At 67.8% G+C, this 218,650-nt stretch carries 242 protein-coding genes and 1 tRNA gene (1 of these 243 cut by a window edge); 114 read left to right on the top strand and 129 right to left on the bottom strand.

What is annotated here, in order from left to right; genetic code table 11:
• Window positions 1–1,111 (bottom strand): aldo/keto reductase (locus tag ABD768_RS27300; RefSeq protein ID WP_344845339.1); only part of this gene is annotated, 1,111 nt, incomplete at its 3' end.
• A gap of 130 nt (window positions 1,112–1,241) precedes the next feature.
• Here ABD768_RS27300 and ABD768_RS27305 point away from each other — a divergent pair.
• From ABD768_RS27305 to ABD768_RS27315, 3 genes are read left to right on the top strand one after another with little or no spacing between them, the layout of a single operon-like run.
• Entirely contained in the window at window positions 1,242–1,826 is a 585-nt protein-coding gene (locus tag ABD768_RS27305) for a DUF6529 family protein (RefSeq protein ID WP_344845341.1), read from the top strand.
• A 14-nt stretch (window positions 1,827–1,840) separates the two neighbouring features.
• Window positions 1,841–2,296, top strand: coding sequence for a Rieske (2Fe-2S) protein (locus ABD768_RS27310; protein ID WP_343970460.1), 456 nt, complete (start codon window positions 1,841–1,843; stop codon window positions 2,294–2,296).
• A gap of 9 nt (window positions 2,297–2,305) precedes the next feature.
• The gene (locus tag ABD768_RS27315; protein ID WP_344845343.1) at window positions 2,306–2,872 is read left to right on the top strand and encodes a COG4315 family predicted lipoprotein; all 567 of its coding nucleotides are present in this window, start codon (window positions 2,306–2,308) and stop codon (window positions 2,870–2,872) included.
• Here ABD768_RS27315 and ABD768_RS27320 read toward each other — a convergent pair.
• On the bottom strand, window positions 2,856–3,968 hold the full coding sequence (locus ABD768_RS27320; RefSeq protein ID WP_344845346.1) for a GNAT family N-acetyltransferase: 1,113 nt from the start codon (window positions 3,966–3,968) through the stop codon (window positions 2,856–2,858). The two genes, ABD768_RS27315 and ABD768_RS27320, sit on opposite strands and share 17 nt — an antisense overlap.
• Before the next feature lie 70 nt (window positions 3,969–4,038).
• On the opposite strand from ABD768_RS27320, the gene ABD768_RS27325 reads away from it, so the two are divergent.
• From ABD768_RS27325 to ABD768_RS27340, 4 genes are all read left to right on the top strand, one after another.
• Complete coding sequence (locus ABD768_RS27325) at window positions 4,039–5,085, top strand: aminotransferase class V-fold PLP-dependent enzyme (RefSeq protein ID WP_343970454.1); 1,047 nt, start codon at window positions 4,039–4,041, stop codon at window positions 5,083–5,085.
• A gap of 22 nt (window positions 5,086–5,107) precedes the next feature.
• Complete coding sequence (locus tag ABD768_RS27330) at window positions 5,108–5,545, top strand: MerR family transcriptional regulator (RefSeq protein WP_343970451.1); 438 nt, start codon at window positions 5,108–5,110, stop codon at window positions 5,543–5,545.
• Between the two features lie 58 nt (window positions 5,546–5,603).
• Window positions 5,604–6,899 carry an FAD-dependent oxidoreductase gene (locus ABD768_RS27335; protein WP_344845349.1) on the top strand — a complete coding sequence of 432 codons (1,296 nt, stop codon included), beginning with the start codon at window positions 5,604–5,606 and terminating at the stop codon, window positions 6,897–6,899.
• A 69-nt stretch (window positions 6,900–6,968) separates the two neighbouring features.
• On the top strand, window positions 6,969–7,463 hold the full coding sequence (locus ABD768_RS27340) for an SRPBCC family protein (protein WP_344845352.1): 495 nt from the start codon (window positions 6,969–6,971) through the stop codon (window positions 7,461–7,463).
• Here the strand turns inward: ABD768_RS27340 and ABD768_RS27345 are convergent.
• From ABD768_RS27345 to alr, 8 genes are all read right to left on the bottom strand, one after another.
• Window positions 7,460–8,758 carry a molybdopterin molybdotransferase MoeA gene (locus ABD768_RS27345; protein ID WP_344845354.1) on the bottom strand — a complete coding sequence of 433 codons (1,299 nt, stop codon included), beginning with the start codon at window positions 8,756–8,758 and terminating at the stop codon, window positions 7,460–7,462. The two genes, ABD768_RS27340 and ABD768_RS27345, sit on opposite strands and share 4 nt — an antisense overlap.
• Window positions 8,755–8,979, bottom strand: a complete 225-nt coding sequence (locus ABD768_RS27350) for a formate dehydrogenase subunit delta (RefSeq protein ID WP_343970433.1) — start codon at window positions 8,977–8,979, stop codon at window positions 8,755–8,757. Before ABD768_RS27350 ends, ABD768_RS27345 begins: the two co-directional genes overlap by 4 nt.
• Window positions 8,976–11,789: a formate dehydrogenase subunit alpha gene (fdhF, locus tag ABD768_RS27355; RefSeq protein WP_344845356.1), complete on the bottom strand. Its 2,814-nt coding sequence runs from the start codon at window positions 11,787–11,789 to the stop codon at window positions 8,976–8,978. The genes ABD768_RS27350 and fdhF overlap by 4 nt, the downstream gene beginning before the upstream one ends.
• A complete protein-coding gene (locus tag ABD768_RS27360) occupies window positions 11,786–13,444 on the bottom strand; it encodes a formate dehydrogenase beta subunit (RefSeq protein WP_344845359.1) in 1,659 nt (552 codons plus the stop codon). The genes fdhF and ABD768_RS27360 overlap by 4 nt, the downstream gene beginning before the upstream one ends.
• The gene (locus ABD768_RS27365) at window positions 13,441–13,878 is read right to left on the bottom strand and encodes an NAD(P)H-dependent oxidoreductase subunit E (protein WP_344845361.1); all 438 of its coding nucleotides are present in this window, start codon (window positions 13,876–13,878) and stop codon (window positions 13,441–13,443) included. Before ABD768_RS27365 ends, ABD768_RS27360 begins: the two co-directional genes overlap by 4 nt.
• Before the next feature lie 160 nt (window positions 13,879–14,038).
• Complete coding sequence (locus ABD768_RS27370) at window positions 14,039–14,692, bottom strand: M15 family metallopeptidase (RefSeq protein WP_343970422.1); 654 nt, start codon at window positions 14,690–14,692, stop codon at window positions 14,039–14,041.
• Entirely contained in the window at window positions 14,689–15,660 is a 972-nt protein-coding gene (locus ABD768_RS27375) for a D-alanine--D-alanine ligase family protein (protein ID WP_343970419.1), read from the bottom strand. Before ABD768_RS27375 ends, ABD768_RS27370 begins: the two co-directional genes overlap by 4 nt.
• Window positions 15,657–16,784 carry an alanine racemase gene (gene alr / locus ABD768_RS27380; RefSeq protein ID WP_344845365.1) on the bottom strand — a complete coding sequence of 376 codons (1,128 nt, stop codon included), beginning with the start codon at window positions 16,782–16,784 and terminating at the stop codon, window positions 15,657–15,659. Before alr ends, ABD768_RS27375 begins: the two co-directional genes overlap by 4 nt.
• Window positions 16,785–16,987: 203 nt before the next feature.
• Between alr and ABD768_RS27385 the strand changes: the two genes are divergently transcribed.
• Together ABD768_RS27385 and ABD768_RS27390 are read left to right on the top strand one after the other, a co-directional pair.
• The gene (locus ABD768_RS27385) at window positions 16,988–17,545 is read left to right on the top strand and encodes a CGNR zinc finger domain-containing protein (protein ID WP_344845368.1); all 558 of its coding nucleotides are present in this window, start codon (window positions 16,988–16,990) and stop codon (window positions 17,543–17,545) included.
• A gap of 83 nt (window positions 17,546–17,628) precedes the next feature.
• Window positions 17,629–18,099, top strand: coding sequence for a carboxymuconolactone decarboxylase family protein (locus ABD768_RS27390; protein WP_344845370.1), 471 nt, complete (start codon window positions 17,629–17,631; stop codon window positions 18,097–18,099).
• Here the strand turns inward: ABD768_RS27390 and ABD768_RS27395 are convergent.
• The 5 genes from ABD768_RS27395 to ABD768_RS27410 form a co-directional block, all read right to left on the bottom strand.
• Complete coding sequence (locus ABD768_RS27395) at window positions 18,092–18,724, bottom strand: GNAT family N-acetyltransferase (RefSeq protein WP_344845372.1); 633 nt, start codon at window positions 18,722–18,724, stop codon at window positions 18,092–18,094. The two genes, ABD768_RS27390 and ABD768_RS27395, sit on opposite strands and share 8 nt — an antisense overlap.
• A 39-nt stretch (window positions 18,725–18,763) precedes the next feature.
• Complete coding sequence (locus tag ABD768_RS27400) at window positions 18,764–19,879, bottom strand: ROK family protein (protein ID WP_344845375.1); 1,116 nt, start codon at window positions 19,877–19,879, stop codon at window positions 18,764–18,766.
• Between the two features lie 94 nt (window positions 19,880–19,973).
• Window positions 19,974–20,099 carry an ANTAR domain-containing protein gene (locus ABD768_RS43160; RefSeq protein ID WP_425558455.1) on the bottom strand — a complete coding sequence of 42 codons (126 nt, stop codon included), beginning with the start codon at window positions 20,097–20,099 and terminating at the stop codon, window positions 19,974–19,976.
• Window positions 20,099–20,647 carry a GAF domain-containing protein gene (locus ABD768_RS27405; RefSeq protein ID WP_425558456.1) on the bottom strand — a complete coding sequence of 183 codons (549 nt, stop codon included), beginning with the start codon at window positions 20,645–20,647 and terminating at the stop codon, window positions 20,099–20,101. The genes ABD768_RS43160 and ABD768_RS27405 overlap by 1 nt, the downstream gene beginning before the upstream one ends.
• Window positions 20,648–20,772: 125 nt before the next feature.
• The gene (locus ABD768_RS27410) at window positions 20,773–21,093 is read right to left on the bottom strand and encodes a hypothetical protein (protein WP_343970399.1); all 321 of its coding nucleotides are present in this window, start codon (window positions 21,091–21,093) and stop codon (window positions 20,773–20,775) included.
• Window positions 21,094–21,157: 64 nt separating this feature from the next.
• On the opposite strand from ABD768_RS27410, the gene ABD768_RS27415 reads away from it, so the two are divergent.
• The 3 genes from ABD768_RS27415 (at window position 21,158) to ABD768_RS27425 (ending at window position 24,307) form a co-directional block, all read left to right on the top strand.
• Complete coding sequence (locus ABD768_RS27415; RefSeq protein ID WP_343970396.1) at window positions 21,158–21,805, top strand: TetR/AcrR family transcriptional regulator; 648 nt, start codon at window positions 21,158–21,160, stop codon at window positions 21,803–21,805.
• Entirely contained in the window at window positions 21,798–23,720 is a 1,923-nt protein-coding gene (gene nhaA, locus ABD768_RS27420; RefSeq protein ID WP_344845378.1) for a Na+/H+ antiporter NhaA, read from the top strand. Before ABD768_RS27415 ends, nhaA begins: the two co-directional genes overlap by 8 nt.
• Before the next feature lie 131 nt (window positions 23,721–23,851).
• Window positions 23,852–24,307 (top strand): rhodanese-like domain-containing protein, encoded by a 456-nt coding sequence (locus ABD768_RS27425; protein WP_344845381.1) that lies wholly within the window; start codon window positions 23,852–23,854, stop codon window positions 24,305–24,307.
• Window positions 24,308–24,316: 9 nt separating this feature from the next.
• Here ABD768_RS27425 and ABD768_RS27430 read toward each other — a convergent pair whose 3' ends face one another.
• Genes ABD768_RS27430 through ABD768_RS27445 form a run of 4 tightly spaced genes read right to left on the bottom strand, consistent with a single transcriptional unit; the run spans window position 24,317 to window position 27,958 of the window.
• Window positions 24,317–24,823 (bottom strand): tetratricopeptide repeat protein, encoded by a 507-nt coding sequence (locus tag ABD768_RS27430; RefSeq protein WP_343970388.1) that lies wholly within the window; start codon window positions 24,821–24,823, stop codon window positions 24,317–24,319.
• Between the two features lie 23 nt (window positions 24,824–24,846).
• Entirely contained in the window at window positions 24,847–26,544 is a 1,698-nt protein-coding gene (locus ABD768_RS27435) for an MOSC domain-containing protein (RefSeq protein ID WP_344845383.1), read from the bottom strand.
• 2 nt (window positions 26,545–26,546) lie between these two features.
• Window positions 26,547–27,368 carry a pyridoxamine 5'-phosphate oxidase family protein gene (locus ABD768_RS27440; protein ID WP_343970384.1) on the bottom strand — a complete coding sequence of 274 codons (822 nt, stop codon included), beginning with the start codon at window positions 27,366–27,368 and terminating at the stop codon, window positions 26,547–26,549.
• Window positions 27,365–27,958: a CGNR zinc finger domain-containing protein gene (locus ABD768_RS27445; protein ID WP_344845386.1), complete on the bottom strand. Its 594-nt coding sequence runs from the start codon at window positions 27,956–27,958 to the stop codon at window positions 27,365–27,367. The genes ABD768_RS27440 and ABD768_RS27445 overlap by 4 nt, the downstream gene beginning before the upstream one ends.
• Window positions 27,959–28,078: 120 nt before the next feature.
• On the opposite strand from ABD768_RS27445, the gene ABD768_RS27450 reads away from it, so the two are divergent.
• From ABD768_RS27450 to ABD768_RS27460, 3 genes are read left to right on the top strand one after another with little or no spacing between them, the layout of a single operon-like run.
• A complete protein-coding gene (locus ABD768_RS27450) occupies window positions 28,079–28,942 on the top strand; it encodes a DUF427 domain-containing protein (protein WP_344845389.1) in 864 nt (287 codons plus the stop codon).
• Window positions 28,943–28,954: 12 nt separating this feature from the next.
• Window positions 28,955–29,668: an SDR family oxidoreductase gene (locus ABD768_RS27455; RefSeq protein ID WP_344845390.1), complete on the top strand. Its 714-nt coding sequence runs from the start codon at window positions 28,955–28,957 to the stop codon at window positions 29,666–29,668.
• A 44-nt stretch (window positions 29,669–29,712) separates the two neighbouring features.
• Window positions 29,713–30,084, top strand: coding sequence for a VOC family protein (locus tag ABD768_RS27460; RefSeq protein ID WP_344845392.1), 372 nt, complete (start codon window positions 29,713–29,715; stop codon window positions 30,082–30,084).
• Between the two features lie 115 nt (window positions 30,085–30,199).
• On the opposite strand, the gene ABD768_RS27465 is transcribed toward ABD768_RS27460, so the two are convergent.
• From ABD768_RS27465 to ABD768_RS27475, 3 genes are read right to left on the bottom strand one after another with little or no spacing between them, the layout of a single operon-like run.
• The gene (locus tag ABD768_RS27465) at window positions 30,200–30,559 is read right to left on the bottom strand and encodes a nuclear transport factor 2 family protein (RefSeq protein ID WP_344845395.1); all 360 of its coding nucleotides are present in this window, start codon (window positions 30,557–30,559) and stop codon (window positions 30,200–30,202) included.
• A complete protein-coding gene (locus tag ABD768_RS27470) occupies window positions 30,556–31,647 on the bottom strand; it encodes a YbfB/YjiJ family MFS transporter (RefSeq protein WP_344845398.1) in 1,092 nt (363 codons plus the stop codon). Before ABD768_RS27470 ends, ABD768_RS27465 begins: the two co-directional genes overlap by 4 nt.
• A gap of 38 nt (window positions 31,648–31,685) precedes the next feature.
• Entirely contained in the window at window positions 31,686–32,396 is a 711-nt protein-coding gene (locus ABD768_RS27475) for an SDR family NAD(P)-dependent oxidoreductase (protein WP_343970366.1), read from the bottom strand.
• A gap of 130 nt (window positions 32,397–32,526) precedes the next feature.
• Here ABD768_RS27475 and ABD768_RS27480 point away from each other — a divergent pair, with 130 nt between their 5' ends.
• Complete coding sequence (locus tag ABD768_RS27480) at window positions 32,527–33,438, top strand: LysR family transcriptional regulator (protein WP_343970363.1); 912 nt, start codon at window positions 32,527–32,529, stop codon at window positions 33,436–33,438.
• On the opposite strand, the gene ABD768_RS27485 is transcribed toward ABD768_RS27480, so the two are convergent.
• From ABD768_RS27485 to ABD768_RS27495, 3 genes are read right to left on the bottom strand one after another with little or no spacing between them, the layout of a single operon-like run.
• A complete protein-coding gene (locus tag ABD768_RS27485; RefSeq protein WP_344845404.1) occupies window positions 33,429–34,259 on the bottom strand; it encodes a fructosamine kinase family protein in 831 nt (276 codons plus the stop codon). The two genes, ABD768_RS27480 and ABD768_RS27485, sit on opposite strands and share 10 nt — an antisense overlap.
• Window positions 34,252–35,247: a cation diffusion facilitator family transporter gene (locus ABD768_RS27490; protein WP_344845405.1), complete on the bottom strand. Its 996-nt coding sequence runs from the start codon at window positions 35,245–35,247 to the stop codon at window positions 34,252–34,254. Before ABD768_RS27490 ends, ABD768_RS27485 begins: the two co-directional genes overlap by 8 nt.
• Window positions 35,247–36,227 carry a saccharopine dehydrogenase family protein gene (locus tag ABD768_RS27495; protein WP_344845407.1) on the bottom strand — a complete coding sequence of 327 codons (981 nt, stop codon included), beginning with the start codon at window positions 36,225–36,227 and terminating at the stop codon, window positions 35,247–35,249. Before ABD768_RS27495 ends, ABD768_RS27490 begins: the two co-directional genes overlap by 1 nt.
• Window positions 36,228–36,305: 78 nt before the next feature.
• Between ABD768_RS27495 and ABD768_RS27500 the strand changes: the two genes are divergently transcribed.
• The 3 genes from ABD768_RS27500 (at window position 36,306) to ABD768_RS27510 (ending at window position 39,207) form a co-directional block, all read left to right on the top strand.
• Complete coding sequence (locus tag ABD768_RS27500) at window positions 36,306–36,878, top strand: TetR/AcrR family transcriptional regulator (RefSeq protein WP_344845409.1); 573 nt, start codon at window positions 36,306–36,308, stop codon at window positions 36,876–36,878.
• Window positions 36,879–37,042: 164 nt separating this feature from the next.
• Window positions 37,043–38,206 (top strand): aminoglycoside phosphotransferase/kinase family protein, encoded by a 1,164-nt coding sequence (locus ABD768_RS27505; RefSeq protein ID WP_344845412.1) that lies wholly within the window; start codon window positions 37,043–37,045, stop codon window positions 38,204–38,206.
• Window positions 38,207–38,301: 95 nt separating this feature from the next.
• Window positions 38,302–39,207, top strand: a complete 906-nt coding sequence (locus ABD768_RS27510; RefSeq protein ID WP_343970343.1) for a hypothetical protein — start codon at window positions 38,302–38,304, stop codon at window positions 39,205–39,207.
• A 41-nt stretch (window positions 39,208–39,248) separates the two neighbouring features.
• Here ABD768_RS27510 and ABD768_RS27515 read toward each other — a convergent pair whose 3' ends face one another.
• The 4 genes from ABD768_RS27515 to ABD768_RS27530 all read right to left on the bottom strand — a co-directional run bounded on the left by ABD768_RS27515 (window position 39,249) and on the right by ABD768_RS27530 (window position 41,688).
• Window positions 39,249–39,938, bottom strand: coding sequence for a hypothetical protein (locus ABD768_RS27515; RefSeq protein ID WP_344845415.1), 690 nt, complete (start codon window positions 39,936–39,938; stop codon window positions 39,249–39,251).
• A gap of 71 nt (window positions 39,939–40,009) precedes the next feature.
• On the bottom strand, window positions 40,010–40,990 hold the full coding sequence (locus ABD768_RS27520) for a serine hydrolase domain-containing protein (protein ID WP_344845418.1): 981 nt from the start codon (window positions 40,988–40,990) through the stop codon (window positions 40,010–40,012).
• A 284-nt stretch (window positions 40,991–41,274) separates the two neighbouring features.
• Window positions 41,275–41,427, bottom strand: a complete 153-nt coding sequence (locus tag ABD768_RS27525) for a hypothetical protein (RefSeq protein ID WP_344845419.1) — start codon at window positions 41,425–41,427, stop codon at window positions 41,275–41,277.
• A gap of 185 nt (window positions 41,428–41,612) precedes the next feature.
• Window positions 41,613–41,688: transfer RNA gene (locus ABD768_RS27530), tRNA-Lys, on the bottom strand.
• Window positions 41,689–41,902: 214 nt separating this feature from the next.
• Here ABD768_RS27530 and ABD768_RS27535 point away from each other — a divergent pair.
• The 3 genes from ABD768_RS27535 to ABD768_RS27545 are packed head-to-tail and all read left to right on the top strand — an operon-like array spanning window position 41,903 to window position 43,544.
• Window positions 41,903–42,325: a DoxX family protein gene (locus ABD768_RS27535; RefSeq protein WP_343970328.1), complete on the top strand. Its 423-nt coding sequence runs from the start codon at window positions 41,903–41,905 to the stop codon at window positions 42,323–42,325.
• Between the two features lie 50 nt (window positions 42,326–42,375).
• Window positions 42,376–42,885: a sigma-70 family RNA polymerase sigma factor gene (locus ABD768_RS27540; RefSeq protein WP_164600137.1), complete on the top strand. Its 510-nt coding sequence runs from the start codon at window positions 42,376–42,378 to the stop codon at window positions 42,883–42,885.
• On the top strand, window positions 42,882–43,544 hold the full coding sequence (locus tag ABD768_RS27545; protein ID WP_344845423.1) for an anti-sigma factor family protein: 663 nt from the start codon (window positions 42,882–42,884) through the stop codon (window positions 43,542–43,544). The genes ABD768_RS27540 and ABD768_RS27545 overlap by 4 nt, the downstream gene beginning before the upstream one ends.
• 374 nt (window positions 43,545–43,918) lie before the next feature.
• Here the strand turns inward: ABD768_RS27545 and ABD768_RS27550 are convergent, their stop codons facing one another.
• Entirely contained in the window at window positions 43,919–44,158 is a 240-nt protein-coding gene (locus ABD768_RS27550) for a hypothetical protein (RefSeq protein ID WP_343970323.1), read from the bottom strand.
• 62 nt (window positions 44,159–44,220) lie between these two features.
• Complete coding sequence (locus ABD768_RS27555; RefSeq protein ID WP_344845427.1) at window positions 44,221–44,928, bottom strand: ArsR/SmtB family transcription factor; 708 nt, start codon at window positions 44,926–44,928, stop codon at window positions 44,221–44,223.
• 65 nt (window positions 44,929–44,993) lie between these two features.
• On the opposite strand from ABD768_RS27555, the gene ABD768_RS27560 reads away from it, so the two are divergent.
• The 3 genes from ABD768_RS27560 to ABD768_RS27570 are packed head-to-tail and all read left to right on the top strand — an operon-like array spanning window position 44,994 to window position 47,321.
• Window positions 44,994–45,629, top strand: a complete 636-nt coding sequence (locus tag ABD768_RS27560; protein ID WP_344845430.1) for a flavin reductase family protein — start codon at window positions 44,994–44,996, stop codon at window positions 45,627–45,629.
• A gap of 19 nt (window positions 45,630–45,648) precedes the next feature.
• A complete protein-coding gene (locus ABD768_RS27565; protein WP_344845432.1) occupies window positions 45,649–46,923 on the top strand; it encodes a hypothetical protein in 1,275 nt (424 codons plus the stop codon).
• Window positions 46,924–46,931: 8 nt separating this feature from the next.
• Window positions 46,932–47,321: a RidA family protein gene (locus ABD768_RS27570; RefSeq protein WP_344845435.1), complete on the top strand. Its 390-nt coding sequence runs from the start codon at window positions 46,932–46,934 to the stop codon at window positions 47,319–47,321.
• Here ABD768_RS27570 and ABD768_RS27575 read toward each other — a convergent pair.
• Entirely contained in the window at window positions 47,318–48,190 is an 873-nt protein-coding gene (locus tag ABD768_RS27575) for a serine hydrolase (RefSeq protein ID WP_343970310.1), read from the bottom strand. The genes ABD768_RS27570 and ABD768_RS27575 overlap by 4 nt on opposite strands.
• Entirely contained in the window at window positions 48,187–49,068 is an 882-nt protein-coding gene (locus tag ABD768_RS27580) for a LysR family transcriptional regulator (protein ID WP_344845439.1), read from the bottom strand. The genes ABD768_RS27575 and ABD768_RS27580 overlap by 4 nt, the downstream gene beginning before the upstream one ends.
• A gap of 137 nt (window positions 49,069–49,205) precedes the next feature.
• Between ABD768_RS27580 and ABD768_RS27585 the strand changes: the two genes are divergently transcribed.
• Window positions 49,206–50,168 (top strand): MBL fold metallo-hydrolase, encoded by a 963-nt coding sequence (locus ABD768_RS27585; protein ID WP_344845441.1) that lies wholly within the window; start codon window positions 49,206–49,208, stop codon window positions 50,166–50,168.
• Between the two features lie 25 nt (window positions 50,169–50,193).
• On the opposite strand, the gene ABD768_RS27590 is transcribed toward ABD768_RS27585, so the two are convergent.
• Together ABD768_RS27590 and ABD768_RS27595 are read right to left on the bottom strand one after the other, a co-directional pair.
• On the bottom strand, window positions 50,194–51,060 hold the full coding sequence (locus ABD768_RS27590; protein WP_344845443.1) for an oxidoreductase: 867 nt from the start codon (window positions 51,058–51,060) through the stop codon (window positions 50,194–50,196).
• Window positions 51,061–51,124: 64 nt separating this feature from the next.
• A complete protein-coding gene (locus ABD768_RS27595; RefSeq protein WP_344845446.1) occupies window positions 51,125–51,901 on the bottom strand; it encodes a GntR family transcriptional regulator in 777 nt (258 codons plus the stop codon).
• Between the two features lie 90 nt (window positions 51,902–51,991).
• Here ABD768_RS27595 and ABD768_RS27600 point away from each other — a divergent pair, with 90 nt between their 5' ends.
• The 6 genes from ABD768_RS27600 to pqqB all read left to right on the top strand — a co-directional run bounded on the left by ABD768_RS27600 (window position 51,992) and on the right by pqqB (window position 56,324).
• Complete coding sequence (locus ABD768_RS27600) at window positions 51,992–53,098, top strand: YeiH family protein (RefSeq protein ID WP_344845448.1); 1,107 nt, start codon at window positions 51,992–51,994, stop codon at window positions 53,096–53,098.
• 110 nt (window positions 53,099–53,208) lie between these two features.
• A complete protein-coding gene (gene pqqA, locus ABD768_RS27605) occupies window positions 53,209–53,307 on the top strand; it encodes a pyrroloquinoline quinone precursor peptide PqqA (RefSeq protein WP_343970293.1) in 99 nt (32 codons plus the stop codon).
• 131 nt (window positions 53,308–53,438) lie between these two features.
• Window positions 53,439–54,137 (top strand): pyrroloquinoline-quinone synthase PqqC, encoded by a 699-nt coding sequence (gene pqqC, locus ABD768_RS27610; RefSeq protein ID WP_344845451.1) that lies wholly within the window; start codon window positions 53,439–53,441, stop codon window positions 54,135–54,137.
• Complete coding sequence (pqqD, locus tag ABD768_RS27615; RefSeq protein WP_344845453.1) at window positions 54,134–54,385, top strand: pyrroloquinoline quinone biosynthesis peptide chaperone PqqD; 252 nt, start codon at window positions 54,134–54,136, stop codon at window positions 54,383–54,385. The genes pqqC and pqqD overlap by 4 nt, the downstream gene beginning before the upstream one ends.
• Window positions 54,382–55,449, top strand: coding sequence for a pyrroloquinoline quinone biosynthesis protein PqqE (gene pqqE / locus ABD768_RS27620; RefSeq protein WP_344845456.1), 1,068 nt, complete (start codon window positions 54,382–54,384; stop codon window positions 55,447–55,449). Before pqqD ends, pqqE begins: the two co-directional genes overlap by 4 nt.
• Window positions 55,446–56,324: a pyrroloquinoline quinone biosynthesis protein PqqB gene (gene pqqB / locus ABD768_RS27625; RefSeq protein ID WP_344845458.1), complete on the top strand. Its 879-nt coding sequence runs from the start codon at window positions 55,446–55,448 to the stop codon at window positions 56,322–56,324. Before pqqE ends, pqqB begins: the two co-directional genes overlap by 4 nt.
• 296 nt (window positions 56,325–56,620) lie before the next feature.
• Here the strand turns inward: pqqB and ABD768_RS27630 are convergent, their stop codons facing one another.
• Window positions 56,621–58,426 (bottom strand): glycoside hydrolase family 2 protein, encoded by a 1,806-nt coding sequence (locus tag ABD768_RS27630; protein WP_344845461.1) that lies wholly within the window; start codon window positions 58,424–58,426, stop codon window positions 56,621–56,623.
• Window positions 58,427–58,625: 199 nt separating this feature from the next.
• Here ABD768_RS27630 and ABD768_RS27635 point away from each other — a divergent pair, with 199 nt between their 5' ends.
• Window positions 58,626–59,411 carry an epoxide hydrolase N-terminal domain-containing protein gene (locus ABD768_RS27635; RefSeq protein WP_344845464.1) on the top strand — a complete coding sequence of 262 codons (786 nt, stop codon included), beginning with the start codon at window positions 58,626–58,628 and terminating at the stop codon, window positions 59,409–59,411.
• On the opposite strand, the gene ABD768_RS27640 is transcribed toward ABD768_RS27635, so the two are convergent.
• Window positions 59,397–60,266 (bottom strand): amidohydrolase family protein, encoded by an 870-nt coding sequence (locus ABD768_RS27640; RefSeq protein ID WP_344845467.1) that lies wholly within the window; start codon window positions 60,264–60,266, stop codon window positions 59,397–59,399. The two genes, ABD768_RS27635 and ABD768_RS27640, sit on opposite strands and share 15 nt — an antisense overlap.
• Before the next feature lie 60 nt (window positions 60,267–60,326).
• Here ABD768_RS27640 and ABD768_RS27645 point away from each other — a divergent pair, with 60 nt between their 5' ends.
• From ABD768_RS27645 to ABD768_RS27655, 3 genes are read left to right on the top strand one after another with little or no spacing between them, the layout of a single operon-like run.
• Entirely contained in the window at window positions 60,327–60,686 is a 360-nt protein-coding gene (locus ABD768_RS27645) for an ArsR family transcriptional regulator (protein ID WP_344845470.1), read from the top strand.
• A gap of 9 nt (window positions 60,687–60,695) precedes the next feature.
• Complete coding sequence (locus tag ABD768_RS27650) at window positions 60,696–61,727, top strand: serine hydrolase domain-containing protein (RefSeq protein WP_343970268.1); 1,032 nt, start codon at window positions 60,696–60,698, stop codon at window positions 61,725–61,727.
• Window positions 61,724–62,056, top strand: coding sequence for a hypothetical protein (locus ABD768_RS27655; protein ID WP_344845473.1), 333 nt, complete (start codon window positions 61,724–61,726; stop codon window positions 62,054–62,056). The genes ABD768_RS27650 and ABD768_RS27655 overlap by 4 nt, the downstream gene beginning before the upstream one ends.
• Before the next feature lie 6 nt (window positions 62,057–62,062).
• On the opposite strand, the gene ABD768_RS27660 is transcribed toward ABD768_RS27655, so the two are convergent.
• The 4 genes from ABD768_RS27660 to ABD768_RS27675 are packed head-to-tail and all read right to left on the bottom strand — an operon-like array spanning window position 62,063 to window position 66,280.
• On the bottom strand, window positions 62,063–63,298 hold the full coding sequence (locus ABD768_RS27660) for an ATP-grasp domain-containing protein (protein ID WP_344845476.1): 1,236 nt from the start codon (window positions 63,296–63,298) through the stop codon (window positions 62,063–62,065).
• A gap of 11 nt (window positions 63,299–63,309) precedes the next feature.
• On the bottom strand, window positions 63,310–64,056 hold the full coding sequence (locus ABD768_RS27665) for an esterase family protein (protein ID WP_343970259.1): 747 nt from the start codon (window positions 64,054–64,056) through the stop codon (window positions 63,310–63,312).
• A gap of 48 nt (window positions 64,057–64,104) precedes the next feature.
• Window positions 64,105–65,232, bottom strand: a complete 1,128-nt coding sequence (locus tag ABD768_RS27670; protein ID WP_344845479.1) for an MFS transporter — start codon at window positions 65,230–65,232, stop codon at window positions 64,105–64,107.
• A 10-nt stretch (window positions 65,233–65,242) separates the two neighbouring features.
• On the bottom strand, window positions 65,243–66,280 hold the full coding sequence (locus ABD768_RS27675) for an alpha/beta hydrolase (RefSeq protein WP_344845481.1): 1,038 nt from the start codon (window positions 66,278–66,280) through the stop codon (window positions 65,243–65,245).
• Between the two features lie 145 nt (window positions 66,281–66,425).
• Here ABD768_RS27675 and ABD768_RS27680 point away from each other — a divergent pair, with 145 nt between their 5' ends.
• Both ABD768_RS27680 and ABD768_RS27685 read left to right on the top strand, forming a co-directional pair.
• Window positions 66,426–66,941, top strand: a complete 516-nt coding sequence (locus ABD768_RS27680) for an ester cyclase (RefSeq protein WP_344845483.1) — start codon at window positions 66,426–66,428, stop codon at window positions 66,939–66,941.
• 130 nt (window positions 66,942–67,071) lie between these two features.
• Window positions 67,072–67,413, top strand: a complete 342-nt coding sequence (locus ABD768_RS27685; RefSeq protein WP_343970249.1) for an MmcQ/YjbR family DNA-binding protein — start codon at window positions 67,072–67,074, stop codon at window positions 67,411–67,413.
• A gap of 255 nt (window positions 67,414–67,668) precedes the next feature.
• Here ABD768_RS27685 and ABD768_RS27690 read toward each other — a convergent pair whose 3' ends face one another.
• Together ABD768_RS27690 and ABD768_RS27695 are read right to left on the bottom strand one after the other, a co-directional pair.
• Entirely contained in the window at window positions 67,669–68,436 is a 768-nt protein-coding gene (locus ABD768_RS27690) for a response regulator (protein ID WP_344845486.1), read from the bottom strand.
• Window positions 68,415–69,755, bottom strand: coding sequence for a sensor histidine kinase (locus tag ABD768_RS27695; protein ID WP_343970243.1), 1,341 nt, complete (start codon window positions 69,753–69,755; stop codon window positions 68,415–68,417). Before ABD768_RS27695 ends, ABD768_RS27690 begins: the two co-directional genes overlap by 22 nt.
• A 175-nt stretch (window positions 69,756–69,930) precedes the next feature.
• Between ABD768_RS27695 and ABD768_RS27700 the strand changes: the two genes are divergently transcribed.
• On the top strand, window positions 69,931–70,647 hold the full coding sequence (locus ABD768_RS27700; protein ID WP_344845488.1) for a M15 family metallopeptidase: 717 nt from the start codon (window positions 69,931–69,933) through the stop codon (window positions 70,645–70,647).
• 26 nt (window positions 70,648–70,673) lie between these two features.
• On the top strand, window positions 70,674–71,045 hold the full coding sequence (locus ABD768_RS27705; protein ID WP_344845491.1) for a hypothetical protein: 372 nt from the start codon (window positions 70,674–70,676) through the stop codon (window positions 71,043–71,045).
• A gap of 151 nt (window positions 71,046–71,196) precedes the next feature.
• On the opposite strand, the gene ABD768_RS27710 is transcribed toward ABD768_RS27705, so the two are convergent.
• Both ABD768_RS27710 and ABD768_RS27715 read right to left on the bottom strand, forming a co-directional pair.
• Window positions 71,197–71,583 (bottom strand): pilus assembly protein CpaE, encoded by a 387-nt coding sequence (locus ABD768_RS27710; protein ID WP_343970236.1) that lies wholly within the window; start codon window positions 71,581–71,583, stop codon window positions 71,197–71,199.
• Between the two features lie 77 nt (window positions 71,584–71,660).
• Window positions 71,661–72,368 (bottom strand): YqeB family protein, encoded by a 708-nt coding sequence (locus tag ABD768_RS27715; protein ID WP_344845493.1) that lies wholly within the window; start codon window positions 72,366–72,368, stop codon window positions 71,661–71,663.
• A 134-nt stretch (window positions 72,369–72,502) separates the two neighbouring features.
• On the opposite strand from ABD768_RS27715, the gene ABD768_RS27720 reads away from it, so the two are divergent.
• From ABD768_RS27720 to ABD768_RS27730, 3 genes are all read left to right on the top strand, one after another.
• A complete protein-coding gene (locus ABD768_RS27720) occupies window positions 72,503–73,516 on the top strand; it encodes an ornithine cyclodeaminase family protein (RefSeq protein ID WP_344845495.1) in 1,014 nt (337 codons plus the stop codon).
• Between the two features lies 1 nt (window position 73,517).
• On the top strand, window positions 73,518–74,987 hold the full coding sequence (locus ABD768_RS27725; RefSeq protein ID WP_344845498.1) for an aromatic amino acid lyase: 1,470 nt from the start codon (window positions 73,518–73,520) through the stop codon (window positions 74,985–74,987).
• Between the two features lie 85 nt (window positions 74,988–75,072).
• Window positions 75,073–75,786 (top strand): YsnF/AvaK domain-containing protein, encoded by a 714-nt coding sequence (locus ABD768_RS27730; RefSeq protein ID WP_344845501.1) that lies wholly within the window; start codon window positions 75,073–75,075, stop codon window positions 75,784–75,786.
• A gap of 61 nt (window positions 75,787–75,847) precedes the next feature.
• On the opposite strand, the gene ABD768_RS27735 is transcribed toward ABD768_RS27730, so the two are convergent.
• From ABD768_RS27735 to ABD768_RS27760, 6 genes are read right to left on the bottom strand one after another with little or no spacing between them, the layout of a single operon-like run.
• Window positions 75,848–76,615, bottom strand: coding sequence for a polysaccharide lyase family 7 protein (locus ABD768_RS27735; protein ID WP_343970222.1), 768 nt, complete (start codon window positions 76,613–76,615; stop codon window positions 75,848–75,850).
• A gap of 46 nt (window positions 76,616–76,661) precedes the next feature.
• Window positions 76,662–77,624, bottom strand: coding sequence for a D-2-hydroxyacid dehydrogenase (locus ABD768_RS27740; protein ID WP_344845503.1), 963 nt, complete (start codon window positions 77,622–77,624; stop codon window positions 76,662–76,664).
• Entirely contained in the window at window positions 77,621–78,610 is a 990-nt protein-coding gene (locus tag ABD768_RS27745; protein ID WP_344845506.1) for a hydroxyacid dehydrogenase, read from the bottom strand. Before ABD768_RS27745 ends, ABD768_RS27740 begins: the two co-directional genes overlap by 4 nt.
• Window positions 78,610–79,746 (bottom strand): hypothetical protein, encoded by a 1,137-nt coding sequence (locus tag ABD768_RS27750; protein WP_344845508.1) that lies wholly within the window; start codon window positions 79,744–79,746, stop codon window positions 78,610–78,612. The genes ABD768_RS27745 and ABD768_RS27750 overlap by 1 nt, the downstream gene beginning before the upstream one ends.
• Window positions 79,740–81,005, bottom strand: a complete 1,266-nt coding sequence (locus ABD768_RS27755) for a glucarate dehydratase family protein (RefSeq protein ID WP_344845511.1) — start codon at window positions 81,003–81,005, stop codon at window positions 79,740–79,742. The genes ABD768_RS27750 and ABD768_RS27755 overlap by 7 nt, the downstream gene beginning before the upstream one ends.
• Window positions 81,002–81,880 (bottom strand): 5-dehydro-4-deoxyglucarate dehydratase, encoded by an 879-nt coding sequence (locus ABD768_RS27760; RefSeq protein WP_344845513.1) that lies wholly within the window; start codon window positions 81,878–81,880, stop codon window positions 81,002–81,004. The genes ABD768_RS27755 and ABD768_RS27760 overlap by 4 nt, the downstream gene beginning before the upstream one ends.
• 154 nt (window positions 81,881–82,034) lie before the next feature.
• Between ABD768_RS27760 and ABD768_RS27765 the strand changes: the two genes are divergently transcribed.
• The 4 genes from ABD768_RS27765 (at window position 82,035) to ABD768_RS27780 (ending at window position 85,520) form a co-directional block, all read left to right on the top strand.
• Window positions 82,035–83,048, top strand: a complete 1,014-nt coding sequence (locus ABD768_RS27765) for a LacI family DNA-binding transcriptional regulator (protein WP_344845515.1) — start codon at window positions 82,035–82,037, stop codon at window positions 83,046–83,048.
• Window positions 83,049–83,052: 4 nt separating this feature from the next.
• Window positions 83,053–84,102: a hypothetical protein gene (locus ABD768_RS27770; RefSeq protein WP_344845518.1), complete on the top strand. Its 1,050-nt coding sequence runs from the start codon at window positions 83,053–83,055 to the stop codon at window positions 84,100–84,102.
• Entirely contained in the window at window positions 84,103–84,729 is a 627-nt protein-coding gene (locus tag ABD768_RS27775) for an FMN-binding negative transcriptional regulator (protein WP_343970198.1), read from the top strand. It begins immediately after the preceding gene.
• Between the two features lie 149 nt (window positions 84,730–84,878).
• Window positions 84,879–85,520, top strand: a complete 642-nt coding sequence (locus ABD768_RS27780; protein ID WP_343970196.1) for a hypothetical protein — start codon at window positions 84,879–84,881, stop codon at window positions 85,518–85,520.
• 43 nt (window positions 85,521–85,563) lie between these two features.
• On the opposite strand, the gene ABD768_RS27785 is transcribed toward ABD768_RS27780, so the two are convergent.
• On the bottom strand, window positions 85,564–86,715 hold the full coding sequence (locus ABD768_RS27785; RefSeq protein WP_344845521.1) for an NAD(P)/FAD-dependent oxidoreductase: 1,152 nt from the start codon (window positions 86,713–86,715) through the stop codon (window positions 85,564–85,566).
• Window positions 86,712–88,256, bottom strand: coding sequence for an aldehyde dehydrogenase family protein (locus ABD768_RS27790; protein ID WP_343970190.1), 1,545 nt, complete (start codon window positions 88,254–88,256; stop codon window positions 86,712–86,714). Before ABD768_RS27790 ends, ABD768_RS27785 begins: the two co-directional genes overlap by 4 nt.
• Before the next feature lie 236 nt (window positions 88,257–88,492).
• Between ABD768_RS27790 and ABD768_RS27795 the strand changes: the two genes are divergently transcribed.
• Window positions 88,493–89,071, top strand: a complete 579-nt coding sequence (locus ABD768_RS27795) for a hypothetical protein (protein WP_343970188.1) — start codon at window positions 88,493–88,495, stop codon at window positions 89,069–89,071.
• 72 nt (window positions 89,072–89,143) lie between these two features.
• On the top strand, window positions 89,144–89,632 hold the full coding sequence (locus ABD768_RS27800; RefSeq protein ID WP_343970186.1) for a DnaJ family domain-containing protein: 489 nt from the start codon (window positions 89,144–89,146) through the stop codon (window positions 89,630–89,632).
• A 131-nt stretch (window positions 89,633–89,763) separates the two neighbouring features.
• Here ABD768_RS27800 and ABD768_RS27805 read toward each other — a convergent pair whose 3' ends face one another.
• Both ABD768_RS27805 and ABD768_RS27810 read right to left on the bottom strand, forming a co-directional pair.
• On the bottom strand, window positions 89,764–91,869 hold the full coding sequence (locus ABD768_RS27805) for a thiamine pyrophosphate-dependent enzyme (RefSeq protein WP_344845525.1): 2,106 nt from the start codon (window positions 91,867–91,869) through the stop codon (window positions 89,764–89,766).
• Window positions 91,870–91,942: 73 nt separating this feature from the next.
• The gene (locus tag ABD768_RS27810; protein WP_344845527.1) at window positions 91,943–92,410 is read right to left on the bottom strand and encodes a GNAT family N-acetyltransferase; all 468 of its coding nucleotides are present in this window, start codon (window positions 92,408–92,410) and stop codon (window positions 91,943–91,945) included.
• 85 nt (window positions 92,411–92,495) lie between these two features.
• Between ABD768_RS27810 and ABD768_RS27815 the strand changes: the two genes are divergently transcribed.
• Window positions 92,496–93,182 (top strand): hypothetical protein, encoded by a 687-nt coding sequence (locus ABD768_RS27815; RefSeq protein ID WP_343970179.1) that lies wholly within the window; start codon window positions 92,496–92,498, stop codon window positions 93,180–93,182.
• 10 nt (window positions 93,183–93,192) lie between these two features.
• Here ABD768_RS27815 and ABD768_RS27820 read toward each other — a convergent pair whose 3' ends face one another.
• Window positions 93,193–93,855 carry a type 1 glutamine amidotransferase domain-containing protein gene (locus ABD768_RS27820; protein ID WP_344845529.1) on the bottom strand — a complete coding sequence of 221 codons (663 nt, stop codon included), beginning with the start codon at window positions 93,853–93,855 and terminating at the stop codon, window positions 93,193–93,195.
• A 72-nt stretch (window positions 93,856–93,927) separates the two neighbouring features.
• On the opposite strand from ABD768_RS27820, the gene ABD768_RS27825 reads away from it, so the two are divergent.
• Entirely contained in the window at window positions 93,928–94,803 is an 876-nt protein-coding gene (locus ABD768_RS27825) for a LysR family transcriptional regulator (RefSeq protein ID WP_344845530.1), read from the top strand.
• On the opposite strand, the gene ABD768_RS27830 is transcribed toward ABD768_RS27825, so the two are convergent.
• The 5 genes from ABD768_RS27830 to ABD768_RS27850 all read right to left on the bottom strand — a co-directional run bounded on the left by ABD768_RS27830 (window position 94,771) and on the right by ABD768_RS27850 (window position 98,021).
• On the bottom strand, window positions 94,771–95,310 hold the full coding sequence (locus tag ABD768_RS27830; RefSeq protein WP_344845532.1) for a hypothetical protein: 540 nt from the start codon (window positions 95,308–95,310) through the stop codon (window positions 94,771–94,773). The genes ABD768_RS27825 and ABD768_RS27830 overlap by 33 nt on opposite strands.
• A gap of 64 nt (window positions 95,311–95,374) precedes the next feature.
• Window positions 95,375–95,896, bottom strand: coding sequence for a hypothetical protein (locus tag ABD768_RS27835; RefSeq protein ID WP_344845535.1), 522 nt, complete (start codon window positions 95,894–95,896; stop codon window positions 95,375–95,377).
• 70 nt (window positions 95,897–95,966) lie between these two features.
• On the bottom strand, window positions 95,967–96,869 hold the full coding sequence (gene ku / locus ABD768_RS27840) for a non-homologous end joining protein Ku (RefSeq protein ID WP_344845537.1): 903 nt from the start codon (window positions 96,867–96,869) through the stop codon (window positions 95,967–95,969).
• A gap of 46 nt (window positions 96,870–96,915) precedes the next feature.
• The gene (locus ABD768_RS27845; protein ID WP_344845540.1) at window positions 96,916–97,797 is read right to left on the bottom strand and encodes a hypothetical protein; all 882 of its coding nucleotides are present in this window, start codon (window positions 97,795–97,797) and stop codon (window positions 96,916–96,918) included.
• Window positions 97,798–97,847: 50 nt separating this feature from the next.
• On the bottom strand, window positions 97,848–98,021 hold the full coding sequence (locus ABD768_RS27850) for a CsbD family protein (RefSeq protein WP_343970160.1): 174 nt from the start codon (window positions 98,019–98,021) through the stop codon (window positions 97,848–97,850).
• 109 nt (window positions 98,022–98,130) lie between these two features.
• Between ABD768_RS27850 and ABD768_RS27855 the strand changes: the two genes are divergently transcribed.
• On the top strand, window positions 98,131–100,230 hold the full coding sequence (locus ABD768_RS27855; protein ID WP_344845543.1) for an alpha/beta hydrolase-fold protein: 2,100 nt from the start codon (window positions 98,131–98,133) through the stop codon (window positions 100,228–100,230).
• On the opposite strand, the gene ABD768_RS27860 is transcribed toward ABD768_RS27855, so the two are convergent.
• Entirely contained in the window at window positions 100,227–101,006 is a 780-nt protein-coding gene (locus ABD768_RS27860; RefSeq protein WP_343970154.1) for a sigma-70 family RNA polymerase sigma factor, read from the bottom strand. The two genes, ABD768_RS27855 and ABD768_RS27860, sit on opposite strands and share 4 nt — an antisense overlap.
• 257 nt (window positions 101,007–101,263) lie before the next feature.
• Here ABD768_RS27860 and ABD768_RS27865 point away from each other — a divergent pair, with 257 nt between their 5' ends.
• Window positions 101,264–101,407 carry a GPGG-motif small membrane protein gene (locus ABD768_RS27865; RefSeq protein WP_203590735.1) on the top strand — a complete coding sequence of 48 codons (144 nt, stop codon included), beginning with the start codon at window positions 101,264–101,266 and terminating at the stop codon, window positions 101,405–101,407.
• A gap of 124 nt (window positions 101,408–101,531) precedes the next feature.
• Here the strand turns inward: ABD768_RS27865 and ABD768_RS27870 are convergent, their stop codons facing one another.
• Window positions 101,532–102,020: a DUF892 family protein gene (locus ABD768_RS27870; RefSeq protein ID WP_343970149.1), complete on the bottom strand. Its 489-nt coding sequence runs from the start codon at window positions 102,018–102,020 to the stop codon at window positions 101,532–101,534.
• A gap of 88 nt (window positions 102,021–102,108) precedes the next feature.
• Here ABD768_RS27870 and ABD768_RS27875 point away from each other — a divergent pair, with 88 nt between their 5' ends.
• Window positions 102,109–102,816 (top strand): NIPSNAP family protein, encoded by a 708-nt coding sequence (locus ABD768_RS27875; protein WP_344845547.1) that lies wholly within the window; start codon window positions 102,109–102,111, stop codon window positions 102,814–102,816.
• A 26-nt stretch (window positions 102,817–102,842) separates the two neighbouring features.
• Here the strand turns inward: ABD768_RS27875 and ABD768_RS27880 are convergent, their stop codons facing one another.
• The 6 genes from ABD768_RS27880 to ABD768_RS27905 are packed head-to-tail and all read right to left on the bottom strand — an operon-like array spanning window position 102,843 to window position 105,250.
• Window positions 102,843–103,412, bottom strand: coding sequence for a hypothetical protein (locus ABD768_RS27880; RefSeq protein WP_344845550.1), 570 nt, complete (start codon window positions 103,410–103,412; stop codon window positions 102,843–102,845).
• A 1-nt stretch (window position 103,413) separates the two neighbouring features.
• Complete coding sequence (locus ABD768_RS27885) at window positions 103,414–103,938, bottom strand: DUF6286 domain-containing protein (RefSeq protein ID WP_344845553.1); 525 nt, start codon at window positions 103,936–103,938, stop codon at window positions 103,414–103,416.
• Window positions 103,935–104,324: an Asp23/Gls24 family envelope stress response protein gene (locus ABD768_RS27890; protein ID WP_344845554.1), complete on the bottom strand. Its 390-nt coding sequence runs from the start codon at window positions 104,322–104,324 to the stop codon at window positions 103,935–103,937. Before ABD768_RS27890 ends, ABD768_RS27885 begins: the two co-directional genes overlap by 4 nt.
• Window positions 104,317–104,496 carry a DUF2273 domain-containing protein gene (locus ABD768_RS27895; protein ID WP_328333517.1) on the bottom strand — a complete coding sequence of 60 codons (180 nt, stop codon included), beginning with the start codon at window positions 104,494–104,496 and terminating at the stop codon, window positions 104,317–104,319. Before ABD768_RS27895 ends, ABD768_RS27890 begins: the two co-directional genes overlap by 8 nt.
• Window positions 104,493–104,774 carry an Asp23/Gls24 family envelope stress response protein gene (locus tag ABD768_RS27900; RefSeq protein WP_343970130.1) on the bottom strand — a complete coding sequence of 94 codons (282 nt, stop codon included), beginning with the start codon at window positions 104,772–104,774 and terminating at the stop codon, window positions 104,493–104,495. The genes ABD768_RS27895 and ABD768_RS27900 overlap by 4 nt, the downstream gene beginning before the upstream one ends.
• Window positions 104,771–105,250 carry an Asp23/Gls24 family envelope stress response protein gene (locus tag ABD768_RS27905; RefSeq protein ID WP_343970127.1) on the bottom strand — a complete coding sequence of 160 codons (480 nt, stop codon included), beginning with the start codon at window positions 105,248–105,250 and terminating at the stop codon, window positions 104,771–104,773. The genes ABD768_RS27900 and ABD768_RS27905 overlap by 4 nt, the downstream gene beginning before the upstream one ends.
• A 118-nt stretch (window positions 105,251–105,368) precedes the next feature.
• Here ABD768_RS27905 and ABD768_RS27910 point away from each other — a divergent pair, with 118 nt between their 5' ends.
• The 3 genes from ABD768_RS27910 to ABD768_RS27920 all read left to right on the top strand — a co-directional run bounded on the left by ABD768_RS27910 (window position 105,369) and on the right by ABD768_RS27920 (window position 107,449).
• Window positions 105,369–105,944 (top strand): RNA polymerase sigma factor, encoded by a 576-nt coding sequence (locus ABD768_RS27910; RefSeq protein WP_344845559.1) that lies wholly within the window; start codon window positions 105,369–105,371, stop codon window positions 105,942–105,944.
• Complete coding sequence (locus ABD768_RS27915; protein WP_344845562.1) at window positions 105,941–106,372, top strand: hypothetical protein; 432 nt, start codon at window positions 105,941–105,943, stop codon at window positions 106,370–106,372. The genes ABD768_RS27910 and ABD768_RS27915 overlap by 4 nt, the downstream gene beginning before the upstream one ends.
• Window positions 106,373–106,525: 153 nt before the next feature.
• Window positions 106,526–107,449 carry a serine protein kinase RIO gene (locus ABD768_RS27920; protein WP_343970119.1) on the top strand — a complete coding sequence of 308 codons (924 nt, stop codon included), beginning with the start codon at window positions 106,526–106,528 and terminating at the stop codon, window positions 107,447–107,449.
• Here the strand turns inward: ABD768_RS27920 and ABD768_RS27925 are convergent.
• Complete coding sequence (locus ABD768_RS27925) at window positions 107,446–108,621, bottom strand: 3-hydroxybutyrate oligomer hydrolase family protein (protein ID WP_344845565.1); 1,176 nt, start codon at window positions 108,619–108,621, stop codon at window positions 107,446–107,448. The genes ABD768_RS27920 and ABD768_RS27925 overlap by 4 nt on opposite strands.
• A gap of 99 nt (window positions 108,622–108,720) precedes the next feature.
• Window positions 108,721–110,376, bottom strand: a complete 1,656-nt coding sequence (locus tag ABD768_RS27930) for an FAD-binding dehydrogenase (protein WP_344845568.1) — start codon at window positions 110,374–110,376, stop codon at window positions 108,721–108,723.
• Window positions 110,377–110,466: 90 nt separating this feature from the next.
• Between ABD768_RS27930 and ABD768_RS27935 the strand changes: the two genes are divergently transcribed.
• The gene (locus ABD768_RS27935) at window positions 110,467–112,380 is read left to right on the top strand and encodes a DUF5107 domain-containing protein (protein ID WP_344845571.1); all 1,914 of its coding nucleotides are present in this window, start codon (window positions 110,467–110,469) and stop codon (window positions 112,378–112,380) included.
• 133 nt (window positions 112,381–112,513) lie between these two features.
• A complete protein-coding gene (locus ABD768_RS27940; protein ID WP_343970106.1) occupies window positions 112,514–112,906 on the top strand; it encodes a DUF3592 domain-containing protein in 393 nt (130 codons plus the stop codon).
• A 102-nt stretch (window positions 112,907–113,008) separates the two neighbouring features.
• Here the strand turns inward: ABD768_RS27940 and ABD768_RS27945 are convergent, their stop codons facing one another.
• Window positions 113,009–113,680 carry a TetR/AcrR family transcriptional regulator gene (locus tag ABD768_RS27945; protein ID WP_343970103.1) on the bottom strand — a complete coding sequence of 224 codons (672 nt, stop codon included), beginning with the start codon at window positions 113,678–113,680 and terminating at the stop codon, window positions 113,009–113,011.
• Window positions 113,681–113,836: 156 nt separating this feature from the next.
• On the opposite strand from ABD768_RS27945, the gene ABD768_RS27950 reads away from it, so the two are divergent.
• Both ABD768_RS27950 and ABD768_RS27955 read left to right on the top strand, forming a co-directional pair.
• Window positions 113,837–115,018: a phosphatidylinositol-specific phospholipase C1-like protein gene (locus ABD768_RS27950; RefSeq protein WP_344845573.1), complete on the top strand. Its 1,182-nt coding sequence runs from the start codon at window positions 113,837–113,839 to the stop codon at window positions 115,016–115,018.
• Between the two features lie 3 nt (window positions 115,019–115,021).
• Entirely contained in the window at window positions 115,022–115,471 is a 450-nt protein-coding gene (locus ABD768_RS27955) for an OsmC family protein (RefSeq protein ID WP_343970097.1), read from the top strand.
• Window positions 115,472–115,693: 222 nt separating this feature from the next.
• On the opposite strand, the gene ABD768_RS27960 is transcribed toward ABD768_RS27955, so the two are convergent.
• Window positions 115,694–115,834 carry a hypothetical protein gene (locus ABD768_RS27960; RefSeq protein WP_343970094.1) on the bottom strand — a complete coding sequence of 47 codons (141 nt, stop codon included), beginning with the start codon at window positions 115,832–115,834 and terminating at the stop codon, window positions 115,694–115,696.
• An 84-nt stretch (window positions 115,835–115,918) separates the two neighbouring features.
• Window positions 115,919–117,073: an FUSC family protein gene (locus ABD768_RS27965; protein ID WP_344845576.1), complete on the bottom strand. Its 1,155-nt coding sequence runs from the start codon at window positions 117,071–117,073 to the stop codon at window positions 115,919–115,921.
• Window positions 117,074–117,156: 83 nt separating this feature from the next.
• Here ABD768_RS27965 and ABD768_RS27970 point away from each other — a divergent pair, with 83 nt between their 5' ends.
• Entirely contained in the window at window positions 117,157–117,660 is a 504-nt protein-coding gene (locus ABD768_RS27970) for a DUF5709 domain-containing protein (RefSeq protein ID WP_343970088.1), read from the top strand.
• A gap of 143 nt (window positions 117,661–117,803) precedes the next feature.
• On the opposite strand, the gene ABD768_RS27975 is transcribed toward ABD768_RS27970, so the two are convergent.
• Both ABD768_RS27975 and ABD768_RS27980 read right to left on the bottom strand, forming a co-directional pair.
• A complete protein-coding gene (locus ABD768_RS27975) occupies window positions 117,804–119,147 on the bottom strand; it encodes a cytochrome P450 (protein WP_344845578.1) in 1,344 nt (447 codons plus the stop codon).
• Window positions 119,148–119,227: 80 nt separating this feature from the next.
• A complete protein-coding gene (locus ABD768_RS27980) occupies window positions 119,228–120,163 on the bottom strand; it encodes a GNAT family N-acetyltransferase (protein ID WP_344845580.1) in 936 nt (311 codons plus the stop codon).
• Between the two features lie 156 nt (window positions 120,164–120,319).
• On the opposite strand from ABD768_RS27980, the gene ABD768_RS27985 reads away from it, so the two are divergent.
• The gene (locus ABD768_RS27985) at window positions 120,320–121,678 is read left to right on the top strand and encodes an FAD-binding oxidoreductase (RefSeq protein WP_344845583.1); all 1,359 of its coding nucleotides are present in this window, start codon (window positions 120,320–120,322) and stop codon (window positions 121,676–121,678) included.
• Between the two features lie 123 nt (window positions 121,679–121,801).
• On the opposite strand, the gene ABD768_RS27990 is transcribed toward ABD768_RS27985, so the two are convergent.
• Complete coding sequence (locus ABD768_RS27990; RefSeq protein WP_344845585.1) at window positions 121,802–124,825, bottom strand: alpha-mannosidase; 3,024 nt, start codon at window positions 124,823–124,825, stop codon at window positions 121,802–121,804.
• Between the two features lie 145 nt (window positions 124,826–124,970).
• Here ABD768_RS27990 and ABD768_RS27995 point away from each other — a divergent pair, with 145 nt between their 5' ends.
• Complete coding sequence (locus tag ABD768_RS27995; protein ID WP_344845588.1) at window positions 124,971–125,969, top strand: TAXI family TRAP transporter solute-binding subunit; 999 nt, start codon at window positions 124,971–124,973, stop codon at window positions 125,967–125,969.
• Window positions 125,970–125,996: 27 nt separating this feature from the next.
• Here ABD768_RS27995 and ABD768_RS28000 read toward each other — a convergent pair whose 3' ends face one another.
• Both ABD768_RS28000 and ABD768_RS28005 read right to left on the bottom strand, forming a co-directional pair.
• On the bottom strand, window positions 125,997–127,367 hold the full coding sequence (locus ABD768_RS28000) for a sensor histidine kinase (RefSeq protein WP_344845591.1): 1,371 nt from the start codon (window positions 127,365–127,367) through the stop codon (window positions 125,997–125,999).
• A 3-nt stretch (window positions 127,368–127,370) separates the two neighbouring features.
• Complete coding sequence (locus ABD768_RS28005; RefSeq protein WP_012918592.1) at window positions 127,371–128,036, bottom strand: response regulator transcription factor; 666 nt, start codon at window positions 128,034–128,036, stop codon at window positions 127,371–127,373.
• 117 nt (window positions 128,037–128,153) lie between these two features.
• Here ABD768_RS28005 and ABD768_RS28010 point away from each other — a divergent pair, with 117 nt between their 5' ends.
• Both ABD768_RS28010 and ABD768_RS28015 read left to right on the top strand, forming a co-directional pair.
• Window positions 128,154–130,178: a TRAP transporter permease gene (locus ABD768_RS28010; RefSeq protein ID WP_344845593.1), complete on the top strand. Its 2,025-nt coding sequence runs from the start codon at window positions 128,154–128,156 to the stop codon at window positions 130,176–130,178.
• A complete protein-coding gene (locus tag ABD768_RS28015) occupies window positions 130,175–131,158 on the top strand; it encodes a TAXI family TRAP transporter solute-binding subunit (protein WP_343970064.1) in 984 nt (327 codons plus the stop codon). Before ABD768_RS28010 ends, ABD768_RS28015 begins: the two co-directional genes overlap by 4 nt.
• Before the next feature lie 187 nt (window positions 131,159–131,345).
• On the opposite strand, the gene ABD768_RS28020 is transcribed toward ABD768_RS28015, so the two are convergent.
• The 3 genes from ABD768_RS28020 to ABD768_RS28030 all read right to left on the bottom strand — a co-directional run bounded on the left by ABD768_RS28020 (window position 131,346) and on the right by ABD768_RS28030 (window position 134,059).
• The gene (locus ABD768_RS28020) at window positions 131,346–131,996 is read right to left on the bottom strand and encodes a hypothetical protein (protein ID WP_344845595.1); all 651 of its coding nucleotides are present in this window, start codon (window positions 131,994–131,996) and stop codon (window positions 131,346–131,348) included.
• A gap of 87 nt (window positions 131,997–132,083) precedes the next feature.
• On the bottom strand, window positions 132,084–133,118 hold the full coding sequence (gene mgrA / locus ABD768_RS28025; RefSeq protein ID WP_343970058.1) for an L-glyceraldehyde 3-phosphate reductase: 1,035 nt from the start codon (window positions 133,116–133,118) through the stop codon (window positions 132,084–132,086).
• A 65-nt stretch (window positions 133,119–133,183) separates the two neighbouring features.
• A complete protein-coding gene (locus ABD768_RS28030; protein ID WP_344845598.1) occupies window positions 133,184–134,059 on the bottom strand; it encodes a phosphotransferase family protein in 876 nt (291 codons plus the stop codon).
• Window positions 134,060–134,077: 18 nt separating this feature from the next.
• On the opposite strand from ABD768_RS28030, the gene ABD768_RS28035 reads away from it, so the two are divergent.
• Together ABD768_RS28035 and ABD768_RS28040 are read left to right on the top strand one after the other, a co-directional pair.
• Window positions 134,078–134,704: a flavin reductase family protein gene (locus ABD768_RS28035; protein ID WP_344845600.1), complete on the top strand. Its 627-nt coding sequence runs from the start codon at window positions 134,078–134,080 to the stop codon at window positions 134,702–134,704.
• A gap of 126 nt (window positions 134,705–134,830) precedes the next feature.
• Entirely contained in the window at window positions 134,831–135,496 is a 666-nt protein-coding gene (locus ABD768_RS28040; protein ID WP_344845603.1) for a fasciclin domain-containing protein, read from the top strand.
• A gap of 116 nt (window positions 135,497–135,612) precedes the next feature.
• On the opposite strand, the gene ABD768_RS28045 is transcribed toward ABD768_RS28040, so the two are convergent.
• The 3 genes from ABD768_RS28045 to ABD768_RS28055 all read right to left on the bottom strand — a co-directional run bounded on the left by ABD768_RS28045 (window position 135,613) and on the right by ABD768_RS28055 (window position 138,263).
• On the bottom strand, window positions 135,613–135,750 hold the full coding sequence (locus ABD768_RS28045) for a hypothetical protein (RefSeq protein WP_343970045.1): 138 nt from the start codon (window positions 135,748–135,750) through the stop codon (window positions 135,613–135,615).
• 79 nt (window positions 135,751–135,829) lie between these two features.
• A complete protein-coding gene (locus ABD768_RS28050) occupies window positions 135,830–137,203 on the bottom strand; it encodes a pyridoxal phosphate-dependent decarboxylase family protein (protein WP_344845606.1) in 1,374 nt (457 codons plus the stop codon).
• Window positions 137,204–137,333: 130 nt separating this feature from the next.
• Window positions 137,334–138,263: a hypothetical protein gene (locus ABD768_RS28055; protein ID WP_344845608.1), complete on the bottom strand. Its 930-nt coding sequence runs from the start codon at window positions 138,261–138,263 to the stop codon at window positions 137,334–137,336.
• A 131-nt stretch (window positions 138,264–138,394) separates the two neighbouring features.
• On the opposite strand from ABD768_RS28055, the gene ABD768_RS28060 reads away from it, so the two are divergent.
• Both ABD768_RS28060 and ABD768_RS28065 read left to right on the top strand, forming a co-directional pair.
• Window positions 138,395–138,994, top strand: coding sequence for an acyl-CoA thioesterase (locus ABD768_RS28060; RefSeq protein ID WP_343970037.1), 600 nt, complete (start codon window positions 138,395–138,397; stop codon window positions 138,992–138,994).
• Entirely contained in the window at window positions 138,991–139,647 is a 657-nt protein-coding gene (locus tag ABD768_RS28065) for a potassium channel family protein (protein WP_343970035.1), read from the top strand. Before ABD768_RS28060 ends, ABD768_RS28065 begins: the two co-directional genes overlap by 4 nt.
• Here the strand turns inward: ABD768_RS28065 and ABD768_RS28070 are convergent.
• A complete protein-coding gene (locus ABD768_RS28070; protein WP_344845613.1) occupies window positions 139,644–140,264 on the bottom strand; it encodes a TetR/AcrR family transcriptional regulator in 621 nt (206 codons plus the stop codon). The two genes, ABD768_RS28065 and ABD768_RS28070, sit on opposite strands and share 4 nt — an antisense overlap.
• 38 nt (window positions 140,265–140,302) lie before the next feature.
• Between ABD768_RS28070 and ABD768_RS28075 the strand changes: the two genes are divergently transcribed.
• The 9 genes from ABD768_RS28075 (at window position 140,303) to ABD768_RS28115 (ending at window position 146,859) form a co-directional block, all read left to right on the top strand.
• Window positions 140,303–141,223 carry a DMT family transporter gene (locus ABD768_RS28075; RefSeq protein WP_344845615.1) on the top strand — a complete coding sequence of 307 codons (921 nt, stop codon included), beginning with the start codon at window positions 140,303–140,305 and terminating at the stop codon, window positions 141,221–141,223.
• Window positions 141,198–141,704 carry a MarR family winged helix-turn-helix transcriptional regulator gene (locus ABD768_RS28080; protein ID WP_343970026.1) on the top strand — a complete coding sequence of 169 codons (507 nt, stop codon included), beginning with the start codon at window positions 141,198–141,200 and terminating at the stop codon, window positions 141,702–141,704. The genes ABD768_RS28075 and ABD768_RS28080 overlap by 26 nt, the downstream gene beginning before the upstream one ends.
• A 23-nt stretch (window positions 141,705–141,727) precedes the next feature.
• Window positions 141,728–142,978, top strand: coding sequence for a glycoside hydrolase family 3 N-terminal domain-containing protein (locus tag ABD768_RS28085; protein ID WP_344845618.1), 1,251 nt, complete (start codon window positions 141,728–141,730; stop codon window positions 142,976–142,978).
• Window positions 142,978–143,316 carry a YidH family protein gene (locus ABD768_RS28090; RefSeq protein ID WP_343970020.1) on the top strand — a complete coding sequence of 113 codons (339 nt, stop codon included), beginning with the start codon at window positions 142,978–142,980 and terminating at the stop codon, window positions 143,314–143,316. The genes ABD768_RS28085 and ABD768_RS28090 overlap by 1 nt, the downstream gene beginning before the upstream one ends.
• Window positions 143,313–143,618, top strand: a complete 306-nt coding sequence (locus ABD768_RS28095; protein WP_343970017.1) for a DUF202 domain-containing protein — start codon at window positions 143,313–143,315, stop codon at window positions 143,616–143,618. The genes ABD768_RS28090 and ABD768_RS28095 overlap by 4 nt, the downstream gene beginning before the upstream one ends.
• A 138-nt stretch (window positions 143,619–143,756) precedes the next feature.
• Window positions 143,757–144,389 (top strand): DUF47 domain-containing protein, encoded by a 633-nt coding sequence (locus tag ABD768_RS28100; RefSeq protein ID WP_343970013.1) that lies wholly within the window; start codon window positions 143,757–143,759, stop codon window positions 144,387–144,389.
• Between the two features lie 2 nt (window positions 144,390–144,391).
• Window positions 144,392–145,390, top strand: coding sequence for an inorganic phosphate transporter (locus ABD768_RS28105; RefSeq protein ID WP_343970010.1), 999 nt, complete (start codon window positions 144,392–144,394; stop codon window positions 145,388–145,390).
• A gap of 85 nt (window positions 145,391–145,475) precedes the next feature.
• Complete coding sequence (locus ABD768_RS28110) at window positions 145,476–146,615, top strand: inorganic phosphate transporter (RefSeq protein WP_425558457.1); 1,140 nt, start codon at window positions 145,476–145,478, stop codon at window positions 146,613–146,615.
• Window positions 146,616–146,625: 10 nt separating this feature from the next.
• Window positions 146,626–146,859, top strand: coding sequence for a hypothetical protein (locus tag ABD768_RS28115; protein WP_343970003.1), 234 nt, complete (start codon window positions 146,626–146,628; stop codon window positions 146,857–146,859).
• Here the strand turns inward: ABD768_RS28115 and ABD768_RS28120 are convergent.
• Both ABD768_RS28120 and ABD768_RS28125 read right to left on the bottom strand, forming a co-directional pair.
• Entirely contained in the window at window positions 146,856–147,392 is a 537-nt protein-coding gene (locus tag ABD768_RS28120; protein WP_343970000.1) for a hypothetical protein, read from the bottom strand. The genes ABD768_RS28115 and ABD768_RS28120 overlap by 4 nt on opposite strands.
• A 146-nt stretch (window positions 147,393–147,538) precedes the next feature.
• Window positions 147,539–148,288 carry a lysophospholipid acyltransferase family protein gene (locus tag ABD768_RS28125; protein ID WP_344845622.1) on the bottom strand — a complete coding sequence of 250 codons (750 nt, stop codon included), beginning with the start codon at window positions 148,286–148,288 and terminating at the stop codon, window positions 147,539–147,541.
• 195 nt (window positions 148,289–148,483) lie between these two features.
• On the opposite strand from ABD768_RS28125, the gene thiC reads away from it, so the two are divergent.
• The 3 genes from thiC (at window position 148,484) to ABD768_RS28140 (ending at window position 151,507) form a co-directional block, all read left to right on the top strand.
• Window positions 148,484–150,109, top strand: coding sequence for a phosphomethylpyrimidine synthase ThiC (thiC, locus tag ABD768_RS28130; RefSeq protein WP_343969994.1), 1,626 nt, complete (start codon window positions 148,484–148,486; stop codon window positions 150,107–150,109).
• 247 nt (window positions 150,110–150,356) lie between these two features.
• Entirely contained in the window at window positions 150,357–150,956 is a 600-nt protein-coding gene (locus ABD768_RS28135) for a transposase (RefSeq protein WP_343969991.1), read from the top strand.
• Entirely contained in the window at window positions 150,953–151,507 is a 555-nt protein-coding gene (locus ABD768_RS28140) for a hypothetical protein (protein ID WP_343969988.1), read from the top strand. The genes ABD768_RS28135 and ABD768_RS28140 overlap by 4 nt, the downstream gene beginning before the upstream one ends.
• On the opposite strand, the gene ABD768_RS28145 is transcribed toward ABD768_RS28140, so the two are convergent.
• Both ABD768_RS28145 and ABD768_RS28150 read right to left on the bottom strand, forming a co-directional pair.
• Window positions 151,504–152,199, bottom strand: coding sequence for an RDD family protein (locus tag ABD768_RS28145; RefSeq protein WP_344845627.1), 696 nt, complete (start codon window positions 152,197–152,199; stop codon window positions 151,504–151,506). The genes ABD768_RS28140 and ABD768_RS28145 overlap by 4 nt on opposite strands.
• Window positions 152,196–152,936: an RDD family protein gene (locus tag ABD768_RS28150; protein ID WP_344845629.1), complete on the bottom strand. Its 741-nt coding sequence runs from the start codon at window positions 152,934–152,936 to the stop codon at window positions 152,196–152,198. Before ABD768_RS28150 ends, ABD768_RS28145 begins: the two co-directional genes overlap by 4 nt.
• Before the next feature lie 102 nt (window positions 152,937–153,038).
• Between ABD768_RS28150 and ABD768_RS28155 the strand changes: the two genes are divergently transcribed.
• Together ABD768_RS28155 and ABD768_RS28160 are read left to right on the top strand one after the other, a co-directional pair.
• Complete coding sequence (locus tag ABD768_RS28155) at window positions 153,039–153,485, top strand: DUF2752 domain-containing protein (RefSeq protein ID WP_343969979.1); 447 nt, start codon at window positions 153,039–153,041, stop codon at window positions 153,483–153,485.
• Window positions 153,486–153,502: 17 nt separating this feature from the next.
• A complete protein-coding gene (locus ABD768_RS28160) occupies window positions 153,503–154,063 on the top strand; it encodes a hypothetical protein (RefSeq protein ID WP_343969976.1) in 561 nt (186 codons plus the stop codon).
• Between the two features lie 68 nt (window positions 154,064–154,131).
• On the opposite strand, the gene pstB is transcribed toward ABD768_RS28160, so the two are convergent.
• From pstB to ABD768_RS28205, 9 genes are all read right to left on the bottom strand, one after another.
• A complete protein-coding gene (pstB, locus tag ABD768_RS28165) occupies window positions 154,132–154,908 on the bottom strand; it encodes a phosphate ABC transporter ATP-binding protein PstB (RefSeq protein WP_344845634.1) in 777 nt (258 codons plus the stop codon).
• A 20-nt stretch (window positions 154,909–154,928) separates the two neighbouring features.
• Complete coding sequence (gene pstA / locus ABD768_RS28170) at window positions 154,929–155,849, bottom strand: phosphate ABC transporter permease PstA (protein WP_343969970.1); 921 nt, start codon at window positions 155,847–155,849, stop codon at window positions 154,929–154,931.
• Window positions 155,846–156,829 carry a phosphate ABC transporter permease subunit PstC gene (gene pstC / locus ABD768_RS28175; protein ID WP_343970972.1) on the bottom strand — a complete coding sequence of 328 codons (984 nt, stop codon included), beginning with the start codon at window positions 156,827–156,829 and terminating at the stop codon, window positions 155,846–155,848. The genes pstA and pstC overlap by 4 nt, the downstream gene beginning before the upstream one ends.
• A gap of 320 nt (window positions 156,830–157,149) precedes the next feature.
• On the bottom strand, window positions 157,150–158,283 hold the full coding sequence (gene pstS, locus ABD768_RS28180; RefSeq protein WP_343969967.1) for a phosphate ABC transporter substrate-binding protein PstS: 1,134 nt from the start codon (window positions 158,281–158,283) through the stop codon (window positions 157,150–157,152).
• Between the two features lie 290 nt (window positions 158,284–158,573).
• Entirely contained in the window at window positions 158,574–159,011 is a 438-nt protein-coding gene (locus ABD768_RS28185; RefSeq protein ID WP_344845637.1) for a hypothetical protein, read from the bottom strand.
• Window positions 159,012–159,196: 185 nt separating this feature from the next.
• Window positions 159,197–160,492 (bottom strand): hypothetical protein, encoded by a 1,296-nt coding sequence (locus ABD768_RS28190; protein WP_344845639.1) that lies wholly within the window; start codon window positions 160,490–160,492, stop codon window positions 159,197–159,199.
• A gap of 18 nt (window positions 160,493–160,510) precedes the next feature.
• Window positions 160,511–161,821 carry a hypothetical protein gene (locus ABD768_RS28195; protein WP_344845641.1) on the bottom strand — a complete coding sequence of 437 codons (1,311 nt, stop codon included), beginning with the start codon at window positions 161,819–161,821 and terminating at the stop codon, window positions 160,511–160,513.
• 1 nt (window position 161,822) lies between these two features.
• Window positions 161,823–163,100 (bottom strand): hypothetical protein, encoded by a 1,278-nt coding sequence (locus ABD768_RS28200; RefSeq protein ID WP_343969955.1) that lies wholly within the window; start codon window positions 163,098–163,100, stop codon window positions 161,823–161,825.
• A 122-nt stretch (window positions 163,101–163,222) separates the two neighbouring features.
• A complete protein-coding gene (locus tag ABD768_RS28205) occupies window positions 163,223–163,687 on the bottom strand; it encodes a bifunctional nuclease family protein (RefSeq protein ID WP_203589974.1) in 465 nt (154 codons plus the stop codon).
• Window positions 163,688–163,935: 248 nt separating this feature from the next.
• On the opposite strand from ABD768_RS28205, the gene ABD768_RS28210 reads away from it, so the two are divergent.
• The 3 genes from ABD768_RS28210 (at window position 163,936) to ABD768_RS28220 (ending at window position 166,160) form a co-directional block, all read left to right on the top strand.
• A complete protein-coding gene (locus tag ABD768_RS28210) occupies window positions 163,936–164,688 on the top strand; it encodes a helix-turn-helix transcriptional regulator (protein WP_344845645.1) in 753 nt (250 codons plus the stop codon).
• Between the two features lie 68 nt (window positions 164,689–164,756).
• Window positions 164,757–165,164: a hypothetical protein gene (locus tag ABD768_RS28215; RefSeq protein WP_343969949.1), complete on the top strand. Its 408-nt coding sequence runs from the start codon at window positions 164,757–164,759 to the stop codon at window positions 165,162–165,164.
• A gap of 84 nt (window positions 165,165–165,248) precedes the next feature.
• Entirely contained in the window at window positions 165,249–166,160 is a 912-nt protein-coding gene (locus ABD768_RS28220; protein ID WP_344845648.1) for a hypothetical protein, read from the top strand.
• On the opposite strand, the gene ABD768_RS28225 is transcribed toward ABD768_RS28220, so the two are convergent.
• Together ABD768_RS28225 and ABD768_RS28230 are read right to left on the bottom strand one after the other, a co-directional pair.
• Window positions 166,147–167,028 carry an NUDIX hydrolase gene (locus tag ABD768_RS28225; protein WP_344845651.1) on the bottom strand — a complete coding sequence of 294 codons (882 nt, stop codon included), beginning with the start codon at window positions 167,026–167,028 and terminating at the stop codon, window positions 166,147–166,149. The two genes, ABD768_RS28220 and ABD768_RS28225, sit on opposite strands and share 14 nt — an antisense overlap.
• A gap of 10 nt (window positions 167,029–167,038) precedes the next feature.
• A complete protein-coding gene (locus tag ABD768_RS28230) occupies window positions 167,039–169,198 on the bottom strand; it encodes an RNA degradosome polyphosphate kinase (RefSeq protein ID WP_343969940.1) in 2,160 nt (719 codons plus the stop codon).
• 67 nt (window positions 169,199–169,265) lie between these two features.
• On the opposite strand from ABD768_RS28230, the gene ABD768_RS28235 reads away from it, so the two are divergent.
• Complete coding sequence (locus ABD768_RS28235; protein WP_343969937.1) at window positions 169,266–170,339, top strand: alpha/beta hydrolase; 1,074 nt, start codon at window positions 169,266–169,268, stop codon at window positions 170,337–170,339.
• An 8-nt stretch (window positions 170,340–170,347) separates the two neighbouring features.
• Here ABD768_RS28235 and ABD768_RS28240 read toward each other — a convergent pair whose 3' ends face one another.
• The 4 genes from ABD768_RS28240 to mshD all read right to left on the bottom strand — a co-directional run bounded on the left by ABD768_RS28240 (window position 170,348) and on the right by mshD (window position 173,659).
• Entirely contained in the window at window positions 170,348–170,947 is a 600-nt protein-coding gene (locus ABD768_RS28240) for a DUF6318 family protein (RefSeq protein WP_344845654.1), read from the bottom strand.
• A gap of 30 nt (window positions 170,948–170,977) precedes the next feature.
• The gene (locus tag ABD768_RS28245) at window positions 170,978–171,880 is read right to left on the bottom strand and encodes a hypothetical protein (RefSeq protein WP_344845656.1); all 903 of its coding nucleotides are present in this window, start codon (window positions 171,878–171,880) and stop codon (window positions 170,978–170,980) included.
• Between the two features lie 2 nt (window positions 171,881–171,882).
• Entirely contained in the window at window positions 171,883–172,515 is a 633-nt protein-coding gene (locus ABD768_RS28250; RefSeq protein ID WP_344845659.1) for a DUF6318 family protein, read from the bottom strand.
• A 157-nt stretch (window positions 172,516–172,672) separates the two neighbouring features.
• Entirely contained in the window at window positions 172,673–173,659 is a 987-nt protein-coding gene (mshD, locus tag ABD768_RS28255; RefSeq protein WP_344845661.1) for a mycothiol synthase, read from the bottom strand.
• A 176-nt stretch (window positions 173,660–173,835) separates the two neighbouring features.
• Between mshD and ABD768_RS28260 the strand changes: the two genes are divergently transcribed.
• Window positions 173,836–175,506, top strand: a complete 1,671-nt coding sequence (locus ABD768_RS28260) for a bifunctional metallophosphatase/5'-nucleotidase (protein WP_343969925.1) — start codon at window positions 173,836–173,838, stop codon at window positions 175,504–175,506.
• 76 nt (window positions 175,507–175,582) lie between these two features.
• On the opposite strand, the gene ABD768_RS28265 is transcribed toward ABD768_RS28260, so the two are convergent.
• Both ABD768_RS28265 and ABD768_RS28270 read right to left on the bottom strand, forming a co-directional pair.
• The gene (locus tag ABD768_RS28265; RefSeq protein ID WP_344845664.1) at window positions 175,583–176,470 is read right to left on the bottom strand and encodes a hypothetical protein; all 888 of its coding nucleotides are present in this window, start codon (window positions 176,468–176,470) and stop codon (window positions 175,583–175,585) included.
• Window positions 176,471–176,529: 59 nt separating this feature from the next.
• On the bottom strand, window positions 176,530–177,129 hold the full coding sequence (locus ABD768_RS28270) for a TetR/AcrR family transcriptional regulator (protein ID WP_344845667.1): 600 nt from the start codon (window positions 177,127–177,129) through the stop codon (window positions 176,530–176,532).
• A gap of 127 nt (window positions 177,130–177,256) precedes the next feature.
• On the opposite strand from ABD768_RS28270, the gene ABD768_RS28275 reads away from it, so the two are divergent.
• On the top strand, window positions 177,257–178,147 hold the full coding sequence (locus ABD768_RS28275) for a TIGR03620 family F420-dependent LLM class oxidoreductase (RefSeq protein ID WP_344845669.1): 891 nt from the start codon (window positions 177,257–177,259) through the stop codon (window positions 178,145–178,147).
• Between the two features lie 27 nt (window positions 178,148–178,174).
• Window positions 178,175–178,933, top strand: coding sequence for an SDR family NAD(P)-dependent oxidoreductase (locus ABD768_RS28280; RefSeq protein ID WP_344845672.1), 759 nt, complete (start codon window positions 178,175–178,177; stop codon window positions 178,931–178,933).
• A gap of 3 nt (window positions 178,934–178,936) precedes the next feature.
• Here ABD768_RS28280 and ABD768_RS28285 read toward each other — a convergent pair whose 3' ends face one another.
• Both ABD768_RS28285 and ABD768_RS28290 read right to left on the bottom strand, forming a co-directional pair.
• The gene (locus tag ABD768_RS28285; protein ID WP_343969907.1) at window positions 178,937–179,239 is read right to left on the bottom strand and encodes a hypothetical protein; all 303 of its coding nucleotides are present in this window, start codon (window positions 179,237–179,239) and stop codon (window positions 178,937–178,939) included.
• A 102-nt stretch (window positions 179,240–179,341) separates the two neighbouring features.
• Window positions 179,342–180,052: a winged helix-turn-helix transcriptional regulator gene (locus ABD768_RS28290; protein ID WP_343969904.1), complete on the bottom strand. Its 711-nt coding sequence runs from the start codon at window positions 180,050–180,052 to the stop codon at window positions 179,342–179,344.
• Window positions 180,053–180,214: 162 nt separating this feature from the next.
• Between ABD768_RS28290 and ABD768_RS28295 the strand changes: the two genes are divergently transcribed.
• Both ABD768_RS28295 and ABD768_RS28300 read left to right on the top strand, forming a co-directional pair.
• Window positions 180,215–180,454 (top strand): MoaD/ThiS family protein, encoded by a 240-nt coding sequence (locus tag ABD768_RS28295; protein WP_343969901.1) that lies wholly within the window; start codon window positions 180,215–180,217, stop codon window positions 180,452–180,454.
• A gap of 115 nt (window positions 180,455–180,569) precedes the next feature.
• Complete coding sequence (locus ABD768_RS28300; protein ID WP_344845676.1) at window positions 180,570–181,868, top strand: hypothetical protein; 1,299 nt, start codon at window positions 180,570–180,572, stop codon at window positions 181,866–181,868.
• On the opposite strand, the gene ABD768_RS28305 is transcribed toward ABD768_RS28300, so the two are convergent.
• Genes ABD768_RS28305 through ABD768_RS28325 form a run of 5 tightly spaced genes read right to left on the bottom strand, consistent with a single transcriptional unit; the run spans window position 181,831 to window position 184,756 of the window.
• A complete protein-coding gene (locus ABD768_RS28305) occupies window positions 181,831–182,442 on the bottom strand; it encodes a hypothetical protein (RefSeq protein ID WP_343969898.1) in 612 nt (203 codons plus the stop codon). The two genes, ABD768_RS28300 and ABD768_RS28305, sit on opposite strands and share 38 nt — an antisense overlap.
• Entirely contained in the window at window positions 182,439–183,056 is a 618-nt protein-coding gene (locus ABD768_RS28310) for a hypothetical protein (protein WP_343969895.1), read from the bottom strand. The genes ABD768_RS28305 and ABD768_RS28310 overlap by 4 nt, the downstream gene beginning before the upstream one ends.
• Entirely contained in the window at window positions 183,053–183,679 is a 627-nt protein-coding gene (locus ABD768_RS28315; RefSeq protein ID WP_343969892.1) for a hypothetical protein, read from the bottom strand. The genes ABD768_RS28310 and ABD768_RS28315 overlap by 4 nt, the downstream gene beginning before the upstream one ends.
• A 26-nt stretch (window positions 183,680–183,705) precedes the next feature.
• Complete coding sequence (gene arfB, locus ABD768_RS28320) at window positions 183,706–184,131, bottom strand: alternative ribosome rescue aminoacyl-tRNA hydrolase ArfB (RefSeq protein WP_343969889.1); 426 nt, start codon at window positions 184,129–184,131, stop codon at window positions 183,706–183,708.
• Window positions 184,132–184,135: 4 nt separating this feature from the next.
• Entirely contained in the window at window positions 184,136–184,756 is a 621-nt protein-coding gene (locus ABD768_RS28325) for a TetR/AcrR family transcriptional regulator (RefSeq protein ID WP_344845919.1), read from the bottom strand.
• Between the two features lie 68 nt (window positions 184,757–184,824).
• On the opposite strand from ABD768_RS28325, the gene ABD768_RS28330 reads away from it, so the two are divergent.
• Window positions 184,825–185,307: a cupin domain-containing protein gene (locus tag ABD768_RS28330; RefSeq protein WP_343969885.1), complete on the top strand. Its 483-nt coding sequence runs from the start codon at window positions 184,825–184,827 to the stop codon at window positions 185,305–185,307.
• A 64-nt stretch (window positions 185,308–185,371) separates the two neighbouring features.
• On the opposite strand, the gene ABD768_RS28335 is transcribed toward ABD768_RS28330, so the two are convergent.
• The 4 genes from ABD768_RS28335 to ABD768_RS28350 all read right to left on the bottom strand — a co-directional run bounded on the left by ABD768_RS28335 (window position 185,372) and on the right by ABD768_RS28350 (window position 191,409).
• The gene (locus ABD768_RS28335; RefSeq protein WP_343969882.1) at window positions 185,372–186,712 is read right to left on the bottom strand and encodes a UDP-glucose dehydrogenase family protein; all 1,341 of its coding nucleotides are present in this window, start codon (window positions 186,710–186,712) and stop codon (window positions 185,372–185,374) included.
• Window positions 186,713–186,791: 79 nt separating this feature from the next.
• Window positions 186,792–188,054, bottom strand: coding sequence for a hypothetical protein (locus ABD768_RS28340; protein WP_344845681.1), 1,263 nt, complete (start codon window positions 188,052–188,054; stop codon window positions 186,792–186,794).
• Complete coding sequence (locus tag ABD768_RS28345) at window positions 188,051–190,081, bottom strand: right-handed parallel beta-helix repeat-containing protein (RefSeq protein WP_344845684.1); 2,031 nt, start codon at window positions 190,079–190,081, stop codon at window positions 188,051–188,053. The genes ABD768_RS28340 and ABD768_RS28345 overlap by 4 nt, the downstream gene beginning before the upstream one ends.
• The gene (locus tag ABD768_RS28350) at window positions 190,078–191,409 is read right to left on the bottom strand and encodes a glycosyltransferase (RefSeq protein ID WP_343969873.1); all 1,332 of its coding nucleotides are present in this window, start codon (window positions 191,407–191,409) and stop codon (window positions 190,078–190,080) included. Before ABD768_RS28350 ends, ABD768_RS28345 begins: the two co-directional genes overlap by 4 nt.
• Before the next feature lie 519 nt (window positions 191,410–191,928).
• Between ABD768_RS28350 and ABD768_RS28355 the strand changes: the two genes are divergently transcribed.
• From ABD768_RS28355 to ABD768_RS28380, 6 genes are all read left to right on the top strand, one after another.
• On the top strand, window positions 191,929–192,924 hold the full coding sequence (locus ABD768_RS28355; protein ID WP_343969870.1) for an OmpA family protein: 996 nt from the start codon (window positions 191,929–191,931) through the stop codon (window positions 192,922–192,924).
• Between the two features lie 135 nt (window positions 192,925–193,059).
• Entirely contained in the window at window positions 193,060–193,542 is a 483-nt protein-coding gene (locus ABD768_RS28360) for a TlpA family protein disulfide reductase (RefSeq protein WP_344845688.1), read from the top strand.
• A 43-nt stretch (window positions 193,543–193,585) separates the two neighbouring features.
• On the top strand, window positions 193,586–194,362 hold the full coding sequence (locus ABD768_RS28365) for an RDD family protein (protein ID WP_343969865.1): 777 nt from the start codon (window positions 193,586–193,588) through the stop codon (window positions 194,360–194,362).
• Between the two features lie 276 nt (window positions 194,363–194,638).
• Window positions 194,639–195,094 carry a DUF4395 domain-containing protein gene (locus ABD768_RS28370; RefSeq protein WP_343969862.1) on the top strand — a complete coding sequence of 152 codons (456 nt, stop codon included), beginning with the start codon at window positions 194,639–194,641 and terminating at the stop codon, window positions 195,092–195,094.
• 12 nt (window positions 195,095–195,106) lie between these two features.
• A complete protein-coding gene (locus ABD768_RS28375) occupies window positions 195,107–195,955 on the top strand; it encodes a sulfurtransferase (RefSeq protein WP_343969859.1) in 849 nt (282 codons plus the stop codon).
• A 1-nt stretch (window position 195,956) separates the two neighbouring features.
• A complete protein-coding gene (locus tag ABD768_RS28380; RefSeq protein ID WP_343969856.1) occupies window positions 195,957–196,253 on the top strand; it encodes a DUF1416 domain-containing protein in 297 nt (98 codons plus the stop codon).
• 64 nt (window positions 196,254–196,317) lie between these two features.
• Here ABD768_RS28380 and ABD768_RS28385 read toward each other — a convergent pair whose 3' ends face one another.
• Window positions 196,318–197,076: a LamG-like jellyroll fold domain-containing protein gene (locus ABD768_RS28385; RefSeq protein WP_344845692.1), complete on the bottom strand. Its 759-nt coding sequence runs from the start codon at window positions 197,074–197,076 to the stop codon at window positions 196,318–196,320.
• Window positions 197,077–197,358: 282 nt separating this feature from the next.
• Between ABD768_RS28385 and ABD768_RS28390 the strand changes: the two genes are divergently transcribed.
• On the top strand, window positions 197,359–198,585 hold the full coding sequence (locus ABD768_RS28390; protein ID WP_343969850.1) for a choice-of-anchor P family protein: 1,227 nt from the start codon (window positions 197,359–197,361) through the stop codon (window positions 198,583–198,585).
• 120 nt (window positions 198,586–198,705) lie between these two features.
• Here the strand turns inward: ABD768_RS28390 and dtd are convergent, their stop codons facing one another.
• The gene (gene dtd / locus ABD768_RS28395; RefSeq protein ID WP_344845696.1) at window positions 198,706–199,131 is read right to left on the bottom strand and encodes a D-aminoacyl-tRNA deacylase; all 426 of its coding nucleotides are present in this window, start codon (window positions 199,129–199,131) and stop codon (window positions 198,706–198,708) included.
• A gap of 28 nt (window positions 199,132–199,159) precedes the next feature.
• Between dtd and ABD768_RS28400 the strand changes: the two genes are divergently transcribed.
• Together ABD768_RS28400 and ABD768_RS28405 are read left to right on the top strand one after the other, a co-directional pair.
• Entirely contained in the window at window positions 199,160–199,969 is an 810-nt protein-coding gene (locus tag ABD768_RS28400; RefSeq protein ID WP_344845699.1) for a hypothetical protein, read from the top strand.
• An 81-nt stretch (window positions 199,970–200,050) separates the two neighbouring features.
• A complete protein-coding gene (locus ABD768_RS28405) occupies window positions 200,051–200,881 on the top strand; it encodes a beta-keto acid cleavage family enzyme (protein WP_344845701.1) in 831 nt (276 codons plus the stop codon).
• On the opposite strand, the gene ABD768_RS28410 is transcribed toward ABD768_RS28405, so the two are convergent.
• Together ABD768_RS28410 and ABD768_RS28415 are read right to left on the bottom strand one after the other, a co-directional pair.
• Window positions 200,818–201,492: a hypothetical protein gene (locus ABD768_RS28410; protein WP_344845704.1), complete on the bottom strand. Its 675-nt coding sequence runs from the start codon at window positions 201,490–201,492 to the stop codon at window positions 200,818–200,820. The genes ABD768_RS28405 and ABD768_RS28410 overlap by 64 nt on opposite strands.
• Window positions 201,489–202,682, bottom strand: a complete 1,194-nt coding sequence (locus ABD768_RS28415) for a molybdopterin-dependent oxidoreductase (RefSeq protein ID WP_344845706.1) — start codon at window positions 202,680–202,682, stop codon at window positions 201,489–201,491. The genes ABD768_RS28410 and ABD768_RS28415 overlap by 4 nt, the downstream gene beginning before the upstream one ends.
• Before the next feature lie 356 nt (window positions 202,683–203,038).
• Between ABD768_RS28415 and ABD768_RS28420 the strand changes: the two genes are divergently transcribed.
• Together ABD768_RS28420 and ABD768_RS28425 are read left to right on the top strand one after the other, a co-directional pair.
• Window positions 203,039–203,602, top strand: coding sequence for a hypothetical protein (locus ABD768_RS28420; RefSeq protein WP_343969833.1), 564 nt, complete (start codon window positions 203,039–203,041; stop codon window positions 203,600–203,602).
• Window positions 203,602–205,053, top strand: a complete 1,452-nt coding sequence (locus ABD768_RS28425; protein WP_344845709.1) for a coiled-coil domain-containing protein — start codon at window positions 203,602–203,604, stop codon at window positions 205,051–205,053. Before ABD768_RS28420 ends, ABD768_RS28425 begins: the two co-directional genes overlap by 1 nt.
• 129 nt (window positions 205,054–205,182) lie before the next feature.
• On the opposite strand, the gene ABD768_RS28430 is transcribed toward ABD768_RS28425, so the two are convergent.
• Window positions 205,183–205,545, bottom strand: coding sequence for a DsrE family protein (locus tag ABD768_RS28430; protein WP_343969827.1), 363 nt, complete (start codon window positions 205,543–205,545; stop codon window positions 205,183–205,185).
• Between the two features lie 165 nt (window positions 205,546–205,710).
• On the opposite strand from ABD768_RS28430, the gene ABD768_RS28435 reads away from it, so the two are divergent.
• Window positions 205,711–206,205 (top strand): heme-binding beta-barrel domain-containing protein, encoded by a 495-nt coding sequence (locus ABD768_RS28435; RefSeq protein WP_343969824.1) that lies wholly within the window; start codon window positions 205,711–205,713, stop codon window positions 206,203–206,205.
• On the opposite strand, the gene ABD768_RS28440 is transcribed toward ABD768_RS28435, so the two are convergent.
• The gene (locus ABD768_RS28440; protein WP_343969821.1) at window positions 206,202–206,879 is read right to left on the bottom strand and encodes a response regulator; all 678 of its coding nucleotides are present in this window, start codon (window positions 206,877–206,879) and stop codon (window positions 206,202–206,204) included. The two genes, ABD768_RS28435 and ABD768_RS28440, sit on opposite strands and share 4 nt — an antisense overlap.
• Window positions 206,872–208,128 (bottom strand): sensor histidine kinase, encoded by a 1,257-nt coding sequence (locus ABD768_RS28445; protein WP_343969818.1) that lies wholly within the window; start codon window positions 208,126–208,128, stop codon window positions 206,872–206,874. Before ABD768_RS28445 ends, ABD768_RS28440 begins: the two co-directional genes overlap by 8 nt.
• Before the next feature lie 153 nt (window positions 208,129–208,281).
• On the opposite strand from ABD768_RS28445, the gene ABD768_RS28450 reads away from it, so the two are divergent.
• Window positions 208,282–209,652 (top strand): cation:dicarboxylate symporter family transporter, encoded by a 1,371-nt coding sequence (locus ABD768_RS28450; protein ID WP_343969815.1) that lies wholly within the window; start codon window positions 208,282–208,284, stop codon window positions 209,650–209,652.
• 123 nt (window positions 209,653–209,775) lie between these two features.
• Here the strand turns inward: ABD768_RS28450 and ABD768_RS28455 are convergent, their stop codons facing one another.
• Complete coding sequence (locus ABD768_RS28455) at window positions 209,776–210,600, bottom strand: LLM class flavin-dependent oxidoreductase (protein ID WP_344845713.1); 825 nt, start codon at window positions 210,598–210,600, stop codon at window positions 209,776–209,778.
• Window positions 210,601–210,708: 108 nt separating this feature from the next.
• Here ABD768_RS28455 and ygfZ point away from each other — a divergent pair, with 108 nt between their 5' ends.
• The 5 genes from ygfZ to ABD768_RS28480 all read left to right on the top strand — a co-directional run bounded on the left by ygfZ (window position 210,709) and on the right by ABD768_RS28480 (window position 214,332).
• Entirely contained in the window at window positions 210,709–211,704 is a 996-nt protein-coding gene (gene ygfZ, locus ABD768_RS28460; protein ID WP_343969809.1) for a CAF17-like 4Fe-4S cluster assembly/insertion protein YgfZ, read from the top strand.
• Between the two features lie 68 nt (window positions 211,705–211,772).
• Window positions 211,773–212,768 (top strand): asparaginase, encoded by a 996-nt coding sequence (locus ABD768_RS28465; RefSeq protein WP_343969806.1) that lies wholly within the window; start codon window positions 211,773–211,775, stop codon window positions 212,766–212,768.
• A gap of 80 nt (window positions 212,769–212,848) precedes the next feature.
• Complete coding sequence (locus ABD768_RS28470) at window positions 212,849–213,334, top strand: helix-turn-helix domain-containing protein (RefSeq protein ID WP_344845717.1); 486 nt, start codon at window positions 212,849–212,851, stop codon at window positions 213,332–213,334.
• A gap of 20 nt (window positions 213,335–213,354) precedes the next feature.
• Window positions 213,355–213,888, top strand: a complete 534-nt coding sequence (locus ABD768_RS28475; protein WP_343969800.1) for a hypothetical protein — start codon at window positions 213,355–213,357, stop codon at window positions 213,886–213,888.
• 90 nt (window positions 213,889–213,978) lie between these two features.
• Complete coding sequence (locus ABD768_RS28480; RefSeq protein WP_343969797.1) at window positions 213,979–214,332, top strand: DUF2516 family protein; 354 nt, start codon at window positions 213,979–213,981, stop codon at window positions 214,330–214,332.
• A 3-nt stretch (window positions 214,333–214,335) separates the two neighbouring features.
• On the opposite strand, the gene ABD768_RS28485 is transcribed toward ABD768_RS28480, so the two are convergent.
• The gene (locus ABD768_RS28485) at window positions 214,336–215,145 is read right to left on the bottom strand and encodes a L,D-transpeptidase family protein (protein ID WP_343969794.1); all 810 of its coding nucleotides are present in this window, start codon (window positions 215,143–215,145) and stop codon (window positions 214,336–214,338) included.
• Window positions 215,146–215,229: 84 nt separating this feature from the next.
• On the opposite strand from ABD768_RS28485, the gene ABD768_RS28490 reads away from it, so the two are divergent.
• Entirely contained in the window at window positions 215,230–215,724 is a 495-nt protein-coding gene (locus tag ABD768_RS28490; protein WP_343969791.1) for an O-acetyl-ADP-ribose deacetylase, read from the top strand.
• 54 nt (window positions 215,725–215,778) lie between these two features.
• On the opposite strand, the gene ABD768_RS28495 is transcribed toward ABD768_RS28490, so the two are convergent.
• Window positions 215,779–216,333 carry a L,D-transpeptidase gene (locus tag ABD768_RS28495; RefSeq protein ID WP_344845721.1) on the bottom strand — a complete coding sequence of 185 codons (555 nt, stop codon included), beginning with the start codon at window positions 216,331–216,333 and terminating at the stop codon, window positions 215,779–215,781.
• Between the two features lie 144 nt (window positions 216,334–216,477).
• Complete coding sequence (gene typA, locus ABD768_RS28500) at window positions 216,478–218,340, bottom strand: translational GTPase TypA (protein WP_343969785.1); 1,863 nt, start codon at window positions 218,338–218,340, stop codon at window positions 216,478–216,480.
• Between the two features lie 272 nt (window positions 218,341–218,612).
• Between typA and ABD768_RS28505 the strand changes: the two genes are divergently transcribed.
• On the top strand, window positions 218,613–218,650 hold the 5' portion of the coding sequence (locus tag ABD768_RS28505) for a TetR/AcrR family transcriptional regulator (RefSeq protein ID WP_343969782.1). 598 nt of this gene lie beyond the right edge of the window; the window shows 38 of its 636 coding nt (coding positions 1–38); its start codon is at window positions 218,613–218,615; its stop codon lies beyond the right edge, outside the window.

Here is a 218,650-nt window from a genome sequence, read left to right on the forward strand (position 1 = left end):
GGCTTGTGGCTGGCGGCTTGTGGCTGGCGGCTTGTGGCTTGTGGCTTGTGGCTTGTGGCTTGTGGCTGGCGGATTGTGGTGGGCGGCGGCGTTTTAGGGGGTCCGTTAGGGCTGGGGATTGCCAGAGGCCGTCGGATTGGTAGTGGTGGAGGTCGGTGCCGGGTGGGACGATCTCGTCGATGCGGTCCAGGGTGGCGTCGTCGAGGGTGAGGTCGGCACCCTTCAGCAGGCCGGTCAGCTGGTCCATTGTGCGCGGGCCGATGATCACCGATGTCACCGCCGGGTGCGACGTGACGAACGCCAGTGCGAGCTCGGGCAGCGTCCGGCCGAGTCCGTCGGCAAGCTCGGCCAGCTGCTCGACGGCCTCGAACTTCGACGCGTTGGCCGGCAGCGCGGGGTCGAAGCGATGCGGTGTCAGCGCCGCCCGCCCCGAGGCCAGATCCACGGGCTGGTTCTTGCGCACCTTCCCGGACAGGAAGCCCGACGCGAGCGGGCTCCACGTCAGTACGCCCATGTTCAACCGCTGCGTCGTCGGCAGCACCGACCGCTCGATGCCGCGGGTGACGAGCGAGTACGGCGGCTGCTCGGTACGGAACTTGCCGTACCCGCGTCGCTCGGACACGTGGAACGCGTCGACCAGATCCTCGGCCGGGAACGTCGAGCAGCCGAACGCGCGGATCTTGCCGGCCCTGACCAGGTCGGTCAGTACCGACAGCGTCTCCTCGATGTCCGTCGCCGGATCGGGCCGATGCACCTGGTACAGATCGATCCAGTCGGTGCCGAGTCGCCGCAGGCTCTCCTCCACCTCGTGCGTGATCCACCGCCGCGAGTTGCCGCCGCGGTTGGGCCCCTCACCCATCGGGAAGTGCACCTTGGTCGCCAGTACGACGTCCTCGCGGCGACCCTTGAGCGCCTTGCCGACGATCTCCTCGGACTCACCGCTGGAGTACATGTCGGCGGTGTCGACGAAGTTGATGCCCTGGTCGAGCGCGGTGTGCAGGATCCGGGCGCAGTCGGCGTGGTCGGGGTTGCCGACCGAGCCGAACATCATCGTGCCGAGGCAGTGCACGCTCACCTCGATACCGGTCCCGCCGAGAGTGCGATAGCGCATACAAGCTCCTAGGTTCTGTGGTCTAGCACGGAACCTAGGAGCTAGAGCCCTGTCTAGGTCAAGCCGGATCGGGTTGAACCGGTCCGTCGACTGCCACGTATAGACCGCAGACGAGACCGTTGGAGGGGACATGAGTACGGACGTGGTTGCGCCGCCGGACAAACGGCCGGCCGGGCGGGGAACCGTTGCACTGTTGGGATTCGCCGTCGTCGGCGCGCTGGTCGCGGTCTCCCTGGGGTTCTACGGGAAGACGCATGCGCCGACCGGCAGGCCGCTGGCATTGATCGTGGGGTTCACGAATCTCACGCCGATGAAGGCCTGGCTGGCCACGGCGGCCGTCGTACTGGCGATCTTTCAAGTGGTGTCTGCGCTGTGGATGTACGGGCGGCTGCCGGTGAAGCGCAAGGCGCCGGCGGTCCTGTCGCAACTGCATCGATGGAGTGGGGCGGTGGCGTTCGTCGCGACGTTGCCGGTCGCGTACCACTGCTTGTGGAGTCTCGGCTTCAGCACGTTCGACACCAGGACGGCACTCCATTCGCTGTTCGGATGCGCCTTCTACGGCGCGTTCACCACCAAGATGCTCGCGTTGCGGGCCAACAAGATGCCGAGCTGGGCACTGCCGATCTCGGGCGGGCTGTTGTTCGCCTTGCTGATCGGGGCCTGGGCTTCCGCGGCTCTTTGGTACTTCACTCAATCCGGCGTCCCACTGCGTTGACAGGAGACAAGAAGATGATCGAACGCAGGGCGGTACTGATCGCGGGAGGCGCCGCGACGACCGCAGTACTCACTGGTTGCGTTGTGCAACAAGCTCCGCCGCAGACCGCGGCGCAGCCTTCAACTCCCGCAAAGCAGCCAGTCTCACAGGGGACGACTGGTGCCGAGCCGAAGCCCCCGGCTCCGGCGGCGTTGGCCAAGGTGGCCGACATCCCGGCCGGTGGCGGCGTGATCCTCAAGGAGCAGAGCCTCGTATTGACCAAGGACGCGAGTGGCAAGGTCTGCGCGTTCTCGGCGATCTGCACCCATCAGGGCTGTGTGGTCACCGACGTCGGCGACGGCACGATCAACTGCCCGTGCCATGGCAGCAAGTTCGACGCCAGTACGGGCGAACGGGTCGCCGGGCCGGCCAAGTCCCCGCTGCCGGCGGTCGCCGTCGAGCAGCGCGACGGCGCGATCTTCCAGGCCTAGGGGTTCATCATGTTCAAGAGCCTGCCGACGATGGTGTGGGTGATCGGCGCGACCGTCGCGGTGGCGGCCCTCAGCCCCGCCGTCGGCAACGTCGCCACCACCGCTCCGGCTCCTGCTGCCGCACCACCACCAGCCCAACCACCAACCGCTGCAGCACCGAGCAAAGCGCCACCTTCAAAGGCCAAGCCATCAACGCCCGTCGACGAACCGGTGGTGATCAAAGCCGGTACTACGAAACTAGGCCAGGTCGCGGTAGACGCAGAGGGGTTCACCGTCTACATGTCCATCCTGGACGGCAGGGATCCGTCGAAGTCGGTCTGCCGGAGCGAGGCCTGCTTGGCGGCCTGGAAACCCGTCTACGTCAAGAAGGCCGGCATCGTCGCCGGAGCCGGCGTGAATCAAGCCAAGCTCGGCACCCTGGTCCGTCCCGACAAGGACATCCAGGCCACTCTCAACGGCTGGCCGCTCTACCGCTTCGTCAAGGACAAGAAACCCGGCGACGTCCTGGGTGAAGGCCTGAAAGGCACCTGGCATGTCCTCAGCCCGGAAGGCAAGAGGCTCAACGCTCCTCGCTGAGCAGGTCGAACGTCAGCAAGTCCTCGTAGCTGCCGTCCCGGCGCCGGTCCGCCGCGCGCCGGACGCCGGTCTGCGTGAACCCGTTGCTCAAGGCAACTTTGATGGAAGCCAGGTTCCCTCGGGCGGCGACGAGCTCCAGCCGTCGCCGCCCGAGTCCGCCCTGGTCGACCGGCAGGAACGCCTGCTCGATCACCCGCCCGACGGCGGCCGTCACCAGCCCGAGGCCGCGCGCGGCCGGATGCGCGCAGTATCCGAGCTCGCCGCCGCCCTCACGCAACAGCCCAGCGATGCTGACGTCGCCGAGCATCTCGTCGCTGACCGGATCGGCGATCACCCAGCTGACCCGATCACCACTGGCCAGACCTTCATACCGGCTGGCGAGATACCGCTCCGCCTCGGCGTGACCGAACGGCTGCGGGATCATCGAGAGCCAATGCAACGAGAGCTGGTCGTTGCTGAACTCGATCGTGCGCTCCACATCGCTGTCCCGGTACGCCCGCAGCCGAAACCGGTCGGTCTCGACCACCGGCACCTCCCACCACGGATGCGCCGGCCCCCGCTCGTCGTCCCGCCCGATCGACGCGATCCACTCGTCCAGCCGCTCACCCCGCCCGATCCCACCCCCGTACGCCGTGACGAGATGCCGAAACCCCACTCGCCAGGCGACCCGTCGAGATCCCCAGTTGCCCACGAACGCACCCCAGGTCACCCGATTCCACCCGAGTACGTCGAAAGCGTAAGCAACCGCCAACCGAGCCCCTCGCGTCGCGACACCACGTCCACGCGCCGCCGGGTGCGTCGTGAATCCGATCGACCCGACCCCACTCTCACCCCCACTCAGCACCACAGCACCGGCGTACCGGCCGTCGGTCTCGATGACCCACGTCCACAACTCGCCGTTCCGCCACCCGGCCGGAATCCGCTCGGTCAACGCCTGCCGCGCATCCTCAACCCGATAGGGCACCTGCACGGCGTTCCACCGCCGAGTCTCGGCATCCGAGTTCATCTCGACCGTCGCCGCCACATCATCGACCCGGGGTGCCCGCAACCGGACGACTCCATCCGTCAGCACTGGAACGTCGTCCGGAAATCTCACAGTCCGTCCTCCTCGAGGATGTGCTCACATAGAGCTGACGACGACACTACGCAGTACAGGAGAGCATCGGATGAGTTCTGAATTCGCAGAGCTGTGGGAGCCGCAGCCTGGGTGGTTGAACACTGCTTCCTATGGGTTGCCGCCGAAGCCGGCATGGGAGGCGTTGCAGGCGGTTCTGGGGGACTGGCGGGTCGGGGCGACCAGTTGGGAGCCGTGGGACGAGTCGACTACGCGGGCTCGGGCGGCGTTTGCGCGGTTGGTGGGGGCCGAGGTGGCTGACGTGTTCGTGGGGAGCACGGTGTCGGCGGCGGTGGCGCCGATCGCGGCTGGGTTGCCGGACGGCGCTCGGGTGCTGGTCGACGACATCGAGTTCACGTCGAACGTCTATCCGTGGATGGTGCATGCGGATCGGGGCGTCGAGGTGGTGGCGGCTGGTACGGACAAGTTCGTCGAGGCGATCCAGCCGGGGATCGATGTGGTGGCTGTCAGTGCTGTCCAGTCCGCGAGCGGGACGGTGCTCGATCTGGCGGCAGTTGTTGCTGCATGCAAGGAAATCGACGCGTTGCTGGTGATCGACGCGAGCCAGGCGCTGGGGTGGCTGCCCTTGACGGTGGAGGGTGTCGATGCGCTGATCACGCATACGTACAAGTGGTTGATGTCTCCGCGCGGGGCGACCATCGGGTATCTGTCGCCGCGGCTGCAGGAACGCTGCCGCCCGTTGCAGGCAGGCTGGTACGCCGGGCGCAACGTCCACGGCTCGTACTACGGGCCGCAGATGGAGCTCGCGCCGGACGCTCGCCGGTTCGACCAGTCGCCGGCCTGGTTCAGCTTCGTCGGAGCGGCTCCGGCGCTGGAGTTGATCGAGCAGATCGGCGTCGAGACGATCCACGCGCACAACCTCGGGCTGGCCAACGAGTTCCGCGCCGGGATCGGGCTGCCGCCGGGCGACTCGGCGATCGTCAGCGCGTCGATCCCGGGGGCTGAGGAGGCGTTCGCGGCGGCCGGCGTACGGGCTGCTGTTCGGGGCGGCAACCTGCGCGCGTCGTTCCACATCTACTCGACGCAGGCCGACGTACAGCTCGCGCTGGCGGCCCTTAAAGGGTTGGTGAAGACCTAGAGCCGACTCTAGGGTGATGGGTATGACGGATGGATTGAGCATCGGCCAGGTCTCCGAGCGCACCGGCTTGAGTGTGCACGCGCTGCGGTTCTACGAGCGGGAAGGCATCCTCGCCGAGCCCGTACGCCGGGAAGGCAACGGCCGGCGCGTGTACTCCGAGGACGACGTCGACTGGCTCGACATGTGCATCAAGTTCCGCTCGTCGGGGATGCCGCTCGACACCATCCGCCGGTACACCGACCTGGTCCGCCAGGGCACCGGCAACGAGGCGGACCGGCTCGCGCTGCTCAAGAGCCACCAGGAGGCCGTCGCGGCCCAGATCGAGGAACTCACCGAGTGCCTGCGGGTGATCACCTACAAGGTCGACATCTACACCGAGCACCTCGATCGGGGCACCGCCGACAGCCTCTGGGTGTCGCCGTCGCACCAGCCGCAGGACCAGGCGGACCAGGCGGTCTGACCCTGGGAATGCCCGAAAGCGCGGGCCCCGGCACGCTCCGGCGGAACAAGCTGGAGCAATGGAGAATCGCGCGATCGTCATCGGGGGAAGCATTGCCGGGCTGCTCACCGCGCAGGTCCTGCGCCGGTGGTTCAGTGAGGTGCTGATCATCGATCGCGACCAGCTGTCGGGGCCGGTCACGCATCGCAAGGGGACTCCGCAGAGCAAGCACGCGCACGGGCTGCTCGCTCGTGGGTTGAAGGTGATCGAGGAGCTGGTACCTGGGTACAGCGCCGAATTGATCGCCCGTGGTGCGGTCAGCGCGGATCTCCTGGGGGACGTGCTCTGGTACAACGACGGACACCTGGTACGCCGGGGTCCGTCGGATCTCGATGGACTGATGGCCAGCCGTCCGCTGATCGAGTCGACGCTGCGGGACCTCGTCACCGTGCAGCCTGAGGTCAAGGTGCTGGATGGGGTCGCCGTGACCGGGCTGCTGGCTCGTGGAGATCGGCTCACCGGCGTACGGACTGAGGACGGGGAGTATGCGGCCAGTCTGGTCGTCGATGCGAGCGGGCGGAGCAATCGCGGGGAGGCTTGGCTGGCGGAGCTCGGGTATGCGGCCGCGCCGGAGGATGTGGTCAAGGCGGGGCTCATGTACAGCACCCGGCAGTACCGGCATGATCCCGAGGCTCAGGACTTCACCGGCGTCATCAGCGGGCACTACCCGGCGAACCCGGTCGGGTGTGGAGTGGGGGCCAACGAGAACAACACGTGGTTGGTGACGCTGGTCGGGTTCACTGACGATCCGCCGCCTGCACTGCCGGGCGCCTTCGAGGACTATGCGGCCAGGCTCGACGGACCTGAGTTGCATCGGATGGTGAGCAAGGCCGACCCGCTGGGGGATCCGGTGCGGTTCCGGATCGGGCCGAGTGTGCGGCGGCGGTACGAGAACTGTGAGCGATTGCCTGAGGGGTTCGTCGCGACGGGTGATTCGTTGTGTTGCTTCAATCCGGCGTACGGGCAGGGGATGACGATCGCGGCGCTGACCGCGCAATGGCTTGGTGAGTGTCTCGAGAAGAGCTCGGACGATCTGACCAAGCGGTACTTCCGGGGTGCGGCGAAACTGGTCGGCCCGGCCTGGGAGCTGTCGACGAGCGCCGACCTCCGGTTCCCGCACGTCGAGGGAAAGCGCTCGACCATGCAGAAGGTCCTCAACGGCTACATCAGCTATCTACATCGCGCCGCCGAGAAGGATCCGGTGGTCGGCCTGCAGTTCCTGCGAGTGGCGAACCTCCTCGCCGGCCCGCAGTCGTTGCTGGCGCCGAAGATCGTGTGGCGCGTGGTGCGCGGTCAGTTTCGCCCGGCGGGCTAGTCGCCGGCGCAGGCGGCGGAGGAATCGTCGAAATGTCGAGGCCGGGGAGGGCGCACCGACGTCGCCGGCATGGATGACTACGGAGTGACCGGGGCGACGGTTGAGGTTCAGGTGCTGGTTGGGGTGCGGGTGGAGGAGGTTTGGCGCGCGATCACGGATGTCGCGGGGTATGGGCGGTGGAGTCCGGAGTGTGTTTATGGGGCGTGGGTAGATGGTGCTGATGGGCCGGCGGTGGGGGCGTGGTTCGAGGCGCGGAACGAGTTTGCGGATGGGTTCAAGACCGAGGTGCAGTGCCGGGTGACGGTGGCGGAGGAGCCGGTTCGGTTCGGGTGGGATGTGTTCGGTGGGGAGGATTTGCCGTTCGCGCATTGGGAGTACGAGTTGGTGGGGCGCGGCGAGGAGACGCTGATCCGGCAGTGGTTCACGCATGGGCCGGGAGACAGCGGGATGCGTCGGGCTGTACTGGCTGACGCTGGTCGGGCGGAGGAGTCGAAGCAGCGGCGGCTCGACGAGCTCGGCCGGAACATGGAACTGACGATCACGGCGATGGTGAAGTGCCTTTAGACGCCCCACGGGCGGGTGCCGGGGTCCATTGGTAGGAGGCGGGCGGCGATGGCTTCTGCTGGTCCGGGGTCGACTACAGCGAACGCATCCGCCGCCGCAGCTCCCCGCAACATCGCCGACCCACCATGCCCAACCGGTACTACGCCCTGCGCCGTCAACCGCACCGGCACCAACCGCGTGCTCTCTGGATGGCAATCCACCCCACCAACCACCCCCGCTACCGCTAGCCGGTCCAACTGCTCCCCCCGAAGCCCCTGAACCACAGCAACCCCCAACGTAAGAAACGCAGTCAGCGCAGCCAACGGATTCCCCGGCAACCCCACCACCAACCGCCCATCAGCAAACCGAGCCAACGCCTGCGGATGCCCCGGCCGACAAGCAACCCCATCAATCACAAGTTCCGCGCCGAGGGCTGCCAAGGCAGCCCGCAGATGATCGGCAGGCCCAGAGGCCGACGACCCCGACACCAAGATCACCTCAGCCTCAGCACCAGCAAGAGCAGCAACAAGCGCCTCCCGCGAGTCCGGCAAATGCACCACTGCCGCCTTGGCGGCCGCGGCGGTGGTGGGGAGCGCTGGAGCCCCCGAGGAGGCGCTGGGCGAGAGTGTGCTGGGTCCTGCGTTGGCGAGGGTTGCGCCTGCTCTGGTGATGAGGGTGGGGAGCATGGGGCCGATGGCGTCTCGGGTTTGGGTGGGGGTTGAGGGGCCTCGGTGGGATAGTTCGTTGCCGGTGATCAGGGCTAGGACTCGGGGCTTGGGGATTACTGAGAGGCGGTCCAGGCCTAGGGCGGCGGCTAGGCCGACGACCTGGGGAGTTACTAGGGCGCCTGCGGGGAGTAGGAGTTCGCCGGGGGTGCATTCTTCGCCGGCTCGGCGGATGTGGCGGCCGGGGGTGGTTGGGCCGTCTACATGGTCACCCGAGCGGGTTGCGTGCTCGTAGGGGAGTACTGCGGTGGTACCGGCGGGGACGGCGGCGCCGGTGACGATGGAGTAGGCCTGGCCGTCGGATAGTGGTGCGGGCAGGGCAGAGGCCGCTAGGAGAGTGCCGACTACCTTCCACGGTCCGGAGCCGCGTACGGCGTACCCATCCATCGCGGAGCGGTCTACCGGCGGTACTAGCGCAGGCGAGACGAGCGGGGTGGCCAGCACGCAGCCGACCCCGTCGGCCAGCGGGAGGCCGCGCGGTAGGAGTGGAGTGGCCGTCGCGTGCGCCAGCTCCCGGGCGGTGTCCCACGACAGCGCCGCCGCAGCATGACGTCTGACGACCCCCGCCACCTCGCCTTCGACCTGCGTCACTTCAATGTCGCCCGGACCTGGTTGGCGGCCAGCACGGCCACGGGATCGAGGTCGTCGGCGCCCGCATCAACATAGTCGACCAGCGCCCGTTTCATCCGCGGATCCCAGACCGCTTTGATGTGATTTGCGATGGCCGTCGCCGCATCGGCCGGCGGTTTGTGCCCGAACTGCCGCGCGATCTCGTTCGCCAGCCGCGCCGACGGCGGAAAACCCCCACTCATCGTGCCGGCACCGCCTCACGCACGGCACCCGACGACGAAGGCTCCACCAGCAGATCCACCTGCACGGCAGTCACCTTGTACTCCGGACAGTTGGTAGCCCAGTCCGAGTTGTCGGTCGTGATCACATTCGCCCCGGTCACCGGGTGATGGAAGGTCGTGTAGCAAACCCCGACCGGCATCCGCTCCGACAACTTCGCCCGCAACGTCGTCCGCCCGACCCGACTGGTCAGCGCGACCGTCGACCCGTCCTCGATCCCACGCACCTCCGCATCATGCGGATGCAACTCCAGAACGTCCTCCTGATGCCAGGCGACATTCGCCGTACGCCGGGTCTGCGCCCCCACGTTGTACTGCGAGAGAATCCGCCCGGTCGTCAGAATCAGCGGGTACTTCCGCGTCGACCGCTCCGTCGTCGGCACGTAGACGGTCTCCATGAACCGCCCCTTGCCGCGAGTGAACTCCGACGCGTGCATGATCGGCGTCCCGTTGGGCGCCTCCAAGTTGCACGGCCACTGCACCGACCCGACCTTGTCCAGATGCGCGAACGACACCCCCGCGAAGGTCGGCGTCGTGATCGCGATCTCGTCCATGATCTGCGCCGACGACTCGTAGTGCATCGGATACCCCATCGCCTGCGAGATCTCGCAGATGATCTGCCACTCGTGCTTGCCGGTCTTCGGCGCCATCACCGGCCGGACCCGGTTGATCCGCCGCTCCGCGTTGGTGAACGTCCCGTCCTTCTCCAGGAACGAAGTCCCCGGCAGCAGCACATGAGCCCACTTCGCCGTCTCGTTCTCGAACAGATCCTGTACGACGACCAGCTCCATCGCCCCCAGCGCCGCGAACACGTGTGCCGTGTTCGGGTCCGACTGCGCAATGTCCTCACCTTGAACGAACAGCGCCCGGAACGACCCATCGATCGCCGAGTCGAACATGTTGGGGATCCGCAACCCAGGCTCGTCGAGCAGCGGCGTACCCCACAACTTCTCGTAGATGTCCCGCACATCGTCGTCCGACACGTGCCGATACCCCGGCAGCTCGTGCGGGAACGACCCCATGTCGCACGATCCCTGCACGTTGTTCTGCCCACGCAGCGGATTCACCCCGACGCCCGATCGCCCGATGTTGCCGGTCGCCATCGCCAGGTTCGCCATCCCCATCACGGTCGTCGACCCCTGGCTGTGCTCGGTCACCCCGAGCCCGTAGTAGATCGCGCCGTTCCCGCCAGTCGCATACAACCGCGCAGCCGCCCGGATCTCAGCCGCCGGTACGCCGGTGACCTCAGCAACCGCCTCGGGGCTGTGCTCAGGTCCCGCGATGAACGTCGCCCACTGCTCGAAGTCCTCACACCGCTCGTCCACGAACGCCTGGTCTACCAGCCCCTCCGTCACGATGACGTGCGAGAACGCGTTGACCACGGCAACGTTCGTGCCCGGCGCCAGCGCCAGGTGATGAGCCGCCTCGATGTGCGGCGACCGGACGAGATCCGTCCGCCGCGGGTCGACCACGATCAGCTTCGCGCCCTGCCGCAGCCGCTTCTTCATCCGCGACCCGAACACCGGGTGCGCGTCGGTCGGGTTCGCCCCGATCACCAGGATGACGTCGGCATCGTCCACCGAGCTGAAGTCCTGCGTGCCGGCCGACTCACCGAACGTCTGCTTCAGCCCATAACCGGTAGGCGAGTGGCAGACCCGCGCGCAGGTGTCGACGTTGTTGTTCCCGAAGACAGCTCGCACCATCTTCTGGACGACGTACACCTCTTCGTTGGTGGTCCGCGATGACGTGATCGCGCCGATCGAGCCTTGCCCATGAGCCGCCTGGATCTCGCGCAACCGACGGGCCGTGAAGCCGATCGCCTCTTCCCAGGAGACCTTCCGCCACGGATCCGTGATCGCGTCCCGGACCATCGGCTCCATCACCCGGTCGGGGTGGCTGGCATAGCCGAAGGCAAACCGGCCCTTCACGCACGAGTGACCCTCGTTCGCGCCGCCGTCCTTGTACGGCACCATCCGGACCAACTCGTCACCGCGCAGCTCGGCCTTGAACGAGCACCCGACGCCGCAGTACGCGCAAGTCGTCACGACGGACCGGGTCGGCATGCCGAGCTCGATGACCGATTTCTCTTGCAGGGTTGCCGTCGGGCACGCCTGCACGCACGCGCCACACGAGACACAGTCCGACTCCATGAAGGAGACGCCCGCGCCCGCGGCGACCTTGGAGTCGAAACCCCGTCCTTCGATCGTGAGCGCGATCGTGCCCTGTACCTCGTCACACGCCCGCACACAGCGCGAGCATGCGATGCACTTGGAGGCGTCGAAATCGAAGTACGGGTTGGAGGTGTCGGTCGGCGCGTCCAGGTGGTTGGCGCCGGCGTCCACGCCAGAGCCGTACCGTACTTCGCGGAGCCCGGTAACCCCGGCCATGTCCTGCAACTCGCAGTCGCCGTTCGCCGAGCAGGTCAGGCAGTCCAGTGGGTGATCGGAGATGTAGAGCTCCATCACGCCCCGGCGCAGCTTGCCCAGCTTCTCGTTCTGGGTGCGTACGACCATGCCGGGGGCGACGGGCGTCGTACAGGAGGCCGGGGTGCCGCGGGCACCGTCGATCTCGACGATGCAGAGGCGGCAGGATCCGAATGCCTCCAGGTTGTCGGTGGCGCAGAGTTTGGGGATGTCGAGGCCGGCCTGCTTGGCGGCGCGCATCACCGACGTACCGGGTGGAACGGTGACGCTCACTCCGTCGATGGTCAGCTCGACGGTCGCCTCGCCCTTGCGCGCCGGCGTACCGAAGTCTGGTTCCTTGAGCAGCGTCATGAAGTGAAGTCCTCTCCGAAGTGGCGGACCGCGCTGCGGACGGGCAGCGGGGTGAGGCCGCCCATCGCGCAGAGCGAGCCGTCGGTCATCAGGTCGCACAGGTCGTCGAGCAGTACGAGGTTCTTCTTGCGGTCCTCACCGCGGCGGATCCGGTCGATCGTCTCGACCCCGCGGACCGCGCCGACCCGGCACGGCGTGCACTTGCCGCAGGACTCCTCCGCGCAGAATTCGAAGGCGAACCGGGCCATCGCGGACATGTCGACGGTCTCGTCGAACACCACGATGCCGCCGTGCCCGACCATCGCGCCGGCCGCCGCGAACGACTCGTAGTCCATCGGCAGGTCGAACTGCTCGACCGGAAGGTAAGCCCCCAGTGGCCCACCCACCTGTACCGCTCGTACCGGCCGTTTCGACGCCGTACCGCCGCCGAGGTCGTTGACCAGCTCGCCGAGGGTGATGCCGAACGCGGTCTCGACGATGCCGCCGCGGGCCACATTGCCGCCGAGCTGGAAGACGTTGGTGCCGAGCGAACGACCCATCCCATAGGCCGCGTAGGTCTTGGCGCCGTTGGCCAGGATGGTCGGGATCGTTGCCAACGACAACACGTTGTTGACGACCGTCGGGCGGCCGAAGAGCCCTTCCAGTGCGGGGATCGGGGGCTTGGCCCGGACCATGCCGCGCTTGCCTTCGAGGCTTTCCAGCATCGAGGTCTCTTCACCGCAGATGTAGGCGCCGGCGCCGACCCGGACGTGCAGGTCGAAGGTCAGGTCCGAGCCGAGGATGTTGCTGCCGAGCCAGCCGCGCTCACGGGCGGTCTGGATCGCCGCGTTCAGCGCTTCGACCGCATCGGGGTACTCCGAGCGCAGGTAGACATAGCCTTCGGTGGCGCCGACGGCGTACGCGGCGATCGTCATGCCCTCGATGAGGGTGAACGGGTCGCCCTCGATCAGCATCCGGTCGGCGAAGGTGCCGGAGTCGCCTTCATCCGCGTTGCAGCAGACGAACTTGAGGTCGGACTCCGCGCCGAGCACCGTGCGCCACTTGATCCCGGTCGGAAACCCCGCGCCACCCCGCCCGCGCAAACCGCTGGCCACAACTTCTTCGACGACTTCAGCCGGAGTCAGAGCCAAGGCGGCTCGAAGTCCCTTGTTTCCTTGGTGTTCCGCGTGATCATCGCCCGACCTCGGATCAATCACCCCAACCCGGCTGAAGGTCAACCGCTGCTGCCGCTTCATCCACGGCAACTCCTCAACCAACCCGAGGTAGGCCCCGGGGCCCACCCCCGCCCCTCCGCTCGCACCACTGCCCAACCCCGCGTCTGCGCTCGCGCCGGCGCGTAGCGCCGTGCTGCTGTCAGGCTGCGCCGCCCCGCCACCGATTTCCGCGCTGCCGTCAGGCTGCGCCGTGCCGCCGCCGTCGAGCAGGCCGCCGGCGACGAGGCCGTCGACGTCCTCCGGTGCGACGGGCCCATAGCCGACTCGTCCTTCCCGAGTCTCCACCTCGACGAGCGGTTCCAGCCACAGCATCCCGCGCGACCCGTTGCGGACTATCTCGATGTCCCGCCCGCTGGCTTCGACGGCTGTGGCGATTCGCTCGGCGACTTCGTCGGCTCCGACGGATCGGGCGGCGGCGTCGCGGGGTACGAAGATCCTCATCGGACCTCCCCGAGCAGCGCGTCCAGCCGGGCCGGCGTGACCCGCCCGTGCAACTTCTCGCCGACCTGCACAGCCGGTCCGAGCGCGCAGTTGCCGAGGCAGAACACCTCGTCGACGGTCAGCTTCCCGTCGTACGTCGTCTCCCCGAACCCGACCCCGGTACGCCGCTTCGCATGCGCCGCCAGCTCCTCCGCCCCGACCGACCGGCACGCCTCCGCCTGGCAGATCCGCAACGTCGTCCGCCCGGCCGGCTCACGCCGGAAGTCGCGGTAGAACGTGACGACCCCGTGCACCTCGGCGACCGAGAAGTTGAGCACGTCCGCGATCACCGGCACGTCGAGCTGATCGACGTACCCGAGCTCTTCCTGGACCGCATGCAGGATCGGTATCAGCGCACCCCGCAGACCGCGCAGCTCCGTGGCGATCTCGCGCACACGATCAGCACGCCCGGGAATCGGGGCGGGGGCAGGGGACGTGACTGACCGGGGTGGTGGGGCGGGGAAAGCATTAGGCGCAGCCGTCATACAACGACTGTCCCCGGCGGTTACTCCACGGTCAAAGCAAACTTACCTATGACGCAATAGGCGCCAACTATCAACTATTGCTGGCTTCCAGCGCCGTTGACTCATCGTACTTCGCGGGCCCGTAGATGGCGTGTTCGCGCTCTTCGACGAAGGCCCAGTAGCGGTCGCCGTAGGACCAGTGCCACCACTCGGTCGGGTAGTTCACCAGGCCCGCCGAGGTGAGCACATCGGCCAGCAGCGTGCGGTTGGTGCGCGCCTCGCGGCTGATGTTGGTTGCGGCGAAGAAGCAGGCGCCGTCGCTCTGCTCGGGGGTCGCGTCGATCGGCGTACCGAGATCGAACGGGCCGTGTTCGCCGACCAGCGTCAGGTCAACAGCCGCGCCGGCGACATGCGGCGCGACCTCGACCGGCGATACGAACCGGCTCGCGAGGACATGCGCCTCGTCGTCGGAGATACCGGGGTTGAGGATCTTCAGCTCGGCCTTGTAGCCGTCGTAGATCTCCCGCTGACTCTCGATCGCGCGCAGCCCCTCGACCACGTGCAGCCGAACGCCGGTGGGCAGGAAGGTGTCGGCGACCGCGAGCTTGTCGGCCACGCTCTCCCGGACGTACTGACGCCCCTCGGCCGAGATCCCCCGGCTGAAGAGATCGACAAGCGGCTCGCCACTGTCGATCGCCGGAATTCTGGTGATCCGCTCATCGCTCAGCAGAACGGGCACGGTCATGCGGTCTGCTTCACCGCGGCGGTGCGGACCAGGTTGTCGACGACCTGGGCGTAGGTCAGGCCGGCGGCAGCCCACATCCGCGGGAACTGCGACATCGCGGTGAAGCCGGGGAAGGTGTTGATCTCGTTGACCAGCGGCTTGCCGTCGGCCGGGACGAAGAAGTCGACCCGGGCCAGCCCCTGGCAGCCGAGCGCGTCGAAGACCTCCAGCGCCGTACGCCGCAGCTGCTCGGTCAACTCAGGATCGGTCGGCGCCGGTACGACGAACTTGGTCGCCCCGCTGTCGTACTTCGCGGCCGCGTTGAAGAACGGCTGGTCGGGGTCGGCGTGGATCTCCAGCGCCGGCGCGACGTCCACGCGACCGTCCGGGAACTCCATCACCGAGAGGTCGATCTCACGGCCGTTGATCTCCTGCTCGACCAGCACGTGCGGGTCCAGCTCGGCCGCGACGGCCAGTGCCGCCTGGAGCGTCTGCAGGTCAGTGGCCCGGGTGACCCCGAAGCTCGACCCGCCGCTGCCCGGCTTCACGAAGACGGGGAACTCGATGTCGGCTGCCTTCAACCGCTGGATGACGGCCTCGGCGTCCTTGAGGTCAGCGCCGCGGACGGTGATGCCGGGCGTCACCGGGATGCCCTGCGCGCGCAGGATGCCCTTGGTCAGGTGCTTGTCGAGCCCGACGGCGCTCGCGGCCACACCGCTGCCGACGTACGGGACGTGCAGCTGGTCCAGGAAGCCCTGGATGACGCCGTCCTCGCCGCCCTCGCCGTGCAGGGCCGGGATCACCACGTCGCAGTCCTGCAGCAGCGCGATCGCCTCGGCCTGGCCGTCCTGCCAGTAGCCCTCCGGGTCGAGGACCAGCCGGACGACCTCGTGGCCGGACTGCTCCGCCGCCTCGGCGATGCCACGCCCACTCGCGAGGGACACCTCGTGCTCCGGGCTGGCTCCGCCACTGATCACGACTACCTTCACCGCTGGGCTCCCTCGACGTAACGACGCGGGACCCGGTTACCGAGCCCGCAGTAGATTTCATGTGGAATGGTTCCGGCCCAGCGCGCCCAGTCGTCGGCCGTCGGCTCGCCGGAGTCACCGTTGCCGAAGACGATCACCGGCGTACCGGGCTCGACCGCGAGATCGCCCGCGTCGATCACGAACTGGTCCATCGTGACCCGCCCGATGATCGGCATCAGGACACCCCGGACGAGCACGCTGGCCCGGCCGCCGGTGTTGCGCGGGATGCCGTCGGCGTACCCGACCGGGACCAGCGCGACCGTGGTGTCACGCTCAGCGATGAAGTCGTGCCCGTACGAGACACCTTCGCCGGCCTTGATCCGGCGGACCTGGATGACCTTGGTGACGAACTGCATCGGCTGGCGCAGGCCGGCGTCGACCTCGTCGATGCCGAACACGCCGGCGCCGATCCGGACCATGTTGCAGTCCGGGGCGTCCAGGGTGAGGGCGCCGGACGAGTTCGCCAGGTGCACGTACTCGGGGTCGAGCCCGGCCCGGCGGGCCAGCGCTACGCCGGTACGGAGGAGTTGGTGCTGTTTCTTGCTGTGTGACCCGTCCAGCTCGTCGCCGTGGGACAGATGCGACCAGATGCCGCGGACCTTGAGCGCGCCGAGCGACTCGTAGTGGGCTGCTGTGCGAGTCAGCTCGATCCACTGGTCGGGGGCGCTGCCGCCGCGGTGCATACCGGTATCGAGCTTGAGGTGCACGTTGTGCACGTTCGGCGCCGAGGCGATCTGCTGGAGCTCGGCGACGGTGGAGACGCTCACATCGATGTCGGTGAGCAGCAGCAGTTCGGAGGCGTCGTACAGCCAGATCATGATCGGTTCGGTGATCCCGGCGGCGCGCAGTTGCAGGGCCTCGTCCGCGCGGGCGACGCCGAGCCACGTGGCGCCTGCCTCGATCGCAGCGGTGGCGACCTGGACCGCGCCGTGGTTGAAGGCGTCGGCCTTGACGATCGCCATCACCTCGGTGCCCGGCCGGATCCGCTTGGCCAGGGTCTTCACGTTGTCCCGGACGGCGGACAGGTCGATGACCGTCTCGGCCAGGCCCACGCAGGGGCGGGCCGGGGCTGGCGCCAGGTTCATATCCGTCATTGTTGTGTCCGGCAACGAGCCTGCACATCGGCTCGGGGTTGGAGATTCAGCGTGGCGAGCATACGACCGTGGTACGACACGACCATGGTTCGGCTCGTCCTTTCGCTCGGAGTTTTACCTACTCTTGTCCGACGCCACCGCGATCCTTCCGGTTCGCACCCGGGCAGAGTCTTAACGTTTCGTAGGCTGACCGGGTGGACGCAACCGATCATCTGAGGGACTCGCTCGACGCGGCGGTCGCTCTGGGTAACCGACTCGGCGCACAGTGGAGCCGTGGGCGGCCGCAAAGTGCTGGTGACATCGAATCAGTAGAAGCCGTACTACGGCTGTCCACCAAATTGTCTCAAGACGTGGATGACCGGGCGCTGGCCGAATTCCTGGCCGGAGGGGCCCGTTTGTACGCCGCGCTGGCGCTGCTGGCCGACGGTTCGGTGGACGCCGGCGCCGCCCGGCTCAACGAGTTGCTGGCGGCCACTCAGGCGGCTCCACGGCTCACCCGACCTGCTGGTTCGCCCTGGCATCTGCACTTCGCCGCGCCGGGTGTCTCGCTGGCTCATGGCTGGCTGGCCGAGTTCGCCACGGCGGCCGCGATGCTGCTGGGCAGTTCGGAGTACGAGCTGTTGAAGCGCTGCGAGGCGGACCGGTGTGACCTGCTCTTTCTGGATGCCACCCGCAACCACACCCAGCGGTTCTGCTCCACCGCGTGCCAGAACCGCACGAAGGTCGCGGCCTTCCGCGCTCGGGTGCCCTAGGTCACATTCTGTGAGGTCACAGTTGCGGCGGCTGTCGTGTCGTAAGGGGTGTAGACGAAAAAACACGACAGAGGAGTCCAATCATGGATGCCCGTTTGAGCATGTTCGGCCAGCCCGCCGCTGACAAGCTGGTCAAGCACCTGGTCGGCGCCAGCCGTACCATCGCACCGGCTCTGCCCTACACGACGCTGGAACTGATCAACCTGCGCGCCAGCCAGATCAACGGGTGCGGCTTCTGCACCGATATGCACATCAAGGACGCGATCCACGCCGGGGAGTCGCAGCAGCGGCTCAACATGGTCGCCGCGTGGCGGGAGGCGACCTGCTTCACCGAGGCCGAGCGCGCGGCGCTCGAGCTGGCGGAGGAGGGCACCCGGATCGCGGATGCCGCCGGTGGCGTGAGCGACGAGGTCTGGGAGAACGCGGCCAAGCACTACACCGAGGAGCAGCTCTTCGCCCTGGTGGCCCAAATCGCGCTGATCAACACCTTCAACCGGCTCAACGTGATCACCCGGCAGCCCGCCGGCGACTACGTGGCCGGACAGTTCAACTGACCGCAGTGATCATCGTCGCCTCGGTCGACCAACCGAGCTTCGGGTAGAGGTAACCGCCATCGGTCGTCGCCATCAGCAGACCGGTGGCGGCGCCGCGGTCCGTCGCTCGCGCGCTGAGCAGGTTCATCACGACACTGCCCAGCCCGCGACGGCGATGAGCGGGATCGGTCTGGATGTCGTGCAGGACGGCATCGTCGCCGACGACGGCAGCCATCCCGCGGGCCGCGACGTTGCCCTGGCCGTCTTTGACCTTCACGTACTCCAGCGGCCCATCGCTCGTGGTCTCCAGCCCGTAGCCCGGGGGCGCGGTTGTATCCGGGTGCTTCCTCAGCTCGATGGTCATCAGGAGGCACGGCTCGTCGAGCAGTCTGAGACCGGCCTGCTCCAGTACTGCGGCCTTTGCCGCAGGCTGACCGGTGGTCACGGTCAGCCAGGTATCGGAGCTCTTGGCAGTCCTGACCGCCAGCTCGTTCACGATCTCGGCGTCATCGGTCAGCGCGAACAGTTCCCGCTCCCGCCCAGGCAGCCCAAGCCTCACCTCCAGCGCAAAGTCCCGCTCCAGCGCCGCCCCCACTCCCCGACACAGCACCCAGCCACGCGCCCAACGACGTACGAGCTCATCCACACGCTGATCGTAACTGCTTATCGCGGGTTAGTCAGTTACTTATCTGCCGAGGACGAAGGTTTGGATGGCGATTACGGCGGCGCCTCGGGCCCATTGGGTGAAGGACGGGTCCTGCAAGATGAGTGGGGGCGGGATGGCGGACGGGTGGCGGTCTTGTTGCAGGCCGGTTTGGAGCTCGTCTTGGGCGACGGTGGCGAGTTGGACGCCCTCGCCGCCGAGCATCACCGCCTCGGGCATGGTGAAGTTGCTGGCGGCCGCGATCAGCCGGCCCAAGGCGTGGCCCGCGGCGCCGACGATCCGGCGGGCTTCGGGGTCGCCGTTCTTGGCCAGGTCGAGGCATTCGTCGTACCGGACCGGGCGGCCGAGCGCCGCGCTGATCTGGCTGGTGATCGCGTCGGTGGTGAGCATCGCGCTGGCGCAGCCGTGGTGGCCGCGGTCGCAGAGCGGGCCGTCCGGATCGAGCGGGTAGTGGCCGATCAGGCCGAGCCCGGCCTCGGTCGTGTGGACCAGCTTGTCGTGCACGACCAGGCCGTAGCCGATCCCGGCGCCGATGGTGAGCAGGCAGAACCGGCTGATCCCGCGGCCCGCGCCGAACCAGTGGATCGCCTCGGTCACCGCGGTCACGTCGTTCGAGACGACCACCTGTACGTCGGTCCGCTCGGCGAGGAGCTGCTGGAAACTCACGTCCTCCCAGTCCAGGAAGTCGCCGTGGATCACGTCGCCCGACCCGGCGACGTGCCCGCCGACGCTGACCCCGATGCCGGTGATCCCCGGCCGGCCGTCGCTCAGCGAACGCGCGAGCTCGACGACCAGATCGGCGACCTCCTCGGGAGAGTGGCTGGGCAGCGGCCGCTCCTCGCTCGCGATCACCTCGGCCCTGAGCGTGGTCAGCACCCCGAGCGCGGTGTCGGAGGTCAATTTCACCCCGACGAAGTGATGCGAGGTCGGCACGATGTCCAACGGCTGCGAAGGCCGCCCGACTCTCGGATCGGCAGGCCCGCCCGGTACTTCGACCAGCAACCCCGACTCGAGCATCGGCTTGGTCAACCGGGTCAGACTGCCCGCCGACAACTCCACCCGCCTCGCCAGCTCAGCCCGTGACAGGGGTCCGTCCAGCAGGATCTCCAGCGCAAGCCGATGGGACGGCCCGCTCAACGGCCGCCAGCTCCCCGCTCCCGCCGAAATCCCTCCCACCCCACCAGACCTTACCGTCGGAGCACGTCCGCGCACGGTGCTTCGGCGCACCGCGTCAGTGCGGAAGTTTGCGGGTGTCGATGAGTTGCTGGGCGACGTCGCGGAGTTTGGTGTTGGTGTCTTGGGAGTAGCGCTTGAGGATGGCGAAGGCGCGGTCGCCGTCGACGTCGAAGCGTTCCATCAGGATGCCCCGGCTTGGGACATGGTCTCTTCGTGGCGGGCCGAGGCGACGGCGACGGAGGCGTGCCGAGCCAGGATGTGGGCGATCGCCTCGTCGTCCTCGCTGAAGGCGTCGGGCTCCGCGGAGTACAGGCCCATGACCCCGACGGTCGCGCGGCCGGTCTCGCCGGTGGTCAGCGGGACGTCGAGCACGCTGCGGACGCCGAGCCTAGCGACCTTCTCGGCCCAGATCGGCCAGCGGTCGTCGGTGTGGGTGTCGCGGATCAGCACGGTAGCGCGATCGCGCAACGCGGTGATGAGCGGTCCGCTGTTCGAGCTGATCTGCAGGCCGTACACGTCGCTCACGACCGGGTCGGTGACCGCCGCGACCTCCGGCTGCTGGCCACGCGTGGACAGCGTGACCCCGGCGTACATGCAGTTCAGAGCTTGCAGTGCGAACTGGACGACGGCGTCGACCGTCTCCTCGACGCTCGGCGCATCGTGCAGTTCGATGGCAAGCCGCGCGAAGGCGTCCGCAGACGTCGGCGCAGCTACCTCGAAGTCAGCCATCAGGGGGCTCCAGACATGAGTCATCGTCGGGGGTCACCCCGTGGCTGGAGTGTTCCTCAGCGGACATCATGCAGCCTGGTCCGCCCGAAGTGGTAGCCGGAGCACCAGATTGATCCGGCCGGATCTCAGCGGTGCTCGACCTGACAGTGCGGAAGGCCGGTGGAGGCCGGGGTGCAGACCACATACGTGTTGTCGCCGGCCGAGGTGTCGCTGACCCACGGCATCACCGATTCGCCTGCCAGCAAGGTGTCCAGGGTCTGCAGATCGGGGTCGCGTGGCTCCGGATGGTGACGATATCCGGCCGCGCCGAGGGCGAGTGCGACCGACATCGCGAGCAGGTTGGTCGCATTCGGTTCGTCCGGGCGCTCGGTGTCGTCTGCCGGCTCGAGCCGGATGCCGTGATCCGGCACGTCCACGATCCGCGCCACATAGCTGCCAGTAGTCATAGCCCGACAGTAGACCCGGTGGATTCTGGGATGCAAATCCCAGAAGGTCGGGTAGGGTGGGCGCATGACCGGCACGGCGAAGCTGACGCGCAAAGGGCGGGCGACCAAGGAGCGGATCGTCTCCGCGGCCGCCGACCTGATCTACGAGCACGGGGTCGCGGGCACGAGCATCGAGGACGTCCGGGCCGCGGCCGGCGTGAGTGGGTCGCAGATGACGCACTACTTCCAGGACAAGCGCAGCCTGGTCGCGGACGTGGTCGACCATCAGGCGAGGGTCGTGATCGAGTTGGAGAGCAGCCCGGCGGCGGGTGGGCTCGACAGCTTCGAGGCACTGCGCCGCTGGGCCGCGCTCACCGTGCAACGCCAGGTCGACAAGCATTGCGAGGGCGGCTGCCGGCTCGGCTCGCTGGCCGGCGAAGTGGTCGAGACCGATCTGCTGGCGCGCGCCCGGCTCGCCATCGGCTTTGCCGAGTGGGAGCGCAAACTGCGGGAGGGTCTGCAGTCGATGTCCGACCGGGGCGAGCTGAGTCCCGACGCAGACCCGGAGAAGCTGGCGATGGCGCTGCTGGCCGCGCTGCAAGGCGGCATGTTGCTCACCCAGACCCAACGGGACGCGGCTCCACTGGCGGCGGCGCTCGATGCGATGCTGACCTACGTCGAGTCGTTCGCGACCGATCCGGCGACCGTTGGACGAAGAGGGCAGGATGGCTGACTTCTCGGAAGTGCTGAGCGGGCGGACGAACTGGACCAGGGAGTTCGCCGCGCCGATCCGGGACTTCCTGCGGACCGAATCGGGTAGCTCGGGCGTGCTCGCCGTGGCGATCCTGCTCGCGCTGGCCTGGGCCAACCTCGCGCCTGGCTCGTACACCGAGTTCTGGCATACCGACTTCTCGCTGGCGCTCGGTGGCCGCGAGCTGAACATGTCGTTGCAGGAGTGGGTGAACAGCGGTCTGATGACGCTGTTCTTCCTGGTGGTCGGGTTGGAGGCGCGGCGCGAGTTCGACCTGGGTGACCTGCGCGATCGCAGCCGCTTCGTCCTTCCGGTGGTGGCCGGGGTGGCGGGGATGGCGGCGCCGGTGCTGATCTACCTGGCGTTCAACCACGGCGGTGAGGGCGCTCACGGCTGGGGGGTCGCGATGTCGACCGACACCGCGCTGGCGCTCGGCCTGCTCGCGCTTGTCGGGCGGGGTGTGCCGGATCGGGTTCGGGTCTTTCTGCTGACCGTCTTCGTCGTGGACGATCTGATCGCGCTGCTGGTGATCGCGATCGTCTACAGCGAGAACATCTCGTTGATGCCGCTGCTGATCGCGATCGTTGCCTTCGGCGTGCTGTTGACGGTGAGCTTGCTCAGGGTCCGCCAGGTCGGTGTCTATGTGGCGCTTGGGGTGGTCACTTGGGCCGCCTTGCTGACGAGCGGCGTGGATCCCGTGGTCGCGGGACTGGCGATCGGGCTGACAGCGTCGGCGTACTCGCCGGGGCGTGATGAGCTGGAGCAGGCGAGCGGGTTGTTCCGGTTGTTCCGTGAGCAGCCGACGCCGGAGCTGGCGCGCAACGCGACGCTCGGGCTGACCTCGACACTCTCGCCGAATGCGCGGCTCCAGCACTTCTATCACCCCTGGACGAGCTACCTGATCGTGCCGATCTTCGGCCTCGCCAACGCCGGCATCACGATCGATGGCGACTTCTTGGCACAGGCGTTCCGGTCGCCGATCACGCTGGGCATCCTGTTCGGGTACGTGATCGGCAAGCCGGTCGCGGTGATGACCGCTTCGTGGGCGCTGACGCGATTCACCGGTGGGCGACTGCGGCCGCAGGTCGGTTGGGCGGCGGTGGCGGGCAGCGGGACGATCGCCGGTATGGGGTTCACCGTTTCGTTGCTGATAGCAACGTTGGCGTTCGAAGGCCGGGCGCTGACGGAGGCGAAGCTGGGGTTGCTGTCCGCGGTGGTTGTTGCCTCGGCGCTCACCTGGCTGGTGTTCCGGGCCGCGCATCTGTTGTCGCCGGCCCGCAAGGCGGTCGCGCTGCTCGGTGACGTCGACGAGTTGGTCGACCTGATGGATCCGGTCGATCCCGAGCGGGACCACATCCGCGGGCCGGAGAACGCCTCGGTGACCTTGGTCGAGTACGGCGACTTCGAGTGCCCGTACTGCGGGCTGGCGGAGCCGGTCGTCCGGGACCTGCTGAAGGACGACGACCTGCGCTATGTCTGGCGTCATCTGCCGCTGACCGATGTGCATCCTCGTGCTCAGATCGCGGCTGAGGTGTCGGAGGCGGCGGCCGCGCAAGGCGCCTTCTGGGAGATGCATGACCTGCTGCTCGCGAACCAGGAGAACCTCAAGCCGGCCGACCTGATGTCGTACGCGCTCCAACTCGGCCTCGACAATGACCGGATCCACGACGAGGTCAAACGCCATGTGGCCGCTGCCCGGGTCGCTCAGGATGTCGAGTCCGCCGACCTGAGTGGGGTGTCCGGCACTCCCACCTTCTTCGTCAACGGGCAACGCCACTACGGCGCCTACGACGTGGAGACCCTGAAGACAGCCATCAAGACCGCCCGGGTCCGCGCCAAGATCCGCGACACCGAACTCCCACCACTGGTCCGCCGCCGCCGGGCTCGCACCACCTGAGCCTGGTCGGGCCGGCCGCCGCAACGGGATGGCAGTAATTAGTGTCAGTAGGTCATTTCTGCCACTGTTGTGATGGGGTGGGTCTCGGAGACGCTGAGGGCTCAACGGAAGCTCGGGCGAAGGGAGCGAAGATGTCGGCTGTGTTGGAGACTCCGCCGGGGGTGCGGGACGAGGCGATTGAGTACTTCGCCGGGAAGCTCAGGTTCGAGACGGATCCGTCGGATGTGGCGGCCGATATCGGGGCTGGGGTGACCGGGTGGGTTCTGATCGACAGCCGGAGCCAGGAGAGCTGGGATCAGGGGCATGTGCCGGGGGCGATTCATCTGCCGACGCGGGAGATCGCGGCGCGCGCGGCGGACGTCGTACCGGCTGGGGCTTCGGTGGTCACCTATTGCTGGGGGCCGGCTTGTAACGGTGGGACCAAGGCGGCGCTGGAGCTCGCCAAGCTCGGGTATCCGGTCAAGGAGATGATCGGGGGATTCGAGTACTGGACGCGTGAGGGACTCCCGGTGGAGACGGCCGACGGCATCACCCGCCGCTCGTCGGATCCGCTGACCGCCCCCAAAGGCATCGCCTGCGCCTGCTGACGGTCGGGGTCAGGCGTGGGGGTTGGCCAGGTACTCGGCGTTGCCGCGGATGGCTGCTTCGTAGCGCTTGAGTTCGGGGGTGTCGATGCGGTCGGCGATGACCAGCAGGAGGGTCGCCAGCGCCTTGTCGTGGTGGCCGGCGGCGTGGTGGGTCAGGGCCTTGAAGACTCGGAGCGAGTCCGACTCGGGGAACTCCTGGCTGGCGGCTTTGAAGACGGCCAGCGACTCGTCGAAGCGGTCGAGGTTGCGCAGGGTGCTGCCGTACTGGAGGAGGCAGCGGCGTTTGATGTCGCCGCTCAGGCCGGGGAGGGCCTGCTCGTAGTACGGCAGGGCCTTCTCTTCCTGGCCGGCAGTGTCGTAGGCGCCGCCGACCTCGTACAGCACGTACGGGTTGCCCGGATGCTTGGTCAGCAGGTCCTCGAAGAAGTCGATCGTCGGCTGCATGTTCTCCCGGTCGCGCCGGGCGAACGCCTCGTCGATGGTCGCGGCCAGTTCCGGCGTCAGGTCTTCGGTCACAGTTCCATCATGCCGCGTCGAGGTCAGAGGTCGAGGACTACCTCGCTGGTGGGGCGTGCGCAGCAGGTGAGGATCTGGCCCGCAGGTGCCGGCTCCAGGGGCTCTGGCGAGTAGGTCACTTCGCCGGAGATCAGTGGGGTGACGCAGGTGTGGCAGACGCCGGTACGGCAGGACCACCGGGTTGGTACGTCGCATGCGTCAGCCAGGTCGAGCAGGGACGGCTGCTGGTCCGACCACGGTACGGAGAGGCCGCTGCGGGCGAACGTGACCAAAGGGCCGGTACCGGGCTCGCCCTCCGGTGGGTGGGGCGGTACTGACCGGTGGCCGGTGATGCCGGGGTTGATCGATGCCAGCGTGCCGAAGAGTTCGGTGTGGATCCGATCCCGCGCAATCCCCAACCCTGCAAGCGTTTCCGTCAGCTCACTCATGAACCCGGCCGGGCCACAGACATACGCCGACGCGTCCCCCGGCAACCCCAGCGCCTCGAACTGCTCCGCGGTCGGTCGCTGGCCATCCGCGGTGTAGAACACCTGCTGGTGGGCCAGTGGAAGGGCCTTCAGTAGGTCGCCGGCCTCGGATGCGAAGGCTTGCTGGGCTTGATTGCGAGCGACATGAATCCACCACACTGGTCGAGTCGGCTGGTCTGCGAGTGCATGCAGCATCGCGAGCACCGGGGTGATGCCTACTCCGGCGGAGACCAGGATGACTGGGCCGGTGTCGTCGGTCAGTACGAAATCGCCACGGGGTGCTGCGACGTCGATGTCCATCCCGGCCTTCAGGTGGTCGTGGATGTAGGTGCTGACCAGGCCGTCGCGCTTCACGCTGATCCTGTACTCCGCGGCGCCCGGCGCCGACGACAGCGAGTAGCTCCGGACGGCCGATGGAGCATCGGGCGCCGCCGCGAGTCGCAAGGTCAAGTACTGGCCGGCTTGTGCGGCCGGCAACTCACCAGTGCCGTCCTCCGGCCGGAAACAGACCGAAAGGATCGAGCTGCTCTCGGGCACCACCGCCGTCACCTTCAACGGACGGAAACCCGGCCAACCAGCCGGTGCGGTGACATCTGCTGTAGGTGGAGCGGAGTAGTCGTCGACCAGTTCTCTGAAGGATTGTTGCCAGCCGGGGCTCAGGGCGGGGATGTGCAGGGAGCGGCGGAGTTGCTCGCGGTCGCGGTTGGGGAGGTAGAGGAGGGCGTCGATGTCGGCGACGCTCAGGGCTTCCGGGCCTACGCGGGTGCGGATGATTTCGTCGCCTGCTTCGACGACGCCTTCCTTGATGACGCGCAGGTAGAAGCCGGGGCGGTGGTGGGCGACGAGGAGCGATGGGAGTTGGGGCTCGCCCATGCGCATGCCGACGCGGTAACAAGTCACCCGCGGCTGGGTGACCTCGAACTCCGCCTCACCGATCCGGTACCGGTCGCCGATACAGACCTCGTCATCCGGCAAACCGTCCACAGTGAAGTTCTCGCCGAACATCCCGTACGTGAGGTCGTCGCGCCCGAAGTACTCCTCCCAGTGCGCATACGACTCCAGTTGGTAGACCAGCACCGCGCGCTGCTCACCACCATGGCCACCCAGATCGCCCTGGCCGTCACCGTCGACATTCAGCCGCCGGACCATCCGCGGCCCGTCGACCGGAGACTTGAAGACACCTGTGTAGACCGTCCGGTCGTGCCAGGACACGTCCTTGGGCAGGCCGACGTTCAGGGAGCGCAGCGTCGCCATCATCAGCTCCAGCTGTTGAGTACTGATCGAGTCGGATGGAAACGCACCGCCCGGCCCGTCTCGCCTCCGGCATTCCAGTCGATTGTGGCCGTACCGGACAAGTGCAGGGCGGTACCGGTCGAGAAGTCCAGGAACAGCAACGAGGCGGTTGGGTCGACCGCGATGTTGCCAAGACTGTTGAACATGTTGTTGCCCGGGAAGTCCGGCCACCACAGGTCCCCGCCGTCGATCCGCACGAAGCCGGGCTCGCCGCCCTTGTGTGAGGTGTCCGCGCCGCGGGTGGGGTGCGCAGTACCGAGGAAGAACGTGTCCGCGCCCTCGATCAGCGCCGTCGCCGCCTCACCGAGCGACCCGTCCGTCACGACCGGCAGCGTCGACGCCGGCTGGGTGACCTCGTGGGGATGGATGTACTGCGGACAGTTGCCATAGGCCTGCTCCGCCGCGATCTCCAACTCACCGTCGGTACTCCGAACCAGCTCCCCGTTGATCCTCACCCGACGCCGCAACGCCAGGTCGATCACCAGTACGCCGACCGGCTGCCACGCCGGTACGCCGTGCAACGGGTCACCCGGCCCAGGCGCGGTACCGATCGTCAACGTGCTGCCACTCGAGCTCAGGAAACCAGGCAGTCCGGCCATCCCCGATGTCCACAGCCGCCCGTCGCCGTCGCGTGCCGTGATCGCCACGAAGTCGCGCTGCGCCAAGAACTTCTGCGCGCCACCGTCGAGCGACGCCGGCCGCAGCATCCCCTCGAGCCGGGCCGCGTCGAAGGCGACTCCAGCCTTCTCCTGGACCGCCAATTCGCCTTCGTGGAAGCCGATCATGACTGCCTCGTCTTCTCGTAGTGCCTGGCGACCCGGGTGCGGTTGCCGCAGCGGCTGCCGATGCACCACTGCCGTCGCTTGTGCTCGGCGAGGAAGAGCATCGAGCAGTTCGGATTCGCGCAGCGTCGCAGCGTCCCGAGCCGGACCGGGTCGGCCATCAACTCGATCGTCTCGCGCGCCATCATCGCCAGCGCGGCATTGCCGCCGTACTCCGGATGCCAGCGGATCTCCGCCTTCAACCCGTCGCCCGAGACCACCATCCGCAGGCTCTGCGGCGCCCCGGCGACGGCCGCGTTGAGGTCGTCCACAGAGGTTGCTGACGGCAACCGATCGGTCAGATGTGCGTCCAGAACGTCCCGTACCGCCGCGCGCAACCGTCGCACCGCAGCACCGTCCGGGACCGGTCCGGCCGGCAGTCTGCTCGATTGCAGTGACCACCAGCTCGCCAGCTGCTCCGGGGTCTCGAGCAGGTCGACCGGCGGGGTCACTGCCAGTAGCTGCGTGTCCACCAAGTCCAGCGCGGCCAGCCGCTCACCGCCCATGGCGAACCCCGCGGCCAACAGGTCATCAACGCTCGGGCTCATGCTCATGACACCACCTTACGCATTAGTTACGTCACAAATCAACATGTCAGCGGGGTCTTGCGCAGATCGGACTAATGGTTTTAGCTTCATTTCAACATTACAAGCGAGCGGAAGTGGAGAGGGATCATGGGACTGTCCTGGCAACAAGGGCCACTCGGCGGCGGCGCGGTCGGCCGTTTCCTGACCCCGGAGCCGCTGCCCGAGCGGCTGCTGTACGCCGAGCGCCTGCGGCGCCGGATGCGGGTCCGGTTCGGTGGCGAGTGGATCGCGGACAGTGAGGACGTGGTCCTGCTCCACGAGCCGGGGCGCTACCCGGTCGCGTACTTCCCGCGCGGCGACGTCCGGGCGGATGTGCTCTCGGGTGGTGAGCGGACGACGCAGCACCGCGACCTGGGGACGACTGCTTGGTACACGGTCGGCGGCGCTGGGCGTGAGGCGCAGCGCGCTGCCTGGGAGCACATCGATCTGCCCGCCTACGCCGGCGAGCTGGCCGGACGGGTTGCTTTCGCGTGGCGGGCGATGGATGCGTTCTACGAGGAGGACGAGCGGATTCTGGGGCACGCCGCGGACGCTTATCACCGGATCGACATTCGGAGTACTTCGCGGCATCTCGTAGTACGGGCTGGGGACCGGGTGATCGCTGAGACGTCCCGGCCGGTGGTGCTGTACGAATCCGGGTTCGCGCCGCGGTGGTACGTACCGCGCGAGGACGTGGTGGACGGGTCGCTCACACCGGTCGATGGCCAGACCTTCTGCCCGTACAAGGGGTTGGCGGACTACTACGACATCGGTACTGCGAAGCGCGCTGCCTGGTCGTATCGCGAGGCCTACGACGAGGTCGCCCGGGTATCGGACCTGGTGTCCTTCGAGGCCGACAAGGTCGAGGTCACGCTGGACGGCGTACGGCTGCTACCGGAGCCCGGGCAGCAAGTGAAGCCGCACGGCATCGACCGCGGACTCGACACCGACGAACTCATCTCGATCGACTGAAAGGGCTGGCTCATGTCTGTATCACTGGAGAACCGCACTGTTCTGGTCGTCGGTCGAGGGAGCGGAATCGCGCGGGCGACTGTGGATGCCCTGCTCGCCGTGGGCGCCAAGGTTGTGGCTGCCGGTCGCGATCAGGAGGCGCTGGCGGCGGCGTACAAGGGAACTACGGTCCAGACGGCGACCATCGACCTGAGCGACGAGGCATCGATCGCGGCGCTGGCCTCGTCGGTCGAGGTGGATCACGTCGTGTCCACCGCATCGGCGCGGGCTCGCGGCCTGGTCGCTGAGCTGACGCCGGCCGCGATGCTCGGATCGTTCCAGACCAAGGTGATCGGCCCGATCCTGCTGGCCAAGCACTTCGCACCCCGGCTGCCGGCCGACGGCTCGTTCGTCTTCTTCTCCGGGCACTCCGCCCGCAAGTCGCACACCGGGATGCTCGCGGTCGGCGCGACCAACGCGGCCGTCGACGCAGTCGCGCGATCGCTCGCGGTCGAGCTGGCGCCCATCCGGGTCAACGCCGTTTCGCCCGGCACGATCGACACCGGCGCATACGACGGCCTCGGCGAGGCGGTGAAGGCCGACCTCTTCGCCCACCGCGTCGCCGAGAATCCGGCCGGCCGCCTCGGCACCGCGGAGGACGTCGCCGACGGCGTCCTCTTCGCTCTCACCAGCACTTTCGTCACCGGTACGTCGATCGCCGTCGACGGCGGCGAACCAATCGTCTGAGGAGTCCGGTCACGTCCCACGAACCCGCCATCATCCCCGGCGAGATGCTGTTCGAGCTGGGCCCGCTCCCGGTCACCGACCTCGCCCGCGCCAAAGCCTTCTACGCCGACCGACTCGGTTTCGAACTGGACGTAGACGTCACGCCGGTCGACGGCGTACGAATCGTCCAGTTCACTCCGCCCGGCTCCTACTGCTCAATCAAACTCTCCACCGGAATCCCCGAGGTGGACATGCCGCCCGGCTCCCTGCGCGGTCTCCACCTCGTCGTCGCCGACATCGAGGCCGCCCGCGAGGCCCTCATCGCCCGAGGCGTCGGGGTGCAGCCGGTGGAGGAGGTCCGAGGCGTCTACTTCGCCTACTTCTCTGACTCCGACGGCAATACCTGGACCCTCCAGCACCTGCCCTGGCGGAAGTGAGCGTCCCGATCGACAGGTAGTGCACCTCCGAGACGGTGTATGCAACGACGGCCGCGCGCTCAGGTGCACTAGTTGACGGCCACTATGTCCTGTCGTCCGGGACAGAAGCTCCTGCCTATCCGAGTTTGGAGACCTGGTAGTGGGCGATCTTCCAGGTGGTGTCGTTGCGTTGGGCAAGGATGCTGAGGAAGACCTCGAGGGTGGGACGGTCGGTGAAGGAGAAGGCGACTTCGAGGTATCCGAGGACCAGGTCGTCGGTCAGTTGGCGGGACTCGAGGATCTTGTAGTCGGCTTTCATGCCCAGGGGTTGTGAGGCGTAGTACTCGGCGACGCCGGCGGGGCCGATGCTGTAGGGGTGCAGGCCTTGGAAGATGGCGTCGGCGGTGAAGACGTCGGCGACTGCCTCTGGGGCGTGGGCGTCTACGCCGGCTTTCCAGGCGTCCAGGACTGTGGTGAGGATGTCTGTGGTGTTCATGCTTGGAGCTCCTTGAGGTGGACCCGGCTCGGGAGTGGGCCTAGGTGGTGCGGGAAATGGTGTCTGAGGGCGCCGGCAGCGAGTGCTGCCAGTGTGACGATGGCGGCGCCGATGAGTAGCGCCTGGTGGTAGCCGTTGTGGAGAAGGGGGGTCACGGCGAGCGGGCCGATGATCTGCCCGACGCCGTAGCCGGTGGTGAGGATGGCGACGGCCTTGGGGATCTGGAGGTGCTCGCCGATCGCGAGGGCCATGCTGCAGATGCCGAGGAACGTTGCGCCGAAGAGGATTGCTGCGATGAGAGCTGGAGCAATTCCGCCGGTCAGTGCGGGGAGGGCCAGGCCGATCGCCTGCAAGACCAGGGCCGTGAATAGGAGGGTAGGGCGCGACCAGGTGCGGCCGAGGGTCGCCCACAATGCGGTGGACGGTACCGCGGCGAGGCCGACCAGGACCCACGCGGCACCGCCGAGCCAGCCGGTCGACGTTTGGTTGATCGCGGCAACCAAGAAGGTCCCGGCGATGACGTAGCCGACGCCTTCGAGGGTGTAGCTCGCCAGCAACGTCCCGAACCATTTGCTGGTCTGGTTGGTGCCTTTCTCGGGCTGCCTTGATGGACTTGCTATCTGGAGTCTCCAGGCCGGGATCGCCAGTAAGGTCGCCAAGGCAGCTGCCGTCCACCAGGCGTCTTGCCAGGTTCCGGTCGTACGGAGGATCAGTACTGCGGCCCCCGACAACGCGATCCCCGCTCCGATCCCGCCGAAGGCCCAACCGATCAGGCGCTTGGCCGGACTCGCGAGCAGTGCGCTGACGGCGATGACGAAGATCAGGGCACTGGCGATTCCCGCCAGCAACCTCAGCGCGACCCATCCGCCGGCCGGCATCAGGGCGAGTGTTGCGATCAGAATCAGCAGCGACAACCGAAGTACCGGCTGGGAGCGGGCCAGGGTGGGCGCCACGATCGCCGCGAGGGCGCCGATCAGGTAGCCGATGTAGTTGGCGGTCGCCAGGTGGGCGCCATTCCGCGCCGACATCCCTGCCTGTGCCTGCATCAGCGGCAGGATCGGGGTGTAGACGAACCGTCCGACTCCCATCCCCACCGCCAATGCCGCGCCCACCTGGCCCGCTTTCATCAGTGGCCCGCGCTCTGTCCGCCGTCGACGTAGAGAATCGTGCCGGTGACGAACGGCGCCTCTTCGAGGTAGGTGACGGCTCCGACCACGTCGGAGATCTCGCCCATCCGGCCGACCGGGTGCAGGCTCGCCAGTACTTCGTGAGTCTCCTCCGGGTGCATCGGCGTCCGCATGATGCCGGGAGCGACCGTGTTGACGCGGATCCCGCGGGTGGCGTACTCGATCGCCAGCGACTTGGTGACCGCGTTGAGCCCGCCCTTGGTCAGCGAAGCGAGCGCGGACGGCACGTTCGAGTTGGCGTGGTCGACCAGCGCCGTCGAGATGTTGACGATGTGGCCGCCGTCGCCGGTGGCGAGCATCGCCTCGACCGCGCGCCGGGTCAGCTCGAAGAAGCCGCGCAGGTTCACGCCGGTGACCAGGTCGAACTCCTCGTCGGTGTAGTCGGTGAAGGGCTTGGCGACGAAGACGCCGGCGTTGTTGATCACGGTGTCGATCCGGCCGAACTCGGCCAGCCCCTGCTCGATGATCCGGTTGCCGACGCCCGGGGTGGCGATGTCGCCGGCCACGGTCAGGACCAACGGGTCGTCGGAGGGCTGGATGGAGCGCGAGTTCGCGACCACGGCGTACCCGAGCTTGCGATAGGCGGTCACCAGCCCCGCGCCGAAGCCCTGCGATGCGCCGGTGACGACAGCTACTTTCTGGGTACTCACAGCTTGTTCTTCTTTCTGTGTCTTCAGGAGGGAGAGCGATCGTTCTCCGTGACTTGATGGTGGCTCGGCGCGGACCGCCTTTCCACGACTTGTTGGCTCTCTGCTGGGAGGCTGCGCCTACGATCGGGGAATGGAACTGCGACAGCTGCGGTACTTCGTCGCGGTGGCCGAGGAGCTGAACTTCGGCCGCGCTGCCGCCACCCTGCACATCGCCGGCCCGTCGCTGTCGCAGCAGATCAAGGCGCTCGAACGCGACCTCGGCATCCGGCTGTTCGACCGCGACCGCCGCTCGGTCACGTTGACGGCCTCCGGCGAGGCCCTGCTCGGTCCCGCCCGCGACCTCCTGAACCAGGCCGACGAGCTGCGCCGCTCAGCCGCCGGGCTCTCGAAGGCCGAACCGGTCCGCCTCGGCTACGTCAGCTGGCACCCGCCGGACCTGATCACCCGCGTCTCCGGCATCGCCCGCCTCCGCCTCGACGCGTGGGTCCTGCCGTCGCATACCCAGGCCGCCCGGGTCGCCGACGGCAGCGTCGACCTGGCGATCGCCTGGATCAAGACCTCCGCGCTAGCCGAGCTGAAACTCGAGGCGCGCTTCCTCGGCGCCGACCGCCTGTACGCCGTATCGCCCGGCCCCGACGATTCGCCGGTGCTCGCCAAGGACGTCATCATCCTGGTCGACTCCGACATCGCAACCTGGTCCTCATGGAACGACTACGCGGAGGAACTCGCGCGGGCGACCGGAGCACGACTCGAGTACGTCGACGACGGCGGAATGACCGGACCGGCGTTCCACGAACACGTCCGCCGCCTCCGCCGCCCGGTCCTCAACAACCCGAAGCGCACCACCACCCCGACCCCACCCGATCTGACGGAACGCCAGGTCACCGACCCAGCGCCGTACTGGACCTGGTCTCTCCTATCCCGCCAGTCGGACCCGCGGGCCGCAGTCCAATCCACCATCCACGCCCTGACCGACGACGTCCCACCCCTCTGCGCCGACCTCTCCGCCTGCTGGCTCCCGGTCGAGGATCCCTACCGATAGGCCCTGACGACGGCTCGGATCTGCTCGACGTAATCGCCGGTTGGGCCGAAATGAGCGACGACGCTCAGCAGTTCGCGGAGGTTCAGCAACCGCATCCGCTCCCGCCAGCCGGGCTCGGGCGGGTGGACTTCGTGGTACGCGGCGAAGAAGCGGTCCGGTACTCCGCCGGAGCAGAACATCATGCTGAGGTCGACCTCGGCCCAGGTCCAGCTCACGGCCGGGTCGATGAACGCCGGCCGGCCGTCGCGGGTGGCGATGACGTTGGCCTTCCAGAGGTCGCCGTGCGTCAGGACGGCGGGTGCATGGGGGAGTAGTTCGTCGAAGCGGGCGCAGAGCCGTTCGATGTCGGCTCGATCGGCGGGGGTGAGTGCTTCTTGGGTCTTGGGTTCGCGGAGATAGCGCAGTACTCGTCTGGTGGCGAAGAAGCGGTGGCCGTTGGAGTCCCAGCTGTTCTCCTGGGGGAGGCGGCCGAGCCAGCCGTCTTCGGGCCAGCCGTGTCTTGGGGATGCCTTCGTGTGCAGGGTGGCGATGGCTCTGCCGGCGGTTTCCCAGAACTCGTCGGAGTCGGGCGTGGTCGGGTTCAGGGCTTCCAGGGTCAGCGCGTTGGCGGTGACCGTGATGACGTCGGGGGTACGGAGGCCTTCGGCTCGTAGTACGGCGAGGCCTTTGGCTTCTGTGGCGAAATCGGCGTCGCCTGTTTTGACGACCACTGTTTTGTCGGCCAGCTTCACCAGCCAGGTGGTGTTCGCGAAGCCGCCGGTGAGTTGCTCGGCTGCGAGCATCTCCGCGCCCGGTGGTAGCGCTGCCTTGGGGTCAGACACTCAGGGTGGGTTCGTCGGGGGCGGAGAGGCTGAGGATTGCCCCGGCTACCGCGGGGGAGGCGCTGATTTTGGCTTCGAGGGCGCGGAGGCGGACGGCGACGTGGGATTCGGTGTCGTCGCCGGTGAGGTCTACGTCGCCGATGACCGAGATCATCCGGGGGCCGACGATCTCGAGGCGGAGATAGGTGACCCGGGCAACTTCCGGGGCGGCGAGGATGGCTTGCAGGGCGGCTTGGCGGACCTTCGGATCGGCTTCCTGGCCGACCAGGAATCGGCGGTTGCGGTTGATCAGGAGCAGGGCGACCCAGGCCAGCAGCAGGCCGACGAGGATCGAGCCGACGGCGTCTGGGATCGCCGAACCGGTCACTTGGTGCGCGAACAGGCCGGCGGCCGCGATGACCAACCCGCCCAGCGCGGCGGCGTCCTCGACGAACACCGCGCGCAGGGTCGGGTCGGAGGTGGCGAGCACGTGCTCGATGAGGTCGCGGTCGAGCGTGGCGGCCTCACCCTTGGCCTGCCGGGTCGACTGCGCGAACGAGATCCCTTCGAGAACGAAGGAGACGGCCAGTACGACGTACCCGATCACGAAGTGTCCCGCCGGCTCCGGCGTGATCAACTCCTGGACCCCGTGCGTGATCGACACCGCCGCACCCGCCACGAACAACCCGAGTGCGGCGAACAACGACCACACGTACGCCTCACGCCCATGTCCCAACGGATGCAACTCATCAGCCGGCTTGTGCGCCTGCCGATTGGCGATCAGCAAGAAGACCTCGTTCCCCGCATCGGCCCACGAGTGCGCCGCCTCCGCCAGAATCGAAGCCGACCCCGTAGCCAACGCAGCCACCGACTTGGCGATCGCGATCAACACATTGGCCCCAAAGGCAACCAGCACCGTCGTCAGACTCTCGCCCCGACCCTCACCACCCGCCCCAGACCCCGGCACGTCCGCCAACAAGTGCCGCCCGTCACCCTCGCGCTCCGCCATTAGGCAGTCGTAGCACACTCCAACTCGGTGAGGTGGGCGCCGACCTGGGCGAGGCGGGTTGTGGCGTAGGTCGGGTCGATCAGGGACTCGGGGGTGTGGATGCCTGGCTGGGGTGGGGCGCCGCGGAGGCCTAGTAGGCGTTCGACGCTTAGGGCTATGCCTAGGGCGGTCAGGGGGCGTTGGCCGGACTGGTTGATGAGGGAGTGGGTGGTGCGCATCGGCGTACCGGCTGGGTCTGTTCCTTCGAGAGCTATGCGTACTTCGGTGAGCGGCTGGCCGGGCTCGGTGCTGACGGCGAAGTCGAGTTGGACGTTGGCGGCGCCGGTTGCGAAGGCGAGGCCGGGGATGTCGAGGCCGGAGACCGTTTGGGCGGGGATCGTGGTGCCGTCGGCGCGCTGGATCTCGACCGGGGGAGCGTCGGCCAGCCAGGTGAAGACGCCGTCGCGGCGTACGAGTCCAACCGAGCTGGCTGTTGCCCAGCGCTCCAGATCGGCCAGTGCTGCGGGGCCTCCGATGTCCTGCTCGTCCTGGATCGCGCCGATGTGGATGCTGTCCACCTGCCCGAACCGCCCAGCCGCCTGGAGGGTTGCGAGCGCGACGGTGCCGGCGAAGAAGTGGCTGGCGAGCATGACCGCGGACGTGTTCGGGCGATGGGCCACGGCGGCGACTTCCGGGGCGATCTCCATCGGCCCGCTGGAGATGCTGAAGTACGGGATCGCGTTGTCCTGGGCGTACCGCAGACCGTCGAACCGATCGTCACGCAGCAACGCGACCACCGCCGAGTGCTCGGTCGCGAACTCCAGGTTGTGCAGGTCGACGGTGACGGCGGTCGCATTGCCGAGCTCGTCGGCGACGCGTTGGGCGCGGCCGAGATCGCGACCGGCGATCGTCAGTGCCAGGCCGGGGTGCCATCGCCGGAGCAGTCTGGCCGTTCCGGATCCTGCCTGACCTGAGCCGCCGAGGATGAGTACCGGTTTCATCTGTTGCCTCCACTCGTAGCTACATTTTGTAACCTACACTTTGTAGCCTAGAGTGGAGGCCGGACGCAAGGAGGGCCTGTGAACACGCGGTTGACCAAGACGGCCAGGCGGGAGCAACTGCTCGAGGTGGCGCTTAGGCTGGTCCGCACGCGCGGCGTCGACGGGCTGACCCTGGTCACCCTCGCGGAGGCCGCCGGCGTCAGCCGGCCGATCGTCTACGACCACTTCGGCACCCGCGCGGGCCTGCTGCTGGCCCTCTACCGCGACCTCGACGAACGCCACCGCCTGGCTCTCGAAGACGCGATCCGCGACGCCCCCGCCACGATCGACGCGATCGCGTCCGTCATCAGTGCCTCGTACTTCGCCTGCACCCTGGACCTCCCCGAATTCGCCCCACTCTCAGCGGCGCTGAAGGGCAACCCGGAGCTCGAACCGACCCAGCACGAACTGCTCGCCGCCTACACCACCACGATGGCCAAGGCGCTCACCCCGTACTCCGTACTACCTCCCGCAGCCCTCCAGCTCCGCTGCACCGCCCTCCTCGGCGCCGCGGAAGCCCTGGCCACCGAGCTGACCCACCACCGGGCGACCGCCGCCGAAGTGACCACCGCCCTGACCGACCTGATCATCGGGCAGTTCCCGACCCGCTGACAGCCGTTGACCCGGCCGGATCGGTTCGGATAGCGTCTCGGGGAGCGTGGTTGGGGCCGCGTCGAGACTCGCCGGAAGGCTGGAAGCCACCCCGTTCTCCACTCATTGGCCAGGGCATCGTGCTCCTTGTGGCCCGTGCGAGTCCGGGCGCGAGAGGACACGCTGTGAGATTTCTGCCTGACAAGCCGAGCCTGGGGTTCCTGCGCAAAGAGGCGAAAGACCTCTTGGCCGCGCTCCGCGAATCGAGTCCGGGGGCGTCGCTCGCCGACGCTCAGCGGGCGCTCGCCGCGGAGTACGGGATGCGGGACTGGGCCGAACTGAAGTCCGAGGCCGAGCGCCGGGCGGCCGCAGTACCGGTTGCTCCTGCAGGTCTTGCGGAGGCGCTCGCCACCGCCTTCGGCCTGGGGACTGTCGCCGGTGCGCCGTCGCCTGTGTCGTTCACGCCGATGGGCCGCTGCTGGTCCATCACCACCGACCGCGGCCGCTGGCTGGCGGTCACCGTCTACGACTGGATCACCGCCTCGCAAGCCGAGATAGGTTCGCGCCTCCGTGATGCCGCCGTCGCCGTGGGAGTCTCCGCGCCGACGCCGGTACGCAGCCCACACGGCTCTTTGATCGAGTCGGTGCAAGGCCAGAGCTGGCGAGTCCACGAGTGGCTCGAGGTCGGCCCGACGCCAGTACTCCCGACGCCGTCAGCGGTCGCGCGCCAGGTCGGTACGACGTACGGGCTCCTGCATTCGCTCGCCATCCCGAGCGAGTCCCCGATGAGCTGGTACCTGACCACCCGCAAGTCCACCGCCGACTGGTCGGGTTTGCTTGACCGAGCCCGCGCCGCGCAAAAACCCTGGGCCGACCTACTGGCCGAATCCCTTCCATCATTAGCAGATCTCAACCGCATCGAACTCGACGCCGACCCCGCCGACTTCATCCTCTGCAACAGCAACCTCATCCCCGAACACGTCCGTATCGGCCACCACGACGAACTCATCGTCACCGAATGGGACTTCGCCGGCTCCCTGACCCCTGCTCTGGAAATCGGCGCCGCCCTAGGCCAATGGACCCTCCGCCCCACCTTCAACGAAAAGGCAGCAATCGCCTTCCGGGACGGCTACCTCGACGCCGCCAGCACCTGGCCGAAACTAACCCTCTCCTCCTTCGCGGTAGCAGCCAGCGGCTGGCTCAACTGGACCTACAACTGCATCTGCGAATCCATCAACCCCACCGACGCCGACCAAGCCGAAACCACCGAACGCGGCACCCTGGACCTCCTGACCCACCCGATGACCCGGGCCGGCCTGGAGGAACTGCTCGCGGTCACCGACGCATAGGCAAGCTTCTTGTCCCTTTAGGGAATCAGGCATCCAGTACTTCCATCGCAGCGTCATGGTGAGTACTGAACGCCGATTCTTCTGGGGGAACTGTGATGAAGAAACTCCTACCGACCCTGCTGGGAGCCGTTGCGCTGACGGCCGTCGCGTCGCTACCGAGCGGCGCGACGACCACCGGTACCACCGAAGCGTGCGAGTTGAGGTCCGGGGCGATCACGTCGACCGGCGCCGTGCGCGTGCAGAACCATGTCGCGACGACGCCGCCCGGGCTCGACGTCAACCGGCTCGAGTCGAACAAACTCTTTGCGGGGAAGAACGTCCGGCTCGCGTCGATGAACTACGACGGTGACTACGAGGACGGCTCGGGCCGCTTCGGCTACCTGGTCTTCGGCAACGACATGATGCAGATCAAGTACTACGCGGATCTCGACGGCAACCCCAACAGCTCCTACATCGGCAAGGTCGGCAGCGGCTGGGCGAAGTACCGGATCTTCGAGAGCTCGGACCTCTGGCTGGGCAGCTACCGGCGTACGACGCAGTACGCCATCCACAACGACGGCACGCTCGCGCGCTGGTCCGTGGACAACAAACAGGTCTGGCACAAAACCGGCACCGCAAAGGGCTACGCCAGCTTCAAATCACTGGCCCTGATCAGCCAGACGAAGACCTACGACACCTTCCTGGCCAACACCACCAACGGCCGCCTCTACACCATCCACATCCCCACCACCCCAGCTTTGAAGCCGGTCCTCAAAATAGTCCGCAACTCCAGTTGGCAAACCTTCGAATCCCTCCAAGCCACCCGCTGCGGCAACACCGGCGTAGTCCTGCTCGCCATCGACAAGAACACCAAGTCCGGCTACCTGTACGCCGTAGGCCACGCCAACGGCCCCAAAACAGTCATCAAGAACCTAGGCAAGGTCAAGTCGACCTTCCCGGACGCCGTCCTCTTCACCTGGGGTCTACCAACCCAGTTCAACCCGCCACCGTACGGCGAATAACAGCCCGGCCCCGGGGTCGATCAACCGGCCCGGGGCCGGCCTCAGCCGGCCGGGACCCAGAGCGCGGCGAGCTCGTCAGGGGAGGTCACTCTGGTCGCCATCGTCTGGTCGACGTACTGGCGATCGGTGAGGTGCAGCTTCTTCACCTGCGCCCTCGTCGCGGTCTCGATCGCTTCGAGCAGCGGGATCATCCGGAACTTCCACCGCCCGCCCTCACGCCAGAAAGTGAGGGCGAACGGGTTCGTCTGGCCGTCCATCCGCACCGTCACGCTCGCGGTGTCGACCGAGAGGTTCACGTCGGCGACGGTCATCCGTCCGATCGCGCTGGTGTTGAGCTCACCCCGCCGGACGCCATCGGCTGCCAGCTCGGTCGCCGACCACCGCCGGATGTCGTCGGCCGACACGCTGGCCCGCAGGCTGAGCACCGCCACCTGATCGCTGACCCGGGCCCGCCGCAGATACGGCTCCTTCGCCGTCAAGGCCAGCTTCTTGAGCGCCACGTAGTACGCGATCGTATCGGCGGTCAACATCGATGCGGCAGTCTTGCCGTCCTTGGCCAGCAGGGCTTTCTGGTAGGTCGTAAACGCCTGCGTCACGGCAGCCTTGTCCACCGCCGGGTCAACTCCCGAAACGGTACTCCGCGGCAGAGGTACGGGGTCGGCCTTCTCCTCCGCACATCCGACCAGCGCAAGGCACAGCATCCCGCCCACAACCACCTGCCGCATATTCACCCGGCTCAAGCTAGACCATCATCTGGTCCCTCGACCTAGCCGTCACCATCTGGCGCCAACGCGCCTGACCCTCAGGAGTTGAGAACACGGGCGATCGGCCAGGCCCCCGGCGAGGTATTCGACAGCACCGTCCTGGTCGTCCCCGTCCGCGGATCATGCGTCGACTTGAACGAAACGCCCGCATCGGATCCGACCAGCATCACGGTGTCGGTCCTCTCGTCCAGCCAGAACCCGAGCCCGTACCGCCTGCCTTGCTCAGGCAGATCCACCCGCGGCCGCACAACCTCGTCAACCGCGCCCACGATCTCTCCCGCAAACAACGCCCGCCAAAACTTGGAAATATCCTCCGCCGTGCTGTGGATCCCGCCGTCCCCCGACGCCATCACCGGCAAATGAAACACATTCGACCGATCCACCCCCTCGATCGGCAAATACCCCACAGCCGCATCCCCCGGCAGCTCATCCCCCCTGAGAAAATCCGTCCTCGCCATCCCCGCCGGCTTCAACACCCTCTCCCGCACCAACTCGTGATACCCCACCCCACCGGCCCGCTCCGCCAGCAACGCCAACACCACAAACCCACCATTGCAGTAGGAGAACCGCTCCCCGGCCTTGAACTTGGCCGGATGCCCCTCCAACAACGGCAAAAACGCCTCAGTCGTCGTCAACTCATGCGCCGCACCAACGTAGTAGTCAGTGATCTCCCCATCACCGTCTTCATCGAGGTAATCACCAATACCCGAAGTGTGCGTAAGCAAATGCTCAACAGTCACATCATCCGCAATCAACGGCAGATCCCCACCAAGCAAACTCCGGGCCGTCGTCCCCAGCCCCAACACCCCATCCCGCACCAGCGACATCACAGCCAGCGCAGTAAACCCCTTGCTCCCGCTCGCGATCCCAAACCGGGTGTCAACGGTGTTAGCCACCAGGTAAGCGCGGTTAGCCAACCCGAAAGCCTCCGCAAACTCAACCTCCCCACCCCGATCAACCCAGACCACCCCAGAAAACCCGGTCTCCACCGCAACCCGCTCAACCTCCCCCAGCACCATGCCGGCCAGGCTAACCCGGCCGGCAGCGCCGTCACCATGACTTCTACCTGTGAACGATGTATCCACTCATCGGGAGGTCACTCGCATCGGCCGGACCAGCCACAAGCAACGCAACAAGCAAGCCAACAACACCGGTCACCACCACAGACACGCGCACGCGCTTCAAGCTTCCTCCAGGCTCAGACTCATCCGCTAGATGCCCGAACGCTCCCAAGAAAATTGCAAGAACCCCACCCGATCCCCCTAAATTGCACCTTCCTACAACGCCACCTGACCCAAGTCGTCTACCTCTCGACGGAGTTCACCCGAACGGTCCGGGCGACGACCTCGGCTGAAGGAGCGGCGGACTTCTTCAGCAGATCTGTGTAGACGGTCCACCCGAGACGGCCGTCGGTTGCCAGGGTTCGCTCGACTTCTGTGACGAGTCGCGGGCCCATCGCCTGCTCCTCAGCCAGCGAATCGCGGCAGCGGAGCCCGTCGGGCGAGCTGGGCTAGCCGGGCCGGCCCGCAAGGCGGGTTGTACTCACGGCGGTGGGACGAGCGACGGAGGAGCGAGGTAGCCGGGGGGTGGGGAGCACGGCGACGGAGGAGCCGCGCGTGGGCGTCCGTCGTACGGGTGAGGTGGTAGGCCCCGTCGGACTCGAACCGACAACCCGCGGATTAAAAGTCCGCTGCTCTGCCAATTGAGCTAGAGGCCCTGGGTGTTGGGGACAGTCTGTCAGGTGTGGGGGGTGGATCGCGAATGGGTTGGGGTAGACCAGCGCGTCTGGTGGTTTCGGAGGGTAGTTAAAAGATCACGAGCGGTTGAACCGGATGGGGTGGTGGGCCGTTCTGGGGGTGAGGGCATCCCCCTGGGCCTGACCAAGCCAGTGGGGGTGCGTGGACCCGTCCGTTCACCGTGAGGAGCAAGTGATGAGTGTGCTGGAGCGCTGGCAGGACCAGGTACTGGCTGTTTTCCGGATCGTTGTGGGGTTCTTGTTCGCTACCCATGGGGTGGCGTCGATGTTCGGGATCCTGGGGAGCAAGCAGGTGGAGGCGTTGGCCTGGCCGGGGTGGTGGGCCGCGGCGATCCAGGTTGTGGCGGGGGCGCTGGTGATGGTGGGGCTGGGGACCCGGTACGCCGCCTTGTTGTGCTCTGGTTCGATGGCCTACGCGTACTTCACCGTGCACCAGCCTGGTGGGCTGTTCCCGGTGGAGAACGGTGGCGAGAAGCCGGCGTTGTTCTGCTTCGCGTTCCTGCTGATCGCGTTCTTCGGCTCCGGTGTCTGGGCACTGGAGCAGCTGCCGGTGTTCAAGCAGCAGGAGGCGCGGCAGCTGGCAGCTGCGACTGAGTGACCCCGGGAAGGCCGGACGATGAGCCGCACGACGACTGGACGGGAGCGCCGATGGCCGACGACCGCGCGGCGCTGCTGCGGGAGCTGCACGATGTGCACGCGCCCTCGTTGTGGCGGTTCGTCGTCCGGCTGACCGGGGACGACCGGTTCGCCGAGGATGTCGTTCAGGAGACCCTGCTGCGGGCGTGGCGGCGGCCGCAGATCCTGACCGAGGACGAGGCGGGTGCCCGGGCGTGGCTGTTCACGGTGGCGCGCAATCTGGTCATCGACGACCGGCGCAGCGCCCGGGTCACCCGGGAGGTGGCCAGCGACGACCTGCCGGAGAGACCCAGCGCCGACCACGCGAACGCAGTACTGGACGCGTGGCTGGTGTCGGACTCGCTGGCCCAGCTGTCGGACGACCATCGGCAGGTGATCGTGCGCGCGTACTACGGCCGGCGCACGGTCACCGACATCGCCAAGGAACTCGACATACCGGCCGGAACCGTGAAGTCGCGGCTGCACTACGGGCTGCGGGCGCTGAAGCTGGCGCTGCAGGAAAGGGGGGTGACGAAGGAATGAGCGACCCGTACCGGGAGTGGGACGCGGCGTACCTGCTCGGGGCGTTGTCGGCGAAGGACCGTCGGGACTACGAGGGACACCTGGCGGACTGCGAGGAGTGTTCGGCGGCGATCAAGGCGCTGGCCGGCGTACCGGGGACTCTGGCGGTACTGCCGGACGACCGGGCGCTGGCCACGCTCACCGCTCCGCCGCCGAACCTGTTGCCGGGCCTGGTGCGCAGTGTGCAACGGGAGCGGCGGCGCAAGCGGTACAAGCTGGCTGCGGTGGTGGCTGCGACGGCTGCCACCGCGGCTGTGGCCGGCGTGGTGTTCCAGGGGACGCTCAACCGCAACGAGCCCACCAGCGACACCGTGGTGCTCGCGCAGACGGTCGCCAGCAAGCTCACCGCCGACGCGCGGCTGGTGGACGAGCCGTGGGGGACCACGATCGAGATCAGCTGCCGGTACGACGAGCTGGCGACCCCGAGCGAGCGCGCCCGCGGGTACGAGCTCTACGTCACCGACGACACCGGCAAGGCGACCCTGCTGGCGAGCTGGACGGCTGCACCCGGTACGACGGTGAAGCCGGCCACCACGACCAAGCTGCGCCGCGACCAGATCAAGGGACTCGACATCCGCGGCGCCGAGTCCGGCCGGGTGCTGCTGGCGGTCAGTTTCTGAACTTGTTGCCGCCAGCCACCCGGTAGTTGATTGATGACGGTTCGAAAGGGCACCTGTGAGCTAGGAGCGACTGGTCGCTCGAGAGATTGGTCATTCCAGGCCCCGGCGTTCAGAGGCGTGCGCCGGGGCTGCCGACCTGCCCGGGCGAAGAAACCGATCTCCTGCAGGAATCTCGGCGAAACCTGTAACACCGCGACCGTGACGAGCGATACACCGTGTGTAACGCCACTGAGAATCCTGCCCCGGGTTAACCGCCCGAAGGCCCGGGGCGGGATTCTCGTCTGTCGCTCGAGGCGCCCCGACGTCGTTACACACGAAAGCCCCCGGATGCTCCCGGGGGCCTTCCTGTGTTTCCTCCTCAAAACTCCAGCAAGCTACGAAGCTCGCTCAGTCGGTCGGTCCGACTCCGGTAGCGCGATCTGGCCCGCCGGCAGGCGGTCCGTCTGCTCGATACCGTCGTCGCCCTCGTACTGCACCACGCCGATCCATCCCGTGTCCTCGTGCTCGCGGCCGATCAGCCAGCCGCGCCGCCACTGGCCGTCCACCTGGACGATCACGTGGCTGGGCAACGAGAGACGGGACACCAGCTCGGTGTCGGGCTCGAACTCAGTCATGCCCGAAGGCTAGGCGGTTCCGCCGACAATTGCCCATTGACGCGTGTTCTCTATCACAGTGCTCACGATCGAGTGAGTAGTTCTTGCACAACATTGCCAGGCAAGCCGAGCGTCTCCACCGACCCCGTGACCTTGAGTGCACGGCCGCCGGGGATGCGTGTCACCCACCCCTGCCGCAACGCATGTGCGCACATAGCGGCGCCTACCGCGCCAGCGAGATGCGGTCGGCGCTCGGTGACATCAAGACAGGACCGTACTGCGGGACGCCCGCGCCGCGGCTCGACGACGATCCCGAGTTCGTCAAGCCATGCATGGCCTTCCGCCGTGAGCGCGACGCCTTCCGACCAGTCGAGCAGACCACGGTCCGTCATCACGTCCGCCAAGGCGACGCCGAGCCGTCCGGCGAAATGGTCGTAACAGGTGCGAGCCCGGGCGAATGCGTCCCGTTTCGACACCGCTGACAGGCTCGTCGCTTGCTCCGTACGCCGGGGAGCCAGCGCCGCAAGGCCTTCCAGCAACTCGGCCGTCTCCGGCCCGGCGAGCTTCACGTACCGATGCCGTCCCTGCCGTACTTCCCTCAGCAGCCCGCCGTCGACCAGCACGTTGAGGTGCTCACTGATCGTCGGCCGCGAAACCCCGGCCAGCTTGGCGAGCTCGGTCGCCGTCCACGCCCGCTCGTCGAGCAACGCCAGGCACACCGTCGCCCTGGTGGAGTCGGCGAGCATCTTCGCCCAAGCCGCGAGCTCCTGGCCTTCCGTCGACGTGTTCACGCATCCATCCTGCCTCGCCGTCGCTTCGGCGCCCACCTAACCGACCGGCTCCTAGCGTCTGCGGCATGACGCATCTGACGATCGAACCGTCCATCCTGTACGTCGGTACGCCGGTCGAGCTGATCAGCACGGACAACGGCGACGGCACCTTCAACCTCGCCCCGATGTCATCGGCCTGGGCGCTCGGCGACGTTGTTGTCCTCGGCATCGGTACGGACGGCCAGACCGCGCGCAATCTGCTGCAGCGGCCGGAGATGGTGATCAACTTCCCGTCGCCGGAGCTGTGGACGGCGGTGGAGAGCATCGCGGGTATGACCGGCCGGTACCCCGTACCGGAGGAGAAGCGCGAGCGGTTCCGCTACGAGCCGGCGAAGTTCGAGACGGCCGGGCTGACGCCGGTACCGTCCGAGCTGGTCGGTCCGCCGCGGGTCGCCGAATGCCCGTTGCAGTTCGAGGCTGTCGCTGACGACATCCGGTTGGATGCCGGGGGCAACTTCTTCGTCGTCGAGGCGCGGGTGGTGCGGGTGCACGCCGACCAGCGCATCGTCGTACCGGGGACTTCGTACGTCGACCCGCGGCGGTGGTCGCCGTTGATCTACAACTTCCGCCACTACTTCGGCCTGGCCGGCCAACTCGGCGAAAGCTTCCGCACCGAAACACCTACTGCAGCAACGTGCAACAGTGTCTCCGGGGTGAGCTGACTGGGTGCATGCTTAGCTGGTGAATGGGGTTCGGCGGGGATGGGTTCTTGGCCTTGCGGTGGTGGTCCTGGCCGGCGGAGTCACTGGTGGAGCGCTTTGGCGGGCGCGTGGGGGCGAGAAGCCCGCGCCGGTGACGAGTACCGCGGCACAGGTTGATGTGGTTACTCAGCGTGCTGCTGTTGATGCGATTCTGAAGCGCCGGGCTTCCGCCGTACTGCGGAAGGACCGCGCGCAGTTCCTGGCCGATGTCGATCCGGCGAACAAGAAGTTGGTGGCCGAGCAGAAGGTGCTGTTCGGGAACCTGGTGCAGTTCGGGTTCACCAAGCTGAGCTATCTGCGGGGCGAGCCGCAGGTCAAGCAGTGGGTGGTCGACGAGTACGGGCCGACGAGTTACGTGGTCAGGGTGGCGATGGCCTACCAGATCGGTGGAATCGACGATCAGCCGGTGAAGGCCGCGCTCGGGTACTCGTTCGCTCAGTGCGGCGGGCGGTACCTGCTGGTCAACGACACCGATCTGGACGGCGGCCTGCCGAACGGGTCGCACAAGGAGGCCTGGGATCTGGGGCCGGTGCTGGTACGCCGAGGGAAGCGGGCGCTGGTCGTCGTCGAGCCGGGCAACACGAAGCTGGCCGCGTCGATTCTGAGCGACGCGGAGGCTGCGGTGAAGGTGGTGAACAAGACGTGGTCGGCCGGTTGGCGAGGTGGTGGTCTCGTGATCGCGCTGACGATCAACGACCAGCAGGTGCGCAACGTCGACTTCAGCAATCCGCAGCAGGAGTCCATCGCGCAGGCGTCGCACGTCTACCGGACCTTGCCGACCGAGGCTGACAAGAGGGGCATGGACGGCGGGGCGTACGTGCTGGTGAACCCCACCGATCGCTACGACCTCGACACCCGGATCCTGGCTCACGAGTTCACCCACGTCGCCTGTGCGGCCTACGGGAACCACGCGCCGACCTGGCTCGTCGAGGGCGCGGCGAGGTACGTCGACTGGCAGACGGTCCTCGACGAACGCGGTCTGGACCGGCACCGCACGGAGGTCCGCTCGGACTATCTGGGCAAGGCGAACACGCTGCCCTCGGACGAGTACTTCTTCAGGAATCCGGGCAGCTCGTACGAGATCGGCTGGCTGACCGTCGACTACCTTGTTCGCAAGTACGGTGAGGGCAAGGTGGTCGGGCTGTACCGGGAGCTGGCTCTTCGGGGGACCGATCAGAATCAGCGGGACCGGATCATGGTCGCGCGGCTCGGGCGGAACGAGCAGCAGGTTTTTGCGGATCTCAAACGTGGTTAGGAGTTGTGGTGAGCGAGCTGACTCACCTGAACCCTGAGGGTGTCGCGCCGGGGAACGGGTACAGCCATGTGGTGAGCGGGCCCGGGCGGTGGGTGGCGATCTCTGGGCAGGTCGCCTTTGATGCTGAAGGCAAGCTTGTTGGGGAGGGCGACGCCGGTGCGCAGGCGCAGCAGGTGTTCGCCAATCTGGAGCGATGCCTGAAGGCGGCGGGGGCGACGTTCGCGGATGTGCTGAAGCTCAACTTCTTCGTCACCGATGTGGCGTATCTGCCGGCGATCAGGGTGGCGCGGGACGCGTACGTCGACACGGCCAAGCCGCCGGCCAGTACTGCGGTGCAGGTGGTCGCGCTGTTCCGTCCGGATGTGCTGCTCGAGGTTGAGGCGTACGCGGTCGTCTAGCGGAGTTGGTCGATGGCCAGGCGGGCTGCTTCGCCGATGGCGGCGTCCACGCGGGGGAGTCGATGGTCGCCGCGGGCCGCGTGGGTGAAGACGGCGATGGCGTAGGCGTCGCCGGCCGGCATCACGATGACGCCTACCTCGTGGCGTAGGGCGCCGAAGGTTCCTGTTTTGCCGGCTACGCGTACGCCGTCGTACGGGAAGCCGGAGGCTAGGCGTTGGGTGAAGACCTGTTGCTGCATGAGGGTCTTGGCGAATGCCGTCTGCGCGTCGGACAGCAGGCGTCCGGACCACAGGTCGGCCAGTAGCGTCGTCATGTCTCTGGCGGAGCTCGCGGCCATGCCGGCGGCGTCGTACACGCCCACTGGGTCGGTCTGGTCGTTGTCAGCCAGTACTGCGAACGCGGCGTCGACGTCGCTCGCGCCTGTTCTTCGTCGCAGCTCGTTGAGGTTGCTGGCGGCGCCACGGCGTACCTGGGTGTGCTGTAGGCCGAAGGACTGCAGTAGCTGGGCCAGGCGATCCACGCCGACCTGGTTGAGCAGGGCGTCGGCGGCGGCGTTGTCGGAGACGGCCATCATCATCACCGCTAGATCGCGCAGGGACATCGTCACTGGGTCGCGGAGGATCGACAGGCCGGTGGCGCCGGGGATGCGGTCGGCTGGGTTGAGCGTCAGCTGTTCGCGTGGGTCGAGCTCACCGGTGTCGACCAGATGGCAGAAGGCGACCAGTAGCGGGAGCTTGTAGACCGAGGCGATCGGTACGACGACGTCCGGGTCTAGGTCGACGGACTGCTCCGGGTGGTCGATCGAGACCGCATGCAACCACCCACGTGCCCCGGCGTCATCGAAGGTCGCCCTGATGCGCGCGGTCATGGTGTCGCCAGGGCTTGGGTCAGGTGGGGTATCGCTTCGGGTGGGAGGGAGGTTGGGGTGCCGGGGTGGGGCCAGACGAGGCGGAGGCGGACTGGGAGTGGGTCGTCGGCTAGGCGGTGTCTGCCTATGCCTGTGGCTTGGAGGGAGTCGTCTGGGGTGATGAGGATTGCTTGGGCGGCTGCGGCCATTGCTAGGGCTGCTCGGTCGTCGGTGACGACTACCGTGCCGCCGGCTGGGCGGTGGAGGGCGAGGGTGTCCAGGAAGAGGTCTCTGGCTGCAGGGGCTTCCGCACGCGGGCGCACTGCGATCGGTAGTCCGTCCAGCTTGCGCAGCGGTAGCGGCTGACCGTCGTCCGGGTGGAGGGACGTTGGTACTAGGGCCCAAGTCCTCAGCAGAGTCACTGGGCCAGCCTGGAGGCCATCGAGGACTGCTGGATGCAGTACTACGGCCAGGCCGAGCCGGCCGGACGATACCTGGCTGACCAGAGCACTGGTCGGCGCGGAGACGGCTGTCACCCGGCTACCGGGCACTGCCTCACCACATGCCGCAGCAACCGCAGCACCAACAGACGCGGGCACCTCAGGAGCCAGCCCGAGTCGAATCTCCGGGCCCTCCGGATCCTGAGCGACCGCCGCATGGTGGAACTCGTCGATCGCTCCCAGCGCCCGCCGGGCATACGGCAGCAGCGCCGCCCCGGCTGCTGTGAGCTCCACCCGCCCGAGCCCGCGCTCGAACAGCTTGGCCCCGACCATCGCCTCCAACCGCCGAAGCCCCTGTGAGAGCGGCGGCTGGGTGATCCCCACCACCCGCGCGGCATCCCCGAAGTGCTGCTCGTCGGCCAGCGCGACAAAGATCTGCAGATACCGCTCAGTCAGCATGACCCACCTGACCTGCACCGATATCCCCAGCAGATCGCCTCATATGTAAGAGCATATTCGACACGCCTCGACCTGGTCGCCTTGACTGACGACCCGAGCCGGCCCTCCGGGCCGGCAGCTGAACCGAAGGAGCAGGCGTGGCTTCAGGTCGTGATGGGGTCGTGGGACGACGAGGACTGCTGGTGGGGACGGCAGCTGCCGCTGCCGGCACCGCAGGTGTGGTCGGGTGGCGTGGCGCCAACGCCTCCACCGCCGAAACCACCCAGCCCGCGGGGCTGGGCGGGGAGCGGGAGCCGGTGACGCTTACGTGGTGGGGGAATCATGCTTGGGAGATCAGGTGTGGGCAGCGGGTCGTGCTGACTGATCCCTGGTTGACCAGGTTCAAGACGGGCACGTACAGCGCCGAGGGGGCTGATCCGGGGACTCGGGTGGTCAGTGAGCCTGCGGTGGTTGATCGGTACGTGAGTACGGCGGATGCGGTGCTGGTGCATCACGGGCACTACGACCACATCCCCGATGTGCCCTATGTTGCCCGCAAAACCGGGGCGACGGTGTTGGGGAACGAGTCGCATCTCAACCTGCTCAGGGCGATGCGGGCGCCGGGCGATCAGCTGTCGCAGGTGAGTGGTGGGGAGTACCTGCCGTTCGACGGGTTCACCGTCGAGGTGTTCCGGTCGGTGCATTCGTGTGGTGGGAAGCGGCATCAGTTCGCGTTCCCGGGGACTCGGCCGGGTGTTGTGCCGCCGAGGCCGCGGACGATCGCGGATCTGGTCGAGGGCGGGACGCTCGCGTACGTGATCACGATCGGTGGGTTGCGGATCCTCAGCCTCAGTACTGCGGGCTTCGACGCCAACGAACTGCGTGACCTGCAGGTGGATGTCGTGCTCGCGGCGCCGGGTGGGGAGCCGGGGGTGACCGATCGGTTGCTGCAGACGATCAAGCCGGTGAAGACGGTGATCGCCACCCACTGGGACGACTTCGATCAGCCACTGGACAAGCCGGCGGTCGACTGGGGCGGCCTCACCAAGCTCCGCACCTCAGTCGAAACCGCCGGCTCAACCTTCGTCACCGTCGACCACCTGAAGTCCATCACCCTCTGACGCACCGGGCTCGGTGCGCTCTGGGCTACTGGCCGATGGTGTTCAGTTCGGCGATCGCGTCCTCGGGCAGGACGAGGGAGGCGGCGGCGAAGTTTTCGCGGAGGTGCGCCACGGAGGACGTACCTGGGATGAGCGCCATCGTCGACGAGCGCTGCAGTAGCCAGGCCAGGGCGACCTGCTGGGCACTGGCTCCGACGCGGGTAGCGACCTTCGTCAGCGTCTCCGACTCGAGCGGGCTGAAGCCGCCGAGCGGGAAGAAGGACGCGTACGCGATCCCCTCGGCCGCGCACCGGTCGACAAGGGCGTCGTCGGAGCGCTTGGCCAGGTTGTAGAGGTTCTGGACCGTGACGACCGGAGCGATCGCCTGTGCCTCGGTGAGTTGCGTCGCCGAGACACCGCTCAGCCCCAGGTGCTTGATCAGCCCCTCCTGTTGCAGCTCGGCCAGTGCCGTGAACGCCGGGGCGATCGAGCCGTCGCTGACCTCCTCGTGCCCGGGCGCGCGGAGGTTGACGACGTCCAGTACGTCCAGCCCGAGGTGCTCGAGGTTCTCCCGGACCTGGGCCTTGAGGTCCTCGGGCTCCTGCGACGGGTTCCAGCTCCCATCGGCGCCGCGCCGGGCCCCTACCTTGGTGACGATGTGCAGGTCAGCGGCGTACGGGTGCAGGGCTTCCTTGATCAGCTCGTTGGTGACCACCGGGCCGTAGAAGTCGCTGGTGTCGATGTGGTTGATGCCCAGCTCGACGGCAGTACGCAGTACGGCGATCGCCTCGTCATGGTTCTTCGGCGGACCGAAGACGCCGGGCCCGGCCAGTTGCATGGCGCCGTAGCCCATCCGGCTGATGGTGAGATCGTCCGCAAGCGTGAGAGCCCCGCCGGGAAGGTTTGTAGTCATACTCCGACCTTCGCTCGCCAGAGCCCGACCACGGGATGCCCCCGTTGTCCTGGGACTCTCAGGGCTAGGCAAGCGCAGTACCAGCCGCAGCGGGCGCCAAGCGATACCCAGCGTGCGCCGAGAACTCCGCAGCCAGGGCAAACCGGTCACCCCGTACTACGGTGTGCCGCCACTCGATCTTGCGTCCCTGGGCGTGCCCTAGCCGGTTGATCGAGAAGGCCGCCGCATCGGCCGGGCAGTGCAGCAGTGCTCGCTCTGCCGGCGTCGGGTTGACTGCCCTGATGTCCTCCCGGCCATGGTCGAGCCGTAGCCCGGTGCGCTCGGCCAACTCGTTGTAGAGGCTCGTATGGCTGAAGTCGGCGTCCAGTAGTCCCTCGGCCAGGGATGCGGGCAGCCATACGCGGTCCAGCGCCAGCGGCTCGTCCCCTGCGAACCGCACCCGCTCCAGGTAGACCAGCGGGATCGACGCCTCCAGGTCCAGTCGACTGGCGATCACCCCGTCCGCACGGACGTCGAGAGCCCGTACGACGCTGTGCTGCGGCAGCCCAGATGCCTCGACCGAGGAAAACAGGCTGTAGAGCGCACCCATCGGCTGCCGGATCTCCGGCGACGTGGCGACCCGCGGCTGGCGGCCACGCTCGGCCACGATCAGCCCGTCCGCCCGGAGCTTGCCGAGCGCTTGGCGGACGGTGTGCCGGCTCACCTGGTACTCCTCCACCAGCGCGAGCTCGCCCGGGAACAGGTCGTCGAACTCGCCGGCCCGCAGGCGGCGTACCAGTTCCTGCTGCAGCTGCTTCCACAGCGGTTGCCCACCGCTGCGATCCAGCTTGCGCTCGCTCATCCGGACCTCTCCGTCGACGCCGTCTTGCCAAATGTCCGGTCATCTCCTAACTTAAATGTACGCACATTTCTGTCAGGAGGGCCGCTCGTGGTGCACGTTGAGGTTAGGTCACCGGCTGTTGCTGGGACCGGACCCGGCGCGAAGCCACACTTCATCGAGCGGGTTCCTGGGTTGTTGGTGGTGCTCGCGCTGGCTGCTGCTGCCGTGCCGCTGGGGCGATTGGTGCCGGTGATCGGTGGACCGGTCTTCGGGATCGTGCTCGGGGTGCTGGCTGGTGTGCTGGTGCCGGCGCTGCGGGGGTCTTGGGCCCGGCCGGGGTATGAGTTCGCGTCGAAGACGTTGCTGCAGCTGTCGATCGTGGTGCTGGGGACCGGGTTGTCGCTTCAGCAGGTCGTGAAGGTCGGCGCTGAGTCGCTGCCGGTGATGCTGGGGACGTTGACGGTCGCTTTGGGTGGCGCGTGGTTGTTCGGGCGGCTGCTCGGAGTACGCGGCGATACCCAGACGCTGATCGGGGTCGGTACTGCGATTTGCGGCGCCTCGGCGATTGCCGCCGCCACCGCCGCGATCGGGGCGAAGCGCTCGTCCGTCGCCTACGCGCTGGCGACGATCTTCACCTTCAACGTCGTCGCAGTACTCGCCTTTCCGCCGCTCGGCCACCTCCTCGGCCTCGACGCCCAAGCCTTCGGCCTCTGGGCCGGTACCGCCATCAACGACACCTCCTCGGTAGTAGCCGCCGGCTACACCTACTCCCAGGCGGCCGGCGACCAGGCGCTCGTCGTCAAGCTCACCCGTTCCTTGATGCTCATCCCCATCGTCATCGGCCTGGTCATCCTGAAGTCGAGGCGAGAAGCACGCTCTGCCACTGCAGCTGCCAAGGCGAACTCCACTGGCGCAGCAAGCGAGGTGGGGGAGGGGGCCGCCGCCCTGCCGTGGCGGCGGATGGTGCCGTTGTTCCTCATCGGGTTCATCGTGGCTGCTGGGCTGCGGAGCGCGGGGGTGGTGCCGGAAGCGTGGCAGGAGAGCTTGTCTTTGGTGGGGACCTTCCTGATCACCTCCGCGCTGGTGGCGATCGGGCTGTCGATGCGGCCGAGTGAGTTGCGGAAGGCCGGCTGGCGTCCATTGGCGCTGGGGGCGTTGTTGTGGGCCTCCATAGCACTGAGCAGCTTGGGGCTGCAACTGCTCACCGGCACGTTGTGAAATAAGAAACCTGGAATACCAAATCTCGGGACAGGGCTAGTAAATGTCCCTTCCTAAGTCTTATCTTGCAGAAAGACGGCGCCCCCCGTCATGAACGCAAGGAGCTAACCATGGTGGAAACAACCCAGCGCGAAACCTGGATCGCCCCGGACTTCCTCGAGTTCGAGACTCCGACCGAAGTCACCTCCTACGCGGCGCGGATCGACTGACACACCGCTGAACGGGGGCCTGCGTCGCAGGCCCCCGTTTTCCGTGATTTCCCCTGAACAAGTTCCGTCACAAGGCATTCCACCCTGCCCGGGTTCCATTTGTGACGTTCAATTGTGAGGCGGAGGCCGTCGTGTCCACGTTGAATGCAGAAGAATTCACCGCAGCATTACGCGGGCTGTCCTACCGGTACTGGGGAACGCACCCCTTCCACCGGCGGCTGCACGCCGGCGACCTGGACGAGCGGGAGCTGCGGCTGTGGGCCGCCAACCGCTGGTACTACCAGAGCATGATCCCGCAGAAGGACGCGGCGATCATCAGCAACTGCCCGCTGCCGCACGTCCGCCGCCAGTGGATCGCCCGCATCGCCTACCACGACGGCACGGCAGGCAAGGACGGCAAGGACGGCGGACTCGAGCGCTGGCTGCGGCTCTGCGAGGCGGTCGGTCTCACCCGCGAAGAAGTGCTCGACGAGCGTCACCTCGCCCCCGGCGTCCGGTTCGCCGTCGACGCCTACGTCAGCTTCGCCCGGACCAAGCCCTGGGTGGAGGCCGTCGCCTCCGGCCTGACCGAGATGTTCTCCGGCCACCTGATGAAGCAACGCGTCGTCGACATGCTCACCGCGTACGAGTGGATCCGCGCCGAGGACCTCGCCTACTTCACCAACCGCATCGACGCGGTCTCCGGCGAAGGCCAGGCGACCCTCGACCTGGTCGTCGAGCACTGCACGACCCGCGAGCAACAGGACAAAGCGATCGCCGCGCTCTCCTTCAAGTGCGACGTCCTGTGGTCCATGCTCGACGCGATCGAACGAGCGGCGGCGAAGCAATGAAACCGCGCCTCAAACGAGGCGTCCGCCTGACCTACGACCACACCCGGGACATCCAGGTTCTCCTGTACCCCGAAGGCGTGCTCGTCCCCAACCCGACAGCCACTGCGATCCTCCAGCTGTGCGACGGCGAGGCTGACATAGCCGCCATCACCCTTGCCCTGAGCAACCAGTACGACGGTGTGAAAGCCGAGCAAGTCGTCGACGTACTCACCCGGCTCGCCGATCGACAGGTGGTGGAGTGGTCATGACGGAGGCACCCCTCGGGCTCACGGCGGAGCTGACCCACCGCTGCCCGCTGCACTGCCCGTACTGCTCCAACCCGCTCGAACTCCTCCAGCGCGACCAGGAGCTCAAAACCGAGCAGTGGAAGGACATCCTCACCCAGGCGCGCGAGCTAGGCGTCCTCCAGGTCCACTTCTCCGGCGGCGAACCGCTAGGCCGCCCGGACCTTCCCGAACTCATCGAGCACACCGCCAACCTCGGCGCCTACGTCAACCTCGTCACCAGTGGCCTCGGCCTCACCGAGAGTCGCCTCGACACGCTCGTCGACAAAGGCCTGTCGCACATCCAGCTCTCGGTCCAGGCCGCCGACGCCGAGCGGGCGAACAAGATCGCCGGTACCCGCGCCCATCACCACAAGATCGTCGCCGCCGAGCTGATCAAGCGCACCGGCCTGCCGCTCAGCGTCAACGTCGTGCTCCATCGCGCCAACCACGACCAGCTCGAAGGCATCATCGCGCTCGCCGAGCAGATGGGCGCCGACCGGCTGGAGCTGGCCAACACCCAGTACTACGGCTGGGCCCTGCGCAACCGCGACCAGCTGATGCCGACGCGAGAGCAGCTAGAAAAGGCGCAACCCGTAGTACGGGCCGCGATCGATCGGCTGAAGGGCAAGATGCAGGTCATCTATGTCGTCGCGGACTACTACGAGGAATATCCGAAGCCGTGCATGTACGGCTGGGGTGCTCGTCAGTTGACGATCGCACCGGATGGGACGGTACTTCCGTGTCCGGCCGCGAGTGCGATCGAGACCCTCGACCTCGACAACGCGACGAGCAAGTCGCTGCACGAGATCTGGTACGGCTCGGAGTCGTTCAACGCGTATCGCGGTGAGGACTGGATGAGCGACACCTGCCGGAGCTGCGACCGGCGTGGACTCGATCACGGTGGTTGCCGCTGTCAGGCATTCCTGCTGACCGGCGACGGAGCCGCGACCGACCCGGTCTGCAAGAAGTCACCCGACCGCGGGCTGGTCGACCTGATCCTCGAGGCGCCGGCTAAGCCAGGCCTGCAGTTCGAGATGCGCCGATGAAGGCGATCCTGCTCGGGACCGCCGCCGGTGGAGGCTTCCCGCAATGGAACTGTGCCTGCCCGACCTGCTCCGACCCCGGCCTGCTGCCCCGGACGCAGGACGGTCTCGCGATCAGTGCTGATGGCAACGACTGGTACCTGGTGAACGCGTCGCCCGACATCCGCGCTCAGATCCTCGCCACCAAAGAGCTTCGAGCCGGACCGGGGCCCCGGGAGACCCCGATCAAGGGGGTCTTCCTGACCGATGCCGAGCTGGATCACACGCTCGGCCTGATGATGCTGCGTGAGGGCGCCGGCCTCGAAGTGCATGCGCCGCCGGCTGTCCTGCAAGCGCTCAGAGACGACTTCGCGGTACGCCCGATGGTGAGCAAGTATGGTGCTTGGACCTGGTCGACGCTCGGCGCCGATCAGTACCTGGCGGGCCTCCGCGTCAAGGTGCTTGCCATTAGCAACAAGCGTCCGAAGTACGTGACCAGCGCGACGGGCGATCCGTGGGTGGTCGCGTACCGGTTCGAGGATCCCGCGACCGGGGGAGTGCTCGTCTACGCGCCTTGCCTGGCGAGCTGGCCGGACGGGTTCGACGAGTTCGTGGACGGTGCCGCGTACGTAGTACTGGATGGCACTTTCCATGATGGTGGGGAGATGTCGGACAAGGCCGATGCGACGGACAAGGCGCAGAGCGTGATGGGGCATCTGCCGATCGAGGCCAGCCTCGAACGCATCCGCAAACTCAGCGCCGCCCAACCCGGCACGGCCTGGGCCTACACACATCTCAACAACACCAACCCCGCCCTGGACAAGGCGACTTCGCAGTACGCCGGAATCCGGGCGGCAGGCGTCAAGGTCCCACCCGACGGGACCGTCCTCGCCCTCTAACTGCCTCTCCCCTCACCTCACCCCACCCCTCACCCCACCCGCCGACCCAGCCCACCGCTTTGGGGGCGAGCCCACAAGTAGTGGGCTTGAACACCCAGCGGTGACCTTGAACAAGAAATACCGTGTTCAAGCCCACCCGTTCCTGTTCAAGCCCACCACTTCGTGTCCGAGCCCACTACTTGTGGGCTCGCCCCCAAAGCGGTGGGCTTGGACAGGGTGTGCGCTGTTCAAGCCCACCGTTTGATGTTCAAGCCCACCAGTGGTGGCTTGCGGCGGTGCGTGGTGGGGTGGGTGGGTTAGTGCTCGTACGCCGCGGCGCGGACCTGGACGGCCTTGATGCGGGGGACGTCCAGCTTCGTGCTGCGGTCGAACCGGTAGATGCCGTTCTCCTCCTGGAAGACGTCGGTCAACTGCGTGTAGCAGTAGCCGAACATCAGCGGGTTGTCGAGCAGTACGCCGACCAGCCCGGCGAACCGGTCATAGAAGTCGGCCTCGTCCTTGACCCGCTGGCCGTAACCCCACGAATCGGCGGAATTGCCGGTGGCTGTCGCCGCCTCCGGGTTCCACCAGATCCCGCCGAACTCGCTGCAGAAGTACGGCTGCCCGTTGTACTCCTGCGAGATCGCCCGCCCCTCCGGACCGGTGTTCCCGTACGGCGAACCGTCGGCGAGCCCGGCCATCTGCTTCCCGAACTCGACCGGGTCCTGCTCATAGTTGTGCGAATCCCAGACATCGGTCTCCGGCACGCGATGCGAGTAGCCCGACGTGTCGAGCACCGGCCGGGTCGAGTCGGCCGCCTTGGTCGCCAGGAACATCGCGCGCATCACGTCGTCGAGCTGGGTGATCCTGTCGTGCAGCAACTGATGCGTCTCGTTGAGCGGGCACCAGCCGACGATCGACGGGTGGTTGTAGTCGCGCTCGACGGCCTCCAGCCACTGCGTCACGAAGGACGCGGTCGGCTGCTGGTTGTCGTCACCGGTGCCGGCGACGCCCGCACCCCAGTCGCCGAACTCGCCCCAGACCAGGTAGCCGAGACGGTCCGCGTGGTAGAGGAATCGCTCCTCGAACACCTTCTGGTGCAGGCGTGCGCCGTTGAATCCGGCGGCCAGGCTCAGCTCGATGTCGGCGACGAGCGCTTCCTCGGACGGCGCCGTCATCAGGCTCTCGGGCCAGTAGCCCTGGTCCAGGACGAGTCGCTGGAAGACGTGCTTGCCGTTGATCAGGACGGCCTGGCCGTTGATCGACACGGATCGCAAGCCGGCGTAGCTGTCGGCCGCGTCGGCGAGGTTGCCGTCGGCATCGATCAGCTCCAGGCGGACGTCGTACAGGTGGGGATCGGTGGTGTCCCAGAGCCTCACCCGATCAGCCGGTACCGCGAGCACGAGTCGCGGGGCGAGATCGAGATCCGCGCGGACCTCCGCCGCCGCGACTTCGCCCGCGGCATCGGACAGTACGGCGCGGACCTTCCAGCCGGGTTTGTTGGCGGAGAGCGGCACCGACACGTGGAAGCAGGAGCCCGCTACGTCGGGGGTGATCCGCGGCCGGTTCAGATGGACAGACGGGACGGCCTCCAGCCAGACGGTCTGCCAGATGCCGGTGGTCCGGGTGTAGTGGCAATCGGCGTTGAAGTACGGCTGGGACTGCTTGCCACGCGCCTGTACGCCGTATCGGCTGTCGCGCGCGCGGACGACGATCGTTGCGTCCTCACCGGGAGCCGCGACGGCGCTGAGCGAGGCGCTGAACGGGGTGAAGCCGCCGCGGTGGCGGGCCACCTCGACGCCGTTGACCCAGACGGTCGCGTCGTGGTCGACGGCCTGGAAGTGCAGGACCGCGTCGTTGCCGGCCCAGTCGGCGGGGATCGTCACCGTGGTCCGGTACCAGACCGCCTCGAGGAAGTCGACGTTCTCGATCCCGGACAGCCGCGACTCCGGGGCGAACGGCACGGTGATGCGTTGCAGCAGGTCGCGCTCGCGGACTCCGCGTTCCAGTCCGGAATCGGACCGGTCGAGTTCGAACTGCCACTCCCCGTTGAGGTTGAGCCAGTCGGGGCGGGTGAACTGCGGCCGTGGATGCTCGGGGCGGGGTTGCTGGGCAGTGGGCATCGAGGGCTCCCAGGGCTGGAGGGATGCGGTCGCTGATGAGCGTACAACGTTGTAATAGGCGTGGGCAACGAACGGGCAGAGAGCGCTCAGATGTGCAACAAGCTGCAATTCTGGTTGAAAGGTTGACCGCAGCGAACTATTTGGGGGCCTTAAGCATCATGCTGGTGGAAGCGGCGTGGGGGAGATGGCGAGGAGATGAGTGACGACTGAGCGCACAGCCGAGGTGCGGCGGCTGCGGGTGCGGGTACCGCAGGCCGACCTCGACTCGCTGTACCGGCGGTTGCGGACGTTCCGGGACAGTGGCGACTACATCGCCGCCGGGCTCGACCGGATCGTGCCGGCCGCCTACGCCGACGACCTGGTCGACTACTGGGTCAACGGCTACGACTGGCGCGCTCACGAGAACAGGCTCAACACCTACGACCACTACAGCACCGAGATCGCTGGACAGTTCGTGCACTTCCTGCACCTGCGATCGGCGAACCCGGATGCTCAGCCGGTACTCCTGACGCATGCCTGGCCGAGTGGCGTGATGGACGCGCTCTCTACTGCTCTTCCGTACGAGGCGCAGGGTCGCTATCACCTCGTCATCCCGTCTATCGCGTGGACGGCGCTGGCAGGCTTCGGTGAGGGGTCCACTAGTCGGCGTACGGCGGCCGGGTGGGATGAGCTGATGTGCCGGCTCGGGTACCACGACTACCGCGTGGGTGACGACCGCGACGGGTTGAGTGCGACACCGGCGTACACGGAGGTCACCGAGACGCAGGCCGAGCGGCGCGGGCTGGATCCGGTGGAGCTCGCCGAGGTCCGCTGGTTCAACGAGAACCTCACTGCCTTCAGTGAGCGGCAGCAGATCTCATCGCTGGTGCTCAGTACTGCCCTACATGCCTGGCATGCGCAGTTGGTCGACCTGCTGGTCGATCGGGACGAGATCCTCACTGGGCTGACCCTGGCGTGGTTCGCTGCTCATCTACCCACCGAGTAGGCGGTTGCCGTTCTCCCAGCAGACAGCTCGTAGCCAGTCGTCGCCTAGGTCGAGTTGCTCCAGGGCTTCTAGCTGTACTGCGTACTGGTACGGGATGTTGGGGAAGTCGGAGCCCAGGACCACCCGGTCCTGGAGTGCGGCGTAGCGGGGGAGCAGGTCGCGGGGAAAGGGCGCCAGTGCCTCGGTGAACGGGGTGCAGGCCATCGTGGTGTCTAGGTGGACGTTGGGGTAGGTCTCGGTGAGCTGTAGATGCTCGGCGTACTCCGGCATGCCCAGGTGGGCGATGACCGCGGTGAGGCGGGGGTGCTTGCGTAGTACGTCGCCCATCGGGCCGGGGCCGGTGTGGCGGCCGGGGATCGGGCCGGAGCCGCAGTGGACGACCACTGGTACGCCGGACTCGGCCAGCTGGCCCCATACCGCGTCTAGCTCGTCGTCACGCGGGTCGTAGTCGCCTACCTGGACATGCACCTTGAAGATCTTGGTGCCTTCGTCGAGGGCTTCCTTCACGTACTGCGCTGCGCCGGGCTCCGGGTAGAAGGTGCCGCTCGAGACGCAGCCGGGAGTGGTCGCTGCGAAGTCGCGTGCCCAGGTGTTGAGGGACGCGGCCATGTCGGGCTTGTGCGGGTAGACGAGTGCGGGGAACCGGCGTACGCCGAGGTCCTGCAGGGTCTGGAGTCGCTCGGCTACCGGCGTGCGGTAGGTGACCGGCCAGGGGGTGCCGTAGTGGGTCGCTGCCTGGTCGAAGTAGCTCCAGACGGCATCCATCACCCGGTCCGGCAGGAAGTGCACATGCACGTCCACCAGCCCGTCGAGCCCCAGCCGCTGCCACCACCCAGGTACCTCGTCGTCACGCACCCCGCCACCCTACTTCTGCCGGTACTTGCAATAGCTACGTAACTACGTACTATCCACAATGTGGAGAACCCTGTGGATAACCGGCTCACAGAGCTGGAACGGCGCGTGGCTGCGCTGGAATCCGAGGGGTTGTCCACACGGGGCGCAGAGGTGGCCGAGGACTGGGCGGGGTTCGCCGGGGCGTTGGCTGCGCTCGGGAGTCCGGTGCGGCTGAGGCTGTTGCAGGAGATCGTCCAGGGGAGGAACACCGTCAATGCGTTGAGCGAGGTCGACGGGCTGGGGACCAGCGGGCAGATCTATCACCACCTGCGGCAACTGACGGCTGAGGGCTGGCTCCACAGTCCTAGTCGCGGTACCTTCTCCGTCCCGCCACCACGCGTGGTCGCCCTTTTGGCAATCCTGGAAGCCCTGCAGAGGTAAGCCTTGAAAGTGGTTGCGATAGTGGTCGCGCTTGCAGTTGTGGCCGGAGGCTGGCTGGTTCGGCCGCGGACGATCGAGCTGGAGCCGAACCGGACAGGTGACAACAAACTCCAGACGTACATCGATCAGCACTACACCGGCGCCGGCCATCGCCTCGAAGTCGTTGTCATCGGCGACAACTCGCTGACCTTCGCCGGGCGGGGTGCCAACGAGCACAGTGAGTTCGAGATCGGGTCGCTCAGCAAGTGCTTCACCGGACTGCTGCTGGCAAACTCCATCCACCACGGTGAGGTGAAGCTCGACGACCAGGTCGGCACACTCCTCCCACTGCAAGGCGCCGAGGTCTCCACCGCGACTCTCGAAGACCTCGCCACCCACTACTCCGGTCTCCCGCGTACGTCGACCAAACCTCTCGACGTAGCGCGCGGCCTGCTCACCACCCTCGACGCGGGCAACCCCTACCCGTACACCGTCGACGACGTGATGAGCCAGGCGAAGGCCGACGCGGGTGGCCGCGGCGAACCGGCGTACTCGAATGTCGGCGCGGCCCTGCTGGGCCAAGCCCTGGCACGCAGGGCCGGCATGAGCTTCCCGGACTTCCTGCGCGAGCGCCTCCTGAAGCCACTCGACCTGGCCGAAACCCACGTGCCGACGACGATCGACGACGCGGCCCCACCCGGCTACAGCTCCGGGGGACGCAAGGAGGAGCCGTGGATCCAGGACGGCTACGCCCCGGCCGGCGGCATCGTCTCCAGTGCAGGCGACCTCTCGCTGCTGGCCCAGTCGTTGCTACGAGGCAACGGAGTCGAAGCTCTGGCGCCGAGACGTGACTTCGAGGAGGGCGACCGGATCGGCTACTTCTGGCTGACGAGTCCGTTGACCGGCACCGACCGCCAGATGGTCTGGCACAACGGTGGTACCGGCGGTTACCGCTCGTTCGTCGGCCTCGACCTGGAGAAGAAGCGAGCTGTCGTGGTGCTGTCCGACGTGGCCGCCGATGTCGACGAGTTCGCCACCAAGCTCCTGGCGGACCAGTCGTGAAGTACTACGCCATCGCCCTGGCCGTGGGCTATCCGCTGCTCGCACTCTGGCAGATCCGCGCCAGGAAGCTCCGCGACCGCCTGGACCTGCTCATCATCCTCGTGGCCGGCATCCTCTTCCTGCTGCTCTCCCGGACCATCACCAACTGGCAACACGTCCCATCCTGGCTCTGGCTCGTCGGCCTGGCCCTGCTGGCCGCAGCCACGGCGTACTCCGGCTGGGCCTGGCCAGGCCTCCCCTGGCTCAGACCCGCCCGCCCCCGCCGCCGCGCAATCTCCGCAGCCACCCAACTGATCATTGCCGCGACGCTGGTCGCACTACTCGTCTGACGGCGGCTACTTCGCCTGGTCGCTCACCCAGAGGCCGGTGAGGCCGCGGAAGTGGGCCAGGAACTTCTCCTGCTCGTGGGCCGGGTAGGTGGCGGCGACCGTCTCGCGCAGGATGCGGTCGAAGTCGTCGCCGGAGACCCAGTCGACCAGCTTCGCGTCGAAATCGGTCAGGTTCTCGGCACACCACTCGTGGTACTTCGCGGTCTCGAAGTACTCGTCGGCCAGCGCGAGGTAGCCCGCCAGCTTGGCGTCGTAGTCGAGCGAGTCGTCGTCGGCGATCGCGAAGTACCGCTCGGTGTGCAGGTCGACCTTGGTCCGCCGGCCGGTCGCCAGCGAGAACACCGACCACTTCACCAGCGCGCTGATCGCCCACGGGAAGTAGTAGTGCAGCGAGGTGATCGCGACGTCGGGGCAGGCGTTCGCATAGTCGATCGGGTGCACCGAGTCGCCGGCCACCAGCATCTCGCAGGAGTTGAACTCCCAGCCGAAGAAGGCGTTCACGATCCGGCTGATCGCGACCGCCTGATGACCGGCCGACGGGCTGAGGAAGTCGTGCGACACGGCGTACCGGTTGTGCATCGGCTCGTCCGGGCGGAAGTCCATCACCATCGTCTCGGCGCCGATCGACAGCGCCCGGGCGAACTTCTCGTACTCGACCGTGGCCTGCAGGTGCATCAGCATCTCGCCGGACTCGTCGTACGCGGTGTGCAGGTCGTCGCGGTTGTTGATCCGGGAGACGCCGCGCCAGCCGCCGCCGTCGAAGGGCTTCATGTACATCGGGTAGCCGAGGTCGTCGGCGATCGCGTCCAGGTCGAACGGCTTGTTGTACTTCTCCGACGTGTACGCCCAGCGCACGTTGTCGACCGGGTTCTTGAACGGCACCAGCACGGTCCGCGGGATCTTCAGGCCGAGCCGCAGCATCGCGCAGTACGCGCTGTGCTTCTCCATCGCCTGGAAGGTGAACGGCGAGTTGAGCAGGTAGGTGCCGTTCATCAGCGCGGCCTTCTTCAGCCACTCGCGCGGGTGGTAGTACCAGTAGGCGAGCCGGTCGATCACCAGCTCGACCCGGACCGGGTCGTTCAGGTCGAACGGCTCGATGGTCAGTCGTTCGGTGCCGAACTCGTGGGTCCGGTCGCCGGTCTTGACCGGGCCGACGCGCTGCAGCAGCGCCTCGAACGCCTGCGGCCAGTCCTCCTCGGCGCCGAGCAACAACCCGATCAAGTGCTGAGAGCGGTCAGCCATCTTCAAGCTCCTTAGACGAATCGGGGCAGGTGGTGGGCGAGCTGCTTGCGCCACCAAGGCCAGTCGTGGGCTACGTCGTGTCCCCAGAGGTCCAGCTCATGGGGAATGCCTTTGGCAGCGAGTACTGCAGCGGTGGCGCGCGCGGAAGGCAGCGAACCGGTCGGGTGGGTCTCCCAGTCGCCCTGGCCGACCGTGAGCACCAGGAAGAGCCGCTGGCGCAGCCACTCGAGGTGGTCGCCCTCCAGGTTGGGCAGGTAGTCGGCGGGGTTGTTGAAGTACGTCGCGTCGCCGCGCTCGCCCCAGGCGTGCCAGCTGGCCGCGTCGTAGTTGCCCGACTGGCAGATCGCGATCGGGAACAGGTCTGCCCGCTTCACCGCGAAGTTGAGCGCATGGAAGGCTCCGAGGCTGCAGCCGGTGGTGATGATGTCGCTGGCGCCCGGGGTGTCGCTGCCGATCGCCGGTACTACGTGGTCGAGGATCCACGACTCGTAGAGCCCATGCCGTCGCGCGCGCTCCTCCAGCGGGATGCTGCGATCGGACCAGCTCACATGGTCGTACGAATCGACGCAGTACAGCTTGACCCGGCCGGCCTCGATCAGGTCGGCCACTGCTCCGACCATCCCGTTGTTCTCGTAGTCCCAGGCCCGGCCCTGCTCACTGGGGAACACCAGCACCGGGCGACCGTAGTGCCCGTAGCGGATCAGCGTGCCGGGCCTATCCAGCCCTGGTGCATCCAGCTCAACTTGCTCGCGCTCCATGTGGCCTCACCCCTGTCCTAGTGTCCCGGTCGCCACCCTGCCATGTCTTTACCTCGCTCGCTTCGTCCCAGCGCGTCCTGCCACCGGACCGAGGACAGCGACGATTACAGCGAGTACTGCGACCCCACCCAATGCCGTGGGCAACGACCATGCACTCGACACCGCACCCACAGCGGCAGGGCCGAGCAGGAAGCCGAGGTAGGCGATCGTGGTGACAGTGGAGATGGCGCTGGCCCGCCGCTCAGGCCCGGCCCAGGCACCGGCCATACCGATGATGGTTGGCGCACAGACCGAAGTACCCAGACCTGCGATCGCTATGCCGACGAGTGCGAGCCAGGGGCTGCCAGCTGCCGCCGCCAACCCGCTGCCGAGGGCTGCGATGACGCCACCGGCTACGAGGAGTTGCGTGGGCTTGAGTTGACGGAGGAGGACGTTGCCGGTGAGTCGTCCAGTCGCTGCAGCGGCTGCGAAGACGGCTGGTGCGCTCGAGGCGAGAGCAGGTGCTGCGCCGAGGGTGGTGTCGAGGTGTACCGCGCTCCAGCTCTGCCAGGCGTTCTCGACCACGTAGGCGAGCGCGCAGAGTCCGCCGAAGATCAGTAGCGCCGGTTCGAGCCGGCGAGGCGCCTTCTCCTTCACTACCGGCTTGATCCGCGTCGAGCCGGGCGCGAGGACCAGAGCTACAACCAGAGCGACTAGGACGAACACCCCGCCGAGCACCGGCAGTGCACCGGCTCCGGCGGCGCGGAGGCCCGCAGTACCGAGGCTGGCGACGACTACCGCGATGGAGAAGAGCCCGTGGGCCAGGTTCATCAGTGGCTTGCCGCTGGCGGCCTCGGCGGAGGAGCCGGTCGCATTGATGGCTACGTCGGTTGCGCCCGAGGTGGCGCCGAGCAGGAAGAGTGCACTGCCCAGGGCGACCGCTGAGCCGGCCAGCGCGGGTAGTACGCCACAGGCGGCGAACAGTAGGACGGCGACGGGCAGCACTACACCGCCGTACCGGTCTATGAGGTAGCCGGTGAAGCGCATGGAGAAGAGGGCGCCCAGGCCGACGCACAGCAGCGCAGCACCGAGTTGGGCGTCGGTGACGCCGGCTTCGGCCTTCACCGCGGGGAGGGCCGCTCCCCACGCACCCCAGAAGAGACCGAAGGCGCCGAATCCCGCGAGTGTTTTGAGCACCCGCTCGAGCCTATGCCCAGACGCGGTTGAGCAGCTCGGTCAGGCAGGGGTCGAGGACGTCGCGCCAGGCGGTGAAGTTGTGCATGTCGGGGGTTTCGTCGAAGGCGACGTGGAGGCCGAGCTTGGCGAGGTGGGCGGCCATCACGCGGTTGTTGTGCACGTTCTCCTCGGGCGTGCCGGCCGTCATCGAGATGGCCGGGCTGCTCGGGAAGGCGGTCGCCTCGAGCACCTCGTTCACGAAGCCGGTGACCTCGGCGTAGTACTCGAACCGGGCTTCCTGGGGGTCCGTGTCGAGGGTGAAGAAGGAGCCGGACTGGAGGAAGAGCCCGGCGAAGGTGCCGGGGTGGTGCCATTCGGCGTACAGGGCGGCGAGCGCGCCGAGGCTTGCGCCCATCAGGACCGGCTTCTTGCTCCGGTACGACGACGTGACCGCCGGCAGCACGCTTTGCGTCAGGGCTTCGGCGTACGCCGGATTGGCGGCGTACCAGAGGTTGCGTGACGTCGGCCGGATCAGGGCGAGACGCAACGGTGGCAGCGTGCCGTCGGCAACCATGGCGCCGACGTAATGGGTCAGGCCGGCGTACGCGGCGAACTCGGGCCCGTCGTGGGCCAGCAGCAACGGCAGCTCGAAGCCCGGCGCGATCCCGTCCGGCGACCAGACGGTCACGTCGATCGGGCCGACCGGAGTCGGGTCGACACCCAGCGGAGTCAGGGTCGACGCGATCGGCTCGATCGTGATCCAGTCGGGCTCGAGGTACCCGGGCAGCGGCAGCCAGGAGTGCTCGCCGAACGCGCCGCCGACGACCCGCGGGTTGGTCGGGTCGGTCCGCATGCCGCTGCCGGCGATGTCGAACAGGTACTCCATCCGGTGCACCGAGGGGCGCGGCAGCCGCAGTTCCCAGCCGTAGTCGACCGGCTTGAACTCAAGCTGCTCGGCGGCCAGCCCGAGCTCTTCCCACAGCCGCACGCCGGTCAGCGCATGCGACGGGTCGCCGAGGCGGAACACCACTTCAGCGCCTTCGACCGCGCTCACGATTGCTTCGGGCATCAGACCACGGTACGGCCTTCCGGCGCCGGAATCGTCCGGTATGGGCACCTGCCGGGCCCGATATAGGCACCTCGGTACCGATGCGGACGCTGGGAAAGCGCCGGAAAGTGATGCTGACAACATCTGATCTCTGGAGTGAGCTGCGATGACATCGACCGAACTGGCGGCCAAGGAAGTCGCGATCGAGTCACTCATGGTGATGGCGAGCGGATCGCCGGCGGACTTCCGTTCGCTGTTCCATCCCGACGCGACCAATCGGATGGCAGTGGACGAGCCACTCGCTTGCCGTGGCCGCGGCCCGGAGGCCTACTACGCGACCGCTGAGTGGCTGCGCGGCGCGTACGCCGACCTCGGCTGGACGGTCGAGGACGCCGTGGTGGAAGGCGACCTGGTCGTCCTGCACGCGACGATGTCGGGCCGGCATACGGGCCCCTTCGTCACGTACGACGAGAACGGGCGGGCGGCGCAGGCGTTCCCACCCACCGGGAAGAGCTTTGCCGTGACCCAGACGCACTGGTTCCGGCTGGCCGACGGCAAGGTGATCGAGCACTGGGCCAACCGCGACGACCTCGGCCAGGCGATGCAACTCGGCTGGATCCCGCCGACCCCGGTCTTCCTGATCCGCATGCTCCTGGCCCTCCGCAAGGCCCGCCGCTCCTGAACCGTCCGCCGCCGCAGTCATCCCGCGCAATGCCGGAACACTGACAGGCCTTGGCAGTGTCTGGAGGTAAGGTCGGCACGCGGCGCGGTTGTGGCGTCAGGGGTGGTTTGCGCGGACCCGGAGGCGAAGAATGGTCGATCTGGAGGACATCCGGGCGGTGACCGAGGGGTTGCCGCGCAGTTATGAGGTCGTCGTGCGCGACCGGATCAAGTTCCGGGTCGGGCAGATCGTCTACCTCGCGCTGTCGCGGGACGAGAAGACGATGGGGATCGGGTTTCCCAAGGAAGAACGGGCAGCGGCGATCGCGGCGTACCCGGAGAAGTTCCTGCCGCCGAGCAAGGCCGACGAGCGGTACAAGTGGATCGAGGTCAACCTCGCCGTGCTCGACGAGGAGGAGCTGCGCGAGCTGGTGCTGGAGGCCTGGCGGATGTGCGTGCCCAAGAAGGTGGCGGCCGAGTACTTCGGCGAGTAGCCGGACAGGGGCCTACGGCAACAATGTGAAGTGGTTGTCATCCCTGGGGATGATTCCGGGGCTCCCCGGAGGCGACTTGCGTCACGTCGGAACCGTTCCCGGGGAGGATGGAAAGCACGGCTCTCCCCGGCAGGCTTGAAGGTATGACCGGGGACTTCTTGCCACAACGCCGCCAGGCGTCGCTACTTGCTCAACTGCTCACCATCGTCGTGCTCATCGCCGCAGGCATCGGCGCGTGGTTCCTGCTGAGCTGAGTCAGCCCTCCCAGCGGACCTCGGCCTCGCCCGGCCGGACGACACCTGCCTCGTACGCCACGACGACCGCCTGGACCCGGCTGGACAGCCCAAGCTTCGACAGCACGCTGCTGACGTGGGTCTTCACCGTTGTCTCGCTGACGAAGAGCTTCGCCGCCAGGTCGCGATTGGACAGCCCGCGCGCCATCCAGACCAGGATCTCCCGCTCACGCTCACTCAACTGCGCAAGCGGCCCGGTCCATCGCCCCGCGCCAACCGGCGCCGAATCAGCAGGACCGCTGCCGACCTGCCGCTCCAACTCCACACACCGCTCGAGCAGCACCCGCGTCGACGCCGGATCGACCAGCGAGTCACCCCGATGCACCGCCCGCACCGCCGACACCAGCAGATCCGGATCGGTGTCCTTGAGCAGGAAGCCCGAAGCGCCGGCCCGTACTGCGCTCAGCACGTAAGCCTCGTCGTCAAAGGTCGTCAACACGAGCACAGCCGGCCGATCCCGCCCGGACTCCTTGGCGGCCTTGGTGATCCGCTCGGTCGCCTCCAGGCCGTCCATCACCGGCATCCGGATGTCCATCAGCACGACGTCCGGGTCGTACTGCGCGATCATCCGGATCGCCTCCTCGCCGTCGCCGGCCTGCGCGACCGTCATCAGGTCGGGCTCGTGGTCGAGGATCATCGCCAGGCCCATCCGGATCACGCCCTGGTCGTCGGCGACCAGGATCCTGATCTTCTCCGGCCCCGAGCTGTTCACCTCTGCGGCGGCAACCATGCCTGCACTCTCCATCCACCCAGTGGTCCGGCGGCGACGGTCAGTGTGCCGCCGCTCGCGTGCGCGCGCTCGCGCATTCCGATCAGTCCGTTCCCGCGACCGCTCTCCTGCCGCCGGGCGGTCTCCAGCACGTTCACCGGCGGCGGTCCGCCGCTGCCGTTGTCGTCGATGGTGAGCAACTCACCCTGCGGTCCACTCTGCCAGCTCACATGCGCGGCAGTGGCCTTCGCATGCACCATCACGTTGGTCAGTGCTTCCTGAATGATCCGTACTGCGGTCAGGTCGGTGGCCGAGGTGAGTTGCCGGCTACGGGTCGGCAGCTGCATGGTCACGTCGATACCGACCGCCTTGAGCCGGTCGCCCATCCGCGCGACGTCGGCCAGGTCGGGCACCGGCGCGGTCAGCGCGCTCGCACCGGGGGCCGCCGTGTTCAGTACTCGCACGGTCTCCCGCATCGCGGTCAGCGCTTCACGGCCGCTGGCAGCGATCCAGCGCACGGCTTCCCGTAGTGCCTCGGGCTTCTGGTCCGCCACACGGTCGGCTGCTTGGGCACGGATCACCACGGCGCTCATGTGGTGCGAGACGACGTCGTGCAGGTCACGGGCGATCCGGGTCCGCTCGGCCGCCGCCGCGCGCTCGGCCTCGATGGCCTGGAGCCGTACCAGAGCAGTGTTGCGTTGCTCCAGCACGAGCAGGCTCTTGCGGCGGCGCAGCGCGTTGGCGCCGAGCAGGACCATGCCGCAGATCAGTGCCTCGGCGAAGACGAACAGGGAGAGGTCGATGTAGCCGTAGAGGCTGTACGGGTCGCGGGGGAGGTTCGCGTAGCGCTCGCCGTACCGGTAGACGCTCGGCGGGGCGTGGCTCATCACGATCGCGACCACCGCCGGCAGGCCGATCATCAGCGCCGCCAGGCTGCCCATGGTGAAGAACAGACAGGTGAACCGCCGTACTCCGCTCGCTGCCGCGAGATACCCGATCACCAGCAGCGGGGCGAGGTGAAGCTCGGACTGCAGCGCCGCGTCGCTGATCGCCGGGGCGCGGAAGATGCTGAGCCCGATCTGCTCGGCCAGCCCGGTCTCCGCCGCCGCGTAGACGAGCGGATAGCAGATCGACACGAACAGCAGCGTCATCCTCGGTACCATCCGGGCGATCGCGATCGTGATCACCAGGAACATCCCGGTGACGACGGAGACACTCGGATTCTTCGGCCGCAGATCGCTGCTGTTGATCACAGCGAGTCCCCCGAACCAGACAACGCCGACCAGCGCGGCCAGCAGAATGTCCTGCTGCCACGCGGCAAGCCGACGCCATGAGGTCACTTGCAGAGCGTAGTCGTGGGCGACAATTTTCGGCTCCTGCGCCAGGAGGGGTGGTTTTCTCCAACTTTTGGATGAGAGCGGGCGTCGGACCTGATACCCAGGTCCGACTTAAGGCTGTCCGAGACGGTCCCTGGGACCGATGTGGCGAACCCGCCGACCCGAGAGGCTGTACCCCATGACCAACGACCTGCCGCCGCGCCGCCCGTTCTCGGTGCGGGCCCGGTTGCTGTCTGTCACCGGGGTGGTCGTCGTCGCTTCGCTGCTGATCTGGCACGCCCAGGTGATCGACCTGCTGTCCTTCGACTCCAGCGGCGACAAGCAGCCGGTCGTCGCGAGCGGACCCAACGGTTCGCCGCCACCGCCGGCCCGCAAGCCGGTGCGCAAGACCTCGGCGCCGGTCGAGACGCCGGCCGGAGAGTCCAAGCCGAAGAAGACGCCGTCGCCCGAGGCGACCAAGTCCACCAAATCAACCGAGTCGACCGACGAGAAGAAGAAGTACTCCGAGGAGAGCATCGAGGGCCTGGCCCCGGTGCTGCGCGGCCGGCTGCGCAAGGCGATGGCCGACGCGCACGCAGCCGGAATCCCGATGCGGATCAACTCCGGCCGGCGGAGCGCCGCCAAGCAGCAACGGCTGTTCGACGAGGCGATCAAGAAGTACGGCTCGTACAAGGCGGCCACCCGCTGGGTGCTGCCGCCGGACAAGTCGGAACACGTGCAGGGCCGGGCGGTCGACATCGCCCCCCAGTCGGCGATGGCCTGGCTGGAGCGGGTCGGCTGGAAGTACGGCATCTGCCGGATCTACGACAACGAGCCCTGGCATTTCGAGGCCCTGCGGTCGCCGGGCAAGAAGTGCCCACCACTCCAAGACAGCTCACCCGCCGAGCGCGGCTGACCACCACCGAATCAGGAGCGCAACTGATGACGATGACATATGCACTGCCGATCACCCGGCGAGCCAACCGCAACCGCCACACGGTACCGACGCTGTGGCGTCAGGTCGTCGGTGGCGCCGCGAAGGACGAGCAGGTCGAGCCCGACCGGTCGGCGTACACGCAGCTGGAGATCTACGAGGGCGTGCTGACCGCGTTCGAGCGGCGTACCGAGGTACTGCGGACGATCGAAGGCGCCTCCGACCGGCTGACCGCCGCGTTCCGGGTCCGTCAGCTGCTCGGCGTCAGCCAGCTGCAGGCGACCGCGATCCTCGAGCTGCAGGCGCAGGGGTTCAGCATCGCGTCGCGCGACCGGGTCGCTCACCGCGCGGCCGAGCTGCGGGCGGCACTGGCCCACTGAGACTTTCCTCCCAGGTAGTACCCAGGTAAACGCAATTACTGAAAGGAGGGGGTTGTGCCACCGGCCACGGCCGGCCAGGTACGGGCGCTGCTGAGGGGCCCCGCCCAGACCTGGCCGGCCGTGCACCGTTGTGGCGCAACCCCCTCGGCGCTCACCCGTTGAGGAGCGCCAGGAGAGCTTCGGCGTACGCCTGTTCGGCATCGTCCGATGGGTAGCGGCCGTCGGTCAGTACGACCGCATAACCGCCTGGTACCGCCTCGAGCCGCTGGAAATGCGGGCCGAGCAACGCGCGCAGCTGCTCCTCGCGCGGCAGCCAGATCACCTCGCGCTGCTCGATGCTGTCGAGCGCCCACTCCGTCGTACCGTTGAAGCCGATCACCTTGCCGCCCGGGTAGTCGTGCACCTCGACGGTCATGTCGCTGACGACGAACACGTCGTCGTCCATCTCCCGGTCCGGTACGACGAACCGGTCGCCGGCGCCGGGCACCCACATCGCGCCGGCCTTCCGCAACCTCCGCGCCTGCTCAACCGTGATCACGCTTCCATCGTCCCTCCGGACGGCGAGGGATCAAATGGCCGTGTCACCAGCCGGACCGCCGCGATCGGCTCCGGGCATCAGCGGACGGGTCGCCAGTACTGCTTCTTCTCGCGGTCGCGGACCACGAAACCGAGCTTGCCGAGCTCCAGCCGGAGCTCTCGCAGGTCGGCCTTGCCCTTGTCGCCCTGGTCGAACGCCTTCGACCGCGCCTTCAGGACCGCGTTCGCCGCGGGCGGCAGGTCCGGGTCGTCCTCGACCCAGCGGCGGAACTCGCTCTCGTGCGGATCACCGGCGTCCGACCACGGGTAGCCGTGAGCGCGGAAGGCAGCCTGGATCTTCGTCCTCGCGGTGGCGCCCAGCTCGTCGTGCTTCTCCCGGGCGAGCTCGGCCGACCGGCTGTCCTGCAGCACGATCTCCTTGCCGTCGAGGAACGCGAGCGCGACCTTCTCCCGCGGTACCCGGGTGGTCCGCTGGTTCTTCAGGAACTCGACCTCGGTGTTGCCGACCGTCGTCTTGAGCGTGTCCTCGAGCGCCATCGCCGCCAGCAGCACACCGCCGATCAGGCCGAGCGCGAGGCAGATCGCGACCACCCACCAGCCGTCCCAGCGCGAGATCAGCTCGAGCGGTCCCTGGAATGGCACCCACTCCAGTTTCGTCGCCCAGTCGGCGATCCGGGGGAGGAAGTAGCCGAGTACCAGCCCGAGCAGCGGCAGGCCGCCGTACAGGAGGAGCTTGTCCGCGGCGGAGTGCCCGATCACCGTCTTGGTGGACGAATCCGTGGTCATCTCCCGCTCCGTTCCGGCCGCATGGCCCCGAAATTAGCAGCGCTCAGGCGTGTTCGCGGGTGACTTTGGTAGCCGGCTGACCGTTCCTTGGTCGTTTTCCGGCGGGTTCAGACGCGGGTGACACGATGCTGGCCATGACTGATGGCATCTGGCTGCGGTTCCTGTCCGGTCCCGAGATCGACTCACTCGGGCTCACCAGGCTGGAGATCGTCGACGCGGTCGAGGCGGCCGTACGCGATCACGGCGAAGGCGAGACGAGCTTCGAGCCGCGGGTGCATCTGATGCCGGACAACGGTGGGATCGGGCATTTCAACGTATTGCGCGGACATCTCAATCGGCTGGGTGAGCATGGCATCAGCGGGGTGAAGGTGGTCGGCGACTTCGTGCCGAACTACCAGGTCGGGCTGCCGAGTGAGCTGGCGATGGCGACGCTGTTCGATCCGACTACCGGCGTACCGCTGGCGGTGCTGGACGCGACGATGATCACGGCGGCGCGGACGGGGGCGATGACGACGGTGGGGGCGCGGTATCTGGCGCGGCCGGACAGCAAGGTGCTGGCGCATGCCGGCGCGCGCGGTACGGCGTGGTGGAACGTCACCATGCTCGACGATCTCTTCGACCTGGACGAGATCCGGGTGACGTCGCGGCGCCCGGAGTCGCGCGAGAAGTTCGCCGCCGACTTGGCTGCGGAGCTGTCCACGCCGGTACGCGTCTTCGCGACCGCGGAGGAGGCCTTCGACGGCGCCGACGTCATCGTCGAGGCCACCCGCTTGATGGAGCCCGAGCCGCTGCTCCGCACAGCCTCGATCCGCCCAGGTGCCTTCGTAGTCCCCTACGGCACAGTCAGCGCCGTCGAACTGGACCTCCTGGACGTGATGGACAAGGTCGTCGTCGACGATTGGCGAGAAGCGCAATCCGGCCGCTTCGGCTCCCTCCGCCGCCACGTAGACACCGGACGTCTGTCGCCATCGACCCTGTACGCCGAACTCGGCCACATCGTCTCCGGCCAAAAACCCGGCCGCGAATCGGCTGCCGAACGCACCCTCCTCTGGCACCGAGGCCTCTCCCTCCTCGACGTAGCCATCGCCCACCTCATCCTCCGCCGAGCCGAGCTGGCGGATGTCGGCACCATGCTGAGATTCCACTGACATGCTCATCAACTCCGCAGCAGACCTGCGCCCCGAGCACGTCACCTCTCCCGACCCCCTGGAACTCTCACCCGCCCTCCTGTCCCGCCTCCGCACAACCCGCCAGGCCGTCCTAACTACCCTCGCCACCGGATCCCCGGTCTACGGCGTCAACACCGGCATGGGCGCCCTCAGCAAAATCCCTTTGACTGAAGAGGAACAACGCACCCACCAAAACAACCTCCTCCTGGCCCGAGCAGCAGGCGGCGCCCCTTGGCTTCCACCCCTTGAAGCGCGAGCAGTGGTACTAGCCCGCCTGAAAACCTTCCTAACCGGAGACGCTGGCGTATCCGCCGAGCTGTGCCTCCAACTAGTCGCTCTACTCAACAGCGGCCTGGTCCCCGCAATCCCCACCGGCGGCGCCGGCTCTGCCGGCGAAATCATCCCCCTAGCCCACGCCTTCGGCCCCCTAGTAGGCATCGGCTCGCTACTCACCCCACCGCCCGCTGCACAGGCCGCCCCCGCCCTTGCCGTCCACTCCGGGCGGAGCGCGGAGTGGACGGTTGTTTCGGCTGAGGGGGTGTTGCCGCCGTTTGAGTTGGGGCCCAAGGAGGGGATCTCTTTGCTGGCTGGGATTCCTGGGGCCACCGGGCGGGCTTGGTTGCAGGTGGAGGTTGCTCGGCGGCTGGTTGATCGGCTGAGTTTGGTTGGTGCTGGAGCTGTTGCGGTGGTGGGGGCCAGCCGGGATCCGTACAACCCCTTGTGCGGAAGGGGGGATGCGGTGCTGACGGAAGAGCTGCGGCGGGTTCTGCGAGCTGCTGGGCCTGAGGATGAACCTCGAGGGCTGCAGGCGCCGGTTTCGTTTCGGGTGGTGGGGCTGGTCAATGCGAACGTTCGGCGGGCGGTGGGGAGGCTGGAGGAGGCTGTCGGGCGGGCGTTCGACGGGGTGACGGATTCGCCGGCGTTTCTTGAGGGGGAGTTCGTTGGGACTGCGGGGTTTCATGGGGTTGATCTGGCGGCGCATTGCGATCAGCTGGTGGCGGCGTTGGCGCATGCGGCTGAGGTTTCGGCAGCTCGGATCCATCGGTTGCTGGATCCGGCCGTGACCGGGTTGCCGGCGCAGTTGGCGGTCGAGCCGGGGCCGCAGGCTGGGTTGGTGACTGTGCACAAGAGGGCTGTTGCTACTTGTCATTACCTCCGGCGGTTGGCGGTGCCGTCGGCGGTCGGGGCGATGGAGACCTCCAACGGGCAGGAGGATGTGCAGAGCTTCAGTTGGGAGGCTGTCGGCGTACTGGCTGAGGCGATTCGGTTGACGCGCGAGGTGGTGGCGAGTGAGCTGCTCGTCGTACATCAGGCCTTCGTGTTGTCGAAAAGGCCTGTCCCAGAAGGGTTACAAGGACTTCTCGGTGAGGTTGCGGACGTAGTACCGCCGATCGTCGCCGACCGCCCATTCGGCGTGGATGTGGGGCGGTTGCTCGAACGCGTCGTCTGACTACTGGTTGTTTGCTGATCGTCGCTCCGGGTACTCGGCGGTCGAAGGCAGTTGCCGTAGACAACGAGAACGGGGATGGTTTCCGATGAGCACCACGCAGGAGCTGGAACGGGCGATGGGCCAGGACGTGTACGACGTCGAGGGCCACAAGGTCGGTACGGCGTCCCACCTCTACGCCTCCGACGTGTCCGGGGCGCCGGAGTGGGTGACGGTGAAGACCGGACTCTTCGGTGGCAAGGAATCCTTTGTGCCGTTGACGGGTGCGCACACCGAGCAGGACGGGCTGCATGTCGGCGCGCACAAGGACGTGATCAAGGACGCCCCGCGCATCGACGACAACGGCCATCTGACCGAGGCGGAAGCCGCCGAGCTCTACCGCCACTACAACCTGCAGATGGGTACGCCGGACACGGGTCAGCCGGGCATGGCCGGGCAGGAGTCGATGGTTCGGTCCGAAGAGCAGTTGCGGGCGGGGACCGAGACGGTGGAGACGGGTCGGGTTCGGCTGCAGAAGCATGTGGTGACCGAGGAGCAGCAGATCACCGTTCCGGTCAGCCACGAAGAGGTTCGGGTGGTCCGCGAGCCGATGACCGGCGCTGACTCCGGTACGGGCGAGATCCAGGAGGACGAGCGCGAGGTGGTCCTCCATGAGGAGCGCCCGGTCGTCGCCAAGGAGACGGTCGCCGTCGAGCGCGTCGGCCTGGAGACCGAGACGATCCGCGAGGAAGCCACGGTCAAGGACACCGTCCGCAAGGAACAGATCGACGTAGACGACACCACGAAGCCCCGTAAGCACTGACGCTGCTCAAGAAAATCAGCAGCCGCAGCCCCTGCGGGGCTGCGGCTGCTGGCGGTGTTGGTTAGCTGTGGGTTACGGACACGTTGTAGATGGTGGTTTGGCCGTAGTTGGTGGTGTCGCAGGGGGAGGAGTTGTCGCAGTTTGCCTGGGTGTAGACGCCCGCTTTGAAGTAGCCGGTGGTGAAGATGACGGGGATCGTCGTTTGCAGGACACCGTTGTAGTAGGCCTTGATGGAGCCGTTGCTCACCACGAACTTCGCCTGGAAGCGGGTGCCGAGCACGTAGTTGCTGTTCACCAGCTTGTAGTGGGTGTCGTTGTCTCGGGTGATGTAGAGGGCCTTGCCGTCGAGGCGGAAGGTGGAGCGGTCGTTGCCGTCGTGGATCTGGCCGGCGACCACCTGGGGCTTGGTGTTCGGCAGGTGGTTGATCGCCTGGTCGATCACCATCGTGTGGGTGCCGACGTTCGACGACCAGATGGCCTCGGTGGTGCCGTCGGTCTTCATCTCGCGCAGTTCTGAGCGCGCGTAGGTGGTGTTCGGCGTCTTCACACCGTTCACCGCGTTGCGGAACTGCACGCCGTCACACGACGACGTCGGCTTGAACCACGGCGACAGCACATAGGTGTTCAGCCGCGGCCGAGTCACCTGCAACACCTGGGTGCCGGACTGCGCCGGGTCGTCGATCGGCAACTGGACCTTCCACCGGGTGAGGTCCAGCACCTGCGCCGGATAAGTACAAGCAGCCTGTACTGCGGACGCGGCGCCGGCGGTCAGCAGGGCAGCGCTAGCGACGACCGTGGACAAAAGAGCAAGGGGGCGGATACCACGCATGGTCGAACTCCTTCGGGGGCGGAAGTAGAGCTATCTGGTGTTCCTCTCAGAACCACTTGGACTTGTCGACGACATTGATCAAGGGGTCACCGGCGACGAACCGCCGGGCGTTCTCCAGCAGTACGGCGAACCGCCGCTCAGCCTCATGAGGACCGACGCCGGCGACATGCGGAGTGATCAGCACTTCAGGCCGCCGCCACAACGGATGATCGGCAGGCAACGGCTCGGTCTCGAACACATCGAGCGCCGCCCCACGCAACTGGCCGGCCGACAACGCCGCATCCAGCGCGTCGAGCTGGACCGTCGGACCGCGACCCACGTTGACGAAGAACGCCGACGCCTTCAGCAGCTTCAGCCGCCGCGCATCGATCATCCCCTCGGTGTCCGGCGTGTGCGGCACCGTAAGGATCACCAGATCAGCCGCAGGCAACTGTTCGTCCAACGACGAAACCGGCAGCACCTCAGCAAACCCAGGCCGATCACCGGACCGCACATCGATCCCCGTCACCCGAGTCCCTAAGGCGTGTAGCAACCGACCGATCTCGGAGCCCAACGCGCCGACCCCGACAACCAGAGCCGTCGCCTCCGACAAAGAGACAACAGCTTCCGGATCCCAATCCGGATTCCACACCGCGGCCTGCTGATCGCGGACATAACGCGGCACCCCACGACACAACGCCAGCACCAACGCCAGAGTGTGCGTCGCGACATGGTCGGTGTAGGTGTCGCGCATATTGGTGACAACCACCGGATGCGCGACCAGCTCCGGATAGTAGAACCCAGGCGGCGGCCCAGCCTGCTGCGCCTGCAACCACCGCAGCCGAGTAGTTGCCGCCAGCAACTCAACCGGCAGTACGCCGTATGCCGCATCCGCCGACTCCAACGCGGCGACAGCATCGGCTTCCGAGGGTCGCAGCACGGTCAGCCCCGGCACCGAAGACATCAGCCGCCCGGCCCAGTCCGCAGTACTGTCCCGTTGCGGTGGCACCATCACCAGCGTCGGGCTCATGCGGACCTCGCCTGCCCCGACTCGAAGATCTCGTGCTCCAACGGCTCCCCGGCGACATAGCGGGCCAGCTCCGAAGCCATCAACTGCCCTTGCCGCCGGCGCTCGACATTCAGCGTCCCGGCCAGGTGCGGCGTCACCACGATGTTCGCCGCCGAGAACAACGGCGACCCCGGCAATGGCGGCTCCGGATCCGTCACATCCAGTACGGCGAACAGATCCGCCCGCTCGCGCAACACACTCACCAACGCGTCCTCGTCGATCAACGCTCCCCGCGCGGTGTTGATCAACGTCGCATCCTGCTTCATCGACGACAGCAACCTCGTACTGACCACCTTGCGCGTCTCCGCCAGCACCGGCGCATGCAGCGAGACGACATCGGAGGTCGCGAACAACTCCTCCAACGAGACCAGTCGAACTCCCAACGCGGACGCCGCAGCCGGATCAACGTACGGGTCATAAGCCTGTAAAACAAGGTCATGCCGGGCAAGCAGCCGCGCAGTCGCCTGCCCGGTCGCGCCCAGCGACATCAACCCGACCACCGATCCCGCCGCACCCGGCTCACTCGAAGCCCTAGGCACTGACTTCGCGCCGAACCGAGCGCCCAGCACATACCGCCAACCATGCTTCAATGCATAGAGCACCTGAGCCAGCGTGAACTCGGCCACCGACGCGGCGATCACGGAGTTGGCCGTCGTCACCCGCACGCCCCGCGCCCACGACGCCGGCGTGACGATCGACCGCACCGATCCCGCGCCATAAAGCACCAACGCCAGCCGGGGCGCAGACTCCAGCAACTCAGGCGTGAGCCGCGGCCCACCCCAAGCGGTCACCAGAACGTCGACATCAGCCAGCAGCGACGGTGTCAGGTCGGCCGGCGCGATCGGCGGGGCGGTGATGCGGACGTTCTTCTCCACAGCGGCACGTTCCTGCTCGCCGTACACGTCAGGGAAGCGGTCGAGATCCATCACGTAGAGCCCGTTCAGCATCAGCCCACCTCCTGGACGGCGGCGCGGATGGCCGCCAGACGCGCAGGCGACGCCAGCCCCGCATGGTAGTACCGGACCTCCGACGCCCCCGCCGCAACGAGTCGCGCCGCAAGCGCAGGCAACTCCGACGGCCGCTCGCCGAGAGCGTTGACATTGGCAACCAACGGTACGCCGGTACGCCCCGCAGCCCCCTTCATCCGCGCGATGGCCGCCTCCTCATCGTCCCAGCACTTCAACACGAAAGCCGCCGGATCCGGCGCGAACCCAGCCACCTCGACCCCCACATCCGGCCCGGTCACCTGCGGATCATCCGTAGCCATCAGCAACAGCTCCCGCGACCCCGCCAACCCAGCCGCCTCCCGCACCAGTCCGCTGATCACCGACTGCCGATGCCGATAGATCTCAGCAGCCCGCGGCGCACCGAGCGCATCGGCCAGATTCGATCCCGCTCCAATCCCTTCCTGCAGCTCGCGATCGACAACCGCCCGAACGTCGGCGGCAAGCTCCGCGACATCCAACTCGAGGCGGACGGAGCAAGCCGGACAAAGGCAGATCGAGAGCAGATCCCGGGCGCAGGCGGAGAGATCCGCACCCGAGGTCTTCTCATGCTGGCTGGCGTGTTCGAACCCGAGCCACCCACAAGCCTCCAACATCAAAGCAGGCACGTCGTACTGCTCACACAGCTCCTGCACAATCGTCAACGCATAGTCGTGCACAGCCGCCTGAGCCGGGCAGAGCGCATAGCTGAACACCTCGTCGTAGGCGTTGCGCACGGCCAGCGAAGGATTCGACCGCCCCAGCGCCGACGAGTGCGTGAGCACCACCCAGGCCTCGGTCCGGAGCCCAGCGGCGGCGAGCGAGGCGGACGCAGTACCGAAGCGGTCTTCGTCGTCGACTCCCCACGTGGGCACCGCTGGGCGCAACCCGCGCCAGCGCGACGGACGGATCCGGAAATACGCCGCCGCATGGTCGGCGTGCACCACGCGATGCGCCGGATGCCAGGCTGTCGTCGCGCGCACCGAGTGATAGGCGGCCTGCAGCGTCACCGTGTCGATGCCGAGATCGGCGAAACGCGCAGCCGCCGAGGGATCGCCGACCAGATCCCACGTGTAGGCGAAGGCGCCATGCCTCACCATCGCGGAATCACCGGATCCCAATCCGGCTGGATCGCCCGCATCGGCGTGACGTCGTCGCGGGTGTCGAACCCACACTTCTCGTACTGCTCGCCCAGCCGCGCCAGCGAATCGAGATCCAGCTCGACCCCAAGACCCGGGCCGGCAGGCACCTTCACCGCGCCGTCGGCGAAGTTCAGCACCCCAGGCACGACGACGTCTTCGACCAGATACGGATAGTGCGTGTCGCAGTCGTAGGTCAGCTCGGGCGTCGCGCCGGCCAGATGAGTCATCGCGGCGAGGCTGATCCCAAGGTGCGAGTTCGAGTGCATCGACAGCCCGATCCCGAACGTCCGGCAGATCGCCGCCAGCTCACGCGACCGCCGCAGCCCACCCCAGAAGTGATGGTCGGACAGAATCACCTGAACCGCGTCGACCCGGATCGACGGCGGCAGATGACTGAAAGCCGTCACCGCCATATTGGTTGCCAACGGCATCGACACCTCGCGCGTCACCGCTGCCATGCCGTCGATCGTCGCGGTCGGATCTTCCAGATACTCCAACACCCCATCGAGCTTCCGGCCGACCGCGATGCTGGTATCGACGGTCCAGCCCGCGTTGGGATCGAGCCGCAGCGGATGATCCGGGAACGCCTCACGCAGAGCGAGGATCACCTCGACCTCTTCGAACGCAGGAAGTACCCCGCCCTTGAGCTTCAGCGACTTGAAGCCGTACTCCGACACCATCCGCCGAGCTTGGGCAACGATGCCTGAAGCACCCATCGCCTCGCCCCAACTGTCCGGCTCGTAGTCGGGTGCCGGATTGTGCGTGGCCGGCTTGAAGAACAGATAGCCGCTGTACGGTACGGCGTCGCGTACCTTGCCACCGAGCAGCTCGACCAGCGGGCGGCCGAGCGCCTTGCCCTGCAGATCCCAGCAGGGGATCTCGAAGGCCGACAGCACCGTCGCGAGCGTCTTCTCGTCACTCGCCTCGCCGACCAGCCCGTGCGTCGCCAGCCCGGCGGCCGAACCGAGCGTCTCGGTGATGATCCGCTCCAGCCCGTTGAGGTCGAAGGGGTCGAGCCCGGCCAGCCGTGGCGCGATCTGCCGCAGCTTGGTCAGTACCGCCAGATCGCCGTACGTCTCACCGAGCCCGGTCAGGCCCTCGTCGGTCTTGACCTGCAGGATCGAGCGCAGTGCGTAGGGCTGATGGACGCCCTGGATGTTGCGCAGGGGCGGGTCCTTCATCGCGATCGGGGTGATGACGATCTCGGTGATCTTCATGCGGCGGCCTGCTTCCGGACGAGGGTCAGACCTTGTTCGAGCAGGTGATCCAGCTCCTCCAGGTGCTCGGGCAGCGGATCGGTCAGCGGCGAGCGGACCGAGCCGACGTCGGTCCAGCGTCTCCGGACAGCGGCCTTGACCAGCGAAACGGCGTACCCGGCGCCCTTGTCGCGCAGCTTGACGAGCGGGAGGTAGAAGACGGGCAGCAACTCATCGAGCCCGGCCTCGTACGCATGAGCGATCTCCGGGGCGAAGCAGTGCACGGCCGATGAGTAGGCCCGGACGCCGATCGCGGCGTACGAGCGCGCGGTGACCTCGGCTGTCGGGAGTCCGTTGAAATAGGTCAGGTTCGGCGCGACGGCCATGATGCGCTGGAGCAGGTCGAGGTCGCCGAAGCCGTCCTTGAAGCCGATCACACCCGGGATCTGCGCCAGCTCGGCCGCGCTGTCGGCGGTGAAGATGGCGTTGTCGCGCTGGTAGGCGATCAACGGCAGACCGGCCGTCGCGGCGAGAGCGCGGAAGTGGTCGAGCAGGCCTTGCTGCGACGGCTTGATCAGATACGGCGGCAGGACGAGCAGGCCGTCGGCGCCGGCCTCTCGGGCGGCTGCGGCGTACTGCTTGGCCACTGCTGTTCCGTAGCCGGTGCCGGCGAAGACTGGGAGTGCACCGGCAGCTTCCTCGACGGCGGCGCGGACCGCGGCGGCGTACTCGTCGAGGGTGAGGGAGAAGAACTCACCGGTCCCGCACGCCGCGAAGAGGGCTGCAGGGCGCGCGTCGATCTGATGCCGCAGGTGTTCGCGGTACGCGCCGAGCGCGAGCGCTCCGTCGGCGTCGAAGGCGGTGACGGGGAACGACGAGAGTCGGTCGAGCTGCATGGGAAAGCCTCTCGGTAAGCGTTTGCCATCGGACATTAGTCCGCGTCCGGCCCGCTGGCAAGAGCTCGCCTGAAAGCGGTTTCAGGGCCTCGTCTTGCCTAAACCGGCTGTCCTGAGCGACGCTGTGCAAGCGTTTTCTTCCAGAGGAGGCTGCGTGCAGAACCGCCCGGGCCGGTCCCCGCGGATCACGATCAGCGACGTCAGTACGGCGGCCAAGGTCTCCGCCGCGACTGTCTCGCGTGTCCTGAACGGCACTGCCAAGGTCGACCCGCAGCTCGTCGACCGCGTGCACGACGCCGTCCGCGAGCTCGGCTACCGCCCGAACGCCGCCGCCCAAGGCCTCGCCCGCGGGGAGTGGGGCACCATCGGCGTCCTCGTCCCGGACCTCGCCAATCCGTACTTCCCCGAGGTGCTCAAGGCCGTCTCGGCCGTCGCCCGCGCCCACGGCCGCCGGATGATGGTGATGGAGTCCGACGAGGACCCCGCGCTGGAGTACGAGCTGGTCGAGGACCTGATGCGCTGCTGTGACGGCGTCCTGCTCGCCTCGCCACGGATGCCGCGTGCCGAGCTGGTCGATCTGCTCGGCCGCGATCACCCGATGGTGCTGTTCAACCGCGTCGTCGCCGGAGCGCGAGTGCCGTCCATCTCGGTCGACTTCACCGGCGGGATGACCCAGGTCTGCGGGCATCTCGCGCAGCTCGGGCACCGGCGAGCGGCGTACCTGGGTGGACCGCCGGCCTCGTGGGGCAACGACGAACGCGTCCGTGCTTTCGAAGCGGCTCGGGCCTTCGGGCTCGAGGTGACGGTGGTCGAGTGCGGTGGCTCCACCAGCCAGGCCGGGTACGACGCTGTCGCCGCAGTGCTCGAATCGGAGGCGACGGCGGTACTGGCCTACAACGATCTCGTCGCGCTCGGGGCCATCGCACGGCTGCGCGAGCTGGGCGTCGGCGTACCGGACGAGCTGTCGGTGATCGGCTTCGACGACATCTCGCTGGATCGGGTCGCGCACTCCGACCTGACCACGGTGTCGGTACCGCGTGACGAGCTCGGGCGCCGGGCCGGCGAGATGCTCGAACGGCTGCTGGTCAACGAATACAGCGAAGAACCGTTGTACCTGCCGATGACCCTGCAAGTTCGCGACACGAGCGGCCCGCCCGCCGTACGGTAGGCGCATGAACTCGCTGCCGCCCGAGCCGCTGCCTGCACCCGAGGCGTTCCAGGAAACTGCGCCTCCGTTGACCTCCGTACCAACGCAGGCCGCCGGTGAGCAGTCGGCCGCGCGGTATCCCGATCTCTACCAGGCGGCCGTCAACGGGCCTGCGACCTTCCGGCATCTCGTCCAGGCGCATCAGCTCGCGGCTTCGACCGACCAGTTGGCGTTCGATGCGGGCAACTGGCTGATCCCGGCGCTGTCGCAGAGGTTCAGCGAGGCGCACGGCGGGATCGAGAAGGAGTACTACTGCAGCGAGCTGGTCGGCGGTTGCCTGCTGGCCAAGGACCGCGCGGTCTACTCGATCCTCAACTCGCCGCCGCCTGAGCTGGTCGACTCGGAGATCGCCTGCAAGGTGGTCGCGAAGGAAGCGCTCTACGGCCTGCAGGGCAAGGGCGTCGTACAGCAGCTCGAGGAGGCGACCGATCACGCATACTCCGGGCTGACCCGGGTGATGGTCGCGGCCGACCTGGTCGCGGGTGGCGGTACTCCCGAGGAGATCGCGGCGTCGATCGCGGCCGCCAAGAACGAGGTCGCGGTGGTGAAGGCGCGGGTCGAGGTCCTGCTCCAACGGCAGGCGCGGCTCGAGTACTTCCAGGGCGTGCTCGGCGGGATCGTACCGACGTTCGTGCTGGTGATCCTGTTCGGTCTGGCCGCGAACGCCTGGTGGCGCGACTCGTTGGTGCCGTCGGCGCTGGTCGCCGCGATCGCGATGTCGGCGCTCGGTGCGACGATCAGCGTGATCCAGCGGATGTCCAAGGGGTCGCTGGTGATCGACCACAGCTCGTCGCGGTGGCAACGCACGATGCTCGGTGCGTTCCGGCCGGGGGTGGGCGCGATCTTCGGGTCGCTGGCCTACTTCACCTTGCTGGCAGGCGCTTTGGCCGGTGGGGCGACGGTGAGCACGCCGGGGTCGGTCGCGGTCTTCGGGCTGACGGGGTTTGCAGCCGGCTTCAGTGAGCGGTTTGCTACCGACATGCTCGATCAAGCCAGCAAGCTGATTGCCAAGTAGATGTACGTTCCCAAGCACTTCGCGGCGGACGAGTCCGTAGTACGGGATCTGTTGGTGGGGCACGGTGCCGGCGACCTGGTCACCAGTACGGCCGACGGCCTGCTCGCGACCCTGTTGCCGTTCATCTACGACCCTTCAATCGGCGAGCAGGGCGCGTTGCTCGGGCACCTCGCACGCAACAACCCGCAGTGGAAGACGCCGGTACTGGGGGAGGCGCTGGCCATCATCACCGGGCCGGACGCGTACATCTCCCCGTCGGCGTACGCGTCGAAGCAGGACAACGGGCGCGTCGTACCGACCTGGAACTACGTGATAGCCCACGTCTATGGCGAACTGGTGATTCACGACGATCCGTCTTGGCTGGACGGGCTCGTGCGGCGGCTGACCGAGAAGCACGAGGCTCAGTTCGCCGAGCAGTGGTCGGTCGACGATGCGCCGGAGGCCTACGTCGCCGGGCAGTTGCGCGCGATCGTCGGCGTCGAGCTGGTGATCAGCCGGATCGAGGCGAAGGCGAAGCTCAGCCAGAACAGGTCCGGCGCCGACATCGACGGGGTGATCTCCTCGCTCGAGGAGCGCGGCGACCTCGCCTCGGCGGAGGCGGTGCGCGCGGCGAAGCCGGAGAAATAAAGGCGACACGCCGATCGGGTAGTAGCTTGCCGGTGGTTTGTGTCGTTGGGGAAACGTACGGGCTGCGGCAGATCGTGGACCGGGCTGTTGGTTGAGCCCGGCGATCGTCTAGCCTGGGTCGGGTTTTCGTCGGCGACGTGGAGGATTGCGTGAAGCGGTTCGTAGTACCGCCGAACTGGCCGACGCCACCCCGCCGCAGCTGGATGCCACCGAAGACGTGGCGCCCCGACCCCACTTGGCCGGCCGCGCCCGACGACTGGAAGTTCTGGGTCGACGGCAAGGGCAACGCCGTGCGCGGCCCCGTCGGCCGGTACGGCGGTCCCTCGCAGCGCGTGGTGGCGCTGGGCTCCGTCGGCCTGGTGTTGTTCCTGGCGGTCAACTTCTGGGCGTTGTCGGCGATCGGCTTGTTCGACGGTGGACCGGCGGACTCGCAGGCCATCCCGCCGGTCGATGATCGCAGCGGCACGCCGTCCGTGCCGGTGACCCCGACGCCGGTGCCGAAGACGACCACCGCCGAGACGTCCGCGCCGCCGCCGGTCGTGAAGACGACCCGGCCGCCGGCCACCCCGACGCCGACCAAGACGAAGACGACCAGGACGCGTCAGCGTGAGGATCGCCAGACGACGCCGACCAAGCCGCCGAGCACGAAGCCGACGACGGCCCGGCCGACCCGGACCACGCCGAGCCGGCGACCGACCCGCGAAGAGATCATCCAGGCGTACTGCGCCGCCCAGGGCTACGACCCCGCCTGGTGCGACCCGGCCAACTGGCCCGACTCCGACGGTCCCTGACCCACCACTCCGGCTCGCCTCATCGAGGCGGGCCGGAGCTTTTTCAGACGATGTTCTGTTCGGCGCGGAGGCCTGAGGTCTGGAAGCGGTTCGCGTCGAGTGGGGAGATGTCCACGAAGGGCCGGCGGGTGAGGTACAGGTCGCGGAGGATCTCGCCGATGGCCGGGCCTTGCAGGAAACCGTGACCGGAGAAGCCGGTGGCGTAGAGGAAGCGGCTGACGGTTGTCGCCTCGCCGATCAGGGCATTGTGATCGGGGGTGTTCTCGTAGAGGCCGGCCCAGCCGCTGGCCAGTCCCGCATCCAGCAGGGATGGCGCTCTTTGTTCCATGGCGGCGGTCAGTCGGGGTAGCCAGGAGTCGGAGCGGTTGAGGAGGAAGCCAGGCTCCTCCTCCGGGTCGGACATGCCGACCAGGAGGCCGGGGCCTTCGCCGTGGAAGTAGAAGGTGCTGCTGAAGTCGATGGTCATCGGCATGTCGCGTGGCAGGCCGGGAATCGCTTCTGTCACGACGATCTGGCGCCTCAGCGGTGTCACCGGGAGGTCGACGCCGACCATCGCGGCGAGTGGTGCGGACCAGGCGCCGGCCGCGCAGATGACGGTCGAAGTGGCGACCGTGCCGCGGGTCGTCCGGACCGCGCGGATCTCGTTGCCGACGGCATCGATCCCGGTGACCTCGCAGTTGGTGACGAGCTTCGCGCCCAGCTTGCGGGCAGCTGTGGCGTAGCCGAGGACGACGGACTCCGGCGTACAGTGCCCGTCGTTCGGTGAGAAGCAGGCCGCGACCAGGCCGTCGGGCGAGAGGACCGGCGCCAGCCGGACCGCCTCGGCGACGTCGAGCATCCGGGTCGGCTGACCGGCCGCATTCTGCAGCCGGGTGCTCTCCTCGAACAGCTCGACCTGCTCGGCCGTCGACAGCAGGAACAGGTAGCCGACGCGATGCAGGTCGATCTCCTGCCCGGGCCGCTCGCCGAACCGGGCGAACGCCTCCAGGCTGCGCGCGCCGAGGGCGATGTTCAGCTCGTCGGAGAAGTTCGCCCGGATGCCACCGGCCGCCTTCGACGTCGAGCCCGACCCGAGTTCGTTCTGCTCCAGCAGCAGCACGTCGGTGACGCCGGCCTCGGCGAGGTGAAAGGCGATACTCGTGCCCATCACCCCGCCGCCGACGATCACCACCCCGGCTTTGTCCGGCAGCATCATGGAAGCAGGAAGTCGTCGTCCGCCTCTACCGTGACGGTGTCCATCTGCGCCTTCTGCAGCTTGCCCGAGTAGTCCCAGTTCATCGACTGCCAGCGGGTGAACTGGTCGAGCACCCAGATCCCGCTCTGCCGGGAGCCGTTGCCGGACTTGCCGTTGCCGCCGAACGGCAGATGCGCCTCGGCGCCCGACGTCGAGTTGTTGACGCTGACCATGCCCGCCGAGATGCCCTGCGCGAACCGGAACGCCTTGTTCGGATCGGTCGTGTAGATCGAGCTCGACAGACCGTACCCGGACTTGTTGCCCAGGGCAATTGCCTCGTCGAGGGTCCGGTACGTCGTGATGCCGACGATCGGCCCGAACGTCTCGTTCAGGAACAGCTCGTCGTCCGGCTGGACCTTGTCGACGATCACCGGGTGGTAGAACAGGCCCTTGGCGGGATCGCCGACGAAGCCCTTGCGCGGGTTGTCCGCGCCGACCCGGCCGGTGGAGCCGATCACCGCGTGGTGGCCGCTGATCCAGCCGAGCGACTTCTCGAACCCGGCCGCGAACTTCTCGTCCAGCAACGGACCGAACAGCACGTCCTGGGTGGGGTCGCCCATCGCTGCCTCGCGGACGGCTTTGCTGAAGCGGGCGACGAACTCGTCGTGGACGGACTCGTGCACGATCACCGTTCCCAGCGAGGTGCAGCGCTGACCCGCAGTACCGAAGCCGGAGAACAGGGCGCCCTCGACGGCCAGGTCGAGCTCCGCGTCCTCGGTGATCACCATCGGGTTCTTGCCGCCCAGCTCGAGACACGGGGTCTGCAGGTGGCGGCCGCAGAGCTCGCCGATCCGGGTGCCGACCTCGCTCGACCCGGTGAAGCCGACCTTGTCGATCAGCCCGGCCTGCAACGACTGCTCCAGCCCGGCGAAGGTGTCCGGCCCGTCGGCGTACACGAGGTTGAAAACCCCGGCCGGTACGCCGGAATGCGCGAAGATCTCGTAGAACGCGTCCGAGACGACCGCGGAGTACTCCGCCGGCTTCCAGACCACCGTGTTGCCGCAGAGCAGCGCGGGCACGATGTACCAGGACGGGACCGCGACCGGGAAGTTGCCGGCCGAGATCACCGCGACCGCGCCGACCGGGCGGCGGAACGTGAACAGCTGCTTGTCGGGCATCTCCGACGGTACGGTCTGGCCGTAGAGCCGGCGGCCCTCGCCGATGAAGAAGTCGCAGGTGTCGATGATCTCCTGCACCTCGCCCAGCGCCTCCGCGAGCGGCTTGCCGATCTCCCGGGTGACGAGCGCGGCGAGCCGGTCCTTGTTGGCGGTCATCAGGCGCCCGACATGCGCGATCACCTGACCGCGCTGAGGAGCCGGCAGCGCCGCCCACCCCGCCTGCGCGTCCTTGGCTGCCTGGGCGGCCTGGACGAAGACGTCCGGCCCGGCGACGCCGATGGTGCCGACCACGTCGGCGGTGTCCGCCGGATTGGTGGACGGCGCGGTCCGTACCGGATCCGGAACCCGCTCACCGTTGACCACGGACAAGATGACAGACGACACAGGTGGGTCCTCTCGCTCGAACGCTTCGGTGCCCCCCACCCTCAGCCATCCCGCCCGCCTTGCCAACCCCACCCCGCGCGCCCAAGCCCGTCCCGCCTCCAGCCGGGGCATCAGGGCGACTTTGTGCTCCGCCTGAGCGAAATCGGGCCGGCGGGATGCTCAGGTCGAGCACAAAGTGCGGGGTTGGGACGGGTGGCGGAGGGGACTGGGTGGGGATGGCGTGTGAGAGTGCTGGGGTGAGTTTGAGTGATGAGGAGATCGCCGAGCTGTCGGTGGCGGAGCGGCGGGAGTTGATTCGGCGGTTGCTGCCTGAGTCGCCGCTGGGTCCGCAGCGGCGGACGCTGCAGCGGCTCCGGAAGTGGCGGCTGTTGCTGCTGGTGCTCTGCGTCGTGGTGCTGGTGCCGTGGACGGTCTACCTGGCGATCACGCTGCCTAGCCGGTATGTGGCTCGGCACTGGGTCGCGACCTGGGTCGGGTTCGACATCTTGCTGATGGTGATGCTGACGGCGACCGCGATCGCGGGGTGGCGGCGTCGGCAGCTGGTCTTTCCGACGGCGTTCGCGTCCGGCGTACTGCTGATCTGCGACGCCTGGTTCGACGTGATGACGAGTCAGCCGGGCGGTGACCTGCTGCAGGCGGTGCTGAGCGCGCTGATCATCGAGTTGCCGCTCGCGATCGTGTTCATCGCCGGGCCGCTGCGGTTGATGCGGATCGTCGCCACCCGGCACGGGCTGGTCGAGCCGGGCACCCGGATGTGGCGGGTGCCGATCCCGTTGCCGGAGCTCTGGGCCGATCGGGCGGTACCGAAACGGTAGCCTTGTGAACGCAATCACAAGCCGGTAAACTCCGTCGTACAGCAACCATGCCGGAGTTGACTGGAGGCGTACATGACGCAGCGCAAGCCGCCCGGGATGAAGACCGAGGACTGGGTCGAGGCGCAGATCAAGCAGGCGCAGGCGCGGGGCGAGTTCGACGATCTGCCCGGCGAGGGCAAGCCGCTGGCCAAGCTCGCGGACCCGCACGATCCGGACTGGTGGGTGAAGGACTTCATCCGCCGCGAGAAGATCGAGACCGACGCCCTGCTGCCCCCGTCGGTACAACTCCGCAAGGAGAAGCAGGCGCTCCAGGACAAGCTCTCGGTACTCCGTACCGAGACCGAGGCCCGTGACTACCTCCAGGACCTCAACCGCCGAATCCTGATCCAGATCCGCGACGCCACCGGCGTGGTCGTCCCCGTCGGCCCGGTCGACGAGGACGAAATGCTGGCCACCTGGCGCGAAGGCCACGAAGCCCGCCAGGCAGCCCGAGCCCGCCTGCGCGAATCCGAACCACCGCCGGCGCCGAAACGCACCCTCTGGCAACGCCTCTTCACCTAACCACCAACCCGCCCCACCACCGCACCCCCTCCGCCACCATCTGAGGGGTTAACCCCTCAGATGGTGGGTTGCCACCCCAGAAACACGGCAGGCAACCCACCATCTCAGGGGTTAACCCCTGAGATGTGGCGTTAGGGGTGGAGGAGCTTGCGGGCTGCTGAATCGATGGTCTGCTCGCTGAGCAGGACCTGGCGGGCGGCGTTGCCCAGGGGGACGAAGGAGTCTTCGCTGGTTACCCGGGCCAGAGCGCCGGTGTAGCCGGCGTCGATGAGGGTGGCGAGGATGCCTTCGGAGACGCCGCCGGAGCGGCGGGTTTCGTCGACGACCAGGACCCGGCCGGTGGTTGTTGCTTCGCGCAACAAATCCTCCAGCGGCAGGGGAGCCAGCCAGCGGAGGTCCAGGACGCGGGCCCCGGGCAGCCGGGCGGCGACGCGCAGGCTCATCGGCAGGCCGTTGCCGAACGTGACGATGGTGAGCTCGCGACCATCGCCGTACGTCCGCCCCCGCCCGATCGGCACATGCTCCGTCGGGTACGCCGCCACCCACTCGTCGTCGCCATCGACATGCAGATCCCGCCGGTGATACAGCGCGATCGGCTCCAGGAACACCGACACCGTGCCCTCCGCCCGAGCCGCCGCCGCGCACGTCTGCAACATCGCCGCAGCATCATCGGGCCGAGACGGCGACGCGATCACCAGCCCCGGGATGTCCCGCAGCACCCCGATCGCATCGTCGTTGTGAAAGTGCCCGCCGAACCCCTTCTGATATCCATACCCCGCGATCCGCAGCACCATCGGATTGCGGTACTGCCCCTGCGAGAAGAACTTCAGCGACGCGGCCTCCCCACGCAACTGATCCTCGGCATTGTGCAGATAAGCCAGATACTGAATCTCCGGCAACGGCAACAACCCCGAGACGCCAGCGCCCAACGCCAGCCCGAGAATCGACTGCTCGTCGAGCAACGTGTCGAAGACCCGCGCAGCGCCGAAGGACTTCTGCAGCCCCCGAGTCACCCCGTAAACCCCGCCCTTGCGCGCAATGTCCTCACCGAACGCCAACGCCTCCGGATACGACGCAAGCACGTCACTCAGCGCCCGATTGATCGACTGGCTCAGCGTCAGTAGCTCAGGGCCAGTAGAGCGACGAGGCAACGACTCCTCGACGATCGCCGGATCGGGAAGGGCCAGCGGCGCGGCCACGGCAGCGGCCGATGACAGTTGCGGAAGGCCGGCCACTTCGCGCGCGATTCCGAGTACTTCGGCTCGCTTGTTCTCGTAGAGCTCGATCACGTCGTCGGCGTCGTAACCGGTGGCCAGCAGCAAGCGCGCAGTACCGAGCAGGGGGTCGAGTTCCTCGTCGGCGAGCAGTTCGGCCGGAGTCCGGTACGCCGCTTCGACGTCGGACCCCGCATGGCCCATCAGGCGGACCGTGCGCAGCCGCAAGAACGCGGGCCGGCGATTCCGGCGTACGAAGGTCGCCGCCTCGGTCGCCATCGTCAGTGTCGCGGCGAGATCGGTGCCGTCGGCATCGAAGTACCGCAGACCGTGCCGTTGCCCGTACGCCTGCTTGATCCAGCCGTCCGGCGTGCGCACGCTGATCCCGATCCCGTTGTCCTCGCAGACGAGCAGCAACGGCATCGGGATGCCCTGGTACGACGCGTGCAACGCCGCGTTGATCGCGCCCGTCGCCGTCGAGTGGTTCGCCGAGGCGTCGCCGAAGCTGGCCACCACCACGGCATCGGCCGGCCACGGCGACGGTACGCCGAGCTTCGCCGCCCGGGCGATCGAGAAGGCGACCCCCATCGCACGCGGCAGGTGTGAGGCGATCGTCGACGTCTGCGGGATGATCGCCAGGTCGTGCCGCCCGAACACCTTGTGCCGGCCGCCCGAGATCGGCTCGCTGGTAGCCGCCGCGACGCCGAGCAAGATGTCCCGCAGCCCGTCCTTGTCCTGGTACTGCGCCGCGCGCGCCAAGTAGAACGCCCCCGACCGGTAATGCAGCAGCGCGGGGTCGGTCGGCTGGAGAGCCGCCGCGACGGCCGCGTTCCCCTCGTGTCCGGCCGAGCCGATCGTGTAGTAGCCGTGCCCCTGGGATTGGAGCCAGCGGGCGGCCAGGTCGGCGTGACGGCTGCCGAGCTGAGCGTCGTACAGGCTGAGCAGGACGTCGGCCGGGTGATCGCAGGGGACCGGTTTGAGCGCGCGGACCCGGTCGGCGAAGAGCTCGTCGACGGCGGTCACAGGTTGATCCTCACCCGCAACATGATCCGCGAAGTCGCCCGATTCCACAGCCTTGCCCACGGACCGGGCGCGTTCACGCCTTGGCGGGTGCCTCGAACCGGATCATCTCCGACGCCTCGGCGCCACCCCAGTCGATCGGGATCCGCCCCGCCTCGCGCCAGCCGGTACGCCGGTAGAAGTCGACCGCGCCGTCGGGTTTGTCGACGACGTCGAGCACCAGCCGCAGGCCCCGCTCCGCCGCGAAGTCGATCGCAAACTCCAGCAGCCGCCGCCCGAACCCCGCCCGAGTCCGTCGAGGATCCACAAACAACCGCTCCACCAAGGCTGTGTCCGTGCCCTCAGCGGTGACGATCAGGTGGCCTGCGAGCTCGCCCTCGACCGTGAGCACCCAGCAGCCAAGGGCCTCCTCGGGGGACAGCCAGCCGGCTGGGTCGGCGGGCCAGTTGACCGGGTAGGCGGAGTTCTTGTGGACCTCCGCGAGGAGCCGGACGCAGGCGTCGAGGTCGGCCGCGGTGCGGGTCCGGATCAGGGTGCTCGTCATTTTGAGCATGCTTTCATGCTGGACCGGAACCGATCCACGCGGTAAATCGTTGAGAAGGCAGGTTGTTTTCTCCGTGTGAGGCGAGATGCGCGTACCCCTCTGGCTTCGGCGTACGGCGGTGGCCGCCGGCGTCGGGATCGGCACGTCCGGACTGCTGGCCGGTGTGATCATGCTCGGCCCGCTGGCCGCGTCGATCCTGCTCGCCGTCGTCCTCGCGCTGATCTGGCCGCTGGCGGCGGTGATCAAGTACCTCGCCGACGAGACGCCGTACCAGTCCCCGCTGCTCGTCGCGGCCGCGGCCGCAGGGGCCGTGCTCGCGGTGCCGGGGCTGGTCCGGCTGCTCAGCTGGGGAGCGCTCGGGTTCGTGATCGCGATGATCGCGGCGGTCGTCTTCGTGCTGGTCGACCTGGCGCTGCCGGACACCCGTCGCGAGCGGCGGCTGGGCGGACGTCTGCTGGGGCGCCGGCGGCGGCGTGCCGCGGAGTACGGGGGATTGATGGCCCTGACGCATGCGGATCACCTGGAGGACGAGAAGCTGATCGCCTCGCTCCAGTGCCCGCTGACGATCGAGGAGCTGTGCGGGGTCTGGGGGGAGACGACCACGACGCTCGCGCAGGGAGCGGGGCCGCGGGATCGGCAGGCGGTCGCCGAGGTGCGCCGGATCTGCCTCGACGAGTTCGAGCGACGCAACCCCGACGGCTTCCAGCGCTGGCTCGACGCCGGAGCCCCTGCGGACCCCGGCGTCTACCTACTGCCTCAGACGCCTCCGTAGATCCTGCCGCTTACTTCTTGTCGAGGACGGCAGTGACGGCGGTCGCCGTGCTGCGGGCCGACGCCGGGTTCTGGCCGGTGACCAAGCGACCATCGGTGACGACCTGGTCGGTGAAGTTGTCGGCCGGGTGGTGGATCGCGCCGCGGGCGGTCAGCTCGTCGGCCAGCAGGAACGGGACGACCTCGGTGAGGCCGACCGCGCTCTCCTCCGCGTTCGTGAAGCCGGCGACGTTCTTGCCGTCGACCAGGTAGCTGCCGTCGGACAGCTTGAGCTCGATCAGGCCGGCCGGCCCGTGGCAGACCGCCGCGACGACGCCGCCGTTCTCATAGATCCCGGCGGCGAGCGAGGCCAGCTCCTTGGCGCCGGGGAAGTCCCACATCGCGCCGTGCCCGCCCGCGAAGAAGATCGCGTCGTAGTCGGTGGCGGTCAGCTCGGCCGCCGTCTTGGTGTGCTCGAGATCCGCCTCGGCGAAGAACTGCTTCTGGTCCGGGTCGGCCTCGTCGAGACCGTCAACCGGCGGCTTGCCACCGGCGACCGAGACGAGCTCGACGTCGTAGCCGGCCTGCTTGAAGACGGTCCACGGCTCGGCCGCCTCGCCGGCGTAGAAACCAGTACTCCGGCCGGTGTCGCCGAGCTGGGAGTGGCTGGTGAGGGCAATCAGTACGCGTGTCATGGGTCCATCATGGCCAGGTCGACCCATCGGAGACCAATAGGCATCCGTTGGGCGAGGCATAGGATTCCTGATGTGCCGATCTCGCTCGACCTGCTGCGCAGCTTCCTGGCGATCCACCGCGCCGGGTCGATCACGGCCGGCGCCGAGCAGCTGGGGCTGTCGCAGCCGACGGTGACGGCGCACCTCAAGGCGCTGGAGGCGGCGGTCGGGCGACCGCTGTTCGAGCGCCGCGCGCGCGGCGTACTGGCTACTGCAGCGGGTGACGAGCTGGCCCGTCGCATCGCCGACCCGATCGACACGCTCCAGGGGCTGGTCGTCGACGAGCTGGACGAGCCGGTCGCCACCACGGTCCATCTCGGCGGCCCAGCCGACTACATCAGCCACCAGGTCCTACCCGCCCTCGCCGGCCGTCTGGCCGAAGGCCTCCAACTCCGCACCCGCTTCGGTCTCCCCGATGACCTCATCGCCGGGCTGCTGGATCGCTCCCTCGACGTCGTCATCAGCTCGACCCGCCCCCGCCGCCCCGGCGTACAAGTCACACCCCTCTACGACGAAACCTTCGCCCTGGTGGCCGCACCCCGCTGGTACTCCGGTACGCCGGTGCACACCCCCGACCAACTACGCCACATCCCCCTGGTCGCGTACGCCGAAGAGGCCCCGATCCTCCGCCGCTACTGGCGCAGCGTCTTCGGCGTACGCCTGACCAGAAGCGTCGCCCTGGTAGTCCCCGACCTCCGAGGCGTCCTGACCGCCGTCCGAGCCGGCGCCGGAGCAAGCGTCCTACCGCTCTACCTCTGCGAGGAAGACCTCCGCACCGGCCGACTCCGCCTGCTAGCCGACCCCGACCTCCCACCCCTCAACACCGGCTACCTAGCCATCCGCTCCGACGCCGGCCCCCGCAGCCCCGCCAGCCTGCTAAGAACCGTCCTCCTCGAAACCCTGCGTTAGCTCCTCGAGCCGAGCGCGCAGCATCCGCGGCCGGAGGATCTGGTAGGCGATCAGGAGCGGGATGGCTACCACCAGCGGAATGTGCCAGAACGAGCCTGGGTCGGCGAACAGGCCGATGACGCTGACGACCAGCAGCAAGCTCAAGATGATCAGCGACCGCGTCCGCCCGAGGCGCAAGAGCTCAAGCTGCCGGTTCGCCAGCCGGATCGCCGCGGCGCGCACCTCCGGGTCGGCCGGAACCGGACCCCGCCGCAACGCACGCCCTGCGGCTCGCTGGTCGGCCCGCGAGGCCTCCGGCCCCACCGCCTGCACCAGAGGTAGCAGGCGCTTGCGCCAAGCGAAGGCCATCGCAATCCCGAAAGCCAGCCCAACGGCCGCCCCGGAGATCACCGCGGACCTGAGGCTGCTGCCGTCGTTCCTGCTGAGCGCCCCCATGTAAGCACCGAACGGAACCCCGGTCAGCAGACAGATCACCCAGGCCGGAGCCTTCTCAACAGATATGCGCACACCCGATGATCACTCATCCGAGGCCGATCCTGGGTCCGACTCGGTTGCAACTTGTTGCAGCGGGTCAGCCGGTCTTGAGGACAGCGATCCGGGCGCGGAGGTACTTCGGGCGGATGATCTGGTCGGCGATCAGGGACAGGCAGATCGCGATCAGTGCAATCGGCCAGGGTGCGTCGTCGAAGACGAGGGTGCTGGCGATGATGGCGGCCAGCACGAGCGGCCAGATGATCAGCGACACCCTGCGCCGGCCAGTGAGAAGGTTCAGTTGGTACTCCGCCAAGCCGATCGCTGCCGCACGGACCTCGGGATCGGCGGGGACCGGCCCACGCCGTACGGCGCGAGTCGCGGCGCGGCGCAGAGCCGGTGAGGTGTTCGTGCCCAGCGCTAGCCGCAGGAGGGGGCGCTGCCGATTCGAGGCGATGGTCATCGCCAGGCCGAAGAACAGGCCGAGCAGGATCCCGGAGACCACCGCTGACTCGGCGCTTCCCCCGTCCTTCGTGACGGAGATTCCCATCGCGACGCCGAACGGCACGCCCATCAGCAGGACCGAGGCCCAGGTGGGGATTGTCCCCAGTCGTCCACGCATGCCCAAGGATCACCCAGCCCAGGGTGATTCGGTAGTCCGGCGTGCCTGGGTTTGCAGGTAGTTGCAGCGGTCAGGCGGCCCGCTTCTTCGCCGCGCTCTTCTTGGGCGCCGTCTTCTTGGCAGCAGCTTTCTTCGCCGGTGTCCTCTTGGCGCCCGCGGTCTTCTTGGCCGGGGCTTTCTTGCCGGCGGCGCGGCGGGACCTGGCGGCTTCTACGCTGGCTCGGAGGGCGGTGACCAGGTCGGTCGTGGTGGTCGCCTCGGGGGCTTCCTCGCTGAGGACGATCTCCTTGCCCTTGCGTTTGTCGGCGACCAACTTCTTCACGCGTTCGGTGTAGCTGTCCTTGTAGTCGCCGGCCCGCCAGGTGCCGCTCATCGCCTCGACCAGGTCGACGGCCATCTTGAGTTGTTTGGTGGCGGACGACTTGGCGGGGAGGTCGCCCAGTTCCTTGGCGGGGTCGCGGATCTCGTCGGCGAAGAACATCGTCTCCAGCACGAGCACCTTGCCGTCGGCGCGGATCGCGGCGAGGTACTCCTTGCTGCGCATCACGAACGACGCGATGCCGGCCCGGTTCGTCTTGGCCAGGGCGTCCCGCAACAGTCCGTACGACGAGGCGTTCCCGGCATCCGACGGCGCCAGGTAGTAGCTCTTCTGGAAATGGATCGGATCGATCTCGTCCAGGTCGACGAACCGGCTGATCTCCAGCGACCGCGACCGACCGGGCGCGATGTCGGCCAGCTCCTGCTGCTCGACGATGACGTACTCGCCACCGCCGACGTCATGGCCCTTCACGATCTTCTCGTAGTCGACCTCACGCCCGGTCCGCTCGTTCACCCGCTTGTTCCGGATCCGGTCCGACGTACCGCGCTGGAACTGGTGGAAGTCGAGCTGGTGCTCCTCGGTCGCCGAGTACAACCCGACCGGCACCGAGACCAGCCCGAAGCTGATGAACCCACTCCAGATCGCCCGCGCCATCATCGGTTCCCTTCATGCGACACCCAGTCGGATGCCCGGTACCCGATCAGAGCCGGTTGTACCGTTTCCGCGCCTCGCGGCTCTCCTTCTGGGCCGCCCGGGCAGCCTTGCGAGCCTCGTCCAGCTCCTCGCCGACCCGATGCACCGCCTCCTGCGCCTCGATCAGCGCATCCCGCGCATCGCTGAGCTGGGTATCGAGATCAGCGACAACAGCCTCCGCTGCCTCCGCCGCCGCGAGTGCATCGTCCAGCTCCTTCTTGGCCTCAGCCTTCTCAGCCGCCTCGCGATCTTCCTGCTCCCGCTCGGCCTTCTCCCGCTTCGCTCGCGCAGCAGCCGTCTCGGCATCTTCCTCAGGCTCAGCCGGTACGTCGCTCTTGGCCCGGCGTCGCTCCTGCGCCCGCTGCCGCCGCTCGTCGGTCAGCGGCGTGACCGTCGACGGCTCCCCGCTCTCGTCGACAACCCCGAAACCGACATGCCGCAGCGCGCTGCTCAACCGAGCCTCACGCACCGCCTCACCCGCCGCGGGATCGACCAACCCCGCATCGAGCGTCTCCCGAAGCTTCTGCGCGACATCCGCGCTGACCTTCTGCCCCTCGCGCTCAGCCAGCTCCGCCGCGGACTTGGAGAGCTGATCGAGGAGCTTGTGCCGCCGAGGCGTCAGCTCCCGCAGCTTCTCACCATCGAGATCAGCCGTCGCCTGCCGGAATTCGTCACCCAACGCCAGCAGATCATCGATGTCGTCCGGCGACTCCCGGGCCAGCAGATTCGCCAGCCACGCGGCAACGGTCGGCTTGCGCAGCGCCTTCAATCGCGTGGACCCGAGCTGATCCCCATCAGCCTTCAGCTGCTTGGCCAGCTCGTTGCGCCGGGAGATGAAGTCGGCCGACGGCGCTGCGTACAGCGCGTCGGCCGCTTCGTCGAAGTCCATGCCCCGACGCTACCGGACCAACCGGCCGCGATCGGAGCATTCGATCCTGGTCAGTCCTTGAACGCGTCCTTGACCTTCTCGCCGGCCTGCTTCAGGTCCGCGACGGACTTGTCCGCCTGTCCCTCGGCCTGCAGGTCTTCGTTGTCCGTCGCGTCGCCGGTCTTCTCCTTGATCTTGCCCTTGGCTTCCTCGGCGGAGTTCTTGAGCTTGTCTCCGATACCCATCGGGTCTCTCCTCTGTCGCTGCGAATCGGACCAACCCCCGGTGCCCCGCCGCGCGAGAGCTAACCATCGACCTCTTGTAATCGTTTACGTAAGCGATTACAAAGCAGCTATGCGCGTGACTGTCCCGGCCCTCGCGGCCGCCCTCCTGGTCAACTTCCTGCTGCCGTCAGCCGGCCCCGCGACGCCTGCGAAGGCACCCGAGCCGGGCACCATCACCGCCACCAGCTTCCGGTCGGCCACGCTGGGTGAAGACCTTGCCTACAACGTGTATCTGCCCGCCGGGTACGCCGCTTCGACCGCGAGCTACCCGGTCCTCTACCTCCTGCACGGCCGCGGCGACTCGATGGCCGCATGGACCCAGCTGAAGGGGCGACTCGACGCGATGATCGCGGCCGGCGACATCCCGCCGACGATCGCGGTCATGCCCGACGCGCCGTGGAGCAGCCGGGCGAGCTACTACGTCGATTCGGCGTACAGGGACAAGGGCAAGGAGCCGGGGCGGCCGGTCGAGACGGCGTTGATCCATGACCTGGTGCCGCACGTGGATGCGACCTATCGGACCATCACCGACCGGACCGGGCGGGCGATCGCCGGGTACTCGATGGGTGGATCGGGCGCGCTGCGGTACTCGATGGTCCATCCGGAGCTGTTCGGCGCCGCGATCGTGCTCAGCCCGGCGGTGTACTCACCCCAGCCGCCGAAGGACTCAAGCGCACGGGAATTCGGTGCCTACGGCAAGGGCAAGGACGAGTTCAGTGAGGCGATCTATCGCAAGCTGAACTATCCCGAAGCATTCAAAACCTTTGCGGGCAAGGGGTTGCCGTCGCATCTGTTCATTGCCGTGGGTGACGACGAATACAAGAATCCGAAGCCGAAGGACTACCAGCACGACCTCGACTTCGAGGCGCACGTGGTGTTCAACCAGGCGGTGCGGGTGCCGGGGCTGACGAGTGAGTTCCGGGTGGTCGACGGCGGGCATGACTGGGAGGTCTGGGGGCCGACGTTCGCCGAAGGCGCGAAGTACGTGTTCCAGTTCATCGGCAAGCCACCCGTGACGCCGATGAAGGCCGCCCTGTCCGGTACGCCGGGGGAGGACCGCGCGGGTGGTGTCGCGGTCGACGAGGCGGGCAACAGTTATGAGGCGATCGCCGCCGAGGGGTCGATCGAGGGGCAGCCGTACGCCGGGGGCAAGGACGTCGCGCTGACGAAGTACGGGCCGGATGGCGGGCGGGTGTGGACGCGGGAGTTCGGGACGGCGGGAACCGAGCGGGCGTACGGGGTGGTGCTGGATGCTTCGGGGCGGCCGGCCGTGGTGGGTTACACGACTGGCAGTGGGTCGGATGATGCGTTCGTGGCGCAGTACGACGTACAGGGGAATCAGCGGTGGTTCACCAAGGTGGGGACGGCGGTTGCCGATCGCGGGTACGCGGTGGCTGCGGATGCCGATGGTTCGATCTATCTGGGCGGATACACGAAGGGTGAACTGGGTGGGGTGAATGCGGGGGACAAGGACGTGTTCCTCGCCAAGCTGGATGCCGAGGGCAAGCAGGTTTGGGTGCGGCAGTTCGGCAGTGCCGGTGAGGAGAAGGGGATGGGGCTGGCGGTGAGTGGCGATGGCGTCTATCTGGCGGGGATGACGGCAGGGGCGCTGGGCTCACCTGTTGGCGACGTCGATGGGTTCGTTGCGCGGTTCGATCGGGACGGAAATCGTGCGTGGGTGAAGCAGTTGGGGACCGCGCAGGCGGATGAGTTCTGGGCGATGACTGCTGATGGGGCCGGCGGGGTGTTGCTCACGGGCTACACGGCGGGCTCGTACGCGGGTGAATTGGCCGGCGACAAGGATCTGATCGTTGCGCGGGTCGATGACGCGGGGGCAGTGGTGTGGAATGACCAGGTCGGGACGACGGGCAACGACAAGGGCGCGGCGATCGCGCGTGACGAGACCGGGTTTGTCGTTGCAGGGTTCACCGATGGAGCGTTGGGGGCTGCGGTGGGCAAGTTCGATGTGGTTCTGCTGCGGTACGAGGCTGATCAGACACGCGCGTCGGTGGAGCAGTTCGGCACCACCGAGGACGACGGTGCCGACGCCTTCGCCGAGGCCAACCTGTTCGTCGCGGCGCAGCATGGCAGGACGTATGTCTCCGGCCTGACTGCCGGCGACACCGCTGACCAGCAGGCACTGGGTAATGGTGATGTCTTCCGCCGCTAGTGCGCCAGTTGCGTGCGGAGGCGGTCGAGGATGTTGCGGAGGAGGCGGGAGACCTGCATCTGGCTGACGCCCAGCTCGTTGCCGATCTCCTCCTGGGTGAGACCGCCGCAGAAACGGAGGGCGAGGATCTGACGGTCCCGGTCGTCGAGGTCGGAGACTGCCGGGGCGAGAGTGTGGACGTTCTCGACCAGCTCGTAGCCCTCTTCGGCGTCGGCGACGGTGTCGACCAGGCGTGCGCCGTTGTCGGCTGCGGCGGGCGCGTCGAGTGAGAGCGTGTTGAAGCAGCCACGCACGGATGCGGCCTCGGCGACCTCGCCGGCGTCGGTGCCCAACGCTTCGGCCGTCTCCTCGTCGGTGGGGAGGTGGCCGAGTTGCTGGGTCAGCTCGGGCTCGGCGGCGGCGATGGATCCCTGCATCTCCTGGACCCGGCGCGGCGGCCGGACGACCCACGCGCAGTCGCGGAAGTAGCGTTTCAACTCGCCGCGGATCGTCGGTACGGCGTACGAGAGGAAGGCCGTCGACGCGTCGGGGCGGTAGCCGTTGGCCGCCTTGACCAGGCCGAGGTAGGCGACCTGGTCGAGGTCGTCGCTGTCGACGCCCTTGCGGCGGTAGCGGGAGGCGATCGAACGCGCGACCGGCGCGTTCAGGATGACCACCTCGTCGAGCAGTTCCTGCCGGCGCGGGTCGGCCATGCCGTCCGCCTCGGCGAGCAGTTGGTGGGTGGAGTCCGCGATCAGAGTCTGCGATTCGGTACTACGGACAGGTGCGATCGTCACGGTGAGAAACCTCGTCGTGTCGGTCCTGCGGCTGTGGCGTCATTGCTGAACCACTCCCTCCACCAGATCAAACCGATCCGTCACACGCAACCCCTCCCGTGTTACAGCTGTTTGAATCTCGCACCGTTTGGACTGCTTCGCGGCGGGCACCTGAAGTGGGTCAAGAAACGTCGGGAGGGGTCCTCGACGTGTAGTCGCACGGGGTATCAGCCGCCGGACCGCGTCAGTGGTTCCGGCTTGTAGAGAAAGGAACGACCATGCTCCTGATTCTCTGGATCATCGCGGCGATCCTCGTCATTTCCGGGATCGTCTCCCTCGTCCGAGGCCAGCTCCTGATGGGTGCTGCCCTCATCGTCGTCGGCCTCCTCGTAGGCCCCGGCGGCGTGAGCATCTTCACGTAACCCCAGGGTGGCGAGCCCACATCTGGTGGGCTCGGACAGGTAACGGTGGCCTTGAACAAGACATACCTTGTTCAAGCCCACCGTTTGGTGTTCATGCCCACCACATGTGGGCTTGCCGCGAGGGTCAGGGGTGGCGGAGGACTCGTTGGGCCGTGGCCATGCGGAGGGCTTCCAGGTCTTCGATCTGCTGGGCCACCTGGGTCAGGAGGCTGTCCAGTTCGGCTGCGTCGAAGTGGGGTTCTTCGTCGGCCAGGGCCCGCAGAGTGCGGAAGCCGGCCGCTTTGCCCTCGACGGCGATCCGGAGGGTTTCGAGCTCGACCAGGTCGCTCAGTGGGGAGCGGCGGAGTAGCTCGCCGTTGGGCTTCAGGCGGGAGAGCTTCTCGGCCATCCAGGCGCCGGCGTTCTTGAGCTGGTCGGGCTTGGCGCCGACGGCGGCCAGGTAGCGTTCGAGGGCGGTTCGCTCCTCCTCGACCTCCTGCACCATCTTGGCCAGCGCGGTACGGACGACCGGGTCGGTCTGCTGGTCAGCGGCTCGCTTGAACAGCTCGATGCCGGCGGCTGACCCCGCGTAGTGGTCCTGCAGGTACGTGGCGAGGCGTGATTCGTCGATCATCACGATCTAGTACCCGGCCGGCAAACACTGCCGGTACTTGTCAGTGTTCGCCGGTTGACTGGCCGGTGTGAGAGCTGACTGTTGTGGCGTGGTGGATCTGAGGCAGTACACCGTGTATCCGGGGATGCGGGACGAACTGGTCCGGGTCTTCGACGAGGCGTTCGTCGAGGGGCAGGAGGCCCACGGGATGCATCTCGTCGGGCAGTTCCGCGATCTCGACGATCCGGAGCGGTTCGTGTGGATCCGCGGCTTTCCCGATCTGGCGACGCGTGCGGCAGCGCTGAACGGCTTCTACTACGGGCCGGTGTGGAGGGAGCGTGGCGCCGAGGCCAATGTGACGATGAAGGACTCGGACAACGCCTTGCTGCTGAAGCCGCTCGAGCTCGGTGATGGGTATCCGGAGCTGGGCGCGGCCAGGCCGCCGATCGGTGCCACCGAGATTCCGTCGTCGGTGATCGCCGGGGCGGTTTATCACCGTGGTTCGCCTGACGACGGGTTCGTGGAGTACTTCGCAGACCAGATCGCTCCGGTGCTGACGGCGACCGGCGCGGCCCTCGCGGCGACCTTCGAGACACTTGTCGCCGAGAACAACTTTCCGGCGCTGCCGCTGAGGGACGAGGTAGTGCTCGCCTGGTTCGCCGTCTTCCCGGGCGATGCGGCGTACACCGAGCATCGCCGGCAGCTCGACAGTTCGCGGACCTGGCAGAACAAGATCCTGCCGGAGATCATCTGCCGCTCGATCGCCCCGCCGCAGCAACTCCGCCTCCGGCCGACCGCCCGCTCACAGTTCCGCTGATCGCGCTGCGTTGCTCGCGGGTGGCGCTAGAGCACTCGCGGTGCTGTCTGTTGCTGACGGGCGGTGCGGAGCAGGACTCTGGTGCGCAGTTCGTCGCGGCCGACCAGCTCGCGGAGTTCGGTCAGTACCCGGTCGGCGGTGTGGCGGAGGTGGTCGAGATCGGCGTCCGGGTTGATCGTCGTCTTGAGCTCGGCGACGACCTCGCCCCGATCGGTGATGAGATGACCGCTGCAGGATCGTACGGCGGGGTCCGCGGCCAGCACCTGAGCAGCAGCACCGACTGCGGAGTCGACGTCGGCGCTCAGCCGGCCGTCGCCCGAGCTGCCATCGAGGGAGAGCCGGTTGATCCGGCGGCGTGGGATGTGCCGCAGCAGCCAGCCCAACGCCAGCAGGACGAGGACGATCCCGGCCGCACCAGTTGCCCACGGCCACCAACTCTCGGCGACGACGGCCGGCGCGCCGGTGATCCGGATCTTCGATGGGGCGTCGGCGAAGACGTCGTACTTCCAGGCGAGCGCCGCCGCGCCACCGGCGAGGAGCAGCAGGCCCAGTACGAAAGCGGCCACGCGATCCAGAGCGATCAGTCCTCGGCCCATCTCAGCTCTCCTCCAAGCGCACTCGGGTACGGATGCGGGGTGGCCGGCTCAACGGTGCGAGCCGGCTGGTGACGGCGGCCTCCAGCTCCTCGCCGACATGCGCCGCATCCGTGGTGGTGACGGCATCGACGCTGATCCGTCGCCGCTTCGCCGAAGTCGTTGCCGAGAGCACCGATCCGACCTCCGAGGCAGCGCCCGCGGCGAGCCGGGCGGCGTCCTTGGGACGGATCCAGACCGACGAGTCGCCGATCTGCCACTGCGTCGTACGGCGCGGCTTGAGGGCGGCGATCAGGAACCACAACCCGACCAGCACTGCGACGATGCCCGCGGGCAGCATCCAGTCGGCGGGCTCGATCAGCTTGATGCGATCGGCGAGCCAGCCCGACCAGGAGGTGCCCTTCACGACGTCGAGTGTCTGCAGGGCGTCGCGGATCGCCGCTGCGCCGAGGAGTCCGAGGGCGATCGCGCCGATGATGCCGACGGGTACCGCGGCCGGCGTACGGACCGGTCGTTTGGCTGCGGTCACAACACCCTCCTTGGCTGCGTGGTGGTCAGTTCGCGCTCAGGAAGGACGGTGTCGATGTGGACGTCGACGGTGTCGACCTCGAGACCGGTCAACGCGTTCACCTGCTCGGCGACGGCCGCGCGGGTGTCGGCGGCGACCTGGGCGAATGGGCGCCCCCAGAGCACGGCGATCCTGAGCTGGAGCCGCACCCGTTCGCCGGCCTGCCGCGCCTCCGCACGCGGCAGGCCGCGCCCGAAGGTCGCCTCCTGCTTGGCCACACCCGGCACCCGGGTAGCCGCCACCTCGGCGATCCGCTCGGTCACCCGCGACTTGATCTCCGTCCGACCGCGACCGTCCAACTCAGCCAGGCCGGCCGGCTCAGCCGCGAGGAGGGCCTCGTCAGCCACGGCGCTTCGGCCGGAAGACGTCATCAATGGACTTGGCGCCTTCCAGGTACCGCCCGACCGCGTACCCGACACCGCCCAGTACAAGCGCGAGCAGGAACCCCAAAAACCCACCCGCCGCAGCCGCGACCGCCAGCAACAACCCAGCGAACAGCCCGATGATCGGATAACTCACGAGATCTCCTTGGTGACAACGTCCTCGACAGTGACAAACACCGGTACGCCGGTGAGCTCCGCAACCAGATCACGAACAATCTCGGCGGTCGCCCGCACAGGCTCACCCCAAACGAGCGTCACATGCACCTCAGCCCGCTCCGGCGTGATCCGGACCCCCGAAACCCGCCGCCCGGGCAGGTAGGTGGCAACCTCCCCGAACACCCCACCGTGCAGGCCGACAACCCCCGGCACAGAACGCACCAGAGCCGCCACCTGCTCAGCAAGATCTTCGGTCATTGGACCCGGCGTTCCGGCTGGTCGTCGGTGTCTTCGGAGTCGTCTTCGCCGTCGAGGTGGACGTCGCTGACGGCGATGTTGACCTCGGTGACTTCGAGGCCGGTCATGCGTTCTACGGCGCTGATGACGTTGCGGCGGATGCCCTGGGCGAGGTCGGCGATGCTGACGCCGTAGTCGGCGACCACCTCGATGTCGACGGCGGCTTGTTTCTCGCCGACCTCGACGGAGACGCCCTGGGAGAGGTTGGTGCGGGAGCCGGGGATGCGTTCACGCAGCATGCCGACGGCGCGGGCGGTACCGCCGCCGAGGTTGTGCACGCCGGTCACCTCGCGGGCCGCGATCCCGGCGATCTTCGAGACCACCGTGTCGGCGATCGCCGTCCGGCCGTACTCGCTCACCAGCGCGCTGGTCGCCGGCTCGAGCTCGGCTCCGGCCTTCGCGGTCCGGCTCGGTGTGGTCAGGCTCGTGTCAGCCATGTCATCCCCTCGTTGATTGCCATCTGCAACTGTGTTCGACACTCGGTAGGACGAGGCGAACAGCCCCGATGTCACGCGCATCGCCTAGGTTGTTCGTGTGAACGGGGTCACTGGATCGGTGCGAGTTACCGTACGGCCGCAGGCCGACGGTTGGTCGCAGGCCGGTGACGACGCGCTGCGCCGGGCAGCCGCCCTCGGGGACTCGGACGCGTTCGCGGCGGTGATCGAGCGGCACGGTCCGGCGATGTTCCGGTACGCGCGCCGTATGCTCAACGATCACGGCGATGCCGAGGAGGTGGTCCAGGATGCGTTCGTCGCTGCCTGGAAGGCGCTTCCCGACTTCCGTGGCGACTCCAAGCTGCGCACCTGGCTGTTCACCCTCACCGCCCGCAAGGCGATCGACCTGCTGCGCAAGAAGCGACCGACGCCGGTGGCCGACGAGACGCTCACCGCTCTGCCGGCCGGCGGCTCCGACCCGGTCGAGCCGGCCGTCCGGACCGAATTGCTCGAAGCGCTCGACGCCGCGTTGGCCGAGCTCCCGGACCGGCAACGCGCGGTCTGGTTGCTCCGGGAGGTCGAGGAGATGAGCTACCTCGAGATCTCCGAGGTGCTCGCGACGACGCCGACCGTCGTACGAGGTCAGCTGGCCAGAGCCCGGGTGGCGCTCCAGGAGAAGCTGGAGGACTGGCGATGACCGAAGACATCCTGCGCCGCGCCGCGGCCGAAGCCCGCTCGGCTCCCGAGCCGGGCTGGGTCGACATCTCCGCCCACATCCAGCAGAAGCTGCGCTCGGTCACCCGCCGCTCCCGCCCGATCCTGGCCGAGGCCGACAGCGGCGGTCCCCTGTACGTCGCGGACCACGTCCTGGTCAGCCAGCTCCGCGTCGCCATCAACGCGCTGCCCGGCTGCGAGCTGTCCCGCGTCTCCTTCGTCGGCGAGGACGGCCGGGCCACCGGCGCGGTTGTCGAGGTCATCGCCTCCTACGGCCAGGACCTCGCCGCCCTCGGCGAGCAGGTCAAGGCGATCACCTTCGAGGTCATCACCGACCTCCTCGGCCCGGTCGAACCCCCCTTCGGCACCGACGGCATCGACGTCACCATCACCGATCTGAACGACCGCTGATAAATCAGTTGCGCCGCTGAGAAGCGGGCTGCATCCTGTTCGGGATTGTGCAGCTACGAATGCTGCCTGGACTAAGGAGGGCTGGACGAATGGCCATCACTGCGCTGCGGCATGTCCGCGTCAGCCTCACTTCTTTCTCCAGGAGCACATCCGATGTCTTCCGACGTCTTTCGTACCGACCACCAACTCTCTGACCTCGACGATCGCTGGGCCGCACTGGCCGGCGACGAGTCCGAACCGGACGTTGCCGACGCCTTCGTCTTCCACTTCAGCGAAGTGGAAGAGCAACTGGCGCCGGATCAGCGCTGGTCGACCTGGCTGGATGTCGAGCGCGGCTCTCGCGGGCCTGAGCCCCGCCCCTCGTGGGTGGTGACGGAACAGGCCGCGATCGATACCGAGCTCGGCATCCTCAAAACCGGTAAGGAGGCCGATGTCTTCCTGCTCGAGCGAGCAGTGGAGCAGATCGGCGACAACCCCGCGCGACGGTCGCTGCTGGCCGCCAAGCGGTACCGCAGTGAAGAGCACCGCTCGTTCCACCGCAGTACGTCGTACGTCGAAGGCCGGCGTACCCGCAACAGCCGTGACACCCGCGCCATGGCGAAGAAGACCTCACACGGTCGCAGCGTCGCGGCCGGGCAATGGGCCTACGCGGAGTGGGACGCTCTCTGCCGGCTCTGGAAGGCCGGGGTCCCGGTTCCGTACCCGGTCCAGGTCGACGGCACCGAGCTGTTGATGGAGTTCATCGACGACGGTGACGGCGGCGCGGCACCCCGGCTGGCGCAGGTCCGGCCCAAGGGCGAGCTGCTCAGCTCGTACTACGAGCAGCTCCGCGACGGTATGCGCGAGCTGGCCAGAGCCGGCCTGGCGCATGGCGACCTGTCGCCGTACAACGTGCTGGCCCAGGGCGAGCGGATCGTGATGATCGATCTCCCGCAGGTCGTCGACATCGTCGGCAACCCGAAGGGGATGGACTTCCTGATGCGCGACTGCCACAACATGTGCACCTGGTTCACCAACCGCGGCCTGGAGGTCGACGAACACGAACTCTTCGCCGACCTCCTCACCATGGTGTTCTAGCGCGCAATCGCCTGCTGCAGCAGGGGAACCAGCGGTACCAGCCGGTCGGGGTGGGCGTCGACGAGACCGTCGACATGATTGCCCGCCTCGACCCGCTGGTATGCGAACAGTCGCGCCCGTCCCGCGCGCCGGACCATTCCGGCGTACACGTCGGAGTCCTGACTGATCGGCAGCAGGCTGTCGAGGGTGCCATGGATGGTGGTCAGCGGGCGACCGATCCTTCCGGTCAAGGCGATCCGGCGCACTGCCTGCTGCGCGGCCGGCCGGGCCGCGTAGTCGTAGTCGGCCTCGCTCCCCGTGTAGGCCGGATCGAGTTCGGCCGTGTAGATCCGCTGGGTCAGCTTCCAGTAGACCGCGTAGTGGTAGTCCCACAGGAAGTCGGAGCGGGGGTCGAAGCCGGCCGCGACGATCCGCGCGGCCGACTGCTGCTCATAGCCTTTGATTGCCGGGGGCAAGAAGGTGAAGAGGTTCGGCCCCTGGACGGTCCACAGCGTGCCTTCGAGGTCGACGCCGCGGGTGTAGAGCTCCGGATGGTTCTCCAGTTGCCAGCGAACCAGATAGCCACCGTTCGAGATCCCGGCGGCAACAACTTCGCGCGGCGGACGGCCGTAGCGCTGGGCGACGACGGCTCGCGCGGCCAGGGTCAGCTGGGTGGTCCGCTGGTTCCACTCGACGATCGCGTCACCTGGCCGGACCCCGTCGGTGAAGAAGTTCGCGCCGGTGTTGCCTTTGTCGGTGGCCGCGTACGCGTACCCCTTCGCGAGCACCCAGTCCGAGATCGCCCGGTCGTTCGCGTACTGCGCCCGGACGCCGGGTGACCCCGCCACCACCAGCCCGCCGTTCCACTTCTCCGGCAACCGGATGACGAACTGCGCGTCGTGGTTCCAGCCGTGATTGGTGTTCGTATGCGAACTGTCCGGGAAGTACCCGTCGAGCTGCACACCCGGTACGCCGGACTGCTGCGGCAGCCCAGCATGCGTCAGCCCCGCGTAGTCCGCCGGATTGGTATGCCCCGAGCCGACCGTCCCCGCGGTCGTCAGGTCATCCAGGCAAGCGATCACCTGGTACTGAGCCCCTGGCACCCGCAATCGCGGGCAGCCCTGAGCCTCGGCCGGTGTGGCGATACCACCGGCCAGCAACAACACGGCGACGGACAAAGCGAGGCGGCGCATAGCTGGTCCTCCCAGGGTTGACTGCGCGCAACGCTAGGAGCGGGGCCGGTGTCCGGACAGGGGGTCTGGGCACATAAGACCCGCTGTCCGGATGGGCTGTCAGGACACTGCTTTGGCGGCCGCTCGACCTGCGGTGCGGCCGGTGAAGAGGCAGCCGCCGACGAAGGTGCCTTCGAGTGAGCGGTAGCCATGGATGCCGCCGCCGCCGAAGCCGGAGACCTCGCCGGCCGCGTAGACGCCGGGCAGTGGGGTGCCGTCGGCGCGGAGTACCCGGGAATCCAGATCGGTCTGCAGGCCGCCGAGCGACTTGCGGGTCAGGATGTTGAGCTTCACCGCGATCAGCGGCCCGGCCTTGGGATCGAGGATCTTGTGCGGTGGCGCGACCCGGATGAGCTTGTCGCCGCGGTAGTTCCGGGCGCCGCGCAGCGCGGTGACCTGGAGATCCTTGGTGAAGGTGTTGTCCATCTCGCGGTCGCGGGCCAGGATCTGGCGCTCCAGGTCGGTGTAGTCAATCAGGTCGGAGCCGGCCACCTCGTTCATCCCGCGGACCAGGTCGGACAGGTTGTTGCGGACGACGAAGTCCGCGCCCTTGTCCATGAAGGCCTGTACGGGAGCGGTCGCGCCACCACGGGCCCGGCCGAGCACGCCCTTGATGTCCTTGCCGGTCAGGTCCGGGTTCTGCTCCTGCCCCGAGAGCGCGAACTCCTTCTCGATGATCTTCTGGGTGAGCACGAACCAGCTGTAGTCGTAGCCGGTCTTCATGATGTGCTCGAGCGTGCCGAGAGTGTCGAAGCCTGGAAACAAGGGCACCGGCAGCCGCTTGCCGGTCGCGTCGAACCACAGCGACGACGGGCCGGGCAGAATCCGGATCCCGTGCGAGGGCCAGATCGGGTCCCAGTTGCGGATGCCCTCGGTGTAGTGCCACATCCGGTCGCGGTTCACGTACCGCCCGCCGGCCGCTTCGGTGATGCCGAGCATCCGGCCGTCGACATGCGCCGGTACGCCGGTGATCATCTCCTTCGGCGCCTTGCCGAGCCGCTCGGGCCAGGACTCCCGGACCAGATCGTGGTTGCCGCCGATCCCGCCCGACGTCACGATCACCGCCTGCGCGGTCAGAGCGAAGTCCTCCACCTCGACGCGCGAACTGGAGACACCGCGGGCCACTGTGCTCGGCTCGAGGACCTTGCCGGAGACGCCGTCGACGACACCGCCGGTCACCGTCAGCTCGTCCACCCGGTGCCGGAACCGGAACTCCACCAGCCCCTTCGCGACGGCCTCGCGGACGCGACGCTCGAAGGGCGCGACCAGACCAGGCCCGGTGCCCCAGGTGATGTGGAAGCGAGGCACCGAGTTGCCGTGACCGTCAGCGTTGTACCCACCGCGCTCGGCCCAGCCGACGACCGGGAAGAACCGGACGCCCTGGCCGTGCAGCCACGGCCGCTTCTCACCGGACGCGAAGTCGACGTACGCCTCGGCCCACTGCCGGGCCCACTTGTCCTCGTCGTCCAGCCGGTCGAAACCGGCCGAGCCGAGCCAGTCCTGCAGCGCGAGATCGCGGGAGTCCTTGATGCCCATCCGGCGCTGCTCGGGCGAGTCAACGAACATCAGCCCGCCGAACGACCAGAACGCCTGCCCACCCAGCGAGGCCTCGGGCTCCTGGTCGAGCAGCAGCACCTTCTTGCCCGCGTCGGCCAGCTCGGCGGTGGCGGCCAGCCCGGCCAGGCCGGCTCCCACCACGATCACATCCGCATCCATCGGTGCTCGCTTTCTCGCGTCGGTCGTCCATGTATATCTGACTCCCGAGTAACCATGGACCCCACTGCGCAAAGTTGCGAGAATCAGCGTGTGACGACCCTTTACGCGCAAGATTTGCAGTTACCCGCCGCCTCCCTCGGCGAGGAGAACCCGCTGCCGCCGGTGTCCTCGAGCCAGGACCTGCACCACGTCGAGAACCTGGCCGAGCTGCCGGCCGAGATGCGCGAGAACATGACGTACCCCGATCACCTGCAGACGATGCTGCCCGGCCTCATCCAGGATGGCTACGACCGTGAGCTCGTCGAGCGGGCGCTGCCCTCGCTGATCCTGGAGAACGACCACCTCCGGGCCACCATCCTCCCCAGCCTCGGCGGCCGCCTCTACTCGCTTGTGCACAAGGCGAGTGGCGACGAGCTGCTCTATCGCAACCCGGTCTTCCAGCCGGCCAACCTCGCCCTGCGCAACGCCTGGTTCGCCGGTGGAGTCGAGTGGAACCTCGGCAGCACCGGCCATTGGACCGGCACCTGCTCACCCATGCACGCCGCTCGCGTCGAGGGCCCGGACGGTACGCCGGTACTGCGCCTGTGGGAGTTGGAGCGGACCCGCAACCTGATCACCCAGCTCGACTTCTGGCTGCCCGACGACTCCGAGCAGCTGTACGTCGGTGCGCGGATCCAGAACCCGTCGAGCGAGACGGCCCCGGCGTACTGGTGGTCGAACATCGCGGTCGAGCAGTCGCCGGGGACGCGGGTGCTCGTGCCGGCCGACCAGGCCTGGCGGTTCGGGTACGGGAATCGGCTCGACCTGGTCGGCGTACCGGAGTACGACGGGTTCGATCTGTCGTATCCGGTGCGGCATCGCCGGGCGGTCGACTTCTTCTTCGAGCTGCCGTCGCAGGAGCAGCCCTGGATCGCGTCACTCGATGCCGAGGGCAACGGGTTGGCGCAGGCGTCGACGGACCGGTTGCGCGGGCGGAAGCTGTTCGTCTGGGGTGAGTCGACCGGCGGGCGGCGCTGGCAGGAATGGTTGTCGCCGGGGTTGGAGGGGCACGGGTACGCCGAGATCCAGGCCGGCCTGGCGCGGACCCAGATGGAGCATCTCAAGTTGCCGCCAGCAACCAACTGGCACTGGCTGGAGGCGTACGGGCGCGTCAGTGTCGACCCGGCCAAGGCGCACGACGGTGACTGGAAGACGGCCCGCCTGGCGACCGGCGCAGTACTGGAGCCCGTACTCCGTTCGCTCGCCGCGCGCGAGGAGGAGTGGTTGACCGTCATCGACGCCGAGCCGGTCGAGCCGCTCGCGACGGGCTCCGGATGGGGCGCGCTGGAGTTGCGGCGTACGGGCTGGAAGGTCTCGGCCGGTACGCCGTTCGCCGAGGAGACGATGACGGATCGCGAACGCGCCTGGCTGCCGGTACTCGACGGCCGGATGCCGCTCGACCATCACGGCGCGCCGGACGGAACGCTGCTGCACTGGAAGGACCTGCTCGAAGCTGTCGAGGACGACAACTGGCTGATCTGGTACCACCGCGGCGTTGCCCGCTGGTACGCCGATGACCACGACGGCGCGCTCGACGCCTGGCGCAGGTCGGACAATTGCTTGAAAACCGTATGGTCCGCCCGCGAACTGGCACTGCGCTCGGGCGACAGCCGCGACTGGGATGACGCGGTGGCCCTTGCTCCGGCCGGCTTGCACCAGTTGTTCGTGGAGGCTTTCGAGTGGGCCGTCGAGGCGGGCGACACCCGATCCGCCGAGCAGTTCTACCGGCGCGCTTCGGAGCAGGTGCGCGCGCAACCGCGGATCCGGGCGGCCAGGGTCAAGCTCCTGCTGCTGCAGGGCGACGCCGCCGGCGCGCAGGCCTTGCTGGACGAGGGGATCGAGCTGCCGACGGTCCGCGAGGGCGAGAATCCGCTGGCGGAGTACTGGCTGTGGGCGCAGCGTGAGCTGGGCACGTTCCGGCCGGTGCCGTCACGGCATCAGTTCGGGATGTTCGGCGACAGCTGAGACACGATTGTCAGTACGTGGGAACCGGATCAGCTCAGCCGCCGTCCCACCGTTTGTACAGGAAGGCCTGTACAGGCAGTACGACAAAACGACGACCGCGCCGCTCGCGGGCGACGCGTCGGGGGTGAGTGCCATGTTAACTATCGTTGTCTTCGGTGGTTTAGGCCTGGTGCTGCTGGTCACGGCATGCATCGTGGCAGACATCGTTGCGGGCGTCCGGCGCCGCAGCGATGGGGTCGAGAAAACAGCCGGACGGGTGACGAAGGTGCGCGGCCCGGTCCGCGGACAGCTGGACAGTGGTGCGACGGCCGAGTGCCTGGAGGTCACCGTCGAGTACTACACCCGGCACGGCGAGGGCCCGTTCGAGGTCGCGCGGATGATCCCGCTGGCCGCGGCGAGCAGCTACGCCAAGAACGACCGGGTGATCGTCAGCTACGACATCCGGGCGCCCCGGCGGGCCCGGATCGCGGGCAAGGTGAGCCACTGGCCGACCATCGGCCCACGCTCGGCGGTCCCGCAGGCGTAAGCATTCCTTGCGCGGTGCGATCCCTCGCCTGATGGCGGGGGACCTTTGATTTACGGCGTTGTTGCTCGAGCCTTCTGCCCCTGGCTCGAGCAACTGGTGATTTCAGGGCAGAACGTCGCCTGACTCGGCCGGCAGGTGCGGCTCGAGCAGGCGGTGCAGGGCCGGGCGGCCCTGGGCCAGCACGTACTCCGCGTCGCCGGCCGGCAGCCGGTCCGCCAGGTGGGCCAGCGCCTCGCCCATCGCGATCGTCAGTGTGACGCTCATCCGGAACTCGTGGCTGTCCCGCGCCCCGAACCGCAACGTCAGCAGCTCGGCGAACTCACCCGCGTGCTGGTCGTCGAACTCACCGGGAGTCGCCTCCAGGTCCGGGTCGCCCAGCCCGCTCAGCACCACCGCCCGGAAGCCCGGATCGGTGTTGTGCATCTCGCGGAAGGTGTCCAGGGTGACATCGACGGCCTGGCGCCAGTCCGCCACCACCGCCAGCCGCTCGCGGACGGCGTCGGTGTAGCGATGCTGGTTGCGCCGCTCGATCGCCTGGATCAGGGTGCGCTTGTCCGGGAAGTACCGGTAGACGCTGCCGACCGCGATCTCGGCCCGGCGGGCGATGCTGCTGGTCGAGGCAGCGTCGTAGCCGCGCTCGACCACCTCGGCGCAGGCCGCGTCCAGGATGCGCTCGACCTGGCGGTTGGCCCGGTCCTGGGTCGGCGTCCGGCGCAGCGGGTACGCCGTACCGGCGTCGGCGCCCGGCTCCTCGCCGGCGGATGTGGTGACCATGGTGTTCATTGTGCCTCCACTCGGCGACAACGTTGCCAAAAGCACAGCTTCAGCACCACACGGTTTGCTGTCAGCTTGCGGTCAGCCAGATGACACCGGTCCGGACGAGAATCAGGCTTGAGCTCGTCCGTCCGGTCCACCGAGGGAGAAAAGCACATGCAGGTCAGCAGGAGAGTAGTCGCGGGACTCGCGTCCCTGGCCGTGGCCGGGGGCGGGCTGGCGGGGAGCGCGGCGCTGCCCGGGCAAAGCGCCGACGCGAAGGGCGGGCAGCGGACGAACACCTCCGGGGTCCGGATGAACCAGGTGCAGCAGATCGGCTCGCACAACTCCTACCACCGGGAGCTGAACGCGGCCGAGCAGAAGGCCCAGCTGTCGCTGAACCCGGGCGTGGTCGACCTGTTCTACTCGCACGCCTCGGTCCCGCAGCAGCTCGAGGACCAGAACATGCGCACGCTGGAGTTCGACCTGTTCCCGGACCCGGCCGGCGGGCTCTACCAGTACCCGCTGCTGCGCAAGCTGACCGGTCAGGGCCCCCTCACCGACCCGGCGCTGGCGCAGCCCGGCATCAAGGTGATGCACATTCCGGACTTCGACTACAACACGAACTGCCGGACCTTCGTCCTGTGCCTGCAGCAGGTCAAGACGTGGACCGACGAGCACCCGGACGCGGCGCCGATCTCGATCAACCTCGAGCTGAAGCAGTCCGACCCGCAGGTGGTCGCGGCCGGTGGCGTGGTGGCACCGCCGTGGGACGCGGGCAACCTGGACAGCGTCGACGCCGAGATCCGCTCGGTCTTCAGCGCGGACGACCTGATCACCCCGGACGACGTCCGCAAGCCGGGCCTGACCCTGGAGCAGTCGGTACTGACCAAGGGCTGGCCGACGCTGCGGGAGGCTCGCGGCAAGGTGATGTTCTACTTCGACAACGGCGGTCCGGGTTCCGCGATCCGCGACCTGTACCGGGCGGGCAAGCCGAATCTGGAGGGTCGCGCCGTCTTCACCCGTGGTCCCGAGGGTGAGCCGGACGCCGCGATCACCGAGGTCAACGACCCGCGGGGCGCCGGCCAGGCCGAGATCCAGCGGCTGGTCAAGAAGGGGTACCTGGTCCGCAGCCGGTCGGACGAGCCGATGGCGACGATCCGGACCAAGGACTACACCCGGCTCGGCATCGCGCTGGCCAGCGGCGCGCAGTACGTGACGACCGACTTCCCGGTCGCGGGCATGGCGGCCCGGTACGACAGCGACTTCGTCGCCCAGCTGCCGGAGAAGACCGCCGTACGATGCAACCCGGTGACGGCACCGTCGAAGTGCCGTGGAGTGATCTCGGAAGAGAGGTAACCCATGTCGGAGCACGTGGTCGATGTCAGCTGGAGTCGCGGTGAGCACGAGTTCACCTACCAGAGCTACAGCCGGGACCACGAGTGGCGCTTCGACGGTGGAGTGACCGTGCCCGGGTCGGCCAATCCGGCGTACCTGGGCACGGACTCCGGGACGGTGGATCCGGAGGAGGCGTTCGTGGCGGCGCTGTCGTCCTGCCACATGCTCACCTTCCTCGCGATCGCGGCGAAGAAGCGGCTGGTGGTCGACTCGTACGTCGATCACGCGGTCGGCGTGATGGCCAAGAACGAGGCCGGGCGGATGGCCGTGACTCGGGTGACGCTGCATCCGGTGATCACCTTCGCGGGTGAGACGCCGGACGAGGCGGCGATGGACCGGCTGCACCACCTGTCACATCAGGAGTGCTTCATCGCCAACTCCGTCACCACCGAGGTCGTCGTCGAGAAGGTCTAGAAAAGTAAGAACCACCCGGGCCGGCCTGAGCCTCGCGCAATCGGCGTCAGGACAGCCAGCGGGTGGTTCTCGGTCGTACCCCGCTGTGGCGGGGCACTGGGTGACGGAGCAGGCGGCGCGCTCGCATAAGGGCGCCTCGTGCGTCATGCGACTTCCGTGCGATCTACCTCGGTGGGGAAGATCGTCCGGGTGCGCTGCCTGTCCGTCCGTCCGGTTCGCGCCCTACTGCTTGGCGGCAGCGTCGCTCCGGTCGTCCGGGGGCACCACTGAGGCGACCGCGGGGGCCGTCTTGTCACTCGCGTCATCGCGGCGCAGGTGAACCTGCTCGCTGGCGATGACTGTCATCAGTCGGTGGATCGTCATGCCTGTGAGACGCACGCCGGGGCCGGGTATGACGGGGATTTCTCAGAACATTTTGTGTGATCGGCGCCACACGGCGTTTGACCGCTACTTCTCGTCCAGGCCGTCCGGGCGGAGTGGGACCATTTCGCGGGCCTCGTCGTACGACGTGCCGGTCAGCTCGAGCAGGTCGACGATGACCGAGCGCATCTGGCCGAGGACGACGACGGCGGACAGGCCGGGTGGGGTGGGGAGTACGGCGGTACGGCGGCCGAGCTCGCCCAGGACGCGGTGGGCGGCGACGTCGGCGGCCGGCTCGAAGAGGGACTCGGCGATCAGGCGGGTGCCGTCGGCGAGGCGGTCGAGCAGCATCGGGTACTCGTCGGGCATGCGCTCGTCGCGCCAGACGGAGACTGCTACCCGGCGTACCAGGACTCTGATGTTGCGGATCGCGCGGTCGAGCGGGATGACCAGGTCGGCGATCTCCTGGACGCGGCCGCGATGGCGGCGGCGGAAGGGGGACAGCCGGACGACGGCGACGCCCTCGGCGGCAGCACTGCGCAGGTTGTCGAGCAGGCGCTCGCTCTCGCGGGCGCGGCGGAGGGCGTCCGTGACGGCCTCGTGGTCGTCGAGGCGCAGGCCGTCGGCGGTCTCGATCAGGATGGCCGAGAGCTCGTTCAGGACGCTCGTGGCTTGTTGCCGGGGGCGACGAATCGCGGTGGCGGGGGCGATGGTTGCCGCCGCCAACGCGACCACGCCGCCGAGGGCCGCGTCCAGCCAGCGGTTGAAGGCGGCGCCGTCGGTGGGCAGCAGGGTGGTCACGATCGCGGCCTGGACGCCGGCCTGGGTGGTCATCAGAGTGCCGGCGCCGAGCAGGACGGCGATGCTCATCGCGAGCGCGATCACGACGGCGAGCTGGAAGACGCCGGTACCGAAGGCCCGGACGAACAGGTCGCCGACGCCGACCCCGACGGCCACGCCGACCATCACCTCGGCGACCCGGCGCAGGCGCTGGCCGAAGCTGAAGCCGAGGCAGACCATCGCGGCGACCGGGGCGAAGAACGGTTGCTTGTGGCCCAGGGCGTAGCGGGCGATCGCCCAGGCGGTGGAGGCGGCCAGGGCGCACTGGGCGATGAAGAAGGCGCGGTCGCGCCAGCGCTCGAGACGGCGGCGGACGGAGGCCTTGGAGCGCAGGGCGGCGCGGGGAGCGATGTCGTCGCGGAGTTCGCGCAACTGCTCCAGGGTCAGCCGCACCGGGTCCATCACCCCATCATCGGGGATGGGTGGGCCGGACAGGTGCAGTGGCGCCGCTTGATTCCGGTCGCCCGGACAGCGAGGGTGGTGCCATGAGCGACAACAACCGTGAGGACTACGGCAGCTACAGCGTCGACGACGAGGACCAGTTGCAGGCCTCGGACACGCTGAATGACCGCGGCGTGGACGACCTGCTCGACGAGGGCTACTCGCCGCCGGAGAAGTGGTCCGCGGGCGAAGGCTTCGGCACCACCGCCGAGGAGGCGCTGGAAGGCGAGACGCTGGATCAGCGGATCGCGCAGGAGGAGCCCGACATCGACCCGTACGCCGAGGACGGCGAGAACGTCGGCGGGCCCGAGGTCGGCCAGGTCCGCTCCGGCCGGCTGGTCGCGCCGGACGAGGGCGCCCACTTCGACGACGAGAAGGACCTGGTGGCCGAGGACGTCGGCTTCGACGGCGCCGCCGCCAGCGCCGAGGAAGCGGCCGTCCACGTGGTCAACGACGACGAGCCCTTCGAACTGGACGACGAAGACGAAACCGACCTGGAGGACGTCCGAGACGTAGACCTCGGCGACATCGGCGACCCCGAAGACTGACCCCCCGCCCCCCGCCCCCTACCCCCCACAGCCCCCTCCCACCGACCTCGCCAGCCCACCCCATCTGAGGGGTTAACCCCTCAGTTGGTGGGTTGCCTAGCCGGAATCTCGCTAGGCAACCCACCAACTCGGGGGTTAACCCCTCAGATGGGGCGGCGACGAGGGGTGGCGGTGATTGTGGCGCCTTTGGAGGGGACGAGGGTTACGTTGCGGGGGGTGGACTTCTCCGGGGTGGTGGGAGCCGTCAGGTTGTAGCGGGTCAGGGCTGCTCGGAGGATCTCGGTTGACTCGAGTAGGGAGAAGCCGGCGCCGATGCAGCGGCGGGTGCCGCCGCCGAAGGGGATCCAGGTGCCGGGGGCCGGTGGGGTGTCGGAGAGGAAGCGGGCGGGGCGGAAGGTCTTGACGTCTGGGAAGTGTTCCTCGTCGCCTTGGACCAGGCCGATGGCGGGCATCACCGTGGTGCCGCGGGGGAGGCGGTAGCCGGCTAGGTCGATGGGCTCGGTGAGGCGGCGGCCGACTTGGTAGACGACGGGGTGCAGGCGGAGGGATTCCTTGCCCATGGCTTCCAGGTAGTCGTCGTTGGACTCGTCGGCTGCTTGTTGGCCGGCTCGCAGCTCGTCGGGCATCCGGGCCAGTTCGTGGAATGCCCAGGCCAGTGAGGTCGCAGTCGTTTCGTGCCCGGCCAGTAGCAGGGTGACCAGCTGATCGCGGAGTTCGGCGTCCGACCAGGTGCCTGCGGCAAGCAGTTTCGACAGTACGTCGTTGCGCTCGGCAAGCTCCGGATCGACCCGGCGGCGGGCGATCTCGTCGTACAGGATCTCGTCGACCTGCTGCTGCGCCCGAAGGAAGGAGCGCCACGGCGGGAACTTCAGCAGCACCGGGTAGAAGGCGCCGAGCATGATCACCGGGTCGACCGAGACAACCTTCTCGACCAGCGGCCGCAACCGCGCCAGCCGATCCGAGTCCGTCACCCCGAACACCACCTGCAGGATCACCTCGAGGGTGAGATCGCGCATCCGCTCATGCACCCGGAACGGCGTACCGATCGGCCACGCCTCGACCTCCTTCTGAGCGAGCCGGGCGATCATCTCGGAGTACCCGCGCAGCGCATGACCGTTGAAGGCCGGCATCAGCTGACGTCGCATCCGGATGTGGTCGTCATCGTCGACCAGCAGCAGCGAGTGCGGACCCATGATCGGCTCGAGCGCCGTGTTGCCCTCGCCCGCGTGCACGATCGATGGCGGCGTGCTGAACACCTCGCGGATGTGCTCCGGCCGGCTGACCACCACGACCACCCGGCTCGACGGCACCAGCCGGATCGTGAACACATCGCCGTACTGCGCCCGCAGCCGCGGGAAGAAGGTCTTGCGGTGACGCGCGAACAGGAACGTCTGCGCGATGGTCGGCAACCGCGACCCCGGCGGCAACGTTCTGGCCGTCGCCCGATCGAGCGTGCGGCCCCCGAGCAAAGGCGTCGGCGGGGTCATTGCCACCTCCTGGAAGCTGTCCGTCCCCACCAAGCTACGTCCCCCCGGTGAACGCCGCATGGCCGTGAAGGGGTGGATGCTCACAAGTCCAGGCGCATGACAATGCGACGGCTCCCGGGATGGCTCACCGCGGTGAAACCGGCACCGGCGAAGGTGGCCGGGGTGCCGACGGACCCGCCGTCCACCAGATCCGGGTAGGCCTCGATGGCGAGGGCGCCGCGGGTGCGGGCGAAGTCGACGGTGGCGCGGGCCAGCGCGTGGCTGATTCCCCGACGCCGGAACCCGGCGCGGGTGACGAAACAGGTCACCGCCCAGACGGTGGGATCGGTCTTGTCCTCGGTCCGGCCTTGCCAAGGAACGCGGTAGTCGCGCAGGAGTCTGGGGTGGTCGGCTCGTGGGGCGACGGCACACCAGCCGACGGGCTCGTCGTCGAGGTAGGCGACCAGGCCGCTCGTTGTTTTTGCCTTGGGGTTTCCGCAGGCGGTTTGGTCTTGGAGGCGGGCGGCCAGTTCTTCGGCGCCTTCGGAGGCCCAGGATTCCTTGGGGAGCATGCGGAATCGCTGGCAGGAGCAGCGGGCGGGGTCGCCGGTGGCGAAGATCGCCTGGAGGTCGGACCATGGCGCCTGGTTGGCGGGGACGATGGTCAGTTGGTCGTCGGTGACCGGTTCTCGGGAGCCGACAGGGCGGGGGACGGGGACTCGCTTGGTCGCCGGCTTCCGTTGGCGAGGTGCTGAGTCGAAGGTGAGTCGGACGTCGACCGGGTCGCCGGCATCCAGTCCGGCGGGCTTTCGTACGGCGTCCTTCAGCGGGAGCAGGTAGCCGCCGTCCTTCGGCCACAACGACGTCTTCCATTCGGTACTTCCGATCCGCGCGCGAATCGGGAGCATCCCCCAGCCGTAGCTGGCCGCCAACCCCGCGTCCCGCAGCGCGGCGCCTTCCTCCGGCGGCACGCGGACGAAGTAGTAGGGCGCCGGGCCCCGCCACTCGAACACCTCGCCGCTGAACTCCTGATCCATAGCCAGATGCTAGGACCCAACCCGGACACATCGCTTCCGGAATGGGGATTGCCCGATCGGGCGAAGCCGCGGGCAGGGCCGTTGGTATCAGGCCGGCGCGGCGGTCTGTCCGGCTTAGCCTTTCGATGAACAGCCGACCTGGGGAGAGGCAGTGAGATGAACGCGACCGAGGCTCTGACCGAGCGGCTGAGGGTTGAGCAGTTGCTGCTCCCCGGGATGGCCGGATACGAGGAAGTAGTAGCCATCTGGAACGGCGCCGTCGAGAACCGGCCGGCGGTGGTGGTCCATTGTGAGTCGACTGCGGACGTACAGGCCGTAGTGCACATCGCCGGCGAGTTCGGGCTGCCGTTGTCGGTTCGGGGTGGTGGGCATGACTGGGCCGGCCGTTCGCTGGCCCACGACGGAGTGGTGATCGACCTGACCGGGATGCGGCAGGTGAGCGTCGATGCGGAGGCGCGGGCCGCCACTGTCGGCGGTGGTGCGTTGATCTCCGACCTGATCGCCGCGACGCAGCCGCACGAGTTGTCGGCGGCGACGGGAACGTACGGCGGCGTGGGGCTGGCCGGGCTCACCTTGGGCGGCGGCTATGGGCCGATCAACGGCGTGGCCGGGCTGGCGCTCGACAACCTGCTCGGGGCCGAGGTCGTTCTCGCGGACGGCAGGGTGGTGGACACCGACGACGATCCCGAGCTGTTCTGGGCGCTGCGCGGTGGCGGCGGGAACTTCGGCGTGGTCACCGAGCTCCGCGTCCGGCTGCATCCGATCCCGACCGTGCTGGCCGGTTTCATCATGTTCTCCTGGACCGAGGCAGCCGCCGTACTCCGTGCCTTCGGCAACCAGATCACCGACGCCCCCGACGAACTGACCGCCCAGTTCAGCGTCGTCACCGGCCCCGCCGATGAACCGGTGCTGATGATCGCGCCGACCTGGAGTGGTGACCCGGCCGCCGGCGAGAAGGTCATCGCCCAACTCGAACAACTCGGTACGCCGCTCATGTCGCAGGTCGGCCCGATGCCGTACCAGGGCATCCTCGACCTCTACGAGCCGTTCATCGAGAACGGACTGCACGTGGTGATCCAGACCCGTTCGCTGGCGGCGATCGACGACGACGCGGTCGAGGCCGTGGTGCGGGCCGTCGAGTCGATGCCGGGCAAGAAGTGCCTGATCTCCACCCACCACTGCCATGGCGCCTCGACCCGGGTGCCGCTGGAGGCGACCGCCTTCGGGCTTCGGCAGCCGCACTTCGTGGTGGAGATCGTCCCGATGTGGGACCCGGACCAGGACGGGCCGGCGCATCAGCGCTGGGCGCGAGAGTTCAGCGACGCGCTCGCGCCCTTCGCGTTGCCAGGTGGCTATCCGAACCTGTTGGGGCCGGACGAACGCGAACAACTCGACGAGGCCTACGGCGCCAACGCCACCAGATTGCGCGCGGCCAAAGCGAAGTACGACCCCGCAAACGTCTTCACCGCGATCGGCCTGCCGGAGGCGGAGGAGGAGCCGCATCTGAGGGGTTAACCCCTCAAACGCGGGGTTGCCCCCTCAGAATCTGAGGGGGCAACCTGCCATCTCAGGGGTTAACCCCTGAGATGTGGCCGGCCGCCCGGCTGGCCCGGCTGGCCCGGCTGGCTGGTTGGCGGGCTAGCTGGGGGTGAAGCGCAGGGTGAGGATCTGGAACGGGCGGAGCTCGAAGGCGACCGCGTTGTCCGAGAGCTCGTGGTCGGCCAGGTGGCGCTCGAGCAGGTCGACCTCGGTCACCGACGCGGCTGCGAAGCCGGTGGTCAGCGTCGCCCGGGACCGGCCGCCGCTCGACTCGTAGAGCCGGACGACCACGTCGCCGGACTGGTCGTCGGCCAGCTTGACCGCCTCGACGATCACGTTGTCGTTGTCCAGGGCAACGATCGGGTCGACGCCCTCGGCGCCGGTGACGACCCGCTCGGGCAGGTTGATCCGGTAGCCCTCGTTGATCGCGTCGGGGATGCCGGCGCCGACGACGAGCGCGTGGTTGACCACGTGCAGGCCCTGGTCGGTCTGCGGGTCGGGGAAGCGCGGCGCCCGGATCAGCGAGGTGCGGATGGTGGTCGTGGTGCCACCGTCCTCCCGCGAGGTCCGGTTGACGTCGTGCCCGTACGTCGAGTCGTTGACCACGGCGACGCCGTAGCCGGGCTCGCCGACGTGCACCCAGCGGTGCGCCGCGATCTCGAACTTGGCCGCGTCCCACGAGGTGTTCTGGTGGGTCGGCCGGAAGATGTGCCCGAACTGGGTCTCCGAGGCGGAGCGGTCGGCGTGCACGTCGACCGGGTACGCCGCCTTGAGGAACTTCTCCGACTCGTGCCAGTCCATCGCGGTCTCGATGTCGACCCGCTTGGCGCCCGGCCGCAGCCGCAGCGTCTGAGTGACCGTGGACCGGTTGAAGGACCGCTTCACGACGACGGTGGCGACGCCGTCGGCATCGGAGAAGTCGACGCTGTCGACCTCGGTGATGTCGCGGACGTTGTTCTTGTAGAACGAGTCGACGTCCCAGGCGTCCCACTGGTTCGGGGTGTCCACGTGCAGCTGCAGGAGGTTCGCGGTACTGCCCGCGGCGATCACCTCGCGACCGGCCTCGAGGTCGTACAGGCTGGTGATCAGGCCGCGCTCGTCGATCGTCACCCGGATCACGCCGTTGTCGAGGACGCCGCCCTCGATCGTCGCCGCGGCACCTTCGCCGACCGCGATCCCCGCGCCGAGACCGGCGACGCCACTGCGGCTGTGCGGGGCGCCGTTGAAGACGATCTGCGCGTCGCCGGTGCCGGCCAGGGCCTGCTGCGCGGTCGCGATGATCGCCTCGAGCTCCTCGGCCAGCTTGGCGTAGGTCGCCTCGGCCTCGCGGTGCACCCAGGCGATCGAGCTGCCCGGCAGGATGTCGTGGAACTGGTTGAGCAGGACGGCCTTCCAGATCCGGTCGAGCTCCTCGTACGGGTAGGCGTCGAGCTTGCCGGCCACCACTGCCGCAGTGGACCACAGCTCGGCCTCGCGCAGCAGGTGCTCGCTGCGACGGTTGCCCTGCTTGGTCTTGGCCTGCGAGGTGTACGTCGCCCGATGGATCTCCAGGTAGAGCTCGCCCGACCACACCGGTGGGTTCGGGTACTCCTCCTGGGCCGCGCTGAAGAACTCGGTCGGGGACTCGATCGTCACCCGCGGCGAGGACTCCAGGTTGGCCACCCGGCGGGCCGTCGCGACGAACTCACGGGTGGGGCCGCCACCGCCGTCGCCGTAGCCGAACGGGACCAGCGAACGGGTGGCAGCGCCGTTCTCGGCGAAGTTGCGCTGCGCGTGTGCCAGCTCGCGGCCGGACAGGTCGGAGTTGTAGGTGTCGATCGGCGGGAAGTGGGTGAACACCTGGGTCCCGTCGAGACCCTCCCAGTTGAAGGTGTGGTGCGGGAACTTGTTCTTCTGGTTCCAGGAGATCTTCTGGGTCAGGAACCACTTCGAGCCGGACAGCTTCACCAGCTGCGGCAGCGCCGCGGTGTAGCCGAACGAGTCCGGCAGCCAGACCTCCTGGGTGTCGATCCCGTACTCGTCCAGGAAGAACCGCTTGCCGTGCACGAACTGCCGGGCCAGCGCCTCGCCGCCGGGCAGGTTGGTGTCGGACTCGACCCACATGCCGCCCACCGGGACGATGGTGCCGTCGGCGACGGCCTTCTTCAGCCGCTCCCAGACCTCGGGGTAGTTGTCCTTCACCCAGGCGTGCTGCTGCGCCTGCGAGAACGCGAAGACGAGCTCCGGGTACTCCTGGGCCAGCGTGGCGACGTTGGAGACCGTACGGGCCACCTTGCGGCGGGTCTCGCGCAGTGGCCAGAGCCAGGCCGAGTCGATGTGCGCGTGGCCGACAGCGGAGAGCTGGTGCGCACTGGCGTGCGCAGGACGGCTCAGTACCTCGGTCAGCTCGGCGCGCGCGGCTGTCGCAGTACCGGGGACGTCCTCGTAGTCGAGTACGTCGAGGGCGCGGCTCAGGGCGCGCAGGATCTCGCGGCTGCGCGGCTCCTGCTGGGGGAGCTCCTTCTGCAGGCCGTTCAGCGCCTCGAGGTCGAGGATCAGGTCCCAGACCTCGGCGTTGAAGACGGCCAGGTCGGCGCGGGTGAGCTGGTAGATCGGCTTGCCGCCCGGCTCGGGCTTGGCGCCGAGGTCCTCGGCCAACGGGGCGAAGGCGTTGTGGCCGAGCACCTCCGGGTTCGCGGCCGCCTCGACGTAGAACTCGATCTGGTCGCCGGGCGAGGCCGCCGTACCGTCTGGGCCGAGGATGGACAGCGGCGCATACGTCTGGCGCGGGTGCAGGCCCTTCAGCGGGACGCCCTTGGTGGTGTGCACCAGGCCCTCCGCGGAGAAGCCCGGGCCGCCGCTGAAGCCGAGGTCGATGACGGCCTCGATCTCCTGCCCGGCCCACTCGGCCGGGACCTGGCCGCTGAAGTTGAACCACGCGGTCCCCCACGGGGCACCCCAGGGCAGGCCGATCTCGGCCGGCTCGTAACTGGCCGCGAGCGCTTCGGCGGGTGACACCGGCTCACCAGGCGCGTGCCACACCTTGATGTCCAGCGGGACGGCCGCGCCGTAGATCGCGGGGCGGATCCGCTCCCGCAGGGCGCGCTGGAGCCGCTCCTCGATGAGTTGACGGTCGTCGTGCACGAAATCATCCTCCGATGACGGTCTGGCGCGGCCCTCGCGGCCGGTGCGATGACAACGCTGTCACATCCGGAGGGGGCCCGTCCAGACCTGTTGGTTCGAGCACGGTAAGTAGCCTGAAGACCACTTGCCCAATAGGTTGTCCCTTATGGATCGCGCCCATCTCCTGAATCGCCGCAATGTGCTCGGATTCGGAGCCGCCGCAGCGGCCGCTCTGGTGGTGCCCGGGTGCTCTCGCGGACGGTCGAAGGAGCCGGCCCCCGGCGGCCCGGCCAAGCTCGCCACCGGCAACGTCGGCGGCGTGTACTCCATCTACGGCGCGGGCCTGGCGAAGCTGGTCACCGAGGTGACCGGCGTCACGATGGAGACGATCACCACCCAGGGCTCGGTGCAGAACCTGCGGATGCTGGACAACGGCACCGCCGACCTCGCCTTCAGCCTGTCCGACTCGGCCCTGGACGCATTCGAGGGGGTCGAGCAGTTCAGGACCGGCAAGCTCCGGTTCACCGCGCTGGCCCGGACCTACGACAACTACGTCCACGTGGTGGTGCCGACCGCGTCCGATGTCTTCAAGATCAAGGACCTGGCCGGCAAGACCGTCAGCGTCGGGCCGAAGCTGTCGGGGACCAAGGTCGTCGCCGACCGGATCCTGGACACCGCCAAGGTCCGGAACGTGACGAAGGTCAACCTCGACCTGGAGAGCGCGGTGAAGGCGCTGGCCGCCAAGGCCGAGAACTCCAAGGCCAAGGGCGGTATCGACGCGCTGATCTGGAGCGGTGGTCTGCCGACCACTCCGATCGGGGCGCTGCAGGACACGATCGGCTTCCGGCTGGTCGACATCGGCGACGTCGCCGAGACGATCGCGCTGCGCCGCTTCGGCGGTTACGTGCTGTCCTCGATCCCGCCGTCGGTCTACAAGCTGGCCAGCTCGGTCCCGACCCTGGCCATCCCGAACTACCTGCTGGCCCGCCGGGGACTGTCCGACTCCTGGGCCTGGTGGACCCTCAACACCCTGTTCCGCCGCCAGGCCGACCTGATCACGTACCACAAGGAAGCCGGCTCCCTGGACGCCCGCTCCGCGATCGCCACCATGCCGATCCCGCTCCACCCGGCCGCTGAGCGCTGGTACCGCACCAACCACATCTGAGTACTACGCCCGTCCCGGGCGCGGCACTCAGAGGTCGTAGTCGTCGATCAGGGGGACGCGGACCTCGATGACCAGGCCGCCACCGATCGGCGGGCGGGCCACCACGCGGCCGCCCACCCGGGCTGCCTCGGAGCGGACGATGGCCAGGCCCAGGCCGGTACCTGGCATCTCGCGGTGGTGGGCGCTGCGCCAGAAGCGCTCGCCGACCTTCTTGAGGTCGCGGGAGCCGAGGCCCAGGCCGTGGTCGCGGACCGAGAGGACCACCTCGGTGCCGTCGCGCAGTACCGAGACCTCGACCGGGGGTGCGCCGTACTTCGACGCGTTGTCGAGCAGTACGTCGAGGATGTCGTCCACCTCGAGCTCGGAGGCGACACCGCCGGGGACCATCTCGCCGATGATGAGTTCGAGGTCGTCGGCGGCGTAGACGGCCTTCCAGCCGACCAGCCGTTCCTTGATCGCCTGGGCCAGGTCCAGCGGCTCTTCGTTGCCCTCGGCATCGCCCGGGCGGTCGGAGCCGGCCAGCCGGGACAGCCGCTGCACGATCCGGCCGAGCCGGTCGATGTCGCTGAGCGCGAACCGCGCGGTGGGCGACAGCCGGGACAGGCCCTCGATGTGGATCCGGGCCGACGTCAGCGGCGTCCGGAGCTGGTGCGAGGCGTCGGCGACGAACTCACGCTCGCGCTGGCGGGCCTGGTGCAGGCTGAGCGCCATCGAGTTGAAGCTGTCGCCGAGTCTTCGCAGTTCGGGCGCGCGGCCGTCGGTGGAGACCCGGGTGTCGAGCGCGCCGCGGGTGACCTGGTGGGTCGCGTTGTCGAGGTCGTTGATCGGCCGCAGCACCCAGCGGCTGACCGGCCGGACGATGCCGATGACGACGGCGACGATGGCGACGATCAGGCCGGCGAGCAGGAGCAGCAGGCCGTTCTGCACCTGGTCACGGGCACGCTCGGTCGGCACTCGGAGGACGGCGGCGCCGAGCACCCGGCCGTTGTTGACCACGGGTCTGGCCACGACCATCTCGCCGGACTTCCACGGCCACATGGCCGGCGGCTCGGCCGGCAGCCGCCCGGCCAGCGTGCTGGACAGCGCGGTCGCCAGGTCCGGCTCGGCGATGTTCACGCCGGAGCGCGAGGTCGCGATCACCCGGCTGTCGACGTCGACGACGAAGACGGGCGTGTTGTAGAGCTGGTGGTAGCGGACGGCGAGCTCACGCAGGCTGGCGATGTCGCCGGACTGCAGCGGTCCCTCCGCCATGGTGGCGAACCAGTCCGCGTCGTTGCTGCGGGACAGGAACAGCGTGCGCGACGCACCGGTCGCGATGAAGTTGGCCAGCGGGACGGCAGCGACGATGGCGAGCACGATCACCATCGGGACGAGGGACTGCAGCAGGCGACGGCGCAACGGTCAGTCCGAGCCGAGGCGGTAGCCGACGCCGCGAATGGTCTGCACCAGCTCTGGCCGGCCGAGCTTGGCCCGCAGGCTGGCCACGTGCACGTCCATGGTCCGCGAGGAGGCCTCGAAGACCGACTGCCAGGCGTACAGCGCGACTTGCTCGCGCGGCACCACCCGGCCGTGATGGGCGGCCAGCACAGCTAGCACGTCGAACTCCTTGCGGGTCAGGCTGATGGGTTTGTCGGCGACCTGGACCGTGCGTGCCTCGATGTCCACGGTCAGGTCTCCGACAGTCACCCGGGGGCGGGGCTGCAGTAGGCCGGTACGGCGTAGTACGGCATCGATCCGGGCCAGCAGCTCGGAGATCGCGAACGGCTTGACCACGTAGTCGTCGGCGCCGCTGCGCAACCCGCGGACGCGGTCGGCCGCCTCACCTCTGGCGGTCACCGCGATCACCGGAACGTCCGACACCGTGCGGATCTGCCGGCACACGTTGATGCCGTCGCCGTCGGGCAGCCCGAGGTCCAGCAGCACGAGGTCACCAGGGTCGGCCGCGAGCGCGTCCGCGGCCGTCCGGACGTGCGTCACCATCAACCCGTACCGGCGCAACGCAGGTATCAGAGCGTTCGCAATATCTAGATCGTCCTCGACCAACAAAATCCTGACGGCGCCGCTCATGCCGTGATCGTAGGGCAGGGAACGGGGTTATGTGTCAGATCTTGGTAAAGACGTAATCATGCGACTCCGTGGCGTGGTCGGCGACACTAGCCTTCGACCACAGGAGGGAACCAGTCGATGACTGTGAGTGCAACATCGGGGGGTGGCAGCGCCACGCTCTCCGAGTCCGAACTCGCCGAGTATGAGCAGGAAAAGCCTGCTCGGCGGTTGCATCCTGCCCTCGACCGGGTGATCTCGGTCTGGTGCGCGGTGATCAGCATCGGCGTTCTGGTCCAGGTGTTCTTCCCGCTTCCGGCCGGAACCCAGTTCTATCTAGTGATCTTTCTCGCAGCCGTCCTCCCGATCACTTTGTTGTGCTACCGGGGCTGGCACGTGCCGCCGTTGCTCAACCCGTTCAAGGCCCGCGCGACCGACAACCCGGGCATCACGGACTGGGTCCTGGCGGCCGTCGCGCTGGTCGTCTGTCTCTATCCCCTGCTCGACTTCGACGGCTTCCTCGAACGCCGCCAGACACCGACGACACTGGACGTGCTGACCGGGGCGGTGCTGCTCGTCCTGCTGCTCGAGGCCTGCCGGCGTACGACCGGCTGGGTCCTGCCGCTCGTCAGCCTGGTGTTCATCGCCTACGCGTACTACGGCGGATACCTGCCTTACACCTGGTCGCTGGCGCACCAGGGCTTCAACTTCTCCGCGATCATCGCGCAGTTCACGATGGGCACGGCCGGCTTCTACGGAACACCACTGGGCGTCGCGGCCAGCTACATCGTGCTCTTCACCATCTACGGCGCTGTGCTGGACTACTCCGGCGCCGGCAAGTTCTTCATCGACCTGTCCTTCGCCGCGTTCAAGCGCAGCCGCACAGCACCCGGCCGGACCGTCACGCTGGCCGGCTTCCTGCTCGGCAGCGTCTCTGGTTCCGGTACTGCGACAGCCGTCTCGCTAGGCACAGTGTCCTGGCCGATCCTGCGCCGCGCGGGCTACCCGCCCGAGCCCGCCGGCGGGATGCTGGCCGCTGCCGGCATCGGCGCGATCCTGTCGCCACCGACGCTGGGTGCCGCTGCCTTCATCATCGCCGAGTTCCTGCAGGTGTCGTACCTGACCGTCCTCGGCTACGCGGTGATCCCGACGATCCTGTACTACCTGGGCATCCTGCTCGCGATCGAGATGGACGCGCGCCGGCACGGGACGACCGAGGGCGAGGCCTCCACGCAGTCGGCGTGGAAGCTGCTCAAGCGCTTCAGCTACCACTTCCTGTCGCTGTTCGTGATCATCGCCTTCATGGCGGTGGACGTGCCGCCGTTCAAGGCCGTCGTCTACGCGGTGATCATCCAGTTCGCGCTGTCGTTCCTGGATCGCGAGCACCGGTTGACCGGGGTGCCGCTGTTCAAAGCGCTTGCCCAGGGCACCCGTTCGGTACTGCCGGTGGTGGCCACCTGCGCGACGGCCGGCGTGATCGTCGCGGTGACGACGCAGACCGGGCTCGGGCTCAACCTGGCGGCGATCATCGTCGACGCGGCCAAGGGGCTGACCGACAACCAGACCGTGGTGCTGATCCTGACCGTGGTGCTGTCGGCGTTCGCGGTACTGATCCTCGGGCTCGCCGTTCCGGTGACGGCGTCGTTCATCATCGCGGCCGTGATCATCGCGCCGGCCCTGGTGCAGTTGGGTGTCACCCAGCCCGAGGCGTACATGTTCATCTTCTACTACGCCGTACTGTCCGAGGTGTCTCCGCCGACGGCGCTGGCCGCGGTGGCGACGTCCGCGATCACCGGCGGCAAGGTGATGCCGACGATGTGGCAGGCGTGGAAGTACACGCTGCCCGCGTTCCTGGTGCCGTTCGCGTTCGTACTGACCGACAACGGTGCCCGCCTGTTGGGACAGGGCAGCCTGATCGGCATGGCGTGGACCCTCGCGGTCTCTATGCTCGCCGTCGCCGCGCTGGCCGTCGTGACCGGCGGCTGGATCGCGGTGGCGACAGGCTGGGCCGAGCGCGTGATCTGCATCCCGGCATCTTTGCTGCTTCTTTACCTAGCGCCCGTAACTATTGCGCTGGGAATCGGTTTGTTAGTTGTCGCCGTACTTGTCAACCTGGTCCGGCGACGCCGCCTGACTGGCCCAACGAAAGGACCAGCCGCCCCATGATCTCCCGTCGACGCCTCCCCGCCGCCGTGGTCGCGCTAGCCGCCGCTGTTTCGCTTGCCGCCTGTGGAGGGCAGCGAGAACCGGAAGCCGGCAAGGCCGGTACCGATGGTGGCCGGCTGACCATCGCCACCGGCAACACCACCGGTGTGTACTACCAACTCGGTGGCGCGCTGGCGAAGGTGTACTCGGAGAAGGTCGAGGGCTACCGGGCGACCGCCAGCGAGACCGGCGCCTCGGTGCAGAACGTGCAGGGCCTGGTGGCCGGCAACTACGACATCGCGTTCTCGCTCGGCGACACCGCCGCGGACGCGGTCAAGGGCGAGCACAGCTTCAAGACCCCGCAGGACGTGGTCGCGCTGACCCGGCTCTACCCGAACTACACCCAGGTCGCCGTTCGCGCATCGTCGGGGATCAACAAGATCGCGGACCTGAAGGGCAAGCGCGTCTCGACGGGTTCGCCGAACTCGGGCACCGAGGTGATCGCGCGCCGGCTGCTCGAGGCGGCAGGACTGGACGTGTCGCACGACGTCAAGGCGCAGCGGCTCGGCCTGCCGGAGTCGGTCGACGGGATGAAGGCCGGCTCGATCGACGCGCTGATCTGGTCCGGCGGGCTGCCGACCGGTGGCATCACCGACCTGACGACCAGCCTGGGCAAGGACGTGAAGCTGATCCCGATCACCGATCTGCTGCCCGCGCTGACCAAGTCGTACGGAACGATCTATGCCCAGGGCAACATTCCGGCCGCGACCTACAAGCAGCCGGCCGACGTCGCGACGATCATCGTGCCGAACGTGCTGCTGGTCCGCAAGAACATGTCGGACGAGCTGGCCGAGAAGCTGACCAGGGCGATCTTCGAGAACAAGGACGCGCTGGTGCAGGTGAACGCGGCGGCCAAGGGCATCACTCTCGAGCAGGCGGCGAACACCGCGCCGGTCGAGCTGCACCCGGGCGCGAAGAAGGCGATCGACGCCCTGAAATAACAACTCCACAGACCGTCCTCCCCCGCACACCAGGCGCAGCGGGGGAGGGCGCAGGGACTCACCGCCGCACACCAGGCGCAGCGGCGGTGGGAACCAGGCCCACCCTCACAACCAGGCGCAGTGGGGGAGGGTTTCAGATCGGGCCCGTCCTGCCGGAGGCATCCGTCGGAGGCGGGCCCGATCGCCTTCAGTCCTTGTCCGCCTCGGGCATGCGGCTGCCGCGGAGGTAGTTGGACAGGGCCGAGTCGCGTTTCGGATGGGCGTGGTACTTCGTCGGCACGACCCGCCCCTCGGCGCTGTCCCAGGCGTTGTCCGCCAGCCGCCACATGCGGTGGGCGAGGCGTCCCGCAGTACCGGTGTGTGGTGTGTACGGGTGGGCGCGGGTCGGTGCGGTCTCCTCGGCGGTGAGCAGCTGGTCCGTCAGCGCGCTCACGCCCTGGTTGTCGAGCTCCTCGCCGATCATCCGGCTGTACTCCGCTTCGAGCCGCTCGTGCTCGTCGAGCAGCCGGTCGATGACCTGCCAGACGTCGTCCGGGTGCAGGTGGAGTACGCGGCTGTCGCCGTACTGGCGGGCCTTGAGGAAACGCAGCGATCGCTCGAGCTGGCGGGCGTTGCCGACGTAGGTGCTGACCAGGCTGCGGCCGTCGGGGAGCCGGCGGACGTGCGGGAGCAGGACGTCCTCGGCGGCGGCCAGATGCTGGGCCGCGATGGCGTAGAACCAGTCGGTCTCGTGCCGGCGGTCGGGACGCGCGGCGGCCGGCTGATGCGCCGGAGCGGCCAGCTCGCGGATCTTCTCGTGCTCGTAGTTGAGGGCCAGTTCGAGGGTCGAAGCGGTCATCGAGAACCACCTCCTGGGGGGTACTCACCACTGTGTGCCCAAGACGGTGCCGGCGCAACCACGCCGACACCGTCCGTAACCGAGCGGTCAGGCCTCGGAGCTCTTCTTCCACAGGTTGATGCCGGCCTCGACGGCGTCGGCGTCGATCGCGTCGAGCTCATCCTGGCTGAACTTGAGGTTGCCGACCGCGGCCAGGTTGTTCTCCAGCTGGGCGACGCTGGAGGCGCCGATCAGCGCGCTGGTGACCCGGTCGTCGCGCAGGGTCCAGGCGAGCGCCAGCTGGGCCACCGACTGGCCACGCTGCTTGGCGATCTCGTTCAGCGCGCGGACGTGGCCGAGCGTCTCCTCGGTGAGCTGGTCGGTACCCAGCGAGGTGCCCCTGGAGGCGCGGGAGCCCTCGGGGATGCCGTCCAGGTAGCGGTCGGTGAGGATCCCCTGCGCCAGCGGCGAGAAGGCGATCACGCCGACACCCAGTTCACCGACGGTGTCGAGCAGGTCCTCCTCGATCCAGCGGTTCAGCATCGAGTAGGACGGCTGGTGGATCAGCAGCGGCGTACCGAGGTCGGCCAGGATCGCGGCCGCCTGGCGGGTCTTCTCCGCGGAGTACGACGAGATGCCGGCGTACAGCGCCTTGCCGGAGCGGACGGCGCTGTCGAGCGCGCCCATCGTCTCCTCCAGCGGGGTGTCCGGGTCGAACCGGTGCGAGTAGAAGATGTCGACGTAGTCCAGGCCCATCCGGTCCAGCGACTGGTCGAGCGAGGCGAGCAGGTACTTGCGGGTGCCACCGCCCTGGCCGTACGGGCCCGGCCACATGTCGTAGCCCGCCTTGGTGGAGATCAGCAGCTCGTCGCGGTACGGCTTGAAGTCGCGGGCGAAGTGGCCGCCGAAGTTGGTCTCGGCCGAGCCGTACGGCGGGCCGTAGTTGTTCGCCAGGTCGAAGTGGGTGACGCCGAGGTCGAACGCCCGGCGCAGGATGTCGCGCTGGGTGTCGAGCGGCTTGTCACCACCGAAGTTGTGCCACAGGCCCAGCGAGATCGCCGGCAGCTGCAGTCCGCTGCGGCCACTGCGCCGATAGGTCATCTGGTCGTCGTACCGGTCCGGAGCGGCTACGTAGTCAGTCACAGTTCCTCAGTCTGCCCCATGTCGTGACAAGTCCGCGAACCCTTGTTTTGCGTGGCTTGTGAGTGTCAGTACTGCGTCTTCTTGATCAACCCGCGCCAGGAGTCCGGCGGTGACGAGGCGTAGAACCGCAGCACACCGAGTAGCCGGCTGGCCGCCGGAGCAGTCCAGTGCCGCTGCCCCGGCTGCGGCCCCTTGGCCAGCCCGCTGACCCCCCAACTCAAGTGAAACCACAACACCGAAGCCTCGAGACCGGCCTCACCTGCATAGCTGGGCAGGGTGGCGGCGACCTGCTCGAGGGTGAGCTTGGCGAACTCCATCCCCGGCGGTCCCCACGCTGCGTCACCCCAGTCGATGATCGCCTCCAGCCGGCCGCCGCGTGCCATCAGGTTCTGCTGCGCCAGATCGCCGTGCAGCAGTACAGGCTTCTGCTCCGGGATCAGCGTGGCGAGGTGGTCGAAAGTTTCGAGAAGCCAGCTGGCGATCCCGACATCGAGGTAGCCCCGCGCCGCCAGGCTGTCCACCGTCGGCCGAGGATCTCCACCACCGTCGTCCTCCGGCGCCCCCACCGGGCGTTCCGCTTGATGGATCAGGGCGACCTGGTGGCCGACCTCTCGCCAGAACTCCTGCGGCGGAGTCTCTCCGTCGACCAGGTCGGTGCCGTAGACCCGTTCGAGCACCATGTACGGCTTGTCGATCAACGTCCGGGTCGCATCGAACTCGACGATCGCGGGCGTGCGGACCCCGGCCGCGATCGCCGCGGGGATGACCGTGGACTCCTTGAGCAGGTCCTTCTCGAACGCCGCGCTGCGGGGGATCCGAAGAAAGAGCTCGTCGCCCAGCAGATAGGCACGGTTGGCGACACCACCCGGTACTTCGCGAACAGCGTCGACCGGTACGCCGAACCTGGCGGCCAGCGGCTCGAGTTCTGGGTGTGATGTCATCAGGGAATACTGGCAGCTGTGCGGAGAGACCTGGATCCGGAGATCATCAGCAGCAGGGACTTCTACGCCGTGCTGAACGCGGTGGTCGTGCCGCGGCCGATCGCCTGGGTGTCGTCCCGGTCGGCCGACGGGGTGCTCAACCTGGCGCCGCACTCGTTCTTCACCGTCTCATGCGTCCGGCCGCCGATGGTGCAGTTCACCTCGGTCGGGCGCAAGGACAGCCTCAACAACGTGGAGGCGACCCGCGAGTTCGTGGTCAACTTCGCCGCCGAGCCGTTGTTCGAGCAGGTGAACGCGACCGCGACGAACTTCCCGCCCGAGATCGACGAGTTCGCGGCCGTCGGTCTGCACGTCGAGCCGAGTACAACGATCGCTGTACCACGGGTGGCCGAGTCGCCGGTCGCGATCGAGTGCACGCTGCACACCACTGTCGAACTCGGCGACTCGACCGTGGTGATCGGCCGCGTCCGCCGGATCAGCATCGACGAGTCGGTGATGGACGGGAACCACCCGGAGATCACCCGGTTGCAGCCGCTCGCCCGGCTCGGCCGCAACGAGTGGTCCACCCTCGGCGAGATCAGGGACATCAGCCGGATCCGCTACTCCGACTGGCCGGGGGACTACGCGGGTCCGCGCGACGCCTGACGGCGCAGGGAATTCCGGCGCCGGAAAGTTTTCTGGATCTCCACCCATCCGGGGTGTGGACGGGACCGAAGCACTGATGTCAGTCGCGACCCAGCGGCGTGTGTCCCCCCACAGAAAGAGATCGTCATGTCTCACACCATCAAGCGTGTCGCCCTGGCCACCTCCGCCGTTTCGTTGCTCTTCGCAACCGTTGCCTGTGGCAGCGACGACGACAAGTCGAGCAGCAGCCCGTCGACCACCAGCTCGGCGTCCACGTCGACGTCGGACACTCCGTCGGCGATGCCGTCGGTGGACAACGCCGCGGGCCTCGTCGGCCCCGGCTGCGCCGACTACGCCAAGGCGAACCCGACCGGTGCAGGTTCGGTCGACGGTATGGCCGCCGCGCCGGTCGCCACCGCCGCCTCCGGCAACCCGCTGCTCAAGACCCTCGTCGCGTCCGTCTCGGGCAAGCTGAACCCGAAGGTCGACCTGGTCTCGACCCTCAATGGCGGCGAGTTCACTGTCTTCGCTCCGGTCGACTCCGCCTTCGCGAAGATCCCGGCCGCGACGATCAACACCCTGAAGACGAACTCCGCGCTGCTCACCAAGATCCTGACCTACCACGTCGTGGCCGGTCAGCTCGACCCGGCCGCGGTCGTCGGCAAGCAGACCACCGTCGAGAAGGGCTCGCTGACCGTCACCGGTTCGGGCGACAACCTGATGGTCAACAACGCCAAGGTCATCTGCGGCGGCGTCAAGACCGCCAACGCCACGGTCTACCTGATCGACACCGTCCTGATGCCCCCGGCCTGACCCGCGTCATCGGTTGCCTGAAGCAACTACCCCGCTGAAGCAACCAGTCTGCTGAAGCGACCATCCTGTCTGAACCGACCGGGCGGCGCCCTCTCTGCCGAGGCGCCGCCCGGTCTTCACGTCGCGGACGGCGCCGCTGCCGGTAGTCGCCGGATCATCCCGCCGAGGGTTCGGTACGCCGACCGCAGCGCTCCGATCAGGCCGGCCGTGAGCGGCACGAGGATCAGCAGCAGGGCCGCCGACTGGTTCGGCAATTACAGGGAAGTCCGCCGACAATGCACTAACCGCCACTCGTGATGCGCGAATGTGCGGCCCTTCCGTGGAACTGATCGGTCAATGGGTGATCGCTCCCAGAGCGCGCACCGTTCTGGTCAGGTCTTCGGGGGTGGTTCGGTGGTTGGAGATGGAGATTCGCATGTAGCGCTTGTTGCGCCAGGTGGTGCCGCCCGCCCAGGCGGTGCCGGTGGATTGCAGGGCGGCGATGACTCGGTCGGTTTCGGTGTCGGTGCCGAAGGAGACGAGGATCTGGTTGAGGACTACGTCGTTGCCGATTTCGTAGCCTGCGGACGTCAGTTGCTCTGCGAAGGACTTGGCCAGGGCGCAGCAGTGGTCGACGAGGTGAGTTACGCCTTCTCGGCCCAGCTCTTGGAGGCCGGCCCAGACTGCCAGGCCGCGGGCTCGGCGGGATGACTCGAGGACGTAGTCGCCGGGCTCGGGGTCGCCGGAGCTGACCAGGTAGGACGCGGTGTAGCCGAGGGCGGCGGCGTGGGACTCGGGATGTGCCGAGAACACGAAGCCGCTGTCGTACGGCAGATTGAGCCACTTGTGCCCATCACAGCCCCAGGAGTCAGCAAGCTCGAGACCGGCCACTTGATGCCGATGGGCAGGGCTCGCCGCCGCCCACAGGCCGAAGGCGCCATCCACATGCACCCAACCGCCGTACTCATGAACAAGCTCGCAGGCCTCACCGAGGGAGTCGGAGGCGCCGGTATTCACGTTACCTGCTTGAAGACAGACGATCAGCGGGCCTTCGTGGCCTGTCAGGCGGGTTCGGAGGTCATCGAGGTCGATCTCTCCGTTTGCCTTGCTGCTAACGAGTTCCAGTGCGTCCGAGCCGAAGCCGAGCAACCGCAACGACCGATCGATCGTGGCGTGCCGTTCGTCGCCGGCCAGGATGCGGACACGCGGTGCACCTGCCAAGCCGTCCTTCTCCACGTCCCAGCCCGCGTTCTTCAGCACGTGATGTCGCGCCGCCGTGAGGCCGACCGTGTTGGCGGCTTGAGCGCCGGTGACAAAGCCCGCCGATGCCGTCGCAGGAATGCCAAGCAGATCCTTGAGCCATTCACCGGCCGCATCCTCGGCGGCAGCCGCAGTCGGCGAGAGCACGCTGTTCCAGCCGTTCTGGTCCCAGCCGACCGCAAGAATGTCGGCAGCACTAGCCGCCGGCAACGCCCCACCGACAACAAACCCGAAGTACCGCGGCCCAGCGCTAGACACCAGCCCACCCTCGGCAAGCCCCACAAGCTCGTCGATCACCTCCCCAGCAGCTCGCCCCTTCTCCCCAAGCGGCCGCCGGAAATCCTCCCGAACCTCAGCAAACGTCTTGGCCGCACCCACCCGCCGCTCACCCAGCGACCCCCGATAGTCCGCGGCCCGAGCCGCCGCCCGCCCGAACAGCTCCCGCAACTCACTGTTGGACTCGCGCATCTCGGACCCGGATTCCCGTTGTTCGGTCTCAGCTTCTGTGAGCTCGGGTCGTGACTCGTGTGCCCTTGGTTCTTCCATGAAACCGACTGTGCCATGCGGCCTGCAGGAGGCGCGTGACGCGTTCAGCTCGTCAGGTGAGCTGGCTGAGTTCGCGTAGGAGGGCGAGGAAGCGGGGTGATAGGCCGGGGTCGCTGTTGTCGGCTGGTCGCGTCGTTGGATGCCAGCCGTCGGCGGCGACCAGGTAGACCCAAGGGCTCAGAGGGCCGGGGTTGGTGGCGTGGGAGCGGCCGGCGAGGTTGAGCATCATGCCGAGGGCTTGTAGGACGGACAGGTCGGTGATCACGTGGACGAGGAGCAGGTCGCGGACCGGCATCGCCGCTAGTACGCCGTAGGGCGGGTTCTCTACGTGGAGGGATTCGCGGAGGACGGTGTCGAGGACCAGTGCGCGGGAGGCGGCGAAATTGCTGCCGCTGATCATTGCGACATAGGTACCGTCGTGCTCTGCGTAGCTCACGGTGTCGGTCATGGCGCGTAGGTTCCGCAGACCGTATGACTCCGCCTCGGCCCAGGTCAGGCCGAGGTCGAGCTCGGGGGCGAGGTACATCGTGATCGCGCCGGCGGTGCTCATCGCGGGCACCGACAGGAGGCCTGGCACGAACTCCGGTGCACCAGCGGCGATCAGTGGATCCAGCGAGTCCTTCGCGGCCAGGCGTTGGATGAGCTGGGTCTGCGGATCCGTAGGCCGGGGTGCGGCGCCTCGGCGTAGGAGGGCGGCGAGGCGATCGAAGTGCTCGCCCACCAGTCGTGGCCAGTAGTCCGGTCGTTCGTCGGCGACGATCCGGGCCAGATTGGTCAGCCCCGCCTCGAGCGGGCCACCCGGCAGAGTTGTCCGCAGGATGAGTGCTCCGCGGTTGTCGTAGTGGCCGGTCAGGCCCGCGGTTGCGGCGGCTTCGAGGCTGAGGCGTACCAGGTGTGCGGCCTCCGCCGGGGACAACGGTGGTAGGGCCGGATCGGAAAGGTTGCCTGAGGCACGTTCGGTGGAGTCGTCGTGAATGAGCATGCTGTCCACCTCCTTCGTCAGAGAAAGTACGAGCGAAGGCGTCGCCGGCGGACGACGGTTTCGCAGCCTGTGGACAACCGGGCGTTATCCTGCGTCAGCCATCGATCGACCGAACACCGAGGAGCGACCCCATGCCCGGCACCCCCAGCGCAGACCGCACTCCGGCCGAGGGTGTCGCGCGCCAGGAGGTGACCAGCCGCTCCGCCTCGGCCACCCGCATCTCGCTGTCGCACATCACCGCGCAGAACGAGACCAACCTGCTCGGCACCGTGCACGGTGGCGTGGTGATGACGCTGGTCGACTCGGTCGCCGGCGTCGTCGCGGCCCGGCACTCGGGTGGTCCCGCGGTGACCGCGTCGATGGACGAGATGGTCTTCGTGGTTCCGGTCCGGGTCGGCGACGTGGTCCACCTGACCGCCCAGGTGAACTGGACCGGCCGCAGCTCGATGGAGATCGGCGTACGCGTCACCGCCGACCGCTGGGACGCGGTCGGACCGCAGGTGCACGTCGCGACGGCGTACCTGGTGTTCGTGGCGGTCGACGAGAACGGCAAGCCCCGCCCGGTACCGCAGGTTGTGCCCGAGACCGACGAGGACCACCGCCGGATGCGCGAGGCGGAGATCCGCCGCAGTCACCGCCTCGCCCGCCGCCAGGCGATCATCGCCTCCCGTGAAGCAACCGAAGCAACCGAAGCAGCCCAAGCAGCGAAGGCAACAGAGGCAGCCGAATGAAGCTGGTGCGCAGCGCCAAGCGCCATCCCTCGGCCATCCTGCTGGTCGTCCAGCTGCTCGGCGTCCTGCTCTACCCCGCGATGGAAGGCTCACGCGGTGGCCGCGTCGGCTTCGAGATCCTCGGCATCGTCGTCCTGACGCTCGCTGTCTTCTCGGTCCGCTCGACCCCCGGTCTCACCTGGGTCAGCGTCTGCCTCGGCATCCCCGCCGTCGTCCTGTCGCTACTGGACGCCTTCCGCCCGACAGACACGGTCGTGCTGATCTCCAACCCACTCCATGCGGCCTTCTACTTCTATGCCGCCTACAGCCTGCTCCGCTACATGCTGTCCGACCACGACGTCAGTGCGGACGAGCTCTGGGCCACCGGCGCGACTTTCACCTTGGTTGCTTGGGGTTTTGCCTACCTGTACGTCTTCGTCCAGGCACTGGTCCCCGGCAGCTTCACCGCCGCGGTCAACCCAGGTGATGACCGCACCTGGATGGAGTTGCTGTTCCTCAGCTTCACCACGCTGTCCAGTACCGGCCTCAGCGACATCGTGCCGATCACCTCGTGGGGCCGCTCGGTCGTGATGATCGAACAACTGGCCGGCCTCGGCTACGTCGCCATGGTCGTATCCAGGCTGGTCGGCCTCACCGTCGCCAAACGCACTTAGTCCCGCGGCCAACCCGCCAGCAGATCCGCAGCGGCTCGATGCGCGACCTCAGGCGCGTACTCCATCGCCGCCACCCGGAAGCACACCAGCGCGCCCTCGTGCAGCAACAGCAGCCGGTCTGCCAGCTCCTGGACGTCCGCGAAGCCGCCCAAGGCAGCCTGCGCCATGAATTCGGACCGCATCCACTGCTTCTGCGCCACGATCACCGGCATCGCCGGGTGGTCGGGCGCGGCCAGTTCCACGCTCGCGTTGATGAAGCCACAACCGCGCCGTGACTCCGCCATCCAGTCCGTGAGCGCCGCGAAGAGCGCGAGGATCACGTCGGCAGGCGTCTGAGGAGCAAGCGCCGCCAGCTGATCGTCGAGGAACGCGTGCCAGACCCGGTTCCGCTGCTCCAGGTACGCCGCGATCAGCCGATCCTTCGACCCGAACCGGTCGTACAGCGTCTTCTTGGTCACCTCGGCCGCGTCCGCTATCGCGTCCACCCCGACAGTACGGATCCCGCGCTCGTAGAAGAGCGTCGACGCGGCCCGCAGGATCCGCTCACCGGCAGGCGTCAGCCGCTCCGCCTCCAGCTCACCGCGCTCCGTCAGGAGTCCCACTGGCTGAGCAACCATACTGACAGTATACCGACCGGTGTGGTTACTTGTGGAGCATGATCAATCCACGCGTGCTCCCCGTCCTGGCCGGCGCCGGCTTCGTCGTGTTCTGGAGTTGCGGCTTCATCGGCGCGCGCTGGGGCACGGAGTACGCATCTGCCTTCGACCTGCTCGCCTGGCGCTATCTGGTCGCCGGCGCCCTAGCTGCCGCCGTACTACTCAAGCGCCGCCCCCACCTGACCCGCAGCGACCTCATCACTCACGCAGTGATGGCATTCCTCACCCAGTGCGTCTACCTGGGCCTGATCTTTACCGGTATCGACCACGGCATCTCCGCAGGCGTCACTGCGCTCATCGGCTCCCTACAGCCGATCCTGATCGCCACCGTCGCCGGACCACTACTCGGCGAGCGAGTCAGCCCAAGGCAGTGGGGCGGCCTCCTCCTCGGACTCGCAGGAGTCGCCTTCGTTGTCGCCGACGACCTAGGAGCAACCCCAGCCTTGACGTTCCTGCTCCCAGTCGGCGGCCTGCTCGGACTAGTGGTCGGCACAGTCTGGGAGCGCCACCGCAAACCAACAATCAACCTCCTGGACGCGCTCTGCCTGCAAAGCCTGGTCTCCTGCGTCTTCTTCGTCGTAGTAACAGCCGGTACCGGACAGCTGACCGTTCCGCACGACCTGCAGTTCTACGGCGCCGTCCTGTGGCTGGTCGTACTGGCCACTGGTGGCGGCTGGGGCCTGTACCTCGTCAACCTCCGCCTGTCCGGCGCCACGAGGATCAGCAGCCTGCTCTACCTGGTCCCACCGACGACGATGCTCTTCGCCTTCCTGCTGTTCGGGGAGACGATCGGCGCCCTCGCCGTCGGCGGAATGCTGCTCTGCGCACTAGCTGTTCTGCTTATCACGGCTCGCCCAAGCGGCAGGAAGGCCCGGATCTCGTTACGCTGCGACAATGGCGGAACCACGGTGGCTGGATGACCAGGAGCAGCGGGCATGGCGAGCGTTCATCGCGGCCCAGCGCGTGGTGAACGGCCGGATCGAGCAGCAACTGCAGCGCGACGCGGGCATGCCGCACACGTACTTCGAGATCCTGGTCCGGCTCGCCGACGCGGACGACGGCCGGCTGCGGATGAGTGAGCTCGCCGTGTCCACCCTCGGCTCGCGCAGCCGGCTGTCGCACGCGGTGAACCGGCTCGAGAAGGTCGGCTGGGTCCGTCGCGAGGGGATCGAGTCCGACCGGCGCGGCCAGGTCGCGATCATCACCGAGGAAGGTCGCCAGAAGCTCAAGGACACTGCGCCGGGCCACGTCGAGACGGTCCGGCAGGCGGTGTTCGATGCCCTCAGCCCTGAGCAGGTCGACCAACTGCTCGACATCTGCGCGACCCTGACCCGGCACTCCGGTGGTACCTACGACAGCGCCATCTGGGAACCGAAGGCCTCCGGTACGCCGGCCCAGTAACCCCATGGGCCAGAATGGCCGTGATGAACACCACCGGACGCCGGGTACTGGCAGTAGCGGCCGCGGCGACTCTCCTCGCCGGCTGCAGCGACTCGGACACCCCCACTGCGGGTCCTAGTACTGCGCCCTCCTCCTCGATCACCCGGCAGACCCCGCCGCCGACCGAGACGCCGACGCCCAGCCAAACCCCGAGCGCGACGAGCACCCCCAGCACGACGCCCAGTACGCCGCCCGCCAACGGCTGTGTGGACCAGAAGGTGCAGCAGTTGACCCTGCGCGAGCAGGCGGCCCAGCTGATCATGACCGGCATCAGCACCAAGGGCATGACGGCAGCAGAGCGATCCATCGCCAAGGCGCAGAAGCCAGGAGGCCTCCTCCTGATGGGTCCCGGCGCCAGCGCCTCCCACACCCGTACTGCGATGGCCGCCGCCACCACGACGGCCACGGTGAAGGGCATCAAGCCATTCATCGCCGCTGACCAGGAAGGCGGCAAGATCCAGCGGCTCAAGGGCTCTGGCTTCGACCGCATCCCCGCCGCGACCGTGCAGGCCACCTGGTCCGACGACAAGCTCACAGCTCGCGCCAAGACGTGGGGCGGCCAGCTCAAGCAGGCAGGGGTCAACATGGACCTCGCGCCGGTCGCGGACGTAGTACCGGCGTCTCTGGGGGACAAGAACGCTCCCATCGGGGCACTGGACCGGGGCTACGGCGACACGCCCGGCAAGGTCGGCCCGCACGTCGCCGCCTTCGTCAAGGGGATGGAGCAGGCTGGGGTGATGACTTCGGTGAAGCACTTCCCGGGCCTCGGCCGGGTCAAGGGCAACACCGACTTCTCCTCCGGCGTGGTCGACACAGTGACGACCCGCCACGACGACTACCTGTCGACGTTCGCCGCCGGCATCCAGGCCGGCTCGGCCCTGGTGATGGTCTCCACCGTCACCTACACCAAGATCGACCCGAACAACCGCGCTGTGTTCTCACCCACCGTCATCGGCGGCATGCTGCGCGGCGACCTCGGGTACGCCGGAGTGGTGATCACCGACGACGTCGGAGCGGCAGCAGAGGTCGCGTCGGTCCCTGCCGGCCAGCGCGCGACCCGCTTCGTCGCGGCCGGTGGCGACATCGTGATCACCGCCAAGGCCTCGCTCACCTCGACCATGGTCAACGCACTGGTCGCCAAGGCCGAGCAGGACAAGACCTTCGCGGCCGCACTCCAGAGCAGCGTCGGGCGGGTGCTCGCCCTCAAGCAGAACCGTGGCCTGCTGAGCTGCTGATGAGCGACCCGACCCAGGAGCCCGACTACCGGTTCACGCTCGCCAATGAGCGGACCTACCTGGCGTACCTGCGGACCGCGCTGGCCTGCTACGCGGGCGGTCTGTCGGCAGTACAGTTCCTGGATCTCGGCCCTGATCGCTGGCCCGCGCGCGTCATCGGCGTAGTACTGGTCGCTGCAGGCATCACCACCACCGCTCTGGCCTTCCGGCGCTGGCAGGCCAACCTGAGCGCCATGCGCACCGGCGGACCTCTCCCGGTGACCCGGCTGCCTTTGATGCTCGGGGCAACCATCGCCACCGTCGGGTTGATCGGTTTGCTGTTCAGCCTGTGGCGATGAACACACCGCGTGACCCTGGTCTCCAGCCCGAGCGCACCTTGCTCGCCTGGCGCCGCACCGTGCTCGGCCTGGTCGCCAACGGCATCCTGCTGCTTGCCTCCGGCCACGGTACGTCGGACATCCGGCTCGGCCTCGGCATCGTGGTGACCGTGCTGGCCCTGGCCTGCTGGGTCGCGGTCACCGCGGTCTACCGCCGTGGCCTCGAACCGTCCGCTCTCGGGTCCGAGCGGGTCCTGCGGCTGGCAGCTGGGCTGGTCCTCGTCGTGGGGGTGTTCGACCTCTATGCCGTGGTGACGCGCTGAATTTTCCTGGTCACTTTCCGGTTGTATTGAGTCTACGTGTTCATCATCTCGCGGTACGTTGACCAGGCGGATGCTCCGTCAGCGGTCCGTTGCCCCTAGCATGTTCAAGGTTTGTCCCTCGTTCACCCGGAGCTTGAAGTGCCGTTACGTCTGCGTCCGAACGACCCGACGTTCTACGACCTTTTCACCGAATCCGCCAACCACCTGGTCGACGGGTCCCGGATTCTCGCCGAGCTGCTCGGCAGCACAGCGGGAACCGGCCTATCCGCGAGCCACCAGATCGCCGCCCAGATGAAGGATGCCGAGCACGCCGCGGACGAGACCACCCACTCGATCATCCGGCGGGTCAACTCCACCTTCGTGACCCCGTTCGACCGCGAGGACATCTACCGGCTGGCCTCCGACCTCGACGACGTCATGGACTACATGGAGGAGGCGGTCGACACCATCCACCTGTTCAACCTCGACAAGCTGCCGGCCGAGGCGGCCGAGCAGATCGAGGTGCTGCAGCGGATGGCGACGCTGACCTCGGAGGCGATGCCGCGGCTGCGCACCATGAAGGACCTGGCCGAGTACTGGATCGAGATCAACCGGCTGGAGAACACCGGTGACGCGGTCCACCGCCGGATCGTGGCCAAGCTGTTCAGCGGCGAGTTCGACGCGCTGACGGTGATGAAGCTGAAGACCGTGGTCGACCTGCTGGAGGCCGCCATCGACGGCTTCGAACACGTCGCCAACACGGTCGAGCAGATCGCCGTCAAGGAGAGCTGAGCGTGGAGCTCACGCTCGTCATCGCGGTCGTCGTCATCGCGCTCGCCTTCGACTACACCAACGGCTTCCACGACGCCGCCAACGCGATCGCGACCTCGGTCTCGACCCGGGCGCTGACGCCGCGGGTGGCGCTGGTGATGGCCGCCTTCTTCAACTTCGTCGGCGCCTTCCTCGGCACCGAGGTGGCCGACACCGTCGGCAAGGGCATCATCACGCTGCCGGCCGGGCGGCACGGTCTGGTGATCGTGATCGCCGCGCTGGTCGGCGCGATCACCTGGAACCTGATCACCTGGTACTTCGGGCTGCCCAGCTCCTCGTCACACGCCCTGATCGGCGGCCTGGTCGGCGCCGGCCTGGCCTCCACCAGCGTGGTGCTGTGGTCGGGCATCGTCGACAAGGTCGTCATCCCGATGGTGCTGTCACCGGCCATCGGCTTCGTCGGCGCCTTCCTGCTGATGACCGCGATCCTGTGGATCTTCCGGCGCAGCAACCCGGGCAGGACCACCCGCGGGTTCCGGCTGGCCCAGTCGCTGTCGGCGGCCGGGATGGCGCTCGGCCACGGTCTGCAGGACGCCCAGAAGACGATGGGCGTGATCTTCCTGGCCCTGCTCACCACCGGGCACGTGGACAAGAACGAGGGCATCCCGACCTGGGTGAAGATCTCGGCCGCGACCGCGATCTCGCTGGGCACCTACTCCGGTGGCTGGCGGATCATGCGGACCCTCGGCCGCCGGATCATCCACCTCGACCCGGCCCGCGGCTTCGCCTCCGAGGCGGTCGCCGCGACGGTGCTCTACGTGATGGCGATCGGCCTGCACGCGCCCGTCTCGACCACCCACACGATCACCTCGGCGGTGATGGGCGCCGGCGCCACCAAGCGGCTCTCTGCGGTCCGCTGGGGCGTCGCCAAGGGCATCGTGCTGGCCTGGGTCCTGACCATCCCGGCAGCCGGCCTGGTCGCGGCCGCCGTCTACTACGTCGCCCACTTCATTCTGGAGTAGTTCATTCTTCGAGTAGTTCACCGCGATTTCACCCGGCGCGCTTAGCGTGAGAGCGCTCCTGACGCCGCCGTCTTGGGATGTGATCGTGATGGACCTCTCCTTCCTCGTCGTCGTGGTGATCGTCACCGCCTTGGTCTTCGACTTCACCAACGGCTTCCACGACACCGCCAACGCGATGGCGACGTCGATCGCCACCGGAGCGCTGAAACCCAAGGTCGCCGTCGGCTTGTCCGCCGTGCTGAACCTGGTCGGCGCGTTCGTCTCCACCGAGGTCGCCAAAACGATCTCCAGCGGGCTCGTCGACGACGCGAAGGTGACCGTGCCGATCATCTTCGGCGGCCTGGTCGGCGCGATCCTGTGGAACCTGCTCACCTGGTACGTCGGGCTGCCGAGCTCCTCGTCGCACGCGCTGTTCGGCGGCCTGATCGGCGCCACCTGGATCGCGGCCGGCAGCGGCGCGGTCCACTTCGGCACCGTCGTCCAGAAGATCATCATCCCGGCCGTCGCCGCCCCGATCGTGGCCGGTGTGGTCGCCCTGCTCGGCACCTACCTCGTCTACACGATCACCCGGCGGGCCCGGAAGAAGAACGTCGATGACGGCTTCCGGATCGGCCAGATCGCGTCCGCCTCGCTCGTCTCGCTGGCCCACGGCACCGGCGACGCGCAGAAGACGATGGGCATCATCACGCTCGTGCTGATCACCTCGGGCAGCCTGGCGTCGGGGTCACGGCCGCCGCTCTGGGTGATCTTCGCGGCCGGTCTGGCGATCGCCGCCGGCACATACCTCGGCGGCTGGCGGATCATCCGGACGATGGGCAAGGGCCTGACCGAGATCGAGTCACCGCAGGGCTTCGCGGCCGAGACGAGCTCCACCGCCGTACTGCTGGCCTCCTCGCACCTCGGCTTCCCGCTGTCGACGACCCAGGTCTGCTCCGGCAGCATCCTCGGCGCAGGACTCGGCAAGCGTCTCGCGGAGGTCCGCTGGACGGTCGCCGGGCGGATGGCGCTGGCCTGGCTGTTCACGCTGCCGGCCGCCGCGATCGTCGGCGCCCTGGCCGGCCGGGTCGCCAACTCCGGCAACATCGGCGTGACGATCATCGCCATCGCGGCAGCCGCCGCCGGTGGTTTCATCTACCTGGCATCGCGCCGCAAGCCGGTCACGGCCGACAACGTCAACGAATACCCGGGTACGAAGGCCCCGGCGTCCGCAGTACCGGCTGCCTGAGGAGGATCTGATGCACATCGACTGGAGCGCACTCGGCCAGGTAGCGATCGCGAGCCTCGCCTTCGGGGTCGGCATCGCGGTGCTGTTCGCCGTCGGAATCAACGCGATGTCGCGGCGCGCGGTGGCGGTCGAGGCGAAGAAGAACCCGCCGCCGGTGGACACCGCGGTGGCCGGCCTGTGCTTCCTCGCCTGCCTCGCCGCCGTCTGCTACGGCCTGTACCTGATCATTCCGCAGTTCCACTAGCGGTTCCAGCGGCGGACCGACCTCGCTACGTCCTTGGGGCGGAGCGAGGCGACCGCGCTCTCCCAGTTGTTGTAGAGCGAGTCGCCGAGCAGGGTGAGGCTCAGGAACGCCTGCGGGCGGACCGCCATCACCCAGGTGGCCGCCGCGGCGTGGCCCTGCTGGTAGAGCAGCCGCTCGGCCGTCGCCTCGATCCGCGCCTTGCCGTCGTCGGGCGCCATGTTGATCGTCGCCCAGGCCTTCACGATCGCCGAGTCCTTCGCGGTCATCTGCGCCAGATAGGTCAGCGGCCCGCGCCACGAGCCCCGGCGGCCGAGGCCGTCCAGGCTCTCCAGCGGGAACCAGCCGTTCTGGCAGCGCCGGCCGTTCACCGCCGACTCGATCTCCCGGGCCTGGTCCGGGCGCAGGTTCTGCGTCGCCCAGTACAAGAAGTAGACCCCGACATCCGGGATCTCCTCGGCCACATTGCCGGGAATGCTCAGCTTCCCCGGCTCGAAGAGGTGCAGCTCCTCGTCTGATCCGTACAAGATCGTCATTTCCCCCCGCCCAGCCCGATCACCGCCGGCGGACCCCCCAGGTCCAGCTTTCGACATACAAAGGTTCTTGGTACCCCCGGCTCGCGCCCCGGTCAACCCCTCGTCCGGATACCGATTGTCCCTATAACCCAAACCGGTAGGGACCGCTACTTGCGGCGGCGGGCCGCTCGCTCGCGGAGCTCCTCGGCGTCGAGGCGGTCGGCCTCCTCGGGAGTCGGCGCGCCGCCGCCGTACGACGCGGGCAGCCACCAGGCGCCGGCCGGCTTGTCCGGGGACGCCTTGATGGTCCGGTCGAGCATCGCGGCCATCGTCGTCCGCAGCCGGGCCGTGGCCGCGGTGGCGTCCTCGTCCTTGCCGACCGCCATCGGCTCGCCGACCGTGATGGAGACCCGCTGGTGCCGGGAGAAGTCCCGCGGATGGTCCTTGGTCAGCATCCGCTGGGTGCCCCACAGGATCATCGGGATCACCGGTACGCCGGCCTCGGCCGCCATCCGGACCGCGCCCGACTTGAACTCCTTCAGCTCGAACGACCGGCTGATCGTCGCCTCGGGGAAGACGCCGACGATCTCGCCCTCGCCGAGGTAGCGGATCGCCTCCCGGTACGACCCGGCGCCGGCGCCGCGGTCGACCGCGATGTGGTGCATGCCGCGCATCAGCGGTCCGGAGTACCGGTTGCGGAACAGCACCTCCTTGGCCATGAACCGGACCAGCCGCTTGCTCGGCTGCGCGCCGAAGCCGCCGATCACGAAGTCGACGTAGCTGATGTGGTTCAGCGCCAGCACGGCACCACCGGTCCGCGGGATGTTCTCGGTGCCGACCATCGTGAAGCCCAGGTCGAGCACCTTGAAGGCGGTCTTGGCGAAGCCGATCACCGGCGGGTACAGGATGTCGCGCATGGTCTGACGCTATCGGGTCGGTCAACGGCGCGCGGATCCAGTACGCAGTACGCAATCAGTGGTTAGAGTTGCCGACGACAAGTTGATACCGCGGGAGCTCGCGCTGTAGCGGGCTGAGAGGGCGGCTGGGTTTCGGAACCCGGCGCCGCCGACCGCCGAACCTGTCCGGGTAATTCCGGCGTAGGGAGCAGCATCGTGACATCTATCGACAACTCTGTCCGCCCTCAGGTGACCACTGGGCCGATCTCTGGATCGGAGAAGATCTACACCGGTGAGCTGAGGGTTCCGCAGCGGCGGGTGCACCTCACCAACGGAGAGCACTTCGACCTGTACGACACCTCGGGGCCGTACACGGACGTGACGGCCGAGATCGACGTCCAGGCGGGCCTTCCGCCGGTACGCCGGGACTGGATCGCCGGCCGTGAGCCGCTGACCCAGCTGGCGCAGGCCAGGGCCGGCGTCATCACGGAGGAGATGCGCTACATCGCAGTACGGGAAGGTGTCGAGCCTTCGTTCGTGCGTGACGAGGTGGCGCGGGGGCGGGCCGTGATCCCGGCCAACCACAAGCATCCGGAGTCCGAGCCGATGATCATCGGGAAGAAGTTCCTGGTGAAGGTGAACGCGAACATCGGCAACTCGGCCGTCTCCAGCTCGGTCGAGGAGGAGGTGGAGAAGCTCGTCTGGGCCACTCGTTGGGGCGCGGACACGGTGATGGACCTGTCCACCGGCAAGAACATCCACGCGACCCGCGAATGGATCCTGCGCAACTCGCCGGTCCCGATCGGCACGGTCCCGCTCTACCAGGCGCTGGAGAAGGTGAAGGGCGATCCGACCGAGCTCACCTGGGAGGTCTACCGCGACACGGTGATCGAGCAGTGCGAGCAGGGCGTCGACTACATGACCGTGCACGCCGGAGTACTGCTCCGGTACGTGCCGTTGACGGCCCAGCGGATCACCGGGATCGTCTCGCGGGGTGGCTCGATCATGGCGGCCTGGTGTCTGGCGCATCATCAGGAGTCCTTCCTGTACACGCATTTCGCCGAGCTGTGCGAGATCCTGCGCTCCTACGACGTGACTTTCTCGCTCGGCGACGGACTGCGGCCGGGGTGCATCGCGGACGCGAACGACGCGGCCCAGTTCGCCGAGCTACGGACGCTGGGGGAGCTGACCAGGATCGCCTGGGAGCACGACGTCCAGGTGATGATCGAGGGCCCGGGGCACGTGCCGATGCACAAGATCGCGGAGAACGTGCGGCTCGAGGAGGAGCTCTGCGGCGAGGCGCCGTTCTACACATTGGGGCCGTTGGCAACCGATGTCGCGCCGGCCTACGACCACATCACCAGCGCGATCGGCGCGGCCCAGATCGGCTGGCTGGGAACGGCGATGCTCTGCTATGTGACGCCGAAGGAGCACCTCGGCCTGCCGGACCGAGACGACGTCAAGACCGGCGTGATCACGTACAAGATCGCTGCCCACGCAGCCGATCTGGCCAAGGGTCATCCGGGCGCGCAGGACTGGGACGACGCGCTGTCGAGGGCCCGGTTCGAGTTCCGCTGGGAGGACCAGTTCAACCTGTCGCTGGATCCCGACACGGCCCGCTCGTACCACGACCAGACCCTCCCGGCCGAGCCCGCCAAGACAGCCCACTTCTGCTCGATGTGCGGCCCGAAGTTCTGCTCGATGCGGATCACCGCCGACATCCGCAAGTACGCCGAGGAAAACGGCCTCGACTCCGCCGAAGCGATCGAAGCAGGCTTCGCCGAGATGTCAGAAACCTTCAAGGCCAAGGACTCCAAGCTCTACCTGCCGCTGGCCGACTGAGCTTGCATTCGGAACAAATCTAGACTCGCCGGTCCGCGCTCCGAAGCACCCGAAAACATCCTGACTCCGTGTGAGGGTGGGGGTGAGTCGGGGTGCGGATCCGGCCGATTTCAGCGGAGAATTGGGGGATCGGTGGCCACCGGGGCGATCACGGTGGGTGATCGGGCGAACCGGTTCAGGTTTTTGCCTTCACTCTGAGTGAATAAGACTGTAGCCTTAACCTGCGTCGGGAAGGAGGTGCAAGGCGGTGGTCTTCGTTCTCACGGTAGATCAGCGAGGAAGCCGGAGCATCGGCGATCTCGTACCCGAGCTACTGAATACGCTGAACCGGCGGCCGCGCCGGATCGGCCTGCTGCGCAAGTTCGAGCGCACGGCCGGCGACGAGGTCCAGGGCGTTCTGTCCGAGGCCCGGGCAACGGTCGACGTCATCGTGCAGCTGCTCCGCGCGGACACCTGGTACGTAGGTCTGGGCGTCGGCGCTGTCGACCAGCCGCTGCCCCGGAGTACCAGGGCAGGTAGCGGGGAGGCGTTCGTCTTCGCCCGCGAGGCGGTCAACCGGGCCAAGGCGAGCCCGCACCACGTCAACGTCGTCGGTGCGAACGAGCACGCGGCGGAGCAGGTCGAGAGCGTCCTGTGGCTGATGGCGTCGGTACTGCGTCGCAGGAGCGAGCGCGGGTGGGCAGTGGCCGACCTGCTGGCCGAGGGGCTCACCAGGCGGGAGATCGGCGTCAAGCTGGGGATCAGCCAGTCCGCTGTCACCCAGCGGGCGCAGGCGGCCGGTTTCGCGGAGGAACAGCGCGGACGGGTGCTTGCGGCAGAGTTGCTCGAGGCTGGGGAGGTTGCATGACGGCAGTGGTACTGGTGCTGACTGGGGTGGCTCTGGTGCTCGCCGTCGTGGCGTGGGTGCCCAAGTCGGGCGCCACGCTGGAGATCGTGCTCAGTGGCGTGATGCTGGCCTGCCTGACGGCGACCGGCATCCTGCTGCTGGCCGGGCACGGCGTACAGGGCTGGCGGGAGGCCTGGTGGAACATCCTCCTCATGGTCTCCGGCGGCCTCGCAGTAGCCGGTGGAGGTCCGCTGACGACGTCGGTGCTGGCGCTGGTCGACCGGGGCAACACCAGGTCGCAGTCGACCCAGCAGGCGGGCGAGGTGCTCCGCGGTGGTGCGCTGATCGGCGCCCTGGAGCGCGGAGCCATCTACGGCTCGATCGTGGCGGGCTGGCCCGAGGGCATCGCGATCGTGCTGGCCATCAAGGGCCTCGCGCGGTATCCGGAGCTGCGTAGTCCGGACCAGCCGGCGTCGGTGACGCCCACAGCGGTGGCGGAGCGATTCATCATCGGCACCTTCACCAGTGTGCTGTGGGCCGTCACCTGCGCCGGTCTGCTGCTTTCTCGCTAGACCTTGATGACGTACGTGCTCATCACCTTGTCGTGCCAGGTCTGCTTCTTGTCGTCCCACAGCGGCCACAGCGCGTTGAGCAGGCAGGCCTGGTCGAAGATGCCGCGCAGGATGTCACGCAGCAGCGACTTGCCGGCGCCGATCGGCTGGAAGTAGGTCGCGTCGACCAGCTTGATCTTCAGCACGCTCTTGCCAACGCTCTGGCCGGTCTTGCCCTGCCGGATCACCCTGTTCCACACCCACAGGCCGATGCTGGCCAGGACGCCGATGATCAGCACGATGACAGCGAACGCGCTGGGACCCTCGCCGGCGGTGGTGTAGCTGTCACCGTCGGAGTTGGCGATCACGTTGGCGATGAAGATCCCGTACGCGATCAGGCCCGGGATGCCGGAGAGCAGACCGTCCAGGAGCGACGCACCGACCCGTGATCCCCAGTCAGCCAGCTCGGACCCACCAGGGCCGCCGTAGCCGAAGCCCTGCTGCCCGTACATCGGCTGGTCGTACTGCGGCGGACCAGGTTGCCCGTACTGAGGTTGCCCGTACTGCGGCTGGCCCGGCTGACCGTACTGCGGCCCAGGCTGTCCGTACTGCGGCTGGCCGGGTTGCCCGTACTGCGGCTGACCAGGCTGGCCGTACTGCGGAGGTTGCCCGTACTGCGGCTGGTCCTCGGGACCGTTCGGAGGCGTTGTCACAGCTTGACGACCAGCGTGTTGTTGATCTTGTCCGCGAAGGTCTGCTTCTTCTCGTCCCACAGCGGCCACAGGTAGCCGACGTAGCAGACCACGCCGTCGAGGAAGTGGGTGAGCTGGCGGACGAACGCCTTGGCCGGACCGACCGGCTGACCGGTGGCGGCGTCGATCAGCTTGATCTTGACCACCGACTTGCCGACCGTCTGGCCCTCGTTGCCCTGCTTGATGACGACGTTCCAGATCCCGACGCCGATCGCGATCAGGACGAAGAGCAGCAGGAAGATGCTGCTGACCGACCGGCCGAGCGCAAGACCGATGGCGTACGGCACGGCGACCAGCAGGGAGTCGATGATCGCGCCACCGGCCCGCAGCGGCCACTCGGCCAGCGTGCCCGTAGGAGCGCCATAGCCCGGCTGCTGCCCGTACTGCTGCGGATACCCCGGCTGCTGCTGCCCGTACTGCGGTTGCCCGTACTGCGCTGGCGGCTGCCCGTAACCCGGCTGCTGCCCATACCCAGGCTGCTGCCCGTACTGCGGCGCCGGCGGCTGGCCGTAGCCGGGCTGCTGCCCGTACTCCGGCTGCTGGCCAGGCTGACCGTACTGACCGGGCTGCTCCGGCGGTTGCCCGTACTGGCCAGGCTGCTCTGGCTGCTGGCCGTACTGACCAGGCTGTTGGCCGTACTGACCCGGTTGGTTCGGGTCTTGCGGGCCGTAACCCGGCGGTGGCGTCGGAGTGCTCACGACGATCCCTTCTACTGACATGAGGAGTGGTAGCGCTCTGACGGATCAGCTGCCTTGGCGGATCCCATCAAGTTGCCTGCGGTAGGAGATACCTTGGTGGATGTGACCCTGACACAGCAAGCTGTCGTACTCCGGCCGCGTGGGCCGGTCGAACCGCTCGACCGCCGAGTGCTCGGCGTGGCCGGCGTCGGTGTCGGCGGGTTCGCTCTCGCAGGTGTCTATCAGCTGTCCGGCTCACTGCACCTCGGCATCCCTTGTTTGCTCCACGCCACCACCGGGCTGAACTGCCCGTTCTGCGGAGCGACCAGGATGGCGGCAGCGTTGCTGCGTGGCGATCTGGACGCCGCCTGGCACTTCAACCCGGTCGTACTGGTCCTCGGCCCGCTGATCGGTGTTGCCGTCGGCTACCAACTGCTCACCTGGGGTCTGGAGAGCGCCCGGCTGATCAAGCTGCCCCGGCTGCGAATCAGCCCGGTGACGCTGAAATGGCTGCTCCGCGCGCTGGCCGTTCTATTGGTCGTCTATGGGGTCGCCCGCAATCTGAATTGAGACACTAAGGTGTCCCAGTGACCCAGCCTCCTTTGCCAGATGAGAACGGCCAGCAGCTCGAGCCCTTCCAGCAGCAGCCGCCGCAGCCCCCGGTCCCGCAGCAGCCGGGTCCGCAGGATCAGTTGCCGATGGCCCCGCAGTACGGCGCCCCGCAGTACCAGGCTCCGCAGAACCCGCAGTACCAGCAGGTCCAGGGCCAACCGGTGCAGCCGCCGGCCCAGGCGCTGCCGGCCGGGCCGGTGCTGGTGACGATCGGAGACATCTCCGTCGAGCAGTACCGGATCGTCACGCCCGCCGGTGTGCTGCCCACCCAGGGCACGAACTGGTCGGCGATGGACATGACCCGGACCGAGGAGAAGATCCCCGCCTACGCCATCGTGCTGGCGATCATCTTCTTCCTGTTCTGCCTGCTCGGGTTGCTGTTCCTGCTGATCAAGGAGCGCAAGACGACCGGCTTCGTCCAGGTGACCGTGCAGCACGGCGCCCGCACGCACAACACGCATGTGGCCGCGGCCAACCCGACCCAGGTCGCCGACACGCTGGCCAGAGTCAACTACGCCCGCACCCTCTGCGTCTGAACCCCTTGCAGGCAAGGGATCCAGAGCGCGGCGGGCACGGGCGCGTTGCGTAGTACCGGGGGATCGGCTCAGCCGAAGCGGCCGGTGATGTAGTCCTCGGTGGCCTTCTCGTTCGGGTTGGAGAAGATCTGCTTGGTCGGGCCCATCTCGATCAGCCGGCCGGGCTTGCCGGTGGCCGACAGGTTGAAGAAGGCGGTCTGGTCGGAGACCCGGGCCGCCTGCTGCATGTTGTGGGTCACGATGACGACGGTGAACCGGTCCTTCAGCTTCTCGATCAGGTCCTCGATCGCGAGCGTCGAGATCGGGTCGAGGGCCGAGCAGGGCTCGTCCATCAAGATCACCTCGGGCTCGACCGCGATCGCCCGGGCGATGCACAGCCGCTGCTGCTGACCACCGGACAGGCCCGCGCCGGGCTTGTCGAGGCGGTCCTTCACCTCGTTCCACAGGTTGGCGCCCTTCAGCGACGCCTCGACCACCTCGGTGAGCTTCTTCTTGTCCTTGACGCCGTTCAGCTTCAGGCCGGACGCCACGTTGTCGAAGATCGACATCGTCGGGAACGGGTTCGGCCGCTGGAACACCATGCCGACGACCCGGCGGACCGCCACCGGGTCGACCCCGGTCGCGTACAGGTCCTGCTGGTCCAGCAGCACCTTGCCCTCGACCCGGGCGCCGGGGATCACCTCGTGCATCCGGTTCAGGGTGCGCAGGTAAGTGGACTTGCCGCAGCCGGACGGGCCGATGAACGCGGTGACCGAGCGGGGCTCGATCGTCATCGACACGTCCTCGACGGCCTTGAAATCGCCGTAGTAGACGTTGAGGCCGCTGACCTCGATGCGCTTAGCCATATCGACTCAGAACCTCTCGACTATTTTGACTTGATGGTGCTGAACCGGGCGATCAGCCGGGCCAGCAGGTTGAGGGCCAGGACCAGGAGGATCAGCGTCAGTGCCGCTGCCCAGACCCGGTCCGCGGCGGCCGGCAGGGCCATGTCGCCACGGTCGTTGTTGATCATGGTCGGCAGCGCGCCCATGAAGCCCGAGAACGGGTTGTAGTTGATCACCTTGGAGTAGCCGACCAGGATCAGCAGCGGCGCGGTCTCACCGATCACCCGGGCCAGCCCGAGCATCACGCCGGTGATGATGCCGCCGAACGCGGTCGGCACGACGATCTTCAGGATCGTCTTCCACTTCGGCACCCCGAGCGCGTACGACGCCTCGCGCAGCTCGTCCGGTACCAGCTTGAGCATCTCCTCGGTGGAGCGCAGGACGACCGGCATCATCAGCAGGACCAGCGACAGCGACACCGCGAAGCCGATCCGGTTCTGGCCGAGGATGGTGACCCAGACCGCGTAGACGAACAGCGCCGCGACGATCGACGGGACACCGGTCAGGATGTCGACCATGAAGCTGACGACCTTGGCGCCCCTGCCGCCCTTGCCGTACTCGATCAGGTAGACCGCGCCGAGGATGCCGAGCGGCACCGCGATCACCGCGCAGATCAGCGCCATGATCAGGCTGCCGACCAGCGCGTGGTACGCGCCGCCACCCGCGCGGCGGGAGGTGATACCGCGCTGCGACTGCGACCACCAGTTGGCGTCCAGCACCAGGTGATAGCCCTTCGAGACGACCGTCCAGAGGATCCAGCACAGCGGGATCAGCGCGATCAGGAAGCACAGCGAGATCAGCACCGTGGCCAGCAGGTTGCGGAACGCGCGGGCGCCGGACCTGCCGGTCAGGTCGAGAACCTTGCCGTCGTACTGCGGACGGTTCGCGGCGATGGTGCTCACGCGGGCGCTCCTTGCTTGGCGGCGGGCTTCGGCCGGCGAGTGCGGCGCTTGGCGCCGGGGCCCGAGCGGGCGACGATGATCCGGGCCGCCGAGTTGACGATGAAGGTGACGACGAACAGCACCAGGCCGGCCGCGATGAAGGCGCCGGTCTTGGCCGGGGTGTCGAGCTCGGCCGCGCTGGAGGCGATCTTCGAGGCGAAGGTCTCACCGCCGGCGAAGATCGACGGGTCCCACGGCGCGATCGGGTTCGGCTGGGACAAGATGATCATCACCGCGACGGTCTCGCCGAGGGCCCGGCCGAGGCCGAGCATGGCGGCGCTCGTCACGCCGGAGCGCCCGTAGGGCAGGACGGCCATCCGGATCATCTCCCACTTGGTCGAGCCGAGCGCCAGGGCGCCCTCGCGGTGGGTGACCGGGGTCTGCGCGAAGATCTCCCGGCTGATTGCGGTGATCACCGGCAGGATCATGATGGCCAGCACCAGGCCCGCGGTGAAGACGGTGCCGCGGTCGGCGTTGGCCGCTTCCTTGAACAGCGGGACCCAGCCCAGGACGTCGGAGATCGCGTGCGACACCGGCTGGATCACCGGCGCGAAGAAGACGATGCCCCACAGGCCGTAGATGATCGACGGTACGGCGGCGAGCAGGTCGACCACCGAGGCGACCGGACGGGCGAGGCGCGGCGGAGCGTAGTACGTGATGTACAACGCGACGCCGATCGCGATCGGGACCGCCACCGCCATCGCGATCAGCGAGCTGATCAAGGTGGTGTAGAACAGGGCCGCGATGCCGAAGTTCGGGTGGTCGCCACCGGGCAGCCAGGTACGGGAGAAGAGGAAGTTGCCCTCGTTGTCGGCCAGCGCGGGGATCGCCAGCGCCAGCAGGAAGATCCCGACGAACGCGACGATCGCGACCACCAGGCCGCCGGAGCCGCGGGCCATCCCGGCGAACAGCCGGTCCCCGAGGTGTCCGACGGGGCCCAGGTCGAGTCCCTTCCGGCTGTCCGTGGTCTCTGCCGTAGCCGCAGCCGCTGCGGCCGGGTGCTCGGCAGCCTCGTGCTCGGCGTGTTCCCCGGCCAGACCCTCGAACCGCGGGGTGGGGCCGGACGTCTCGTGGACCAGGTCCTCGATCCGGGGTTCCTGCGTGCCTTCCGGCCGGTCTGGCGGTTCCGTGCCGTCTGGACTACTCATCGATGGTGCTCCAAGCGCCTGGGTCGGGTGGTCGGGTCAGACCACGAGCCGAAGCCCCGGCCGTCTGAGATGAACTCGGACCGGCCGGGGCTCGCAGGTGGCAAAGGTTTTCGTCAGCTGATCGACTGGATCGCGGCGTCGACCTTGATCCGGATCTCTTCCGGCAGCGGCGCGTAGTTCAGATCGGTCAGGGCAGCCTGGCCGTCCTTGCTCGCGAAGTAGCTGAGGAAGCTCTTCACCATCGCGGTCTTCTCGGCCGGCAGGCCCTTGCTGCAGACGACCTCGTACGTGGCCAGGATGATCGGGTAGGCGCCCGCCTCCTTGGTCGCGTAGTCCAGCTTCAGCGCCAGGTCGCTACCGGTACCGGCCGGCTTCGCGGCGGCCAGCGCCTTGCCCGCGGACTCGGCGGTCAGCTCGACCGGGGTGCCCGAACCGTTGTCGATCTGCGCGATGCCGAGCTTGTTGTCGACCGCGTAGGACCACTCGACGTAGGTGATCGAGTTCTTGGTGCTCTTGACGCCCTCGGCGACACCCGCGGACTTGTCCTTGCCGGCGCCGGTGCCGGTCCACTTCTTGGCCGGCTTGCCGGTCCAGGCACCCGCGCCGGAGGCGGCCAGGTACTTGGTGAAGTTCTCGGTGGTACCGGACTCGTCGGAGCGGAAGAAGACCGAGATCGGGGCCGACGGGAGCGTGACGCCCGCGTTCAGCTTGGCGATCGCCGGGTCGTTCCAGGTCTTGATGGCGCCCTGGAAGATCTTCGCGGCGGTCGGGCCGTCGAGGACCAGCTTCTGCAGACCGTCGACGTTGTAGGCGATCGCGATCGGGCCGATCACCATCGGCAGGTCCAGCGCCGGGTTGTTCTGGCAGCGCTTGGCGGCCTGGGCCGTCTCCGGCTCGGCGCCGTCCACGCCCTCGGTCTTGAGGGCCGAGTCGGAACCGGCGAAGTCGACCTGGTTCGCGTTGAACTGCTTGATGCCCGCACCGGAACCGGTCGGGTTGTAGTTCACCGTGACGTCGGCGCACTTCTCGTTGTACTTGGAGATGACTTCCTCGATGGCGTTCTTCTGCGCCGAGGAGCCCTCGGCGTTCAGGGTGCCCTTCGGGCAGTCGCCCCCGGTGGAGGAAGTGTTGCTGCCCGGGCTCGAGGAGCCGGCGGGCTCCGGGTCGGAGCCACAGGCGCTCAGGGCGAGGACGCCGAGGGATGCCACGGCGACGGTGCCGACGCGGAGCAGGCGATTGACGGACACGAGAGTGTTGCCCTTCTGCAGGATTCAGACTTGTTGAACTTCCACAGACGGTAGGCAGACCAAGTGACCGACCGGTCCGTCGCCGGTGAACGAGCGGTGAACGGTTCCAATAGCGTGTGCGACGCGTGGCGTGCCGCCAGGCGGCCAACAGGTGAACTGAGTTAAGACCCGTAACGCTGAGTTACCCGAAACGGTCATTTGCTCACGTTTCGGTAACGCTCAGCGCATCCCGCGCCACCGCGGAACCGGCCCGCGCCAAGAGTAGACGCGAGCCGGCTGGTCCGGAATCGCTACATCTGGGCTGTGGTCGTCTTCGACGAGCCGCAGACGTAGATGGTGCCCTTGCAGACGGTGGCGATGACCCGCATCACGCCGACCGACTGCCGGCTGTTGGTGTGGTTCCAGATCTCACCGTTGCGCTTGTTGGCGGTGTAGACGGTGTTGTACTCGGCCCACTCGTTGGTCTGCGGTTGCTTGTAGAGGATCCGCAACTTGAGCTTGCACCCCGACCCGGCCGCCCAGGTGCTCTGCCCCTGCGGGAACACCTTGATCCAGAACTGCGCGGCATACCCGACTTCCTTGCCCAGTCCCTGGTCCATGATCTGGTAGTTGTACTTGCAGTTGCTGAAGGAATGAGTGTCGTTGACATTCCGCGCCGCCGCCGGCAACGCGGTCGCCCCGATCATCGCCACGGCCAGCGCCAGTACCGCCGAAATCTTCTTCCGCACGTTCGTGCTCCCCAGTCGTCGAAGTCGCCCTTGTGGACACCCCGAGCCAAGGAGCCGGACGTGAACAACGGATGAATCCCGACCCCGGAGGCCGAATCCGCTTTGCACCAATTGCCATCCGCGAACCCGTTGCCACCAGCAAGAACCTCGCCGGAACTGCAACTACCTGCAATTCCGGCGCCGGCTCAGCTGACGGCGAGTTTGAAGGCGCGGCTGCCGGTCGCCTCGATCGGCTTGCCGTAGTACGACATCTTCGGGACCAGGACCCGCCACGAGCGGGTGGTGCCGCGGCCGGACGCCTTGATGTTCAGGGCGCCTTTGCCCTTGACCAGTTGGACGTACGCCCCGTGGTGCCAGACCTTCCCGTCCCACCATTGCAGATCCGCCCGGACCGTTGCTTCCGGCTTGATCCACACAGCCAGCTTGACCACCTGGCCGACCGTCGCGCTGCGCTTGTTGAACCAGGCTGTGAAGAAGCGCGTCTTCGTGGCGGAGTACCGCGCCGAGGTCGACACCGGTGCCGTCACCGTCCAGTGCGAGTCGTCCAGGTACTTCCAGCTCGGCACAGTCATCCGGTACTGCTGGCTGCCGAGGGCGTTGGCGAGGGTCTGGTACTGACCGTCTTCGACGTACCGGCCGAAGTAGCTCCAGGGCTTGGTCGCATCGGCCCTCGTCTGCAGCGTCATCGAGACGGGGTAGTTCTTGCGGCAGGTCGGCAATGTCGGCCCGCAGTCCTGCGCTCCGACGACGCCGGTCATCCACATGCCCCGGCCGAACTCGTTCGTGGCCGGGACGGCGAAGGTCAGTGCCATGGTGGCGAAGGTGACCGACGTGCTCGCTCTCGTCGTGCCCCATTCGTTGCTGCCGATGACACTGATCGGATACGGCCGGGGACGGGGCGGGACGGCCGCGCTGGTGGTCCCGGCCGGCTTCAGGAAGAACTCGGTCTTCGCGGCATCCGCCTCGGTCCACCAGATCACCGGACCGACGGTCGACTCGCTCGACGGGCGGTCGAGCGGGTCGCCCGGGGTTGTGTCGGCGGGAGTCGCAGCCTGGGTCCAGCGCAGTCGCAGCGACTGGTCGGGCAGCGGGTCCGCGTTGGTGAGGACAGGCGCCGTAGGCCGAAGTGAATCGAACCAGGCCGAGTTGATCGCCGGGCTCTCGACCCCTGCGGCATCCACCGTCGTCACCAGGATCCGCGAGGTCCGCTTGGCGTCGAAGAAGTCGGTGAGCACGAGCTTTTCGTTCGTACCGGCCGCTCCGGACCTGGCAAGCAGCATCAGGTCATCGGAGTCGTCGTACTGGCGATAGACCCTGTTCGCTTCACCATTGTCGTTCCAGCGGACCTGGATCTGCCCATGGGCTGTCTCCGACCAGCTGAGCTGAAGATCTGTGGGCGCGGCCTGCGCCGCGGCCTGCGCCGGGAGTTGGCTGGTGACGAGCATGACCGCAGCCGTGCCGGCGAGGAGGGTCTTTCGCATGTTCTCGAGATCCTTGGGTCAGCGGACGGTGAGTTTGAAGGTGCGGCTGGGGGTGGTGACGATGGGGAGGCCGTTCATGGTCATCTTGGGGACGACCACTCGCCAGGAGCGGGTGGTGCCGCGGCCGGCGGCCTTGAGAGTGAGGGTGCCTTTGCCCTTGGTGAGGGGGATGTACGCGCCGTGGTGCCAGGTCTTGCCGTCCGACCATTGGAGGTCGGCCTTCACGGTGCCGGCGGGCTGGACGTCGACCGTGGCCTTGACCGCCTGGCCGACCTTGGCGGTGAAGGTGTTGAAGCCGACCACCCGGAAGTAGGACTGCGTGGGGATGTAGCGCGCAGTCGTACTTACCGCCGCGCTGACGTCCCATTCGTCCTTGTACCGGTACGTCCACGCAGGCACGTAGAAGCGGTACTCACGGCCGCCGACCGCGCCGCCCGCGGTCTCGAACCCGACGTTGTCGTAGATGGTGTCGGCGTACGCCGTGTAGTGGCCGGCGTACTGCCAGGGCTTGGTCTTGCTGGGCCGGGCCTGCATCGTCACGGGGACCCCGGCGCCCTGCCACAGCCGGCAGTAGTCCCGGTCGAGGCAGCTGTCCTGCCCAGCCTGGCCTTCGATGACCAGCGGCCGGCCGTACTGCCCGTAGGCGGGCACCTTGCGGAGGAACAGCTTCATGTCGGAGGCCATGACGTACCTCGACCACACCGTGCCCCACTCGTTCCGTAGCTGTACGAACGCGGGGTACGGAAGCGCCCGGGCGGGAACGACTCCAGTGCTCGCACCGGCCGGCTGCGGGAAGACCGCCTCGGGCATGTCGTAGTGCGGCATACCGACCTTCAGGTTGACCGTCTCCGGACCGGGGGCGAGGTCGAGCGGATCGTTCGGGGTCGAGTCGGTGACCGCCGTCCGCTTCCAGGCCAGTCGCAACGCACCGCCCGGCAGCGCGGTGGCCGCGGTGACGGTCGGCTGCCCGAGCAGATTGGTGTCGAACCACGGCGACACGGCCGCGGTGCTCTCCGCACCGGCGGCGTCCACCGAAACGACTCTGATCCGGGCGATCTTGTTGAACAGTGGCTGCCCACCGATCACCTCGTTCGGCAGGCTCGCCTTACGCGTGGCCCAATCAGCCGTAGGAGTGCCGTCCTTGTACTCGATCCGCAGCTTGTTCGCCTCGCCGGTGTCGGTCCAGCTGGTCCGTACCAACCCCGCGGCCGCATCGCTCCAACCGACCTGTACGTCGGTGGGCGCGGTGGGCACAGCCGCCCAAGCGGGCACCTGAACTCCGACGCAGGCAACCCCTGCGACCGCTACGACAGCAATAGATCTACGCATCTCAACGCACCGCCAGCTTGAACGTGCGACTCGTGGTCGCGAGGATCGGAAGGCCGTTCATCGACATCTTCGGAACGGTCACTCGCCAGGACCGCGTCGTGCCACGGCCCGACGCCTTGAAACTCAACGTGCCTTTGCCCTTGGTCAACGCGATGTACGCCGCATGCCGCCACACCTTGCCGTCGAACCACTGCAGGTCGGCCTTCACCGTCCCGGCCGGCAACACGTTGACCGTTGCCTTGACCAACTGACCGACCTTGGCGCTGGTCGTGTTGAACCCGACGACGGAGAACTTGGCCTGCGCAGCGGAGTACCGGGGAGCGGTGTAGAGCGCCGGGGCGACCCGGATGTCAGAGCTGTAGTAACTCCAAGCCGGCACGTACAGGCGGTACTGCCGGCCGCCGTAGACGCCGATGGAGGCCGAGAACTTCGGCGGTTCGGCGTTGTACTTGCCGATGGTCCGCCAGGGCTTCGTCGCATCGGCGCGGGCCTGCAGGTAGACGGGACCGTATCCGCAGACCACCCCGAAGCACTCCGGCGACCCGACCTCGGCGCTGAACTTGACGGTGCTCAGGTACTGGCCGACGGCCGGGATGCCGAGCGTGGCCGTCAGCGTCGTGACCTCGACGGTGGAATCACGGTCGGCGATGACGTAGCCCCACTCGTTCTGGGTGCGGACCTTGATGCTGTACGGCCGCGGACGAGGCGGGACGGTCGCCGTCTTGACCCCGGCCGGTGCCGGGAAGCTCTCCACCGGGCCGGACGTGGGATGGATGGCCGGGATCACGTGCTCGTTCGTCGACGGCTGGTCGAGCGGGTCGTTCAGCGTCGTGTCCTGGAGGGCCGGCTCGCGATACCAGGTCAGCTGAACGGCCCCAGTCGCCAGAACGTCGGCCCGCTGTATTTCCGCCACACCGGGGAGGTTGGTGTCGAACCAGGGCGAGATGGCCGCGGCACTCTCGGCGTTGGTCTCGTCGACGTTGACCACGATGATCCGGGCGATCTTGTTTCGGCGCAGCCTGGTGCTCTGCCCGAGGTATTCGTTCGGCTCAGCGCCTGTCGGCGTATCCAGCCAGACGGTCGGGTCGCTGTCCTCGTACTCGATCTTGACCCGGTTCGCCTCGCCACTGTCCTGCCAGGTGATCTTGTACTTGCCGGTGGTGGCGTCGGCCCAACCGACCTGCAGATCCGTCGGCGCAGCTGCGGCGGCCGAGGCGGGGAGTTGGGTCCCGCTTGCGAGGATCAGGGCAGCCGTGACGGCTGCGAGTGGCTTGCGCATGGAGAGGGTCCCCCAGGAGATGGTTGCCTGGCGAGTGGCCCCCCGGCCGCCAGTACGTCGGGGTGCAACCTAGCGCACGGAGTACGGCGTACTGAAGTCCGATTGCAGCTTGTTGCAATCGGTCAGCTGGAGAAATCCTCGGGGTGGACGCCGTCGAGGAACTGGCGGAAGCGTTCGAGTTCGGCCTGCTCCTCCTCCGGGGTGGCCACGCCGGCCTCCTGGAGGACCTGCTCGGTGCACCGGATCGGGGTGCCGAGGCGGACCGCGAGGGCGACCGAGTCACTCGGCCGGGCCGAGACGCGGGCGCCGTTGCCGAGCACGAGTTCGGCGTAGAAGACCGCGTCGCGCAGCTCGACGATCTCGACCGCCTCGATGGTGACGCCGAACGCCTCGATCACGTCGCGCATCAGGTCGTGGGTGAGCGGCCGGGACGGGCGCAGGCCCTGTTCCTCGTAGGCGATCGCGGTGGCCTCGACCGAACCGATCGAGATCGGCAGGTAGCGATAGCCCTCGGTCTCGCGCAGCATCATCACAGGCGCCCGGTTGGGCGACTCCATCCGGATCCCGATCAGAGTGAGCTCCCGCATCGTCATGGCGCCCCGACCTCTCCGTGAGCCGGCGCCCGGTGGGACGCCTCGGTAGGAACATACCCGTCCTGGCCGACCTCATCCGGCAGCGCCCACCCGCTGTTGCGCAGAGATCGAACAGATTGTGCACGGACGGTAGCTGTCGCAGCCTGCTGTGAGGCGATGACCGCTGGTGATTGCCTGTTGGAAGGAAAGTAACCTGCGGCACGCTCCGGCCGCGGGACCGACGGCGACAGGCTGGGGACCACATGCCGACAAGCCGGATGTTCGCTGAACAACTAGAGACCAAACGGGTCTCGGTGCTGATCGTGGCACCGAACCAGCTGGTCAGGGCCGGCGTCCGCACGCTGGTCGACGGCCAGCTCCAGATAGAGATCGCCGGCGCGGTGGCCGGGTACGCCGAGGCCGCTGCCGCGATCCGGCGGGGTGGGATCGAAGTACTGCTGGTCGACACCGGCCTCGGCCGCGGAATCGTCGACCTGGTCCGCGTCCGCGACTCGACCGGAAGCCAATCGGTCAGTGTGGTCGTCCTCGTCACCGGGGACGTGCCGACGGTCACCGAGCTGCGCGAGTACGTCGCGGCCGGGGTGGACGGGATCGTGTCGACGGCCGAGGACATCGCCGCGATCCTGCCGGCGATCCGTACCGGCCAGGCACCTGGCGGCTGGATCAGCCCGACGCTCGGCGCCGAGATCCTCCGCTACGAACCGCCTGCCCTGACAGAGGAACCGCCGGTACTGCGAGCAGCCCACGAACTCGTGACGCCGAGCGAGCACGAAGTACTGCGCCTGGTCGCCGACGGCCACACCGATCGCGAGATCGCCAGCCGGCTGCACCGCAGCGAGCGAGTGGTGAAGTTCCACGTCTCCAACCTGCTGGCCAAGCTCCAGGCGCGGAACCGGGCCCACGTCGTCAAGCTGGCCCTTCGGACAGGACTGCTGCCGGCGGCCTGTCCGTGCGGGCAGGCAAAGGGTGTCCGAACGACACGGGTCGCGCGGTGACGTACCGGATTGACTACTGCTGAGGCCGTCGGTGGCGGCCAGTGAATCCGAAACCAGGGAGTGGGAACATGCGCGTAATCACGAGGATCGCCGGGGGGCTGCTCGCGACGGCGGCCATGGGCGTCACGGGTGCGACGATGGCCGGTGCCGTCGACCGCGGCGACGGACAGTTCGCCTGCAACTCCGGGGAGATCTGCTTCAGCGAGGACGCCGGCGGCGGTGGCGGCCAGCGGCACTTCTACTACGGCTCGCTGGCGCACGCGAACGAAGGCAACTTCTCCGGTGGGCGGACGCTGCCGTTCTGGCACAACGCCAGCGCGATCTGGAACCGCGACACGGTCAGCAACGTGTGCGTGACCGAGTCCGGCGACTGGATCAACGACAGCTGGCAGTTCCCGGCCCGGTCGGGTTCGTGGTCGAACTTCGCCAACGACCTGAACGACGAGAACAACAAGCACGAACGCCGCAACTGCTGACGATCGTCCGCCGCGGGGACGGACCGCCCTCCGTCCCCGTTGTGCGATCGGCCGGCAAGATCTCGAAGCCTCGAAGGGGGAGCGATGCGTGCAGTGGCAGCGGTCGTGGGTGCGGCAGTACTGGTGATGACGGCCGGCTGTGGCTCTGATCCGGCGCCGCGAGTGGCCGAGCTGCCCTCGCTGCCCGCGGGAGCGAAGCCGTTCGACCTGTACCGGCAGGCAGACGTGACGGTGATCGAGAAGGCCGATCTCAAGCTGTTCCTCGACTGTCTCGCCGACCACGGCTACCCGCAGGAGCGTGAGCTCAGCTCGGGGCCGGGCGTGGCAGCCGCTGCTTTGTTGCGTCCGGCAATCAGTCCACGAACCGAAGCGGAAGCGCGCAGACATGGCTTCGGTACGCCGGAACCGGCCCAGCCGGCGATGATCACCCGCACGCAACCGGCCTTCCATCAGGTCTCCGCCAAGTGTGAGACCTCCTCACGGGCCGCGCTCGGCGACTCGCACGAGATCGGCTCCCTGCGCCGGTTGTACGCCGAACTCGGCAACTCGATGGTGCAGGCCCGGGCGAAGCGGATCCAGCAGACGGTCGTTGCCCATAGCAAGGGGTTGACCAGTTGCCTGGCCGGGCGCGGGTATCGGCTGAAGGTCGGCGACAGCTTCAACCCGCGAGGCGATCTGACGCAGTACGGGATCAAGCCTGGCGCGCATGCGGCCGTAGTACCGGCCCGGACGCCGCGGCCGGCCGGGTTGCCCGCCGACGCTCAGGTGCAGGCGGCGGTACCGGCTCGGGAGTACGAACCGAGTAAGGCTGAGGTGGCGTTCGCGCTTGCCTTCGTCGGCTGTGGGAAGTCGAGCGGGTTGTTCGCCGCGATCGACAAGGCGGAGATTCCGATGCAGCGGGAGATCGTCGAGCGGCACGTGTCGGAGTTCAGCGGGCTGAACCCGAAGATCGAGGCGTTGGCGGCGAAGGCTGCCGAGGTGCTCAGGGGGCCCTGAAGCGCTCGTAGACCAGCCGGCCGCCCTCGAGTTGATGGGCGATCAGGAACGCGCCGGGGGAGAACTTGCCGACCTTCAACCCGAGCGCCTTCGACAAGGCGGGCAGGACCGGGCGGTGCGAGCAGACCACGGTGATCTTGCCGGGCTTCCAGGAATGGCCGGCCATCCCTTCGAGTGCGGACGGATCGGATTCGTAGCCGCGCTCCGAGATCTCCGGGTGCAAGTGGATCTGGCGTCCGATCCCAGCGGCGTACGGGCTGATGGTGGAGATGCATCGCTCGGCGTCGCTGCTGCGGATCCGGTTGACGCCGACAGCGGCCAGTACCTCTACCAGGCGCTCGGCGGTGGCGTGTCCGACCTCGGTCAGCGGGCGGTTGGTGTCCTTGCCGTCCCAGTCCTTGCGCTTGACCGCCTCCGCGTGCCGGATCAGCACCAGCGTCGAGACGACCGGAGTGACCCTGGCCAGCGCGTCGACGATCTCGACGTCCCGTGGGTAGCTGAGCTTGCGTCGCGCGCCCTCGATCGGCAGCCACTCCAGCTTGTCGACCTCGTCGTTCGGTACGAACTCGCGCTCGGGCCCGACCAGTTCGGCCGACCAGTAGTGCACCATCTTGGGCACCGTGCCGCCGTTCTTGCGGACGTCGTACCGCTGGATGCCGAGCGGCGGACCGATCAGCACCTGCTGGCCGGTCTCCTCCTCGATCTCCCGGCGAGCCGCGACCAGCACGTGCTCGTGCGGGGTCAGCTTGCCTTTGGGGAGGGACCAGTCGTCGTACCGCGGGCGGTGGACCAACAGGACCTCGCGACCGTCACGGCCGTCCCGCCACACCACACCACCCGCGGCGATCACCGTCGCCGGGCTACTCACGATGTCAACCTTAAGTAGTGGGATCCGTTTGCCGGCGACGGCCACGCGTAGCGATCAGGCGTTCTTGCACATCACGGAGCGGTTCGCCGTCCGCGTCGGTCAGCCGCGCTTGCCACGTGTCGTCGGGTTGCAGCCACCAGGAGCCGGTCCGCTCGTCGAAACCGAGGTCGAACAGGTCGGTGAGCTCCGTGAGGTGGTCCTGCTCCTTCAGCTGGACCAGTACTTCCACCCGGCGGTCCAGGTTGCGGTGCATCAGGTCGGCCGACCCGATCCACACCTCGGGCTCGCCACCGTTCTCGAAGAAGAACACCCGGCTGTGCTCGAGGAACCGGCCCAGAGTGCTGCGGACCCGGATGTTCTCCGACAGCCCGGGCACACCCGGCCGAATGGTGCAGATGCCCCGGATCCACAGCTCGACCGGTACGCCGGCCTGCGACGCCCGGTAGAGCGCATCTGAGAGAGCCTCGTCGACCAGGCTGTTCACCTTGATCCGCACCCGGGCAGGGCGGCCAGCGAGGTGGTGCTGGACCTCTCGCTCGATGCGGTCGAGCAGGCCCCGGCGTACCGACTGTGGCGCGACCAGTAGCCGGCGGTAGCCGCTGGAGCGGGCGAACCCGGACAGGTGGTTGAACAGGTGCGCGATGTCCTCGGTGACGACCTTGTCGCTGGTCAGCAGGCCGAGGTCCTCGTACAGCCGGGCGGTCTTGGGGTGGTAGTTGCCGGTACCGATGTGGGCGTACCGGCGCAGCCCGTCGGGCTCCTCGCGGACCACCATGGACAGCTTGCAGTGCGTCTTGAGCCCGATCACGCCGTACACGACGTGGCAGCCCGCATGCTCGAGTTGGCGGGCCCACTTGATGTTGGCCTGCTCGTCGAAGCGCGCCTGGATCTCGACCAGGACCAGCACCTGCTTGCCCGACTCGGCCGCGTCGATCAGGGCGTCCACGATCGGCGAGTCGCCACTGGTGCGGTACAGGGTCTGCTTGATCGCGAGCACGTGCGGGTCGGCGGCAGCCTGCTCGATGAAGCGCTGCACGCTGGTCGAGAACGAGTCGTACGGGTGGTGGACCAGTACGTCGCGCTGCTTGAGCGCGTGGAACATGTCAGCCGGGTTGGAGGTCTCCACCTCGGCCAGGTGTGGGTGCGTCGAGGGGACGAAGGCCGGGTACTTGAGCTCGGCCCTGTCCAGCGCGGCGATCGTGAAGAGGCCGCGCAGGTCCAGCGGGCCGGGGAGCTCGAACACTTCCGCCTCAGTCACGCCCAGCTCGGAGACGAGCAGCGCGCGCACCTGCGGGTCGATCGACTCCTCCACCTCGAGCCGGACCGGCGGGCCGAACTTGCGCCGCAGCAGCTCCTTCTCGAGCGCGGCGAGCAGGTTCTCCGCGTCGTCCTCTTCGACCTCGAGGTCCTCGTTGCGGGTGACCCGGAAGGTGTGGTGCTGGGTCACCTCCATGCCTGGGAACAGCTGGCCCAGGTGCGCGGCGATGACATCTTCGAGCGGGACGAACTTGCCGTCGGCGACGGTGACGAACCGCTGCAGCAGCGGCGGCACCTTGACCCGGGCGAAGTGCTCGCCGCCGGTGTCGGGGTTGCGGACCACGACGGCCAAGTTCAGCGACAGGCCGGAGATGTACGGGAACGGGTGGGACGGGTCGACGGCGAGCGGGGTCAGTACCGGGAAGACGCGGTCCCGGAAGAACCGGGTCATCGTGTCGCGCTCGTCCGGGCTCAGCTCGTCCCAGCGGAGGATGTCGATGCCCTCCTCGACCAGCGCGGGCAGCACGACCTTGCGCCAAGTCTCGGCTTGGCGGTCCATCAGCTCACGGCTGCGGTTGAGGCTCCGGTCGAGCACCTCGCGCGGCAACAGCCCGCTGGCGGCCCGGACGGCGACGCCTGCGGCGATGCGGCGCTTCAGCCCGGCGATCCGGACCATGTAGAACTCGTCCAGGTTGCTGGCGAAGATGGCCAGGAACTTGGCGCGCTCGAGCAGCGGCACACGGTCACTCTCGGCCAGCTCGAGCACCCGCTGGTTGAACGCCAGCCAGCTCAGCTCGCGGTCCGAGAACCGGTCCTGCGGGAGATCGCCGGCCTCCGTGATGTCGTACGGGGGCTCGACGTCGTACTCCCGGTTGTGCGACGCCAACAAGTCTCCAGCCACGTTGACCAGCATCCCATCCTTGGATGAACAGCAGGTTGCCTGTCCGGCGAGGCGCTGCTTGTTGCTAGCGTCACACCTTGTGAACAGTCGAGTGGACACGTTGCTGCGGACCGCCTTGACCACGGTACAAGGCAGTGCCCTGAAGCCGGTGACGGCGCTGCCTCCCGCGGTCCGGAGGCGGCTGGCGGGCGCCCCGATCCAGATCGACGGCAATGTCCTCGACCCCGACCTGCAGCTGCTGCTGCGGCTCGAGGGATTGTTGCCGGGCGCAAAGAAGCAGTCCGTCGCCACCGCCCGGGCGAACCTGCTCTCGGTGTCGAAGCTCGTCGCCGGCCACCCCCGCGAGCTACTCCGAGTGACCGAACTCACCGTCCGCGGAGCCGACGGCCAGCTCGGAGCCCGCCTGTACGTCCCGCGCGCGGCGCCGTCGTCAGGCGGCGGCCTACTGGTCTTCTTTCACGGCGGCGGCTGGGTCGTCGGCGACCTGGACAGCCACGACGCCTACTGCCGCGACCTGGCCGAAGAGGCCGGCATCCGCGTCCTCTCCGTCGACTACCGCCTAGCCCCCGAGGCCGAGGCCCCCGTAGCCGCCGAGGACGCGATCGCCGCCTTCAGTTGGGCCATAGAACACGCAGAAGACCTAGGCGCCGACCCTTCGTTGGTAGGAGTAGGCGGCGACTCAGCCGGCGGTAACCTCTCCGCCGTAGTAGCCCAGCAATGCGTGGTGCGCGGCCTACCGTCCCCCGCCCTCCAGGTCCTCCTCTATCCCGCGGTGGACCTCGCCTACCGCCGCCCCAGCCGAGACCTCTTCGCCGAAGGCTTCTTCCTCACCGACGAAGACATCACCTGGTACCTGAACCACTACACCCCCGACCCGAGCATCCGGAAAAACCCCTTGGTCTCCCCCATCTACGCCGAAGACCTCACCGGCGTAGCCCCCGCCTACGTAGTCACCGCAGGCTTCGACCCCCTACGCGACGAAGGCAACGACTACGCCACCCGCCTCCGCGAAGCCGGCGTCCCCACCACCCACACCTGCGAACCCTCCCTAGTCCACGGCTTCGCCAACATCCTCGCCCTCCCCGGCCAAACCCGAGCCGCCCAACTACGCATTACCACCACAATCCGCCAACACCTGAACCCCAACCCCTGACGACGCGCTTACTGCTCCTGGTCGCGGACCTCGAACATCACCCACCTGCCGCTTCGTGGTGAAAGAGCGATCTCCCGGAAGTAGGTCTTCGCCTCGCTGTTCACCGGGGAAGCAGAGGAAGCGTCCCGACGGGTGAACTGACCAACGGTGACCACCATGTCCGCGCCAAGATGTCCGCCCTCGCCGATGGCGATCGCCGAAATCTCCTTGATCCTCTCGCGGTAGTCACCAGCAAGCAGACCGTTTGCACCGTTGGACTTCTTGACGGAACTGACGAAGCGTTTGCAACGCTGGCACCCGGCGTCGCTTTCGGACAGCAGTGGTGCCGCATCGCCGGTAGCCGATGCGTAGTTCATCAGTTCGCTGTAGTAGTTGATGAACGCCTCGCCGGCAGCCAGCGTCAGACCATCTGCCGCAGCGGGCCGCACAGGGGCGGCCAGTCGTGGTGTCGACTGCGATGGACTCTCTGTCAGCCCCGCACGAGCTGTGCTCGCAGGAGCCGCGGTATTGGGACGGCCAGCTTCTGGACTCTCGTTGTTGCAACCGGTCAGTACGGCGGCGCAGAGGCAGCCCAGGCTCAGGACGACGACTTGACCGCTGCGGGTCACGCTTGGCACCTCTTTCGTAGTCGATCTTGGTCAGCCACCCGGCTTCACCAGAACCGGCACCGCTTCGCGCACCTGCAGCGCTGTTGCAGGTCCGGTGATCGGGACTGTGCCGTCGATGTACTGCCAGCCGGTACCAGCGACGTTGAACCGGGCCGCGTAGTTGGTGGTGACGGTCAGATTCACCCAATGCTTCTTCATGTACTTGTGGGTGATGTCCTTGGCCGGGTAAGGACGTCCTGGCGTCGTGGTCGTCACCGAGGCGCCATCACCAAAGCGCCACGTGTAGCTCATCGGCATCGCCTCGACGGCCACCGGGAACCCGAGCACGGTCACCGTCTGCCGGTAGGCCCGGCTTTCGTCCGTATAGACGATCGTGTCCAGGTTGACCAGCGTCCGCCCAGCCGGCTGGACCTTCACACCGAGCTTCGGGAACAACACGTTCTTGCTCTCAGCCAGCACCTGCTCCCACTGCACGTCCTCAGGCCGTGGTATCCGAATTACCACTGCGTTACTCGGCGTATCCACGGGCTGATCGGGCTGGTCCGGCAGATCGTCCTCCATCGCCGGCAAACACCTCGTCAGCTGAGGCGCATTCCCTCCAGGAAACCCGCAGATCCCGATCCCGGCGCGAAAATCGTCGTCCTCTACGGGGTTGGCTAGTGGTGCCGAATTCTCCGTCCCCTTTGGCCGCTGGCCTTTGGAGCCTTGGGAGGACTTCCCAGCCTTCGGCGGCCGACCGGTTTCGAGGCGGCCGCTGCGCTTCTGTCTCCCCTGCATGCCGACCCCATCCTTGGTTGGCTTGACAACTACGGATGGCGGGCTTGTCGGTTTGGGGGGTTGTTGTGCGTAGCCGGCTTCTGCAGGTGCGATCTGGAAGATCGTGCCCGCGCCAATGCAGAGGGCAAGAGCGAACACGATCGCCTGGGTACGCATGTTCATTGTTCGTCTTGTTTCATCTCGTACATCACCCAGTTGCCATCCTGCGGAGACAAGGCAAACTCACGAGTGTATGTAGCCGCCTTGCTCTGGAAAGGCGATGCCGACCGGGTCTGCCGACTTACGTATTGGCCCACCGTGACAACTGCGGAGCCGCCTAGGTGACCACTTTGCCCTCGACTGAGTTCGGAGACCTTCGTGAGGTGCTCGCGGTAGTCGCCCGTCAATAGCCCGTTGGCCGCATTCGATACCTTCACGAAATCCGCGTAGGTCTGACAGGTCTCGCACCCGGCCTCGCTTGCTTTGAGCATTGGGCCGGGATCGCCGGTCTCCGCTGCGTAGTTCATCAGCTCGCTGTAGTAGCGGACAAACGCCTCCGCGGCAGCCAAGGTCGCTCCTTCGGCTGCCTTTGGGCGTTCGGGGGCCGCGCTTGGCGTACCGCTAGTCGGTCTGGAGTTGCCGGGTGTGGGGGGCGATGTCGCTGATGAGGCGGGGCCAGGGGTTGGTGGTGCGGTGTTGGGGCGGCCTGCCTCGGGGCTTTGGTTGGTGCAGGCGGGTAGTAGGGCTGCGGCGCAGAGGCAGGCCAGGGTTAGGGCTGTGGCTTGCCTGTTGCGGGTTGTCACGCTTGTCACCTCTCCGTAGTCGAATTTGATCGTAGCCGGAGGGGGAGCGGGGGGAGATGTTGGAAGGTGCGGCTGTGGATAAGTGGTGGGGGCCAGGAGCCGCCCGGCTGGGGGGTAAGAGGCTCGGACGGCTCCTGGTTATGGGTGGGACGGGCGGGGAAGCGGATTATGACGCGGAGTTACTGGATGAATTCGGTGTGACACCGGTTACAGGGGCGAATTGGACGTCCAGGGAGGCGGTGGTGAAGCCGAGGGCTGTGTAGAGGGTGTGGGCGGGGGTGTTGGTGCCGTCTACATAGAGGACTACTGAGGAGAGGCCTCGGTCTTCCTGGAGGTGGCGGATGCCTTCCAGGGTCAGGGCTTTGCCTAGGCCTGTTCCCTGGTGGGCGGGGGAGACGCCTACTACGTAGACCTCGCCGAAGGGTTCTGGGCCCTCGTCCTCGTGGACCTTGGTCCAGTGGAAGCCGGCGACGGTGTCGTCGGCGGTTACTGCCAGGAAGAAGCCGGCTGGGTCGAACCATGGCTGCTCGAAGCGGTCGGCCAGATCTGCCTGGGTCCAGTTGCCTTGCTCGGCGTGGTGGGCGAAGGCGGCGGCGTTTACGGCCAGCCAGGCGGTGTCGTCTTGGCCGGGGACGAATGTTCGCAGGGTCACTCCGTCCGGCCAGACAGCTGCGGGTACCGGCGCGGCCGGCCGACGGAGGAAGTACAGCTCCCGAGTGACTTCGAGGCCCAGGCGTGCAGCCAGTTCGTCTGAGCCGGCGAGTCGTCCATGGGCCCACACGCGCAGGTCGGAGCCGCCGTGGTCGAGCAGCATGCGCAGTAGCGCGGTACCGAATCCATGACGCCTGTACTCCGGGCCGACCACCAGCTCCGCCGACCCGTCCGGCCCCAAGGCGCCGTACCCGGCAAGCTCGGCCGAGCCCGGTTCACCGGCGTACGCGAGGAAGTGCGCGTCGCCCGGGTGCTCTCCTTCCAGGTGCAGCAGCGTGTGCTCGGAGAGGGGGTTGACGCCGTCGCTCTGAGCAGCGGAGCGAGCGAGCTCGGTGATGGCCGAGGCGGTGGCCGGGGGCAACGGTGAGGGAACGGCTTCGAGGGTCACCCCGATACCGTAAAAGGTCCTGGTGAGTTCATCGTCGAGACCTTGGTCAGCCACGCCGCAGCAAGGTAATTTTCGGGAACCGCGCACCAGCGGTGATCGAATCGACGACAGAGAAGACGAAGAACATGGCCTTCACAGGACGAGACAAGACGTGGCTGAGGGGACCCCGGGCCGTTGCCCTGGTGGCCGCCGGAGCCGCTGTGGTACTCGGCTTGGCCACGGGGGGAACCGTGACCCAGGCTGCGCCGGCGAAACCCAAGCCGACGCACACCCAGATCCAGCTGCTCGCGATCAACGACTTCCACGGAAACCTGGCGCCCAACCCGGCGACCAGCTCCAGCGGCAACGTGAACGGCACGCCGGCCGGCGGCGCGGAGTACCTGGCGACCCAGCTCGAGTTGCTGCGCGACTCGGCCGACGCGCAGGGGCAGGACACCGCGACCGTGGCGGCCGGTGACCTGATCGGCGCCTCGCCGCTGCTGTCCGCTGCGTTCCACGACGAGCCCACCATCGAGGCGATGAACGAGATGGGGCTGGACGCCACCTCGGTCGGCAACCACGAGTTCGACGAGGGCTACAAGGAACTGCTGCGGATGCAGAAGGGCGGTTGCCTCGACGACGGCGACGGCCAGAACAACCAGAACTCGTGCCCGGACCCGAAGGCCAAGTTCAAGGGCGCCGACTTCGACTACCTGTCGGCCAACGTGTTCTACGAGAACACCGACAAGACCCTGTTCGCGCCGTACACGATCAAGAAGTTCCACGGTGGGCAGAAGATCGCCTTCATCGGTATGACGCTGGAGGACACCCCGAACATCGTCACCAAGTCCGGTGTCCAGGGCCTGGCCTTCAAGGACGAGGTCGAGACCGCCAACGCGCTGGTGCCGAAGCTGAAGCAGCAGGGCATCGAGACCATCGTGGTACTGGTCCACGAGGGCGGGCTGCCGTCGGACCCGAAGGCGTTCAACAGCTGCCCGGGGATCTCCGGCCCGATCACCGACATCGCCAAGAACCTCGACCCGGAGATCGACGTGGTCATCTCCGGTCACACTCACCAGTCCTACAACTGCTCGATCAACGACCCGGCCGGCAAGCCGCGACTCGTCACCAGCGCGTCGTCGTTCGGCAAGGTCGTCACCGAGGTCCGGCTGAGCATCGACCTGGCGACCAACGACGTGGACCGGCTGAACACGCTGGCGAACAACCACATCGTCACCCGGGACGTGCCGAAGGACCGGCACCTGACCGACCTGATCACCAAGTACCAGGGCTACGTCGCGCCGATCGAGTCCAAGGTGATCGGTCACATCACCACCCCGTCCATCGTGAAGACGGTGGACGACTCGCAGGAGTCCCCGCTGGGCAACCTGATCGCTGACGCCCAGCTCGCCGACCCCTCGACCGTCACCAACGGCAAGACACCGGTGGCCGCGTTCATGAACCCGGGCGGTATCCGGGCCGACCTCGCCTCCAACGCGGGTGCGGTGACGTTCGGCCAGGCGTTCACGGTTCAGCCGTTCAACAACTACCTGGTCTCGATGGACATGACCGGGACGCAGATCAAGGCGCTGCTGGAGCAGCAGTTCTCCGGCCTCAACCAGGCGTCGAACAAGGTGCTCCAGGTCGCGGGCATCACCTACACCTACAACCCGGCGGCCGCGCCGGGCGCCAAGGTGGTGGCGGGCTCGATCAAGATCGCCGGCCAGCCGCTGGTCGACGGTACGACGTACCGGATCTCGACGAACAACTTCCTCTCCGACGGTGGTGACGGCTTCCCGGCCTTCACCACCGCGACGAACAAGTTCTTCGGCGGTCTGGACATCGACGCCTTCGCCAACTACCTGGCAGCGCACGACCCGTACACCCCGGGCCCGACGGACCGAATCTCCATCGGTTCCTGACGTACCACCGCAGCCGCGACACCCGGGCGGTTCTCCACTGACCGCCCGGGCGTCGCCTGCCCCGCCGTGGCCTGGGTCAGATGGTGAATTGCCAGTTGTAGCCGCGGTCCAGGGGTTCGTTGAAGGTTTCCTCTTCGCAGGCTCGGGTGAAGCCTCGGCCGGTGGGGTCCCAGTCCGAGCCGGTTCGGATCGTGATTCCCAGTGAGCCGCGGAGGCCGGTCAGCGTTGCTGTGCTCTTGGCGCGGATGTAGATCGACGCTTGTGTTCTGCCCGACGTCGATACCACGATCAGTGCGTCGGTTGAGCGCTTGTTGGTGACGCGGATCTGGGCGGAGCCGCGCTTGCCGATCCGCTGTACGACGTGTCCGTTCGTTCCTCGCCGGGGCGCTGGTTTCCGTGGGGGTGCCGGCAGGAGTTTGCGGCCGAGGATCGTCCGGTGGCCAGTCGGGTTCATGCCCTGGGTGATCACGTCGTAGATGTCGAGGTTCGAGTAGTAGAGGAAGGTGGCCACGGGTTCGGCCACTGTGCAGCCGTCGACGGGGTCGTTGAGGTGGTCGCCGATCAGGCTGCCGGAGAGGGTCTGCAGGGCGTCTGCGTGGATCGCCTCGAGCCCAGCCGGCGGTTCGACGGCGCGGAGGATGCCGGACTGCTGCTCGAGCAGGGTGGTCAGCAGCTCTCGATAGGCGTTCGCGGAGACGATGGACTTCGCCGCCATCGCTCTGGTCAGGTTGCGCCGCATGGTCGTTTCGATCCGCGCAAGAACCCGTTGGTACTCCGCGACGCTCAGCGGACCCGGCGTGGTGGCAATTGGAGCCGTGGCGCTCGGAGCCGCCGTGCTGGCGGAAGATGGGCCGGCCGAGTCCGGCTGTGGTGCCAGTGAGCGGGCGTTCTCGTCCGGCGAGCAGGCAGTACAGATCAGGAGGACGGCTGTGAGACCGGCAATCCATCGGCTGGCGAGCACCATCCAGTGATGGTCGCGCGGCGAGCGGCGGCAGAGGGCCGGGTGGCCGGTTCCTGTCGGGGCTACCGGGTGGTCATGGCTTCGAAGGCTTGTTCGGCTATGGCCGCGGATTTTTGCAGGGACTCGCGGGGAACGCCGGCGGCGGCGTGGATGGCGTGGCCCTCGGAGACGACCATGAGGAAGCGGGCCAGGGCGTCCGGGTCGGTGTCGGCGGGGAGGTCGCCTCGGGTGATGGCGAGGCGGAAGCGGTCGGCGAAGGCCTTCTCACCGGCCAGGCGGCTGGCGGCCAGGAACTGGGAGACGTCCTGATTCGCCGTGCTGCAGGAGACGCCGCCTTGGATCGACAGGCAGCCGTTGGGTTTGTCGTCGAGGGTTACCGCGACCACGTTGTCGCGGAGGAACCGTTGGGCGACCTGTAAGGCGGTCGGTTCGGCGATGGCGGCGCGCGCGTAGGCCATGTCGTGTTCGGCGTAATGAGCGATCACGCGACGGAAGAGATCTGCCTTGCCGCCGAACACGGCGTACAGGCTGGGCTTGTTGACGCCCATCGCGGTGGTGAGGTCGGTGATCGACGTGCCCTCGTACCCCTGCCGCCAGAACACCTCGACGGCGCGCTCCAGCGCCTCGTCCTCGTCGAACGTGCGGGGTCGTCCTCCCGGCATCTGCCACCTCCTGGTCCAGCCCCGACAATACAGTTCTTAACCGCTCGGTTCAAAAATTTGCCTGAAGCTTCAACCACTGCTAGCTTGAGTTTCTAACCGAACGGTATGAAACCCAAGGAGCGAGATCATGGATGGCAGTGGTGAGCAGGCCCTGAGGCGGGTCGGGGTCTGGAGCATGGAGCTGCGCAATGCCGGGCAGGCAGGCATCGAGGCCGCGGCCGACCTGGCCGAGCGGGGGATCAGCGCACTCTGGATCCCAGGCCTCGACGGCCGCCACATCTTCGAAGACACCGACGAGTTGCTGACCGCCTCGCCCAGCACGTACGTCGTCCACGGGGTGCTCGGCATCTGGCGCCAGGAAGCCAAGGAGCTCGCGGCGAGGGTCCACGAGCTCGACAGCCGTCATGGCCCGCGGACGATCGTCGGCCTCGGCGTGAGCGACCGCAATGCGGCCGCTGCAGTAGGGCGGACGTACGCGAGCCCGGTCGCTGCCATCAGTGAGTACCTCGACACGATCGCGAAAGAGCGAAACCCGATCCCAAGAGAGCGCCTACTGCTAGGCGCTCTCGGTCCGAAGATGGCGCAGCTCGCGGCGGACCGTACCGCCGGCATTCACCCCTTCCTGGTGAGCCCCGAGTACACCGCGACGATGCGCGCCCAACTGGGCCCCGACGCGTTCATCGCGCCACACCAGGCAGTCGTCTTCACCACCGACGCCGAGCGGGCCCGGGCAGTCGCGCGCGAGCAGCTCGGCATGTTCATCGGATTCGATGCCTATCGCAACAACCTGAAGCGGCTCGGCTACACCGACAGCGATCTCGTACCAGGCGGAAGCGACCGCCTGATCGACGCACTCGTTGCCTGGGGCGACGAAGAGAGCATCGGCCGGCGACTCCGCGAACACCTCGAGGCCGGCGCCGACCATGTCGCCGTACAAGTTCTCTCTGCCGCGCCGGCCGGAAATGGCCTTCCAGTCAAGGACTGGCGCCGCCTGGCGGACCTCGCACTCTCCATCTAGAACGAAACCACAGAAAAGGACGTCATCATGGGACAGCTGGACAACAAGGTCGCACTCGTCACGGGTGCCACCAGCGGTATCGGCCTCGCCTCCGCCCGCCGCCTGGCCACCGAGGGCGCACACGTCTTCATCACCGGCCGCCGCAAGCCCGAGCTCGACGCCGCCGTAGCCGACATCAAGCAGGCCGGCGGCCAGGTCACCGGCATCGCGAGCGACGTAGCGAACCTCGACGACCTCGACGCGCTCTTCGAAGCCATCAGGCAGTTCGGCCGCGGCCTGGACATCGTCCACGCCAACGCGGGCGGCGGAGGCTTCGCCGCGTTGGGCACCATCACGCCGGAGCACTTCGACCAGACCTTCGGGATCAACGTCCGAGGCACGCTCTTCACCGTGCAGAAAGCACTCCCGCTGCTCAACGAGAATGCGACCATCGTCCTGACCGGCTCCACCTCGGCCACCGACGGCACTCCCGCGTTCAGCGTGTACGCCGCTACGAAGGCCGCCATCCGATCCTTCGGCCGCACCTGGGCCGCCGAACTGGCGCAGCGCGGGATCCGCGTCAACACGGTGATCCCCGGCCCGACCAAGACACCGGGCCTAGCCGGCCTGGCGCCCGACGAGACGCAGGCATCCGCCCTGCTGGACTCGATCGCTTCCGGCGTACCGCTCGGCCGGCTCGGTGAGCCCGAGGAGATCGCCAACGCCGTCCTGTTCCTCGCCTCCGGCGAGAGCAGCTTCATGACCGGCGCGGAGATCTTCGTCGACGGCGGCACCAACCAGATCTAGGACTCAGAGCAGGAACTTGAGTACCACCAAGGCGAACGCGATCCCGGTCGAGAGCGCCGCCTTGGTGGATCCGATGCCCTGCCGCAGGCCGGTCGCGAAGACGGCCACCGTGAGCGGCACGAGCATGACGAGCAAGGTGATGCCGGCCGCGTGCACGCCGACATGGGACCGGCCGGTCAGGACCAGCCCGAAGATCAGCGCGAAGGTCAGGCCGAGCCAGGTTGTGGGCTGGATCGGGCCGTCCGTGCGAAGACGATGTGAAGCGCGAGCGCCTCGGCGGTGCGAAGTCGGAGCAGCGTGCGCCATCGGTCACCTTCCGTGAAAAGACCGAATACGCACCGTAGCAGCACGAATACACTCCGGGTCAAGCCCGGAAAAACTCGACCCGGTCCAGTCCGGAACCAAGGATCAGGCGCTGACGTCGGCCGTTTCGCGGTCCTTCGACGGCGGGATGACGAACCGGTACCCGACGTTGCGCACGGTACCGATCAGCGCCTCATGCTCCGGCCCGAGCTTCGCCCGCAGCCGCCGGACATGCACATCAACCGTCCGCGTGCCGCCGAAGTAGTCGTACCCCCAGACCTCCTGGAGCAGCTGCTCGCGCGTGAACACCCGCCCAGGGTGCTGCGCCAGGAACTTGAACAGCTCGAACTCCTTGTACGTGAGGTCGAGCGCCCGCCCGTTGAGCTTCGCCGTGTACGAGGCCTCGTCGATCACCACGTCGCCGCTGCGGATCAGCGTGGTGTCGGGGTCCTCGTTGCGGGCGGCGGCCAAACGGCCGATCACCAGCCGCAGCCGGGCCTCGATCTCGGCCGGACCGGCCGTGTCGAGCAGCACGTCGTCCGCGCCCCAGTCCGCGTTCACCGCGGTCAGGCCGCCTTCGGTGACGACCAGGATCAGCGGTACGTCGATGCCGGTGGTGCGGATCAGGCGGGATACCCCGCGGACCGTGACCAGATCGCGGCGGGCGTCGAGGAGGACCGCGTCGGCGTCGGGCGCGTCGACCAGCGCGGCGACCTCGGCGGGCAGGATGCGGATCTGGTGTGGCAGCAGGGCGAGCGACGGCAGCACCTCGGTGGAGGCCTGCAATGCGTTCGTCAGCAGAAGCAACGTGCTCACGCTGTCTCCTTGTGCTGGTCGTCGGGTCCCTGGTGAGCGACCCGGTCCTTATGCACGTCAGGCCCCAGCGGCGTCATTGCCGGGGGCCCGAGTCACACTGGATAGCAACAGCAAGCTGACATAATAGCTGATGACAAAGTCGATCAGTGAGGCCCAACTCAAATGCCGGAAGTGACCATCAGGTACTTCGCCGCTGCGCGCGCGGCAGCGGGGGAGTCGACCGCGACGGCTGAGGCGGGTTCCATCAAGGATCTTGTCGGCGTCGTCTCGGCGGGGAGACCCGAGCTGGCTCGGGTGCTCGGCATCTGCACGTTCCTGCTCGACGGTGAGCGGGTAGACCTCGACGCCGGCCTCGAGGACGGCGCGCTGGTCGACGCCCTGCCACCCTTCGCAGGCGGCTGAGGACCCTCCCGGAGCGGTAGATTGCCCGACTGTGGCGATGGAATCGGGGACGTTGCTCACTACGGTGGGCCGCGCGGGGGCATTGTTTGGGAAGGCCTGGCCTCGGCTACTGGCTGTGTTCCTGATTGCGCAGCTGGCGCATCGGGGCCTGCAGTGGGTGGCTGTGCAGGCCGGAGCCAAGGCCGAGGCGGCCGGTATCGCCGTGCTGGCGGCGCTGGTCGTGGTCTCGCTGGCGATGTACGTGACGATGTTCCTCGTACTCCGCGGCGAGCTCCCCTTCCACAAGCGGGCCGTCGCCGAGGGGATGCTCGCGCCTGACGGTGTGGAGCCCGGTAAGGAGCACCGGCCGATCGACGCGATGGCGGCGGCCCTGCTGCCGTTCCTGGCGTTCTACGCCGCGTACAAGTTCCTCCAGAACGAGGCGCTCGACTACGAGTACCAACTGGCCGTCCACAAGGCCAACGACACCCTCGCGACCGTCCTCAACGGTGGCACGGTCGCCGAGCAGTCGACCGGGCTGCAGTCGCTGTCCACCTGGCTGTTCATCGGCCTCGGCGCCACGGCGTACCTGCTGCGGTTCCTCTTCAAGCGCAAGGGCAAGAACACCGGCGGCCCGGTACGCCGGTTGTTCGTCACCTATCTCGAGGCGCTCTGGATTTTCGTCGTGATCTACCAGGCCTCCTCGTTCATCCCGTCGCCGAAGGACTGGCTGAAGGATCGCCAGGTCTGGGCCTGGGTGCACGACGGCTACGGCTGGGGGCTCGACCACATCCTCGGCGTCGAGAAGGTCCGCGAGATCTGGGACACCGTCACCGGATTCATTGCCGCCGGCATCGGTGACCTGTGGAATGCCGCGGTCTTCCCGCTGATGTGGATCACGATGACCGCGGTGATCTACGGCCGGGCCGTGCACAAGGCCGAGCCGACCGAGCGGCGCTGGCGGTTCGACCGGATCACCCACCGCTGGCAGCAGACGCCGAAGCTCGTCCGGGTGGCCGGCAACTCGGTGGTGTCGGACTGGAAGGACCGGTGGACGCCGGTGGCGGAGGCTTTCCGGCTGGTGGTCCGGTCCGGGTTGCGGCCGATGCTGGGCTACTTCCTCGCGTGGGCGGTGGTCACGTTCCTGGCCAGCGAGGTCTGGATCTTCCTCAAGCTCTACGTGCTCGGCCCGCACTCGCTGCCGTTCTGGCTGGTCATCGACGAGCCGCTGAACCTGGTCACCGACGGCCTGAAGATCATGCTCCAGGTCAGCCTGCTGGCCGCGGCGTACGACCGGATGATCGGCGGCCTGGCCGGCTACCTCAAGACCAGGACGCACGCGGCGCACGCGGCTCCCGGACCGCAGGCCGACAAGGGTGTCGCCGACCTGACCGCCGCTACCTCGGGAATGCCAGATACTCAGGAAGTTTCGTAGCCCAGGTGACCGTCGGTTCGACCGACGACGCCACCGACTCCGGCACGATGAAGATCGCCACCGCCTCGAACGGCTTCCCGGCCACCGGCTTCAGGAAGTACGGCGCGATCCGTGGATCCCGATAGCTCGCAGGCTTGTCGTCGTACCCGCCGGTGCAACCCGTCGGCCGGTCCTGGAAGTCGTCCTCCAGGATCGACTCGTCCCAGATCCGCCCGTCCGGCGCCCGGAGGTGGACCTGGCAGCCGCTCAGCTTCTCGATGTTCTTCAGGTCGGCCACCTGCATCCGCAGGTAGACCCGCACCCGCGTCGTCCCCTCCGGCAAGGTGCTCGGTACGGCGTTCTTCCGGGCCGGCTGCGGATCGACCTCGACACTGGCCGCATACCAAGTAGCGCCCTGGTATTCCGTACCGCCGGCCGCCACCGTCACCGCGTCCCGAGGTTCGGCGTCATACCAGGATTTGTAGTCCGACCGCGTCGTCCACCACCCGGCCAGCGGCACCGTGACGACCAGCGAAAGCAAAGCCGCCGTGTTCTTCCGGAACCACCCCGGCCGGGCCCGTCGCGCGCTGCTCACAACGCATCCGCGGCGTTGAAGATCGCCACATCCTTGCGCAGACCGGGCAGCTGATCCTTCGTGACGCCGAGCGGGATCGTTGCCTGCGGCTCCAAATCGTTGAGGAACGCCTTCTCCATCACCTGCAGCACCGCCCCGGGCAGCTTGTCGGCCGGCATCTCCACCACGAACACCCCGCGGGCCGGGATGTCGGGCGCGAACTCGTAGCTGCTCAGATCGACGGTCTCGAGCCCGGACCGGTCGGCGCCGAGATAGGTGGTGCCGTCGGAGGCCTTGATCGACACCTTGTTCAGGTGCATCGGCTCCCGCAGCGCCTTGACCTCCGCCTCGACCACGACGAAGTCGGACAGCGAATCGCGGTCCGGCGCCGACCGCGGGATCCGCAGCTTCTTGCTGACCTGGAGGCTCTTGACGGTCAGCTCGAACCGCGGCGTCTTGACCGCCTTGCCCACCACGCCGTGCACCTCGACCGGGTCCTGGATGTCCTTCTGCGTCGGCGTCAGCCGGTACAGCCCGATGATCGCGACCAGCACGACGAGCACCAGCCCGTAGTTCGCCAGTCTGCGCAGCCGGCTGTTGCGAGCGGCCCCTTCCAGGGGTGGCGGGGCGCTCACTTCGTGTTGTCCTTCACCTTGACGCTGCTCTCGGCCGCGATCTTGTCCGGCATCCACTTCTCGTGGTGGTCGAGGATCGACTCGTCGGTGTGCTCGTAGTGCTGCACGGTGAGTTTCACCTCGGCCGGCAGGTCGCTGAGCTTGGGCAGCTTCCAGACATAGGCGACGTCCTCGCCGAACTCCGGCGTCAGCACCGGGTCGCGGGTCTCGTCCTTGATGTTCGTGGTGCCCATCGGCGGATCGGTGTCCTTGATCCCCGGTACGCCGATCAGCCGAAGCAGATCACTCGGCGGGGTGGTGCCGGTGTCGTCGGTCACCTTGAGCTTGGTCACCACCGCGATCAGCGCGCCGCCGTCATCCGGCTGGAACAGCGGCTTGAGGTCCTTGACCGTGACCACCCGCTGGATCGTCACCTCGATCTGGCCGGTGTCGATCGCCGTCCCGGCCGCCACCTGCGGGGTCTCGTCGGCCGCCTTCTCCAGGCCGCCGAACGCCGCCGAGACGACGAGCAGCACGGCGCCCGCGCTGATTCCCCAGGTCTTCAGCGACCGGCCGCGCACCTTGATGTCCTGCAGTTCCGGCAGCTCTTCCTCGCCGTCCCCGCTCCCCGTTGCTTCTGGCACGTGCCGAAGCCTAACCAGGGAAAGAGTCAGTCAGCGGGTCGCCCACGCAGCCGTTTGGTCTCGCCGCGGCGCTTCTTGTCGTCCAGCCGCCGCCGGACCGCGTTCTTGCTGGGGCGGGTCGGCCGCCGCTTGCGGGGCGGTGCCGCGATCGCCTCCCGGATCAGCGCCGCCAGCCGGGTCCGCGCAGCCTCCCGATTGCGCCACTGCGACCGCTGCTCGGACGCCGCCACGGTCAGTACGCCGTCCACCAGCCGCGACCCGAGTCGCTCCAGCGCGCGCTCCCGCAGTACGTCGCTGAGCGCCGTACTGGCTGCCACGTCGAAACTCAGTTCCACCCGGCTGTCGGTGGTGTTCACCGACTGCCCACCCGGCCCGCTCGACCGGGAGAACCGCCATGCCAGCTCGGATTCCGGGATGACAACGCCGTGGCGCACGATCAACCCGGTCTCCATAGGGCTATTCAATCAAAGGGCCGACCGGCGGAGGGGATCCAGCCAGGGTCGCGGCCAGCAGGGACTGCGCCGACCACTTGATCAGCCGGACCGCCTCGTCCCGCGGCAGTTTCGCCACATCCAGCAACCAGCTGAGGGCCTCGATCCCGGCCACGCTCCGGATCGCGATCGCGAGCTGATGGACGGTCTCGGCCGGCAACGAGTCCTGCAGCGGCAGCAGCGCCTCTTCGATCCAGCTGATCGCCCGGCCCTGACGCAGCGGAAGGGCCGCCCGCTCGGCGGGATCGGCCCCCAAGGCGAGCCGGAGCATCGTGCGCTGCTGGGCCTCGGTCTCGACGACCAACTCGATGAAGGTGTCGATCACCGCCGCCAGCCGCTGGCTCACGTCGCCGGGCGGATCCGCGGGCAGCAACGACGTCGTCGTGGTCTCGGGATGGGCGGCCGACAGCAGAGCGCGCTGGTTTGGGAAGTACCGGTAGGCGGTCGGGCGGGACACCTCCGCCGCCGCGGCCGCCTGCTCGACGGTCGGCGTCACCCCGGCGGCGACCAGCTCGCGGGCCGCGGTGACCAGGGCGTCCCTGGTGCGCTGCTTCTGCCGGCTGCGGCCGCCGGACTCGTAGGGCATTGACACGACTCAAATGATACCCCAGTCTCTTGGTGAGACGTAAGTATCATAACGGGAGGGTGGGCACGATGAGTGGATTCGTCAGAGCCGCGACGGACGGCGAGTTGCGCTGGTTCTCCGGCGGTGGAGTGCATCGCTGGATGGCCACCGCCGAGCAGACCGGCGGGAGTTACCTGATGTTCGAGGACCGGATGGAAGGCGGCAAGGTCACGCCGCTGCACCTGCACCCCGACGCGGACGAGTCGATGTACCTGCTGGAGGGGGAGATCCTGATCCAGCTGGACGGTGTCGAGCATCGGGTCGGTCCGGGCGGTCTGGTGATGGTGCCGCGCGGGACGCCGCACGCGTTCCTGGTGACGTCCGAGGCAGCGAGGATGCTCGTGCTGATCACGCCCGGCGTCGGCGAGGAGTTCTTCCTGGACGCCAGCGAACCGTACGTCGAGGGCGCCCCGCACGAGGTCGACTTCGGCAAGATCCAGCAGTCGGCCCGGACCAACGGCAGCACCGTGATCCTCGGCCCGCCGCCGTTCGCGAACCTGCCGGTGGGATAGCGCCTCGGCGCCGGCCTGGGGAGGCCGGCGCCGAGGCGGAAACGCTCAGGAGAGGGCGGGACGATCAGGCCGCGGGGTCGACGGCGCGGCCGAGAGCCCGGTAGTCCCAGGAGGCCGCGCGCCAGGCGACCGGGTCGAGGGCGTGCCGGCCGTCCACGATCGCCCGGACGGCGACGATCTCGCCGAGCCACTCGGGATCGATGTCGCGGAACTGGTCCCATTCGGTCAGCAGCGCCACGACCTGTGCGCCTTCGGCCGCCTCTGCGACGCCTGTGGCGTAGTGCAGGTCCGGGTACGCCTTACGCGCGTTCTCCATCGCCTGCGGGTCGTACACCCGAACGATCGCGCCTTCGGCCTGCAGGAGCCGGGCCACGTCCAGCGCCGGGGCGTCGCGGATGTCGTCCGAGTCCGGCTTGAACGCCGCGCCCAGCGCGCAGATCGTCACGCCGGCCAGCGATCCGCCCGCCTGCGAACGGATCAGGTCGACCGTGCGCTGCCGCCGCCGCTGGTTGATCGCGTCGACCTCGCGCAGGAACGAGACGGCCTGGCCGACACCGAGCTCCTCGGTGCGGTGGATGAAGGCGCGGATGTCCTTCGGCAGACACCCGCCACCGAACCCGAGGCCTGGACGCAGGAACCGCCCGCCGATCCGCGGGTCGAAGGACAGCGCCGCGGCCAGCTGCTGCACGTCGGCCCCGGTCGTCTCGCACACCTCGGCCATCGCGTTGATGAACGAGATCTTCGTTGCCAGGAAGGAGTTCGCGGACACCTTGACCAGCTCTGCCGTCGGCAGATCCGTCACCACGACCGGTACTTCGGCCTCCAGCAGCGGCGCGAAAGCCGCCTGCAGTTGCTCCAGCGCCCAGTCGGACGCGACCCCGAAGACGAGCCGGTCCGGACGCATCGTGTCCTCGACGGCGAAGCCCTCGCGCAGGAACTCGGGATTCCAGGCCAGCTCGACCTGGTCACCGGCCGGCGCGGTCGACTGGAGCAGCTGGGTCAGCCGCGCGGCGGTACCGACCGGGACGGTCGACTTGCCGACCACCAGCGCACGCCGGGTCAGGTGCTTGGCCAGGTCGGTCACCACCGCGTCGACGTACGTCATGTCGGCGGCCGGCGAGTCCTTCATCTGCGGCGTACCGACGCAGACGAAGTGCACGTCGCCGAACTCGGCCGCCTCGGCGATGTCGGTGCCGAACCGGAGCCGGCCGGTCTCCAGTGCCTTGCTGAGCATCTCGGGCAGGCCGGGCTCGTAGAACGGGACCCGGCCGTCGGCCAGCGCCGCGATCTTGGCCTCGTCGGTGTCGATGCCGAGGACCTCGTACCCCAGGACGGCCATGCAGATCGCGTGGGTGGCGCCCAGGTATCCGGTGCCCAGAACGGTGATGCGTGGCTTGGCAGCCATCAGAACCCCCCAAAGGTTCGCAGGTGGAAGCTGTCCGTCCGGCTTGTGGCCGGGCGGACGATCAGGTGGTGCCGGCGGGTCATTTGCAGGGAATGTTGCTGAGGCCCTCGCCGGCCGCGGTGAACTTGTTGTCACAGGCAACGATATTTCCGGCGGGCTGGCGCAGCGCGAAGGCCAGGCCGGGTCCGTCGACAGTGGCGATGTTGCCGGTGAACAGGTTGTGGTCTCCCCAGCCCTTCAGGATCTGGTGGGTCTGGAAGCCGTCCAGCGGCGACTTCGTCCCACTGTTGCCCTTGATCAGCCAGTTGTTGCCCTTGACGTCCACCCAGGAGTCGCCGCCCGTCAGCGCCGAGCCGTCGAAGGTGTTGCCCTCGACCAGCCCCCCGGTGGTGCCTTCCTTGATGTCGACCGCCTCCGCGGTGGTCTGCGACATCTTGTTGCCCTTGACCACGTTGCGGTCACTGCGGTCCGGCCGGCAGTTGTTCGTCGTGCACCAGTTGGAGACCGCGGAGCCGATGTAGACCCCTTCGCCGAACTTGTCCCGGCGCTGACCCGTCTTGGAGATGGTGTTGTTCAGGACGACGTTGTCCGTGCTGTCGGCGCGCAGGTGGATCGCCTCGTCACCGATGTCGTGCACGGTCAGACCCTGCACGACCGAGCCGACGGTGGTATCGGCCATCACACCCTTCTGACCGTTCGTGACGGTGAACCCCACCAGCCGCCAGTACTTGGCCTTGTTCAGGTGGAAGACGTATCCGCCCTTGATGCCGTCGCCGTCCAGTACCGCGCCCGCTCCGCCGCACAGCCAGATCGGCTGCGCCGCGGTACCGGAGGCCTGGGCGACGAACTTCCCGGTGTACGTGCCGTCCTCGAGAGCGATGCTGGTCCCGGGGGCGGCCTTCGACAGGGCTTCTTCGAGGCTCTTCGTGTCCTGCACCGTGACGGTGGCCTCGGGGCAGGTGACCGGCGACGAGTTCGGCAGCGGTCCTTGGCCTGCGGCCGCCGCGTTGGCGATCACCGGCGCGTCCTCCGGCTTCTTCTTGCTGTTGCCGTCGCCCTCGTCCGGAGATTCGCTCTCGGTCGGCTCCGTCGTGGGGGTGCTGCTCGCCGGGTCGCTCGGCTCGTCGGTGATGTCCGGGATGCTCGGCTCCGGCGGTACCACCGGGATCGACGGCCCGACGGTCGGCAAGGGGGCTGATGTGTGGTCGTCCGGCCAGGCGGCGGCCACGATGCCGCCACCGACCAGCAGGACTGCCCCGGCCGCACTGCCGGCGATGATCAGCTCACGCCGGGACAGCTTGTTCAGCCTGGTCAGTTCGAGCAGCCGGCTCAGCCGGGTCATCTGGCTCCCAAGTGGTTGTTGTTGTCGCCGGCGACCGGGACCGTGCCGGCCGGCAGGGTCCTTCCGTCGGTCACCGGGCGCTTGTCGGCGTACGGGTGGACGACCTGCCGGATCCGGCGCGAGCCCCGGGCGGCGGTGAAGATCAGCAGCGCGGCGAGGAAGATCCACATCGCGGTCAGCGGCTGCAGGAACCGCTTCAGGGTGACCACGAACGGCGTGGTGTCGTGCCAGTTGTCCTCGTCGTTCTTCCAGCGGTGCATGTTGACGTCGGCGGCCCGTTTGGTGTCGATCGCGCTCGGGCCGCGGCCGCTGATGGTGTTCTCGGTGACCTTGGTCTGGCTGACCGAGCCGACCAGCGAGATCGCGTGCGAGTCGGCGTCCGACATCGTGTTGCGCTGCACCGTGGCGGCCGAGTCGCGCAGGTACACGCTGGTGTTGCCGCCGCTGATGATGTTGCCGGTGACAACGGACTTGGTGACGCCGTCGCGGATCGCGATGCCCTGGCGGATCGGCTCGGTGACCCGGTTGCCGACCACCGAGACGTCCTCGGCGCCGCCCCGGACCACGACGCCCATGTCGTTGCCCTGCAGGTCGTTGGCGTTGACGCCGATGTTGGTGCCGCCGATCACCTCGACGCCGTACCGGGCGTTGTCGATCAGCTTGCTGTTGGACACGGTGTTGTTGCCGTAGCTGCCCAGGCTGGAGCCGGTCGCGCTCGGGCCGTCGGCCAGCGGCAGACCCGACATGGTCAGGCCGTTGCGGTGGTTGCGGCTGGCCTCGATCTCGGACAGCACGATGCCGGTCGTCGCCCGCGACAGCACGAAGCCGTCACCGGCGTTGCCGTCGGCGGTGCTCGAGTCGATCACCGCGTTGGTCACGTAGCGGTGCATCACGATGCCGTCGACCAGGCTGTCGTCGAAGTGGCTGTCGCGGATGTCGAGACCGTTGGCGCTGGCCGCGAACAGGCCGAACGCGTTCCGCTTGATCGTGGTGTTCTGGATCAGCGCGGACACGTAGCTGTACTCCGGGTCCGCGATGTCCACCTCGGGCAGCGGCAGCTTGCCGGCCGGCAGCACCTGGCTGAGGCTGTTCTTGCCCGCGCCGTTGAGCCCGTCGGTGGTGCTGGTGGTCTTGCCCTTGCCGGCGTCCTTCTCGGCCTGGCGTTCCTTGGCCGCGCGCTTGCCGACCCGCATCGTCTCGCCGAGCTTGTCCAGCGAGCCGCTGTTCGGCCGGTCGGTGCCGGTCAGCGACAGGCCGCCGGTCCGGCCGCTCCAGAAGCCGAGGTCGGACAGTTCGGCGTACCGGAAGCGGACCTGGCCGCCGAGCGAGCGGATGTAGGCGCGGCCGTCGTTGGTGAGGGTGTCCGGGCCGTCGGTGTCGCGGTTCCAGCTGGAGATCCGTACCGGGCGGCCGTTGACGCCCTGGACGTTCAGCACGCCGCCGTAGTTGACGATCGAGACGAACCCCTTGTCGTCGCTGGCCAGTCGCAGCGTCAGACCACCGGACGAGGCCAGGTTCAGCGTCGCGCCGTTCTGGATCACCACGTGCTCGGACAGCAGGTAGCCGCCGTCGGGCTGCCGGATGAAGGTCTGCGGGGCGAGCCCGAGCAGGTCCTTGATCGTGTACACCTCACGGCGCGGCGTCAGGACCAGCGTGTACGCCGATCCGGTCGCGATCCGGTACGGCGAATTGAGTGAGGTCTTGCTCCACCGGGCCAGCGAGTCGACCGTGCGCACCTCGACCAGCCGGCGGTCCTCGTCGGCGACGTACGCCGCTTCGGCCTCCGGGTCACCCGGGTAGGGCAGCCGGTCGATCGTCTTCTCGTCCTTGGACTCACCCGGCGTCGTCGGCTGGGTGGCGTCCGGCGGCTGCGGCTTCGGGGTGGTCGCGCTGGGCTTCGGCGTCGGCGACGCGTTGGGAGAGCCGGACGCGGTGGTCTGCAGCAGGACGAACCCGGCGATGCCGAGCACCCCGACCACGGCAACGGCCCGCAGGCCCTTGCGGCTCTTCTTCTTCGGCTCGGTCATGAGGCCGGCTCCGTCTGCAGTTCGCCGTTGTGGTGGTTCAGCTCAGCGGACGCGTGCTTGGGCCGGTTCGCCTCGTTGTTGAGGGCCGGCTGCAGCTGGCTCGTGCCGGCGGTGTTCTGGTTCTGCCGGATCAGCGAGGCCGCGTCCTGGCCCTCGCCGCCGATCGTGTCCTCGGACCGGGTCAGCCAGCCCTGCTTGTTCATCGTCACGAACGCGTACAGCTTGATCGGCAGCGCGATCAGGATGACGGTGACGGCGATCAGTGGCAGCAGGACGATCTCGCCCGGATGTCTGCGTAGGTGGGAGAAACCGCGGATGCCGCGGGCGATCGTCATCCAGACCGCGGCCAGGGTGAAGCTCTGCCAGGTCCAGTCCAGCCGGCTGAAGACCATGTAGCCGATGGTGATGCCCATCGTGACCGGGGTCAGCAGGATCTGCAGCACGGTCACCTTGGTCACCAGCGGCACCCGCCACAGCCAGCCCTTGTAGACCGCGGTCAGGTAGCAGCGGTACGAGTTGCGGCTCCAGCGGATCCGCTGCTTGGCGAAGGCGCGGAAGGTGGCCGGGAACATCGACAGGGCCTTGGCCGACGACTGGTGCACGGTCTTGTAGCCCGACGCGAGGACCAGCCAGGTGAGCCGGCCGTCGTCGCCGGCGATGCAGCGCCGGCCGAGGAAGAACTCGTTCTCCAGGTTCTCCAGCACCGGCAGCACGACGCTGCGCCGGTACGCGCCGGTGCGACCCGAGACGCAGGCGACCGCGCCGGCCGCGCCCATTGCGGGGACGTAGTCGTAGTACCGGAGGTTGACCAGCCAGTTGGCGACCCGGCGCCAGACGCTGGTGGTGCGCTCGTGCACGTTCTGCTGGGTGCTGACCGCGCCGACCTCGGGGTCGATGAACGGGCGCTGCACGGCCTTCAGCAGGCCGGGCTCCCAGCTGGTGTCGGAGTCGACCAGCAGCAGCACGTCGTAGTTGGCGGCGCGGATCCCGACGCCCAGCGCGGACCGCTTGCCGGCGTGCTTGAACAGGATCGGGTTGATCCGCGGGTCGTCGAGCGCGACCAGGCGCTCGTAGGCCTCGGTGTCCGCGACGTCCAGCACGATGATGATCTCGTCCGGATTCTGGTGCCGCCAGGTCTCCAGGCAGCGCATCAGGATATCGGGATCCTCATGGAAAGAAGGAACCACCACCGACGTGGTGGTGGTGAAATCGTTCTCGATCGGTCTGGCCAGCCGGGACAGAAAGAAGCGGTAAAGCCAAAGCAGCCACACCACAATTCCGGCGGCTGCCAACGGGACCAGATTCCGCCATTGCGAAAGATCGTCCATCGACAATGAGAAATGTGTAATGCGGTCCCAGACGTCAGCCAGACTCATTCGGCTCATGGGCGTAGTCGGCACAATCATCCTTAATCCCCCCACCGCGCGAAGCGGTCGAATTTCACCCTGCACCCCACCCCAGGGTCGGGTGACACCTCGGCCGAGCCTCACGTCGGCCGTCCTGCGGGCGACTGCGGACAGTAACCAACCTGTTCGCGGCCTCCGTCGAAAGTAGTCGCCACCGCCGAGATCGTCAACGCGGTGCGGCCAGTTTTGAAACTAGTCGCCGGCATCGGCCGGCGCCGCCGACTTCGGGATCGTTCACGAAAGATTAATCGCTGGGTAACATATGTCCCGGTGGCATTTCCGCCGGTTCCGGCCGCGTGCAAGACTTGGCCAATGCGGAATACGTCACGGCTGGTGACTTGTTGTTTACTCGCGATTGCGACGGCGACCTCCGCGGCCGCGTGCAGTGACTCCGAAAAGCCGTCCTCGGCGGGCTCGGTCCCGCCGTCCGGACCGCCCTCGGTGAGCGCTCCGCCGACCCCCGGCACGCCGTCGACGACGAGTCCGGCACCGACGCCCGCCGCTGATCCGGAGTGCGCCCCAGGCGCCGGCCGGACCGTCCGGAAGTTGCCGGCGGTCACTGTGCCCGAGGTGGTCGTCGCCCCGCTGACCTACGACGACAACGGCACCCAGAAGACCGCGGTCGAGGGTTTCACGGTCCCGGCGCAGCTCATCGACGCGGGCTGCGTGATCCAGTACGACGCTCCCGGCGGCTGCCTCGGCGCGGTCAAGATCACCGGCGCGACGATCCCGCCGGTGACGATTCCAGGCAGCGTGCTGGCCGGGAGTCAGCAGGAGTTCCCCGGGGTGACCGTGGCCGGCAAGGCGGTACCGGCCGTGACGTCGCCGCAGATCTGCCAGGTCGAGAACAAGGGCGTGCTGCCCACGGTGACCCGCAAGGGCGTCGTACGGCGTGGGGTGTCCCGGAACGGGGCCGCCCGGCCGGGCGGGTTCGTGAAGGGCGAGGGGTCCGTCCCCGACCTGCGGATCCAGACCGTGAAGGTGCCCGAGGTCAGGCTGCCCGATGTGGATGTCGATCCGGCCCGGCTCGAATCCCGCAAACTGCCCGGCCAGGAGAAGGTCGACGTCTTCACCGGCGAGGGCAAGGTCTCCTACGTCGCTCCCGGTGACGTTCTGTTCGACACCGACAAGGCCACGATCCGTCCGGATGCGGCCAAGGCGCTGCATGCGATCGCGGTGAAGATCAAGGGAGAACATCCGGACGCGAAGCTGCGGGTCGAGGGGCACACCGACGACCGCGGCGACGCGACGTACGGGCTGCGACTGTCCGAGCGGCGCGCGCAGGCGGTCGCGCAGTACCTGATCAGGACCGAGCACTTCGCCGCCGCGCGGATCACCACCAAAGGTTTCGGGGAGACCGCTCCGGCGGTTCCGAACACCTCGGACGCCAATCGGCAGAAAAACCGCCGAGTGGTCATCACGGTGGCCTCCAGGTAAGGCTTACCTGACAATTACCTAGGGTGTGCAACACTCGTTTGAAACATAGTTTGGAATAGTTCTTTTCAGTCCGGTTCGGTCCACTGGCTGAACGACTGGTTGAGCGTAATCAGGACCGACGTAGTCTGGATTGTCATGAGCCCCGGGATCATCGTGCTGGTCAGCGCCGTCGGCCTCGGCGTCGTACTGAGCGTGCTGAAGTCCCGGTTCGACGGCCGGTTCCGCGGCACTCGCGCGGTCCGGGTGGCAGGTGAGAAGGAAGCAGTGGACGACACGACCTCGGCAGCGGACCCAGCGGACCGGGTCTCGGCCACGGACCTCGGGACCGGGCTCGGCGACCGGGCCACCATGCTCCAGTTCTCGTCGGCCTTCTGCGCGCCGTGCCGGGCCACCCGGCGGACGCTCGTCGAGGTCGAGGCGATGGTCCCCGGCGTGAAGCACGTCGAGCTGGACGCGGAGTCGCACCTCGAGCTGGTCCGCCGGCTCGACATCATGCGCACGCCGACCGTGCTGGTGCTCGACGCGACCGGCGCGGTCGTCACCCGCGCCAGCGGCCAGCCCCGCAAGGCGGACGTGATCGCAGCCCTCGGCACCGCAGTGGACGCCGCGAGCCACTAGCCCCAATTGGCGGCTTGGCCCAGCAGTACGTGATGCTTTGGCGATGAGCTTCCCGGCCGGCTGGTACGACGATCCGCAGGACCCGACCCAGCAGCGGTACTGGGACGGCGGGTTCTGGACGGACTACCGCCGGCCCCGTGAGGGACCGCCGCCGTACCAGGGCCAGTTCGGCCAGCCCGCTTCGGGAGAAGAGACCGGCCAGCAGGGCTTCGGGCCTGGGCTCGGGCAGCCGGGGATGGGACGGCAGGGGTACGGACCGCAGGGCCATGCCCAGCAGGGGTTCGGCTACGGGCCGCGGGTGCCGTCGACGCCGGACGGTCAGGAGCTCGCCGGCTGGTGGAAGCGGGTGGCCGCGCGGATCATCGACTCGATCATCGTGTTCGTGATCAGCCTGCCGTTCACCGGCTACTTCTACTACCGCTACATCCAGGCGATCAACGACAGCGACCTGTTCGCGACGCCGGCCGCGGGGACGACGCCGACCTTCGAACTGCCGGTGGAGATCTATCAGTGGGTCATCCCGGCCTCGATCCTCGGCCTGCTGGTCGAGCTCGCCTACTCCTATTTCTTCCTGACCCGCACCGGCGCCACACCTGGCAAGAAGGCGCTGGGGCTCAGCGTGCGGCTGCGCGCGGTCCCCGGTCCGCCGCCCGGGATGACCGTGCTCAAGCGCTGGGCCAGCACCAGCGTGTTCGGCTTCATCTGCGGCTGCCTGAGCCTGGTCGACGTGCTCTTCCCGCTCTGGGACGACAAGAAGCAGGCGTTGCACGACAAGATCGCGGATACCAACGTGGTGGTCGGGCCGCAGCAGCGCCGGTGAGTCTGATCAACATGTGATCAGTTGTCTCACCAGATGGGACCATTGCTGGCGGTCACGGATCGTTTCCGTACTCTCGGAGGCGTGGAGTACACGACATGGCTGACCAAGCGCAGGGCAGTGGACAACTGCCGCATGCGCTCGTCCCTGTGTCGTACCCACTGACCAGGCGGCGTCCCGAGCGCTCCGGAACCGGTAGCTGAGCACGGTTCCCAGTACGTCGCCTCCCGCAGCCCCGGGCGGGTCCGGCTCGAACCACCTCCTTCTCCGGGAGTCGTCATGTCCACTCCGGCGGCACAACAACAGCCCCAGGTCGACCCGCGCGGACTCCGGTTCGCCGCCGGGCTGACCACGGCCGTGCTGGCGCTGACCCTGATCCTGAACAACCCCTGGCCACTCGTGGTGCAGGCGGTCGTGTTCGCGATCTCGGTCGTCTGGGGAGTCCAGGCGTCGCCGTACGGGCAGCTGTTCAAGCGGCTCGTCCGGCCCAGGATCGGGCCGCCCGAGGAACTGGAGGACGCGGCGCCGCCGCGGTTCGCCCAACTGGTCGGGCTGGTCTTCGCCGTCCTCGGCCTGATCGGCTACTTCGCCGGCGTCGAGGTGCTGGGCGTGGTCGCCACCGGGTTCGCCCTGGTCGCCGCGTTCGTCAACGCCGCCGTCGGGCTCTGCCTCGGCTGCGAGGCCTACTTGCTGATCCACCGCATTCGTACGCCATCCACCGCTACTACCACTTAGGAGCAGCATTCAATGAGCAGGGAATCCGCTCTCGTCTCGGCCGACTGGGTCGAGGAGCACAAGAGTGACGCGAACGTCGTCCTCATCGAGGTCGACGAGGACGTTTCGGCGTACGACGGCGGCCACATCGCCGGTGCGATCAAGCTGGACTGGAAGGACGACCTCCAGGACCAGGTCCGCCGCGACTTCGTCAACCAGGAGCAGTTCTCCGCGCTGCTGTCCGAGCGGGGCGTCAAGAACGACGACACCGTCGTGCTCTACGGCGGCAACAACAACTGGTTCGCGGCCTACGCGTACTGGTACTTCAAGCTCTACGGCCACGGTGACGTCCGGCTGCTCGACGGTGGCCGCAAGCGCTGGGAGCTGGACAGCCGCGAGCTGACCGACGAGGTCGTCAAGCGCGAGGCCACGGAGTACCAGGCGAAGGAGCCGAACCTGGAGATCCGCGCCTTCCGCGACGAGGTCAAGGACGCCATCGGCGTCAAGAACCTGGTCGACGTGCGCAGCCCCGACGAGTACGCCGGCCGGCTGCTCGCCCCGGCCCACCTGCCGCAGGAGCAGGCCCAGCGTGCGGGCCACATCCCGACCGCGGTCAGCATCCCGTGGAGCAAGACCGCCAACGACGACGGCACCTTCCGCGTCGACGAGGAGCTGAAGACCCTGTACGCCGACGCCGGCGTGGACTTCGGCAAGGACACCATCGCGTACTGCCGGATCGGCGAGCGCTCGGCGCACAGCTGGTTCGTGCTGCACGAGATCCTCGGCCAGGAGAACGTCAAGAACTACGACGGTTCGTGGACCGAGTGGGGTTCGCTGGTCGGCGTACCGGTCGCGCTCGGCGACGAGCCAGGGAAGGCCTGACATGTGCGGAGCGAAGAAGGGCGGCCTTGACCTCAAGGGCGTCGACGTGGACAAGGAAGCCGTGATCCAGGGCCAGGTACTGCGCGGCGAGGAGCCGGTCGGCGGCGCCTACGTGCGGTTGCTGGACGCAACTGGTGAGTTCACGGCCGAGGTCCCGACCTCAGCCACCGGGCACTTCCGCTTCTTCGCGGCCCCCGGCACCTGGACCCTCCGGACGCTGGCCCCCAAGGCCGACCCGGTCGACCGCCAGGTGGTTGCCCAGTACGGCGAGGTGGCCGAGGTCGCCGTCGCCGTCTGACCTGCTATTTTGCTGACCCCGAAGGGCCCGTTTGCTTGCGCGACGGGCCCTTCGGCTCGTCTGGCTACGGGTAGGCGAGATAGTCGTTGTAAAAGACGTCGTCGAGTTGGCCGTAGTACTGGTCGTTGTCGGCGCCGAGGTTCTTGGCGCCGACCGTCACCTGACCTGCCGGCGCGATGTCGTACGCCGGGGCCGGCAGCGGCACCTGCTGACGGAAGTTGTTGTCGACGTAGATCTGCAGATAGCCGGTGTCGGTCCGCTGGCAGACCAGTTTGTGCCAGTTGCCATCGGCAACGGAGATGTCCGATCGGACAAGCTTCGACTCGGTCCCGCCGGCCCGCCGGACCACGCAGCTCGGCAGCCCGAGCACACCGTTGTGCGGGTCGATCTGCAACTTCCACTGGGAAGAGTCGGACAGGCCCTTCTGGACCAGGTTCGAGCCCGTGGTGGTGGACAGCTGGGCGGTGGTCAGCTTGACCCAGGCTCCATAGCTGAACTTTCCCGTTCCAGGGTTGAGATCCGGCTGGCTCGGCGTGGTGATCATCGCCTTCGGGCAGCTCGCGCCGACGCAGAGCGCAGGGAACTGGACAGCCTGGCCGACGCCGTCGCGGCCTGGAGTCAGCGTCGTGATCTGGCCGCCGTTCGCCGTGGTCACCGTGCCGGTGTGCATCTTGCCGGTGTCGTCGGCCACCGTGGTGACGGGGCTGCCGGCGCTGTTGAACGTCCACTTCAGATTCTGTCCACCCGCGCCCAGTGCGGGCGTGGCCAGCGCCGTCACCAGGCCGAGTGCGGCCAGCCCCACCAATGCTTTTGTTCGCAACATGGTTCCCCCTCGTTGCTGTTGTCGGATCTTCCGGACGCTAGCAATGGGGACGGGCTCTGGCTGCGGTGTGGAGCTGCAACTAGCTGCAATATCAGGGAGTTGGGGTGGCGTGGATCTCATGGCGTGGGGTTACGCGCAAGATCTCGATTCTCACGGGGTGGGTGATCAGGTAACGGTTTGATCTCGACGGCGAAGTTTTCGTTACCTACCGCAACCGGTTGAGTTGTGTCTGTGTCCTGGCCCGCTCACTAGGGTCACGTCATCACTCAGGGAGGAGGGGTCATGAGACCCCGCATCGGATACAAGAAGCTCGCTGCCGTCGGAGTTGCGGCGGTTGTCGGCGTAGCTTCGACGATCGCGCTGACCTCGGGTTCGGCGTCCGCCGCGCCGGTGTTTGGCTACAGCGGTTACTCGTTCGGTACCGGCATCGAGGCCGGCATCGTCCAGCACGGCCCGAACGTCGTCGCGCAGTTCAGCTGCACCACGGACTCGAGCGCGAAAGACCGCAACGATCTCGCCACCGCGAACGTGAACAACCAGGCGATCGCGCAGACCGTCACCACCGACACCCACGCGTTCAACGACGCCAAGGGCAACGGCGTGACCAGCAACGCGACCGCCGCCGACATCAAGGTCGGCAACCTGCTGCACCTGGTCGGCGCCAAGACCACCACCACGTCGGTCTACAAGAACGGCCAGCTGTCCTACACGGGCAACACCACCTTCGCCGCGGTGAAGATCGCCGGCGTCGTGGTTCCGTCGCTGGTGAAGCCGAGCCCGAACTTCAAGGTCGCCATCCCGGGCCTGGGCTACATCGTGCTGAACCGCGTGGGCGGCGTGAAGACCAGCGCCGGCATCTACTCGTACGCGCAGGCCGTCGTGCTGCACGCGAACGTGAAGAACAAGTACATCCCCGAGGGTGTCGACGTCGCGGTCCTGAAGACCCGCGCCGAGATCACCAAGCCGGCCACGGCGATGGTGATGGGTGACGCGTACGGCTCGACCGTGCAGGTCGACAAGCTGGTCAAGTCGGGCAAGACCTCCTACCAGGCCACCTGCCAGGGCACGGAAGGAAAGACGATCAAGAACTCGATCGCCGGGATCGAGATCCCGAAGGTCGCCTCCGTGGGTGCCATCTACACCACGAAGAACGGTTACATGGGCGCCGAGAAGTCGGCCGTCAACTTCACCTCGCACATCGCCGGCGTCCGCGTCGGCAGCCTGCGGGTCGGTGCGATCGAGTCGTCGGCTTCCGCCTGGAAGACCAAGGACGGCAAGGTCGGCATCCACTCCTCCTCGAGCGTCGCCTCGATCCAGGTCGGCAACAAGACCTACCAGGTCGCGACCGGCCCGAACGCAGTCCTGGACATCCCCGGTGTCGCCAAGCTGACCTTCAACCAGGTCGTGCGTCAGAGCCGGTACGTGTCCGTCAACGCCCTGGTGATCGACGTCTACAGCTTGAACACCAAGGTTGTCCTCGGCCACTCGGCCGCCGGTGTGATCGGCTGATCCAGCCACCACATCACCACCTCGCTGAGCCGAACCTCACCGATTCAGCCAGGTAGCTCCATCAGGACCCCCGGGTCCGGATCCTCGAGATCCGGCCGGGGGTTCTGTCTTGTCCCGGGGTCAGGCGTCGAGGATCAGGGTGACCGGGCCGTCGTTGACCAGCGCCACCTGCATGTCGGCGCCGAAACGGCCGCGCTCGACCTTGGCGCCGAGGGCCTCCAGGGCGGCGCAGAACGAGTCGTACAAGGGTTCCGAGACGGGACCGGGTGCGGCCGCGCTCCACGACGGGCGGCGGCCCTTGCGCGTATCGGCGTACAGGGTGAACTGGCTGATGGCGAGGATCGGCGCCTGCTCGTCGGCGCAGGAGCGCTCGTCGTGCAGGATCCGCAGGGTCCAGATCTTCGCGGCCAGCGCGGCGGCCTTCTCGGGGGTGTCGTCGTGGGTGACGCCGAGCAGGACCAGCAGTCCGGGCTGGTCGATCGCGCCGACCACCTCGCCCTCGATGCTGACCGATGCCTGGCTGACTCGCTGCACTACTGCTCTCATGCCCCCAATTCTCTGTCACGCTCAACTCATGCGCCGCCTGCTGCGATGGGTGTTCCTCGTCGGCCCCTGTCGCCTGTACGTCCTCGGCGAGGCGGGTGGCGGCGTCGTACCCATTGCGGCGATCGCGGCGATGGCTGCCTTCGCGGCGTTGAGTGGCGGTGTCGGTGCGCTCGTCGCTGTCGTCGCAGGCAGCTCGGTCGGGGACGGGTTCTTCAGCTGGGCCCTTGGTGGGCTGCTCGTTCTGCTGGGCTGGCTGGTCTACAGCCTGCTGCTGTATGTGGTGCTGTGGATCGCCGGCCGGTCGCCGATGGTGGTTGCTGGGCTCGATGACGGTGTGAGCCATGCGCGGCATGCTGCCGATGCGGGGGACACGCACTGGCGGCGTCGGGGGCAGGATCCGTTGGTGCCGTTGAGCCTGGCCGGGTTCTTTCTGCTGATGGTCGGCTTTCTGCTGGTCGGGTCGACGGTGACGGCGGTGCAGGAGCGCAAGTACGGCGGGGAGAAGGTGGTTGTCGCCGGGGAGGTGCTCCGGTACGACGATGGGCCGCACGGGTTCGGCAAGCGGCACCTGGTGACGCGGTATCCGGTGGGCGACGAGCTGATCACCGGGGAGGTGCTGGCCGACGATCTCGACCTGGATTCCGACGTACCGCGTCCTGGGCAGCAGGTGGAGGTCGAGTATCCGGTGGCGGATCCGCATCGGGTTCGGCCGGCTGGGGCGGCCAAGCGGGCGGCCGACGATGTCGCACAGGATCGGCTCGTTAGTGGGATCTGTGGTGGGTTGGCGGTGCTCTGCGGGGGTGCGTGGCTGGTCGGCAGGCAGCGTCGCCGGGGGTGAGATGGCGGGAGAATGTCCGGTTTTCGGGGTGCGGTACGGGGGAATATCCCGTCTGGGGCCGGGATCTGGCACGATTCGTTCATGACGTCGACGTTGATCACCGTTGCTCCCACTGGTGCCGAGACCGCCAAGGCGGACTGCCCGGCGCTGCCGACCACGCTTGATGAGCTGGTTGAGACGGCCAAGCGGTGTGAGGCGGCGGGGGCCGCGATGATCCACATCCACATCCGCGACTCCGAGCACCGGCCGACGCTGGATCTGGGGCGGCTGACCGAGACGGTGACCGCGGTCCGGGAGAACACGGCGCTGATCGTTCAGTTGTCAACCGGTGGTGCCGTGACGGACCCGTTCGACCACCGGCTGCGGGTGCTCGACGCGGCGCCGGACTCGTGTTCGCTGACGATGGGGACGGTCAACTTCGGCGACGACGTCTTCATGAACCCGTGGCCGTTCGTCACGGAGCTGTACCAGCTCACGCAGGAGCGCGAGGTGGTACCGGAGTTCGAGCTGTTCGACCTCGGACAGGTGGCGGCGCTGGGACGGCTGCTGGACAAGTACGGGCTGCCGTATGGCGGCAAGGTGCACTGTGACCTGGTGATGGGCGTCCCGGGTGGAATGCCCGGTACCACGGACGCACTGGTTGCCGCAGTCAACGGTCTCCCGGCGGGCGTCACGTCCTGGTCGGCCACCGGCGTCGGCCGTACGACGCTGCCGGTCGCGCTGGCCGCGCTGTCGAAGGGCGGCCACCTCAGGGTCGGCATGGAAGACACGCTCACGCTCGCCAAGGGCCAGCCGGTCACCCACAACGCCGAACTGGTCGAGCGCGCCGCCACCATCGCGGCGCTGGCTCAACGCCCGCCGATGTCGCCCGACGAGGCCCGCGACCTCCTGAACATCAAGCCCCGCCCCTGAATCACTGCGATCACCACGCCCGCGGCGACAATGGTTGCTTCTAGCAACAGCCAGTCCCTGAGGTAGTCCCGCGGCAACACCGTCGGATTGACCCCTTTCCCTTGCCTGATCAACAAGGGAATCGCGATCACCGTCGTCACTGCGACATACAGCAACGTCGCGCGCACAACCCCCACGATCCGATGCCTCCCAGGCCCCATCGACCATCGGGCCAGCAACCACCCGGCGCCGACCGTGATGGGCACCAGGAAGAAGTCGTCGGCGACAACCGCACCGCCGAGCCACAACGGCAAACGCACCAACGCATTGGTGCTGACGGCATGCAACAACAGTCGCAACCCCCAGAGCCCCAACCCGACACCCGCCGCACCGAGCAAGCCGCGCGCTACGCGCGCGGCAGCTGAGGAGGCGGCGCCGGCCTCGGTGGTGCTGGGTGGCGTGCGATGCGGGCCGCCTGTCGCCAGGGCGTCGTCCGGGCTGGTGTCTGCTGGGGTGTCGCCCGGAGCGGCTTCGCCTTCGACTGGCAGCGGGGGCGCAGCTGCGCTGGCTTCGGGGGAGGTGCGTTGTGGGGTTGCCGTCGGGTCGGTGGTTGGTTGGTTGTCTTCTGTCACTGGAGCACCTCCAGGCGGTGGACCCATTTGGTTTGGAGGACGCCGGGGCGGTTGGGGGCGATGATTCGGGCGGGGTAGCCGTGGTCCAGGGCCAAGGGGGCGCCGTTCAGACGTAGGGCCAGGAGGGTCAGGGGGTCTTGGGTGAAGTTGGGTGGGAGTTCGGTGGTGGCGTAGAAGCCGCCCTTCTCCATGGAGATGACTCTGAGGTGGGAGTTGGGTGGGGCGTCGCAGAGGGACAGGAGGTCTCGGATGCGGATGCCTTCCCAGTGGGCGCCTTGGCTCCAGCCTTCTACGCAGGCGATCGGGAGGGCTGAGTGGGATTGGGGGAGGGCTTGGAGTTCGGCCAGGGAGTAGGAGAGAGGGGTTGGGGCTTTGATGGTGAAGCGCCAGGTGGCGTCGACGGGTTGTACGCCGGCGGCTTCGGCGGTTCGGTTGACCGGGAGGCCTTGGGGGCCGATGTTGGGTTTGCGGGGGGAGAGGACGGCGATCGGGCCGAAAGCGGGGACCGATTGGCCGATCGAGGCGATGCCGACGAGGGAGGCGGCGCCGGCGACGGTACGGAAGAGGCCGCGGCGGGTCAGGCCGGTGATTGCCGGCGGCAACGAGTCGGCCGGCGGTACCGGCGTACGGGCGGGGTCGTGGGGTAGCGGCGTGCGGTCGGCTGGGGTGCGGCGCCAGTTCGCGAGGATGAGGGGGAGTTTGACGGCTAGGTGGACGAGCAGGGCGCCGATGATGATCCATGCCAGGGCGTAGTGCGTTTCCTTGAAGGGGAACGGCCACGGGTACCACTGGAGCGTGTTGAGGAAGCCGATGAAGAGTTCCAGCGCCAGCGCCGACACGAGGACGAGGATCGAGCCGCGTTCGAGGACCGTACCGAGTGCTTTGCGGCTCGGCGGCCAGGGGAGCTTGGCGAACAGCTTCGGGTAGACCGTCCAGAGCTTCGCCAGCAGCAGCGGGACGGAGACGATTCCGCTGAGCACGTGCAGGCCCTGCGTCACGCGGTACAGCGAAGCCGGCCGGCTGGGGATGACGAGCCAGCCCGGCGTCGCCTGCTGGAAATGGCTGAACAGACCGGTCAGGAAGCAGATCGTGATCGCGACCCCGAGCCAGCGCCCGAGCACGGTGGCCGTGCGCGGATGGTGCAACGGCGACGGGAACGATTCCTCGGTCGGTGGCTGCGGCAACTTCATGCTTCTCATCAGAGCGCAGAATTCGCCCACCCGGCGCCCGCCTCCGGTTACTGCTCGCGAACGCCCGCCCGGTACGCCGTACCGCCGCTTACGGCTCGCGAACGCTCGACCGCGTTCCCCCACGCTCCTCCCGCCGCCTCCGCCCCGGACCGCCATGCATGCATAAGTCGCGGTCGGACGGGGCTACACCGCTTGAGTGAGCACTCGGAGCACGACATGTGCGTGCCCGGCGCTCTGCTCGTGCGCGGATCAACACCTCGTGCGGGGCCGGTATCCACAGGTTTGGGGTTGCGTCCGAGCGGGATGGCACCTCATCGCTTTAGGCTGGGCAGGTTCGAGCGAAGGGAGCGGGACAGGTGAGGACGCAGCAGCGGTCGTCGGACGATGACGAGCGCGCTCTGGCCGATCTTGCGGAGGTGTCCGACTGGAAGCGCGTCTGGGGACCGCCGGAGACCGGGCTGGACGCGATCCGCACGCTGGTGTCGCGCGTCACCGCCGCTACCGGATGGCGCCCTTGGGCTCCGGGCAACATCGACCCGAACCGCTATACCTGGGGTCTGGTGACTCCGCGCCGGACCGTGATGCTGGTGCTGCCCGATGCGGTACTGCCGGACAGCCCGCGCGGTGGCTGGTCGGCGTACGAGATCGGTGCTGATGAGGTCCGCGCGGCTGAGGACGGCCTCGACGACCGGTGGCCCGACCAGCTCGAACTGGCCCGGCGGCACTGGGGGCAGCCGGTCTTCGTCGGGCCGGGGACCGATCCGCGGATTCCGCTGGAATGGCGTGACCGGCGCCGCCATCTGGCAGTCTGGCTGCGGCCAGGCGCCGAGATGCACCTGTACGCGACCCAGCCCCAGGCCGACCCGGCGGGGACCAGCGCCGGCTTCGGGTACTCCGTCTATGCGAGCGAGGTGGCCTGATGGCGTCGATCGAAGAAGAGATGCTCCGCGATGTCTACCAGGTGTTCCGGAAGATCGCCGCCAAGCATCTGCGCAAGCGCAGTCCGAGTCTGTCGCAGCGGCTGCAGCAGGCGCGGGCGCAGGAGCGGGCGCTCGCGGCGATGCGGGAGCAGGAGCTGCGTTCGCTGATCGAGGACCTGCAGAACGAGCGGCGGAACAATCCTGAGTTCGCGAACGAGCTGGATCGGTTGCCGGACGACCAGCGGACGCAGATGGTCGAGGAGCAGGCGCGCTGGCAGCAGGCGCAGCGGGACCGGATGGACCGCGACCCGAACCTGACGCCGGAGGACATCCAGCGTGAGGTGGAGGAGGGGCGCGACGTCGACGGGAACGGGCTCGACGATCGGGAGGATCGCGAGCGGGAGGCGGAGGACTTCGACCGGAACGTCGTCGATCGCGACCAGAACGGGGAGGTCGACGCGGTCGAGCAGCGTGAGGAGCAGCGGGCTGAGCGCGACGCCGAGCAGGCGCGAGAGCGCGAGCAGGAGCGGAACGCGGAACAGCGCGAGACGGAAGAGGCACGCGGCGGCGATGTCGTGCCGGCGGCCGCTGCGGCTGGAGCCACTGCGGTCGTTGCCGAGGAGGTCGCTGAGGAGCTGCAGGAAGAGCGTCGCGAGCAGGAGCTCGAAGACCAGCAGGAAGCCGAGGCGCTGAATGACGACGGTGCGGCGCCTGAGGTGATCGGTGAGACCGAGGCTGAGCGCGAGGCCCGGCAGGCTGAGCCGGAGGTCGCTCAGGATGACCGTTTGCTTGATGAGGACGGTGCCGCGCCTGAGGTGATCGGTGAGACGGAGGCTGAGCGCGAGGCCCGGCAGGCTGAGCCGGAGGTCGCTCAGGATGACCGTTTGCTTGATGAGGACGGTGCCGCGCCCGCAGTCATCGGCGAGGATGCCCAGCAGGAGCAGGTCCAGGAGCAGGAGCAGGAGCGGGACGAGCGGATCCTCGATGAGGACGGTGCGGCGCCTGCGGTGATCGGTGAGGACGCGCAGCAGCCTGGGGTTGAGCAGGACGGGACTGAGCGGGAGCGGCGGGAGGAGCAGGTTCAGCAGGGGGAGGCTGGGCCTCAGCCGGGGCTGAAGACCGGCGGAGATCAGGCTGCGGCGGCAGATCAGGAGGCGCAGAACGAGCAGCGCGGGCCGGATTACGTCGAGACCACGCTGGAGCAGGCGCGCTCGGAGCAGAACGGGCAGGGTGGCCAGGGCGAGCAGAACGGTCGGCCGGGGATGTCGCAGGAAGAGATGGACAAGCTGCGAGGACTCCAAGGTGGGCAAGCCGACGCCGCCGAGGCGACCCGCCCCCGCACCGGAGAGCCCGTAGAGGTTGGTGCAGGCGGCAAGAACCCGGGTGCTCGCGCAGCCGAACTCCGCGCCGACAAGGGCAGCCGCCGCGACGGCCCCGGCGTAGGCGAGTAGTCAGCCAGAGCGGCCGGCGGGCGAGCCGCCCCCGGCCTACCGGCCACGCGAGCTGTCCCCGCGCCTTGGGACCGGCCGCCCTTGCGTGCTGGCTGGGCAGCGGTGTCGGCGCTTACCGGCGTACGGGAGCTAGTAGACGATTGCTTGGGTGTTGTCGGTGAGGATTTCTTCGGTGAAGGCGGGGGCGCCGGCTATGCGGGTGTTGGGGAGTAGGTCGGCCTCGGTGAGGTCTCGGCGTTTGGCGCATTGGGTGCAGACCGTGAGCTGACCGCCGGAGAGGACGGCGGCCAGTAGGTCGGCGGCGGGGGCGGCGTGTGGGAGGTCGAAGGCTTCGGCTCGGCCGGGGACGGCGAACCAGACGGCCTCTCCGGTGAGCCAGAGAGAGACTTGGGCGCCTGAGGCGACGGCCGTGGCTGCGACGGTCAGGGCCTGGTTGGCGCGCTCGGGTTCTTCGGCGCCTGCGGTCAGCTTGATCACCAGCGTGCGGGACATCACGCCACCGTAGCTCAGACCGCTGCCGCCATCCCCTAGACTGACAATCGTGCTACACGTCATCTTCACGACCCTGCTGGTGCTCGTCACCGTGTTCATGGGCTGGTTCTCGGCGTTCGTCGTCTACCGGCTGTACCGCGGCCGCGCGGCGAACTGAGGCGCGAGATGGCGTTCGAGATCCCGCAGGACCTGCACCCCGACCTGATGCCGCTCGCCTGGCTGCTCGGCCGGTGGGAGGGCCGCGGTCACGGTGACTACCCGACGATCGAGAAGTTCGAGTTCGGCCAGCAGATCGACTTCAGCCACAACGGCAAGCCGTTCCTGCACTACGTCAGCCAGACCTTCGTGGTCGGCGAGGACGGCAAGCGCGAGCGTCCGCTGGCGATGGAGACCGGGTTCTGGCGGCCGAAGCCGGACGGCAAGCTCGAGGTCGTGATGGCCCACCCGACCGGCTTCGCCGAGGTCTGGTACGGCGAGATCGACGGCGCCAAGATCGAGATGCGCACCGACGTGATCGCCCGCACCGTCACGGCCAAAGAGGTCAACGCCGGCCACCGCCTCTACGGCCTGGTCAAGGGCGAGCTCCTCTGGGCGTACGACATGGCCGCCGAAGGCCTCCCGCTGCAGCCCCACCTCTGGGCAACGCTCGTCCGCGTCTAGCTCTCGGACACCCAGGAGTACTCAACCTTCGGCCGTCCGCTCCGGCCGTCATAGCGTTGGGTTCGCAACGCCTGGCCCTGGTCGGCCAGGTGCTCCAGATAGCGTCGGGCGGTGATCCGGGACGTACCGATCGAGGCCGCGACCTCCTCGGCGGTCCAGCCTTCGCGGTCGCCGAGCAGCGTCACCACGCGGTCAAGTACAGACCCCGCCAAGCCCTTGGGAACTGACGAACTGGTTGCTGGATGCAACAACCGGTCGACCTCATCCTGATCCGCGACAACCTGACCCGACTCCGCGGCACGCCTCTGCCGCGCATAGGCGCTGAGTCGATCCCTCAACGTTTCAAAGGCAAACGGCTTCAACACATACTGCACGACCCCGATCCGAGCAGCAGCCTGTACCGCGGCCACTTCGCGAGCAGCCGTCACGGCAACCACATCGGTTTGGTTGCCAGCAGCACGCATTCGCCGTACTACGTCCAGCCCGTGCCCATCCGGCAGGTTCATGTCGAGCAGCACGAGATCGACCTGCTCGTGGCTCAGCACATGCAGGGCGCGCGCCGCAGTACCGGCGAGACCGACGCAGACGAACCCCGGCAGCCGATCCACATACACCCGATGCGCCTCGGCAGCTACCGGATCGTCCTCGACCACCAACACGCGCAGATCAGGCATCAGTGCCCCGTAACCGAGGCAACCGCACCCGGACGGTTAACGCCGGTACGTCGTCCAGCTCGGAATCCGGATCCACCATCAACGTCCCCTGCCAGCGCTCGACGGTACTGCGAACCAGCACCAGCCCCAACCCGTGCCCCGGCTCGGCCTTCGTCGTCCAGCCCCGGTCGAACATCCGCGCCAACTCGGCCGCCCCCAACTCGGCACCGGTGTTCGTCACCGCGAGGTCGATGTACTCAGCGCTCGTCGATGCTTTCAGCTCGACCCGTCGCGGCGCAGTACCGCCGCGCGCTGCCTCGACCGCGTTGTCGAGCAGGTTGCCGACGACGGTGACGATGTCCTGGGCGGGGAGCTTCGTGTGCAGTGCCTCCGAGCCGAGCTCGAGCGTGAGCAGCACACCGCGCTCCTGCGCCTGGGCGAGTTTGGCGAGCAGCAGCGACGCGAGCACCGGGTCGCCGACCGTGCCGACGACGCGATCGGTCATCGCCTGGGCGAGCTGCAGCTCGGAGACGGCGAACTCCCGTGCGCGCTCCGGCCGGCCGATCTCGATCAGGCTGACGACGGTGTGCAAGCGGTTGGAGGCCTCATGGTTCTGCGCCTGCAGCGACTCGGCCAGGCTGCGGACAGCGTCCAGTTCGCCAAGCAGGGCTTGCAGTTGGGTGTGATCCCGCAGCGTGACGATCCGGCCGGAGCGGGCGGGTTGCTGGTTGACCACGACGACGCCGAGCGCGCCGAGGTGCAGTTCGTCGTACGCCGTCCTGCCGGCGCGCAAGAGACCCGAGAGCGTCGCCGGAAGGTGAAGGTCGTCAACCGTCGTACCGGGTGGGACGTTGCGCAGGGCGAGCAGCCGCCGGGCCTCGTCGTTGATCAGCTGGACGTGGCCGTGCGAGTCGACCAGGATCAGGCCTTCGCGCGCTGCCCGGAGTACGCCCTCGTAGAAGTCGAGCATCCAGGCCAGCGCCTGCGTGCCCATCCCGCGGGTGGTGTGCCGGACCCGCCAGCTGACCAGCGCGTTGCCGGCCACCGCGACGCCGAGCAGCAGGCTGGCGACGCCGAGCATCGAGCGCAGCTCCAGCTGGATCAGGTCACCCCAGCCGGTCGGCGCGATCCCGGCCGCGGCGGCGTCCCGGTCCGCCTGGGTCCGGGAGTGCGCGAGCAGCACGATCCAGACCAGCACGATCATCACCGAGACCGTGGCCGTCTGCAGCCAGAACACCTGGCGGCGCAGCTCCCACGGGCGGTCTCTCATAGCCGCCATTCTCCACACCACTGCCCCAACTGGCATGCCGCGCGCCTGGCGAGGTGATTCGGTCGCGAACGATATGAACGAAATGCGCAGTTGGCTTGTGCGTCACGTCACAGTTACTCAGAACCCGCCCGCCCGGCAAATCAGGAGTCCCCCATGGCGAGCCCCACCGCACCCCGACCGACTCCGGTTCGCAACGACCGGACCCACTTCCTCTACATCGCCGTCATCGTCGCCGTACTGCTCGGCATCGGCGTCGGTTTCATCTTCCCGGACTTCGCGATCGAGCTGAAACCGCTCGGCACCGGGTTCGTGAACCTGATCAAGATGATGATCAGCCCGATCATCTTCTGCACCCTGGTGCTCGGCATCGGGTCGGTCCGCCAGGCCGCCAGCGTCGGCAAGGTCGGAGGTCTCGCGCTCGGCTACTTCCTGGTGATGTCGACGGTCGCGCTGGCCATCGGGCTGGTCGTCGGCAACCTGGTCCAGCCCGGTTCCGGCCTGAACCTGACCGACAAGCTGCGCGACGCGGGCCAGAAGCAGGCCGCCGGCGCGCACGAAGGCACCACCGACTTCCTGCTCGGCATCATCCCGAAGACGATCGTCTCGTCGCTGACCGAGGGCCAGGTCCTGCAGACCGTGCTGGTCGCGCTGCTGATCGGTTTCGCGCTGCAGGCGATGGGCTCGAAGGGCCAGCCGATCCTGGACGGCATCGGCCACATCCAGCGGCTGGTCTTCAAGGTGCTGTCGATGATCATGTGGGCGGCGCCGGTCGGTGCCTTCGGCGCGATCGCGGCGGTCGTCGGCGCGGCCGGCAGCACCGCGCTGGTCAGCCTGCTGAAGATCATGCTGGCCTTCTACATCACCTGTCTGCTGTTCGTGGTCGTCATCCTCGGCACGATTCTGCGGGTCGTCACCGGGCTGTCGATCTTCCAGCTGCTCAAGTACCTGGGCCGTGAGTTCCTGCTGATCGTCTCGACCTCGTCGTCGGAGACCGCGCTGCCGCGGCTGATCGGCAAGATGGAGCATCTCGGCGTCGACAAGTCGGTCGTCGGTATCACCGTCCCGACCGGGTACTCGTTCAACCTGGACGGCACCGCGATCTACCTGACGATGGCGTCGCTGTTCATCGCCGAGGCGATGGACCAGCCGTTCTCGATCGGTCAGCAGATCTCCCTGCTGGCGTTCATGATCCTGGCCTCCAAGGGTGCCGCCGGTGTCACCGGAGCAGGGCTCGCGACGCTGGCCGGTGGTCTGCAGTCGCACCGGCCGGAGCTGGTCGACGGCGTCGGCCTGATCGTCGGTATCGACCGGTTCATGTCCGAGGCCCGGGCCCTGACGAACTTCGCCGGCAACGCGGTCGCCACCGTCCTGGTCGGTCACTGGACGGGCGGCTTCGACAAGGAACAAGCTCGCCAGGTCTTCGCCGGCGAGGACCCGTTCGACGAGGTCGCCTTCGCCGCCGGCGACACCCACGCCGGTGACGTACCGGCCGCGGTAGAGCCCGCACCAACCACAGCCCACTAAGTACCCCGGACCGCCGGCCTCCCTGCGACCGGCCGGCGGTCCGGCCTCCAAGACCATCTGTCCCACCCCTCAACGCTGCCCGTCGACTCCCAACCGTCTGGGAGTCGGCGGGCAGCGTGCTTTCTACTTGCCGTTGAGCATCTCGACGACCGGGGCCAGCTCGTCAAGGTAGTCGGTGTTGATGGTGATGTACGACGCGCCGAACTCGTCCCGCCGGCGCTGGAGTTCGTCGGCCATCTCCTGCGGGGTGCCGCGCAGGAGCATGAGCGAGTCGCTCTTCTCGAGGTCGGCGGGGTCGAGGCCGGTCGCCTTCTTGCTCCAGGCGGGCAGTTCCGTCGTACCGGCGGCGAAGAGGTTCATGGCCAGCTCGATCTGGTCCGCGCGCTCGCCGGCCAGCTCGCGGAGCTCGTGGGTGAGCTGCAGCATCTCCTCGCGCGGTGCCGTCGCGGGCTTGGCCAGGGAGACGATGTCCGCTCGGGCGGCGGCCAGGGCGAGCGAGCGCGGTCCACCCGACGCGAGCATGATCGGCGTGTGCTGGTCGCCGTCGAGCTTCGCCAGCTGGTCCAGCGTCTCGCGGACCTGGTCCCGGCGCTCCTTGGCCGATCCCCACGGCAGGCCGACCTCGTTGACCTGCTGCTCGGCCTGGGGGCGCCCGGTGCCGATACCGAAGTCGAAGCGGCCGTCGGTCAGTACCGACAGCGTGTGGGCGTCCCAGGCGGCTGAGCGCGGCGGGCGCAGGGGTGCGGCGGCTACGAAGGTGCCTACCCGGATGTCGGCGGCCATGGCGGCCACTGCGAGCGTGGGGAACGGTGACAGCAACTGCAGGCCGTCCGGCATCAGCACTGTCGAGTACCCGAGGCCGGCGGCCCGGCGTACCGTCCGCTTCCACTCCTCGGCGCCGCGGTCCGCGCTGCCCACCACACCGAACCGGAATGCCCTGTTCGTCATCGTCCTGCTCCTCTCGAATTTGGTACTACCAGCCTCGCGGCACGTGGTGTTGTCCACATCCCACCGCGGGAGGCAGTCGGCGTACGCCGGTGGACGTACTCTGGTGACATGTCACTGACGCGTAGCCCTCTGCTGGACCTCCCTGGCGCTGTCGAGGCCGACGGGCTGGACGCCGGGGTCGCAGCGCACTACGGGTCCGACCTGCGCGAGCAGCGGGCCCTGGTCGCGGGCAAGGGCTTCGTAGACCTCTCCCACCGGGACGTGGTCACCATCACCGGCCCTGACCGCCTCACCTGGCTCCACGCGATCACCAGCCAGTACTTCGAGGGCCTACGCCCCGGCACGTCGACCACAGCCCTCCTGCTGTCGCCCACGGGGCACGTAGAGCACGCCATGTACGGCGTAGACGACGGCGAAACCTTCTGGCTCCACACCGAGCCCGGCGCCGCAGCCCCGCTCGTCGAGTGGCTCCAGAAGATGGTCTTCATGTCCCGAGTGGAGATCAAGGACGTGAAGGCCGACTACGCCATCGTGTGGCGTCCAGGTCCGGCGCCTGCGGATGGTCCGCTGACTCGCAGTGGAGCGGACTCTCTGGGCGGACACGAAGTCTTCCTCCCCAGACAAGAACTCAGTTCTGTTGAAGGACCTCCGGCTGGCGTCTGGGCCTACGAAGCTCTGCGGATTGAGGCTGGTGCGCCTCGCCTTGGGCTGGATATGGATGAGCGGGCTATTCCGAACGAGCTCGGCTGGCTTGGTGTCGGCGTGCACCTCGACAAGGGCTGCTACCGCGGGCAGGAGACGGTGGCTCGGGTGCACAACCTGGGGCGGCCGCCGCGGCGGCTTGTGCGGTTGCATCTGGATGGGTCGGTGGATCACCTGCCGGCGCACGGGTACGCAGTACGGGTCGGGGACAAGCAGGTTGGGTTCATCGGATCCGCGGCGCGGCACCACGAGTACGGGCCGATCGCGCTCGCGCTGATCAAGCGCAACGTGGACCCGGAAGCCGTGCTCGAGGTCGTCGCCGAGGATCAGCCGACGGTCACCGCCACGCAGGAGTTGCTCGTCGACCCCGAGGTCGGCCTGCACGTCCGCGCCCGGCTGTGAAATTTGTGAGCCGGATCATCTCCTATCCAGCTGTTTGCCCCTGACCTGCGCGCCGTACAGTTTCAGCCGTGACCGAACCTGTGATCCTGGCCGACGTCGTCCGCAGCGGTTTCGTCGAGGGCCATCACCGCGGCTCCGTCGTGGTGACCGCGCCCGACGGCTCCGTCGAGTGGTCGGCCGGCGTGATCGACGAGCCGATGTTCCCGCGCTCGTCCAACAAGCCGATGCAGGCGCTCGGCATGCTCCGCAACGGCCTGGAGCTCGACGGCGAACTACTCGCGCTGGCCGGCGCTTCCCACTCGGGCGAGTCCTTCCACCTGGACGGCGTACGCCGGATCCTCGCGGGCGCAGGCCTCGACGAGTCGGCCCTGCGCACGCCCCCGGCGTACCCGATCGACGACCAGGCCCGCGACGAATGGGTCCGCGCCGGGCACGGCCTCGACCGCATCACCATGAACTGCTCCGGCAAGCACGCCGCCATGCTCGCCACCTGCGTAGCCAACGACTGGCCGTTCCACGACGACGCCAATGCTGACGGCGCGGTCTGGGGTCCGAACGACTACCGCTCCCCGAACCACCCCCTCCAGCAGGCGATCCGTACCGCCGTCGAGGACTCCGCCGGCGAGAAGGTCTCCTACGTAGCCGTCGACGGCTGCGGCGCCCCGATCCTCGCCATCACCCTCTCCGGCCTGGCCCGCTCCTTCGGCCTCTTCGCCGCAGCCCCCGCCGACACCCTCGAGGGCCGGGTAGCCAACGCGTTCCGCAGCCACCCGGAGTACGCCAGCGGGAGTAGGCGCGACGAGTCCGCCCTCATGCACGCCATCCCCGGCCTGTTCTGCAAGGCCGGCGCCGAGTCCGTCTACGCAGTAGGCCTCGCCGACGGCCGCGGCCTGGCTGTGAAGATCGACGACGGTACTCCGCGCGCCCGCGCCGTCGTGATGGCCGCGACGCTGCAGAAGCTCGGCGTCGACCACGAGGAGATCACCAAGCAGACCCGCTCCCCGCTCTACGGCGGCGGAATCGAGGTCGGCGCCGTGCAGCCGCACCCGAAGGCGTTCGCCTGACCGTCCGTTACCCGGCGTAGTGAGCGGCCTCACGTCGACTCTGCTTGCAATTGCAAGCACGCTGCTAGCACTATGGACGTATGGCCAGGTTGAGTGATCGTGCAGCGGGTGCTGTGGGTTCGGTGGGGGAGTACCTCGCCGAGCAGCGCCGGCACGCGCAGTTGTCGTTGCGGCAGCTGTCCGACCTGGCCGGGGTGTCCAACCCGTACCTGAGTCAGATCGAGCGTGGGCTGCGCAAGCCGTCCGCGGATGTCCTGCAGCAGTTGGCGAAAGCCCTGCGGATCTCGGCCGAGACGCTGTACGTGCGGGCCGGCATCCTCGATCCGGACGAGAGCGAGGGCGGCCGGCGTACGCCGGGAGTGGTCGACGCGGTCCTGCTCGACCCGGCGCTGAACGAGCGGCAGAAGCGTGTGCTGCTCGACGTGTACGCCTCGTTCGTCCGTGAGAACACGACCGACGGCTCCGACGACGAGCCCACGACGGCAGCCGGGCCGGCGAAGAAGCCGGCCGCTGCCAAAAAGACCCCTGCAACACAACGCACCACCACCAAGACCCCGCTGAAGTAGACCTCACGAGGAGATGCCAGATGGCAACCCGTACCCCCGTCACGCCCCTGTACGCGATCGCCGGCGCCGGCGACCTGGCCGTGGAGAAGTTCCGCGCGGTCAGCGAGGACGTCACCACCCGGTTCGCGAAGCTGGACCAGAAGACCCTGCAGTCGTCCCTGCAGACCGAGCTGACCAAGCGTCAGGCCGAGCTGAGCAAGCGCCTCGAGGTGCTCGCCGCCGAGGCCAAGACCGTTCCGGCCAAGCTGCGTGAGCTGCCGTCGGTCGCCCAGGCCGGGCTGACCACCGTGCTCGGCCAGGCCGAGGAGACCTACGAGGACCTCGCCGGTCGCGGCAAGGACCTGGTCACCCGGATCCGCAGCCAGAAGGCCACCGAGGACCTGGCCGCCCAGGCCAAGACCACGGTGAGCAAGGCCAAGGCCACCCGGACGACCGTGAAGAAGACCGCCGACACCGCCACCCGCAACGTCAAGGCGACCGCGACCAGCGCCCGCAAGACCGCTGCGAAGGCCACCAAGGCTGCCGAGGCGGCCGCCGAGAAGGTCGGCGACTGAGAGTAGTTCCGCGGCTCTGCGTAGTACGGGTGGTCCTGATCCGGGTTCGACGGATCGTGGGGCCACCCGTGCCTACGTTAGGCTCGTTGCATGCTCGCACTCGCCACGTTCCAGAACCTGTTCCCAGGGTTCGCTGATCCCATCAGCGTGATCTGGTGGGTCGTGCTCGGTCTGAAGCTGGTGGCCCTGCTCGACGCAGCGTTCCGGCCGAGGGCGGTGTTCGTCGCCGCCGACAAGCTGACCAAGCCCGGCTGGGTGCTGATCCTGTCGGCCTTCACGCTGTCGCAGATCTTCCAGGGTGGCTGGCTGAGCTTCTTCGGGCTGATCGGGATCGTGGCCGCCGGTGTCTACCTGGTGGACGCTCGTCCCGCACTGCGGGCAGCCTCCGGCCGGGGCCGCGGCGGCTGGGGAATCCGCCGCCGCCGGGGCCCGCGCCCGCTCTAGGTACTACGAGCGGTAGACGATCACCTTGTCGCCGACGTGCACCTGGTCGAAGAGGATCTTGATCTTCGCGAGGTCGCGGACGTTGACGCAGCCGTGTGAAGCGCCGTTGTACCCGCGGGCGGCGAAGTCCGACGAGTAGTGCACGGCCTGGCCGCCGCTGAAGAACATCGCGAACGGCATCTTCGAGTCGTACAGCTTCGAGACGTGGTTGCGGCTCTTCCAGCCGACCGTGAAGCCGCCCTCACGGGTGGCCGTCTTCTGCGCTCCGAACCGGACGTCCAGCTGCATCTTCACGACGCCGTTCACCACGTACCGGAGTTTGCGGGTGGTCTTGTCGATGCAGAGAGCGACACCGGTCGCGCACCGCTGGTCGAGCTTCTTGCCGTCCACGACCGGGGCCGGCGGGAAGAGCTCGGCCTGGGTCGGCTCGTGAGTGGCCGCGGTCAGCTGGGTCCAGGTGAACTGGTCGATGTACCCGAGCGGTGGAATGCCCTTTGATTTCTGGAACTTCTTCACCGCGGACCGGGTCATCGTGCCGAAGTCGTCGTCCATCCACTGCTGGTCGAGCAACTTGAGCTGCACCAGCCGCGCCTCGACCTTCCGCACCGAGGCCCCGCTGGACCCGTTGCTCCACAAGGCCTTCGGATAGATCGGCAGTTCCCCACTGACCTCGAACGGCACCGTCTTCACATCAGCCGTCCGGCTCTGCTGCCCCGGCGCCGCCGACGCACTGATGGCCGTCCCACCGATCGCGACGACGACCACAGCCGCCACCACGTTACGAACAACCAGCGCACCACGAGTCCAGCGCATCGGAACCCCTCGAGTAGATCTGTCCCAACACTCCTGAGACGCTCGCACACCCCACATGGTTGGCACCCCAGCCTAAGGTATTCCATGGAAATCGACCTCTCGACGGCCGACATCACCACCGTCCCGACCGGCGCGATCGTGAACGCCGCCCACCACGCACTGCGCGGCGGCGGAGGCGTCGACGGCGCCATCCACCGCGCCGGCGGCCCGTCGATCCTGGCCGACTGCATCGCGCGGTACCCACACGGCGTACCGACCGGTGAAGCGGGGTGGACGACGGCGGGGAACCTTCCCGCGCGATACGTGATCCACGTGGTCGGCCCGAATTACACCGCTGGGCAACGGGATCCGGCGTTGCTCGAATCCTGCTACCGCAACGCGTTGCGGCTGGCGGACGAGCTGGGAGTCGACGAGTTGACGGCTCCTGCGGTGTCGGCGGGCATCTACGGCTGGCCCAAGGAGTCGGCGGCGGAGATCGCCGTACGGACTCTGCGAGAGACCCGGACGGCTGTCCGGCGGGTGACCTTCTGTCTGGTGGAACCCCGGTTGTACAAGGCGTTCTCGAAGGCGCTGGGGTAAAAGGCAAGCGGCCGGCCCCCGCGAGGGGAGCCGGCCGCTGAAGTACCAGGTGGATCAGGCGTTGTAGACGAAGACCTTGTCGCCGATCTTGACCTTGCTGAAGATGAAGTCGATCTTCTTGCGGTCGCGCATGTTGACGCAGCCGTGCGAGGCGCCGTTGTAGCCGCGGGCCTTGAAGTCCGACGAGTAGTGCACTGCCTGGCCGCCGCTGAAGAACATCGCGTCGGGCATCGGCGAGTGGTAGATCGAGGAGACGTGGTTCTTCGACTTGCGGTAGACCTTGAAGGATCCGTTGCGCGTCGGGGTCTTGGTGGCGCCGAAGCGCGCGTCGCCCTCGGCGATCAGCTTGCCGTTGACGATGAACATCACCTTGCGGGTCTTCTTGTTGATGCACAGGTAACGCCCGGTCATACACACCTTGGCAATGTGTCGTCTGCCCGGTACCAGCACCGTCTTCTTCGCCGCGGCCTTCGTCGCGACGGCGGCCTTGGTGGCCACCACGGTCTTGGCGGCAGGAGCAGCCTCGGCCGTCGTCGCGGCGGTGAGAACGCCTACTCCCAGCATCGCGACCGCCGTGGTGGTGGCGCCGAGCTTACGCAGAATGCCCATGGTCCTTTTCCTTCCCCCAACTTGTTTTGCTTCCGATATGTCAGACGCCGCAGCCCGCCACCTGGTTCATAACGATCCGGAAATTTCCCCCGACGGATCGCGGAACCAGGTGAACGGGCTACTAGAGCTAGCTAGCGGGTGCTCTCAGGCCTTGTTCTTGCGGCCGAGCTTCGCGCGCTCGATCTGAGTCAGCGCGAGTTTACGGATCCGGATGGCGTCCGGGGTGACTTCGACACACTCGTCCTCGCGGCAGAATTCCAGCGACTGCTCCAGCGACAGCTTGCGCGCCGGGACCAGCTTCTCGAACTCGTCCGCGTTCGACCGGACGTTGGTCATCTTCTTCTCACGGGTGATGTTCACGTCCATGTCGTCGGCGCGCGAGTTCTCGCCGACCACCATGCCCTCGTACACATCGGTACCGGGCTCGCAGAACATCGTGCCGCGCTCCTGCAGGTTGACCATCGCGTACGACGTGGTGACGCCGGTCCGGTCCGAGACCAGCGAGCCCGACGGGCGGGTGCGCAGCTCGCCGAACCACAGCTCGTAACCCTCGAACACGTGGTGCGCGATACCGGTACCGCGGGTGTCGGTGAGGAACTCGGTCCGGAAGCCGATCAGGCCACGCGCCGGGACCAGGAACTCCATCCGGACCCAGCCGGTGCCGTGGTTGGTCATCTGCTCCATCCGGCCCTTGCGGACCGCGAGCAGCTGGGTGACGGTGCCGAGGTACTCCTCGGGGCAGTCGATGGTCAGCCGCTCGACCGGCTCGTGCCGCTTGCCGTCGATCTCCTTGGTGACCACCTGCGGCTTGCCGACGGTCAGCTCGTAGCCTTCGCGGCGCATCTGCTCGACCAGGATGGCCAGCGCCAGCTCACCACGGCCCTGCACCTCCCAGGTGTCGGGACGCTCGGTCGGCAGCACCTTGATCGACACGTTGCCGATCAGTTCGCGGTCGAGCCGGTCCTTGACCAGTCGCGCGGTGACCTTGGTGCCCTTGACCCGGCCGGCCAGCGGCGAGCTGTTGGTACCGATCGTCATCGAGATGGCCGGCTCGTCCACCGTGATGAACGGCAGCGGCTTCGGGTTCTCCGGGTCGGCCAGGGTGTCGCCGATCATGATCTCCGGGATACCGGCGATCGCGACGATGTCACCCGGGCCGGCCGAGTCGCCGGGAACGCGCTCGAGCGCCTCGGTGATCAGCAGCTCGGTGATCTTGACCTTCTGGATGGTGCCGTCGTGCTTGCACCAAGCGACCTGCGAGCCCTTCTTCAGGGTGCCTTCGTGCACCCGGACCAGGGCGAGCCGGCCGAGGAACGGCGAGGCGTCGAGGTTGGTGACGTGGGCCTGCAGCGGCGCGCCCTCGGTGTACTCCGGGGCCGGTACGTTCGCCAGGATGGTCTCGAACAGCGGCTCGAGGTCTTCGGAGTCCGGCATCCCGCCGTCTTCCGGCTGGGTCAGCGAGGCGCGACCGGCGCGGGCCGAGGCGTAGACGACCGGGAAGTCCAGCGCCGACTGGTCGGCGTCGTGGTCCAGCAGATCGAGGAACAGCTCGTAGGTCTCGTCGACGACCTCGGAGATCCGGGCGTCCGGCCGGTCGACCTTGTTGACCACGAGGATCACCGGCATGTTGCGGGCCAGTGCCTTGCGCAGCACGAACCGGGTCTGCGGCAGCGGACCCTCGGAAGCGTCCACCAGGAGGACGATCGCGTCGACCATCGACAGGCCGCGCTCGACCTCACCACCGAAGTCGGCGTGGCCGGGGGTGTCGATGATGTTCAGCGTCATCTGCTCGCCGTTGGCCATCTTGTGCCGGACGGCGGTGTTCTTGGCGAGGATCGTGATGCCCTTCTCACGCTCCAGGTCACCCGAGTCCATCGCTCGCTCGTCGACGTGCTGGTGGGCTCCGAAGGCACCGGACTGCCACAGCATCGCGTCGACCAGGGTGGTCTTCCCGTGGTCGACGTGGGCCACGATGGCCACGTTGCGCAGATCATTACGGAGGGGCATGCGGAAGCGCTCCAAGCAAGTCGGATTGAGGTCAGGCGGTGGCTACGGCAAGTCCTACGTGCCACTGGAGACGCAGTGCGCAGCCATCTCATCCTACCCGTCACCGGGGGTAGCGCCGAATCCGGTTGAGCCTTTGACATTCGTTCGCTGTACGTACAGTCTATGTATGGGCGCCTGGGGAGGGGTCCAACTCGGGGGCCGAGTCACCGGGGGCCGAGTGACCGTGGGGGGTGGACTCGGCTCCCGAGGGCTTCGGCCAGGAAAGAAGTGACGTGCCGCGATCGGCCAGCACGAACCGTGAGCTGCGCGA

The organism is Kribbella ginsengisoli, from assembly GCF_039537185.1.
GTDB lineage: Bacteria > Actinomycetota > Actinomycetes > Propionibacteriales > Kribbellaceae > Kribbella > Kribbella koreensis.

Excerpts from the sequence above, each read along its gene's own strand:
- ABD768_RS27305 (WP_344845341.1), top strand. The coding sequence starts at position 1,242 with ATGAGTACGGACGTGGTTGCGCCGCCGGACAAACGGCCGGCCGGGCGG.
- ABD768_RS27310 (WP_343970460.1), top strand. The coding sequence starts at position 1,841 with ATGATCGAACGCAGGGCGGTACTGATCGCGGGAGGCGCCGCGACGACC.
- ABD768_RS27315 (WP_344845343.1), top strand. The coding sequence starts at position 2,306 with ATGTTCAAGAGCCTGCCGACGATGGTGTGGGTGATCGGCGCGACCGTC.
- ABD768_RS27325 (WP_343970454.1), top strand. The coding sequence starts at position 4,039 with ATGAGTTCTGAATTCGCAGAGCTGTGGGAGCCGCAGCCTGGGTGGTTG.
- ABD768_RS27330 (WP_343970451.1), top strand. The coding sequence starts at position 5,108 with ATGACGGATGGATTGAGCATCGGCCAGGTCTCCGAGCGCACCGGCTTG.
- ABD768_RS27335 (WP_344845349.1), top strand. The coding sequence starts at position 5,604 with ATGGAGAATCGCGCGATCGTCATCGGGGGAAGCATTGCCGGGCTGCTC.
- ABD768_RS27340 (WP_344845352.1), top strand. The coding sequence starts at position 6,969 with ATGGATGACTACGGAGTGACCGGGGCGACGGTTGAGGTTCAGGTGCTG.
- ABD768_RS27350 (WP_343970433.1), bottom strand. The coding sequence starts at position 8,979 with ATGAGTGGGGGTTTTCCGCCGTCGGCGCGGCTGGCGAACGAGATCGCG.
- fdhF (WP_344845356.1), bottom strand. The coding sequence starts at position 11,789 with ATGACGCTGCTCAAGGAACCAGACTTCGGTACGCCGGCGCGCAAGGGC.
- ABD768_RS27360 (WP_344845359.1), bottom strand. The coding sequence starts at position 13,444 with ATGAGGATCTTCGTACCCCGCGACGCCGCCGCCCGATCCGTCGGAGCC.
- ABD768_RS27370 (WP_343970422.1), bottom strand. The coding sequence starts at position 14,692 with ATGACCGTGCCCGTTCTGCTGAGCGATGAGCGGATCACCAGAATTCCG.
- alr (WP_344845365.1), bottom strand. The coding sequence starts at position 16,784 with ATGAACCTGGCGCCAGCCCCGGCCCGCCCCTGCGTGGGCCTGGCCGAG.
- ABD768_RS27390 (WP_344845370.1), top strand. The coding sequence starts at position 17,629 with ATGGATGCCCGTTTGAGCATGTTCGGCCAGCCCGCCGCTGACAAGCTG.
- ABD768_RS43160 (WP_425558455.1), bottom strand. The coding sequence starts at position 20,099 with ATGGAACGCTTCGACGTCGACGGCGACCGCGCCTTCGCCATCCTCAAG.
- ABD768_RS27405 (WP_425558456.1), bottom strand. The coding sequence starts at position 20,647 with ATGGCTGACTTCGAGGTAGCTGCGCCGACGTCTGCGGACGCCTTCGCG.
- ABD768_RS27410 (WP_343970399.1), bottom strand. The coding sequence starts at position 21,093 with ATGACTACTGGCAGCTATGTGGCGCGGATCGTGGACGTGCCGGATCAC.
- ABD768_RS27415 (WP_343970396.1), top strand. The coding sequence starts at position 21,158 with ATGACCGGCACGGCGAAGCTGACGCGCAAAGGGCGGGCGACCAAGGAG.
- nhaA (WP_344845378.1), top strand. The coding sequence starts at position 21,798 with ATGGCTGACTTCTCGGAAGTGCTGAGCGGGCGGACGAACTGGACCAGG.
- ABD768_RS27425 (WP_344845381.1), top strand. The coding sequence starts at position 23,852 with ATGTCGGCTGTGTTGGAGACTCCGCCGGGGGTGCGGGACGAGGCGATT.
- ABD768_RS27435 (WP_344845383.1), bottom strand. The coding sequence starts at position 26,544 with ATGGCGACGCTGCGCTCCCTGAACGTCGGCCTGCCCAAGGACGTGTCC.
- ABD768_RS27440 (WP_343970384.1), bottom strand. The coding sequence starts at position 27,368 with ATGATCGGCTTCCACGAAGGCGAATTGGCGGTCCAGGAGAAGGCTGGA.
- ABD768_RS27445 (WP_344845386.1), bottom strand. The coding sequence starts at position 27,958 with ATGAGCATGAGCCCGAGCGTTGATGACCTGTTGGCCGCGGGGTTCGCC.
- ABD768_RS27450 (WP_344845389.1), top strand. The coding sequence starts at position 28,079 with ATGGGACTGTCCTGGCAACAAGGGCCACTCGGCGGCGGCGCGGTCGGC.
- ABD768_RS27455 (WP_344845390.1), top strand. The coding sequence starts at position 28,955 with ATGTCTGTATCACTGGAGAACCGCACTGTTCTGGTCGTCGGTCGAGGG.
- ABD768_RS27460 (WP_344845392.1), top strand. The coding sequence starts at position 29,713 with ATGCTGTTCGAGCTGGGCCCGCTCCCGGTCACCGACCTCGCCCGCGCC.
- ABD768_RS27465 (WP_344845395.1), bottom strand. The coding sequence starts at position 30,559 with ATGAACACCACAGACATCCTCACCACAGTCCTGGACGCCTGGAAAGCC.
- ABD768_RS27470 (WP_344845398.1), bottom strand. The coding sequence starts at position 31,647 with ATGGGAGTCGGACGGTTCGTCTACACCCCGATCCTGCCGCTGATGCAG.
- ABD768_RS27480 (WP_343970363.1), top strand. The coding sequence starts at position 32,527 with ATGGAACTGCGACAGCTGCGGTACTTCGTCGCGGTGGCCGAGGAGCTG.
- ABD768_RS27490 (WP_344845405.1), bottom strand. The coding sequence starts at position 35,247 with ATGGCGGAGCGCGAGGGTGACGGGCGGCACTTGTTGGCGGACGTGCCG.
- ABD768_RS27495 (WP_344845407.1), bottom strand. The coding sequence starts at position 36,227 with ATGAAACCGGTACTCATCCTCGGCGGCTCAGGTCAGGCAGGATCCGGA.
- ABD768_RS27510 (WP_343970343.1), top strand. The coding sequence starts at position 38,302 with ATGAAGAAACTCCTACCGACCCTGCTGGGAGCCGTTGCGCTGACGGCC.
- ABD768_RS27520 (WP_344845418.1), bottom strand. The coding sequence starts at position 40,990 with ATGGTGCTGGGGGAGGTTGAGCGGGTTGCGGTGGAGACCGGGTTTTCT.
- ABD768_RS27525 (WP_344845419.1), bottom strand. The coding sequence starts at position 41,427 with ATGGGCCCGCGACTCGTCACAGAAGTCGAGCGAACCCTGGCAACCGAC.
- ABD768_RS27535 (WP_343970328.1), top strand. The coding sequence starts at position 41,903 with ATGAGTGTGCTGGAGCGCTGGCAGGACCAGGTACTGGCTGTTTTCCGG.
- ABD768_RS27540 (WP_164600137.1), top strand. The coding sequence starts at position 42,376 with ATGGCCGACGACCGCGCGGCGCTGCTGCGGGAGCTGCACGATGTGCAC.
- ABD768_RS27545 (WP_344845423.1), top strand. The coding sequence starts at position 42,882 with ATGAGCGACCCGTACCGGGAGTGGGACGCGGCGTACCTGCTCGGGGCG.
- ABD768_RS27550 (WP_343970323.1), bottom strand. The coding sequence starts at position 44,158 with ATGACTGAGTTCGAGCCCGACACCGAGCTGGTGTCCCGTCTCTCGTTG.
- ABD768_RS27560 (WP_344845430.1), top strand. The coding sequence starts at position 44,994 with ATGACGCATCTGACGATCGAACCGTCCATCCTGTACGTCGGTACGCCG.
- ABD768_RS27575 (WP_343970310.1), bottom strand. The coding sequence starts at position 48,190 with ATGACCGCGCGCATCAGGGCGACCTTCGATGACGCCGGGGCACGTGGG.
- ABD768_RS27580 (WP_344845439.1), bottom strand. The coding sequence starts at position 49,068 with ATGCTGACTGAGCGGTATCTGCAGATCTTTGTCGCGCTGGCCGACGAG.
- ABD768_RS27590 (WP_344845443.1), bottom strand. The coding sequence starts at position 51,060 with ATGACTACAAACCTTCCCGGCGGGGCTCTCACGCTTGCGGACGATCTC.
- ABD768_RS27595 (WP_344845446.1), bottom strand. The coding sequence starts at position 51,901 with ATGAGCGAGCGCAAGCTGGATCGCAGCGGTGGGCAACCGCTGTGGAAG.
- pqqA (WP_343970293.1), top strand. The coding sequence starts at position 53,209 with ATGGTGGAAACAACCCAGCGCGAAACCTGGATCGCCCCGGACTTCCTC.
- pqqD (WP_344845453.1), top strand. The coding sequence starts at position 54,134 with ATGAAACCGCGCCTCAAACGAGGCGTCCGCCTGACCTACGACCACACC.
- pqqE (WP_344845456.1), top strand. The coding sequence starts at position 54,382 with ATGACGGAGGCACCCCTCGGGCTCACGGCGGAGCTGACCCACCGCTGC.
- pqqB (WP_344845458.1), top strand. The coding sequence starts at position 55,446 with ATGAAGGCGATCCTGCTCGGGACCGCCGCCGGTGGAGGCTTCCCGCAA.
- ABD768_RS27630 (WP_344845461.1), bottom strand. The coding sequence starts at position 58,426 with ATGCCCACTGCCCAGCAACCCCGCCCCGAGCATCCACGGCCGCAGTTC.
- ABD768_RS27660 (WP_344845476.1), bottom strand. The coding sequence starts at position 63,298 with ATGGCTGACCGCTCTCAGCACTTGATCGGGTTGTTGCTCGGCGCCGAG.
- ABD768_RS27665 (WP_343970259.1), bottom strand. The coding sequence starts at position 64,056 with ATGGAGCGCGAGCAAGTTGAGCTGGATGCACCAGGGCTGGATAGGCCC.
- ABD768_RS27675 (WP_344845481.1), bottom strand. The coding sequence starts at position 66,280 with ATGCCCGAAGCAATCGTGAGCGCGGTCGAAGGCGCTGAAGTGGTGTTC.
- ABD768_RS27680 (WP_344845483.1), top strand. The coding sequence starts at position 66,426 with ATGACATCGACCGAACTGGCGGCCAAGGAAGTCGCGATCGAGTCACTC.
- ABD768_RS27685 (WP_343970249.1), top strand. The coding sequence starts at position 67,072 with ATGGTCGATCTGGAGGACATCCGGGCGGTGACCGAGGGGTTGCCGCGC.
- ABD768_RS27690 (WP_344845486.1), bottom strand. The coding sequence starts at position 68,436 with ATGGTTGCCGCCGCAGAGGTGAACAGCTCGGGGCCGGAGAAGATCAGG.
- ABD768_RS27700 (WP_344845488.1), top strand. The coding sequence starts at position 69,931 with ATGACCAACGACCTGCCGCCGCGCCGCCCGTTCTCGGTGCGGGCCCGG.
- ABD768_RS27705 (WP_344845491.1), top strand. The coding sequence starts at position 70,674 with ATGACGATGACATATGCACTGCCGATCACCCGGCGAGCCAACCGCAAC.
- ABD768_RS27715 (WP_344845493.1), bottom strand. The coding sequence starts at position 72,368 with ATGACCACGGATTCGTCCACCAAGACGGTGATCGGGCACTCCGCCGCG.
- ABD768_RS27720 (WP_344845495.1), top strand. The coding sequence starts at position 72,503 with ATGACTGATGGCATCTGGCTGCGGTTCCTGTCCGGTCCCGAGATCGAC.
- ABD768_RS27725 (WP_344845498.1), top strand. The coding sequence starts at position 73,518 with ATGCTCATCAACTCCGCAGCAGACCTGCGCCCCGAGCACGTCACCTCT.
- ABD768_RS27730 (WP_344845501.1), top strand. The coding sequence starts at position 75,073 with ATGAGCACCACGCAGGAGCTGGAACGGGCGATGGGCCAGGACGTGTAC.
- ABD768_RS27735 (WP_343970222.1), bottom strand. The coding sequence starts at position 76,615 with ATGCGTGGTATCCGCCCCCTTGCTCTTTTGTCCACGGTCGTCGCTAGC.
- ABD768_RS27740 (WP_344845503.1), bottom strand. The coding sequence starts at position 77,624 with ATGAGCCCGACGCTGGTGATGGTGCCACCGCAACGGGACAGTACTGCG.
- ABD768_RS27745 (WP_344845506.1), bottom strand. The coding sequence starts at position 78,610 with ATGCTGAACGGGCTCTACGTGATGGATCTCGACCGCTTCCCTGACGTG.
- ABD768_RS27750 (WP_344845508.1), bottom strand. The coding sequence starts at position 79,746 with ATGGTGAGGCATGGCGCCTTCGCCTACACGTGGGATCTGGTCGGCGAT.
- ABD768_RS27755 (WP_344845511.1), bottom strand. The coding sequence starts at position 81,005 with ATGAAGATCACCGAGATCGTCATCACCCCGATCGCGATGAAGGACCCG.
- ABD768_RS27760 (WP_344845513.1), bottom strand. The coding sequence starts at position 81,880 with ATGCAGCTCGACCGACTCTCGTCGTTCCCCGTCACCGCCTTCGACGCC.
- ABD768_RS27770 (WP_344845518.1), top strand. The coding sequence starts at position 83,053 with ATGAACTCGCTGCCGCCCGAGCCGCTGCCTGCACCCGAGGCGTTCCAG.
- ABD768_RS27775 (WP_343970198.1), top strand. The coding sequence starts at position 84,103 with ATGTACGTTCCCAAGCACTTCGCGGCGGACGAGTCCGTAGTACGGGAT.
- ABD768_RS27785 (WP_344845521.1), bottom strand. The coding sequence starts at position 86,715 with ATGATGCTGCCGGACAAAGCCGGGGTGGTGATCGTCGGCGGCGGGGTG.
- ABD768_RS27800 (WP_343970186.1), top strand. The coding sequence starts at position 89,144 with ATGACGCAGCGCAAGCCGCCCGGGATGAAGACCGAGGACTGGGTCGAG.
- ABD768_RS27810 (WP_344845527.1), bottom strand. The coding sequence starts at position 92,410 with ATGACGAGCACCCTGATCCGGACCCGCACCGCGGCCGACCTCGACGCC.
- ABD768_RS27815 (WP_343970179.1), top strand. The coding sequence starts at position 92,496 with ATGCGCGTACCCCTCTGGCTTCGGCGTACGGCGGTGGCCGCCGGCGTC.
- ABD768_RS27820 (WP_344845529.1), bottom strand. The coding sequence starts at position 93,855 with ATGACACGCGTACTGATTGCCCTCACCAGCCACTCCCAGCTCGGCGAC.
- ABD768_RS27835 (WP_344845535.1), bottom strand. The coding sequence starts at position 95,896 with ATGCGTGGACGACTGGGGACAATCCCCACCTGGGCCTCGGTCCTGCTG.
- ku (WP_344845537.1), bottom strand. The coding sequence starts at position 96,869 with ATGGCGCGGGCGATCTGGAGTGGGTTCATCAGCTTCGGGCTGGTCTCG.
- ABD768_RS27845 (WP_344845540.1), bottom strand. The coding sequence starts at position 97,797 with ATGGACTTCGACGAAGCGGCCGACGCGCTGTACGCAGCGCCGTCGGCC.
- ABD768_RS27850 (WP_343970160.1), bottom strand. The coding sequence starts at position 98,021 with ATGGGTATCGGAGACAAGCTCAAGAACTCCGCCGAGGAAGCCAAGGGC.
- ABD768_RS27855 (WP_344845543.1), top strand. The coding sequence starts at position 98,131 with ATGCGCGTGACTGTCCCGGCCCTCGCGGCCGCCCTCCTGGTCAACTTC.
- ABD768_RS27865 (WP_203590735.1), top strand. The coding sequence starts at position 101,264 with ATGCTCCTGATTCTCTGGATCATCGCGGCGATCCTCGTCATTTCCGGG.
- ABD768_RS27870 (WP_343970149.1), bottom strand. The coding sequence starts at position 102,020 with ATGATCGACGAATCACGCCTCGCCACGTACCTGCAGGACCACTACGCG.
- ABD768_RS27880 (WP_344845550.1), bottom strand. The coding sequence starts at position 103,412 with ATGGGCCGAGGACTGATCGCTCTGGATCGCGTGGCCGCTTTCGTACTG.
- ABD768_RS27900 (WP_343970130.1), bottom strand. The coding sequence starts at position 104,774 with ATGACCGAAGATCTTGCTGAGCAGGTGGCGGCTCTGGTGCGTTCTGTG.
- ABD768_RS27905 (WP_343970127.1), bottom strand. The coding sequence starts at position 105,250 with ATGGCTGACACGAGCCTGACCACACCGAGCCGGACCGCGAAGGCCGGA.
- ABD768_RS27915 (WP_344845562.1), top strand. The coding sequence starts at position 105,941 with ATGACCGAAGACATCCTGCGCCGCGCCGCGGCCGAAGCCCGCTCGGCT.
- ABD768_RS27920 (WP_343970119.1), top strand. The coding sequence starts at position 106,526 with ATGTCTTCCGACGTCTTTCGTACCGACCACCAACTCTCTGACCTCGAC.
- ABD768_RS27925 (WP_344845565.1), bottom strand. The coding sequence starts at position 108,621 with ATGCGCCGCCTCGCTTTGTCCGTCGCCGTGTTGTTGCTGGCCGGTGGT.
- ABD768_RS27930 (WP_344845568.1), bottom strand. The coding sequence starts at position 110,376 with ATGGATGCGGATGTGATCGTGGTGGGAGCCGGCCTGGCCGGGCTGGCC.
- ABD768_RS27940 (WP_343970106.1), top strand. The coding sequence starts at position 112,514 with ATGTTAACTATCGTTGTCTTCGGTGGTTTAGGCCTGGTGCTGCTGGTC.
- ABD768_RS27945 (WP_343970103.1), bottom strand. The coding sequence starts at position 113,680 with ATGGTCACCACATCCGCCGGCGAGGAGCCGGGCGCCGACGCCGGTACG.
- ABD768_RS27950 (WP_344845573.1), top strand. The coding sequence starts at position 113,837 with ATGCAGGTCAGCAGGAGAGTAGTCGCGGGACTCGCGTCCCTGGCCGTG.
- ABD768_RS27955 (WP_343970097.1), top strand. The coding sequence starts at position 115,022 with ATGTCGGAGCACGTGGTCGATGTCAGCTGGAGTCGCGGTGAGCACGAG.
- ABD768_RS27960 (WP_343970094.1), bottom strand. The coding sequence starts at position 115,834 with ATGACGATCCACCGACTGATGACAGTCATCGCCAGCGAGCAGGTTCAC.
- ABD768_RS27965 (WP_344845576.1), bottom strand. The coding sequence starts at position 117,073 with ATGGACCCGGTGCGGCTGACCCTGGAGCAGTTGCGCGAACTCCGCGAC.
- ABD768_RS27970 (WP_343970088.1), top strand. The coding sequence starts at position 117,157 with ATGAGCGACAACAACCGTGAGGACTACGGCAGCTACAGCGTCGACGAC.
- ABD768_RS27975 (WP_344845578.1), bottom strand. The coding sequence starts at position 119,147 with ATGACCCCGCCGACGCCTTTGCTCGGGGGCCGCACGCTCGATCGGGCG.
- ABD768_RS27980 (WP_344845580.1), bottom strand. The coding sequence starts at position 120,163 with ATGGATCAGGAGTTCAGCGGCGAGGTGTTCGAGTGGCGGGGCCCGGCG.
- ABD768_RS27985 (WP_344845583.1), top strand. The coding sequence starts at position 120,320 with ATGAACGCGACCGAGGCTCTGACCGAGCGGCTGAGGGTTGAGCAGTTG.
- ABD768_RS27995 (WP_344845588.1), top strand. The coding sequence starts at position 124,971 with ATGGATCGCGCCCATCTCCTGAATCGCCGCAATGTGCTCGGATTCGGA.
- ABD768_RS28005 (WP_012918592.1), bottom strand. The coding sequence starts at position 128,036 with ATGAGCGGCGCCGTCAGGATTTTGTTGGTCGAGGACGATCTAGATATT.
- ABD768_RS28010 (WP_344845593.1), top strand. The coding sequence starts at position 128,154 with ATGACTGTGAGTGCAACATCGGGGGGTGGCAGCGCCACGCTCTCCGAG.
- ABD768_RS28015 (WP_343970064.1), top strand. The coding sequence starts at position 130,175 with ATGATCTCCCGTCGACGCCTCCCCGCCGCCGTGGTCGCGCTAGCCGCC.
- ABD768_RS28020 (WP_344845595.1), bottom strand. The coding sequence starts at position 131,996 with ATGACCGCTTCGACCCTCGAACTGGCCCTCAACTACGAGCACGAGAAG.
- ABD768_RS28030 (WP_344845598.1), bottom strand. The coding sequence starts at position 134,059 with ATGACATCACACCCAGAACTCGAGCCGCTGGCCGCCAGGTTCGGCGTA.
- ABD768_RS28040 (WP_344845603.1), top strand. The coding sequence starts at position 134,831 with ATGTCTCACACCATCAAGCGTGTCGCCCTGGCCACCTCCGCCGTTTCG.
- ABD768_RS28050 (WP_344845606.1), bottom strand. The coding sequence starts at position 137,203 with ATGCGCGAGTCCAACAGTGAGTTGCGGGAGCTGTTCGGGCGGGCGGCG.
- ABD768_RS28055 (WP_344845608.1), bottom strand. The coding sequence starts at position 138,263 with ATGCTCATTCACGACGACTCCACCGAACGTGCCTCAGGCAACCTTTCC.
- ABD768_RS28060 (WP_343970037.1), top strand. The coding sequence starts at position 138,395 with ATGCCCGGCACCCCCAGCGCAGACCGCACTCCGGCCGAGGGTGTCGCG.
- ABD768_RS28065 (WP_343970035.1), top strand. The coding sequence starts at position 138,991 with ATGAAGCTGGTGCGCAGCGCCAAGCGCCATCCCTCGGCCATCCTGCTG.
- ABD768_RS28070 (WP_344845613.1), bottom strand. The coding sequence starts at position 140,264 with ATGGTTGCTCAGCCAGTGGGACTCCTGACGGAGCGCGGTGAGCTGGAG.
- ABD768_RS28075 (WP_344845615.1), top strand. The coding sequence starts at position 140,303 with ATGATCAATCCACGCGTGCTCCCCGTCCTGGCCGGCGCCGGCTTCGTC.
- ABD768_RS28080 (WP_343970026.1), top strand. The coding sequence starts at position 141,198 with ATGGCGGAACCACGGTGGCTGGATGACCAGGAGCAGCGGGCATGGCGA.
- ABD768_RS28085 (WP_344845618.1), top strand. The coding sequence starts at position 141,728 with ATGAACACCACCGGACGCCGGGTACTGGCAGTAGCGGCCGCGGCGACT.
- ABD768_RS28090 (WP_343970020.1), top strand. The coding sequence starts at position 142,978 with ATGAGCGACCCGACCCAGGAGCCCGACTACCGGTTCACGCTCGCCAAT.
- ABD768_RS28095 (WP_343970017.1), top strand. The coding sequence starts at position 143,313 with ATGAACACACCGCGTGACCCTGGTCTCCAGCCCGAGCGCACCTTGCTC.
- ABD768_RS28115 (WP_343970003.1), top strand. The coding sequence starts at position 146,626 with ATGCACATCGACTGGAGCGCACTCGGCCAGGTAGCGATCGCGAGCCTC.
- ABD768_RS28120 (WP_343970000.1), bottom strand. The coding sequence starts at position 147,392 with ATGACGATCTTGTACGGATCAGACGAGGAGCTGCACCTCTTCGAGCCG.
- ABD768_RS28125 (WP_344845622.1), bottom strand. The coding sequence starts at position 148,288 with ATGCGCGACATCCTGTACCCGCCGGTGATCGGCTTCGCCAAGACCGCC.
- ABD768_RS28140 (WP_343969988.1), top strand. The coding sequence starts at position 150,953 with ATGACGGCAGTGGTACTGGTGCTGACTGGGGTGGCTCTGGTGCTCGCC.
- pstB (WP_344845634.1), bottom strand. The coding sequence starts at position 154,908 with ATGGCTAAGCGCATCGAGGTCAGCGGCCTCAACGTCTACTACGGCGAT.
- ABD768_RS28190 (WP_344845639.1), bottom strand. The coding sequence starts at position 160,492 with ATGCGAAAGACCCTCCTCGCCGGCACGGCTGCGGTCATGCTCGTCACC.
- ABD768_RS28195 (WP_344845641.1), bottom strand. The coding sequence starts at position 161,821 with ATGCGTAGATCTATTGCTGTCGTAGCGGTCGCAGGGGTTGCCTGCGTC.
- ABD768_RS28200 (WP_343969955.1), bottom strand. The coding sequence starts at position 163,100 with ATGCGCAAGCCACTCGCAGCCGTCACGGCTGCCCTGATCCTCGCAAGC.
- ABD768_RS28205 (WP_203589974.1), bottom strand. The coding sequence starts at position 163,687 with ATGCGGGAGCTCACTCTGATCGGGATCCGGATGGAGTCGCCCAACCGG.
- ABD768_RS28210 (WP_344845645.1), top strand. The coding sequence starts at position 163,936 with ATGCCGACAAGCCGGATGTTCGCTGAACAACTAGAGACCAAACGGGTC.
- ABD768_RS28215 (WP_343969949.1), top strand. The coding sequence starts at position 164,757 with ATGCGCGTAATCACGAGGATCGCCGGGGGGCTGCTCGCGACGGCGGCC.
- ABD768_RS28220 (WP_344845648.1), top strand. The coding sequence starts at position 165,249 with ATGCGTGCAGTGGCAGCGGTCGTGGGTGCGGCAGTACTGGTGATGACG.
- ABD768_RS28230 (WP_343969940.1), bottom strand. The coding sequence starts at position 169,198 with ATGCTGGTCAACGTGGCTGGAGACTTGTTGGCGTCGCACAACCGGGAG.
- ABD768_RS28245 (WP_344845656.1), bottom strand. The coding sequence starts at position 171,880 with ATGCGTACCCAGGCGATCGTGTTCGCTCTTGCCCTCTGCATTGGCGCG.
- ABD768_RS28265 (WP_344845664.1), bottom strand. The coding sequence starts at position 176,470 with ATGGTGCTCGCCAGCCGATGGATTGCCGGTCTCACAGCCGTCCTCCTG.
- ABD768_RS28270 (WP_344845667.1), bottom strand. The coding sequence starts at position 177,129 with ATGCCGGGAGGACGACCCCGCACGTTCGACGAGGACGAGGCGCTGGAG.
- ABD768_RS28275 (WP_344845669.1), top strand. The coding sequence starts at position 177,257 with ATGGATGGCAGTGGTGAGCAGGCCCTGAGGCGGGTCGGGGTCTGGAGC.
- ABD768_RS28280 (WP_344845672.1), top strand. The coding sequence starts at position 178,175 with ATGGGACAGCTGGACAACAAGGTCGCACTCGTCACGGGTGCCACCAGC.
- ABD768_RS28285 (WP_343969907.1), bottom strand. The coding sequence starts at position 179,239 with ATGGCGCACGCTGCTCCGACTTCGCACCGCCGAGGCGCTCGCGCTTCA.
- ABD768_RS28295 (WP_343969901.1), top strand. The coding sequence starts at position 180,215 with ATGCCGGAAGTGACCATCAGGTACTTCGCCGCTGCGCGCGCGGCAGCG.
- arfB (WP_343969889.1), bottom strand. The coding sequence starts at position 184,131 with ATGGAGACCGGGTTGATCGTGCGCCACGGCGTTGTCATCCCGGAATCC.
- ABD768_RS28325 (WP_344845919.1), bottom strand. The coding sequence starts at position 184,756 with ATGCCCTACGAGTCCGGCGGCCGCAGCCGGCAGAAGCAGCGCACCAGG.
- ABD768_RS28330 (WP_343969885.1), top strand. The coding sequence starts at position 184,825 with ATGAGTGGATTCGTCAGAGCCGCGACGGACGGCGAGTTGCGCTGGTTC.
- ABD768_RS28335 (WP_343969882.1), bottom strand. The coding sequence starts at position 186,712 with ATGGCTGCCAAGCCACGCATCACCGTTCTGGGCACCGGATACCTGGGC.
- ABD768_RS28340 (WP_344845681.1), bottom strand. The coding sequence starts at position 188,054 with ATGACCCGGCTGAGCCGGCTGCTCGAACTGACCAGGCTGAACAAGCTG.
- ABD768_RS28345 (WP_344845684.1), bottom strand. The coding sequence starts at position 190,081 with ATGACCGAGCCGAAGAAGAAGAGCCGCAAGGGCCTGCGGGCCGTTGCC.
- ABD768_RS28350 (WP_343969873.1), bottom strand. The coding sequence starts at position 191,409 with ATGGACGATCTTTCGCAATGGCGGAATCTGGTCCCGTTGGCAGCCGCC.
- ABD768_RS28360 (WP_344845688.1), top strand. The coding sequence starts at position 193,060 with ATGAGCCCCGGGATCATCGTGCTGGTCAGCGCCGTCGGCCTCGGCGTC.
- ABD768_RS28365 (WP_343969865.1), top strand. The coding sequence starts at position 193,586 with ATGAGCTTCCCGGCCGGCTGGTACGACGATCCGCAGGACCCGACCCAG.
- ABD768_RS28370 (WP_343969862.1), top strand. The coding sequence starts at position 194,639 with ATGTCCACTCCGGCGGCACAACAACAGCCCCAGGTCGACCCGCGCGGA.
- ABD768_RS28375 (WP_343969859.1), top strand. The coding sequence starts at position 195,107 with ATGAGCAGGGAATCCGCTCTCGTCTCGGCCGACTGGGTCGAGGAGCAC.
- ABD768_RS28380 (WP_343969856.1), top strand. The coding sequence starts at position 195,957 with ATGTGCGGAGCGAAGAAGGGCGGCCTTGACCTCAAGGGCGTCGACGTG.
- ABD768_RS28385 (WP_344845692.1), bottom strand. The coding sequence starts at position 197,076 with ATGTTGCGAACAAAAGCATTGGTGGGGCTGGCCGCACTCGGCCTGGTG.
- ABD768_RS28390 (WP_343969850.1), top strand. The coding sequence starts at position 197,359 with ATGAGACCCCGCATCGGATACAAGAAGCTCGCTGCCGTCGGAGTTGCG.
- dtd (WP_344845696.1), bottom strand. The coding sequence starts at position 199,131 with ATGAGAGCAGTAGTGCAGCGAGTCAGCCAGGCATCGGTCAGCATCGAG.
- ABD768_RS28400 (WP_344845699.1), top strand. The coding sequence starts at position 199,160 with ATGCGCCGCCTGCTGCGATGGGTGTTCCTCGTCGGCCCCTGTCGCCTG.
- ABD768_RS28405 (WP_344845701.1), top strand. The coding sequence starts at position 200,051 with ATGACGTCGACGTTGATCACCGTTGCTCCCACTGGTGCCGAGACCGCC.
- ABD768_RS28415 (WP_344845706.1), bottom strand. The coding sequence starts at position 202,682 with ATGAAGTTGCCGCAGCCACCGACCGAGGAATCGTTCCCGTCGCCGTTG.
- ABD768_RS28425 (WP_344845709.1), top strand. The coding sequence starts at position 203,602 with ATGGCGTCGATCGAAGAAGAGATGCTCCGCGATGTCTACCAGGTGTTC.
- ABD768_RS28430 (WP_343969827.1), bottom strand. The coding sequence starts at position 205,545 with ATGTCCCGCACGCTGGTGATCAAGCTGACCGCAGGCGCCGAAGAACCC.
- ABD768_RS28435 (WP_343969824.1), top strand. The coding sequence starts at position 205,711 with ATGGCGTTCGAGATCCCGCAGGACCTGCACCCCGACCTGATGCCGCTC.
- ABD768_RS28440 (WP_343969821.1), bottom strand. The coding sequence starts at position 206,879 with ATGCCTGATCTGCGCGTGTTGGTGGTCGAGGACGATCCGGTAGCTGCC.
- ABD768_RS28445 (WP_343969818.1), bottom strand. The coding sequence starts at position 208,128 with ATGAGAGACCGCCCGTGGGAGCTGCGCCGCCAGGTGTTCTGGCTGCAG.
- ABD768_RS28450 (WP_343969815.1), top strand. The coding sequence starts at position 208,282 with ATGGCGAGCCCCACCGCACCCCGACCGACTCCGGTTCGCAACGACCGG.
- ABD768_RS28455 (WP_344845713.1), bottom strand. The coding sequence starts at position 210,600 with ATGACGAACAGGGCATTCCGGTTCGGTGTGGTGGGCAGCGCGGACCGC.
- ygfZ (WP_343969809.1), top strand. The coding sequence starts at position 210,709 with ATGTCACTGACGCGTAGCCCTCTGCTGGACCTCCCTGGCGCTGTCGAG.
- ABD768_RS28470 (WP_344845717.1), top strand. The coding sequence starts at position 212,849 with ATGGCCAGGTTGAGTGATCGTGCAGCGGGTGCTGTGGGTTCGGTGGGG.
- ABD768_RS28475 (WP_343969800.1), top strand. The coding sequence starts at position 213,355 with ATGGCAACCCGTACCCCCGTCACGCCCCTGTACGCGATCGCCGGCGCC.
- ABD768_RS28480 (WP_343969797.1), top strand. The coding sequence starts at position 213,979 with ATGCTCGCACTCGCCACGTTCCAGAACCTGTTCCCAGGGTTCGCTGAT.
- ABD768_RS28485 (WP_343969794.1), bottom strand. The coding sequence starts at position 215,145 with ATGCGCTGGACTCGTGGTGCGCTGGTTGTTCGTAACGTGGTGGCGGCT.
- ABD768_RS28490 (WP_343969791.1), top strand. The coding sequence starts at position 215,230 with ATGGAAATCGACCTCTCGACGGCCGACATCACCACCGTCCCGACCGGC.
- ABD768_RS28495 (WP_344845721.1), bottom strand. The coding sequence starts at position 216,333 with ATGGGCATTCTGCGTAAGCTCGGCGCCACCACCACGGCGGTCGCGATG.
- typA (WP_343969785.1), bottom strand. The coding sequence starts at position 218,340 with ATGCCCCTCCGTAATGATCTGCGCAACGTGGCCATCGTGGCCCACGTC.